Raw genomic sequence first — 230,686 nt, forward strand, 5'->3', positions numbered from 1 at the left:
AATAAATTTTCAAATTTTATTGATATTGATAAAATTGCTCTAGCTTTTGGGGAAGAAGAATTTGGAAAAGTTAGAATTAGTTGATGAGCAAGTTATATTGGTGAAAAAATTTTAATGGCAACAGGAAATACATATTTTGATTTAACTATTTTAAAAAATGAACTAAAAAAAGTATTTCCTTATTTAGAATTTTCAGAAATGGATCATTTATTAATGTATGCAAAGGAAAATAATATTTTAATTTTTGAAAATAAAAAAATTTATACAAAAGAAAGTTATGATGATGAAAAATATATTGCAACACGTTTAAAAGAAATTGAAAATCAAAATCATCAAACAAAAGCAATTGATTTTGAAAAAGAGATTTTAATTATTGAAAAATATGTAGGGGAAATATTAAATATTTCCAATTTCCAATATAATGATGAACAAAAATTTGCAATTAAAAACTTTTATGAAAATAGTATTTCAATAATTACTGGGGGACCTGGAACTGGAAAGACAACTGTTATTATTGGAATTGTTAAAATGTATGAAGTACTTTTTGGTAATAATGATTTTTCAATTGCAGCACCAACTGGAAGAGCTGCAAGTCGAATAAAAGAAACTTCAAATTATAATGCACAAACAATTCACAGACTTTTAAAATATATTGGAAATAATAATTTTGAATATAATTTAGAAAGACAACTTTCAAAAGAAATGTTAATCATTGATGAATGTTCAATGATTGATAATCATTTATTTGCATCATTGTTAAAAGGTATAACCGATGTTAAAAAAATAGTTTTAGTTGGAGATGTAAATCAATTACCAAGTGTAAGTTATGGAAATGTCTTTGAAGATATTATTGATTCAAAACAGTTTTCAACAACAACCTTGATTAAAAATAATCGAACAATTAGTAATGATAATAAGAATTCAATTATTGATTTGTCAATTGCAATTAAGGAAAATAATATTGAAGATTTTAATTTTAAAGAGACAAATAATTTAGAAGTTTTATTTTCAAATGATGAAAATGAGATTAAGAATTTTATTTTAAACATTTATAGTAAACATAAGCCATCACATATGTCTGATGAATTATTTGATTTACAAATAATTGCACCAATGTATAAGGGCGCTGTTGGATTAGAAGGTTTAAATAAGTTAATTCAAAATAACTTTAATGATAAAACAACGCCAAATTTTAAAAGAGGGGAAACTAATTATTATATAAATGATAAAGTAATGTATTTAGAAAATGATCCTATTTTAGAATTGTCAAATGGAGATGTTGGATATATTGAATCTTTTAATACAATTGATAATAAAGTTTCAAATGCCTTAATTAACTTTAACTCTTTGACTAAAAAGATTGAAAAACACCTTTTTGAAAAAATTAATTTAAACTATGCATGCAGTATTCACAAAACACAAGGTAGTGAATATAAAAATGTAATTTTAGTTTTAGATGAAACTAATAATGCATCAAAATTCTTTTTAAATAAAAAAATGGTTTATACTGCTATTACAAGAGCTAAAGAAAAATTATATATTATTTCAAGTGAACAATTATTTAAATATGCTTGTCAAAAAGACATGAAAACTCGTCAAACTACACTTAAAGAAAGATTGGAATTGATAAACTAAATCTATATAATATTTTCATAAGGGGGAACTATGTTTTATGAAACATAAGGTTGTATGAACAGTTACAATTTGTTTTGCTATAATTTTTACAGCATTATTTGTAACTACTCTATGTTTTGGATTTTCAATTGATGTTAAAAAAGAAATAGATAATTTAATTAAAACTTCATCTGAAGCAACTGAATATCTGACATTAGCATCACAAAATATTAACAGCTCATTTGGATTAGCTCACTTCATATTTGGGGTTGAAGGAATTAGTTCAATAATTAATAATCACAGTTTTAACACAGCTTTTTTCACATTAATGTGATCATTTTTTTTACCATTATTAGGAGTGATTTTGGGATCACTATCTTTGATAGTTTTCAGTTTATTTTTTGTAGAAAGAATAAAAAGACAATTTAAATATCAATATGTTAAGAAAACAGGAATTATTGGGATGTATATTAGTTTTTCATGTTTCTTACTATTATCATTAATTGCTATTGTTTTAATGTCAATTTTAGAAACTCAATTTAATAGCAATGATGGCTTAAAATCTATTTTAGACTCAATTAATCTATCAAACGTACATAATGGTTTTTCATATATTACTATAATTAAATATTGAACAAATAATGGTTTAAGTAAGATGATAAACGGAGGTATTAAAAATATTGAAGGACTAGATTTTACAAATATTAATACTTCAATGTTAAGTGCTGCTATGATAATTTGTATTATAGGATTACCTATAACATTGATTTTATCAATTGTTTTTAATTCAATTTGAATTTCAACTTTCATTAGTAGTCGTGAAGGGGGAATGTCAAAATTCACTCTTTGATTACAAAATGTTAGAATTGATTCAAAAAGAGAATTTTATGGTGCAATCTTTAAAAATATTTGGGTATTAACTGGATTAATTTTATTTATTACATCAATTATTTTTCCAGGAATAGTCCATCCATATCAAAATTCAATGCATATTGTTTTAACAGTATCTTCGCTTATTGTTTTGCCAATAGCTTTAATTCCACTACTGATTTGTTGAATAAAAATTATTAGAATTCAACGTTTTAATTTTAATAAAATGATGTTTATTCAAATGCTAATTTTTACTTTATTTAACTCTTCAATGCAATTAATTGTTTGAGTCTTATTTAGAGAAGAAATGAATATGCCTTTATGAATGATCTTAACTTGACCATTTATTTATATTTCACTTTCTGCAATTATTACATATGGATTTATTAAATGAAAATCATAATAAAGATAATAAAAAACCCAATAAAAATGGGTTTTTTATTATATTGCTTTAAAATTAAATGATTTGGAATATAATATAAAAAGTAGGAGGTACTAAATCAAATGATTATTAAAAATGTAAAAATTGTATTATCAGATAAAGTAATTGAAAATGGATGAATTGAAATTGAAAATGATGTAATTAAATCTATTAATTCTGGGGTTTGTCATGAAGAGGGAATTGATGGAGAAAACAAAATTTTAATGCCAGGATTTATAGATTGTCATACTCATGGGGGGTATGGGGTTGATTTTGAAAATTCATCAGTTGAAAACTACATGAAATTTTCAAAAATGTTAACTCAAGAGGGAATTACTTCTTATATTCACTCTTCTGTAACAAACTCATTGGAAAACAATAAAAAGTACTTACAAACATTTAATGAGTTTAAAGAAAAAGACAATGAATATGCAAAATGTTTAGGAGTTCATTTAGAAGGACCATTTATTTGTAAGGAAAAAAAAGGTGCCCACGAACTTGCTTTACTTGAAAATCCAAATGTTGCAACAATGAAAGAATTAAACAATGTAGCACATAATAATATTGCAATGGTAACTTATGCACCAGAATTAGACAATGGTGATTTTGTTAAGTATCTTTTAGAAAACAATATTGTTCCAGCTGCTGGACACTCAAATTGTGATTATCCTGTTTTTGATAAAGATGTAGCACTTGGCGTAAAACATATTACTCATTTATTTAATGGAATGAGTGGAATTGCACACCAAAAACCAGGATTAGCATTGGCTGCAATGGATGCAAAAAATGTTTTATGTGAAGTAATTACTGATGGAATTCATATTGATCGTCAAGTTTTAAAACTAATTTATCGTTTAATTGGATTTGAAAGAATTGCAATTATTACAGATTCAATGATTGCAAAGGGAATGCCTGATGGAAATTATAAATTAGGAAATCTTGATGTTATTAAAGTAGGAATGAAAGCAACATTAACTGATGGTGCAACACTTGCAGGAAGTGCTGCAAATTTCAATCACAATGTAAAAGTAATGTACGAAACAATTGACAACTTAACATTAAATCAATTAATTCATATGACTTCAATTAATGCTGCAAAACAATTTAATATTTTTGATAAAACTGGAAGTATTGAAGTTAATAAATACGCAGATTTAGTATTAGTAGATAATGATATGAACGTTTATAAAACATTTGTAAATGGAAAATGTGTTTATGAACAATAAAATAAATCCAAAATCATATACAATGTTAAAATATCTCTTAACATTGTCATTATTAGGGTTTTATTTAGTGGGTTTTTTATCATTAATTGTTGGAATCAAAGAAAAGGATCAAAATTTATCTTGAGTTATTGAAAATTATAACTTACTTGCAATTTTAGATATTGCAATATCTTCTGGATTAGGGATTTTATATATTGTTTTAAGAACTTGAATGCACAAAATTTCAGGGTATGTTTTTTCTAAAAAGGAAAAAAATCAATATTTGATTTGAACATCCTTACTAGGAGTAGTAATCTTAGTATCAGTTATCATAACTGTAAGTCATTTATTAAGTAATCAAGCTTTTTTTATAATAGTTATTATTGGATTTTCAATGATGTTTATTCTTGGAATTGCTATTTCGATGTTAGAAATTTATTCACGATTACATGAACAAGAATTAATTAATCAGAAATGACATTTTGAAGATATTGAATCTAAACCAAAGGAAATTAATTTAAAAAAAGCATCTAAAGAAACACAAGAATTATTTGAAAGTAAAAAAGATAATCCATTTTCGGAGGACTAAAATATGATTAAATTTGGAACAATTGGTACAAGTACAATTACAAAAGAATTTATTACTAGCGCAAAAACAAATGAAAATCTAAAAATTGTATGTTGCTATTCAAGAGATAAGCAAAAAGCACGTGATTTAATTAATGAATTTTCTTTATATGCAAAAGCAGTCGATAATTTTGCAGTTTTAGTTGATGAAGTTGATGCAGTTTATATCGCAAGTCCTAATGGATTGCATTATGAACAAGCAAAGTATTTTTTGCTTCAACAAAAACATGTTTTATTAGAAAAACCATTAACGCTTGATTATCAACAAGCTTGTGAATTATTTGAAATAGCTGTTAAAAATAATGTTATTTTAATGGAAGCATATAAAACAATTCATACACCTGGTTTTGCAAAATTATTTGATTCAACTTCATATTTAGAACCATTTTTAGCAAATTTTAACCTAAATCAATATTCTTCTAGAATGAATGATGTTAAACAAGGAATTTTTAATTCAGTATTTGATCAAAATCTAGGAAAAGGCTCAACATATGACTTATTAATTTATCCAGTTGAATTAGCAATAGCTTTATTTGGGCCAATTAAAGAAGTTAAAGCCATGGGGTTAAAATTACCTAACGGTAGTGGATTAAATGACGTGGTTTTAATTAAACATGAAAATGATGTTATTGTAAATATTACTTGTAGCAAAGCAAGTAGTGGTAAAATAAATAATGAAATACTTTCAGACAAAGCAACTATTGTTTTTGATCATTGTACAAGTATTGGTAATATTGATATTTACAAAATTGAAGAACAAAGTGAAAAATATAGTGCTTTTAAAAAAGAAGAACAAAGTGAAAATCTTTTTGACTATGAGATTTCTGTTTTTGTTAAAATGGTTTTAAATAGTGATTATGATCTACGTGATTATTTGTTAGATATAAGTTGTGAAGCCATTAAAGTATTAAACTTGGTTGAAAAAGACCAGCAAGTTATAGGAGAAAGTTAGAAATGAAGCAATTAAACAAATATATTGACCATACATTATTAAAACCAACAGCAACAGTTAAAGAAATTGAAATATTGTGTAATGAAGCAAAAGAATATGATTTTGCAACAGTTTGTGTAAATCCTTGTCAAATTGAATTAGCTGCTAAATTATTAAAAAACACAAATGTAGGAATTACTACAGTAATTGGTTTTCCACTTGGAGCAAATACAAGCGAAGTTAAAGCTTTTGAAACAATGGATGCAATTAAAAAAGGGGCAACTGAAATTGATATGGTTGTCAATATTGGTGCTATTAAAGATCAAAATTGAGATTTAGTGTTAAACGATATGAAAGCTGTTAAAAAAGCAGCTCCAAATAACACAGTTAAAGTTATTATGGAAAATTGCTTACTTGAAAAAGAAGAAATTGTAAAAGCATGTCAATTGGCTGTAGAAGCTGGACTTGAATTTGTTAAAACTTCAACTGGTTTTTCAACTGGAGGAGCTACATTTGAGGATGTTAAATTAATGGCAGATACTGTTAAAGATAAAGCCCAAGTTAAAGCTGCTGGGGGAGTTAGAACATTTGAAGATGCTCAAAAAATGATTGAAAATGGAGCCACTAGACTTGGAACAAGTGGAGGAGTTTCAATTGTTAAAGGACAAGACAATACATCAAATTATTAAAAAAATAGAAGATTTACTCTTCTATTTTTAGTTAAAATCATTTAAAATAATATATATTGGGGGGTTTAATATGAGAAAAATATTATCTTTTTTAGCATCTTTTTCTTTAGTACCCTCAACTGTTGCCACAACAATTAGTTGTGAAATGTTAACAGATCAAGAAAAAGTAATGAGATACATTTCATTAATAGAAGAAGCTGAAACTTTAAGAATGTATTGATTAAAAGATTACAAAACAATCTTAAATATTAATTGAGAAAATCCTTCATATGCTGAGATTATGGAAGCACAAAATAGTGCAGAATTACAGTATTTTATAATTGCAAATGCAGAATGATATTTAAATCAGCATTTAGCAACATTAATTCCTGATTATAAAGAATATGATAAAAAAGGTAAAATAAGTGAAATCTATGCTCAAGATGAAGTATGGTTTCCTCCATTCTTTAATGCAGCTACAGGAAGAGCTGCTTTAATTACTCCATTAAATTATAAGTTTTTTTCAAGAGCTACTAGAATACATTTAAATAATCAATTAGCTAAATATACACCATAATAATAAAAAAACATATTCTGTTAAAAAGAATATGTTTTTTTATTTTCAAGTTTGACTCTCATAAAAAATAGACCTTTATTTTGGTATAATTATAGTGAACAATTTTGGAGGAATTTTTTTATGGCTAAAAGACACGGTTTTGAAATTGGAGATTATGGTCTACCAGCTTCTATTAGAAAAAGAATTGATGATTTAATTGAATTAAATCTAAATCCTTCAACAATTAATTTATTAACAAGTGAATTTTCAAATATTGATGATGATACTCGCGAAAATGTGGGACGTTATATTGCCAATCTATTAGAAATTGAAACAATAATGTTAGAAAGACATTTTGAAAAAATTAAAGAAGTAAATGTTTTTGGAAATTCAAAACAGGAATTGATTTTAAAACAAAGAAAAACTAATTTATTAAGAATTCAACAAATATTTGCAAGTAAAGATGAACAATTAAATAAAATGAGAGGTGGAAACAACTCACGTTTTGAAGAAGAACCATCAACTTCAACAATTGATTTTAAAAATGCCATGGTAACTAATTCTCATAATTTAAATCAAGAACAGTTAGCAAAAGAGAAATTAAAAGAACTTGCAAATAAAAAGCGTTTAATTGAGTTAGCAATTTTTGAAGAAGAAAATAAAATTAAAGTTGCACAAAAACAATATCAAGAAGCAAAGAATAATAATGATTCAACAACACAAGAATTAAAATTAGATTTAATTGATAAGTCAAATAAAAAACTTAAAAAAATTGATAAAGCCATTAAAAAATATAAAACAATTGAAGACTTACCATTAAATATTTTATTAGATGATGATCAAGAAATTGATTTTGCACGTGATGAAAAGAAATTAAGAGAATATCTTGCAAATAAAGATAAAATTGCATTTGAAAAAATGCAAAATGATTTAAAAGAGTTAAATAATTCAAATCATTTGACAGAAGAGGACTTTGAAGATTTCTTCTCAGTAGAAGGCTATGAAGATTTTGATTTTCATAACCTAGATCAAGATAATGAAGAACAAGCTGATGAATTAGATCCTTTTGAACTTTTAATGCAACAAGAAAAACAATTAAAAGAAGCAGAAATAATTAAAGCAAAAGAATTAGAAGAGCAACAAAATAAAATAAAAGAGCAAAAAGAAAAACAAGAAAAAGAATTTAATGACAAAATAATTAAAGCTAAACAAGCAATTCGTGAAAAAGAAGAAAATAGAATTAGAAAATTAGCAGAAAAAGAAAAAACTCAAGCAATTGCAAAAAGTAAAGCAATTCAAGAAGCTATGGAAGTTGCTTCTTCTGAAAAAGAAGTTAGTGAAAGAATAATTAAAAAAATTAAAAAGAATTCAAAAGCAAAAGATAAAAAAATTGAAAAAATAACAAAAGAAAAAGAGATTGCTGTTAAAGAATTAAAAGACTTAAAAGAGAAACAAAAAGTAGAAGAGTTAAGAAGAATTGAAATTTCTAAACGTAAAGCTGAAGAAAAAACTGAAGCAATTATAAAAAAAGAAAAACAAAAAGTAGATACTTCATATAATATTTTAGAAAGAAAATGAAGTGCTTTTAGAATTAAAACTACTTTATTTTCAAAAGAAAAAGCAATCAATGCAATTAGATTAATAAAAGCACGAGCTGAAGAAATTGAAAGACAAAAATTAGAACAAAATGATGATTTAATTGCTTATCCTGAAGTAGAAGAAGTGATTTCTGAATCATCAATATTAGAAGAAGAACAAATAATTGTTGAAGAATTAGTTATTGATGATTCAGTTATAGATGAACAATCACATGAAGAAAATAATGATACTTTAGAAATCGAAGAAATAATTGAACATAAACTTGAAGAACCTATAATTGAAATTGAGGAAAAAGAACAAATAATTGTTGAAGAAGAATCAAATGATTATCAAGATAATTTAGAAAATGAAATTGTTGCAGAACAAAAAGAAATTAAAAATATTGAAAAAGTAGAAAAAATTCAAGAAACTACTAAAGAAAATGACAATGTTAAAAAATTCTTAGAAAAGAAAAAAAATTCATCACGTGAGTCAAAACCTGTAGGTGAAATTGATTATGATGAATTTAAAAGAATTGATTATTTAGAAAGAAAGAAAAAACTAAATATTATTTCAAATGATGAATTGGTTGAATTGGAAAATAAAAAAACGAATCAAAAAAACAAACAAATAAATTCAAAAGTAAATTTAAAGAAATTTACTTTAATTAAGAAAAATAATTTTTAATAAAATAGATCTGAGTTTAGAAAAATGACTAGAAGCGAATTTGATAAAAATTTTGAACTTTCATGATATACAAAAAATAATTACAAAACTTTTTTACAAAAACTTAGCAAAAGTTTTGGATTTGTAATTATTTTGATGCCAATTTTTGGGATCTTACTTTCAATAGGGAGTATCATTGATAACTATTCAAATAATGAAATTGCACAAAAGTTATTTAAAAACATAGGATCTATTTTATTTTCAAATATTGGTATTTGATTTTGTCTGGCAATTGTAATTGGTTTTGCAAATAATAAAGGTGCTGCAATTTATAGTGCTTTGATATTTTACTTAATATTTAATGTTTCAATTTCTGCATTCATTGTTCCTTCAGCTGAAATTCCAGATCAATTTAATATTTTATTTTGAAAAAAATTAAATTCAAAAATATATTTAACAAATATTTTTGGTATTAATACTTTTAATACTGGAGTTATTGGAGGATTGTTTTGTGGAACAATTGCAACAATTAATTATAGAATTTTTAAAGATATAAAACTAATTAAAGGATTAGAATTTTTTGCACAAGAAAAATTTGTATTAATCATGACTCCAATCTTTTCACTTTTATGTGCATTTATTTTTATGATTATTTGACCAATGATTGGTTGAGCACTTATGAGTTTTGGGGTATTGGTTGCAAAATCTCCAGTTGGAGTTGATTCATTTATTTTTAGAACTTTACAAAGAATGCTAATTCCATTTGGATCAAGTTTATTATGACAAGCACCAATGTGATATACAGATATTGGAGGTAATTTAATTAACTACCAAGATCAATTGTTAGTTCAATATTTAAATAGAACTAATGCTGATTTATCAAGTTCTCCAGGTATATTAGAGTATATTCTTGAACAAAATGTTTTTGGTGACCAATTATATGAAGCTTTAAAAGAAAAATTAGAAACAAATCAAGAATTATTTTCAATAATTGATAATTGATTTTCTCAAACAAATCAGTTAGGTCTTTGAGACCTAAGAGGGGATCAAATAATTTCAGCAGGGGTTTTACATAATGAGTATGTTACAATTCAAGATTGCTGAAACTCAGGTTTAAGAGTTACAAGATTCTTGACGGGAGGATTTGTAAACTCAATGTTTGTACTTCCTACAATTGCAGTTGTAATATTTTTGAGAATTCCAAAAGATAAACGAAAACAACATATTGGAATGTACAGTTCTGCAATTTTAACTTCATTTCTTTTAGGAATTACAGAACCAATTGAATACATTTTCTGTTATTTAAATCCAATTTTCTTTTTTGCAATTTATGCTCCTTTAACAGGTGTAATTGGAGCAATAACGTCTTTATTGGAATTAAAAATTGGAACAACTTTTTCAACTGGTTTATTTGATTTAATATTTCAAGGAATTATTCCAACCATTAATGGTCAAAACACTAGAATATGAATACTTCCAATTTTAGGAATTTGTTTTGGAGCAATTGTTTTTACAATTAGTTATTTTTATTTTAAAGCAATTAATTTTGATCCATTAACAACTAATGTTCAACAAAAATATATTGATAAACAAAATATAGTTCAATTAAAATTATTCTTTTTAAATTTTAAAAACATTGAAGCAATAAAAAAAGAAAATAATAAATTAAATATTAAATTAAAAAAATCAATTGAAGTTAATCAGTTTGATTATTGATTTATTTCAATTGAGAAACAAAACTTAGAATATTATTTTGTTATTAAAGAAAATTATATTACAACAATTGAATTATTTATTGAAATCTATAATAGTAAAAATAATTTAAATACTTTTAAAGTAGAAAATAAAAAACAATTTTTGGAGTTCAAAAAACAATTTGTAAAACAAAATAAAAAATAGATATGCTTTAAAAGTTAGAGCATATTTTTTATTTTGTTATTTTCCTCCCAATATATTTATCGTCATAAAAGAATTACTTTTGTCATAAAAAATAAAAATTTAACTCTAATAATTTAATGAAAGTTATTAAAAAATATTGAAATTGTTTTTAAATATTGTATTATTTTTTTCGAAAGAAGTTGAAAAAATGAATAGAATATGCAAGGCAAGAGCTATTGCAAATTATGTGGTAAATTATGTTTACCAAAAGTGTGAGGGACTTTTTTCATATAGAGATCTAATTTACGCAGAAGAAGATGTAATAGATTTTAAAAATATAAAATTACAAAATATTTTATATTTTTTATATGGTTTATATTATTCCAAAACTGGAAAACAAATATTTGATGATGACTTTATTGCTCATAAATATGGACCAATCATTAATGAAGTATACTATGAAGTAAAACAACGTTTAAGAAATCCATTTAGAAATATTCCAAAGTTTTTCTTTAGCGATTCAAACTATTCTGAACTAAATACAGATTTTGATATTATAAATGAAATTTTAGACTCAATTTTAAAATTTTCTTCTTGAAGATTAATTGAATTAAATCACCTCAATAATTCACCTTGAAAATTAACAAAGAAATTAACAATTATGAATAAAACTCAAATTAATAATTACTTTTTAAAGATCAAGTTTGAATAAAAAAAGAAACTAATGTTATTTAGTTTCTTTTTTAAATTGCTTCATGGATTAAACGCAAAATTTCAGCTGATACATTATTTTTATTATCATAAGGGATATCAATTACTTTTTTATCTTTAACTGTTAAAACCTTTACCTGGTTAAAATTATCACCCATAGCACTTGTTAAATTAACAATTAACATATCAACATTTTTTTCTGTTGCTTTAGTTCAGGCTTTTTCTAAGTCAAATTCATTTGCAAGACTAAAACCTACTAAATATTGATTTTTTTTGATTTTTCCCAATTCTTTTAAGACATCAATTGATCCTTTTAAATTAATTGAAAGTTCATGTTGCTCTCTTTTTTCAATTTTATGATCAACTTTATTTTCAACTTCAAAGTCATAAAGAGCAGCAACACATATAACAATATTTGCATCATCAAAGTGAGTTTTCATAGCTTCAAGCATGTCTTGATTAGTTTTACAATGAATATTTAATTCATCCTCAACGTTGACAACATCAGTATCTCCAAAAATATTTACCAATTCTTTAACATGACCTTTTAGATTATCACGAATTGACATACCCATTTTTCCTGAACTTTCATTTGTAATATAGCGTACTTTATCAATGTAGCTTCTTGTTCTTCCAAAGTTTAAAACAACTTTTTTATCATTGAATTTTACATAATCTTTAAAGTATTGACCAACAATTTCATCAACTTCTTCAGGTTCTAAAGCTCTTCCAATTCCCACATGGCCACTAGCCATTTTTCCAACTTTAGGTTCAATTCATCTTACATTTGCAATATTTAATAGTTTTTCTTTATTTGCATGTAAGATTGGATTGGCATACATATTAAAGTTCATACTTGGAAAAAGCAAAAAGGGTGCTTTACTTGCAGCAAATAAAAGCGAACTTATATCTCCAGCCAAACCATTAGCAATTTTGCCAATATAACTATAACTTGCTGGATAAACGACATTTAATTCAGCTCCAAAAGCTAATTTAATATGTTCTCCAAATGTATGATTTTCATAATAATCTTGATCAAAGATTTTATCAATATAGTTAATATCGTCCAATTTTACAAATCTTTTAGCATTTTCTGACACAATTACATTTACTTGATATTTTTGTGCAAGTAAATCATAAACTTTTCTAGATTTACTTGCAGCAATTCCACCTGTGATAATAAGATTAATGGTTTTCATCTCAATTTTCTCCCTGTTTGCTATAATTTTAACTATTTTTTGAGTTTTTTTGTAAAAAAAATAAAAAAATAAATATGTATTTTTTGTTTTTGTGTATAATTATTTTGTATTAGGAGTTGAAAACTAAATGGCAAGTGTTACAGTACGTGAAGGAGAGCCAATCGAAAAGGCTTTAAAAAGATTTCAAAAGGTAGCCGCTTCTTCAAAGGCAGAAGCAAGAAAGCGTGAATATCATTTGAGTAAAAAAGAAAAACGTATTTATAAACAAAAACAAAACAGAAAATTTGGTTAATAGCCAAATTTTTTTTATAATATTTTTACAAATTCAAGTATAATTTAATGTGTATATTAATAATGCTAAGGGTATGTAGAGCAATTATTTAATATTTATAAGTTATAATAAGTTTATTACAAATGAGGAGAAATCAAATATGGCAGCAAAAAGCACAAGCACTAAAAGCACAAATTTAAATAATTTAAAACCAAAAGGTGATGCAAATAAAATGACATCAGGTAAAAAATTAGAAAGACCAACTATTTTGCCAGATAAAAATAATAAAGTTAATTTATTAACTCAATCAAAACAAATGTTATCTGCAAAAAAAGGTAAAGGAGATATTTCTGCATTACCACAAGGTGTTCAAGATTCTGTAAAAAATAAGGAAAGAATTGAATCAATTTTAAATTATGGTGCAGGACAAAATACTGTTGATGAAATTAGAAAAAAATATGATATTCAATCAAAACCAATTACTTTAAAAACTGCAAGAATAATTACAGAAGAAAGAAATCAATTCTTTGAAGAAAACAGAAAAAAAGCAGGGAAAGCCAAATCATTACCTTTAATTGGTGAAAAAAAAGCAAAAGCTCCAGCTGCCAAAAAAACAGCTACAGCTAAAAAAGCTACTAAAAAATAATTGCAAAATACACAAAAGTGTATTTTTTTTGTACAATTTCTCAAATTTTATGACGATAACTATATTGAGAGAAAAAGCTCTTGATATGTCATAAGAATAGGAGAAATTAAAAATGAATGACAGTAAAAATATTTTATCAAATAGTAGCAATCAATTAATACATATTATTTATCATCAAAGTATTCCTGATCAGTTTGTACTTGAATGACAAAAAGAAACTAAATTTGATCTCAATTGTGATTATCAAAAATTTTTGAAATTTGTCAAAATTAATTTTAATGTAGATTTTAAGTTTGAAGATCCAAAAAGTATAAGTAAAGGAAAATGAGTGAGTACTCGTGAAAATGATATAATGCTTATGGAAACAAGAAAAGATAAATTGCTTTGTCAATATATTAAATCTTATAATGATTATGTTTCCATAGATAAGGGTGATCTTATGCCTCGATTTACACTTGAGTGTCGAAAACTCTATTTGCAACAAAATGAAGATATGAAAAAAATAGAGCAAGAATTTAAAAATCAAAATGCAGAACTTGAAAATTTAAAATCAATTTTAAAAGATAGTGGGCTAGAAATCAAAAATATATTTAAAAAAATAGATTATAGGTTCGAGACAAATATTTTAACTGTGGGGGATATTAAAAAAATAAAACTTTTAATAAATACTAATATAAAATTTATTTCAGGAAATGATGAAATATTGAAAATTGAAAAGTTAGAATCAAGCTTACAAGAAGGATCAGAATTTAATATTCATGCTTTAAAATCTGGTAAGACAAAAATTATTTTTATAGCAATAAATTATGAAGCATTAGAAATTGAAATTTTAATTAACTAAAATTTTTGTTTTAAAAAGTTGAACTTTAAAGTTCAACTTTTATTTTATTGAAAAAAGTGTAATTTTTTTCAATTTTGTGACGATAACTATATTGAGGTGAAAAAAATGTTTTATTTAAAAGCAAAAATTATTAAAATATATCAAAATGAAATCATTTTGGAAGTTAACAATACTGGATATCATGGTTATTTAATTGAAGTTAGTTCAATTCAATTAAATCAAGAAGTTTTAATCTATTTTATAAATTTAAAAACAGATTATAGTGACCAATATTTATTTTTTACAGATAAAGAAAATTATCTAATGGCAAAATTGTTATTAGAAATTAAAAATGTTGGTATTAAAACTATTTTATCAATTTTTAAAACTCTCACTGCAAATGAATTGATTGCATATGCAAAGAATAGTGATTTAAATGCAATTTTATTAGCAACAAATGTAGGGCAAAACATTTGCCAAAAAATCATTATAAAAATTAGATCTAAATATTTAAGCCAAAAATATAATAAAATTCAATTAAATGTTATTCAATCTCTACATAAATTAGGTTACAAAATTGGTGATATTTATCAAGCGATTTTAAAAGTTGACCCCAATCTAGACCAAGATAATTTATTAAAAAATACAATTATAAAATTAAATGAAGTCTATTATTAATAATATTCGTCCATCAGTTTTTGATGAATATATTGGTCAAGAAAAAATCATTAATAATTTAAAGGTATATATTGATGCTGCAAAAATTAGAAATTCAAAGTTAGATCATATGATTCTTCATGGAAATAGTGGTCTTGGAAAAACTAGTCTAGCTTATTTAATTGCCAAACAATTGAATAAAAAAATTTATATTTTAAATGGTCCAACTTTACAAAAAGCAAGTGAAATAATTTCACCTTTAACCAGTTTAAAAGAGGGTGACATACTTTTTATTGATGAAATACATGCTGTTTCAAAAGATGTTTACGAAATTTTATATCCAGTTTTAGAAGATAATCAACTAAATTTAATAATTGGAAAAGAATATAATTCAAAAATTGTCAATATTAAATTACCAAATTTTACGTTAATAGTGGCAACAACAGAATTAAATCGTTTATCAGATCCTTTTATTAATCGTTTTGCTATTAATTTTGATTTTCAAAATTATACAAAACCAGAAATTAGTCAAATTTTAACCTTAAATGTAATTAAAATGAATTTAAATTTGTCAGTTGAAGTAATTGAATATTTAAGTGGATTTTGTAAATTAAATCCAAGAATTTGTATTAATTTACTTAAGAGAATTAATGACTATATTATTAGTCAAAAGCCAAAAAAAATTACAATTAAATATATAACAAATGTTTTAAATAATTTAAATATTTATCAATATGGACTAAATTTACAAGATATTAATTATTTAAAGTTAATTTCAAAACACAAATATATTGGTTTAGATACTATTCGCCAAATTTTGAATATTTCAACTGCAACTATTTTAAATATTATTGAACCAAATTTAATTTCTAATGAATTAATTACAAAAACAGTTAGGGGAAGAACAATTACTAAAAAGGGAGTTGATTTACTTAAAACATGTGATGTATAAACACTTTTAGTGTATATAAAAAAAGTAAAAAATAAGATAGAATTAATAAAGGTGATTATATGAAATTAGGATTATTCCATCCATCAGATTTTTTAACAGATAATAAAATTGATTTCCAAAACTCAATTGATTTTTTCATTGAAAAAGGGTTTACGATTATTAAACCAGATGAAAAATCAAAAAATCATGGAAGAAATGTTGGTCTTGCTTTTGAATTTAATAAGATGATTCAAAGAAAACCAAAATTAGTATTACCAACTTATTGTTTTGAAAATACTAATACTTTAATTGATTTAATTGATTGAAAATTAGTTAAAAAATCTAATTCAATTTTTTGTGGAAATTCATATGCAACAACAATTTTGAATGCAGTTGTTTCTAATTCAAATAATCGTGTCTTTTATGGTCCCAACTTTATTAAACAATTTAATCAAGAACAAAAAAATGAATACTATATTAACTTAATTGATTGTATTAATTCCAAATTTTCAAAAAAAGGCCAATATAATGAAAATAATATTTTATTAAATGATTGAATTTTTGAGGGAACTAAAAAAATTACTGGTAATTTAATCGGAGGAGAAATTGAGTCACTTATCAAAATTTGAAATACTCAATATATGCCTTCATTAACTTCAAATTCAATTTTATTTATTGATGGAATTCCAGAGGATGAATATGAAGTTGAATCAATTATAAGTTTCATGCTACATAATCATTTATTTAAAAAGCCAAAAGCAATTATATTTGCAAAATCATTAATGGGTGATCAAAAACTACAGCAATTAATAAAAGAAAGATTAAAAAATAATTATCCAAAAAATATAGTATATGGAATCGAAGGTATGTTTTCAAATAATATTATTTGTTGAGAGTTAAATGCTCAAACAACAATTGATTTTGAAGGTAAAATAATAACACAGATTTCACGATAATAGTAGCAAACTAGTGATTTTTGCCAAAAAATAGTGTATAATTTAAATAATGTTTTAGGGAAGAGGTTTACAGATGGATAAGAAAGTATACAACTTAAAAGAATCAAGTTTAGGAAAAATTACATTTTTGGATGGAACAGCATTTATCTCATTGAGTTTTATTGCAGATAGCGGAGAAAAAGTTAATGAAGTATTAATTTTGCCTTCAGTTGAAGAAGGACTAAGAAGATTTCCATCATTTGTTATGGAATTGGGATTTAAATACATTCAAGATAAATTTACATACCATAACCAAGTTGTTGGTTGATTAATTGAAAATTGACTAGACCCAGGTATCAAAACATTCCAAAAAGAAATGGCTGAATTACATGGCTTTTCAGATTTCTTAAATCAAGATCCAATTGAATGAATTAAAACAGAACCTGAAATGGTATCATTAACTTTAGTTCATATTGCAACAAGATATACAAATGGATATTTAAAATTACCAGTTAGAGATTTAGAAGTTTCTGTTAGATTTGTTAAAAACGTCTTAGCAATTAACTTCTGAGAAGATGGTAATCCAAAAACAAGTGAACCTCAAAAATAAACAAGAATTTAATTCTTGTTTTTTTATTTGTTATAATTTCTAAAAAGGGAGTGTATTAAAAATGCTAAAGAAATTTCTTAAAGCTAATTTGGGATTAGTTTTAACAGCTCCAAGCTTATTACTAGTTTCATGTGGTAATAATGAAACATCAATTATTTTTAATGATATGAACAATTTTATAGCTTATCAAAATGTTTTTACATATACAGATGAACAAGAACAAAAACACAAGTTTGAATTATTACCTCAAGAAATTGATCAAAGTGAAAATGAGCAATGAGAAAGTCAACCAGCTTTTATAGTTGGAAATGACAATTATTTGAGATTAAATTGTGAAAGATATATTTGTTCGTCACTAATTTTTGAAGGTAATCCATTAACATATGATCAATATAATAAACTATACGATAATGATTATAAAGAAACAACTAAAGTTCAATTCTCATATGATTATTTAGCCAAAACATTTAATTTAAATATTTCAGATCCAAATACAACAGAAGAAAAAGTTTTCTATGATTTTTCAAGCACTTCAATTGAAGTTGATGTTGAAAAAAATACATATTATTATGATCAATATAAACAAGATGAAGAATTAATTTTAATATCAAATCAAGATATTGAATTTGCAGCCAATGATGTATCTTCATCTAAAATTGATTTTTATGATCAAAATGAAAAATTAACAATACAATATTTGAAAGAATTAACAAATAATGAAACATTAACATTTAATGAAACTTCTAATGAAATAGTAGGTACTATTACACAAGAAAATCAAAAAAATATTTTTTTACAAATATTTTCTCATTTTGATAGTACTTTGAATTTTATAGTTGATGAACTTGAAGAAACTAATGAAAATGAGACTCAAAAAAGTTGAACAGCAACTTTTAAAAAAGAATTTAAGATGGATAATACCATCATCAAAAGTATTAAGTTAAATTTAGAGCAAACAAATGAAGATGGGGGAAAATAAAGTATGAAAAAATTATTATCAATATTGTCAATACTTTCTCTTAGTTCTCAACCAGTGGCTTTAGTTGCTGCTTGTGAGCCAATTGAATCATTTCCCTCAGTTAGTTCAAGTATTTCAATTGAGGATTTAAATGCAAAATTATTTAAGCATAATCGTATTGAACAAGTTTATTTTGATAATTTAGAGTATGTAGGAAAATATTTTGAACATTTAAATTTTGAATCAGGACTTGTAACTATTAAAACAACAGATCCCAAAATAAGTCTTAATGAAAATATGTCAGAACAAGAATTAATATTTTATAGTGATCTGGCAAATATTTTTAAACCAATCTCTTTATCAGAAAATGAGTATGATTATACTGGCTTAACATTTTTTATTGAAAACATTTTTATTGATGATTTTTCAATAAGTAGAAATGAAGATCAATTAGAAGCACATGTTGAAACTACAATGGCTGTTAGTGTTTTGAAAGGGTGAAAGATGACTGGAAAAATGTTATTAACAGTTACTCAAAATCAAAATTCAACAGGAGTAGTACCATTTTTATTTATCAATACTTGATTGAGATCAATTTATAGTGATTTTAATCCTATATTGGATGATAATGGAGTTTTTGTTTTAGATGAGGACTTTAATCAAGACTTAAATAATGTTAAAGAAACTATTTTAAAAAAACAATCAGCTCTTAAAGGATTAGCATTAACTGAAGAAGATATTGTTATAAAAGAAAATAAAACGGGATTTAAAATCTTAAATCAAGAATATAAAATTAAAGAAAATGAAATAGAAAAATAAAAGACTGCATAATAATTCTTATGCAGTCTTTTTTAAATAGCTGTCAATAATTGATGAGATAAGTGAATTTTTGAATATAATTCTTCACAAATAATGATACCTTGATTAAAAATAACAATTTTAGAATTTTTATCAATTGCGCCAGGAGTTAAATTGCTAATTTCTTCATCATCAATTTCATTTCCTATAATTGTGCTAAAGTAATGTTCAATAATTTCAATTGCATCTTTTTTAGCCTTAATGTCCTCATCTGATAGTAAAATTTTTAATTCATCTTTATAGTTTTCTGCTTGATTTGGATTTTGCGTTGATCAGTTTTTTAAACGATCTGCGCTTTTTGAAAGTTCAGTATCAATAATATAATTGATATCTTCAATATCAATTTCTGAAAAACTAGTATCAATACCAAGCTTATTATTTAAATTTCTTGAAATTTCTAAAGCTTTTGAGCAAGTTTTTACAATATTTCCCACTTGCATTTTAAAGATAATTTCTGTAATTTTTTCATGAATATTTGATGGATTTTCTTTAATAGCGTCAACTAGTTCATTTTGTAAACTGATTTGTTCATCTTGTCCTTGTTGAATTTTAATTGTATGTTCTTCAATAAAATCTTCTAAATCTTTAAAATTATTGATTTCGCTTAAACTTTGTTTAATATTACTAAATATGGTATTTAAAGTTGTTACATCTAAATTTAAGTCACCCATCATTTCGTGTTCTGGTGCTTCAAGTAAACCAGATTTTAATTCATCTAATTTATTTGAGAAGAATTCTTTAAATCATTTAATTGAATTTGAAAAAGTAAATTCTTGTAAAACACTATAATTGCTCATATTTATTCCTCTTTTGCCTTTGTATATAATATTATATTAAACAAAAAAAACTAAAAGTTTGCTATAATATTAAAAAGTAGGTAAATATTATGAATAAGGAATCAATCAAGGTTATTGATAATGGTTATTTTCTTTTAAATGAATTTCAAAATTTTAGATTTGATAAAAATACTGCAAAAAAACTTTTAGATAACATTCAATTTCCAATAATTGTTTTGGATACTGAATTTTTTAATTATTCGCATGATAATGGTGATTTTGAAACTAAATTATATAGCGAAGAGCAAAAAGATTTAGTTTATGTTATCCAATATAGTTTTGCAAAATCATTAAAAGAGATCGCAAATCGAGACAATAAGAAAGCCATAAAATCAATTACTATTAGACGAGCATATAATGATAATGGATATAACTTCCATGCACAATATAAAAAAATGATTACTAGTTTTTTAAATATGTGTCGCAATAAAGAAATTAAAACAATAGTTTGTGCTGGAGCTAGTAATGATATTAAAATTATTAATCAATGAATTAATGAAAATAAAAACTTATTTTCAAGAAAAACATTAAATATTGCATTTTATAATAAAGAGAAAAAAGAACTAAATGCCAATTACTTTGATATCTATGATGTCTTAGAAAATTCATTTAGTTTTTCAAACACTAATAAAGATGGTAGTGAATTTTATAATGCCAAAAACCTTCCTTCAGGAAAACAATCACAAGAAATGATTGCACTTACAAGTAGTAAAAAATTCTTTGATTGATTTGATTCTATTGATAATAATAAAAATTGAAAAAATGAAGATGAAGATATTCGCAGTCTTTGCAAAACTGCCTATACTTTCTTTGCTGCTCCAAAAACTCATAAGATGAGTTTTGAAGAGTATAAAGTTATGAATAAAGCTATCAAAAAGGTGATTGATCATTGTTATAATGATGTTTTAAAGGTATTAGTTTTTTTAGAATTTGTTTATGAATTTATTGCCTTACCTTATAATAAAAATTCATATATTAAAAAGTAGACATATAGTAGGTTTGCTTTTTTTTTTTTTTTTTTATCTATAATGAAAGAATACATTAAAGTTACTTTAATCTATCAAAAAAATGGGAAAAATGTGGGAAATATTATGAAAAAAATACTAAATTTATTAGCTTTTTTTTGTGTGGCTAATACAAGTATAACTTCAGTTGTTGCTTGTACTTTTGATTTATCAACACCACAAAATTTAAAGAAAATTGATACCAACAGACTAAGCTATGAAATATTAACATTTATTTATACTTCAAAAACTTTGCAAAAATCTTTAGAAGAAGTTGTTAAAGATGCAAACGAAAATTTAATAATCTATACACCAGGAATTTTTCAAGTAAAGGCAGAAAGTTTAACAAATGATCAAATTTCTTTTGAATTTAATGTTTATTCAAATTATGACAATGTTGAAAATATTGATCATGAATATACTTTAGATCAAAATATTGTAGCAATTAAACTAGAAGACATTGAAGCACAAATTAATAAAGTTTTAGAGATTGAAAAAATTTATCATACAGAAGCTGATGCACAAAAAAGTATTAAAAAAGCATTACAATTTGTTGATGGGATTTCAATTAATAAAATAAATGCACTTGAAAATATTAATGATTTATTTATTTTTGAAACTATTGATAATAAAACTGAAAAATGAGTTTTAGATGTTGATTTTTTAAAGAGAAATTGTCTAAATGAAAATTATATTATTGATACAACAATAAAAACAATAAGTGGAGAATTTAATCTGATAGACCAATCAGATCAATTAAAAGCATTTTTATATGAACCTTTAAGAAATATGATTAAAGGTTCAACAGGAACAGAATTTTTATATGACATAATTGATGAAAAAAATACTAGTTATAAAGATATGAGTATCTATACATTATTAGAATATTTAATTGGTGATATTCTAGATGAAAATAATAAAGAAAATATTGAAAAATATTCAAAAAAAATTATTATACAAATTATTGAATTATTATCTAGTGATCCAAAAGGAGATACTCCAATTATATTTAGTTATGAAGGATTTGAAACTAAAACATTAAGATTTAGATTTTTAGGACACGAATCATTTTTACAACCACAATTTGAGGATTTTTTAACTGCTAGCAGTGAAAAAATTGAAATCAGTCTAATGTCATACAACAATTTTATAGATAATACAAATACAAAAACTAGTTTAGTTTTTAATGCTTTGTTTAATATTAAACAAACAGAGTATTGATACTTTTCCGATTTTGTACACAATGAGTAGGGGTTAAAAATATGATTGAATTAAAAAATGTAACTCGCCAATTTAAAGAAGGCATGGGTATAAAAGATGTTAGTTTTAAAATTGCAGATAATTCTGTTGTAGTTTTTATTGGTGATAATGGAGCTGGAAAAACTACAACTATTAGAGCAATTGCAAGTGAATTAAAATTACAAAAAGGGGAAATTTTAATTGATGGACAAAGTTTATTTGAAAATAATAATTTAAAACGCTTGGCATTCTTTCCTGATACAGAAGTGATTCCAAAAGATTTAAATGTTGATGAATATGTTAGATATACTTGTGCAGCTCATGGAATTAGACGTAAAAAAATGTTAGAAAAGTCAGAAGGTATTTTTAAATTACTAAATTTAGAACCATATATAAATAAAAAAATAAAATTCCTTTCATCTGGAATTAAAAAAAGAGTTGCTATGGCTTCAGTCTTAGCACTTTCACCAACCTATATTTTTTTTGATGAGCCAACAGCTAATTTAGATATTGAATCTAAAATTGAATTTCAACAAATTATTAAAGTATTAAGTTCAATTGGTGTAACAATCTTAATCACAAGTCATTTAATTGAGGAATTACAAGAAATTGCAACTCATTTAGTTTTAATCAATAAGGGAGAAATTGTTTATGATAAAGAATTTGATCCTAAAACAGAAAAAATAATAGAAATCTATAAAAAGTTTACTAAATCAATTGAGATTGACACAGAAGTAATTCAAAAATTATATTGGGAGGATTAAAACAAAATGGATACATCTAAAACTGAAGCAATTGTTTCAAAAAAACCAAAAAAATTAAAAGCATTAGCAACTATTAAAAATTATGAAAAAACAAATTGAATGAGTGTAGCAATTCTTTTTAAGATTAATTTAAAAAGAATTGCAGTGTCTGTTTCATTCTTAACACTTGCAAGTTTATTTATTATTTTTAATATTTTATTTATTAGTGCAATGTATATTAATCAATCTATTAATGATGGAATAATGAATTTATCAAAATTTTATTTATTAATATCAATCCAATATTTAGTGGGTTCAATGTTATTATCTTTTCTTTTAATTGTTACTTTAATCTATTTAATAAAAGTACAAAAAAATAATGGAATGCAAAATATTGAAGTTAGAGCTGGAATTAAACCTTTTATTAGTCATTTAATTAGAGTATCAATTGGAATTATTGTCATTGCAGTGACTCTAATTATTAATCTTATTTTTAGTACTCTTATCCCTTTAGGATTACACTTACCTCGAACTGGTTATTTATTAATTGTAAATTCTTCTGCTTTTTGAATGCTTTATGCTGTTGCATTTTCAGCAATTGCTTTAATAGTCGTTCAAATGTTTTCTTTTGCAAATAGTTTAATTTTTACATCAGTTATTACAATTGCTTTTTCATTATCTCCATTATTTTCAATGTTGATAAAATATTCACCTTTAATTGAGCAAAAAATGCAACAAGCCCAAACTCTTAATCATATGACGCCTTTCATTAAATCAGGAAAAGACTTCTTTGAAGCTTTAAATGCTTCAAACGTTCAAGAGGCTCAAAGTTTATTAGAAGGGGATAATAGTTTATTTACAACTTTAAAAACAAATATTGGTGAAGTATTTTTCCCAAATTATGAAACGATTGATATAGGTTTTCAAAATTTTGCAGATGTTTATGCTTCATATTGACTAGAGGATGCAAGTCATTTATTACAATTTATGGTTCAAACAGGAAACTATAATGCAAAAATTACTTCTTATTCAACACATCCAGAAGGTGATGAAATGAATAATTATTTATTTAAAAATACTAAAATTGCAAGACTATTAGATCGAATTAGAATTGCTTTAGACGGTTTTGAAGATAAAAATGAAAATATTTTCACAGGTTCATTAAAAAATGGAAGTAAAGTTAAAGCTAATGATTTAACTCCAGCAATTGATTATATTGTTTCAAAAGATCCAAATTTAAAAATTATAATGGATTGTATAAATGAGCAATATCAAGAACTTTCTCTTTCAAACAATTTAGTTCAAATTGAAAATCAAAATTATTATGAAAATCCTCAATTTGTTCCAATTGGAGGTTATTATTTACCAACATATCGTTATGAAAAAGATAGTAAATACTTTGAAATTGAATATGAAAACCCATTATCACCAATAATGCAAGAGATTGCCTATATTACTTTGCAATTATATAAAAATATGTATTTTATAACAGGTCCCGAAGTTATTGATTTTAATTTGAATAGTTATATCAATAACAATAATGTTTTAAGTACATCAATAACTTCACTTAAAACATTAAATATTATAAATATTTTAAATCACATGTCATTTATTTATTTAAATGGAGCTCAAGATCCATTTTTATCAAATATTTTAGATCATGAATTTGGTTTTATGACTCGATTTAATGTATTTTCATATAAAGTACAATTATCACCAGCTCTAATAAAAATATATGAAGAAAATCAAGAAACTGGAATAATTAAATTAAATAGTGCTAGTTCTGAGAGAATTCTTTTTGAACAAACAAGTGAATTAAAAGTTAAAAAGAATATTTCAGTTACAGCGATTATTGTATTCTACTTATTTATTGCTTTAGGGCTATACGCATTATCATTTAAGATTTATATTTCAAAAGCAAGATATTAAATTTAAAAACTTAATATAATTAAAAAAGTTGCTTAAGCAACTTTTTTAATAACTTTTAATAGTTGGTGTTAGATAAATATAGTGCTAAAAAGTGATATAATATAATAGATTAGGGGTGGCACAAATGAGGGCAAATAAAAAAAATCACAATTTTTTACTTTTAAACTACTTTAAGCCTTCAATTTATCTTGAAAGTTACAAAAAGATTAATTTAGACTCACTAAAAAATAGTGGAATAAAATTAATCATGTGTGATATGGACAATACCTTAATTGGATGAAATGAAAGAATTCCCACAACTGATGTCATTAATTTTGTTAAAAATGTTTATGCACATAATATGGAATTTGTTTTATTTTCAAACAATATTAGAAGTCGTGTTGAAAACTTTGCAAAAAAAGCTGGAATTAAAAACTACTTTTGAGATTGTAAAAAACCACTCTTGGGCAAAATGAAAATTGTTAAAAAATTAATGCCTTATAAAGAAAACGAAATTGTTTTAATTGGTGATCAACTAATTACTGATGTTTTGGTTGCCAATAGAAGTCATATTAGAAGTATTTTGGTTTCACCATTAGGAAGAAGCAATGGTGAAAGTAAAATGGTTCAATTTTTAGAAAAAGCTATTAAAAAACGATTAGCACAAAAAAATATTTTACATGAAGGATTCTATAATGAAGGGGAATTGGGAGGTAATTATGAAATACTCTAAGAATACTGAAGTTGAAAAACTAGAAAAAGAAATTGATCAATTAGAAGATCAAGCCTTATTGGCACACATTAATGGAGTTAAACCTCCAAAAGTGAAGCAAAAAAATAAAGTTACTTTAACAGAAGTTAAACCAGGAGTTGGAAATACAACTAACTTGGACAAAACTGGACCAAAACGTTGTGTTGGATGTGGAAAAGATTTACAAATTGATGATGAAAGACGTCCTGGATATGTTTTAGATATTGAAAAACAAGATTATTGCTTAAGATGTTTTAAAATTAAACACTACAATCGTCTTGTAGAACAAGAAATCAATGATCAAGATTTTATTGATATTTTAGATAATATTAATAAAACACAAGAAAAGATTAGATATTATTATGTTGTTGATATTTTTGATTTACCAGGAAGTAGACTACCTTGATTAGAACAATTAATTTCAAAAAAAGAAGTTGTTATTTTAATTAATAAAGTCGATTTAATTCCTAAAGCTGTCAATAAAGTAAAAATTATTAAATATGTTCAAAAATTCTTTGAAGATTCACCAATTAAGGATGCAAAATTTATTTTGACTTCTTCAATGAAACCAGAACACGTGTATGCTTTAGTAAATGAATTAAAATCAGTTAATTATGATCAATACATTATTGGAATTTCAAATGCTGGAAAATCAAGTTTAATTAATGCTTGTCTATCAGCAAATCAACAAATTCCTTCAATTGTTACTTCAAAATATGTAAATACAACATTAGATAAGATCAAAATTAACTTTACAGAAAAAAATTATATTTATGATACACCTGGATTGGTGAAACACAATCACATTGCAATTGCAACTTCACCAACTTATTGAGATTACTTCTTCTTCCAAAAAGAAGTAAAACAAGTAACTTATCAATTATTAAAAGGACAAACTATTTTCTATGGAGGTCTTGCTTGATTTTCATTTGAAGATGGCGAAAGAATTGATCTTGCCAAAAATAAAACTTTAAAAACAAGTTTTCATTTCTATGTAAATAAGCAAATGCCTTTACATAGAACAAAATCTGATAATACAGAAAAATACTTTAGAACTCATAGACATGCATTGTCACCAAGATTAAAAGATAATGATGCAACTTTTACAACACATACTTTTACTTTTGACAAGGCAGCACCAATGGATATCCATATTTCTGGATTAGGGTGAATTAATTTTAAATCATTTGTTGGAATGAAATTATCAGTTACTGTTCCAGAAACTGAATTTGGAATTAAAGTTCAATTATTACCAGCAATGATTTAAAATAAATGATAATTATTGCTTATTTTGTTTTATAATTATTTATAAAGTACTAGTTAACATCAAAATAGTAAAAATAAGGGAGGAATTTTTATGAATTTAATTTTAGCAATTGAAATTGGTCGCAATTCATCAAAAGTTGCTCTAATTAACCAATATGGAAATATCCAAGCAAAATTCTTTGTAGAAAATAATTTTGAAAAAGGTTTATTAGAAAACTTATATCAAAAAATCGTTGAAGGTTTAGAAACAGTTGGAATCAACTATGAAGAAGTAGTTGATAAAATTGGAATCTCAACAGCAGGTTATGTTGATCATATGTTGGGAATTGTACGTTATTCAGCTGGATTAGACTGAAATAACTATTATTTAAAAGACAAAGCAGAAGAATTATTTAATAAACCAATCTTGGTTTTAAATGATGCTAATGCTGCTGCATTAGGAGAATTTTGAACTGGAGCTGCAAAACAGTATGACTCAATCGTTTTCTATACATTAGATAATGGAATTGGGGGAGCACTTATTTTAGAAGGTAAGTTAATGTCTGGTGCACGCGGATTTTCTGGAGAATTTGGACATGGTGGGGGAATCTACCAAACTAAATATGATTGTGTCTGTGGATTAAAAGGATGTATTGAACCAATGTCTTCTGGAGTTGGAATTGCACGTTACTTTGCAGATAAATTCAAAGAAAATCCAGGGCATCCTGCAGAAACTTATTTTAAAGATTTAGAAACTTATAAAACAAAAGATATTATCTCAATTTATGAGGAAAATGGACATCCAGTTGAAATTTTAGATATTTTAACTGAAGCATTAGAACCATTAATTATGCATATGGCAACAATGATTAATGGTTTAGATCCAGAAGCAATTATTATTTCTGGGGGACTATCAAACATGGGTCAATTATTAATTGACATTATTACTCAAAACATCAAAAAATACATCATTGAAAAATTTGCAGAAGATATTACAATTGAAATTGCAGAATTAGGAAATGATGCTGGAATTATTGGTGCTGCATATTATGCATTAAATGATTGAAAAATCTTCTAGATTTTTCAATTTTTTTTATAGAATTATAATAGAGGAATAGATAATGGAAAAGTTACTTAAAAGAATTAATGAATTAGCAGCAATTCAAAAAACACGCTCATTGAGTGAAGAAGAAAAAACAGAACAAATTCATTTAAGAGAAAAATATTTAGAAAACTTTAGAGCAGGTTTTAAAGATCAATTAAAATCTTTAAAAGTTGTTGATCAAAAGGGTAATGATATTACTCCTCAAAAATTAAAAGAATTAAAAGATAAAAAATAATGGTTTTTTAAATTAAACCATTATTTTTTATTTCTAATTGTTAAATAATGGTTTAATTTATGGACTTTAACATATATAATCAAAATTGAAAGGTTAGGTTAATTTAGATGAACAAGAATAACACAAATTTAAATGCTTTAAGAATATTGGGAATTGAAGCAATTAATAAAGCAAACTCAGGACATCCAGGAATTGTTCTTGGAGCTGCTCCTATAGTTTATACATTATTTACAAAAGTAATGAATATCAATCCAAATAATCCAGAATGATTTAATAGAGATCGTTTTGTATTAAGCGCAGGTCATGGAAGTGGATTATTATATTCAGCATTACATTTATCAGGATTTAATTTACCATTAGATGAAGTTAAAAAATTTAGACAATTAAATTCTTTAACTCCAGGACACCCAGAATACAAACATACAGAAGGAATTGATTCAACAACTGGACCACTAGGTCAAGGATTTGCAATGGCTGTTGGTATGGCCCTTGCAGAAAGTCATTTAGCTGGAAAATACAACACAAAGGGACAAAAAATCGTTGATCATTATACATATGTTTTATGTGGTGATGGAGATTTACAAGAAGGAGTTTGCCAAGAGGCAATTAGTTTTGCAGGAAGATATAAATTAAACAAATTGATTGTTTTCCATGATTCAAATGATATTCAACTTGATGCAAGAGTTGAAGTTGCTCAATCTGAAGATATGCAAGCTAGATTTAAGGCTGCTAATTGAAATGTTTTAAAAATTGAAAATGGTGAAGATTTAGAAGCAATTGAAAAAGCAATTGCTAATGCTAAAAAATCAGATAAACCAACTTATATTGAAGTAAAAACTGTAATTGGACTTGGAGCAACTAACCAAGGGACTCAAAAAGTGCATGGAGCACCTTTAGGAAATGATATTGAAACAGTTAAAAAATACTTTAATTGAACTCAACCAGAATTTGAAGTTTCAAGTGAAGTTTATGATTTTTGAAAAACAAATGTAGCAACTCGTGGACAAGCTGAAAATGAAAAATGAGATCAATTATTTACACAATATGCAAAAGAAAATCCTCAATTAGCAACTCAATTGCAAAATGCAATTGTTGCTAAATTTGAAATTGATCAAACTCAATTAGAAGCTTTAAACAAAAAAGAAGAACAAGCAACTCGTGTATCTTCAGGAACAGTTTTAAATTACTTAAGTGAAAATATTCCTTCATTAATTGGGGGAAGTGCTGACTTAACTGAATCTACTAAAGCAAAAGGTGCTGATGGCAATTATGATTTTAATGCTTTAACTGGAAGAAATATTATGTATGGAGTACGTGAATTTGCAATGGGAGCCATTAATAATGGAATTGCTTTACATAAAGGATTATTACCATTTGCTTCAGGATTCTTTGTATTCTCAGATTATTTAAAACCAGCAATTAGATTAAGTGCTTTAATGAAAATCCAAGCTTTATATATCTTTACACATGACTCAATTGCTGTTGGAGAAGATGGACCAACTCATCAACCAATTGAACAATTGGCAATGTTAAGAAGTATGCCAAATATTAATGTTTTTAGACCATGTGATATGGCTGAAACTCAAGCAAGTTATTTAGCTGCAATTAATGACACTACAAAACCAAGTGTTATTATTGCAACTCGTCAAAACCTAAAAGAACTAGAGCACAATAATGTCTTTGAAGATGTTAAAAAGGGTGCATATTTAATTACAAAAACAGATAATGCAAATATTACTTTAATTGCAAGTGGTAGTGAAGTATCATTAGCAATGGATGTAAAAAATATTTTAGAAACAAAAGGACATAAAGTAAATGTTGTTTCAATGGTAAATATGAATGAATTTAATAAACAGGATCGTTCATATGTTGATTCAATTATTGACAAAAACACAACCAGATTTTCAATTGAATTGGGATCAACTTTTGGTTGACATAAATTCTTAGGAGATAATGGAAAAGCATTTGGAATCGATACATTTGGCTATTCTGCACCATTTAATGATGTAATTAACCATATTGGATTTACAGCTGATAAGATTTCTAATGAAATTTTAGATATAATAAAATAGTTAAACAAGAAGGAGAATCTATCAATGGAATGATGAGGAGTATTGTTAATAGGTATAGCTTGTGCTGTTGTTGGGGGAATCTTAGGATTTATAATTACAAGAAAAGTAATTCAAAAGCAATTAAAAGATAATCCACCAATTAATGAAAACCAAATTCGTGCAATGTACAGAAGTATGGGAAGAAAACCTTCAGAAGCTGATATTAAAAAAACAATGAATGCTGTAAAAAGAGGAAAATAATTATTTTTCTCTTTTTTTTCATTTTTTTATCAATTTTACTTTACTTTTTTTTTTTTTTTTACAATTAGATAGGCATATATTAATTTATAAAGGTAATAATTTATCATTTAAATTTATTTGCTACAAATTTAATAAATCAAGAATTTTTTTAAAATAAAAATTTATTGCAATTTGCAAAAAAAAAAAAAAAATGTTTACTTTTAAAATGAAATATATATAATTAAAAAGGTTTGATTAAATTACTAGAAAGGTGAACACATTGATACAAGTATTTAGTGACAAGGAATTCAAAGACACTAATGCCTATCTAATCTATAATGATGATAAAAAAGCGATTCTTATAGATACAGCGAACAAGAGTTATAAGGAAATAATTGATTTTGTGAAACGAAATGACATTATCATCACAGATATTTTCATTACACATGGACACTTCCCACATTTTTATGGGATTAATGAAATCTGCGATGAGCTAAATAATCCAAACGTTTATATTGGTCAAGATGATATGATGTTATTATTTGATCCAGTGAAAAATTTAAGTTCACTATATGATGCGTTAGGAAAGCAATGAGCTGCTAAACCCATTAAAAACTTAAATGTGGTTAGCAACAATATTGAAAGAGTTATCAATGATTACAAGGTCAAGGTTTTAAAAACTCCTGGACACACAAAAGGGACATTAACTTTAGAATTTCCAGAAATAAAATGTTTATTTAACGGAGACACTTTATTTCTAAATCGTGATGTTGTAGGGGTTTCAACTGCAAGTGACAATGAAGTTGAAATTCTTAATAACATAAAGCATATTTTTGAATCATATCCAAAAGGATATTCATTATTTCCAGGTCACTATGACTTTGGATTTACAATTCGAGATATGTTAGAAAAGAATAACATTATTAAAAAAAGATATCTAAAAATTATTTACAAAAATGATTTATAAAAAAATCGCATTCAATTGAATGCGATTTTTTTATTATTTGTTTTCATCTTTTTTTGCTGTTTTGTTTTCTGATTTCTTTTTTGTTCCAAAGAAAGCAGGTTCTGTTCCAGTTAAAATACGTTTAACATTCTCTCTATGTCTTGCAATTAATAAAAACATTGCTAAAGTAACTACAATATTAATAGTTAAGAAACTTTCATAGAATGAATTTCCATTTCAAGCATGGAATGAATTGAATCATACAAATGTTTTACCTTGATCATAAATTGGAGTAAAAAATGCTGTTCCATCAATTATAAATTGACTTCCCCCTGAAATTTGGGGAATTCACATCAATATTCCAGCTAATAAAGCTGCAAAAATTGAAGCAACACTAACTCTTTTAAAAATCATTAATAAAATTAATCATGTTCCTAAGAAAACTAAGAAAATAATTCAATTTACAATTGCCATTAATCCTAAGAAACAGCTAACTGCTTTCCCACCCTTGAATTTATAGTAAACTGGATAACAGTGACCTAGAAGTGTAAAGAACGCTGGAATGATATAACTTGTTTTATCAAATAAATCATTTGGAATCATTGCAAACCCAATTGCAATAAATGCTGTAATAAAGATTTTTAATGAGTCTAATAACATAATTAGAATTCCTCATTGTTTTCCCAATACACGACTTGCATTGGTTGCTCCTGCATTTTTACTTCCAAGTGTTCTTACATCTTGTTTGGTCTTTAACTTAACAACAGTAATAGAAAATGAAAAACTTCCCAATAAATACCCTATTACTGATGCTAGAATTGTACCTACGTACATTTTTCTCACACCTTTCATAATAAAACCATTTATAATAATACTACAAAAAGATAAACATATGCAATAAAAATAAGGTAAAATAAAAATATTAAAGACTAAAAAAAGATAGTAAATAAGGGGCTATTTATGGAATTATATACAAAAATAAATATTAATAAAATAATTTTTGATCTGTATAAGAAGGATAGTTTAGCATTAATTGCTTCACCAGATTTTCAAATAAGTGATACTACAAAACAAGAGTTAATCACAATGGCAAGTACTGAAAGTCTAAAAACATTATTTGAAGGGTTGAATAATATCTTTGAAAAGAACTTAGGTGACGATCAATTTGATTTAAGTTTAATGTTAACTTTATTTTTACAACGTTATAATTATTTTTATCACACAGAATTGGAATGAAAAAAATATTGTAAAAATGTTAAAGAAGTTGATTTTAAAGATCCTGGAACATTCTTTTTAGATTACATTGCCTTCTTTTTTGAAGGACAAATTGAAAAATATAATTCAAATTACTATAATATTTTGCATGATTTTCATGTTGAAGAATGAAACCCTAAATTTTTTAGTGATTTAAAAAATTTACTTGATAATGTTGAACAAACAAAAGATTTTCAAAGAAAATTAATGGCAACAGAAGAGTTAGTAAAATTCTTACAAGATACTAAAAATATTTATGCTTCACTTGAAGCAGTGGGGGTTGAACAAGAAAAGAAAGAATTTTTAGCTCATTCTAATGAAATAAAGATTGTTTATCAATCAATGAATCACTTAATAAATGAAATATTAATTAAAGTTTTAAAATTCTAATTAAAGAAAGAAGTGTATAAAAATGTTTGAAAAATATAATACAATGAATCAAGAACAATTAAAAGATTCATTAAAAGAGTTAGAAATAAAATATAGTCATTTAAAAAAACGTGAAAAAAGTATTGAAAAACAATTAAGAAAAAATCTTTATTGATGATTTATTTTACCTTTATTTGGTTTTTTTATTTTTAATTCAATTGTCATCAAAAGAAAGGAAAATACTCCTTTGGGAGATGAACTTTTTAGTGTAAAATCTAATATGGGTTTTATAGAGCTTGAACTTAAGTTCATAAAATCAAAGATTATCTAGCATTAGGAAGGAAAACCTAATAGAAGTGTATGGAGAGATATATAAAAAATTTTAATATACCTTCTTCTTTTATGTTCTTTGCAATAGGCAGAATTACTTTAGAACATGCAAGAAAGAAAACAAATTTTCTCCATCTAAATGAAGAAGCTTTAATTATGCTAATGTTTGCAAATCGCATTCCAGGGATTAATCAAAGTGCATTAAATACATATTTTCACACTGATAAATCAACTGTTGCAAGAACTTTACAAAAATTAGAAAATAAAAAGTTAATTTATCGAAAAAGAGATGAAGAAAATTTACGAAGTTATAAAATTTATTTAACTCCAGAAGGTAATGAACAATTAAAAATAATAGAAGATGTTATTTTAGAATTTGAAAATAAGGTAGCTAGTTATACTAAAAATTATGATCAAAGCAAAAATGATATAGCAAGCATTTTTGTAACAGCATTATTTTCATGAGAAAAATAATTTTATAATAGATAAATCCTATAAAATAGGATTTTTTTATTTAGAAAAATATTGTATAATCCTTTATTTAAGGGGTTATATAATAGAGGTTGACCATTTTATAGGTCAAAAATATGATATAATTTATTTATATTTATTTAAGGGGAAAATTAGATGAGTGATAAAAAAGTCTTTGAAATGGATGAAAATCTAAAATTAAGAACTGATTTAATTTATTTTCATCAAACAATTCGTGAATGTATTCACAAAGAAATTGCTTTAGATAGTCGTGATGAACATTACAAATGTACCAATATGGGATGTTGAATGCAATTTTGATTTAGAACAGAAGAGGAATATCACGTTTTTGATCATCGTGTTATTAAAGAATTTGACTTTGTTAAGTCAGAAAAAGAATACAAAAAGAAAATTAAAAGTCTAAAGTTGAAAGCTAAAAAAGAAAAAGAAATGTTAGAAAAATCAAAAAACTTATATTAAATAATAATTTAAAAAATACTCTAATTAGAGTATTTTTTTTCTTTTTTAAAAGTTATACAATAACAAGTAAGGAGAAAAAAATATGACAAGCATTTTTACATATAATAATCTATCAATGATCATGTTACATCTTCAAGAAAGCGTTGCTTTAATTTGTGACTTTGAAAATTGATGTGAATTTGAAAATCAACAAATTGAAAAACTTAAATTAATTGCAAAAGAAAATAATTTAAGTACTACTTTACTTGTACCAATTGCTGGAGATACTAATCCAGGTTTGTGAAATCAAAATAATATTGGTACAAAAGCAAAGGAATTTAAAATTGATCAAGTAATCTTTTATGTAATTCATCCAATGATGAAATTATTAGATGAACAATCTTTATATCAAAATTTACATGGATTTTTAAATCTTAAGAAAATTCTTAAACCAAAGCATTATACTTCAAGAATTGCTCAAGCTTTTAACTCACAATTCTTTGAAAAAATGTGAAAAGAAGACTTTATTTTAGGTGATAATTTTCTTGAGAAAAAAACAGATCCAATCTTAATTGGAATGCTTTATGCAAATCAATTTGAACAATTTTATAAAGCTACTGGGTTAAAATATCAATTTTCTGCAAGAGTGGTTGAAGGAAAAAAACTAGGACGTCAATTGGGATATCCCACAATTAATCTATTAACTCCAGATTTAATTCCAGTAAATAAAGGTGTTTATGCTTGTGATGTTTATATTGAGCATCTAGATCAACATTTTCTAGGTGCTGGGTGTTATTGAAAAAACGAATTGGATCAAGATGTATTTGAAATATTTTTACTAGATTTTGATAAAGAAATTTATGGTTGAAAGGTTGATGTAACAATTATTGAAAAAATTCGTGACTCAATTCCAGTTACATCAATTCAACATTTAAAAGAACTTTTAGCGGGTGACGTTTTGAAAGTAAAAGATGTTAAATCTTGATTTTAGAAAGAAGAAATTATAATGAAACAAAATTTTTATTTAGGTAGTCATGTTGGTATGAATGCTAAAGGTCAATATTTATTAGGAAGTGCCCAAGAAGCTATTAATAACGGGGCCAATACTTTAATGTTTTTTACAGGGGCACCTCAAAATACAATTAGAACTGCAACTGAAAAACTAAATATTGAAGCTTTTCAACAATTATTGGTTGAAAATGAAATTGATATTACCAAAGTAATTTGTCATGGACCATACACTATTAACTTAGCAAATACTATTAAACCTGATACTTTTGAATTAGGTGTTAGATTATTAAAAGAAGAATTAATCCGTCTTGAAGCTATTGGAGTACACACTGTAGTTTTACATCCAGGAGCAGCCGTTGGAGCAGAAAGAAGTAAAGCTTTAGAAAGTGTTGCAAATGGGTTAAACCAAGTTTATAGTCAATTGCCAAACACTCCAGTAAAAGTTGCTCTTGAAACAATGAGCGGCAAGGGGACTGAAGTTTGTATTACTTTTGAAGAAATTAAATATGTTTTAGACCGTGTTGAAAGAACAGACATGGTTGGAGTTTGTTTTGATACTTGTCATATGCATGATGCAGGATATGATGTAAAAAATAATTTTGATAAAGTAGTTGAAGAATTTGACCAAATTGTAGGGCTAGATAAATTACTTGCAATTCATTTGAATGATTCTAAAAATCCTATCAATGCTCATAAAGATCGTCATCAAAATATTGGCTATGGTCACATTGGTTTTACAGCACTTGCAAGTGTTGTTCACAATCCTTTATTTAAAGAAATTCCAATTGTTTTAGAAACACCTTGAATTGATGATAAAACTAGTCCTTATAAAGCAGAAATTGAAATGTTAAAAGCAAATCAATTTAAAAATAACTTTGGTTATGAAATCATTGAAAAATAATTTTAAATAAAATCAAAAAAACGATTGCGTTTTTTTTTTTTTTTTCTAAAATCAACATTAGAAAATATGCAAATAACTTGTATAAATCAACATAATGGGTTGATGTCTCTACCATAGCACCGATGCTATGACTATAGGTTATATTCACAAAAATTAATAATTTTAAATACATCGTTATTTGTTATTTTCACTTTATTAAAGAGAGAAAGGTAATGGTGTTTTTTTATGAAAAAAATATTAGCAATGTTAAGTGCTTTGTCACTAACTGCAACTCCTATAACAGCTGTTGTTGCATGTGGAGATAATGATCCTACAACATCAAGAACAAGCTATGATGTTGTTGATGATATTAAAGATATGATAGTTGAAAAAATTAGTTTAGATACAGAAAAGATATATGAGATTCAAACTGAAGTGTATAATCCACTAAAGGATTTATTAGAAGACAAAGATATACTTGCAATTGATGGGTTACAAGATGTAAATACAAGTATTAATGGTTTAACCCCAGAAAATGAATATAGTATTGTTATTAAAAGTTTTACAACTTCATCTGGTGGAGATGATTTTGCAACAAATGCAAATTATAATTTATGATCAATTGCTATTCAATATTGATACGCACAAAAAGATGAAAATGGTAATTTAAGTTTTAATAGTCGTTACTTTAGTAATTATGATTTAGCTTTTAAAGCTGCAAAACAGCAATTAACTGTTACTTATAATGGTCAAATAATTGAACAAAATGGTGCAATTGAATTTGATGGAAATTCATTTGATATTAAATTAACAAAAGGAAAAAATAGAGAAAATATGGACTCTAATGTGAAAGTTGAGGGAATTGAAAATTACTTTACTGTAACTCAAAAACCAGAAGGAGGAAATTATCCTACTGGAAATACATTAACTTTTACTCCAAAAGAAATAAGTGAATTGACAGAAGACACTAAAGTTGTCATTAATGCACCTTCATTTATTCCATTTACATTTACTATTAAAACTAACTCAATAAAATAATAATGAATTATTAAAAAATCTCCCATAAATACTGGGAGATTTTTTAATTTAAAACTTTTCTCGAAAAACAATTGCGTTTTTTTTTTTTTTTTCTAAAATATACATTAGAAAATAAGCAAATAACTTGTATAAGTCAACATAAAGGGTTGATGTCTCTACCATAGCACCGATGCTATGACTATAGGTTATAAATCTTTTTTATCGTATAAAAATTTCAAAATAATATAGTCAGACTAAAACATTGTTATTTGTTATATTTTCGCAAAAGTAATAAGTGGAGGAAATTTATGAAAAAATTACTTACTTTACTGGCTGCGAGTGCTAGTATAGTTTCTGCGAGTGCAACAGTTGTTGCTTGTGGAAATAAAGCTCCAACTAACGTTGTATTTATGTTTGATGCTTCAGTTGGAACAAGTTCAGCAATTACAAAACAATATCAAATTTTAGTAGATAAATATAATGAACAAAACCCAGATAATCCTGTAGAAGTTGAAATTGAATTTGCAGCTGCAGGTGCAATTCAAAATGCAATTTTATCAGGAGAAGTATTACCTGATCTTTATGTAACTTATCCAGATAATGTTACAAGATACTTAACAACTGCAGAAGAAGAAGTTGTTAAAATGGACGATTACTTTGATACAGAAACATTTGAGCCAATGATTGACTCTTTCATGGATGAAGGAAAAATTGGAGATGGACAATATGTTTTACCAATGGCAAAATCATTTGATGTAACAAATGTTAACTTAAGAATGTTAAAAGAACTTTGTGAAATTGTTTTAGGAACAGAATCAACTACTGGACAATTTTGACAAAAAGATGGATTTCATGAGGAATACACAATTGAATCATCTAATTTATTTATTGATACAACTGTAGTAGAACCAGATGAAAATTTGAAAACCTTAATGACAAATATTGCTACAGTAAATAATGCTAATGATTTAAGAAAGATTCTATTAAAAGATTCAAATAATGTCTTACTTGCAAAATTAATTTATGAATTAAATGATAAAGTTGACAGAAATGTATTAAGAGATACAGATAAAGTTTATGGTATAGGATTAGATGATATGCCAAATAAAGTTTATAGTCAATATGCAGAAAGCATTGAAAAAAGTAGAATTATAACTTCAGCACAAAATAAGGAATTTTTCTATAACTATTATGATGATCAATTCTATATAAATGATGACACAGGTATGGAAGGTATTGACTCAGCTTTTAAAATGTTACAAGATTTAAAAGATATTAAAGAACCAGGTCAATCACTTTCAGGTAATATAGATGAATCAAAGCAAAATGAATTAATTTACACAATTGATCCATCAATGAGTGGAACTAAAAAATATTCAAGTGACTTCTTTGCAGCTGGAACAATGTTAATGGCTTCTGGTTCAACTGCGGGATCATTCTATTATCAAAGCAAAACTGGTGTTAAAGATGAAGTTTTTGTTAAAATGAATGATATCTTAACTATTGGAACTCCAACAAAAGATGGAGAACAATACATAATGCAACAAGGTCCTGGAATTGCAGCATTTAAATCTACAAATGATGAAAAAACAGAAGTTGCAAAAGACTTTGTAAGTTTCATGATGGAAGCACAAAATATGGCAGAATTTGCAATTTATACAGGTTATATGCCTTCAAATGCAAAAACATATTCAGACACAGATTACATGGAATGATTAAAAGGTACTAAAAATCCTGGTTCTTCTTCAAGAGATAATGCCATTTTATTACAAGTTGCAGAATTAATTGAAGATAAAACAAATTCACACTTCGTTACAATTGAAGGTTCACCAATGGGAACTGGAGTTAGAGATAAAGTATTTAAAAACGTAGTTCAAAACCAAATGTTTAATGATGCAAAAGCAGTATTTGTAAATTCTGATAAAAAAGTTGGAAATAAAAATTCTACTGATACAACTTTCTGAAAAACTGCACAACCAGCAATTCACAATATTTACACTGACTTTATTGCTACTGGAAAAGAAAAATATCAATCTGATACTAAAAATAAAAGCGCAATTCTTAATGAAAGAAAAAAATCTTTATAATGCAATTATTAAAACAAATTGAAAATGAAATTAAAGATTTTGACACAATTATAATCCATAGACATGTTAATCCAGATGGTGATGCTTATGGAAGTCAATTGGGTTTAAAATGATTAATTGAACAAAACTTTAAAGATAAAAGATGTTATGCAGTAGGTGAATCAATTGAATGACTGAACTATGTTGGGTCATTTGATGTTATCGAAGATGATAACATCTTTCATAATTCTCTAGTAATTGTGACAGATTGTGCAAATGTAGAAAGAATATCAGATCAAAGATTTACATTAGCAAAAAAGGTTATTAAAATAGATCACCATCCCAATATTACAGAATATGGTGATTTAATGTGAGTTGATACAAGTTATACTTCAGCCAGTGAAATGGTTGGTTATTTAGCAATTCAATTAGGATGAGAAATTCCTCAAAAAGCTGCAAGAGCAATTTTTAATGGAATTGTAACTGATTCAGGCAGATTTATGTATCGTGGTGTTAGTCCAAGAACATTTGATGTAGCAAGTAAACTATTGTCAACTGGTTTTGACTTGGATGAACTATATAGAAATTTAAATACAAAGAAATTAAGTGATTTAGAATTTACAAATTATATCTTTAACAACTTTAAATTATCAAGTAATGGTTTAGCTTCAATTGTAGTACCAATTTCAGAAATGGATAAACATGGTTTATCTGCAGAAGTTATGAACAAATATGCAAATACACTTGCTGGTTTTGAAGAAATTAAAATGTGAATTACTTTTAGTGAAAGAACTGATGGTCAATATCGTGTAGAGTTTAGAAGTTCAAAAACAATTGTTAATGAATTAGCAGTTAAATACGGTGGGGGAGGTCATGCCCTTGCATCTGGTGCAATTGCACCAGATTTAGAAACAGTAAATAAAATTATAGAAGATGCCGATCAACTTTTAAAATAAGTTATGAGTATTAAATTAAGAAACGTAACAATTGATTATGGAAATTTTATTGCTGTTGACAATTTAAGTATTGATATTAAATCAGGCGAATTAGTTTCAATACTTGGACCTTCTGGTTGTGGAAAATCTACAACTTTAAATGCCATTGCTGGCTTAATTCAAATTACAAGTGGTCAAATCCTATTTGACGGAATTGATGTTACTCACAAAAGTACACAAAAAAGAAATATAGGTTTGGTTTTTCAAAACTATGCACTATATCCACATTTAAATGTTTTTCAAAACATTGCATTTCCTTTATATCAAAGCAATGATTTTAGAAGAAGTGTTAAAATTAAAAATAACGATTTAAAACTTAATCGTTTAATCTTTGATAATAGTTTAAATAATAAAAATATTTTTAATCAATTATCAAAACAAAATATTTCCTTTAATAATTACTTATCAGAAATTGAAGATCAATTATCTGATGTCGAAAATATATTTATAACAAAAGCAAACACTTATATCACTGATTTTATTAAACAAATTTATATAAGTGATAAATATGAAGTTTTTAAAAATAAACAGACTTCATATTTATTTGATAAAATGAAAGTTATCTTTTGAGAACAATACTTAGAAGTATTTAATCAAATAAAAACTTTATTAACACAAAAAAATGAAGTATTAGTTTCAAGTGAAATTAAACATAAAGAGAATATTATTTCAATTATGAAAAAAATACTTTCGAATTTAGAATATAAAATTATTTTAAAAATTAAAAATAACATTAAGTTATTTAGTGATTCTTTAAAACTACATATCTCTTCAATTCGTAAAGAAATAAAATTAGCACAAAAAAATGCTAAGAAAATGAATGAAGAATTTAGTTTTGAATTAGATGACGAACAATTTAATTCAAAAATGCAAGAGTTTGAAATTAACTCACAAAAAATTATGGATGAAATAAATAATGAAATTGAAAAAACAATTTCAAAAAATATTTCTATAAAAATTGATGATTTAATAAAACAATTTCAAAATATTTATTCTCAACCAATTAAAAGTGAACAAACTTTTAATGAAGAAGAAACATTTGAATTTAAAAAGGCTCATCAATTAACAAGTTTTAAAAAAGAATTAAGAGCAGCTGTTATGGAAGTTGCAACTAAAGTTGAAATTCAAGATCAACTTCATAAAAAACCTTCAGAATTATCTGGAGGACAACAACAACGTGTTGCAATTGCTCGTTCTGTTGTTAAGAAACCAAAAATATTATTACTTGATGAACCATTGAGTAACTTAGATGCAAAACTTAGAGTTTCAACTCGTGAATGAATTAAAAGATTCCAACAAGAAACAAAAATTACAACAGTTTTTGTAACTCACGATCAAGAAGAGGCTTTAAGTATCTCTGATAAAATTTTTGTTATGTCAAAAGGTTTATTACAACAAGGGGATGTACCAATAAATATTTATGAAAAACCAAACAACATTTTTGTTGCAAACTTTATTGGAACACCAACTATGAATTTCTTAAAGGCAACTACTTCAAGTGATGGATCAATTAGTTTTGGAAATACAATTCTGACTAAAAAGTCTTCTCATAAAAATAAGGAAATTGTTATAGGAATTCGTCCAGAGCATTTAAAAATTGCTCAAGATAATTTAAATAATAAATTTTTATCAAAAGACTTAATGTCTGGTAAGGTAGTTAACTTTGAACTACTTGGTAAATCAAATTTTGTTAAATTAGATTTTGATAATTCAGAACTTGGAATTATTTATGATTCACATATTAAAAAAGAAATAGATTATAATGAAGAAATTAAATTTAATATCTTAGAAAATAATTTATTTATTTTTGATACTGAATCACATACTTTATTGGAAGTTATTTAATGAGAATTCAAGAAAGTAAAAATTTTGAAATACGTAATGATATTTCAAAATCACAAGTTACAAAAAAGAAAAAAACAAAATCTATTAACATGGAGCGAACAAAATTTGATTTTCTATACCAAATGATTTGAATCACACCAGCGTTAGCATTTTTATTTATATTTTCATATTATTCAATCTTTATAGTCTTTAGAAATGGATTTAACTCTGCTTCAAGACCAATTTTAAATTTTGAATTTTCATTTATAAATTTTAAAAATGTTGCAAATGATGCTTCATTTCAAATTGCATTGAGAAATTCATTGCTGTATTCAGTTGTTGTTATTCCAATTTCATTAACATTTTCTATGACTACAGCAAAACTATTATCAAATGTATTAAATAAAAAATTATTTTCATTTTTACAATCATTATTCTTTTTACCATATGTAACATCTGCAATGGCAATTTCAATGTCTTTTGCTTTTATCTTCTCACCAGATAATTATGGTTTAATAAATCAAATTTTACTTGCTTTGGGATTTGATAAAGTTGATTGAACTTCAAAGAGTAATGGAATTATTTTGGTAATGATCTATGGAGTTTGAAGATCATTACCATTTGAAATAATTATGTTCACTGCAACTTTTTTAAGAATTGATAAAAGATATTATCATGCAGCTGCAGTTGATGGAGTTCCAAAATGAAAACAATTTTGAAAAATATCAATCCCAAGAGCAATGCCAATGATTGTTTATATGATAACAACTGGAATCATTAGTTCATTTAAAGTATTTCCATTAGGATTATTTGGTTCATATGAAGGTGCAGCACAAGCAAATGCACAAACAGTTGTGTTTTATATTTTTGATAAAGTAAATGCATCTTCAACTTCACCATCGTATGGAAAAGGTGGAGCCGCTTCAATTATCTTAATGACAATCATATTAGCAATAACTATAGTTAATAAATTTATTACAAATCATCTTTCAAAGAAATATAGGTAGTTAAATTATGAATAAAATTAAATCTAATAGTAATTTTGCAAAATTACATTCACAATATTTACAACAACAAGAAAGTTTGAAAGATGACAAACTTGCTTTAACAAATGTTAAAGCTGAATTTGAAAACAATGTAATAAAATTAAATGATAGTAATGATTTTTATACTTTTAAAGAAATTAATCATGCTCGAAAAATTAAAGTAAAAAATATTAAGTCACAAATTAAAGCTTCAAAAGATATTGAACAAAAATATCTTTTATCAAATCAGATATTTAATCTTAATGATCAAGCAATTAACTTTACTAATAAAATAATTTTTAACAGTTATATCTTATTTTTCATTTCAATTTATTTTTGATTCATCAAAAAAGGAAATAAAAAATATTTAAACTTTGTAAATTATAAATACAATCGAAAATTGAATAAACAAATTTTATTTACAAGCACAATGGCTGGTGAAAAATTTGTACAAAAATTCTTTAATAAATTATGACAAGGAACATTCTTATTTGTAATGGCAATTATTATTATTTTTCCATTCTACTGAATGTTAATCACTTCACTTAGAGGTTCTGATGAATTTGATCCAATGAATCCAATGTCATTCTTTCCAAAGACATGATCTTTTGAAGCTTATCGAAAATTATTTGAATATATAAATGATGATTCATCAAAATTTAAAATAACTTTGATTAGATTCTTTATAAACTCAATCATAATTAGTTTAATAACAACAATTTTACAATTAACAGTTTCTGTTATTGCTGGATTTGGTTTAGCAAACTGAAAAACTAAACCTCAAGGAATTATTTTAATAATTATGTTATCAACAGTTATGATTCCAGGAGAAGCATTATTAATTGGACAATACATTTTTATGGTGCAATTGGGTTGAAAAAATACCATTCTAGCTTTAGTCGTACCATTTATTTCAAATGTCTTTACCATCTATTTAATGTCAAGTGCTTTTTCACAAGTTGGGGGTAGTGTTAAACATGCTGCCAAAGTTGATGGTCTTTCAACTTGAAAATACTTTTGAAAAGTTGCTTTACCTTCAATTAAATCAACAATTGTTACATCATTTGTAATTTCATTAATTTCATCATGAAATGCAGTCTTGTGACCAACAATGGTTTTAAGTAATGGTTCAGATTGAGTAACATTGCCAATGCTCTTGTGAGATTTAATGAAAGCTAGTGGGGGAGAACCTGGTACTATCTTGGAAGATTTTGCACGTGATCCTCAAAACTTAAAAATGGCTGGAGCAATTTTATCCATCTTGCCAATGTTAATAATGTTCTTATTCTGTAATAAACTAATAATTCGTGGAATTTCACGAGATAAAGGAGATAAGGGATAGGATGAAAAAACTAATTTCTTTAATGCTTTCTTTTAGTATTACAAGTTCACTTGCAGCAAATGTTGTTGCATGTGGAACTAATTTTAATGTCAAAATTTCATCTGATGTGTCATATTACACTTTGTCTGTTGGTAATGGTTTATTTTCTTATTTACAAGTTGAAAATAAAGCAATTCTCTTTGATGCAGGTGTAGGTTTACAAGATGGAGCTTCTTGAACTGGTGAATTACAAAAGGGAAATCAATTTCAAAGTGATTTTATGAAATCAACTGGAGTTGAAGAAATTGAAGCAATTTTTATCACTCATAATCATTCAGATCATTATGGGAATTTAGATGCTATTACTAAAAATTTTAAAGTTAACAATATTGTTATGCCTTATAATTATTCTTCATTACAGAAACGCTTTGTGAATGACAAAGAGAAATCAAACATTGGAGATTCAAAAATATTTGTAGATCAAAATACAAATATAGTCGAAGAATATAAAAAATCATATCAATATTTAGGAATTAAATTTGAAAATTGAAGTTACACTGCAAAAGAATATATGAAAAGTACACTTTCTAATGAAAGTGATGAAAATAATCGCAGTTCAATTCTTTATGCAAGTATTAATGATCACGCATTACTAATTACAGGAGACGCTGAAGAAAACATTGGAAAAGAAGTTATGAAAAATAGAGATTTAAGAAAAGTTGAAACTTTACAAGTTCCTCATCATGGAAGTGGAAATATGTTAAGTGCTAACTTTGTTAAAAATCTAGATCCAACTTATTGTTATGTTTCTGGAACAAATGCCAAAAATTCAGAATGAAAAGATTATGCAAATAGTTTACAGTTTCCAACTTATAGTGGTTATACAAAGATCAGAACTTGTAATGAAATTTATCTAACAGGAACTTATCTTGATGATTCTGGCTATTCTGATGATTTTACAGACGAATTTGATCAATTTGAAGGTTCATTTGAATATCAAATCAAAACTGATGGTTCAACTGCATTAAATTACTATGAACAAACAATTATCAATCCAATATTTGAATAAAATTATAAAAAAACATCATGGTTTTAAAACCATGATGTTTTTTTATAATTGAGCAATGAATTCTTTAGTTAATTGAACAAGTTTTTCAATATCTTCAATTGTGTTTGAAATTGTCAAACAGATTCTAATTGTATTTTTTGCAATCAAATCTGCTCCAAAGAAAATATCATTTTCATTTAAATATATTTTTAACTGATTTACATTAACTTGATTGTTAAAATAAAAAACTACTAAATTTGATTTTTCAATAAAATCTTTATTATAAACATTAATATTAATTTTTTGAAATTCATTAATTAGTTTAGTTCTTAACTTATTTACATGTTCAATTATTTGTTGATCATTTTTTAATGTTCATTCAACATTATTTTTTATAATTTGTAATAATGCAGCATTATAAGTATGGGGCATTTGATTAATAGATTCAAATTTTTTAAATAATTCAATTGTTAAATAACCTTCATTTTTAAAAATTTGATAGCTATTAATTTCATTTTTAAATCCAATAAATGAAAAACCTGGATAAGAATTAAAACTTTTTGCAGAAGTCATTAAGAAAAAGTCACATGTTGTTTGTTTAGCTGTATGTAAATGATAAAATACAGGATAACTAACAGCATCAATAAATAATAGTTTATTGTATTTATTCAAAACCTTATAAATTAATTCAAAGTCATACATAAAACCAGTTGAAGTTTCATTAATAACTGAAAAAAAGATATCAGAAGGATCATTTTTAATAATATCTTCAAGTTGAAACTCATTAAGGTTAAAAATATCTGTTTGGTATTCAACTACTTTAAAACCATTACCTTTAATGATTTTTTCAATGTTTTTTGCTCAATATCCTGTATTTATTAATGAAATATTTTTATTGTTTTTATCTAAAGAACGAATAAAAATATCCATAGTTTCTGTTGCACTTGATGGAAAAATTAATACTTCTTGAGAATTAAATGTTGATTGTAAAGTTGTTTTTAAACTTGCAAAGATATTTTCAGCTTCTTGAGATCTGTGAAAAATATTACTTGATATTTCACTCATACAATTTGATTGAGGTCCTGGTGTAAATAAAATTTGTTTTTTCATATATTTTAATGCTTTCTTTCTAACTCATAAAATAGAAAATCACTTAATTAAAAGTGAAATTATTAATAATATAAATTTAATTTAAGTCTTAAGGCTTTATCTAATTTTTTAATATTTTTAATAAGAGAACTAACTTCTCTTGATAAGTATATACCTAATTTATCTTGATTTGGAGCAACTATTAGATAAATTAGGGTTAAAAATTCAACTCAAAGAGCGTCATTTTCACTATATTGTTGCATTTCTGCAATATTTATATCTGATGATTCTAAAACTTGGTTTAAATTCATTTTATATTTGGCAATACAAATCTGATCCATAATTGCTTTACATTCTTGATTATTAAATAGGGTATGAAAAGTCATTAAAATTTCTTCACATGTTTTATTTATTTGAGTATTTGATAAAGTTTGTTCTTTTTGATCTCCCAATAGATGAAAAAGTGTTTGCATATCAACATTATTGTCAAAATTATCATTGGTCATATCTCAAAATCTCCTTTAAATTACTAATATTATAATGTAAAATATTATTTAAAGGGGATGAATTAATTATGAAAAAATTATTATCTATTTTAGGAAGTGTTTCACTGATGTCAACAGCAACTGTTACAACAGTGATTTCTTGTCAAGCAGTACCTCCAGATCGTACTTTTAAAGACATAACATCAATTGATAAATTATGAGATACAAAAAATGCTGATAAAATCTCAATTGGGGCAATCTTAAATGAAGACCAAACAAAAGTTGATATGGCTAAATTAATTCAAGAATTAATGAGATTAATTCAATTTCGTTTTAATTACGAAGAAAAGCAAAAAATTGAAACTAGTTTATTAGATACTAATATCAAAATTTACTTTAAATATACTGATCAAGAAAAAGATGCGGAACAAATTTATGACCTTTTAGTAAGTACTGCTAAAAAATATGGAGAAAATAAATTTTTTAAAATTCCTTTAAACTTTATAATTGAAGATATTAGTGAACCAACAAATATTCTTACTGTTGAAAAGACATTTTATTTAGTAAATAATGGTTCTTTTAGAGCTACTTATAATGGTTCAGAAAACTATGATTTTGAATATATTAAAGGATTTAATATGACAAATAATTTTTATGAATTAAGTACTGCAGGTCAAACTACAGAAGAAGAAATTAAAGATAAGTTATGATTAAGTGACAGATACATAGCAAAAACTTATTCTTCTTCAAATTTTGAAGAAGAAGTTAAAGGAGCAATTCTTGGGTCATTTCTAGATATGCTTAATAATGATAATTACAATTATTCAGTTTCATCAATTAACCAAAAAATTGGTAAAGATTACGTGACTGATTGAAAATATAACACAGCTTTAACAATAATAAAAACTGCTTATGATATTTCAGAAAGTTCTAGCAAACTTTATGAATCTGAACTTATAACAGCAGCTAGTCAAATAGTTAAGGTTGTAGAAGGTGAAGATTTAAAAAATCTACAAGATGCAAGTAATGAAGTTCGTAATGTCAAAGTGACATTATTTGGTCAAGAAATTATTGTAAATTCAGTGCAAGCTTTAAAAAATTAATACTAATAATGTAAAAACAGCATTTTAAAATGTTGTTTTTTTGTCCAAAAAATTATATCTCATAGGTTTAATTGTTATAATAAAAATGAATTTATATTAAGGAAGCAATTATGGAACAAAAAAGTATTAGTTATTTGAAAAAACAAAGAAGAAATTCAGTACAAGTCTTATATCGTACATGTTTATTAGAAGAAAATGTTATTAAAGTAAAACAAGAAATGTTAGACAACTTTTTAATTGAAAACTTAGATAGTCAAGTAAATGAATACATTACCATTATTTTAGATTCATTTGATGATTTAAAAGAAACAATTATTCCTTTAATTGGAAGAACTTGAAGTTGAGAAAGATTACCTCATGTTATTAAAGCAATTTTAATCAATGGTGTTTATGAAATTACTAATAATATTGCTCCAAAAGCAGTTGTTATTAGTGAATCAATTGATATGGTAAGAGAGTTTTTACCTTCATGAGATACAAATTTTATTAATGCATTATTAGATCAAGTTAATTTATAAGGAGAACAAAGAAGTTATGGGTTTAAATAATTTAAATGAATTAAATGTGCAGTTAAATAATTTTAAAAATAATTCACTTACAAATATTAAAAAATTATTAATGAAAGAATTTAAAAACTTTGTTTATAAAACAAAGTTTAATCAATTACCAGATAATCCAAAAAGTTATTTAACAAAAGCTTTTTGTGATTTTTTAATGTTTAATTATTTAAACATTTTTTTAAAATCATCATTTAATGAAGCTAATTATAATTTAATTAGTGATTATCTTGAATTATCAAACAAAAAAATTCAAGATAAAAGTTTTAAAGATGTTTTGATAATTACTGCTAGTAAAGTAAGTAAATTTGATAAAAACATTAGTGACTTTGTTGAAGAAATTACTGAAAAACATAAACTTAATGTCAAAATTAGAAATTTAGAATGATATAACATGAACTTCTTTCAAGATAAAGTTGTTCATTCACAAGAAATTGACAAAACTGAAAACCATTTGCGTGATTTTTTCTTACAATTTGATCAAAACTTATTTGACCAATTAACTGAAAACAAATTTAAAAGTGTTAAATTAGATTTTGAAGATATGTGAAAAACTTTCTTTGAAAGAAATATCATTGCTTCTTTTGAAAAATTTATTTTTACACCAATTCAATTTGATCAAGATTTTGTTGAAAAAACTTATAAAAAATTACAAGAATCAATTCAACCAAATACATTAGTTATCTTTTTAAATAATGTCGAAATAAATTCTTTATATAAGACTGCTTTCTTAAATAACATTGAATTATTTGCAAACATTATTAAAAATGATTGTCCTGTAATTACAATTGGTGATTACAATGAATTAAACTTAATCCAAATTTTATCTTCATATAATTTAAAATCTACTTATGATATTTTAAGTTTATTTGAAACTAAAAATATAATTGAAAACAATCGTATTGAAGATGCTACAAATACTTTAAATAAATATTGAGATGATATTTTAGATTCAAAAACTTTAGATGAAAATTTAGATGATGTCTTTAAAAACCAAACTCAAGAAAATTTTGATCTATTGCAAACAGTAACTTTAAAAGAACCAATTGATTTTGAAGAACTACAAGAAAAACAAAAATTTAAATTATTTGTACATTTTGCTAAATTTTTTAACGATTATAATAATGAAGATAAAAATGAACTGATTGTAAAATTTAAAGAATGAAAAAAAGATTTCGAATCTTTTATAAAGATTTTTGAAAAGGGATTAGTTAATTTAAAATTAAAATCACAAAACATTGATCAAACTAGAGTCAAAACTTTTAAAGAAAAAATAAATTTAAAAACAATTAGTGAGCTTCATGAATTTATTAAAACTCGTTTTGATCAATTTGAAAGTCAAATTAGATCATCTTTTATTGATTTACAAGACTTAGTTAATTTTTATAATTTATATATTAAAGTTAAATCTTCAATTAATGAAATCGAATTTGCATTAACAAACATATAGAAAAGGGTGAGTCCATGGATGCAGTAATTTTGAGTATAAGTGATTTGAGTGATAATTTAAAATATCATCTTGAATCATCAAATGCTTTTAAAAATATAAATATAAAAGGTGAAATCTCAAATTTAACTTACAATAAATCTGGGCACATTTATTTTTCACTTAAAGATGCTGACAGTAAAGTTGATTGTGCTATTTGAAAATCAAATGCACAAAAATTTACTGATTTAAATCCAAGTGAAGGAACAGAAATTATTGCAACAGGGACAATTTCATTTTATAAACCCTCAGGAAAAATTACTTTTACAGTAGTTGATGTCAAGATTGATGGAATTGGTGCTCTTGCAGAATTATATACCAAACGTTTTAAAGAATATGAAGCTAAGGGTTGATTTGCACAAGAATTTAAAAAGTCAATTAAAAAAATACCTTTAAATATTGGAATTATAACTGCTGCAACAGGAGATGCAGTTAGAGATTTAATTACAACAATGAAAAGACGTTTTCCAATTGTAAATATCTTTTTATTTCCAACCTTAGTGCAAGGAGATGGAGCTGCAAAAGATATTTCCAAAAAAATTAAACAAGCAAATGATTTTTCACCTCAACTTGATACTTTAATTGTAGGAAGAGGTGGGGGAAGTTATGAAGATCTATGAGCATTTAATGAAATTGAAGTTATTGAAGCAATTAAAAATTCAGACATTCCAATTATTTCAGGAGTTGGACATGAACCAGATATTACTCTTACAGATCATGTTGCAGATTTAAGAGCAAGTACCCCAACAGCTGCAGGAGAAGCTGCAACTCCTGATGTAAATGTTTTAATCAATAGTTTAAACAGTACTCATCAAAACTTTGCAAATATCTTGTTAACAAAGATTAACAATATTAAAACCAACTTTAATAATATAACTACCAATTTGCATACTGCAGTTAAAAATAAAATAGATAAAGAACAAAATAATTTAAATTCAACAATTGAGAGCTTTAGAAGTTCTTTTACAAATAAAATTAGAAATATCAAAATTAATTTAATTAATTTTCAAGATTATTTTGCAAAGAGTTTAAAAACTAAATTAGAAATAATTAAACAAGAATTAGAAAAACAAGTTGAGTTAATAAATTTATTAGACCCAACAAGACCCTTACTAAAAGGATTTGCATTAATTATGCAAGATAAAAAAACATTAAAATCAGTTAATGATATTGATTCTTCCAAACCAATGAGTGCCAAATTAATTGATGGTACTTTAAAGTTAAGCATTGATGAAATCATTAGAGAGGACTAAACAACATGGAAAACAAAAACTTTACAGAAATTTTAGATCAAATTAAAGAAATTTCAAAAAAATTAAATGATCCTTCAACTTCAATTGAAGATTCAATTGATTTATTTAAAAATGGAACTGCTATTATTAAAGAAGCAAAACAACATTTAGAAACAATTGAAGGTGAAGTTAATAAAGTACTTGAAAATAATCAAGTTGAAGATTTTAAATAGTTAAAAAGATATAAATTTAATATAATTTATATCTTTTTTTAATACTTTTTTAGATTATATAGTCTAAGATAAGATTGTGTAATACACAAGGGGTGTTTTTATTAATAAGCATCTATTTTGAAGGAATATTATTTTCTTTCAAAACTAATCAAAAAAACTAGAGGAGAAATTAAAATGAAAAAAATTTATGAAGCAGTAATTAAAAACACTGGAGGAAGAGATGGTTATGTTATATCACCAGATGAAACATTTAAATATAAAATAACAGCACCTGGAGTTAAAACAAACAATTCTACAAATCCAGAACAACTATTTGCAGCAGGATATAGTTCATGTTTTAATGGAGCATTACAATTAGTTATGAAACTTCACAATAATGTCCATCCAAGTACTATCACAGCTAAAGTGTCATTATTTGAAGATGATAAAACAGGTTTTACAATTCAAGTAGTTTTAGAAGTTAAAATTGAAGATATCGATCACGAAACTGCAACAAAATTTGTTGCAGAAGCAGACCAAGTATGTCCTTATTCTAAAGCAATCAAAAATAATGTAAAAGTTGACATTATAGTACTTTAAGATTAAATATAAAAAAATAAAACCCTTTTTTAAACACAATATTAAAATATTTGTGAAAGAATAAGGGTTTTTCTTTTATAAATGTATGTTAATTAAAACTACTTTTATATACAATATTAGTGGTGAGGTATATAAAATGAGATTAGAAAATATTGAAAACTTTAAAGATATATATGGTAAGAAAAATACAAAGCATTTAGGAGAATTGTGTGAAAGTATTAGAGAAACTTTAATCAATCACACTAATGAAAATGGGGGACATATTGGTAGTAGTCTTGGTGTAATTGAATTAACAGTTGCACTTTTAGCACACTATAATTTAGATGATTCAATCATACTATTTGACACTGGTCACCAATCACATGTTTATAAATTATTGACTAATCGTAAAAATACTTTTAAAACTCTTGGCCAATATTGTGGAATATCAAATTTTCAAGAAATGAAAGAAAGCGAATTTGATTGAATATCAAATGGACATAGTGGAACTGCTTTAGCTTATGCATATGCATATAGTAAAGCCAAAACTAAAAAAAATATTATCTCCGTTTTAGGAGATGCATCATTTTATGGATCATATTCACATGCTGGACTTATAAATTTATCAAATCTTGATCACAAAAACATCATCATTTTAAATGACAATGACCAAGCAATTGGTGAAAATGCAATTCGTATTAATGATATTGAAAAGTATTGTCAATCACTGAATATTGATTATTTAGTTTGTGAACAAGGAAATGATATTAAAAGTTTATTAAAAATATTGCATAAAGCAGATGAAATTGAAAATCATGTTTTAATTCATGTCAAAACTGTTAAAGCAAATAAATATAATGGTACAAAACCTTTGAGTTTCTTACATACAACTCAAGATGATTTAACAGATACTTATACACAATTAGTGTCTGAACAAATTGAAAAAATATTTGATGAGAATTCTTATTTAATTTCTCCAGCAATGTTAAATACTTCAAGTTTTAGCAATCTAAAAGAAAAATATCCCGATCAAGTAATTGATTGTGGTATTAATGAAGAGTTATGTGCTCTAATTGCTGCAGGTCTTGCAAAAGCTGGTAAAAAAGTTTATGTCTCAGTTTATGCGACATTTTTTCAAAGAATGTTTGACCAATTAGTTCATGATATTGTAAGAAATAAACTTCCAATTGTCTTTTTAATCGATAGGGCGGGTATAAATTACAAAGGGGGAGTTAGTCATCATGGAATATATGATGTTAGTTTAGCTTTAAACTTTAAAGATCACTTACTTTTCCATCCTTTTACTAAAAATGATGTTCAAAATATTGGATATTTAATTAAACAAAATCAAGGTGAATTAATGTTTATTCGTTATGAAAAAGAAAAGGTTTATGATTTTGGAGAATACATTTCATTTGATAGTGGTAAATGATATGAATTAATTTACAATAGTGAATACAAAAAAACTATTATTGCCTATGGTTCTGTTTTAGGCGAATTGTACAATCACATTAAAGAAAACAATTTAGAAATTAATCTGATTAATGCACGATTTTTAAATCCAATTGACCATGACCTATTGGTAAAACATATTAATAATCAAATGTATATTTATGAGCAAGTAATTGATCGCAATAATTTATTTGCCAATATTCGTTCATATTTAACAAATAAAACTGATATTTATCCAATTGCAATAAAAAGTCGCAATGTTGAACAAGGGCAAAAAAGTAACTTGCTTTCTTCACTTGGATTAGATGTCAGCAAAATACTTCAATATATTGCAAAAAAATAAAGTTTAAAAAAGCTTGTAGAATTGACATTAATCAATTCTACAAGCTTTTTATTTAACTATTTGTTATTATTTTTTAGTTTTTGAATCTCAAGTTTTAGAGCATCAATTTGATCTTGATAATCTTTTTTTAGTTCAAAATTTTCTAACTTTTGATCTGCAAGTTTATTTTTAATTTCAACTAACTCTGTACTTTGTTGAACATAAAGTCTTTCACATTCTTTTGTGAGTCTTGGCATAATATTCTCCTTTTTAACAATAAATTCATTATAAGATTTAACATATTTGTTAAATTTAGCAAACTGTTTTGTTTGCATTTTTATTATATCATTGTCAAAAGTTGAGATTCAAATCATATTTATTTCATCAAAACCAACATTAAACTTTTGTTTCATAAAATTTATAAATAAAATATAATCCTTATCTACATCAAATTCTCTCTTATTAAGTCATTGTTGCACATAAGCGATCTTTTACTTTAACACTATTGTCTGTTTGATTTTGATTCATTACTAAGGAATTTAATTTGATATTTTCATTAATATTTTTGGCACTTTTTTCACCCCATTATTGTTATCGTCAAAAAAAGATGAAAATGTACAATTATTTTCATCTTTTATGCCTAAAAACAATGGTTTTTTACCTTTCATATCAAATAAATAGTCATTTTTATTTGATATAATTAACTCGACAAATTTTTTGAGGTGTGATATTTATGAGGCAAGTACAAGATAAAAACTATTTTTTAAATAAACTCTTAAAAGATAGAGAAATTAATCAGCTTTTAGAAGGACAATCTCAAAAGAATATTAATGGTTTTATTGATAACTTAAAAGAAATCAAAAAAATTCTACACATCAAAGAGCAAACTGATAAAAAGATTTTAGAAGAATATAATAAACTAATTGTTATCCCAAGTGGTAGTGAAGAGACTTTAATAAGAGAATTACATCAATTTAATAAAGCAATGTATGATTGACCAGATTACTATACTTTAGATTTTGGAGTAAAAAATGCAACTGGACAAACTGAGAAACAATTTAAACCTGAAATTGAAGATAGTGTTGCTAAAAGAATGGCTCAATCTGAAAGATTATTAGCCCAAAAACAAGGTAAACACCGCCAAAAGATTGAACAAGAAGCAGAGCAATTAAATAGTGTTGAAAAAAGAAAAATGTTAGCTCAACAACTTGAAGAAGACACTATTGACAGTGAAGAACTTGCAACTGCTTTTAGTGAAATGATTGTTAATGCAAAGCAAAATTTAGAAACTAATCTTTTAAAAGCACAAGATGAACAAAACAAATTACTCACAAAATTAGCTTTTGAATTTGAACGAGATTCAATTGATAAAGCTATGAAATTATTAGATACTCCAAACTTTGAAGAAGAAGGACTATGAAGTCCTGGACAAAAAGATAAAAAAGGTGATTTAGAAGTAGCAAATCAAAATAATGAAAGCCCCGAAAATGAAGAAGATTATTTTGATATTGATATTGAAGATGAAGAATATTATCAAAAGAGATTTAAATATGAAAATAATTTAAAAGAAGTTGAATTTGAAGCAGATCATAGTTGAAATAAAAATGAATTAAATTCATTTGAAGCAAATAGTGCTGCTGCATATTTAAGTCGAATAAATAATTTTGATCCTTCACAATCTTTAAAAAATGGTGAGCAAAAAATATTTAGAACAAAACTCGCAAACTTACCTTTAGATTTTAATGAACCTTTAGAAGAGTTAGATATTTTATTAGATGAAAATAATTTACCAATTGAATTTGAAAAAGAAAAAATATATTTTGATTTAATTAATCAAGCAGTTGAAAATTGAAATTCAAAACAAAAAGAAGTATTTAAAACTTCAGAAAAACAAAATGTAAAAAAAGGTGAAGCAATAAAATTGCCAAAAAATATTTTAGGACTTTCTCAACCATATATCCATGAAAGTACAACTGAATTTGAGCCAACACTTGAAAATATAAAAGAGCTTGATAGTGAAAATGTCAAACGTTTAAGTGATGAAGAACTGACAATGGTTACAGAAATTTGAGAACGTGATCCAATTGATCCTTTAAGATATGATGATTTATCTGATTTTGAAAAACGTTTAATAAGTGCTCCAATTAAAACTAAAGATTTAAAAAAAGGTGAATGACTTTCTGAAATTCATGATGAGATTATGGAAAAGGACAATTCAATTTTAAAAGATGCACAAGAAATTATTGTTGATTCTGAAGAAGAAAAACTTGAACAGTTAAGTGATATTAAAAATAATTTAGATGAGGGAAATTATGGTAAATTAAATTTATCTAAACCAATGGCAATTACTTGTGCACGTTATATGAAAAAATTAAATTATTTAAAAAAAGGATTTGAAAAATCATATGGTTCAGAATTATTTAAAAAGATTCGCGATTGAATTGCACAAGAAAATTTAATGTATGAAAATGCAGAAAGAAATAATCGAATTAGAAAATTAAAAACAAAAAGATTTAAAACTCAAAAATCTGTTTTGCAAAAACAAAGACTTAAAGAAATTTTTAAAGTAAAAAAATAATTTAAAGGAGAAATTAAAATGAAAAAAAGATTGGATCAAATTTTATTAGACATGCAATTAGTTGACAATCGCAATAAAGCACGTAGTTTTATTATTGATAATAAAGTGATTGTTAATAATGAAAAAGTAACTAAGCCTGGAACAATGTTTGATCCAGAAAAAATAAAAATTTCTCTTTTACTTGAAGAAAAAGAATACGTGAGTAGGGCAGGTAAAAAACTTGATAAGGCAATTAAAGTTTGAAATATAAATTTAGAAAATAAAGTTTGTTTAGACATTGGAAGTTCAACTGGGGGATTTACAGATTGTTGTTTACACTTTGGAGCTAACTTTGTTTATGCAGTTGACGTTGGAACAAATCAACTTGATTGAAAGTTAAGAAGTAATCCCAAAGTTAAGTCAATGGAAAAAACAAATTTTAGAAATGTAACAAAAAATTTTTTTGAACAAGAAATTAATTTCTTTTGTTGTGATGTAAGTTTTATTTCTGTAGAAAAAATATTATTACCTTTAAAAGATATTGTCAATGATCAAACTGATGGAATAATTTTAATTAAACCTCAATTTGAATCTGATAAAGAAGATGTTAAGAATGGAAAAATAAATTCTAAGGAAGGTCATTTAAAAAGTATTGAGCGTGTCATTAATTATTGTAGTCAAAATAACCTTTATGTTAATGATATTAATTTTTCTCCAATTCTTGGAAATAAGAAAAAAAATATTGAATACTTATGTTGAATAAAAAAAGAAAATAATTTTAAAAATCAAAATCAATTTGATATTCAAAAATTAATTAACGATTGTTGAAAATATTTTGAGAACTATGATGATGAAAAATAAAAAAGTAATTTTTCTTTTAGACATGGATGCTTTCTTTGCAAGTTGTCATATGGCAGTTGATCCTTCTCTTAAAAATAAAAATTTAGTAGTCTCTTCACCAAATAGACGAGCAATAATTACAACTGCAAGCTATAATGCAAGAAGTTTTGGAATTAGAGCAGGAATGCCAATGTTCAAAGCTAAAGAACTTTGCCCTGATATTTTTCCAGTTAACAGTGACTTTAGTTTATATATTAATTTTTCGCAAAAAGTTTTTGATGTTATCTATAATAACTTTACAAAAAAAATTGAAGTTGCTTCAATTGATGAATGTTATTTAGATGTGACTCATGTATGAAAAAAATATAAGACAGTTAAAAAATTAGCAGAAGCTATTAAAAATAAAATTCATCAAGAATTAAATTTAACTTGTTCAATTGGAATTAGTACAAATAAATTTTTAGCAAAAACTTGTGTTGATTTTAATAAACCAAACGGAGTTTCAATTTTGTTACCTGAAGATATCAGTTCAACTTTATGACCTTTACCTGTTGAAAGAATGTTTATGATTGGTCCTTTAACGACTAAAACTTTAAATGAAAACAATATTTTTACAATTGAACAGCTTGCTTTAAGTGATGTCAATAACATAATTCAACTCTTAGGAAAAAGGGGACTTACATTATGAAGTTGAGCCAATGGAATTGGAGACGATAATGTTGAACATGAATCAAATGAACTTAAATCAATTGGAAATGAGTTTACACTAAACTACACAACAGCAAATCCTGAAGAAATTGAAGAAATGATTTATGAATTAAGTTTAAAAGTTTCACAACGTGCTAGAAAAAGATTTTTAAAGGGAAAAACTATTGCTATTATTATTAAATATGCAAATAATAATAGGGGATTTGATTTAAAGCAACGTAAAAAACACAATACCAAACAAGAAACGATTAATGAGGTGACCAATAATGTTGAAAAAATTTATTCAGTTGCCAAAGAATGCTTTTATGAATTATGAAATGGAGAACAAATTTTACTTGTTGGTGTGAGATTAACTAATCTAATTGATTCAATTCAAGATAAAAAACAATTAAGTTTTGAAGATATTGACTTAAATGATACTTTAAATTTAAATGATATTGGCAAAATTATTTATGATCTTGAATTAAAATTTGGTAAGAAATTAATCTTTACAGCAGATCAATTAATTAAATTTAATGACAAAAATAGAAGTCAAAGTAAATATTTGAAAAATGATAATGTTCATATCTCAAATGAAGAAATAATCAAAAAATGACAAAAACATAAAAGATAGAAATAGGGGGCTTAGCTTATGCAAAATTTTATAAATATTGATGATTTTATCCTTGAAATACGTTTAATTCATAATCAATTAAATGCCCTATTATTTAAAAACTATTTAAAACCTGTTAAATTTGTTGTTGAAGATAATCGCCGTATTAAAAAGAAGCATACTTTAGGTTCTTTTATGCCAAATAGTGGTTATTTAGATCAAGACAATAGCATGCAAATAGTAATTTACACTTTATGTTTAAATGGAGATTATTACAGTATTATTGCAACTTTAATTCATGAAATGGTCCACCAATATAACTTCCAAAAAGGCATTAAAGATACTGAAAATAATGGTCGCCATAACAAAAACTTTCGCGATACTGCTTTATCAGTAGGTTTATACATTGAACCAACTGTTAGAGGAGACAAAACCAATAGTCATGGTCTTGGATTTGCTTTTACTAAATTAAGTGATTATTTAAAACACATTATTGACAATAAATTAGACTTCAATAAAGAAGTCTTAAAGTTAAAACATCACGCAGCGCTTAATATCAAAGAAGATAAAAGAATTGCATATCGATGTGAGGGATGTGACTTTCGTGTTACTACTAAACAGAATGTAAGGTTAAAGTGCTTAGATTGTAATTTAGAATTATTAAAAACAATTAAATCTTAATAGTTATAAATAAAAGTGCATATGTACATATACACTTTTAGATAATAATATACATTAATAAGGTATTTATATCTATTTTAAAAAATGATATTATTAATATAACTTACATCACCCTTTGATGTACTTTTTATTACTTATTTTTATTATAAAAAACTATTTTTTATGAATGGAGGATTACTAATATGGGAGCATTTTCACCAAAATTTTGTCCAACTCACTTAACAATTCATGTCTGTGACTTACAAGATATAACAAAAAAAGTTGCTTCTATAGAAGATGATCTAGGAGCAAAAGTTAGACGTTTACATGGAACTCAAACTGAAGAAGAAGTTGAAGCTGCTGCTGCAAAAAGAAAACATCAACCAGGTTCTTTGGGAGATATTTTAGAAAAAGCAAAACAAAAAGCTGCTCAAGAAAGAGAAAAAGTAAATTTAACTGGGGGAGTTGCTGGAGATGATGCCATGATACCAGTTCCAGAAAGTGAAATTACAGATAGAATGGCTGCTTTACGTGCCAAAATGATGGGTGGAGGAGCCTCACCAGTAAGTGAAACCCCCTCTCCTACTTTAAATTCTACAACTGGGGGATTGGGCGATGTTATTCAAAAAGCACGCCAACATCAATTTGATAATCCCGAACCTGAGTATCAGGTCCCAGAGCGCTCTAAAACTGGTGAACAAGATTACAAACACTTACCACGTGGTAATAAGCCTTCTGCAGTCTTAAAAGACCTTGATTTAGACCTTTTAAATGAAAGTGATATCAAAAATACATCAAATAAATCAAGTAAAACCCCTAATTTATTTGATCAAGAAGAAATTAATAATGTTAGTCAAGTAATGGAATCTTCAGTTGATGAGCCAATCATAAAAAAGGAAGTTTCAACTAGTGAAGAAGATATCAAAAAAGTCTTTACTGAAGAAGAAACTCAAGAATTAATTCAATCAGCTGTTAAAGAGGCATTAAAACAAGTTGGCTTAATTGATAGTAATAATAAACCAAAAAAAGTTATTAGTCCTAAAGCAAGTTCAACTAAAAAACAACCTTCAACTGCAAAAAAAACAACATCTACTAAAACTGTTGCTAAACCAAAAGCAGAAGTTAGAAAAGATGAAAATTTTAAAGTTGATAAAACAAAAATACCTGATTTAAAATAAAAACTAGTTCTTAAGAACTAGTTTTTTCAATTCTATTAGCAATATATGACATATTAATAAAATTTTAGAGTGTTAGCATATAACCATAGGAGGAAATAATATGAAAATTTTACATATTGGTTATCAAGGAAAACTTGGTACAAGATTATCAAACGAATTAACAAATAGAAAAATTGAAACAATTAAATTTGAGGGAGACGCATTAAACTATCAAAATTTATTAACTCAAGCACAAGGAGTTGATATAATAGTTTCAACAGTTGGTGCAAATAGTGTTGAAGATTTTGAAACTATTGCAAAAAATGTAATTAAAATTGCAACAGACTTAAATATTAGAGTATTGTGATCTGGAGGTGCAGCTACTTTAATTCAAAAAGATGGAACAAGAATTGCTGACTTAGACATTAATACTTTCCCTGAAGAATTAAAAGGATGAATCCCTGCTGTTTATGGACATGCTAAAGTTTTAGATTTGTTTAAAGCAAGTCCAATAAACTGAACATTCATGTCCCCTGCTTTAGATTTTCAAGATATTGAACCAATTGGTGATGTTAAAGTTATGAAAACTGATGAAGCATTATATAATTCACAAAATAATAGTTTTGCAAGTTATATTAGTGGAGCAAAAGCATTAGCAGATGAACTTGAAAATCCAAGATATTTAAATTCACGATTTACAATTGTAGAAGAAGGATAAAATATGAGAAAAATAACCGATAAGGAATATAAAGAAATCACAGTAAAAAATACAAATTCTATTGATGTCTTTTATTTTGGCAATATTAATACCAAAATCATGTGTCTTTCAACTTGTGATTCAAAACGACCACTTCAAAAAAATTGTGTCGTTTTTGAAACAGCTGAGCAAGGATTTGAACATAAATATCGCCCTTGTAAACGATGTCAACATATTAAATATAAAAGAAATTATACAAGTAATTGAAAAGAAGAATTAAAAAACTACATTGAAGATAATTTCTATTATGATCTAAATTTAGATGAACTAAGTCAACAAATTGGAATTAGTAAATTTCATCTAGTTAGAAGTTTTAAACAGTTATATAACATAACACCCATTGATTTCTTAATTAAAACTCGATTACAAATAGCAAATGATATTATATTAAAAGACAAAAAAACAATAACAGACGTTGCTTTAGAAGTTGGGTTTAATTCTTATTATCATTTTTCAAAAAGCTATAAAAAATATTTTAATCAATCTCCTACTTTAAGTCGACAAAATCTTAAATAGTTTAAAAATGCGATTCTTTAACTGAATCGCATTTTTATAATATTTTTTTAAATAAATCATCAATGTTTTGATAAAAAACATCAATATCATTATTATTTTCAAGTATATAGTCAAAGTGATAATCTTTTAATTTATTAAATTGATATTCACTAATCGATTGGATTTCATTGATATTACGTTTATCACGTATCATAACACTATCCATACGCTTCTCTTCTTCTTTTTTTAATAAAATCGTTGTATCAAATTTAATATCTAATCCATTAATCATTGCAGCTTCAACTACAATTGCTTGGTACTCTTCTTTAATTGATTGAATTATTTCAAGAATTCTTTTTGAGATTAATGGTCATACAATACTTGTAAATTGATCATTTAACTTATTATTGCAAAAAACACTTTCACGTAAAATTTGGCGATTAATTTTTCCTTCTTCAATACTTTGAGGAATATATTTTTTTAAGAAATCAATTACTTGAGGTAGATTAATTACTTCTTTTGAAACTTCATCTGCTTCAATAACTTTAACGCTTGGATTTGATTTAATGTAATTTAATAAAGTAGTTTTACCACTTCCAATAAAACCGCTTACACCAATTAGCTTCATACATTCACTCCCATTTTTTGTAAAAAAAATCATTTCATAATGAAATGATTTTAATGATATATCTATATCATATTAATTATAAATTATTTTATCTGCGTAACTTGAGATTTTTGATTTAATCGGTGACATTTTTGCAATTGTTTCTAAACAAAGCTCACGATATGAATCATAATCTTCACTTTGTTTTGCTTGATTTAATTTTGCAATGATATTGTCATTGATTTCAATGTGTTTGAAGTTGTTTGCAAGACGATCTTTTAAACAGAATCCCACTTTTGCAAGTAATTCTTCTCTTCTTGAAGCAATTGTAAAGATTTGTTCAACAATTCCTTCTGCTTCATAAACATCTCATTCTTTAATTGCTTGTCTGTATTCTTCAATTAAAGTAACAACATCATCTTTATATCTGCCAAATACATTAACTCGTGAATTGTCAATTACATTTTTAATTAAGTTAACAAATTTTTGATCTGTTCTTGTTAAGTTTTCTAAATCAGTTTCTGCTTGATCATAAATTTCATCTCAATCAAATTTTGCTTTTTTATCTTGCAAAGTATTCAATTGACTTTTTGCATAACTGTATAATTTGATTTCAGTATTTTTTGACATTTCCAATAGTTTAATCAATGATTTAAAGAAATTCAATAATTGATTATTATTTGGAAGTTTATTAAATGAATCTTGTTTTTGTCCTTTAACAGGTTTAATTTTAGGTTCTTTTGTTGCTTTGACTTTTGCTTCTTTTTCTTTTTTAACTTTTTTAACACTTGGTGCTTCAACGTGATCATATTCAGTTGCCAAGTTTGTACCAGTTGTTGCATCAATATCTCTTAAGACAGCTAAATTAATTGTTCATCATGAACATTCTCCAGTAATTGTGCCAATAAAAGCAGTTAAAATTAATGGAATAAAAATAATTGTTGGGACAAAAATTCAAATTCATTTTAATCAAGTTTTATCTTCTGCTGTCATAATATAACCATCAAAGAATCAAGCCATTGTTGGTCAATATAATTCTTTTTTATTTCTAAAATATCCCCCATTTTCAATTTGTTCTAAAACTTCTTGCGAACAAGCATTGATTGAACCTTTAACATTAAATTCTCAAACAACTCCCATTTGATATGGTGATGCTGCAAAGAATGAAATTGTTGCTCCAATTGCAAGAATTACAAATCCAATTCAAGCTAAAACCATTGTCATTTGATAACTTCTAATTGGTCTAACAATTCTTGCAATCCCGTTTTTATTTTGATTTTTATATCCAACACTGTGAATAATTAAACGAATTAACATGATTGTAAAGATTGCTCCCCCAATAATTAATGGTCCATAAATTATTGATGTAAAAGTTGGCGCAAAGATGAATCTTCCAGTAGTTTCATCAAATAGAATGAAGTCTAAGAAAGAAAATGGTTTAATAAATCCATAATCTTCTCCATAAATTGTATTAATTTGTCCAAAACCAGGTGTTATTTGTATACCATTTTTTCAAGTAACAACTGCTGGAGAAACTCACATTAATACTCCAAATAAAGCATAAAAAAACGAAAAAATAATCAATGCATTGATCATAAATTTCGATTTCTTATTATTTTTTAAAATTTTGATTTTGCCCATAATTAGATTTGCCCCTATCTAAATCATTCCAAAGTAATTATACATATTTTTGCTATTAAAATCTACAAAAAATAAGGTAGTTATAAAATCAATTGAAAATTTTATAATTAAAAAGTTCCATAAATGGAACTTTTTAATTATTTTGTAACAATTTTATTTTGATTTTTTTGCTTCTAAACGATTCACTGATCAATTATATAAAGAACATGAACCCACCAAAATAGTACTTACTAATGAAATTGCAATTATCATTGCAAGATATCCAGGAATGCCCCCCAATCAATCATTACTTCTTAAATTTAAGAATGGATAAGGTCATGTTCATGTTTTTACTGCATAAACATAATTTTGGTTTCAAGCTGAGTATAAAATTTCTCCTCTAGTTACAATAAATATTGCATAAAATATAGGATATGCAATTATATAAAGAATTTTTTTATTAGTAAATAATTGTTTTGTTGTACCAAATTCAGTTTTTGTATATCAAAATACAAAATAGAAAATCATACATAATGGAAAAATAGCATGTAGAAGTGTATTGACCATTCAAAATAGAAAATTCTTTGAAGATAACGGGTCACCATCAATTGTTCCACTCATCAATGATGTTGGAATTGAAATTGCATTGAAAATTATACAAGTTACAGTAATATAACCAGCAATGGCTAAACTTCATTGGTAATTTGTAAATTTACCTTTATTTTCATTTGCTCCTTTAATAAAAACAACTACAAATCATAAACAAACAAGCACATTTGATTGGAAAGTAAACATCCCAAAAGCAAAATTTAAAGCTGTTAATACGTTTCCCCCAATTCAAATAGGATCAAGTCCATCACTAGTTTTAATATATTTTGAATGCTTAGTCTCTGAAAGATAACCTGATGTTGAAAATGATATATATAATGTATAAATTAAAATTGCACTACTTGCAATTGCAAAAATCATTTTAAAATATTGTTTTGCAGTTTTTCAATCCTTTTTTTGCATCAAGTTCTTTGAATTACTGTTAATTAAAGAAACATCTTCGTTATAAATTTCACCTTTAAATTTTCAATTATCAATTTTCTTTGTTAATGAAATTAAAGCTATTGGTAATGTTAATAAGACTATAGTTGATATTAATGCAACTATTAAAAACATAATACTTGAATGTATTCCTAAATATGATCCTGTAAAGTTTAAAAATGGATAGACTCATAAACTAATACTTTCACTAAATTCAACGTTTTTGTTATAACTTATAAAAAGTAATTGAGATTTTAAAATTATTACAATTATAAAAACTATTGGATATATTAATACTTTTAATATTTTTTTGTTTAAAAAATAATTTTTAATTCCTTGGTTTGTTCTTCCCTGATAGTAAAAAACAAAATAAAATAACATAAATAATGGAATTGCAATATATAATGCAAAGTTTGATATTCATCATGATGCATCATTAATTTGTGTACCATCAATTGAGTTACTTTGTGAAGGTAAAATAAAACAAATAAATGTTATCATTGATAAAATATTTCAAACAACAATTGCTAAAGTTGAATGATAATTTGTTAAAATTCCATCATTTTTTTCTTGTTTTCCTTCTAATACAGAACTTACAAGTCATATGAAACTTATAACAGCTGATTGAATTCCAAAATAACTAAAAAACAATAAAAGTACATAAATAAAGTCACTTCCAGCATAAGTATATACTTCTTCGTCCTTACTCCATTGATTTCATCTACCTGTTTCGCCTGTACCAGATAAATATAATCTAATAAACGATAATAATATAGTTAATAAAATTAAACTCAAAGCCACTAATTTAAGTTTATTGTTATTTTTGATTTTACTCATATCTCTTTCTCCTCAAAATTATTTTACTATATAAAATATTTGTTTAATCAAAAAAAACACTATTAAGTGTTTTTTTCAATAAGGTTTTTATAAATTAATATGAAATAAATCTTAAAAATGCTTTAATACTTAGTGAACAATTCCAAATCAGTTCTCAAATCTCTAAAAGTTAAACAATCATTTATTAATTTAACTTGTTCAACTGTTAGTTCAAAAGCTTTGAAAATAAAACGTTGTTCATCATTTAAATAAATACCATCTTCTTCAATCTCATGTTCTGGACGTAAACATGTTGGAATAATTGACTTATCAATATGATTATTTGTTAAATATTTAAATAATGGACGATATTCACCCCTACCTGGACCTAAATTTACAAGACCAATTGCAAATCTTGGATCCATAACAAAGACACTTAAAACATTAATTTTACTTTTTTCTTCAATAAAGTTTGCAATAGTTTTATTTGTTAATAAAAATGAAGCACGATCTAATTCAGATACTTTATAAATTTTTAAGAAAGTATTATTGACAATATTATGGAAATACACTTCTAAAAATTTAAAATTTTGATTTTCAAGATCTTTTGAAGAAACAATAATTTGTTTCTTATATTCTTGATTTGTAAAGTTAATATCTGAATTTTCAACATATTCATATAAACTTTCAAATGTTCTTGGTGTAAAAATATAGTCAAACATTTCAAATAAAGCATAACTAATAATTGAAAGAATTCCTTTTCTCACATCAAGTGGACAATCTTTATTTAAAACATCAAATACTCTAAAATTTTCTCCATAACTGTTGAATAAATATTTATAGTCTCCATTTAAAAGTGAAACTAAAAAATAGAAATATTTAATAAATAAAACTTCTTTACCTGTCATTTCAATGTTTTTATTTTTCTTTTCAATTCTTTTTTCAATAATAGCTTTTGCAACTTTTGCAATTTGATTATATTGTTTTTGAATTGTTTCTAAGTCAAAACTTGAATCTCAACCAAATAATAAATTAATGAATGGATCATTTTCAACACTGATTTCAACAATACTATCTGATGAAAAATCAATGTATTTAAAGCACTTGCTGCCATCTTCTCTAGTACTAATTCAACGATTTAAAAAGTCAGCTGGTAACAATAAATGTCTTTTTATTTTTTTTGCAGGTTTTTTTTCATATTGTTCAAACATTTTAATGCACTCTCCTTTTTAAAAAGTTTTAATAAATATTATTTAAATTCAAAACATTATTCATTTTCAATTAATGATAATTGTTTTATTGCTGAAATTGGGGTTGCTGTTACAATTACTTTATCTGGTTTTGTAATGACAAAGTATAAGTTAGCTTTTTTAGTATGAATGTAAATATTCTTTGAAGTTTCAAACATTTCTGTTGATTTTTCAATTAAATCTAAGACGATTTCTTTTAATTTAAATTCATCTTTTTCATCTCCAAGATTTAAGCGTTGTTTAATTCTTTGAATAGCATGAGTTGAAAACTTAAATTCATGTCTATAATAATAACCCATATTCCACCTTCAAAAACAATCTATATATCTATTATATAAAAAAACCAAACCTTTTTAAAGGGGTTTGGTTCAAATTATGTTTTAAACTTATTCATCGTCTTTGTGACGATTATTTTTTCGATTTTGTTTATCTCTTATTTTTTGATAAAAAGCATCAATTTCGGCTTGATCTTCATAAATTGAAGGATCAATTTCATGTTTTCTACCTTGTAAAGCTTCATTAATCATTGTTTGAAATTCATTATTTGCGTATGCAACTTTTTCTCTATCCAATTTTGGATTTAACATAATTACAACAATTGTAAATATAATTGAAGCAATTGCAAAGATAAATTGAATTCATAATAAGGGAATTCCAAATTTTGATTGAGAATCTAAAGTATTAATAAATTCTTTTCCACTTCCTGAATTAAAGAATGCAACAAAATTATCATATTGGTCTTTTCCAATTATAATTTTATTACTTTTTAATATTCTAGCAATAAAATCTATGTGATCTAAATTACCAGTCATTCCTTTGAAAGCAAATGAATTAAAAATATAACCCCATAGAACAAAAATAATTAACATTATTGGAGCAATAATATTTATTAATGGAAAAACAAATTGTTCTCTATATCTTTTTGCCGGAGCAATCATATTATATGTTATTCATGCAATCATAAAAGCATATAAAATAATAAATAATCATCCTCCGCCTGCCATACTATTTGAATAACCTAAGTATGTAAATATTGAAATTGAAAATGGTAGTTTGGTTATATCTTTATTTCACTCAGTTCAAGTTAAAACTGGAGGTTCTCCAGTAAATAAAGGATTAATATCTACTGTTGCACCAACATACATACTTACAAAATTTATAACAATTAAAATTGCACCTAATATTCCAAAAGTTGCACCTAATGCAATTTTTAATCATTTCATGTATTTTGGTTTTGATTTATATGGATAAAATCTTGGATCTTGCATTGGTGGAATTGGAGCTGTAAAAGGTTGGCCAAATCCCCCATTTGTTGATTGACCAAATGATTCAAAACCAGATTTTGAAGATGAACTTCCAAATCCTTGTTGTGTATTTGGTTTTTCAACTTTTTCATCAACTACTTCAACTGTACTTGCAATAATTGTATCTTCACTATATTTAGTTTTTAATTCATCAGTTATTTTAAATTCTTTAATTTTATCTTCTTCAACAGCTTCATTTGTTGAAGTTAAAACTGATCTATCAATTTCATATGTATTAAAACAATATGTTAATGTATCTGCATAATCTGCATAACAATCAGAAATTGATTTATTTTCTGGCTTTTCAAATTTAAGTTTTTCTTTTGAAATATTTACAACAGCTTTTGCAAAAGCTGTACTTCATTTATTATCTTTAAATGTAGCTTCGTGATCTACTTCTAAAGATAAAAGATTATCAACTAGAACAATTATTTTTGCTTTAAAATCAGCATCAAATAAGATCTTTGTCCTTGTTTTTTCATTTTTTAAGGTATTATAAAGCATTTCTACAATACTTTGATAAACGCTTTTTGAATCCATTTATTATCTTCTCTTTTCTTTATTCTAGTTAAACATTTTGATAAATTCATACTCAGGAATTACTTTAGCATCAACTTTTCCCAATTTAATGTTTCTCTCTAATGTATATAACGATTTAATTTTATCATTAATTTCACTAACATTTAGTGTATTTTCTTGTAATAATTTTTGTACTCTATAAGGATTTTGACTTAATCTTGAAGCAATATCATAATTGTTAAAATTCATATTTTTTAACAATAAAATATTGCGCAATGTAATAAATTGATTTGCCAGTAAAGCTAAAAAACTAAAAATATTACTGTTAATTTCAATGTAATTTCTTCATTGTTTTAAAAAAGTTGCTAAATCCTTTTTCAAAAAAGAATTTGTAATTTCAAAAACATCATATTGCAAGTAATTAATTATATTTTGTTTAATTAATTCAACTGTTACTTTTTGTTTTAAATTAATTAACTTATTTAATTCATTTTCAAAGACATTCATATCATCTAAAATAACATCAATAAAGTAATTAACTCCTTCTAAATCATAGTCAATTTCATTATTTTGTAGCTTTTTAATAATTAATTGTTGTTTTTGCTCAAAAGTAGGCATATCAATCTTCAAAACTTTTGTATTTGCTTCAATTAATTTTGCAATTTTTAATTTTTTTGAAAATTTATCTGAATTTAAAGTAAAAATGATTGAAATATCTGTATTTTGATTGGCAATGATTTTTTCAATGTATTTATTATCAAAATCTTTGTGAAGTTTAATTTTTGCTTCATTTACAAATCAACAATCATTAATGACAATGATTTTTTTGACACTAAATAAAGAATAAGTATTGATCTCTTCAAAGATTTCATTTATTGAGTTATCAATAAATGAAAAACTAAAAACTTCATGATCTTGAGCGACATTTATTTTATCGATTAGTTTATTAACTTGTTTTCTTATTAAAAATTGATCTGCTGAATGAACAAAAAACATACTTTTCACCTTTACTAATATTGTACCTATTTTTAAAAAAAACTATGTTTTTTAGACTAAAAAAGTTAAATTTTTTTGTAAAAACCTATTTTTTTACTATATACTTTATTTTGTATATGTAGAAAAACACAAATAGAGAGGTGAATTTGAATGGCAAATATTAAATCACAAGAAAAACGTATTTTAACTAATGAAAAATCACGTTTAGCAAACAAATCATTTAGAAGTCAAGTTAAAACTGCTATTAAAAAAGCAGCTACTGCAAAAAGCGAAGGAGCTGCTAACAAAGATGAATTAATCAACTCAGCAGTTAGTTTAATTGACAAATCAGTAACTAAAGGTGTTTGAAAAGCAAATAAAGCTGCTAGAGAAAAATCAAGATTGATGAAATAATACAATAATACTTACAAGAGTTCTTTAAAAGAACTCTTTTTTTATGTTTATAACCCTTTTAGAATTTATATTATATTTAAAATTATATTTTGAATCACTAATATAGGTATTACATTGATATTTTTTTAGAGTTTCAAGTGTTTGAAAATTAGGAAATCGTCGATTCTTCCTATTTTCAGCTGAGATAAAACAAGTTTTGGGATTAAGAAATTCAATAAATTTTGCACCACTACTTGTTTTGCTTCCATGATGTCCTACTTGTAAAAAATCAATCCCTTCACCTATTAATTTTCTAAACTGCCTGTTATTTAATAACCGAGCTTCTCTTGCTTTTGAAGAATCTCCCATAAAAAGAAATTTGTCTTCTAAATATGTAATGATAATTACTTGTGAATTATCATTTTCATCCTTATTATTTAATTCATAAAAAATATCAAAACTTAGTTCAGCAATTTGTAAATGAGTTATTAAATCACGATTTTCAATTACTTGTTTTACTTCAAAAGTATTAATAACATCATCTAACATATTACTATGATCGACATGATTGTGAGAAATAAAAATTGTATTTATTTGATTGACACCATAATAATTTAAATAATTTTTTAAAGTATTTTTGTTATGTCCTGTCCCTACTCCTGCATCTAAAATAAAATATTGATTTTTATAATTTAAAACAAAGGAATTACCATTTCCCCCATTTAACATTACTATTGAAGGATTAAAATTTGAAATTTTGTGGAATGCAATTGAAGTAAAAAGTGAGCATAACATGATCAAAATAAAAAAAATTTCTTTAATATAATTAATAAAAATTATGCGAATAAATATATTTAACATTGAGTAATACAAAATTATAAAAACTATACCAATATATCCAGTTCTAGTTGAAATATTTATTTGATTCAAAAATAACAATAAATATTTCAAGCAATTATAAAGTATGTCTAAAAATGAAATTAGAAAAGGCAAAATAATAGTTATCATTATCAAAAGATAAGATAAAAATAAAATTGGAAAAATAAAAATTTTAAAAATTTCTAACAATCAATAAATTCTGTAGTCAAAATACATTTGTAAAGGTATAAAAACTAAATTTAATAATAAAAAGTTTTTTAAAATTTTTATTAATGTTCGATTATTTTGAAATTGTTTTAAAGAAATAACAGCAATTAAAGAGTAAATAAATCCTGGTGAAAAAATATATAAAGGATTAATTATTAAAATACAAATTCAAATAATTGACAAGCGACTATATTTTTTTAATTTAAGATGATAATTTTGTTCAAATCATCGAATTAACAAATAAAAGTTAACTTTGAGCATTACCACAGGAAATCTCAATAAATAACAATAGAAAAATAAAAGAATTATTAAAATAATCTTTCATTTTATATAAGTTTTATTATGCTTAAAAACATACTTTTGAATAAATCAACTTAATGGGAATAAATAAAATCCAGAAATATTAATTAAATAACCATTCCCAAGTTGATTCATTAGTAAATAAACTGGATTATCAGTTTTTATTTGAAATAAAAGTAAATCAACTAATTTATTTTGACGAATTGATAAGTTATAGAAAAAATAACGTAAACCTTTAAAATCATATTTTTGTCAAACTAGATCATTGATTACAAATTTAACATTTTTATCATTTAAATAATCATTAAAATTGAAATCTCAAAAATTACCATTATTACTGAGTTTTTCAAACCCCCCTTCCAATTTTATATACTCCCCTATCGATATCTCAGACCCCCCTATTCATATCAAATAGCGTTGTGTCCCTTTTGAAAGTAAAGAATAATTTTGTTTAACATCATATACATAAAAAATATTGAAATTTTCTAGTAAATTCTTTTCAAGTTTATAAGCAATAATAATATAAATAATAAAGATCAAATAAATTATTAAGAACTTATAACTCTTTTTAATATCTGTTAAGTACAATAAGATAGTTAAAAGATAAATTGTATAAGTTATTACTACTGAATCAATTTTAAGTGTTAAACAACCTAAAAACACACTTAGAGCACAAAATAACAGCCAATTAATATGGATTAATCAATTTTGGTATTGCTTGACTATAAAATGCAAGATTAAATTCACTTCCTACATATATTCTTTTAAGTTCCTTTAAACATTGACTATATGATTTTTGACGATCATTAAAAATCAATGTTGATTTCTTTGCATTATTTTCACTAACCCCTCTAGCTAGAAAAAATGATTGGTCAACTTCAAAACGTGAAGTTTTAATAACTTCAATATTTTCTTTGGGATAGAGTACAATTGTGCGTTTATCATTAAAATCTTTTTGTTTAACAATTGAAAAGAAGTAATAAATTGTGGTGAGTCCCTGCTCTTTAATAATATCTTCTTCCTTTTGATCTCTTAGTTCATGAGTATATTCAAAACTTTCAGGAATTAATTTTTTATTTTTAATATTAATGTCATATTGAATTTTGAAATGAATTTGATTGTCAATTATTAAATCTTGATTAATAAAAGTATTCTTTGTAAAAATCATGATAGCAATCGTTGCTAATAATAAAGTTATTGTTATAAAAATATAAAACAGTTTTTTAATTTTCTCACCCTTTCTAATATTGCTATCACTATTTTTATCGTCAAAAAAAAGATAAAAATTACATAAATTTTTATCTTTTTAAATATTTATTTTTTTAAGTTTGCAATTTTATCGATTACTAATTGATATTGTTTTTCATATTCCTGTGCTTTTTGTTTTTCAGCTTCAACTTTTTGAGGATCTGCTTTAGCGATAAAATTTTGATTTGAAAGCATTTTTTTACTTCTTAAAATTTCTTGTTCAAGTTTATTTTTGCTTTCTTCTAACTCTTTCAATTGTTTTTCAACATCAATAAATGTCGAATTTAAAATTTCTAAAAAGAAATCTGAAACTTGTAAAGAAGTTACTTCTTCATCAAGTTGACTTAGATTAACAGTTGCATTAGTTAAAGTCTTTAAATAATTATTAATTGCCTCTAAATTTAGTTCAACAAAATTTTTATAGTTTGATTCTTTTAAATTTAAACTAAATTCTAATTGCGTTGAATTTTTAATATCTTGATTTGCTCTAAATTCACGAATCTTTGCGATTGCTTCAACAATAACTTGTTCAAATCCTTCAATTGCAAAATCAAATTGTGATATTTTAAATTCTTCTTCAAGAATTGAAGTGTGTAAATCAAGTTGTTGATAAATTTCCTCACTTACAAATGGCATTAAAGGATGTAACATTATTAAAATTTCTTTTAAAACAAATCCTAAAGTTGCTTTTGTTAATATAATTGCATTTTGATCTTGAGAATTTAATTGTGCTTTTGAAAGTTCTAAATATAAACTACAGTAATCATCTCAAATAAAGTTATATAAAACTTTTCCAGCAATTGTAAATTCATATTTTTCCATAGCTTCAAAATATTGTTTTTGAGTTTTTGATAATGAATTTAAAATTCATTTATCACTTAAGTTTGTTGAATCATTAATAACAGATTTAAGTTTTTCAAATTCTTGGTTCGCAATAACTTCATCTAAATTCATCATTACAAAACGTGAAGCATTTCAAATTTTATTAATAAAGTTTCAACTTGAACGAATTTTTTCTTCACTAAATCTGATATCTTGTCCAGGACTAGAATTTGTTAACAAGAAATGACGTAATGAATCTGAACCATATTGATCAATTACATCCATTGGGTCAACTCCATTGCCAAGAGATTTTGACATTTTTCTGCCTTCTTCATCTCTAATTAGTCCATGAATTAAAACATCTTTAAATGGTTTTTCTTTTGTAAATTCCAATGATTGAAATATCATTCTTGCAACTCAAAAGAAAATAATATCATATCCTGTAACCATACAATCAATTGGAAAGTAACGATTAAATAATTGATTGTCGAGTTGACCTTCTCTTCAATTCAATGTTGAAAATGCTCATAGAGCTGAAGAAAATCATGTATCTAAAACATCTTCATCTCTAGTTCAGTTTTCAATATCATTTGGAGGATTAAGCCCAACATATAATTCTTGAGTTTGATTGTGATATCATGCTGGAATTTGATGTCCTCATCAAAGCTGACGACTAATTGTTCAATCATTTATATTTTCCATTCATCTAGTTAAGACTTCATTAAATCTTTTTGGATAAAATCTAATTTGATTATCACTTGCTTGTAAATCTAAAACTTGTTGAGCAAGTTCATCCATTTTTACAAATCATTGTTCAGATAAATAAGGTTCAACAATAGCATTACTTCTTTCAGAATAGCCCACTTGATGAAGTACTTCTTCACTTTTAATAAATAAATCAAGTTGAGTTAATTTTTCAACTAATTGTTTTCTAACTTCAAAACGATCAAGACCATTAAATTCATAAGCCAATTCATTTAAAGTTCCATCAGGATTCATACAATTAACTTTTTCTAATCCATATTTTTCTCCAATTATATAATCATTTGGATCATGAGCTGGTGTACATTTCATAACTCCTGTTCCAAAATCAATTTCAACATAGTCATCACCAATTACAGGAATTGCTTGACCATTAACTGGATTAATAACATTTAAACCAATATATTTTTGATAACGTTTATCTTTAGGATTAACAACCACACAAACGTCACCAAACATTGTTTCAGGACGAGTGGTTGCAATTGTTAGAAAATTATTTGAATCATTTTCAAGCATGTATTTAAAATAATACATAGCTCCTTTTGTTTCTTTATAAATAACTTCAATATTTGAAATAGCAGTTTTTTGTTGAGGATCTCAGTTTACAATTCTTTTTGACTTATAAATTAAACCTTTGTCATACATTTTTGTAAAAACAAAGTTTACCAATTCATTCATTTCTGGAGAATAAGTAAATTTTTCTTTTGAATAATCAAGACCAATTCCCAGTTTTTTTCATTGTTGGCGAATAGTTGATGCATATTCCTCTTTTCATTCTCATACCTTGTCAATAAAAGCTTCTCGTCCTAAATCTCAGCGTGAAATTCCTTGTTCACGTAGACGTTGTTCTACCTTTGCTTGAGTTGCAATTCCAGCGTGATCCATTCCTGGAACTAATAATGTATCAAAACCGTTTAACTTCTTATAACGAATTAAAGCATCTTGAATTGAATAATCTCAAGCATGACCTAAGTGCAATTTTCCTGTTACATTTGGAGGTGGAATAACAATAGCATAAGGTTGTTTATTTTCATCCATTTGTGCTTCAAAATAATGATTATCAATTCAAAAATCATATTTTTCATTTTCAATATCTAAATGATCATATTTTTTTGCTAATTCTTTTTTCATAATTTATTTCCTTTCAAATAAAAGAATTCGTTCCTATTTTTAATTATAAAAATAGGAACGAATTGCATATTAAATCCGCGGTACCATCCTGTTTAGCTTATATTTTTATAAGCTCGCCTCATTTATCTAAAGTTGTTATAGTTATACAACCTTCAAAAACCTATCTTATTAGTTCACACCAGCCACTAACTCTCTGAAAAGATAAATGTTTTTTACTCCTTATAACTTTCAATAAAATTATATCTCAAAATAATACCAAAAGAATAAAAATTGCTTATTGGTTGTGTAAATTATTTAGATTCAATTGATTTATCACGTTTGTCTTTTATCTTAGCCATTTGCTTTTCTTCTTTTTTAAAGTCTTTTAAGGCTCTTTTAAATCAATATCTCTCTGAACTTTTTCTCGCTCCAAATATATCTATTAATAGTCAACTAATCATTTTTAAATAACTCCTTTTATGTTTTTTACTAAAAGGTTTTTGTCCTATTTTGAAATAATACAAAAACCTTTTAACATTTCTAATATTTTATTTTGAATTTATCAATAATATTTCAAAATTCACCATTTTTATATCCTGTGCTATGTTGACCTAAGGGGTTTTCTTTACAAAACTGCCTATTACTATTTATTTCATCATCCAAATATAGTAAATATAAATTAATATCTATTTCACCATTTGAATTTAAATAATATGTAGGATTACAAATTTTATTTTTATCAGGAATATAGTTTTTATCTAAAGCTCGTCTTGTAAAATGATACATATGTGAAGCTGGCAATTTTCATTCTCCTACTATATTTTCATAAATTTGACTCTTAGCTTCAAACTCAACAAAATCATTCAATTCCTCAAATAAATCAAATATTGCCACTTGTAAGCACCCCCTAACATAAATATTGTTATATCTTTTAAAACTAATAACTACAAGAAAAAGAGCTATAAATTAGATTTTATAGTCAACTGCTATTACAAAACTATAAAAAACATCTGCTCTTGCATTTGTAGGAATACGTGCAGTATTTGAACGTACAACTAATTTTGCACTCCCACTTAAAGGTTTATAATAAAGAGAAGTACTATATCCAAATATTCCACTACCTGTTACTTGAAAATAGAAATATCCAGTTGACCCTTTTCCATGTGAAAAGTTATCTAAATCAGACAAATATTTGCTTATTCCATCATTAATTCCTAATGCATAACCAATAATTGTTCCTCATCCAGTTGGATGTGTAATTGTTCCTTCTCAATTTAATATAGATGGAGCTTTTGAAACAGATCAATCATCTGCTCCTAATTGTTCTGCTCTATCTGCTCAATTTAAAGCATAAGTTAAAGCAGTTGGAAAGTAAGCACGGTTTGAAACTACTCCAGAATTGAAAGTAAAAGTTGTAACATCTAATGCAACTTGAGTTTCAATTTTGTAAAACTCTCTTATTAATCCTTTTTCATAATTATATTCAGTATTAATTAAATTAATATCATTATACTTATCATCCATTTTATTAAAATTTTCATCATTGAAATCAATTATGTTACTACTAGTTATCATTTCGTTAAGATTATTTGCTGAAGCAACAACTGGTGTAGACATAAGTGCAAGACTACCTAATAAACTTAATATCATTATATTCATCTCCTTTTAATCAATGGAAATAGGATATTAGTAATAAATAGCTTTTAGAAATAGATATCCTATTTCACAAATATTGTAAAACTTTATTTTAAAAAAGCAATCTAATAATATTAATAATTAAAAAACTTCACTAAATAGTGAAGTTTGATTATAGTTTAAACACCAATTTATTTTATAAAATCAAATAACATTTAAATTGGTGTTTAAAATTTCCGACAAATAAAGTTATTTGATATCTATTATTTAAATTTACTCATAAGTTAAGTTATTTAAAGGTGACTAAAATTTTAAATAACTTCTAAAAACAGTTATGAGATATACACTTGTAAATTATTGGTTAAAGTATTTTACAAGTGGAGGTGTTGTTCCTTTTTTAATCGTTGTTAACATATCCGATTCTTTGGTATTAATAACATTCGTTTCAACTTGTTGCGAATCGCGATCAGTACGTTGTATCTCTTGTTCAAGTTCATGTTCACTATTATTCATAACTTCAATTTCATTTGTTGAAGTTAAACCTTTTGATTGATCGCGAACATTTCTTGAAATTGTTTTATAAACATTTTTGTGAACATTAAGAATTGATATTTTCAATGTAATATAAATAATTGTTAGTCCTGTTGATAATAAGAACACAACTAATCCCAATGAAGATAACATTAAATAAATTTCGTTTGAATAAACAAAACTAAATTTAAAAATAAATGTTGGCAAATAAGGTTTAATAATATCAATAATGTCACTTGTTTGAATTTCTAGTACTTCAGCCAAATTTTGCTCTGTATCAATATAAGAAGAAATTTTAATCAAATAGTAAGTTGATAGTGCTGCAAATGGAGCTAAATAAATTAATAATTTAAACATTTAAATTATATTTTCTTTTTTAAAGATTCAAACTCAAGTATTAATATTTTTTTCTTCAACTTGAAAATTATCAATTAAATCATAAATTTCATCAAAATATTTAAAAATTAAGATCAATGCAATTGAAAAACCAATTACTGTTTTTGCTATAAGTAAAATTCAATATGTGAATTGTGATTTTATTAAAACATCAAAAGCAGGTAAAAAAAGAAAAACAATAGTCAAAATTATTAAAGGTGCAATTCCTCTAATTTGTCTTGCAAATCTTTTTGAAGTTTTATAAATAAGATTTACATTCATCTTTCTAATTTCCTTTCTTATTGAGTAATCATAGTTATTTTACTATATTTAACTTAAAAATTATTATAAAAAAACAACTTTTAATATGTAAAAGCTGTTTAGTATTAAAGATCAAAAAAAGTCTAATTAAATGTGATCGTAAACTCTTTCAATTTAAAAGAGTCTTTTACTTGCTTTATTGGCAAATTTATTTTTTAATCTATCTTCAAATAAGACATAATGCTCATCTAGTTATAACTTGATATTTTTTTGTTTAAATTATTTTTTTAACTCTTTATTAACAGGTTTTACATTTATTTCGCTTTGTGTTTTTCTATTAATAAAGTAATTTGTCAATTGTCCAAATCCAATAATAATTGCAATTATTGCAATAGCTGCAATAAATAATCAAGCAATTCCTGGTAAACCAGCAAGTGCATTTGGGTTATGAATTTCTAAGAAGAAATATGGATATCCACTATGTTTTTGTGCTAATGATCAATCACTTCCATATGCTCTATAAACCATTTCTCCACGAATTAATGCAAAAAATAAATAAACTAAAGGATATGCCATTCCTAAACCAAATTCTTTTTTAAAGAATGCTCCATAACCTCTTTTTTCATATTTAATTGTGTTAAAAAACATTACATAAATTAACATCATTAATGGTGATAAAGTATGAATTGCTGTATTAGTAATTCAAAATTCTGCACTTAATCCACCTTTTGCAGCGATTGGAGGTAATAATAAAAAGTTAAAAATTACTCCTGTAATCATAATATAAACAGTCAAAAGTAAAGTTACTGTTCTTGATAGAACAAAAGAGTTTTTATTTTCTCCTATTTGATATCTATGTTTTGTTGCAGCCACTATAAATCACACAGCAATAAAAATATTTGATTGAATTGTAAAATAACTAAAGAAATTCAGAGTATAACCAAAATAGTCATATCCAATTGGTTCTCCACCTTCTGGTTTAAAAATAGCTCAGCTTGAATAAATTGGATTACCCTCATCATCCATTTTAATTGTATCAATACTTAAAATCCCTGAAATGTATTGATAGATTAGAAATCCAATAATATTTAAAGCACCAATTACTTTAAATCAAAATTTTCAATCTTTTAAATCTTGGACCTTTGTATACATGTCTTATATTTTCCTTTCAAAAATAAAAAATTATTACTATGTAATAATTCTTTTTATTAATTTATCATATTTATTAACTAATTTTTTGTGTTTTAGTTCAATTAATTGAACTTTTTTGTCATCTTCTATTTTTGAATTGACATATCTTTCACGTACAACATCCATTTCTTGGTGCTGAATTGTTTTATATAATTGTACTAATTGATTATTTGGATCACTTCGTCAATTTTTATTGCCTTTCAATGAATGTAAAATCTCTTTTGCATCAAGTTCTTTAGTTTTATTAATCATTTTTAAGTCATATTTATAAATATGAGCCAATTTGGCATTTGTCAATTTAGCAATTTTATTTTGATCTGTTGTTAAAGCAATTTTGTGATCATAGTAATTAATAAAGAAATCCTTATTAATTTGTAAAACATTTAAACATGCTTGTTTATATGTTGGTGATTCAAATTTATCTGGTTGATCTATAAAGTAATTATTCTTTTTACCTTTTTTATAGTTAACAGTAAATGCAATAAATGCAACTAAAGCAGCAGGAATTTCTTTAAAACTGTTACATAAGAAGAACAATCAATCTCTTGATCCATCAGTTGAAGCCCCTTTTGCAACAGCTCATCCCATAAAGATAAACGAAATTTCAAAGATTAACGATCTTGAAACATTTGTAATTAAAGCTAATTTAGCATTTCCACTTCCTTGGAAGTATCCTATCACTGTAAAAGTGAATCCAGCTAAAGGCATAAACGCAAGATAGGCAAATAATCATCAATGTAAATCAACTGGTCCTGAAAATAGTTGAATCATTTGTTTTGATAAAGCCAATACCATAATTCAAGCAAATGTCATTCAAATAATTGAAAGAATAAATTGCATTTTAAACATTTTTATCATTCTTTCACGTTTTTGAGCCCCTTCATTATAAGAATAAGTGATGGTTGCTCCTTGCATACATCCCACTAATGGAGCATAAATAATATTCAATCAAGGAAATGCAGAAGAAAGAATAATAATTGTTAATGAGATATGTTCTGTAGGATTTAAAGTAGCACTTCCATTATTAATCATTGCTTCTTTGAATGGAACAAAACTCTCTGCATCAAAAATTAAAATATAGCGTTTGGTTAATTCTTCTAATTGTGCTTGACTTACCATTTCTGGTAGATCACGAATATTTGAGATTAAAATTGTTGATGTAAATGACACAATTGCAAATATAAGGTTACCAAGCATTGGACTTAAACCATTAAGTCAAATTGAACCTGCATCATTTCATTTAAATTTATAAGTTTTTAAATTAATTCTTAATAAACTATCTTTTTGAATTCAAATATAAATAACACTTGCAACAATCATAAAGATTCAAGCAGTTATACTACTCATAACTGCTCCTTTCATTCCCATATGAAAGACATCCATATAAATAATTCCAGCAACTGTGTTAATAACAACTCCAATTACATTAATTCAAATTACAAATCAAACTTTTCCTTCAGTTCTAATTAATGTTGATAAAAAGTTTGCCAAAGTTAATAGTCCAAATGTTAAAACAAATAAACTTACATATTCACTTGATAATTGATATTGTAATGATTTTGCTGGATCTGAAATGCCAGCTTGAGTTGTAATCATCAATGGATATAAGAAATTTAATGCAATTGTTGCAATTACTATTAAAAATAGAGTTTGAATAAACCCAGTTACCACTGCGTTATCCATTTCTTGTTTGTTTCTTCGGCCCATTGCTTGACCAAATTTAATACTTGTTCCAACTGAAGTAAATAAACTCAATGCAGTTGTCACCATAATAACAGTATTTGAATATTGAGTTGATACATTTATCAATTGTTTGGCAATATTTGTTAAATCTAAATTTTGATTAATAATACCATCATTTGCTCCAATGATATAAAATTGAATATTGCCTTCTAATTTTGCAATAATTTCATCAATTGCAAAATTAATTGTCAATTGTTTATCAACCATAACAAATAACGAATTGACAACCATTATTAAAATCATTGGTCCTGCCATAAACATTAATGATTTAAAAGGAGTGGCATATCTTAAAATCCACTCTCTTCTGGTTATAGCTGACTCTTGTTTGACTAAATTTTCTGACATTGTTAAAAACCTACCTTAATAAAAAAGATTAATTATGTTTTACTTAATTAATCTTCTTGAACTTCTTCTTTTTTATCTTCGTTTTCAAGTTCTTTAATATATTTATCAATTTTTGAAGATATTCTAAAGTAAAATAAACCCGCATCTAATGCTCCTCGAGCTCTAAACTTTTCAACATGATCTATTTTTTTATTAACGCGTAAAAATACGCTTCCCCCAATAATTGCAAATATAAACATCAAATTTAAAACTAAACATAAAACAGCAATTCCAATAGTTATTCCAGTTCAACTTTTATCACTAACTACTAAAAAAATTGCACTACAAATAATAGAAAATATAAAGAATATAATAGAAACAATTAAAGTTTTGAAAACTGATTGTTTCACATTTAAAACTTTTTTAGACATATTCAATTTCTCCTATTGTTTTTTTAATTATAGCATACTCAAAAAGTATAGTATATTTTATTTACTTTACTTTTTGTGATTTTTGCTTTACAATAAAAAAAGATAAATGTAAGGGGTATCAAACTATGAAAAAACTACTTTCAATTTTGGGTTCATTTGGAATGTTTACAACAACTGCTGTAACTACTTCTTTTGTCGTAAGTTGTGGTTATGTAATAACAATACCTCTTCAACCTCGTAATTTAGAAGACTGTACTACTTATTTAGAACAAACACTTAATCAGCTTTATGAATTAAATTCTAAAAAAGAATGATTTCAAAAAGATATTCAAAAAAAACTTGATAGAAAAGAAATAACAGAAGAACAAGCAAATCAATTAAATAAAAATAATAAGGATGTACAAAACTATATTAAATTAAATCAAAATAGATTAGCTATGAGTGTTCAACAAACATACTATTCTAATGGTGATTGAGAGTCTGAATACAAATATTACAAAAATCTCATTTCTAATCTTGAACGTATGTATGCATCTGATTCAACAAATAAACATATTGATGAATTAATTATTTGACTAGATGAAGCATATGCAACATGATCATAATAATTTAAAATTACATTAAAATTTTAGTGTAATTTTTTTTATAATATATATAGGATAGAGGTGTATTTATGAAGAAATTTTTAACTTTTTTATCTTCAATGACTTTGACAGCTTCTTTAATTATTACTACTAGAAATGTTGTAGCATGTGGACCAGTTTACAAAATTAAAGTACCAGATATGCCTACAACTGTTGAAGAGGCAAATGAAATAAAATTAATAACTCTAAAAGAGTTAGAAAAAATTCAATATAAAGCAGTTGAAATCGGTAATGATATTGAAGAAAAAGAAAAAAGTGGTCAAATAACTGCTGAAGAAGCAAACAAAATGCGCCACGATAATCGTGTATTTCAAGCAGCTCTTCAATATAATTTTCTATATTCAGCAGCAGATTTCAAAATTATTCAATTTGGTGAGAATGGTGAAGAAGAATTACTTGCTAATTCTGACTACATTAATGCTCGCTCATTATGATTTGTAGCAGATTTATTGCCTCAATTTCATTCTAAAACAGTTGAAGTATTTAAAACATTAGATACATGAGATTGACCTGAAAAATAATCATGCTTGGAAATTCCAAGTTTTTTTATTGCTAATTTAAAATTATTTAAATAAAACATGAAAAAACTCCATACAGTTATGTAATGGAGCAATAATAATTTATTTTAACCTAAGTTTTTTGTTCTATCCAAAACATTATTTTTATATTCATCAAGACCTTTTGGATAAGTTGTCAGTCCTGTTAAATAATCTTCAATATAATATTTTAAATCTTTATATTCTTTAATAGGTCACCCATTTTCTTCAATATTTTTTTGAGTTAATAAATAATATCTATAGGTAATTTCACATAAATCAATATAATATTGATATGCTAGATAAACACTTTCAGAATTTTGTGAAAATCATTCATAAAGTTCTTTCGCTTCTTGAGTATCACCTGGTATTAATGATCCATCACTATCAATAGTGTAATCTACCTTGTTTCTATCAAATAACGCTTTTACATCAATCTCTCATTGAATAAAACTATAATCTCATTTTTGATGAATTTCATTATATAGTTTTTTTAAATCTTGTTCATTTAAATCAATATATGGATCTTGTGGTCCATCAATTTGAACTTTAATTTTTGCTGCCTCAAATCCTGGAGCATTAATTTGTAAATATTCTGCATTTGAAGCAACTAATCCTGAAATAATATATAAACTTGTATTATTTGATTTTTCTCATCTAGCAACTAATTTTTGCTCATTTGAAGTTATAACTTCAAGATTAGTTGGCAATTCTTGGTTATCTTTACTACTAATATAAATTCTTTCTGGTTCGAAAGCTGTAATTTCCATTTCATTAATTGGTGAAGTAAGTCCCCCATTATTTTCAAGTTTTACTTCAAATTCTCTTAATTCTTCTCCAAAAAGAGTTGTAATATGTGTTGTATATTCACTTCACATATAATTTCCTTCTCCAAGAACTCATAGACATTCTTTAATTGTTACTTTAAATTCAATCATTTTGTCTGATGTTGATAAAGTAGTAATATTTATATAAATTGTTCCTACTTCGATACTTGGATCTTTTTCATCTTCTACAACACTTGTATGAGCTGCTTTTGCAGCATCAAGTGCTCTATTAATTAAAACATCTTCAGCAATTGCTTCAGAATATCTTGTATTTAATATTGGTTTAATAGCATTTAATATTTTTTGTATATTTGCACTAACATTTGGCTCTCCACAAGCAACAACTGTAGCTGAGCTTGTTGCAACTAATGATAAACTTCCTAATAAACATAATAACTTCTTCATGGTTAAGCACCCCCTAGATAATTATTGATATTTATTAATTATACTTGTTAAAGTAACTTAAAGCAAAAAATAGAACTCTCTTAAATCAAGGAATCATAGCATTTTAGAAAGAATTTCAAATATTTTGTTGCGTTTTACAACTTCAAATATAAAAATGATAGTTAAAAAATGCAGTATTTACTGCATTTTTTAACTATTAAATTGTTTTGCTAACTCTTCTAATTTTTCTGCAACTATTTCATGAACGTATTTTGTTGGATGAACAAAATCTGTAAAGAAATATGAGTCAATATCTGGCATATCATCACCATTTTCTGCTATACTTCTATAAGTTTGCATATTAGCTTCAATATTTAAACTTATTCCAGTAAATAAAGCTCGATTTTGTATATTGTTTGTTACAAGCTCACTATATTCAAGATAACTCATTACATCTTTAATTTGGTTATCACCACTTGGTAGTAATTCTTTAATATCAAAACAACTTAAATCTTGATTTAATAAAGTTGCACAAGCATTTAATTTTTCCAAATTTGCTGCAGCTGAATCAGTAAATGCATATTTCTTTTCAGTTTTTTCTCCTTTATTTGGATCAATAATTCCTTTTTCAATCATTAATTGTTCATGTTCATTTTGAAGATTTTCAAAATCACTATAAATATCATAAATTTTTATATTAGATGAATAAAAGTTTTGAACATATTTAACAGTATCTAACATCATTTGATTAAATTCTTTTGATATTTGTTGAATATATTTAAATTTATCATTATTTTGATTACTATCTTCAACATATCTTGGAACAACTGATACATCTGGAGGTGTTCCTACAATTACATTTTCAATTCCATTATTTAATAAAGTAAATAAAGCAATTTTGATTTTTTCCATAGCCTCTGTTAATAATCTAGTTTGAGCTTTTCTATCATCTTTCAATTCTGCAAGAGCAAATAAATCATTTCCTCCAATTTCTAAAAATACTAAATCATTTGTAGAATCTTCAATATGATGCTGAGATACTAAAGCCTCAGCTTGTTTATCAATTGTAACATCATTTAAAAGTATACTAGTAACATCTTTAACACTAGATCCAGTTGCTCCACCAATTGAATAGTTTCGACCATATTCATATTTAGGTTTTATATTCCCCATATTATATGGATCAGAAAATTTATTGCTTGATTTTATTTCTTCAAATCCCAATAAATTATTTAATTCTACACCAGCTGTTGGACCATTACTAAAATTTGAATGAAATACTTGTTTTTCATCATAATATCCATAACCTCCAACTCCTTTTTCAGGCTCTGTACTAGCAAAATTAAAATTTATATTACTTCTAACTGCAATTTTGCCATCAATTAATATTAATTTAAGAATTTTTTCAATTGCTGGGGGTAATTCTACTCCTAATTCTGGAAATGGAACTAATAATGTTTGAGAAAACTTTTGATTTATCAAAGTTGTTAAACCATTATCATCACTTAAACTATCTCCAACTATAAAGTAATTTGTAAATCCTGAATCTGAAGGAGTTTCTGGAGCATACGTTGCATCATCTAGTTTTTTTATATTTTTACCAATTGTTAAAGGATCAATTTGGGGAGCATTTTTAATTGTACAAGCAACTAGTGAAGTTGTTGTTGCTGCTACTAATGCTAAGTTTGCTAATAAAACTAATAATTTTTTCATTATTTTTCTCCCCCTTTATTTTCTGGTTTTAAAGTTTTTTCTTTTTTAGTTTTTGTTTTTTTCTCTGTTACTGTATTTTTTAGTGCAAGATAACTAAACACTGCTCCTGCTGGAATAATTGCAATATTAAAATAAAATAAAACATATGCAAATTTCATTAATCCTAATGCCGCAATAAAGTTTGGATGATATAGATCATCAACTGTTACAGGTGTTTGAGCATTTTTTTGAGCTTGTTCTAATGCTTTAGCACTATCTTTAAATGGACTTAATGAAGGACTAATTGCTGAAGGTGCTGTTGCATTACTTAATGAAATGATTTGTTGATTTAGAAATCAAACTTTATTATTTACTAAATATGATCCAATACTTGAATTAACAACTAATCCTGTAATTCCTGGTCCTTCATATTGCAAGTATGATTCATAGACATCTTGATTTAAAATTGTTTGTTGGTATAAACCTATTTCATAAGTTTCCTCAGCAAAGATTTCTGTTGTTCCATTTTTGTGAAACATTCATTGAATTCCTGTATTTACAAAACCATATGAATGATATTTTTGAGCAATTGCTTCATCAAATTCAATAAAGTTTAATCCCACATCATGTAAATCAATTTCCTCTTTTGCTTCAACTTTAGCAGCTCAATGATCGTCATATCATTGATTTGCAAAATCTGTATAAGCATCAACTAATGTATTTTTTTCCTCTTCGTTCATTCAGTTGACAGTTGATAATGCATCAGCTACATAAGATTTTTTAATTACACTATCCATTACCATACTATATAAAGGGCTTTGTGGATTTACAACAAAAGTTCCCTTTGGCATAATCTTTTTAATTTGTTTTTCAACACTATTAATTAATTTTAAAGATTGTAAACCTACTCCTGGAATTGTTAAAGCAGTTGAAGTAACTCCAAATGCAGCTGTAGCTGCAATTATTGAAAAACCAATAATTCTTCTTTTTTTATTATTATATTTTTTAAACATTTTTTGAGCTCCTTATAAACTCAATTATAAAGTTTTTTTTTTTTTTTTGAATAGAATTGAGTATTTTAATAATTTTTTTATAACTTAAAATAAATTTAGTATTAAAAAACTTAAATCATTTTTTGATTTAAGTTTTTTAAAATTCATTTTTAAATAAATTTCATTTTTAATCAAAAGGCCTTGAAATAATTATTTCTTGGAATCATTTCAAAACTTAAGATATCTCCAACATTTATTTCACTTGCTCTTAAAGAACCTATTTTTTGAATATAAATTATATATTCAGTTAAATTTGTTTCCAATTTATAAGGTTTTAAAATAATTTTATAATTTTCAACATTTATTTCTAAATTAAAATCAAAAATAAGTGGAGAATTATGATGTATTGAGATTTTTCCTTCGTATAAAAAATTTGAGTTAACTTTAAAATCTTTAATTTTTACATCAGAAACAATTTGAGAATTATCAATATCAATTATATCCTCATTAATCATCACAAAATCATATTCTATTGTAAAAACATTAACTGAAATATTTAAATCATGATAAAGATAATTATCATCTCTTATTGCAAAAAATAACTTTACTGATTTAACTAGAATGAATTTAATTTCAATAGTTTTTTGTTCTTGATCAATTCTAAAAGTTAAGTTTTTATTTTCACTTACATTCAAAGATATTTGATTTTTTGGATCTTTAATTTTAAATTTAATTCATATATTTGGAGGATAAGAACTTTCAAGAGGAGTTGATTCATCTAACTCAATTGTTTGAATTTCACCATTCATAATTACATAAAAATCAATACCATGTTTTTTTGAAAGTTCTGCTTTTGAAGTAGCTGATATATAAAATTTTATTTTTTCTCTTTCAGCAATTTCGTTTCACCTTTTTCTGGGAAGAATATTAATAACTCCATTTTGTGAAATTGAAGTTTTTAAGAATTGATTATCAATTAAATTATTAAAGTTATCAAAAGGCTCAATTGAAATTTGAAAATTTGAAAATTCATTTGACTTATTAAGAACAATTTCTAATTCATTACCATAGGAAACACTAAACTGATTTTCATTTAGTAATCCTTGATCTAATTTATGTCCAAAATTTACAACAACAGAAGGATTTGAAAATGTTATATTTTTAATATGTTGATTTTCTACCTTATAAAATTTTAATAAAAATCTTTTTGAATAACGATCAATAATTTCATTTGATTCAATATTTGAATAAAATTTATCATCAATACAATTAGTTGGTTTTTGTTCATTACAACTGTTATCAAATGTTCCGACATTAAATTCTTTAAAATTAGATGAAAATTGAACAAATGTATTAATTACCTCTTGATCAGAATTATAAACTTCATCTAATTTATCAAATTTATCAGTAATATAATTATTAAATTTTTGTTCATATGGCTTATAATTTGGACTTGCACAAGCTATTGTTATTACTGGTAATGTAAACAAATGAATTAGTAAAGTTGAACTTAATATTCTTTTAAGCATTTTATATTATTATAAAATCAAATATTCTAACATTTGATTCAGTTCTTGCTCAATATGCATTTATTGCAGTTGCATATGCAAAAACATTTAGATGAAATTCGATTTCAAATTCAAAATTATTAATTCATTCATAGTTAACAGATAGATCACTTTTCATTTTATTTATGTTTACATATTCACGATGATAAATTCTATTTGTACCAGAATCAATGTTCATAGAAATAGGATAATTTGTAATAACTGTTTCTTCAATAATTAATTCTTTTTCTTGTGTCTTGATATTTTCAAAATAATTTCAATCATTTTTATTATCTCAAGTATATCCAGAAATTGAAAATGCTATTTTATTATTAGGTAAATCTAAAAATTTATTTTTACCTAAAAATGATTTAAAAACAAATTTTTGTTTTCAGTATTTAGTTTGTTCAGAATTATAAGCATTAACTCTTAAAGTACCTGAATTACCTGTTCAGTCTAAACTAAACTTAGTTGTATAATTAAATTTAACAAATCCAGTATATTTAGAACTTTCTTTTGCTTCTAATGTTATTTGATAATAAGAAATTTCTTTAATCAAAAAATCATCAGAAGTAACTTGTGCTTTTGGATTATATTTAAAAATTAAATCAATCATATTTTGCTCTGATTTGGGATTCATTAATATTCCTAATTCATTTTTTTCAAATTGATCTGCTAATAAATCTTTAACAATTTCAGATTTATTAGCAATTTCAACTGTAAATGATAATGAACCTTCAAAATTTCCAGTTCCAACATAAAAAACATTTATATTTGAAAATATAGTCGTATCAATTTGTGGGTAGCTACTTGGAAAATCAAGAAAATATCAATCATCTTGATTTATCAAAAAGTCCTTAAAAATTGCATTTAAATTATCAATCATATCATTATTTGTTTTCTTTGCTTCAGATAAAAATAATTGAAATAATCTATTTTTATTAAAATTACCTTCCTGATCTAAATTATAAACGTTTACTTTTACATCTTTTAAACTCATATCATCTAATATAATAAGATCATCAAGACTTTTATTAATAACATTATTAGAATCAGTTAAATTAACTAATTGTGTGCTTGCCATTACTGGTAGCATAGCCATAAATATTTTATTCATTTTTTACTCCTTTAATTTTGCTATTTTCCTAAAAACTATTTATCCAAAAATAAATATTTTTCTTGATAGATTTTTAATTAAAAGATTAATATATCAAAAATAAATAAGTTATTTCCTATAAACTAGTTAATAGAATTAACACTTATAAATTACATTTGATAACTTAATAGTATCAAATTTTAAAAAACTTACTATTATTTTTTAAAATATATTTAAATTTTGCACAAAAAAATGAACTTTTTTAAAGTTCATTTTTATACATTATTTAGTAATTTTTTTATCTTTAGCAATTAATTCTTCAACAATTTGTTTATTTCTTCTTCTTGTATCTGGAAAATAATGATAACTTACAAAGACTATTCCATCAACTGCCAATATTGCAATTGCTGGAGTTGCAGATAATAAGAAGATAATTGGTACTAAATATCATGTTTCTTTATATTCAGAAATTGATAACAAGTTTAAGATTCCACTATTTAATCCTGGAATAAATAAAGCCACTAAATTTAATGCCATTGCCCCAATACTTGCAATTCATAATGGTTTATTAATAACAATATTTAGTTTCTTGCTTGTTTTTCAATGTGATAATTTGACTAAGCTTGCATAGAAACAAGGAGCACAAGTAATTGCAATAAACATTGCAGTTCTTCCATAATCGCCAATTTCTAATTTTAAAGCAAAGATATAATCATTGCTTCTTAAAATTTGAAATCAAGATAAATCTGGATTAAATTTTTGGCTACTAAATTCAGGTCTATCAAAAATATCTTTGATATAGTTTTCTGGCATCATTGCCATTCCTAAATAAAATGCTCCAATTGTAACACCAGTTGTAAAAATTAAGATTTTAATCATTGAGAATCATATTCCTCTAAAAAGAGAATTTTTACCCTTAATTGGTTTAACTTTCATTAAACTTGGATCATTTGCTCCCATTCCCATTGATAAAGCAATAATTGATTCAACTACTAAATTCATTCACAAAATATTTGTAGCTTCAACTGGTGAAACTGTATTAATTGTTGAAAGAATAAAGATTGATAAAACGTTAGCAAAGTTTACTCCTAAAATGAAAGTAATTGCTCTTTTAATTTTTTGATAAACGTTTCTTCCTTCATTAACCCCTTTGATAATTGTTTCAAAGTTGTCATCGGTTAAAATAACATCAGCAGCTTGTTTAGCCACATCAGTTCCAGTAATTCCCATAGCAACACCAATATCGGCTTTAGCTAAACTTGGTGCATCGTTAACTCCATCCCCTGTCATACTTGTGATGTTTTCACGTTTTTGTAAGGCTTCAACAATTCTCACTTTGTGTTCAGGGTTTACACGAGCAAATACTTTAATTTGTTCAATTACTTCATATAATTGCTCGTCGCTCATCTCATTTAATTGATCACTTGACATTACTTCAGATTCACTATGAGCTAAATCTAATTCTTTAGCAATTGCAAGAGCAGTTACAGCATGATCTCCTGTGATCATTACAACTCGTACTCCTGCATCATGAGCTTGCTTTACAGCATTAACTGCTGATTGACGTACAGGGTCAATCATTGCAACTCCCCCAAGGAAAGTTAAATTACGTTCTAAATCGTCTTTATCAGGTTCATTATCATAGTTTGTATTATAAGCAAACGCAAGTATTCTTAAAGCATCAGCACTTAAAGTTGAAGCAATTGCTAATAATTGATCTTTATCTGCTTGAGTAATATCTCTTTCAACATTATCAACCATAATTTTTGTACAGCAATCCAATAACTGATCAATGGCTCCTTTTGTAAAAGTAGTTTTGACTCCATCAACATTATTAACTGTTGTCATCATTTTTCTTTCACTATCAAATGGCATTTCATCAATTCGTTCTCATTTATCACGAGCATCTTGCTCGTCATAACCAATGATTTCTGCATAATCAACTAATGCAAGTTCTGTTGGATCTCCAATTCTTTCACTTCCTTCAGTAACTGAATCGTTACATAAAACAAGTGATTTTAAGAATAAGTCCATATGACGATCATTTTTTTCTTTAGCATAACTTTTTGACTCTAAAATTTGATTATCCATAATCATTTTTTTAACAGTCATTTTATTTTGAGTTAATGTTCCAGTTTTATCAGTACAAATTACATTAACACTTCCTAATGTTTCAACTGCTTGTAATTTTTTAACAATCACATTTTCTTGAGCCATTCTTTTAGTACTAAAACTTAATGTAATTGAAATAATAGCTGCAAGACATTCAGGAATAACTCCAATTGCTAAAGTAATAGCAACCATTAAGTATTCACTTCAGTTGTTTTTATCTCCTGATAAAAACAAAGTTACAAAGATTAACGCTCCAATTAAGAAACTGATTAAGGCCACAATTAAAGTAAAGAAACTTAATTTCTTCTCTAAAGGAGTATGCTCTTCATCATTTTCATTAATTGATGTTGCAATTTTTCCAATTTCAGTGTTAACACCAGTTTTAATTACAACTCCAATTGCTCTTCCTGCTGTTGTAAATGTTGACATAAAAGCAATGTTTTTCATTTCAGCTAAAATTGTAGTTTTATTATTTATTTCGTGATCAATTTTTTCAACTGGAACAGATTCTCCAGTTAAAATTGATTCATCAATCATTAAATCATTTGATTCAATAATTCTTAATTCAGCTGGCACATATTTTCCTGCTTCTAAAACAACAATATCTCCAGGAACAAGTTCACTTGCATCAATTTCTTGTTGCATATCATTTCTAATAACAACTGCTTTTGGTTTTGACAAACTTTTTAAAGCGTCCATAGATTTTCGTGCTTTAATCGCTTGCACTGTTTCTAAAATTGAATCAATTAAAACAATTGACATAATTACAATACAATCAATAAAGTCTTCAGTTGCAATATGACTAAATCCAGAAGCTGCTAATGGTGCAATAACACTAATTACTGCTGCTGCAATTAAGATTAATTGAATTGGTTCTATTAAAGTTTTTAAGAAAATTACATATCAAGGTGTAACTTTTCCTTGTGGTAATTCATTTTTTCCAATAAGTTTTTGTTTTTCAATAACTTGCTCACTGGTTAATCCTTCTTCAAGGTTTGTTTCTAAACTATTTTCGATAGATTTTTTATTTTTCGACAAATATTCGTCCATTATTTTCCCTTTTCCTTTTTTAATAATTTATTTGTAATAATTTTATATCAAAATTTTATAAATAAAAGAAAATAATATAAAATTATTTTATTAGGAGAAATAACAATGAAAAAACCTCAAATTGAACAAGTAATCAATAATTTTAAAAATCAAATTGTTGGATTGGCAAAAAACATCTTATTACAATTAAATCGCAGTAGTTCAGAGAAAAAATTTGCTTCATTAACTAATAAATCTCTAATCACTTTTTGAAAAGCCATTGATATTTTCCCAATTGAAGAAGATATTAATGTAACATTAGTAGCTACTAAAGTTGCAAGTGACATTGAACAAAGTAGTATGGCAAATCAAATTAATAACTTTACAAGAAGTTATGATCATGCTGGAACTGGATTAATGATGGATGAAATCTGTCAAGCAGAAATTATCAAAATGCTAAATGGATACTTTTTAACAGGAAATATTGATCAAAGAATCTTGCAATATGTTGTTGAACATATTTAAAAAAATCGCTTAATTTAAGCGATTTTTTTAAACTACTTTTAGTTTCTAAAAGTAATATTGCTTTTATTAAAGTTAAGATTTAAATAGAGAGGAATAATAAAAAATGAGAAAAATAATTAAAAAAGATTATGAACAATTAAGCCAAGATATGGCATCAACTTTATTTAATCTCTTAACAAGCAAAGAAACATTAAATATTGCTTTAACTGGAGGAAAAACTCCAATTCGCACCTATGAAATTTTAAAAGATAAATTAAAAGGTATTAAAATTGAAAATAAATATTTATACAATTTTGATGAAATTGGCTATCTAGATAGTGATAATGGTTTTGGGGTAACTCGTGATGACTTAAATCACCTCTTATTTGATCATTTAGATATTGATAAAGAATGTTTAATTCATTTAAATACTTTAAATTGAAAAGAATGACCCCATATTTTGCAACAAAATGGAGGTTTTGATTTCATTTTAATGGGTTTAGGAGCTGATGGCCATTTCTGTGGAAATTTACCAAGTAATACAGATATCAATTCAAAATTAAGATTCACAAAAATGAGTGAACAAGAAACAAAAAAACTTCAAAGTGGTTTAAAAATAGAACGTCCTTTAAGTGGCGAATTTGTCACAATTGGCCCTAAAGAAGTTATGAGTTCTAAAAAAATTGTTATTATTGTCAATGGAGAAGTAAAAAAAGACGCTGTTAAAAAATTATATGAAGAACATATTGACATGAATTGGCCTTCAACAATTTTAACTTTACATAATAATTTTGATTTAATTGTTACAGAAGACTGCCTATAGAATATTTAAAAACAACTATTGTTTAGTTGTTTTTAAATATTCTATTTTATTTGCTCTTTCAATAATAATTTATGATTATTAATTCATTTTTTATAACATATTTTTAATGAAATTATATTTTCTTATTAATTTTGCTTTTATTTTCTTTATTAATAGATTTTAAAATAGCTATTTCTTTAGCAAAATTATATTCAGGTTCTTTAGAATCAATATCATAATGTATACGCATAACATTTAAAGCATTTTTATATGAATTATTAATTTCTTGTAAAAGAACTAATTCAAAATTATATGTCTTATTAATATTTACTAATTTATTTTTGATATCTTGAATTTTTGAATTAACAAAATTATCTATTGGTTTATAATCAATCTCTGTTTTTACATTGCTAATTAATTCTTTAATTTCATTTTTTCTTAAATCAAAGTTTTTTTGTTGCATAATTTCAATTAATTGCTCAGCTTCTTTTAATTTATTTTTTTTAATTAAATTTTTACCTTTTTCCATGTATTTGTCATTAATATTGACTTCTTTTGTTTCAAGTGAATTTAATTGTGTTTCATATTTTAATAGTCTCTGAACTTTTTTTTCAATTTCTTTAATGTGTTTTTGTTCTTCAACTGTTACTAATTCTGGAATTTCATTAAATATATTAATAACTTCTTTTTTGTTTTTTTCATTTATCAGTCCTTGTAATTTCATTATTGATAAAAGTTTTGCTGAAACAAATTTAAGGCTTTGTTTTTCAGTTTTTCTTTCAATATTAAATAATAAAGTAAGTAATATTGAAGCACCAATTGCAATTAAACAAGACAATATATAGAAAATTCCGTTATTCAACTGTGTTAATTGCCCTAAAGGAATACCAATTGAACCAGTTGGATCTTGGATTGGATATTGAAAGGCACCAATAATTTCAAAAATACCTATTCCAGTTTGAATTCTTCCTGTAACTCCAACAAATCCTGCAAATAAACCTGCTATAAATGCTGCTAAAATACCTGATCAAAATACTCTTTTTCTTGGTAAATTAATTCCATATATAATTGGTTCTGTAATTCCTAAAATACCTACTGGAATTAAACCTATAGCTTGTTTTTTAAGGGCAGAATTTTTAGTGATTATCATTAATCCAACCATTGCTCCTCACTGTGCTCAAACAGAAATGGAAGAACCAGGTGTAAATAAAGCATATCCTCCTAATCCAGTAGTTGCAGAAACTATAATTTGAATTGAAGAAATTATTCCCAAAGCCATATGGACACCAAATAAAACACAAATTTGTCATATAGCACAATAAATTCCGACTCCAAGTCCAAATGGTAATTTACCAATATAAAACATTATTACTCCAAATAATCCTTCAAAAATATTTCATAAAGGTAAAAGAATTATAAAAGTTAATGTACATGTTAATAATATAACTAAAAATGGGCGAATTGTTAATTCAATAATTACTGGAATTTTTTTACCTAATCAATCATCTAGTTTTTTTGCAATATAAATTGCTCCAATAACTACAAATAACTTAAATTGTGCTCCTGTAATCACTAATTTTGTTATTTTTTGAATAATTAAATTTAATTCAATATCAGTAATACCTTTAATTTCACCAAAATCAACAATTACTCATTCTCCACCCATACCCATTTCTCCACCATTACTATATAGGATGGGCGAACAAAGTATTAGTGCAATTACTACTCCTATTATTCTTCTTAAATCAAAAAATTTAGAAGCTGAGTAACCTACAATTATTCCAATAAACATTGAACTTGTTTTTCCCATAACAAATAAAATTACTCATCATCATTTTTCATTAAATAATTGTGTTGTATCTACAAAACCAAGTGCAGGCATGACTCCCACTCACGTTAAAATACCAATTATTGCAGAAATCATTCCTGCACTTAAAAAAGCTGGAATAATTGGTGTCATTATTCCGGCAAAAGTTTGTAAAAGTCTACGAAATAAAGTCAATTCCTTTACTTTTGAATTCAAATCAAAATTTCCAAGACTGATTTCATTATCTTTAATAACTTCATCTTTTACTTTATATACTTCTTGACCAATAATAACTTGAAGTTCATTACCATTTCAAATTATTCCTTTAGTAAGATTAATTTTTTTAATGTTTTCTTCATTAACTAATTCTTTGTTTTTAATTGAAAAGCGCAATCTTGTCATACAATTATAAACATTATTATAATTTGCTTGTCCCCCAACTAGATTATTAATTTCCTTTGCAATCTGAGCAAACTTATTATCTTGTGCAAAGAATTCTTTTGGATCAATAATTTTATTTAAAACATCGTTTTTATTAATTAATTCAAATTCTCCAATTAATTCCCCTTGTTTAACATCTCCAACTTTTAAAATATTAAATCTATATTCATCACTTTCAGAATTAATTGTAATTGGACAGACATGGTCTAAACCTGCATTATTAATATAATTAATATCTACAGATATGATTCTCTTGCTAAGATTTACATCACTTTCTATTTCAATTGCATTGCTAAAAGGTTTTCCATCCAAACTAACTGTGTCTAAACCTATATGCATTAAAATACTTAAATCTTTTTCAAGTTCAAAAAAAATTGCATGTAAGCTTTCTGCAATAAATTTTACTTTTCCCATTTCAATTGGCGAAAAGAAATCTTTTTTTTCTTTTCCAGAGGCTCTAATATAAAAACCATCACCAAGCAGTTTTTGACTAAATACACCATCATTTAGTTTATCAATTGAATCAATATAACCATCAACTGGTGCATATATTTTTATTTTTTGCATATTCTAATTTCCTTTCTAACTTCAATGTACAAAAAAAAAAAAAAAAGTAATTTATTTTGGAATAAGTAAAGTACTTTAGTTATTCCAAAATACTTTAAAAAAAGTAAAATTGAAATTTTGAAAGAAAAAACTCAAATCTAATTTGAGTTTTTTCTTTCAATAATTTTTCCTTGTGCAGTTTTTTCATTTCCTCCACCTTTAATATTAAAAGTTTGATGCTCTTGCATTCTTTCAAATGCTTTTATAGAACCATTAGATTTACAAAAAAACATTTTAGAAGTTTGATCAATAATTTCAACATAAGAATTTGAATTATTTTTTAATATCAAATCACAAATAAAATTATAATCTTTATTTTCTAAACCATTTTCTTCTAAAATAAATATTTTAGTTTCTCCATTAATATTTGGTTCAATATTTTTATATTTGTTAAATAAGAAATCTTTTTTCTTTGTCTCTACTTGAACAAAATATTCATTCATATTCTTTTTTAAATCATTTATAAATATTTTAAATTTTAAAAATGAATCTCAATTAAAATTTAAAGTATCTTTTTTGATTTCTAAAAATGTTTCTAAGGCTTGTTCAATATTTTGATCATTTCCAAATTGTTGTTTTAGTTTTGCATATTTATCAAAAAGATTTGAAACTTCTAAGATTTCTTTTTCAGTTAGTTTATTGTATTCATCTTTAATTAATATTTCATTTGTTTTAGCATAAAATCTATAAATATTATTTCCTTTTGATTCAAAATCATAAATTAAGAAATCCTTAATTTCAGATAAATTATTAACATGAGTCCCACTACATAATTGAATTGAAACGTGATCAAATTTTACAATTCTTAAATCACCTTCTAGTTCTTTTTCATTAAATTCAATCGAAAGATTATATTCTTCCTTTGCAGTTTTAGCATCAACTATAATTTCTTCTTTGTTGGCTGTAGTTTGTCTTTTATTTGTAACTATTTCATTTAATTTCAAAATTAAATTTCAATCAACTTTTTCATTAAGTTGCATATCAATTCTTAACCCATTTTCATCATTAAAATACCCTTTACCTAAAGATGTTGGAAACAGTTCTCTTAGAGTATCGAATAATAAATGCGCAGCACTATGGTTTTGACTAACTAAATCTCTATGATTTTTGTCAATTTTTGCAGTTACAATAGAACCTACTTCTATATCTTCAATTAGTTCTGTTTTGTGAACAACTTTATCATCACTAATTGTAAGACCAAGTATTTTATAGTCTTTATTATTGAATTGTATTATTCCTAAATCACCAACTTGTCCTGCTGATTCGGGAAAAAATACAGTTTCTTCTAAATAAAGTAAAGTAAACTTTACTTTATTTAGAAATTCAGTTATTTTAGTTGTAATTTCAAACACATTATATCCTTTAAAATTTTTCAACATAAATTTCCTACTCCTTTTTATTTAATACAATATGTATCAAATAATACTCTAATTATACAAAAAAAATTAAAATTCTAATGTTGAAAATAATTTACCCTTTTATTTAAAAAAGTACTTTAAAATAATTAAATTACTTTTTTAAATATAGATTATATAATGGTATAAATAAACTGATTAAATATAGGTGGATAAAATGAGTATATGAATAATTTGTAGTCTATTTCTATTAGTAATATTAATCTCTTCAGTTGGTTCAATAAGTGGAGTTGGTGGTGGAGTATTATACGTTCCATTATTACTAGTTTTCTTTTCAAGTTCTATTTTAGAATTAGAAAAAATAAAATTTATCTCAACTTTTTTAGTATTAATTTCTTCATTATTTAATGTTTTAATTGAAATATTTAAGAAGCGTTTTAGTTACATTATCTTACTAATAGGTATAACCTTTTCAGTTCCAACAATATTTTTAGGAAATTGAATTAATAGTTTATTAGCAAATGATAATTATTTAAAAATAATCATTTTAGTAATGTTAACAATTGTAACTATTTTATTAATTGTTAATGAATACTATTTTTCTAAAAATAAATTGAAGCAAAAAGATATTTTAGAGAAAAACAAATGAATGTATTTTCAATATAATGAATTTAAATTAAATTGATTATTTTTATCAACAATTGCATTATTATCTGGACTAATAACTTCACTAACTGGGATGGGTGGCGGTCCTATTCTTATGCCTTTACTTCTAATGATTTTTAAATTAGATGTAAAAAATAGTACTCCTATTAGCCATACTTTAATTGCAATCTCAAGTTTTATTACCTTATTTTTTAATTTTGAACTCTTTTCAGATCAAACAATTATGCTTAACCTAGTCCTTCCGCTTTCAATTGCAGCTATAATTGGAGCAATTAGTGCAATTTATTTAAAAAGGATAATAAAAAAAGAAATTATTATTAAGTGAATATTAATCATTTTAATTTGAGCTTCTGAAATTAAAATGTTAATTGATATTATTAATTCTTAAAAAATAAGTTCTATAAATATGTAATTTAACAATAAAAAAGACATGGAATATCTATTCCATGTCTTTTAATTAAAATCTATTGAATATTTAAATTATACAAGTCTTTTTTATTAATATTTACTTTTTGTGATTTTACATTATCAAAGTAAATATTCATAGATTGCACTCCATTAAAATACATTTTAGTAAATTCATCTATAAATTCATAATTTAAAGGTTTTTTAACATCAACAATAATTAATTCATAAAGTTTTGTTAAATTATCAAGCAAAGTATTATATTGGATATTTAATTGGTCAATTTCTTTTTTTAATATATTTGCTTGATCCACATATTTTTTTGTAATTGTTGAATTTTGAATTTCATTTATTTTTTCAAGTAAAGTAATTAAAGTTGCTTGATCTTTTTTTCCTCTTAATTTATTGAATTTTTTAGATAAAACATTTCTTTTACTATTTAAATCAATTTCAAGTTTTGAAATTTTAATTTCTAATGTTCTTAACTTAGAATATTTTTGTTCTAAATCTTTAATTAATTTTTTATTTTCTTTTGTCATTAATTGTTCAAGAGCAGTCATATTTTTTTCAACTACTTGTGGTAAAACAATATTATTTTTTGTAAATAATCTTCTTATATATCTATTAGTTGAACTAATAATAGATTTTTCATCGGCTCTATTTTTTACTAATAAAAGAGATAAAGTAATTCCTACACCTAAAGTTACAATTCATCCAAACATATTTGAAAGTAAAGATGTAACAGAAGCATCAGGTCCTAAAGAATTGATTATACTTAAAATTCCATTTCCACCTTGTGGTCAATTATTTCCCCCAGTAACTCCAATTGCCAAACTTCCACAGGCTGTTGCAAAACAAGCATAGAAGAAAGCTTTTCCATTTGGTAAATTAACCCCATACATCATTGGTTCACTTATACCAAAAATACTTGCTGGCAATGCACCATAAATATTTTCTTTTACTTTTGGATCTTTACTTTTAAATAGAAGTCCAATTCCTACACCCATTTGACCTAAAGCAGAACAAAATATGCAAGTTAATAATGGAATTGCAATATTTACATTTCCTGGATCCATTATACGAGGCAATGTAATAATCATCAGTAATGAGACATGTGCTCCTGTAATTACTAACATTGGTCACAGTAATCCAAAAATAAATCTATCAATTCCTCATGGTACTTTAATTAATAAACCTACCATTTGACCTAAGAATGTTTCTAAAAAACCAATCATTGGTCCTAAAATTAAAAACATTGATACACCAACAGATAAAATTATACTTGGAGGTATTAAAACCATTGAAGCATTTCCTGGAATAATTTTAGTAAAGAAATTCTGTGATTTAACTACTAAATAACCTGCACCAATTCCTGCAATTAAAGAATTGGGCATTCCACCAAGTTTCAATCAAACTACTGGCAAACCATTAGGTTCAACAAATGATTTTGTTTGTCAAATTGGATAACTTCAAGCGCCCATTCCAATTGCCTGTTCTGTTCCAGGAGCAAATTGAAGAATACCTCTAAATAGTAATGGTGCAGATATAATTACTCCAACCATTAAACCATATATACCATTTCCATTAAAATATCTAACTGTAGAATAACAAATAAAAATTGTTAAAAAACTACTACTTGAATAAGCAAGAGTAAATAATATTACTTCAAAAATATTATAGTTTGAATAAATTGATCCTGTATTTACAACTTCAATTACTCCAGTGATTTCTAATATTGCTTTTGTTGCTGTAATTAATGCAGTTCCAAGAAAAACTGGAAGACACGGTAAGATAATACCTTTAAACATGTCCATAGCTTTATTTGCAAATGATTTTTTATTTGGTAAATATTTTTTACCTCCAGTTTTTAAATCAAATTCTCCTGAATCTTTTATCTTAATATATTTATCATAGGCTTCTCTAACTCGATTTACAGCGCCACCAAATATTATTTGAAGTTCATTTCCAGATCAATTAAATCCCTTAACTAAACTAATTTTTTTAATTTCATTTTCATTGATTTTTGATTTATCTTTAATATCAAATCTTAAACGAGTAATACAATTATAATATTTGTTATAATTGCTTTCTCCACCTACTAAAGAATATATTTCATCTGCAATAATAGAAAATCTATCCCTATCATCTAATCCTTTTTCTAATGCTTCTTTAAAGTCAATTTTGGTGATTTCTCTTTTAATTCCTTCAAAAGTTAAAGTTAAAATTTCATCTCCTTTTTTAACTTTACCTTTTTTAATATTTGAAATTTTTCACCCATTAAATGATTCCTCATCAAAAACTATTGCAGTTTCAGTTCGTAAATTACTTTCTTTAATTTCTCTCATATTAACGTCTACAATTTTAGAGTTTAAATTTACAATTTGTTTTTCTGTTACATTGTAATTAAATGGAGAACCTTTTAATGTAACTGTATCTAGACCAATATGAACAAGAACAATTGGTCCTTCACTGCTTTTCTCAAAAAAAGCATGTTTAGTATTAAATATTTGTTCAATACTTCCTGCAGAAAATACTGAATAAAATTCTTCTACATCTTTTAATGGTTTTAAAAAAATCCCATCACCCAACATTTTTTCGCTAAATACACCATCATTTAAATTTTCAATTGATTCAACTTCACAATCAATTGGGGCATATAATTTTAATTCATTCATTTATTCATTTCCTTTCATATATATTTATACAAAGAAAACAAAAAAAAGTACTTTTTGTTAGAAAAAGTACTTTAATTTTTAACACATCTAAAACTTAAATTATTTGAAGTTGAATTTGCTATATTTCCATTTCTTCCATGAACCTTATATCTTCGACAATAATTATCATGACACAAAAATGATCCCCCGCGTATAGCATATTGAGCATTTTCAATATTTTTATAGACATCTGAAAATAATGTATTTAAATAATTATTGTCATTAAAATCTTTCAGCTCAACTCATCGTCTATTTAAACATCATTCTCAAACATTGCCACTCATTTGATAAAGACCATATCCATTTGGAGTATAGCTCTTTACTGGTTTTACTTGAGGTAGCTCCTTTTTATTATCCCACTCAGGAAATTCACCATTTCATATATTACAATTTCTTTCTCCATTAATATAGAGCTCATCTCCTCATGGATAAGGTTTTTTTTCTAATCCTCCCCTAGCTGCAAATTCTCATTCAGCTTCTGTTGGTAATCTCAATCCAGCTCATTTACAATATTCAATTGCATCTTTTCTAGAAACATGAACAACAGGATGATCTAATAAATCTTCAATTGAAGAATTAGGTCCAAAGGGTTGCTTTCAATTAGCACCAATTACTTCATATCATCAAGGTAAGCCTTCAACAATGTTACTTATTTCTTTAATTTCTTGAGAAATAGAATCTCTAAACACAAAAGATTTATTATTATGTTCTGCATCAGTTATATAACCTGTTGCATTTACAAACTTTTGAAATTCTTGATTTGTAACAGGAGTTGATGCTATTTCAAAATCATTTACATTAACAATAACTTCAGGAGATTCTAAATCATAAGCAAAACCATCACTTTTATTTGATCCCATTACAAATTGATGTCCCTTAATTTTTATCATAGCACTTATATTTCTAATCCTAATCTTTGATATATTTCAATTGGGGTATCTACCTCTTTTAATCTTTTGATTAATTTATTGATCATTTCTTGTTCTAACTGTGAATCTTTAATTGGAATTAATTGTTCGGGATCATTTTCCATATCAAAAAGTAGATTTCCATATTTATATGAATCAATATAACCATTTGCAGGTAAATTTATTTTCATTAATGGAACTCCATCAGAATATCTTGAACCTTCAACATAAGTCATATGTTTTAATAACTCTTTTGGTAAAAAACCTCTCATTAAATTAAAATTTAATGTATATTGTGCATTAGGAGAATTTGAACTATCCTTTGATGCTCTCATATATACATATTTTCCATCGAAAATACCAACGTGTCCCATATTCATACCAAATAATATTGACTCATGATTTTTTTGTTTTTCTTTTAAAAGTTTTAATAAAGATTTTCCATCTCGATCATAATCATCAGATATTTTAAAATAATCTAAAATTGTTTTGGGAATATCTATTGTTTGGGCAACTTCAGAAATTCTTCCCCCATCTAATTCTTTAAATTCTGGTATGTGTAAAAAGAATGGAGTATGGATAATTTCATCATAGAATGGAGCTAAATTTTTTCCAATAAAATTATGCTCTCCGATTGAAAAACCATGATCTGTATTAATAATTAACATAGTATCTTCTCAAAGATTATTTTCATCAAAGAAATCTAAAACTTTACCAACATATTTGTCTACCATACTAATTAAAGCTGCATATTCTTTTCTAGTTGCCAAAATTTCTTCTTTGTTTTCTTCAAAGTCAATATCTTGGTATTTTGGAAAGTTTGGACGAACTTCAGAATCTGTACAACCATAAAGTTTTCTATATTCTTCTGGCACTAAAAATGGTTCATGAGGATCAAAACATTCTATTTGCAACAATCAATTATCTCTATCTTTAAACTTATTTAAAAATTTTAAGCCAGCATTTACAGTTTTAACACTTGAATAATCTTGTTCTTTTATTCAATGTGCTCGATTTTCAATATTAAATTCCATATTTTTTCTTGGTTTATTTAAATAATGTTCATTTTTATAGTTTAAGTCTTTAGTTACTGGCATTCATCTATCAGTTTCTTGACCCCTAAAACCTTCTCAAGTGTCATATCTGTTGTGATATGTTGAACCTCCATCCTCTCAATAATGTGAGTGGTCTGTCACTAAATGAGTATAAATATTATTTTTTTTCAATATTTCAAATACAGAATTATCAAATGGTTCAAGTTGGCCTCACCCACGGTGTAAAAAATTATATCTTCCAGTATGCATTTCTCTTCTTGCAGGCATGCAAGGCATACTGCCTCCATAAAATGTATCAAATGTAATTGCTTTATGTTCTAAACGCTCAAAATTTTTAGCTTTTACTCAATCATTTCCATAATTTGGAAGATATTTTCTAGTTAATGTATCAAACATTAAAATTACAGCTCTCATATAAAACTATTTATTCCTTTCTTATTCTCTATAGATTATAAAGATATTTTTATAATTCATCAGTTTCTCTGAATTTTTTAAATCATTCAAATGATTTTTTCTTAAATCTATCTCCGCTTCCTTTATGATAATCATCATAATCTACAAAAATTAAACCATAACGTTTTGACATTTCATTTGTTGAAGCAGAAACGACATCAATTGGAGTTCACATAGTATATCCAAAAACATCAACTCCATCATTAATTGCATTTGCAATTTCAATCATATGATTTTTTAAATATTCAATACGATAGTCATCTTCAACCGTATTATTTTCATTTAAAGTTTCAATTACACCAATTCCATTTTCAGAAATAAATAAAGGTAATTCATAGCGATCTCATAAATCGTTTAATGTAATTCTTAACCCCACTGGATCAATTTGTCATCCTCACTCTGTTGCTTTTAAGAATGGGTTTTTACCAATTCTTAACATATTAGCTTCTGTTTCTTCTCTGCTTGCTTTTGCAACAGTTCCAGACATATAATAACTAAATGTTAAATAATCAACTGTATTATTTTTTAAAATTTCTAAATCAGATTCTTTAATATCTAATTTAATTCCTTTTTCTTCAAAGAAAGTTTTCATATATGTTGGATACTTTCCTTTTGCAACCATATCAAAGAAAAAGTATCTTGCAATTTGTTGAGTATGAGCATTTTCTCATACATTTTCTGGATTACAATCTAAAGCATAAGTTGTCATATTGGCAATCATACATCCCATTTTTAAATTACTTGATATTTTTCGTGCTTCTGCAATTGCTTTTGCTTGAGCAATAAATTGATGATGCAATGCTTGATATGAATCTTTTAACATTTCTTTTTTATCGCTGTACTCTGATGTAAATAAACCTGATCCAGTTTCTGGAGATCAAATTGCTACATTAATTTCATTAAATGGCAATCAATAAGTGACTAAATCTTTAAATTCTCTCATTACTGTTGATGCATATTTTACATACATATCAATTACTTGATAATTTTTTCATCCTCCATATTTTTCAATAATAGGATAAGGTAAATCAAAGTGTTGGATTGTAGCCATTACTTCAATTCCTTGTTTTTTACATTCTAAAAATAAGTTGCGATAAAAATCTAAACCTTTTTGATTTGGTTCTTTTTCATCTCCATTTGGAAATATACGACTTCAAGCAATTGACATTCTATAAATGTTCATTCCAGCTTCTTTAAACAAAGCAATGTCTTCTTTATATCTGTGATACATATCAATTCCAAATCTTTTTGGATAATGTAATCCCTCTTTATTTTCAATTGAAGCCAAATAATCTGCTTTTGTTAACTTTCTAAGCTCTGTCATATCTTTTCTATTTAAATTTGGATTATATGCTCTCATTTCTGAGATTGTCAATGATTTACCATCAACATCATATGCTCCTTCAACTTGTGAAGCAGCTGTTGCTCCTCCTCAAAAAAATTCTTTTTTAGGAAACTTCATTTTTTAATTCCTTCTTTCTAAAATTCACTACCGTTTGTTTTAATAACATTTTGATATCAATAGAAACTATCTTTTCGATATCTTTTCATATCTTTTAAATCAAATTCATCACGATTTACATAGACAAAACCATAACGTTTTGAAATTCCTTCATGAGTTGATACTAAGTCAATCGCACTTCAAGGGTTATATCCAATCATTTCAACACCTTCATCAATTGCTTGTGCCATTTGTTTAAAGTGTTTTGTATAATATTCAATTCTGTGATCATCATGAACTTTTCCTTCAGCTGTTAATTGCTCACGTGCACCAATTCCATTTTCTGTAATTAAAATTGGTAAATTATAGCGATCATAAACTGCTTTTAAAGTATTTTTAAATCCAATTGGATCAATTTCTCATCCAAATTGAGTTTTTTCTAAATTTGGATTCTTAACAGCTTTTCCAAATCCAGGTATTCCCATCACTATTTGTTGGTCAACTTTATCTCCAACTTTTTCATCTTTTTCCATCATTTCAACAGTTAAAGTTGAATAATAGTTTAAAGCAACAAAGTCTGGTTTTGCACTTCTAATTTCTTGCATATCTGCTTCACTTGGATTAAATTCATATCCTTGTTTTTTAATAAGTTTTAAGAAAAAAGGGTTATATTGACCTTTACATACAATATCTAAAAACAGTCAATTGCGCAAAACATTAAAGTTAAATGATGCACTATTATCTGCTGGTTTTGAACTTGCAGGATAAACATCAGAAATATTTGGTGCTGGACCAATCTTTCCATTTGGCACCATTTTTCTAAATAAATTAATGGCTTTCGCCTGAGCTAAATTTAAATTATGAAATACATGTCATCTAACTTTCTCTCATTCTTCTTTGTTATTAACAACACCAATAATATGTCCAGCCATAATAATGACATTTAATTCATTGATTGTTAATCAATATTTAACTTTTGAACCAAAGTTTTCAAATAAAACACGACCAAATTTTTCAAAAGCTTTTACAGTTTCAAGTGATTGTCATCCCCCTTTTTCTTGTAAAGCTGCTGGTAAATCAAAATGATACATTGTAATAATTGGTTCAATATTGTGTTTTAACAATTCATCAATTAAATTATTATAAAACTCAATTCCTTTTTGATTTACTTCACCATCACCATCAGGCAAAATTCTTGTTCATGCAATTGAAAAACGATATGATTTAAATCCCATTTCAGCCATTAAAGCTACATCTTCTTTTCAATGATTATAATGATCTGATGCTACTTTAAAGTCTGTAATATCTTTTGGATAATATTGATTGTCAAGATCTTGAACACTTAATCCCTTTCCATCAGTGTCATAACCACCTTCAAATTGATAAGCACTACTTGATGCTCCTCATAAAAATTCTTTTGGAAATTTTGTACTCATTTTATATACTCCTCCTAAATTTATTATTATATATTTTAAGAAAAAGTACTTTTTTTGTAAAAAAGTACTTTTTGTGATTATTTTTATTTAGCTATTAATTGTTTAAATTGTATTTTTTCTTGCTTACTAAATAAGATATCTTCTTGATCTTTAATTCCAAATGAAATTTCAACTGAGTATATTCCATTATATAAACCCGCATTGTAATTTAAAATTGGAGCGAATTTAACAAGTTTTTCAATATTTGCCAATATCTCGACTCTGTTTTCATCTAATTTTGTAGTAAGTTTTGCATAATTTTCTAATAATGATTTATTTACATTTGTTAAATCTTTTAATTGAGATTCAATAATTGATTTTTTATCATCTAAATTAAATATATTATATGCTGCAATTGCTTTTTTAACTATTTCGTGGTCTGCACCATCTTTTTCAGTCAATTTTTTAGCTTTTAAATATAGTTTTTGTTTGATTTTTTCTTCCTTAGATTTTAAAGTTATTAATTTAATATCTAATTTAGATTTTGCAGACATATATTTCATATAATCTTTAAATACATCTTTACCTTCCTGAATTGAATCTAAATAATTTTTTTCTAAATTAATTAATTGTTCTTCAATTGTTTTTACTTCAACTCCATTTTTAATCATAATTTTTTTAGACATTTTATTAATTTTTTTGAAGATATTTTTAGTATATTTAAATTCATCTCATTTTTCTTGGTAACTAATTAAGGTAAATCCAATTGCAGCTCCAATTGCAATAACTCAAGATAACACATATAATAATTGATCTGTAAATGTACCAATACCTGTGACTGCAAATACTCCCATTCCAGCTGGCCTAACAGCTTTAATATCTAAAATACCAAGAAATAATCCCCCAACAAATGCTCCAAAACAACCTGCTAAAAATGGTTTTACTTTTGGTAAATTTGCACCATAAATAATTGGTTCTGTAATTCCAAATACTCCCGCTGCAAGAGCTCCTACACTAAAGTTCCTTAAATTAGAGTTTTTAGTAATGATAGCAACTCCCATTCCAGCTCCGACTTGTCCAAAAACAGCAATTGTAACAACAGCAACTAAACTTGAAGGAACTGCTGGTTCCATCATAATTGTTCCAATCATAACAGACATAATTACTGCAACATGAACTCCAGTTAAAACTAAAATTTGTCATAAAAATGCAAATAATGCTACTCCTAATCCTAAAGGAATTTTTTCAAATGCTGTTACTGTTAAACTTAGTCCATATTCAATAAATGATAAAAATGGACCAAATACAAATAATATTGGCACAATAGTCAATAAGTAAACTAATAGTGCTCTAAAAATAATATCAATTGTTGAAGGCATTCATGTTTTAACTCATTTATCTAAATAAGTTACAAATAGTGCAGCTGCAATAAATGGCAAAACACTACCCTCATATCCTTTAATTAAAATTGGATAATCACCAATTTTAAATAATAATCAACCAATACCTGCTTTTGGATCTTGTACAAAATCTCCAAAACCAGCAGTTGTCAATTCTGTTGGTGTACCATAGAAAAAGAATCTTGAAGTTAATGTTAATCCTACTAAAATACCCAACATTGTGTTTCCACCAAAGTATTTTGTAGCTGAATAACAAAACATAACACCAATTAAATTTAATCCCACTTTACTTAAAATATAAAATATCGCTGAAGCTAAATCTTGATCTCCAGGATTTCCAGTAACTGCATTAATAACACCTGCTTGTTCTAAAACAGATTGAATTGCTGCAAGTAATCCAACACACATTAACAATGGAATTAAAGGAGTCATAATTCCAGTTAACATAGCCAAAATTCGTCTAAAAACTGGTGGTTTTTGAATTAAAAGTTTATTAGTTTCAACTTTACCTCCATATTCTTGAATATTTGCAATTTCATCTTTTACTTTATAAACTTCCCCTCCAATAATAACTTGAAGTTCATTACCATTTCAATTAGTTCCTTTCACTAATTCATTTTTTTCAATTAACTTTAAGTCAACTTTATTTTTATCATTAATTGCAAATCTCAATCTTGTCATACAATTGTAAACTTTAGAGAAATTTTGTAATCCTCCAACATTTCCAATAAATTGTTCTGCTGCAACTGTATATTTAGATTTAAATTCTCTTAATTGATAAATATCATCATTTTGTTTATCCTGTTTTTGAACTTTTAAAGTAATTTTTGCCTTTGCAATTAAATCTCCTTGCTTAAATTCTTTTTTATTTTCTAAATGTATAGATATACTTTCAATGTTTTCTTGATCAAAACAAATTGGTGTTTCAATTGAAAGATTTGAACTTTTAATTTTTTCAAAATTAACATCAACAATATTTGTTTTTAATGTTACTTGGTCTTTTTCTTTAACTTTAATTTCAAAAGGTTCGCCTTTTAAATTAACAGTATCCATACCAATATGCATTAATATTTTTATTTTTTCACTTTCAAAAAAAATAGCATGTTTGGTATCAAAAATTAATGAAATATTGGCTTTTTCTAATGGTGAGTTAAAACTATTAGTTTTTGGAATAATTACAAGGCCATCACCCATCATTTTTTGTGCAAACATTTCATCTGTTGATTGTTCAATTGGTTTAATTGAACAATCAACAGGGGCATAAATTTTTATTTCCATCATTTTTATATTCCTTTCTAACTTCAATGTACAAAAAAAAAAAAAAAAAGGAATATTTCCCTTTTGTTAAAAAAGTACTTTTTAAAAAGTAAATTACTTTATTTTATACTTTCAAATATTTCATGAAAAATCAAATGCATTGCCATAGTTCTTCTTGCATAAGAAGAATCATCATTATCATAATTTAATATCAAAGTCTTATCAAATGGAATTGTTTTAACCTTATCAATTTGACTTGCAGATGATATTAAAAAATTTGAACTATGTTTTTCTTTGATTAGTGTTTTTAAATAAAAATTAATTAAAGTATTATTATCTCTTCCAGAAATAATGCATAACTTAACTCAATCTTTATAAGTAGCTGCATTATTTAATGCTAGAATATCTGCATCATTATTAATAAATTTAACTCGTATTAGTTTAGATTGCAATAACTTACTTAAGATATCACATACATCTTTGGCTTGTCATGAAGCTACTATTAATACTTTTCGCATTACATTTATTTCATTAATAATTGAAGACAATCAATCTTCATTTTTTTTACTTCACTCATAAATATTTTTTAATAATTCAAAACGTTTTTGATTAGTTTCTTTATAAAATTCATCTTTCTTATTATTAAGTGCTAAATTAAATTTTTCACGTTCAACTTTTAATCTTACAACCAGTTCACGATAACCGCTAAGCAATAAATGTTTACTAAATTGTGTCACTGTAGACATTGACACAAAACATTTATCAGAAAGATCTTTTTGGGTTCTAAAAAGACCACCTCTAAAATCTTCTAAAATATTTTTAGCAATAATTTTATAACTGCTGTTTTCTTCTTGACGTGCTACATTTTCAATTCTTTCATATATTGAAATCATTATTCATACCTCATTTTTCATTCATCTCACTTATATTTTAATGAAAAATCCAAGGTTCTTTAAAAGAAATAATATTTAATCATACTGATATTCATCAACTAAAATAGCCAGCATTCCATAACATGCGGCATTATTTGATAATTTACATTTCTCAACATTAATTTTTCAATAATTAATGCTATCTACTTCTTCTTTTAATTTATCAATAAAATAATTATTATCGCTAATTCCCCCACCAATTAATATTTTTTCAACATCAAAAATTACTTGAAAATTTATTAATAAATTTCTTAAAGTTTTAATTTGTTTATTAAATAATTCTAAAGCAAGTTTATTTTTATCAAGTACTAATTGCATAAACTCTTGACCATTAATTTTGTGATCTAATTTTGATAAATAAGAATACATTTCACAAATTGATCCTGTGCTTGTTGATCCAACAATTAATTCATTTAAATTAACTTCTTGACTATTCATATTTGAAATTATCTGGCTAAATTCGCCAGCACCATTATGTGACCCTTTATAAACTTTTTTATTAATGATAATGCCCCCACCAAGTCCTGAACCAATTGTCAAAATTATAGCATTAGTAATTTGATTGTTTTGTCCATAAATTAATTCGCCAATTGCAGCAGCTTTGGCATCATTTTCAATTTTTAATTTTTTAACTAAAGTTATTTTGCTAAAAAAATTATTTATATCAATATCGATATCTGAAATTGAAGATTGCGATAATACTTTATTATTAATATTGTCAATTACTCCAGGAATTGCAATGCCCACTTCTACTGCTTGATTAAATTGTTCAATATATTCTCTTATCTGTTCTAAACAATCTTGTAATTTAACTGTTCTCATTTTAAAACCTGTAATTATTTCAGTCATAATAAATTGCTTGTGAATAATTTTGTCATTTAAAATTGATATATTATTCTCATCAAAAATATTTAATTTAATTGATGAACCTCCAATATCAAAGCAAATTTTTTTCATATTTGATCACCTCTAAATATGATTTTCTATTAAATAAATAAAAAGTACTTTTTTTACATTTAAAGTACTTTTTAAAAATATTTACTTTTGAAACTATAAATAATATTTGAGTATATTTTAAAAATCAAAATTATCTGGATCTGGTCCATCACGATGAGGTGTAATTGTTTCAATTAATTTAAAATCATCGTTGTCTAATTCAAAATCATCTATTAATGTATTTTCAACAACTCTTTTTGGTTTAGAAGATTTAGGAATAATTACATACCCTTTTTGAAATGCTCAACGTAAACATACTTGGGCTTCAGTTTTATTATGTTTTTTGGCAATACTTTGAATTTGTTCAATTTCAAAACATTTTCCACGAATCATAGTTCCTCATGATTCAACTACAATATCGTGTTGTTGACAAAATTCAACTACTTCTTTATTTGGTAAAGCTGGGTGTAATTCAATTTGATTTATAACAGGTTTAATTGTACATACTTCTAATAATTCTTGTAAGTGTGGTACTTGAAAATTAGAAACCCCAATTGATTTTACTTTTCCTTCTTTTACAGCTTCTTCAAGTGCTCTTCAACATTCTAAACGTTTTTCTGTTGGTCAATGAATTAATAACAAATCAATATAGTCTAATTCTAATTCTTGTAAAATTACATCAATTGCTTTTTTAGCTTCTTGATAACCATGATCTGTATTTCATACTTTTGAAGTAATAAATAATTGATTGCGATCAACTTGGCTGTCTTTAATTGCTTTTGCTAGTAACTGATGATTGTGATAAATTGTTGCTGCATCAATATGGTGATATCCAGCTTGTAAAGCAGCCATTACTGAATCATAAGTTTCTTGTTCATTTGTTAATTTATAAGTTCCTAATCCAAATTGAGGAATAGTTAAATTATTATTAAATTTTAATGTTTTATTTAAAATACTCATTTTTTATCATCTCCTAGTAATTATTCTATACAAAATAAAAAAATAACCAAAGGTTATTAATTAATAACTTTGATTATTTATAATATAGAAAATCAATATTATGCTTGATCTTCTCCTTCTGGAGTTACTAAAATTGCACCAGCAATATCAAAAGTTGCATCTCCAACTAAAGTATATCCTTCAGCAACTGTAATAGTTACAGTTACATCAGTTTCTGAACCATCTTTAGCTACTGCTGTCAATGATTCTAAACCATCCATTGTAATTTTTGCTAATTCTGTATTAACAGCTGCTAAATCTGCTAAATCTTTAATTCCTGTAGTTTTAGCTACAACTTCTTCTGCTTTAAGTTCTTTAACTTCAGGTGTTGTTTCTTCTTTAATTGCACCAGCAATATCAAAAGTTGCATCTCCAACTAAAGTATATCCTTCAGCTACTGCAATAGTTACAGTTACATCAGTTTCTGAACCATCTTTAGCTACTGCTGTCAATGATTCTAAACCATCCATTGTAATTTTTGCTAATTCTGTATTAACAGCTGCTAAATCAGCTAAATCTTTAATTCCTGTAGTTTTAGCTTTAACATCGTCTGCTTTAAGTTCTTTAACTTCAGGTTGAGGTAAATCCACTTTGTATTTGTATACAGTAGTGTTTTTAATTGTTCCTTTTCCTTCTTCTGTTAATCCTGAAGCATCAGTTTTAATTACATAAATTGTTGCTGAAGTATCATCTTGTTTAGCTTGAATTGAGAACATGTATCCAATACCTGTTTCTAAGTTTTGTCCTTCAAGTTCTTTTGTTTCATTAAATAATACTTTTGTAGTATCAAATTCAACTGTTGAAGTTGATCCAGGGAAACCTTCAATTCCAGGAATTCCTTCTGCTTCTGGAATTGCTGCTGTATCTTCATAATTTTTTGAAATTTTTCCATCAGCTTGTTCAATTTCAAATGTTTCAATAATTTTTGCAGCATCTACACCTTCAGCAGGTGTTAATGCTTTTGTATCTTCTGGTTTATCTCCACAAGCAATTACAACTGAACTTGTTGAAGCTACCATTCCCATAGCTCCTAATAATCCTAATAGTTTTTTCATATCTTAAATATTCCTTTCGTTTTTTTAAACTAATCGATTTCATTATTTAACCTAATAAAATCTATGTTAAGTTTAATAAAAAAAAAAAAAAAAAAGCAAGTTATAAGTGTAAGTTTATAGAAAAAATTCTATAAAAAGTCCAATAAATAAGCATATATTCCAAATAAATAAAAAAAAAAAAAAAAACTTTTTATAAAAAATTCTATAAAAAGCTTTTAAGTCTTAAATACAATTGTTTTTTTACTATAAAGGTAAATCTTTTTTTGTAAATACAAAGTATGAACCAATAAAGATCCCTATCCCAGCTAAACTCATAAATATATATTGTCCCAAGTATACAGAAAGTTTATTTAAATCTGTTAAATTTCCAAGATCTAATAATGAATTTATTGAGAAGTATTTCATTCAGTCCAAAGCATCAAATCCTGAAGCTATTTGAAATACTCATGAAATAATAACAATAGCCCCGCTTACTCCTAATGATTGTGCACCTCTATTAAAATATGTACTAAAAATAAATGCAATTGCTGCTGTAAAGAATAATAATAAAAATGCTCCAAAAGCTTTTATAGCTAATAGATCTAAACTAACATATTGCAACTGTCCTACTGCTTGTAAAGTAATTAAAGTAACTACAAATTGAGCTAAAATTGCTGTAAATATTAAACTAATAAAAGTTAACATTTTAGTTAAAATAACTGATTTTCTTGTTAAATTTGTTGTTAATAAGTTAACCATTGTTCCTGTTTCAATTTCTGAGGCCACAATTTTAGTTGCATTCATTAAAACAAAAATAATCATTAATACATAACCAATACTTCCAAACAACATGTCTCCAATAATTTGTTGAACAATACCATTAACATGATCCTCTACTGGTAGAATAAATCCTGTATTTGGATCTGGAGATGGAATAAAGTAACCATTAACTTTCATTGTTACTAGCATTGCTACGATCATTATTAAAGTAATTGCAGTTAAAAATGATCACATCATAATCATTGATTTATAAGATCTTTTAACAATTTCAAAAATTACTTTTGAATTACCTTTAATTTCTTTTTGTTTTTCATTATGTTTCTCGATGTTATCAATAACATCTTTTTTAATTTCATTTTGATAATATTTCATAAAATATTGTTCTAAATCTAAAGGATGTTCTTTTAAAAATTCAATTTTGAATTTTGACACTAATGTTAACAATTCATTAATTTGTTCATTTTTAACCACTAAAAAAACAACATTATTTTCATTAGAATTTATGGTTCAATTTTTTGAATTTAAAATTTCTTTTGGTACTTCATCTTTGAATTTGATTTCATATGTTTTTTCATCATTATATTGAATATCTTCAATATTTATTGTAGAAATAATTTCTCCTCTTTTAACAATTGAAACATAATCACAAGTTCTTTCAATTTCTGAAAAGATATGACTTGATAAAATGATTGCTTTTCCTTGTTTTTTAGATTCTTTAACAAGATTTGCAAATTTTTCTTGCATTAATGGATCTAATCCAGTTGTTGGTTCATCCAAAATAATAATATCGGGATTGTGCATTCATGCGATACATAATGCTAATTTTTGTTTCATCCCTTTTGACATTTTTTTGATTTTTAAACTAGGATCAAATTCTCAATAATAAATGTATTTTTTAACGTCTTCTCAATCTGACATATTTCTTAATTTAAAAACCATTTTTAATAATTCAATTCCTGTCATATTTTCAGGAAAAGCAATTTCACCTGGAACGTATCCAATTGTTTTTTGAATTTTATTACTATCAGTTCATGAATCATATGAAATGATTTCTTCAATATTTGCTTCATTTTTTGTTTTGATAAAAACATTTGATTGCCCACTATTTGGTTTTATAAACCCCATAATAGTTCTAATTGTTGTTGATTTTCCAGCTCCATTTGGTCCTAAATAACCAAATACTGCGCCTCTTTTTACTAAAAAATTAATATCTTTGATACCATATCCAGATTTAAATTGCTTATTAAGATCAACAATTGAAATAGCATCTGGTTTTTGTTTTATATTTTTACTTAAATTTTTCATATTTATATTCCTCTCTAAATTTTTATTAATATAACACTATGAAAAATTATTATAAAAAATCTCCTTTAAAATACTTAATCTTTTTAATAAACTGTGTCTTTTTAAAATTAAAAATTATAAAGTTAATTTGCTTTCTAAAAATTAAACAAATTTGAATTAATAAATTTAAGAATATTAAATTGAATTCAAACATGAAAATTAAAACACCTAAACCAATAAATATTGTTTTATAGTAATTAAATTGAATTTGAATAATAAAATTTTGTAATGAATTACTTAAGGCAAATCCATTAATTGTTGCAATAAATAATATTAAAAGTAATATATTGCCAAATCAATTTATTTCAACTGGAAAAAGTCTATTAAATACAATATAAATTACAGATACAATTAATCAATAATTAGTAGTAAAATATTTATTTTGAATAAACTCTTTTTTATTTACTTGCAAAATATATTTAAAAAAAACTGCAAAAATAAAAAATAAATTAAATCTAAAGTATGTGCTTTTAACAATCATTAAACTTTCAACTTCAAAAGTTGATAAATATATACTTAGAAAAGATACTTGTGAAATAAAAACAAAGAAAAAAAGTGAAAGATTTTGCAATAAATATCTCTTATTTTGTCAAATTTTATTTTTTTTCATAATTTATTCACCTATTAGAAAGATTATACATAGGTTTTTAAGATTAAATAATAGAAAATTTTCCTTATTTAACCTCAAAAAACATTATATTTTTGTCTTAATTTTATATGTTTTATATCTCATCATAAAATTAAAAATTACTATCCAAGACTGGCAAATAAATTATCTAAATTATTCTATAAAAAATAAAAACATGAATATATTCATTCATGTTTTTATTTTTTATAACTATTATTCAGGTTGTTCTTCACTATCATCTATTATTGTTCAAGTGACTTCAACACTTCCAGTATATTGTTCATTTTCACTTTTAACAGTAATTGTTGCTTTTCCATCTTCAATAATTTCTACATCTACATCCTCAAAAGATATTTTATCTTTTAGATTTTCATTTAATTCAATAAACTTATTAAATATAGTTTCCTTATCTACATCAGCTGGAAATTCACCTAAATCTTTTTCATCAATTAATTCATTAATATCAGTTGCTGGAACAGCCACTGTTCAAGTAACTTCAACAGTTCCAGTAAATGAATCACTAGCAGCTGAAATTTCCGCTTTTTCACCTGCAATCGCAATTGTAACGTCATCAAATGTTAAATCTCCAATTGTAGTAGAATTCAATTCTGCGACTTTAGCTCAAACTTCTTGTTCACTTGGTGTTTCACCAAATTCACCTAAAGCAGTTGTTTTAATTAAATCTGCAATATCAGTTGCTGGAACAGCCACTGTTCAAGTAACTTCAACACTTCCAGTAAATGATTCACTAGCAGCTGAAATTTTTGCTTTTTCACCTGTAATCGCAATTGTAACATCTCCAAATGTTAATTCTCCAATTGTAGTTGCATTCAATTCTGCAACTTTATCAAAAATTTCTTGTTCACTTGGTGTTTCACCAAATTCACCTAAAGCAGTTGTTTTAATTAAATCTGTAATATCAGTTGCTGGAACAGCCACTGTTCAAGTAACTTCAACACTTCCAGTAAATGATTCACTAGCAGCTGAAATTTTTGCTTTTTCACCTGTAATCACAATTGTAACATCATCAAATGTTAATTCTCCAATTGTAGCTGCATTCAAGTCTGCAACTTTAGCTCAAACTTCTTGTTCACTTGGTGTTTCACCAAATTCACCTAAAGCAGTTGTTTTAATTAAATCTGCAATATCAGTTGCTGGAACAGCCACTGTTCAAGTAATTAAAACTGAACCTTCATATTTTAAATCCTCTGTATTAGCAGTTACAGTTGCACTATTTTCTTGTATATCAACAGTTGCACCAATTGTCAATTCACCGTTTATTAATTTTGAATTAACAAATTCAAGAACATTCTCTTCTGTAGGTTTTTTATCTAAAATACCCATATTAGTTTCTGTAATGGCATCTCCTAACGGTGTTTTTTGATTTTCATCATTAATTGTAATAGTTACAATTGTACTTCCTTCAATATTTTTAATATTTTCTTTTGCTTTAACTTCAAATTTATTTTGATCTACTTTAGTTACTATTGATGCAACTAAATTTTCTTTAGTTACTATTGCATTATTTGCTTGCTTAACTACCTCTGCAATAGCTGCTGTTTTTTGTTTTTCATCATCACTTCCAAATGGAACTGATGTTGTTAAATCTTTTAAATCAGCCAAGTTATATTTTTCTTCTGCTTTAATTGTTACTTTTACATCAACTGAATTTTTAATGTCTGTAACATTATCATCTTTTGGTGACACAGTAAATGTTTTTACAACGTCTCCTTCTGTTTTTGTTATTTTTAATACTGCTTTTAATTTATCTGCTTTAACCACTTTACTATTTGCTTTTATAACTACAGCTTCAATTGCTGCTGCCTTTTGTTCTTCATCATTTGAACCAAACTTAACTTCTGTGCTAACATCTTTTAAGCTTGATAAATCATACTCTACTATTGGATCTGTTGGATCCCCACAAGCAACAACAACTGCACCAGTTGATGAAACCAATCCTATAGTTCCAAGTAGTCCTAATAGTTTTTTCATGTCTTTTTATTTGTCCTTTCACAATTGTTTTACTTTATCTTTAATTAGATATAGTAAAACCTATGTGTATTCTATAAAAAAAAAAAAAAAAAGCAACTTATTAGTGTAAAAAATAAAAAATGAATCAAAGATTCATTTTAAATTAAAATGTTATTATGCAGCAACTACTGTATAAAATAAAGTAATTTCATTTGAATTATTATATTTTATTTTCATTTCTTTAGTTTCAGTTAATCCAATAGCTCCAAATGTAATAGTTAATTTATTATCAACCAATTTAGTTTTTACTTTTAAAAATCCATCCTCACCATCAGTTCATGAAGAATTTAAAGCTATTTTAGTACCATCAATCATAAAATCATCTTCAAATTGTTTATTATCAGCTAATTCTAAAACAATTTCTTCTTCATTTTGATTTGACGGTTCTAATTTATCATAAATAAATTCTCAAGCTGTTTCACTTGATGTTGGTAATTCTTGTCCTGCTTCAGGTGTTAATTGATAGATATATTCTTGAACTTCTACTATAAATTGAGTATCTTTAAAGTTTTCTCCACTTATTGTAAAAGTATAATCTTGAACTTTTACTGTTGAATCTACAAAAATCAAAATTTTCTTACCCTCAATTTCAGTTGTTATTCCTTCAACTGTTTCTTTAATAGTTATACCAGCTAAATCTTGATCTGAAGTTATATTTATTTCTCCAGTTAATCCTTGAATTATTTCCAATGTTTTATTATCTAATATTAATTCATCTTTTTGTTCTTCTGCTTTTGGAATAGTAAATTCTTGTTTATTTAAAACACTTGCTTTAGCTACTCCAGTATTTTCTTCTTCATTAATATCTGTCAAGTCTAATTTTATTACAAATAAAGTAAATTTATCAGATCCTGCAGTTCCTTTAGCAGAAAAACCATAAGCTGTTTCTTCTGTATTTTTTAAGTCCTTTGTTTCTTCAAATAAGAAACCATAACTATCCATTTCTCCTCCAACTGCAGTTCCAGGAAATCCTTCATATCCTGGTTCATCTCCAGGAATTTCTGGTTTTGCTTCAGTATCTTTATAATCAATTGCTAATTTGCCTTCTGCAGTAACTTCAATTTCAAGTGTTTCAATTACTTTCTTAACATCAATTCCATCGGCTAAAACTAATCCTTCTTCTTTATCTCCGTTATCTCCACAAGCAATTACAGTTGCTGCACTTGTAGCTGTTAATCCCATAGCTCCTAATAAGCCTAAAAGTTTTTTCATATTTAAATTTTTCCTTTTCTATAAAACACATAAAAAAATTTAAATATCCATTTTATTACATTAAACCCTAGTAGAAATTTTATAAAAAAAAAAAAAAAAGCAAGATATAAGTGTTAAAACTTGCTTTTTATTGAAAAAAAGGTTTATTGTAAAACAGAAATTTTACAATAAACCTTTAATACTTCTATACTTTATAAGAAAATTTTATTTATTATTTGTTAATCTATTACTACATTTAATTCATTTTTAACAACTTGAATTTTTGTTGGAATATTTATATATACTTCAGATTCAGTCACAAAGATCGGATTGTTTTCATCCATCACTTCATGATGTCCAAGTCCTCAAGATAATGATAAAATATCAATTAATCTATCATCTGTTCAAAAATGAAGTGGATTTGTTAATCAATCATCATTTTGAACTTCAATATGAAGTGTTACATCGTTACTTGGTTGAATTCTTAAAATATCATTATAAACTTTAGTATATTCATAAACTTTATAATTAACTTTTCTAGTTTGATGGGCTGGAACTACTACACTTTGAGGAGGAACAGTTAAAGTTGTTTGTTTTGTTGATGTTGTTACTGTAGTTGAATTTAAATTAAAATTCAATTTAGCATTAGCAAATTCAAATGGAACAGCCAATTCAAAACCAACCCCTTTAGTTACACTGTAACTTACTGAATTTAGATATGTTTGGCTAAATCCTGAAGAATTAATATTTTGTTGAATATCTGTATTATTTTGTAAAGTATCTGTTTCTTCATGAATAATGTTTTTTACATCTTTATCAATACTTTTTTGAATTAATTTTGTATTATTTTCAATTTGGGGATTATATCCAATACTAATAGTAATATTTAAGTGTTCTGTTTCAAGTCAAGGATGTTCTGAGCCATACTCTAATTTAACATAGTCTTCAATTACAGTATCTAAATATTCAATTGCATTTTTAAAATCATCATCTTGATCTTGTGATAAATTTGTTACAATATTTTGATTATTTTCAGGTTGATAATTTGTGGTTGCTACTAGTGAAAAGTTGCTACTAGCTAATAGTGCTAATAATAATTTCATTTTAGTCATCTCTTTTCTTCAAAAAATAATTGTTGAAAAATATAAATATAGACAAAATTGCTTTTATGAACATTTATATTTTTTTGAAAAATAAATTATGAATAAAATTAAACCTATTAAATATAGAGTTTTTCCCTTATGCCCGCCCAACCAACCTCTTATTGACTTTATTATAGTCCTATTATTATTTTTTATTCATATTTTTTAAATAAAAAAATGTTTCTTACATAAGAAACATTGAATAATACTTATTTAATAAATTATACTTTTAGTTCTATTTTCTAGAAATTCATTTAAAAGTGAATACAGTAGTTGTTGCAACTATTGTAATTAATAAAAGTGAAATTAATACTGGCTGTCATGTGGCTGTAAAATCATAACCCACATCTCCATGATTATTAAATGGTGCTTCTCATCCCAATTGAGTTACTTTACCTTGTGTGGCATATAAAAATATAAAGAATGAATATTTAAATGGTACTAAATAGGTTGAAAGCAGCATTCCTTTAGTATTTTCAAACATATTTGATGGTAAAACAATACCACTTCAAAATAATGAAAAGAAAAAGATCATTAAACTTATTCCATTTGCAGAACCTTCAGTTTTTAAAATTCCTCCAATAAAGGTTGAAATTACAATTGAAGTTAATGATACAAGTAACACTGAAAATAGCATTAATCCTCAATTAATATTTTTTAAAATTACAAAAATTGATGAATTCATTTGGTCTTGATTTGCTCCTTGATAGTTTGGTGCAATTATTGCTCCCATAATCATTACAAATAAAAGCATAATTATAAAACTTGCAATACAAATCATTAAATAAAATAATCACAAAGATATTAAAAATAAACTCTTTTTAATTCCTGTATTTTCAATTCTTTTTAGAAAAATGGAGTTTTTTCATTCAACAATTGAAGAAGATAAACTCATAATAATTGCAATTGCAGGTAAAATTGTATATCCAAGAAGTGAAAAATGTCCAGCAAATTTATTTCCCATAATAAAGAAAAACATTAAGGCAAAGCAAATTGGAACTACTAGTGTAAATATTAGTCCTTTTGGACTTTTAAAAAATGATTTTGAAATAATTAACATTAAATTTGCAAAAATACGACTTTCAAACTTAAAGTTAGTTGTCTTTTTTCTAGCTGCTTGTTCCATCTAAATTTCTCCTTCAAAATGTTTATTCATTAAATTTCTTACACCATTATATTCTTTTTTAACTTCAGCAATCGTTTTATCTAAAATTATTTTTCCTTGATAAACAATTGCCACTCTTTGACATAATAGTTCAACTTCTTCAGGGGAATGCGACACAATAATTAGTGTTTTGTTATTTTCATCACAAACCTTTTTAATAAAATTCATAATTTTAATTTGTAATTTTAAATCCAAACCAGTAGTTAATTCATCTAAAATTATAATTTCTGGTTGATTCATAAGTGCTATCATTGAATTAAATCTTTGTTTTTGACCACCACTTAATTTATTTAAAGGTCTTTTAATAAATTCATCAATTTCAAAAATTTCTAATAATTGTTTTTCTCATTCACTTGTAAATTTTGGAAAAATTGAGCGATATAAAATAATCATATCTTGAGCATTTATTCCTGAAGGTCATTCACCTTGCTGAAATTGAATTCCAATTTCCTTTTTAACATCTTGATCAATATTAATTTTAATTTCGCCTGAAGTTGGTTTTGTAATTTGAGAAATTAAATCAATTAAAGTAGATTTTCCTTCTCCATTCCCACCCAAAATAGCTATTTTATCTTTTTTATAAATATCTAAGTTTAGTTCTTTTAATACTTTTTTCTTACCAAAGTTCTTAACAACTTTGCTGATTTCTATAATTTTTTCCATTTTTATTTTCCCCACTTATTAGAAAGTAAAATAATTATATATTAAATAACTATTATTTTAAATGATTTAAAAAGTTCTTCCTTTTAGAAGAACTCCTTAAATATTAAATTATTTATAGTTTACTTTTATTATTTTTGTTTTGCTTTAAGCACTAATTTTGGTGAAATTGATAATCCCATTTTAACATTATAGTCTACTTCAATATCTCCATCAAAACCAGAAGTTAATTGGAAAATAAATTTATTATCTTGAGAAATATAATAACTCATTAAAATTCCTCAATCAATATTTATGTAACCATATTCATTTGATTCAAGAGTAGACAATCAACTAGCATTTTCTTTAAAGTCATCATAACTTCTAACTTCAACGTTTTTAATATTTTTTAAATTTCCTCATGATGGTTGAATATTAAATGCAACTTTATGCTCATATCTTGTTGTAAAAAATGCATATGGAACAACTGGTTCAGTTATATCGTTATCTCTTGGAATAACTTTTAAATAATTGTCTAGTAAATCATCGATTGAATTAACACCAATCGATGAAAAATCTCATTGTCATAAGTTTGCATTAAACTCAGGATTTGTTTGATTATTGTAAACATATTCAGCTGTTCAACCATTTGAAAAATTTAAGACCTGATCTTCAGCTACTTTGTTAAAACTATTAATTGCTAAATTACTTGATAATATTGTTGGAACTATTAATGAAAATAATTTAATCATTTGTATTACCTTTCTTTCTTCATCCCACCCAACCAACCTTTTAAACCTAACAATAATCAATATATTTTTGTTAATAACTATCTATTCTAATTTTAATATTTATATTGTTACTTTTAAGTTAAATTATAAAATTATTCAACTTTAATTCCATGCTTTACTAAAATATCTTTTAAATTTTTAAGCTCAGATTTTAAATTTGTGGTTTGCTGTTCAAAATTAATATTTTGTTGTTCAAGTTTCAATTTTAAATTTTTATTTTCAATCCTTTGTTGAGCATAAAGCAACTCACATTTCTTAGTTAATTTAGGCATTAGTGTCTCCTTTTTTGCAACAAAATTATTATAAGAATCAATATATCTATTAATTTCCTTAATTAACTTTTCTTGCATTTGTATTATATCATTTTTAACAGTTGACTCTCAGATTCACAACTCTTGATTAAATCCCACCCCATATTTTTGTTCAATAAATTTTATAAAATAAATATATTCTTGATCTCGATAAAAAATCTCTTTATCTGGAATTCATTCTCTAACATAATCATCCAAAACATTTTCTATTTGAATAATCATTGAATGATTATTTGTTCTCAATATTTTACTATTCATATTTTAAAGTTCCTTTCAGTTTTTTGTAAATTAAAAGAAGCAAAATAATTTTGCTCCCATTATAGTTATCGTCATAAAAAAATAAAATTTAACATTTAATTTCAATTAGTTGTAAGTTTTAAAAAAATAAAAATCACTATTTAATTAAATAGTGATTTTTGATTAACTTTTTAAGAAGTTTAAAACATCTTTAAAAACAAGTTCTTTGTCTCTATCAAAAACAATTTCATGTCTTAAATCTTTATAAAAAATCATTTCTGTTTTAATCTTTTGCTTATCAAAAGATTTTTTAGTTTTCTTAACACCTTTTTTAAAAGCTCCTACTGGATCATCTTCTCCACTAATCAATAAAACTGGAATATCTTTGGGTACATGCTTCATGTTTTTGCGTTTTTGATTATAAACAATTCCTAAAAACATATCTAAAAAAGCAGTTGAAGTAAACATAAAACCACAAGTTAAATCTTTTGAAAATTTAATGCGATTTTCCTCATCAATACTTAATCATTCATTTCCAGTTGAATTATGTGAAATTCACTTTTTATTAAATGATTTATAACTTAAAGATCAAATAAAATCATCTCTAAAGTATTGACCATATTTTTTCTTACGTTTACGTGCAAATCAAATTGCATATTTCATTAAGAATGGATTATATCAAGCAGTTCCAGATAAAATTGCCTTATTTATAGTTGAACCATATTTTATTAAATAAGTTCTTACCATAAAGCTTCCCATTGAATGTCCCATCATTGTTATTTTTAAGTCACCATAATTTTGATGAATATAATCATTGATGACTTTTAAATCATCAATTAAAATATTTCACCCATCATTTGGAGCAAAAAACCCCAACATAGTGTTTTGAAGTTGAGCGGTTTTTCCATGACCTCTATGATCTGATGCAACAACTATATAATCGTTGCTATTTAAATATTCAATAAATTCAGTATAACGTTGTGAATGTTCACAACTTCCATGAACTAATTGAACAACACCAATTGGATTTTTGACATCATCATAAACAAAAACAGCTAAATCTAAATTGTCTTGTCCTTTTAAAGTAATTTCTTTCATAAAATTTTACCTTCCTATTCAAATATCAAAATAATAATTAAATTATTAATATAATTTTACACTTATTTTATGTTTCAAACAAAAAAACAAAAAAATAAATACCCTTATAGTATTTATTTAAAATCTGCAACTAACTCTTGTATTTTTAATCCAACAGCATCTTGATCAAATGGTAAAATTACCTCTTTTGCAAGTTTTTTAATTCCTTCAATCGCATTTCCCACAGCATAACAATTATTATATTTTTTAAACATAGGATAGTCATTAAATTCATCACCAAATAAATGAAGATCATCATCATTAAGATTTAAATATTGTGCTAATGCATTTAAACCTCAATCTTTACCAGCACCTTTGCGATAAACTTCTAATGTTATGCGATTGTCATATCCAAATTCAAGAATTTCTAAATCAAAATCTTCTAATAGTTTAACTACATATTCTTTGTGTAAATGATCATCACAATAAATATAAAAACCACAGAAATTTTGGGCATTTTCTTTGACATCATGATATAAGTCATCAAAAGTTGCATATTGATTAAATAAATTATCTGTTAATTCCATATAATCAATATCTTTATTTAATAAAAAATGCGATGAAGGGTGTTCTTTTACTAAATAAACTTCAAAGTCATTTAATAAATGGAATAAAACATTATTTTCATATAATCTATCCATTAGAGCATGTGCTTCTACTTTACTAAAATGATGCTTGGCAATGTATTCATTAGTATTTGGATCAATTACACTAACTCCATTAGTAGTAATAATTGGTAAAGTCACATTTAAATTTCGTGCATGTTGAAATGCTATAAAATAATTTCTTCCAGTGACAATTGTAAAGGCATTATTAGTTTCTTGCATAAATTTTTGAATTAGTTGTTTATTATTATCACTAATTTGATTTTCACGATTGACAATCGTTGCATCAAGATCACTTGCAACAAGCTTTTTAATTTCTTTCATATTTTTATCCTTTTTTCCTCTTCAATAATTATTATAACTATTTTTGAATTAGTCTTATCACAAATAGTTATAATAAATATCTTTTTTTTATTTTAAAATTAGTTGCCTTAAATTAAGGCATAACTATTTATAAATAAAAAAGATACATTATTCAAATATATCTTTTTTATTTATAAAGTATCTATATTATTTGTTTATATAAATTGAAGTTTCAATAGTAAAAGTAGCATTTTCAATTTCTTCTTGACTTAAATATCTAGGAAATGAAAAACCACTTACTCAAACTGAACCATTTTTTTGGCCTCTTAAATCTCAAACCATATCATAATTTACTTCACCTGGATATTTAAAGTGTTTATAAGTTTCTTTCTCAACTTTAATTTGATCATTAGTTACTATATTTTTAAAAGTTCCTGTATAGTCTCATGATTCAAAACTCTCTTTTTTTCCATCCAATTCAACACAAAATTTAACTGCTTCATTAAATTCTCATTCTCATGGTTGCAATCCTACTGTTTTTTCTTTTAATGAATCATAAACTTGAGTTATTAATGTACTATTTAAGTCATTTCCTGGACCTACCATATTAATTTCATAACCAGTTTCTTCTGCATAAATTTCTATTATTTCAGTTTTTGGTTGATAATTTTCAATAATTGGAGCAACCCCAGCTGTACTTAAACTAGCGCTTCCAAATAATGCTAATAATTTAATCATCACTTTACCTCTCTTTTTTACATTTAACCATTTATATAAATGATTAAGTATATTATACTAAAAAAATCACTTAATATTTTAAACTCAAAATACTAAGTTAAATTAATAATATGAATATAGAAATTAAGAGTTTTTATATAATTGTTCTATAACTCTTAGACCACTTCTAATTGCGCCTTCAATATAACCATTAAATTGCGAACTGGTTTCTGTTCCTGCAAAAAAGATATTTTGATATGGCTGTTGTCAAACTTTTCCATGTTTTGTTCATTTATTTAAATCAACTCTAGATACAAAACATCCATCTTGATACGGCTGTTGACTTCAATCATATTCAAAGAATTCATTATATTTTAGAGCAATTGAACCATAAATTTTTGCCAATTCTTGAGCAATAATTAATCCTCTTTGCCCCTTAGAGTCTGCCAATTTATATAATCTATCTTTGTCTTTTCCATAAATAAATCCAGTGTATATTGCTTTATTTGAATTTGGCATTGAATTATCAGTTACCTCTGTAATTAAACCATCATCTTTAAAGAAATAACCTGATTTATTATCTTTTGTTCAAAAATCAGTATTATATTCAAAATGAAATTTATAAGCTTTTCCATTTGTATAACCTGAATAAAAATCTTTATATTCTTTTGGAAGTTCAGGAATAAATTCAATTTTTTGAAGTATTCTTGGAGCACAAGTTATAACTATTTTTTGCGCTCTTAATGTTTGTTTTGAAGTTACTACTCGATAGCTATTTTCTAAATTAATAATTTGTTTTACATACTCATCTAGATAGATATTATTTATACCTATTTCTTCTCCTAATTTAGCTGCAAGTTTTGCCATACTACCTTCTACTCTAAAATTTTGAGCTCCATTTTTAAATTTACTCAAAAAATCAATTGAATTATTTGAAGCGATATAAAATAAAGTTTGTAAAAAGGAAGTTTCATCAGAACTACAACTCAAGAAATTGCCTGCAATATTTCTTCCAACCATTTTGGTTAATTGAGATGAACCAAATTTTTTTATTAATCATTGATCTAAAGTTATTACATCTCAATAATTGGCATTTTTATGATTATATGGAGCATTAATATCAATTTGTTCTGCAAGTTCTTCAATTGTTTGTAAAATTTCTAAAACTTCATTTGGCAAATGTTCTAATTGATTTTCTTTAAAAAGATATAAATGTTTATCATGATTTTTAGGTGGTGTTTCATATAAGTTCAAATTATGTTTTTGAACTAATTCTAAAGCATTTGTATGTAAAGGACCCAATCATTGTCCTCCTAATTCAATAATTTCATTATTTTTGGAGTGTGTATTAAAAACTCTTCCCCCAACAACATTACGAGCTTCAATAATTTTAAATGTTTTATTAAGTTTTTGTAATTCTAGCCCTACTGTCAGTCCAGCAAAGCCTGCACCAATAACAATTACATCATATTGTATTTCTTTCATTTTAAATTCCTTTCTTTAAAAACTAATTTTTAGATAAATTTTTGAGTTTTCTCTTATTTGATTTATTTTTTAATATAATTAATAATTCTCCAATTAATATTGAAATTATAACTGCTAAAAGTAAAAATAATATTTGTGAGCCTCCACTATTTCAAGCCATTGTTTTTTGACCAATTATGACTTCGCCAAAGATAAAAACAATTATTGAAAAAATAATACTCAACATGGGCAAAATTACTAAAATATATTGAATTACTATATTGCCCTTGATTTTAAACTCTCTTTTATGTTTTTTATCAATATAGCGCAATATTAAAAAGCCTGGAATAATAAACAAATATGGAATAAGCGAAATAATGGATCCAAGTGAATAAAGCATTCAAAATAATTGACCGCTACTTTCATTTCCAAAAAAGATTCCAGCAATGATTAATATTAAGACTGATACACTACTATTAATAATAGTAGCTCCTACTGGTGAATTTGTTGTTTTTAAATGTCTTTTAAAAATTGCGGGAAATTGATTGTTTGCACTAGCTTCACTGATTCCAAAGTTTGCACTTGTATTTCAAACAACACAATCTGCAAAAATAGTTAACAATAACAGTAAGGTTAAAATTTTTTCAAATCAACTTGGCAATATTGCTTTAAACATATCTATTAAACCAGTTGCTTCATCAATCTGAGGTTCTAAAACTATATTTAAAGTTGCAGTTGCCACAATATAGCCAATTATAGTAATGACTCCTGTAATTAAAATTGCTTTAGGAATATCTTTTTTAGGATTTTTAATGTCATCAACATAATTTGAACTCGCTTCAACTCCTGTTAAAGTGTTTACTATTGCTGGAAAGAAAATTAAACCCGCAGATCAAGTTGGAATTATTCCATAATTTTTATCAGTAATTGGGGTTGAAATACCATTTCCATTTGATAACCAAATTATGGCACTAATTATCATCACTATAAAGATTAAAATTTTTGAGATAGCCGAAATATTTGAAAGATATTTTATTTTTTTAATATCCATTAAACATACTAAACCAGCAATTATACCAACACTACAAGAAATTATTAAGTGATATCAAATACTAATTTCATAACCAATATATGGTTCAATGAAAGAAGCACTTACAAATGTAGAAAACATTAAATAAACTGAAGCAGTTCATAAACTAACATTTAATCAATAAAGTCAATTCATTCTTGTTGCTCATTTAGAACTAAAAGGTTTTTGAATCCATGTATAGATCCCCCCATCAGTATAACTTGTAGCTAATTCTGAAGAAATTAAACAATAAGGAATAAAGAATACAATTGCAAAAATGATTCAATAAACAATAGATTCTCAGCCAATGGCTGCTACTAATGCAAAAGAATCCAACAAAAAAATTGCTGATAAACTTAAACCAATTAAATCAAATAAATTCAACTTCTTCTTTATTTTAACCATCTCTTTTCATTCAATACTCATTATCTAACTGCATTATAACTTATATAAGTGTATAAAGATATGAACCCAGACAAATAAAAAAAATAAGTTAGAAAATATAACAAATTTAGGCTTTTAAAAGAAAAAAATACTTCATTTATTTAAAAATGAAGTATTTTTTTCTAGAATTATACTTTTTTAAGCAATCACAGTTTCAATCAAATTATAAACTTGATCTAAATTTTCTTTATTAGTTGAAGAAATTGATAGAAATAAATCATTTTGATCCATTTCTAATGTTTGTTTAATTAATTTTTCATTTTTAACAATATCATTACGTTTACATTTATCACGTTTAGTAGCAATAATTAAAACTTTAATATTGTGTTCCTTAAAGAATTGATACATTTCTTTATCATCATTTGTTGGTTTGTGACGTAAATCAACAAGTTGACAAACAGCTTTTAGGTTTTCTCTTCCAGTTAAATAGTCTTCCATCATTGCAGCAAAGGCAATTTTTTGTTCGTGTCCAACTCTTGCAAAACCATAACCAGGAGCATCAACAATACGATAACTTGAATTATTAATATCAAAAAAATTTAATAATCTAGTTTTTCCTGGTGTTGAAGAAGTTTTTGCTAATTTATTTTGATTAGTTAAAGCATTAATAAAAGTGGATTTTCCCACATTACTTCTTCCAATAAAACAAATTTCACGAATATCATCTACTATTCAATCTTTTTTAGCAGCAGCTGATTTTATAAATTTTGCTTGTTTTATCATAATTTGGGCTCTCCACTTTTTATTATAAAGTTTTCTATTTGAATCCTCTTCTTTGGATTCTTTCTAAAGGTTTGACAATTTTGTTAACTTCTTTTTCTAAACTAAACATTGGATCTTTACCATTTTTTGGATCAATTAAAACAACTTCATAATAGTATTCATTTAAGCGTTGAACAAAACGTTCTTGCTTTTCAATTTCGCTTAATGTAATGGGATTATCATTACCATCAGTTGCATAACGAACTTTTAAAGATTCCAGTAAAGCCTCTTCCATTTCTAAATAAGTAAAGAAATCTTCTTTTCGTATTTTTCTTAAATTTTTCTTAGAAAAGATTTTCTTTTCTTCTTTATTAAGGATTCTTTCTAACATAATTTACAACTCCTTTTTTTAAGTGCTAAATTGATTATAGTTTAAAAAGTCGTTAATTTAAAATTTGATACAAATAAAAAACCCTTTAAAGTAAAGGGTTTTTTAAGAAAATTAAAATAAATATCTACTTTAGAAAGTTTAATTTTCATTAAATCAATCCTTTAGCTTTCAATTGTATTTTAAACTATAAGTATCTGTTTGATTATTGATTAAATAAACAATAATCAAAGTATCACGTCTTAAAGTATTGTTTATTGCAGTAATTGAAGAGCTAATAATTTGGTGATTGTCCAAAAAATAATAAACCCCTTCTTTTTTGACAATATACATCACTTTATAAAGTTTTTGACCAATCAATAAAGTTATTAAAATATATATTGTATAAATCATGTAAAAAATATTAAAAATTAATTTATAAACTTCAAAATCTGAGCTATCTTTGTTAATTATTGCAAATGTAAACAAGACAATATTGACAATTAGCAAACTTGGAGTAAATAAGAATAAAATCAGCATATATCAAATATTAATTTTCTTATTTAAATACTGTTTTTCTGCCTTTAATTTTTTTAATTTATTTCTTTTTAATTCTAAAATAATTAAACTAGTTATAAATAAAATACTTGAAAAACCAATTAAAATAATTCCTGAAATTAATGATTCCATTATTGTTTCTCTCCTTTAAGAGCTTTATATGCAAATAATAAATTAATATCTTTTGTATCTACTAATATTCTAATTTCATTTAAAAGAATTTCAATTCCTTTAATTCATTCAACTCCATTAAAAAAAGTAAATTGATAAATTGAAACAATTTCATCAATTTTTGTCTTAATTTGAAATTCACCATATTCAACTAGTAAATATTTATTAGTTAAATAAACTTGGCCTTCAACTTTAGATAATTTTTTTGCTTTATACATGAATTTATAATCAATTTTTGCTGGTTTATTGTTCTTTTTTATTTTCTTTAAATATAAATCTGCTGAACTAAAATAATAACAAGTTTGATCTTGTGGTAATTCATATTTAATGTTTTGAACACTTAGTGAAAATGTTTTTTGATATTCTTTAATTTTTGTTTCATACTCTTGGCGAATAGTTTTGAGACCTTTAATTTTATTGTGATAAATTCAAGCTAAAAGACCTGTAATTGTTAAAAACATGATTCATATTAAAACAATTGTCAAAACATAGATCTCTCTTTGATTCATACTAATTCTCCAATTCTTTATTAATTTTACATTAAAAAAACACAAGTATTTTATTAACTTGTGTTCAAATTAGTTTATATTATTTTCAAAGGATTAATCTAACGCAAATTTTTCTTTCATTTGATCTAAGAATTCAACTCTTTGTTCTTGTGTTGTTAATAAAATATTTTTGAAGTGAATTACTTCTGTATTAAATAACCCCAGTTTATCTAATAATGATTTTGACATTTTATCATATAATTCTTTTGCAATTGATTTTGATAAACTTCAATTATCTCCAAGTGATGTTTGAATAATAAATGTTTTATCAATATCGATTGAAGGTTTTCAATCAATTGGACTTAAACCATCTTTAATTAAAGTTCCAATAAAGATTCTATCAAAGAATCCTTTTAAAATTGCTGGCATGTCAAAGTAGAATAAAGGATAAACAAAGATAATTTGTTCTGCTTCATTACTTAAAGTATTGATCATATCAACTAGTTCTGGGTGTGTTATTTTTCCATAACCAAACTGTTCAAATTCTTCTTGTTCTAATACTGGGTTGAAATTCATTTTATATAAGTCTCAAATAACATATTCTTTATTTTTTGATTCTAACCCACTAACAATTGAATCAACGATTGCATGGTTATAGCTTTTATCCTTTGGATTTGCAATTACTATAACTGTTTTCATAAACTTAAAAATTCTCCTTTTTAATAAGTACCTCTTAAAAATTAATAATAAAAAAAGTTTATTTATATAAACTTTTTACTTTTAATATTTTACAATAAATGTTCCAATATAAAAATATATTTTTAAGAATTTTTTATATTTTTTTATAAAAAATTAAAATAATTTCCTAAAAAGGACTAATTGAAAGCATAGCCCATAAGCTATGCTTTCAATTATTTAATTTTCTTTTTGATTTTGTCAATTCTTACCATTGATTCTTTATTAATCTCATCAATTGGCTTAACAATTACTTTTTTTTAGTATTTTTCCCTTTTTTTAGCTCATCTTTTGTTTGTTGTTCATCAGTATTTCAATTGTTTAATACAGGAGAATTATCCTCTGTACCTTCATCTTGAACTCAAACATATTTTTTCTCATAATCGGGATCATTCATTTTATCTAAGTTATACTCTAACTCACGTTCAAAGAGTCCACTTCTCTCAAGACCTTTGTCATGATTAATTTTGGCAATCTTTGTCACTTTTCCTTTTGCAACAGCATTTTTATCAGCCGTAATTTGAGCAGTTCTTGATCTGTGTTTACGTTTTTTATTATTTTTTGCTGGAATAATAATTCTAACAACTAAGAATCAAATTAAGAATCCAAGTCCTCCAAGAACAATTGCTCCTCCAAGAATAGCAAGTAAGATAATTGCTCATATTGGGAAAGGTGCTTTTGCTAAAAGTTCAACACTAAATGTTTGAGATTTAGTTTGATCCATTGAGTTAGTTGCATTAATTGTAAAACTATAAGTTTTGCCTTCTTCTTCAAATTTTAATGCTTTAACTTTAATTGTTCCATTTTTATCAACTGTAACTTCAATGTTATCTGTATTTTGACTATCAACTTTAAAATCACTAAAAACAGCTGCATTATTTAATTTAAATGTTTTTGTTTTACCTTCATTTAGTGAAAAACTAGTTTCACTTCCATAATCTAATTCTCCAAGATAAGAAGTTACTTTTAAATTAATAGTATTACTTGCATCAGTTGCACTTACTTTAAGTGTTTCACTTGCAGCAGCTGTTGCAGTAACTGAAATAACTCCATTAGCAACATTTGTTGTAAAGTTTTTTGATTCACTTACACTAATAGTTCCAACATCTTGTCAATTGCTAATATTATATTGCATTGTTTGACCCACAACAAATTTAGAACCATCAGATCCTTCTGCTCATGAACCTGTCATTTGTGATTTTGCCTTTGCAATATCACTAAATTGGATTGTGAATTTTTGAAAATTTGTCTCCATTCCTGTTTCACTAAGTAAAACATTTGCAGTTCAAGTTCCATTTTGAGCATTAACTTGAGTATCTGTTAATTTAACTGTAGTTTGCTCAATATTTGTAATGCCTTTAATTGCATTATTTAAATAAGTTTCATATTTTGCAACACTATCTTCTGTTGTCAATTCTCCATTTACACTTAAAGGACTCAACTTTTGAATTTCTTGAGCAATTACTGTTAAATCTAACGGAGTTTGAACATTTGTAAATTCAACTTTTATTGATGAAGTTAAACTTGAATCAACATTTAAACCATCAATTGGTTTAACATCAAAATTAATTTCTTGTCCTTTTTGAACCTCAATTGAATTAGGAACAACAATTTCCAAGTTTTTATCTTTTGCTTGCAATTGATTATTTAAATCATCCACAATCATTTGAATTGTTGTTTGATCATTAATAATTCCTGCTTGAATAGCCTTAGTATATTCAATAGTATTTGTTTTTAAAAACTCTAATTTAGTGTTTGATGAAAATAATACATCTGCACTAGTAATATAAGGATTTGTTTTACCTAATGTATATGTTTTTGATTTATATCAGTTATTATATGAATCATTTGGAGTTAAATTAGCAATTGCATCATCAATATCAATTAAATTATACAAATCAGTTGTACTAATTAATGCAATTTGATCTAAAATATTTTTTGAAGTAGCAACTTCAATTATTTTATTTACAATATGTTCTTGAACAACTTCACGATTTGTTGAACCTTGTGCTAAAATTGCTTCATCTAATGCAATTTTTTCTTGACTTAAAGCACTAAGATCTGCTTTTTTTACAACTTGTTCAATTGTTCTTGTACTGTAGTTATAACTTGAAATACTATTTCCAGCAACTCTAATTGCTGTTGAAGATAAAGTATTTGATTCATTAGATAATCTTTCAACAGTATAAGTATTTGTATCTGTAGGTATTAAATGTTCAGAGCTAGTTGAAACTAATAAATAAACCCCTTTATCAGTTACTGTATAAATTGCTGGATTTCCAGTTTTTGGATCAATTGTTTCAGCAGCAGATTTTACTTTTGCTCCATCAGTAAAAGTAATAGCTGTTCCTTTTTCAATAACATTACCACTTTTTGTTGCAAAAATATCAATTTCAACAATTCTATCATTGTCAAACATATAGTTTTTTACTGTTGGTGTTTGACCTGATATAACTTTAGAAATATAAGTAGTAATAACTGGAGTTTTATTATTAGCAGCTTGAACTGGAATTGTACCTTCACTAGTTATTGCTTTAGTTTCTCCTGCTGTATCAGTTTTTACTAAACCAATACTTGATTGATTATCAGACATTGCTATATTTATAGATTCACTAAAATCCTTGTTATCAATATAAAAAGTAGTAGGTTTAAAATATTGACTGCTAACAAGTAATCCTTTTTCATCTAAATTTGTTAAGTAAAAGTTATCTTGATAACCATACAAAGCAAAATTAACATTAGTACTTACATAAAGATCTCATATTTCTAATAAACTTCAATCAGGATTTATACTAAAATCTGCAACAGTTAATGGTGTACCCTTATTTACTCAACTATTTAATAAATCTGAAGCATTTGCATAATAGTTATTAGTTCCATTACTGCCATCTCCAACAATAATATGTAAATAGTTATTATATACATAAACTTGTTTTGGAGCTCTATCCAAAGTTATAAATTCTTTTTCAACATATTCATTATTTTCATCTTTAGTCATAATATAAATTGATGATTCATCTCTATTTCCATATATATATGATGTTTCATTTAAATTTAAATTATTAACTGTTGTTGCAGAATTTATAGAATAAATGTAATTTGCATTACTTTTATTAACTTTTAAGTTATTTGTTTTTACATATTCATTTGTAATTGAAATGTCATCAACAAGATAAGAGTTTGAAGGAGACATTGCTAATAATACTCCTGAAGTTGGAATTACTATTGAAATAGAACTTATTAATGATAAAAGTTTTTTCATATTATTTATCCCCCACTTTTGATTTAATTTTTTCTTCTTTCATTCTAGCAATTGCAACTTTTGCAGCTTCTTTACCAATAGCTTTTTTATAGAAACGTTTACGTCCAATAAATCATGCAGTTAAAATTGTCATAATTAATAATGACATTCCACCTAGTACAAGTGTTGGCATAATTCATGCTGGCAATGAATCTCTTTCAGTTAAACCTAAAATTAAAATTTCTACAACTTCTGCATTTGTATCTAAATATCATTTTGGATCTGTTGGATTAGCAAAACCTTTATCATAAATATATACTTTCATAGTTGTTGAACCTTTTGTTAGGTTACTTTGATCATATTGACTAACACTAATAGCATATCCAATTCCTTGACCAAGTTTTCTATTTTTATTTAACATATATTGTAATGCTTCACGTGAAGAATTAACATCAAATCCTCTACCATCAAATTGAAGTTTTTGTGCCTCATTTGCATATTGTTTCATATCTAACTTTAAGTTAGCTTCATTATCATTGATATTTGCACGTCCAGTAATAACTGATTTATATTTAACAGTAATTGGTTTTAATGTTATATATTTATTTTCATTACTATCAACATAAGTATTTTCACTATCAGATATTTTAAAATAACCTAATTCTGGTTTTTGACCAATTTTAATATTTATATTATCTAGTGTTCTTGTATAATATCCATTTTCATCAACAGTGTCATCTCCATTAAAGAAACCTCAATTATTTGCATCAAATTCAGTTCTTTCAGGTCCTGCACCTTCTCAATTACTAATTTGTCAGTATGAATTTTCTATTTCATTTTTAGAAAAAATTGGATATTCTTGATTTTTTATATGTATAACTTGGTTTAAATGATCTCCAATATTATTATAAATTTGACCAACAATATGATTAAAGTCATCTGCAATAATAGTTTCAGTTTCATATAAATCGTTCATATGATCAACTAAATTAACTAAATCGTATGCATTTGTATATGAAACGCTAACAGAGCGATCATTTTTTCCCTTAAATTTAGCAGCTCATTGTCCATTTTCAGTATTATTTGTCAATACTGATACTTTACCTGTCTCTTCAATATTTCCAAATTGATTTGTTGGAAAAAAAGTATTTGCCAAAGTATCATCAATGTCTACTTTATAGTCTCATAGGTCTTCTTGTCCTGGTGCTTGTTGTGCTTCTTCAAAAGATGATGCTTGTTTGAACATCATTCCCACTGTTCCAGAAATAGATTTAAATTCATTTATAATTTGTTCTTTTAATTCCTCAACATTTTCTTCTACATTATTTGCTGAATCTGAAGGTGTAAAGTTAACTATTTGATTACTTAGTGAAAGATCAGTTATATCATATTTTTCATATAAACTTCCATATCATGTTTTAGAAGCCATTTCTGATGCTCCTGAACCTAATAAGAATACAATTTCACCATTTACATAGTTTAATGAACCAGCAGTAATTTTAAACATAGCTTCATTAGCAGGTGGCATTTTCATTTGAACCATACCTGTATTAATTATTAATTCCTTAATTGCTCTTGAATTAGTTGAAGAAGCAAAATCAGAAGGTGTTTTATAAATATAACTATAAATAGCTTTGTCTGTTGTTAGTGAAATTTTATATTCATTTGCAATATTGTCATAGTAACTAATTAAATTAGTAACTTTTCCTTTTTCATCTTGAATTCCGTCTTTATCTTCACCTTTAAATAGATTAAAGTTAAATAATTCTTTGCTTTCTACTTTAAAAGGATTATTTTTATCATAATCAAGATATCAAAGTTTTCCTTCTCTTGCTGCTGTGTTTGAATTATTTGCTGCAAAAACAACAAAATCTTGATTATTTGGATTTCTTAATCTATGTTGAGTTGTAATCATTGAATTAATTCTTGATCCTTCATTTTGAGAATTCTCAAATTCAATTTCTTTTTCAAAAGGCTTAATATTTTCATCATTATTAGTATTTTCTGTAAACATTTTTGTTCCAGTACCAACATCTCCTGAATATAAGAAACTAGTATATCCTTTTGGATCAGTAAAGAAAATAAAGTCTTGAGTAGCATAAGAAGATACTTCCATTGTTTTTACTAAATTATCAACTGCAATTTCTCCTGAAATATCTGAACTAAATTCACCAGTATTTTTATTTATTTTATTAGTTAAATCATAACTAAATATTCCAATTTGGTTTTCTGCTGAACCAGAAAAATGAGCAGCAATATATAACATTGTTGACCCATTAGTTTTTGTATTTGAAAATACATTTAAAAATCTATTAAAATTTAAAGTTCCATTTTGACCAGTCATTGTTGTTGGAATAACAAAATCTAAGTCTAAAAACTTAGCTTCACTACCATCAAAAACTTTAACACTACCTTGTGCATTTCCACTAAATTCTTCTGATCATCCAGCCACATATCTATTTACAAATTCATTATTTCCATTAATATATTGTATAATTGAAGTTCTTTCATAATCTTTATCATTATCTGTTTGAGTTTTTGCATCATATGTAAAATAAGCAGTATCTTCAACATCATCAAATACCATTTGACCATTATCAAGAGTATGCATTTTTACAATATTATTTCCTTTTGATTGAATTTGATAAACTGTATCTGATCCATTCTTATTAGCCAAGTTATATGATTGAACTGTCGATAAGTTTCTAATAGCTTGTTCGCCATCTTCATTTACTTGTTCTTTAACATCTCTTGCTAATTGAAAACCATAATTTGGATTACTATATACTTCTGTTGTATCAACTACTGTGGAATTTAGTCCTTGAAATTCTTCTTCTCAAAGTTCCAAATAAGCACCTTTTGTCATATCTGGCATTTCTAATTCAACTGCAGCATCTCTTGTTGATAAACTGTTAATTTCTTCTTTTAATATAACTCCTGCAGGGGCAATTGATGCGCTCATTCCCCCTAATAACGCTAGTAATGTTTTCATAATAAACTTTTCCCTCTCTTAAATTTCCAATAAAAAATTATTTACAGCAATATTCCCCAATATATTTGTAAATTAGTATGTAATATAAAAAGCCTCATTTTTTAAAATAACTCATAATAGATTGTATAAACGATGTGACCTGTTTGATTAGTTAGTTTTAAATATTTGCTTTTTAAAACTAGTTAAAAATTGAGCTTTATTATTTCACACAAAAAGTGTGTGAATTTAGTCACAATACAATTAAATTATAATATATTAAGACAAAAAAATGCAATAGATATTGCATTTTTTTTATAATCTAAAAATCTAGAGTTAATTAAAACTCTAGTATAAACTACTCAAAAAAATGAGTAATTTTTGTTAGTTGGTTGGTTTTATTTTATTAAGTAAGGTTTATGTTTATAATTATTATTTGAAAACCTATTATGGCTTGATCCCTTGCCCGCCCTTACACCCTTTTAAATATGTTCTATTAGAATTTAAATTTCAATTAATCCTTTTTATTAAATTCTAACTGTTGATTTCAATTTTCTAGTAATTGCTCCACCTCTGGTTGTGTCAACTTTGTTTGTTTTGTTTGTTTTTTAATTTGGCCAAATTTAAGTAACATAAAGTTTAAATTTATAATGTAAACAAAAATGTCGGGAATATTGACATATAGAATAATATTTCAATCAACTTTTAACAAGATCAATACTAAATTTGCAAATAACATCAAAGTGATATATGTTAAATTGAAAATTGACAAACTAATTCTTCATTTATTCATGTTTTTTCTCTCTTTCTTATTCTTCTAGTTTTTGCAAAAAGTTATTGATTTCACCTGTTGAAATAAATGAATCCTTGTCTTTATCTGATTCATAAACAACAGCATTGTCATTTACTATTAAGTTATTATTGTCAATACCCTTTGATTCTTTAGTAGGATTGACAACTGGTTTTCTTTTAACTACAGGTTTATTGACTATTAACGCTTGTTGATCTGAATGATTATGTTTTACTTGTGTTTTTTCTCTTGTTTGACTAGAACCAGGTATATTAATCGTTATATTTCCATAACTTACCTGACCTTGTCCAAGCATTTGAGGTAAACTTTCTTTCAAACTATTAGCTCTATAATTATTAATATTTAATAAATCATTAGACCTACCATTGATAGTTTCTTGAATTTTTGCTTGATAATTTAATTGCATAGAAGCTCTTTGAGCTTCTTCAAAAGTTACAAAATGAGCAACCACGTTCATATCTTTATCCATTACAAAGAAGTCATTATTTTTACACATTACATAGTACATTTTTATCTTCCTCTTGCACTATTTTTAACTACTTTATAATGAGTTTTGCAATATCAACTGTTTAAAATTTCTTTTTTTGGTTCTTTAAGACAACCTGAATAATTACATGTAGAATTATTTATCATTATTATTCCCTCTTTTCTAAGTTAAATAGTTTAGTCTATTTTTTCTTTATCCTCTAATGCCTTATAAATTGACTCCATATTAATTGGCAATTTTACAAGATTTTTTAGGGGTAAATTATTTTTTATCAAATACAAAAATAAAAAATTCAATTGTTGGTATTTATCAATTGCTATAACTAAAGAATTTTCTTCCTTATCGTATTTAAAAGATTTAATATTTTTTTCTAATAAAAAATCTCTAAAATTTTGTACATCAAAGAACTCTTTAAGATAAATTTTGTACTTAGAATAAATATTTAATTCTTCTTTTGATCCTTCAAATACTTTCATTCCTGCATCTAAAATTACATAATCATCAATTATATCTGCCATTTCATCAATGTTGTGAACAGTTATAACTATTGTTTTTCCTTCATTTTTATATTTTATTAATAAATTCTTAATCTTATTTCTTCAAATAGAATCTAGGTTTGCTCCAGGTTCATCAAGAATAATAAGAGTGGGATTTTTTATAAAACAAATAATAAAATTTATACGATTTTTCATTCCTCATGAAAAATTCTTAAGTTTTTTATCTTTGCTTTCTCATAAATCAAAAAAGACCATTCATTTTTCAACTGTTTTGGCAATTTCAGTTTTTTTAATTCCAAAAATCATACAAATATCAATTAAAAATTTATAAGCGGAAATATCATACAATGAAAAATCCATTTGAGTATAATAACCTATTTCTCTATTTGACTTATAATAGTTTTGAGATTTTCGATTAATTTTATTAATTTCAATTGAACCTTTAAATTTCTTAATAATTCCAGTTAATGAATTCAAAATAACAGTCTTGCCACTACCACTACTACCTAATAACCCAATTATGCGTCCAGGCTTAATATTAAAACTTATAGGACCAACTTTACTATATTTAAAATTTTTTGTAAAATTTTCAAATTTAATAAGCTCTTCCATAACTAATCTCCTTTTAATTTAAATCCATCTTTTTAAACTTATAATGTGAAATACAATATAAAATTAGTGCAAAACCAGCTTGAATAATTAAGTAAAAATAAACAGGAATAAAATTATTATAAGAATCTCCCCGAATTATTTGATTTTCCACTTTAAAAGTATATGTTGTATATGGTAAAAACATATTTTCTTGTTTTTTAAAAGATATATTTGATTTATAATCTGGTTCAAATCAAATGTCTTGATAACTAAATCCAGCATAATATGTATAATTATTTAATACATTTGACATAAAATTTATTTGAAAAAATATATTATAAAAATCTCTACTTTTTTTATATGCTATTCAATCTGCTGAATTTGTTTCAATTCTATAAGTACTTGATAGAATGTAATTTGAAGTATATTTAATAAAATAATTTTCTAGAATTCTTATTGATAACATCAAGGGATTGAAAAAACCACCTTGATCCATTTGTTTTTCTACAATTGGCATAATTTCACTATTTCTCAATGTTAATCCATTTAATGTTACAAATGAATTTTGATAAATATCTTTTAAATATTCAGTCTCTAATGTTTTTACTTCATTCTTAGTTTCATTTTTGATATAATTTTCTACATTGCCTTCTTCTAAAAATATAAAATCATCAAATAAATTATAAAATTGTCTTTGAAAGCTATTGAAATAAGTCATTATTTCATTAGTAAATTGTTGCAATTCTAATAATATTTCAAAATTTTCATTTTTTTCATTAATTAATATTTCTAATTGATCATTAGAAATAAAAGTATTTTCTAAGTTAGCTTTTACTTCAACCACATCATTAATACTTCAGGTTTTTAAGTCTGAATCTAGTCTTACAGAAGCTATTCGTGCTTTAAAATTAAGTTCTACTGGGGAATTATTTATAATTCCTAAATTTTTTCAAATATCAATTCGTTTTAAAATATTTGTAGAAGAACTAAATTCATCACTTCTAAACATATTTTTTTCATTTAAAAAACTATTATTAATATAATAACTAAGATTTGGATAAGCAATTTTTTTACTTTTTACATACTTTTGTAAATCAATTGCATCATAGATATCTTCAACCTTTTGAACAGTAGAAACTTGTTGTGGAGAAATAAATGTCAATTGTTTAGATTGCTCTGAAGTAGTTAAAAATTGATACGGCAACGAAGATATAAAACCAAATGACATTATTAAAGTCATAATTATTGTTGTAATTTGAGTTGAAAAAGTAAATAGTAAAAATATAATAAAACTTTCTAAAAAAAATAAAATAAGCATTGAATATATTAAATAAACTAATGTTACTCTTAAGAAAGTTAGATCTATTTTTAGTTCTGAAAAATAATTAAAAATATTAAGAATTATAAAATTAGATATAAATAGCATACTATTAAGCGTAAAAATCACTAACATTGTTATGAAAAATAATTTAGTTCTTTTTAATTCTTGAGTCACAATTATATTAATTGTTTTATCTTCTCTTTTTTGATTAAAGAAAAATGAAATCATTTTTAAAACATTTATAATTATGATTACAAAGGTATGAATTAATACATAATAATTAAAAATCACTATTTTTATATCAGTTGTTTTTATAAATATAACTGCAATTGAAAGAGCTAATGTAAAGAATAGTGATATTAGAGTCATCACTATAAAACTCTTATCACCAAAAAGTGTTTTAACTTGATATTTAAAAATAATTCCACTTGTTATCTTAGTTGTATTCATCAATATAACTATTTTATTTAACTAATATTGTTAGTTTTTGTCAAAGTGCAGCAGAACCCATATGTATATTAATTAATATTTTAAAATAATCAAATTCAAATATAATAGGAAGTATTCTATTCCCAGAAGTAAAATTTCATGGATATATTCTTTCGTTAACTTTGTATATTCCATAAGCACCAGTTTTTGTACCTGAAATAGAAAAATTAAAGATAGTCTGATTTGCTTCTTGCAATATATCAGATCTATATTCTAATAATTCAGGAGTTTCAAGATTTACATATGTATGAACTGTTTTATTATTATAAGCATTATTTGTTCAAGTTCATTTATCTCATAAACTTCCATCATCTTTAAATCCACCAAGCATAGAATCATATCTTTTAGAAAAATCTATTCCATAAGTTGCTTGAAAAACGCTAATTGCTTTTGAGATATTGTTAGAAAGTAGTTCATTCAAAGAATCAGCATTTCTTTCTTTTGAAAGATCTGGAGAATATCCAACTACTATTTCAAAACTTGGTAAATTATAAGTATAGGTTCCTTCAGATAATTTAATTACTAAGCCATCTATTTTTATTGTTCCTATTTGAGTTATAGAGTTACTATTAATAGTTGAATTTTCCTTATTAATATTGTTTTTTTCGTAAAAATTAGTTAATTGAGTATTGAAATATTCTTCTGAATCTTCATATGTTTCTTGGATATATTCATCAATATAATTTTGTCCCTCTTCACTAGTCATATCTCATCTAAAAATTAAATCTAAAGTTTTAGCAATTTCAGTACCTTCAGCAAATGAAGCAAAATCATTGCTAGTATCTGTAATTGTTTTATTATTTTCTCTATATCTATTACTTCAATTAATTTCTTTAACAATTTCATTTCCTGTTATTTCTATAGGTAATGATGGTAATTCAGAATCACTGAAATAATTATCTTTTACAAATGTTTTTATAAAACTAGAAGAAGTTTCTTTATCATAAAATTCTTTAATTTCATTTGTCAAATCAGCTAAAGCTGTTTTAGGACTAGACAAGCTTGAAAATTCAATATTGCTATATTCTGAACTTTCTTGTAAAAAGTCTTTTTGAACATTTTCAATCATTGTCTTAGTTCCTTTATTAAAAATTTCACTATCTGTTAATCCAAATAAAAAATTATTTTTAAAATTTAAAGTATCATTTTCATTAGTATTTTTTTCATAATTTATTTTAATTTCATAATTAAAACTAATGTTTGCTAAATAAATTTGATCAGTTTCTTCTGATTTATAATTAGAAGAAATATCAAAATCGCTTAAAATAATATTATTATCAAAAATTGGAGTTGATAAATTAGATAAAATTATAGTATATTCTTCTTTATCTGATAAATTATTAATTTCAGTTTGTAAATCAGATATTGCCATGACATTATTAAAATCATCATGAATTTCTAATTTTTCATCCTCTGTTAATGGTCTACTTTCTTCTTGATATAGATCAATTTTTGTTTTATTAAAAAATTTAAAATTTGATTCTTCTTCAAGATCAGTTAAAGAAGTTAAATAACTTTGTCTTGTTCTTATATGATTATTAATTATATTTGCCACTTCTTCTGTAAAAGTTTTTATAACTTCTTCTCTATCAATAGGTTCTACTGGAGGTATCCCTGTTCCATCATTATTGCCACAAGCAATCACTGTTGTAGCAGAAACAGTCGTCATTCCAATTGCTCCTAAAAGGGCTAATAGTTTTTTCATGTTTTTCTCTCCTTTGAAAAACACATTTTATATATTCCATTTTTTGATAACAAACCCTAAAAGGAGTTTATAAAAAAAAAAAAAAAAAGCAAGTTATTAAAATGAAAAAAAAAAAAAAAAGTTCCACCTATAGGTGGAACCTAAACTAAAAAGTTTTTTAGTTTCTATACTTAATTTTAATTATTAAAATAATAATTAATAAATCTGTCTAATTATTGTAGACTTATTAATTTCATATAAATGCCCATCCTTTGTTCCAATTATTTGAGTTGTTTCAGTGTATGAAGCTAAGGCTGTAAAATTAATTTCAAGTGTAAGTATGCTTTTTAAACCTCCAGTAGAATAAAAAACTCCTAATTTATTATTTTCTATAGTTTCACGAGCAAGTAATTCATTACCTACTTGTATTATATTCGTTGCTAAATCTAAAGTAGTTTCGCCCCCATAGACAAGATCTCATTCTTGATTCCAGGCAGTAACTATTTTTTTTCCAAACATAAGAAGTTTTCCAGCATTTGTCTCAATAATACCAGAAAAATTCTGAGCTAGTGTATTTTGATTAAATAAACTAGCAGTACCATTCGAGTCTATTTTATAAAAATCTTGATAACCATTTACACCATAAATATCTGTACTATTTTTAGAAGCGTAAGCTGCTATAGGATATCAATTAGCATTATCAGTTTCTCTAACAATTTCCATATTAAAATTTAAAGAATAAGCCTTTCCATATGTTCAAATTAAAATTCTTGATTGGTTACTACTCCTTTCAACTATTGTTGCAGATATAATCCTAGTTATTTTATTAAACTCCTCATGTTTTATAAGTTTTCCTTGTGAATCCAATGTATAAACAGCTTCTTCTGTTAAAACAAGTAGTTTATTAGTATCAAATACCTTAATATCTACAATTTCTCCTTCAATTTCTAGATCTTCAATTATTTCTATTTCTATTTCCTTGTTGATTGCATTTTTATAACTTAATATCAGTTTAGTTGTACCAACTTGCAAACCACTAATTTCTAAATTATTATTTTTATCTTCAACTTTTATAATTGAAGAATCAAGAATTTCAATTTTAAGAGTTTCATCTTCAATTGGATTTAAAATATTAAAATCTATTGAAATTTGCTTATCAACTTTTAAAACAATATTTGAAGTGTCAATTTCAATTACTGGATCATCATAAACTTCAATCAATATTTGTTTAGAATCAGCATTTTTATAGGTTAAATTTAACGTAGTTGTTCCAGCTTTCAAAGCATTTATTGTTAAAGTATTATTTATATCTTTAAAACCAGCAATTGTATTATCTTCTAATGCTATTTTAAGAACTTCATCTTCAATTGGGTTTATAATTTCATAACCCCTTGTTTCATTATCATTTATTCATAAAGCAATTTTTGAAGTATCAATTTCAATTACTGGATCATCAGGTTGCACTTCAATCTCTATTACCTTATCATTTGCATTCCTATAACTTAATGTCAACTTAGTTATTCCAATTTTCAAACCTTTTATTGTTAAAGTATTGTTATCATTTTCAACTTTTGCAATTGATGCATCTGCTATTTCACTATCCAGTTTTTCACCTTCTATTGGATTTATAATTGTATAATCTCTTGTTACAATTTCATTTACTTTTAAATCTATTTTTGAAGTCAAAATTTCAATTACTGGATCATCATAAACTTCAATCAATATTTGTTTAGATTCAGCATTTTTATAGGTTAAATTTAACGTAGTTGTTCCAGCTTTCAAAGCATTTATTGTTAAAGTATTATTTGCATCTTTAAAACCAGCAATTGTATTATCTTCTAATGCTATTTTAAGAACTTCATCTTCAATTGGGTTTATAATTTCATAACCCCTTGTTTCATTATCATTTATTCATAAAGCAATTTTTGAAGTATCAATTTCAATTACTGGGTTATTAGAAACTTCAATATCAATAACTTTATTAAGAGCATTTCTATAACTTAATGTCAACTTAGTTATTCCAGTTTTCAAACCTTTTATTGTTAAAGTAGTTTGTTCTTCTTTAACACTTGCTATTGTATTATCTTCTAATTCTCATTTAAGAGTTTCATCTTCAATTGGATTTAAAATATCATATTTTCTTTCCATTGTTTCATCAACTCTTAAATGAATTTTAAGAGTATCAATGTCAATTACTGGAACATCAGGTATTACTTCAATGTCTATATGTTTAGTTTCTGCATTTGTATAAGATAATATCAATTGAGTTATTCCAAGTTTTAATCCTTTTATTATAAAAGTATCCTTTAAATTTTCAATATCTACAACTGTATTATCTTCTAATTCTCATTTAAGAATTTCATCTTCAATTGGATTTATAATTTCATATTCTCTCTCAATTTGTTCACCAACTTTTAAATTAATTTTTGTAGTATCAATTTCAATTACTGGGTTATTGGATATTACTTCAATGTCTATATGTTTAGATTCTGCATTCAAGTAAGTTAGATTTAACGTAGTTATTCCTACTCGCAACCCTTTGATTATTAAACTACTATTATGATCCTCAACTTCTACAATTTGAGAATCATCAACATTAAATTTAAGAATTTCATCTTCAATTGGATTTAAAATATTATATTTTCTTTCAATAGTTTCATTTACTTTTAAAACAATTTTAGTATTATCTATCTCAATTATAGGATTTGGTTTTTCTTTATCTTTTAAAAAGAAAAATGCAAGCGAACCTAACAACAATGAAAGTAATAAAATTAATAATAACAATCATAAAATAAGTTTTTTGCGACTTCTTTTTGGTTTATCAGTGTTTTGATCTAAATTATTAAATTTATTTTTATCTTCAACATTATTATTTTCTTTAACACTTTTTTTATCTTTAACATTATTATTATTATTATTATTATTTTCTTTTTTATCATAATCATCAAATTCAATAAATGAAGAATCACTAGGATAGGATTCTTCATTTTTAAATTCTGTATTAAAAATTTCTTCATCATCCATAGTCACAGATACATAATCTGTTTCAAACTCTGAAGCTGAACCAATGTTTATCTCAACGTTTCCATAATTTACATTATTAAAACCACTTAATTGATCAAGATTATTATTTAAAGTCAGCAAATAATCTTGTGCTAAATTTTGATCATGAAAAGATGCAATATATGAATTATTTAAATTATCAATTATATAAAAAATTTCATTTTCTTCATAAAGGGTATATCTCATTTTTGTGCACACTTTCATATTAAAAAAATTAATAACCCACTATAGCATTTAAAATACTAACTAATTTTAACAAAAAAAAAAAAAAATGTTTCACCCAAATGGGTGAAACATTAGATTTATAAAATTATAGTTTATTAATAAAATATTTTTTAATAAACTGGGGATTACTTCATTAAAAATGAATCTAATGAAGTTTATTATATTTATTGGTTTTTTATTAATTAAGTAAGGTTTATGTTTATATTTATTATTCGAAAACCTATTATGGCTTGATTCCTTGCCCACCCTTACACCCTTTAAATATATTCAATTAGAACTAAATTTCAATTATGATTAATCTTTTTGATTAAATTCTAACTGTTGATTTCAATTTTCTAATAGTTGTTCAACCTCTGGTTGAGTTAACTTTATTTGTTTTTTAGATTGACTAAAATTAAGTAACATAAAATTTAAGTTTAAAATGTAAACTAAAATATCGGGAATATTAATATATAAAATAATATTTCAATCTACTTTCAACAAGATCAATATTAAATTTGCAAATAACATCAAAGTAATATATGTTAAATTAAAAATTGACAAAATAATTCTTCATTTATTCATAGTTTTTTTCCTTTTATTCTTCTAGTTTTTGTAAAAAATTATTTATTTCACCTGTTGAAATAAATGAATCACTATTGCTATCTGTTGCAACACTAGTAACATCATTTGCAATTACTTCTTTAACAGCATCCCTAGTTAATGGTTCCTTAACAGGATCAATTGGCTTTCTTTTTTCAGTTTTATTAATTATTAAGGGTTGCTTTTGCTCTAAAAAATCATCTTTTACTTGAGAACTTTGTCGTGTTTGACCAGAACCAGGAATATTAATTGTTATATTTCCATAACTCACTTGACCTTGTCCAAGCATATGAGATAAGCCATCTTTTAAATTATTGGTTCTATATTTATTAATATTTAATAAATCATTATTGTCTCTATTCATTGTTTCTTGCATTTTTGCTTGATAATTTAATTGCAAAGAAGTTCTTTGAGCTTCATCAAAAGTTGCAAAATGAGCAACAACGTTCATATTTTTATCCATTACAAAGAAGTCATTATTTTTACACATTACATAATACATGCTTATCTTCCTTTTGCACTATTTTTAACTACTTTATAATGGTGTTTGCAATATCAACTGTTTAATATTTCTTTTTTAGGTTCTTTAAGACAACCTGAATAATTACATGTTGCATTATTTATCATTTTGTTCTCCTCTTTTCTAAGTAAAATAAAATATAAAACTAATATTTTATTTTAACTATTCAAGTTCTTTATTTTCTAATGCTTTATGAATTGATTCCATATTAATTGGTAACTTTACAAGGTTTTTTAAAGGCAAATTATTTTTAATTAAATATAGAAATAAATAATTAATTTGTTGATATCTTTCAATTGCTATAACTAAAGAATTTTCCATTTCATCATATTTAAAAGTTTTAATATTTTTTTCTAGTAAAAATTTTCTAAAACTTTCTACATCAAATAATTCTTTTAAATATACTTTGTATTTTGAATAAATATTTAATTCTTTTTTAGAGCCTTGAAAAATTAATTTTCCTTGATCAATAATTAAATAATCATCAATAATATCTGAAATTTCATCAATATTATGAGCTGTAATAATTATTGTTTTACCCTCATTTTTATATCCAATTAGTAAATTTTTAATTTTATTTCTTCAATATGAATCTAAATTAGCTCCTGGTTCATCTAAAATTAAAATTTCGGGTTCTTTTAATAAGCATAAAATTAAATTAACTCTATTTTTCATTCCTCATGAAAAATTTTTAACTTTTTTAAATTGAGAATCTGTTAAATCAAAGAAATCAATTCAATATTTGATTCTAGCTTTGATTACTTTTCTTTTAATTCCCATTACTAATGACATATTCATTAAATATTTATTTAATGAAAAGTTTTGTAATGAAAAGTCTATTTGAGTATAAAAACCGATATTTTGATTTTGTTGAAAACCTTTAGCTTTTCTAGTAGATTTATCATTAATTAAAATATTGCCATTATATTTTTTGTAACAACCAACAACAGAATTTATAAGAACAGATTTTCCACTACCACTACTTCCTAGTAATGCAGTTATTTTTCCTTTCTTAATTTCAAAAGAAAATTTACCTATTGAATGTTTTTTAAACTTTTTAATATAATTTTCAACTTTTATTATATCTTCCATAAAAATCACCCTCTTTATTTCAAGTCAATTCTATTAAATTTAAATATTACAAAACTAAAATTAAATAAAGAGAAAATTAATAATACAGCAATATAAAACATAGGATTAATATAGTTATTATGCGTATTTGGCAAAATTTTGTTATTTTCATCTAACTTTAGAGTGTATTCAGGATAGCCCAAAAATATATTTTGTTGTTCATCAAATACTATTTTTGAATCTGAATATGATAAAAATCAAAAATCATCATATGAATATCCAGAATAGTAAGTATAGTTAGATCACATTCCATTAAAAAGATTAAAATATAGGAAAATATTTAATTTAGTTCTTGATCTAATATAGGTACTTCAATCTGCTGAATCAGTAAGAACAGAATTATTGGTTATCAATAAAAATCTACTTGTATATTTAATAAAATATTGTTCTAAAATTCTTACAGATATCATTAAAGGAAAATTCAATTGTTCTCTTACAAAATTGTAGGTATAAGTATCATTAGCCAAGGTAAAAAAGTCTTTATAAGTACCATTTAACTGGTAATTATACATAGATAACAAATAGTCTTTTTTAAATTTTATAGTGCTATCGCTTTTTGACACATTTGTAATTTGGCTTAAATTATCATCAATAAATATAAATTCATTAAATAACGCTGCTTTTTCCAATTGTATATCTGAAAATTGAGTTTGTATGAAGAGTGAAAATGAATATAAGTCTTCTAATATTTGTTTTTTTCATGCTTCAGTTTCATTAGCTCCTAGTATTTTTAACTCTTCTAAACTAATGAAAGTATTTTTTAATGATAAATCTATTGTTAATTTATCTCCAATACTTCAATTACTAGGTATATCTGATTCATTTTGTGGCAAAGATCTAATTGTTAAATTTGAAGTTTTAATTTCATAAGCAGTTGAATTAATAATTCCCAATGTACTTCAAATATTATTAATTCTTTGATTAATAATATTTTCATCAACATTAAAACTATTAAAATCAAATTTACTTGCAAGAAATTGATCGTTTATATATTTTGATAGATTATTATATTTAATTTGATTTTGATTTACATATTTTTGAAAATCAAAAGTTTCATATAAATCAGTTACTGTTAGCAATTGATTATTTTTAAATTTGACAGTCATATTTTTTTCATTAGTCTTTTGAAAACTAACTGGTAAATTTGCTATAAATGTACAAGACAATAAAAGAGTACATATAATAGTTGTTGATTGTAGTGAAAAAATGAATATTAAAAATAAAATAAAATTAATCAAAATAAAACTAGCGATTATTCCATAAATTAAAAATGCAGTTGTAATTCTCAATAAAAGATAATTTAAATTAAATCCAGCTAAAATAAAGTTAAATATATTAATTAGTATAAATGTACTTGCAATATTTATTAAAGCGACTAGAAACATTAAAATTCATTGGCTAATAAATAATTTATTTCTAGATACTTGATTAGATAAAGCAATAAAAATTGTTTTGTCTTCAATTTTATTGTGATAAAAAAATTGAACCATTCTTAAAATTAAAATAAATAATAAGCAAGAAATATAAAATAATACATAAAAGTTAAAACCAACAACTAAGGTTGAACCTTCTTTAAAGAAATTTGAAATAGTTGCAAACACAACAGAGCTTAATAATAAAATTAGATTCAGTATTAAAAATACTAATTCATTAAAAATATTTTTAATATTAAATAGTAATAATATTCTAAAAGGTATTGATTTATACAGAAATGATTTATTATCCATCATTATTTTTTCAAAACAACTTTTCTATTAATCTTTTTGTGCTTTTTCAATTATTGTTAAATTTCTGGTTCTTCAAACATTTTCAATTTTAAAATTAACATTAATAAAATTTTGTCTAAAGTTTCATGTTATGTTACTGTCACCAGAATAATATCAACCATCATTTATGACTCCTGTATCTGTTACCTTCATCATTGTGTTAGTATTTGCAGTTATTGATCAATTATAAATATTTTGTTTACCTTGTTCTAATAAAACATCTCTATGTTTAATCAAGTTTTTATTTTTTAAACTAATACTATCATTCAACATTGTTGGAAACTGGTGTCCAGAAACTGAAATATCATTTCATATATTATCAAGTTCTCCACTTGAAGAAATTCCTTGTCCAGAAAATCTTGCAACTGGAAGTTTATTGTAACTTTTTTCTTCTCTAGTTTTTATATCAAAAACATTTTGAAAAGCTTCAATTCCTAATTCTAAATTATAATACATTGCTCCAAATAAATAAGATTTTCTATAGTCTTCTCTTATCTCTTTAGTTTCATCATTTGAAATTGCAATTGAAATGAATATTGATAAATCATTAATAGGATGAATATATGAATTATTCACTTCGATAGATAAACCTTTTAATTTTACTTCACCATTACTAATTGAATTTTCAAAAGCAATTTGTTTACTTTCAACTAATTGTTCATCTAACTCAGTTTCCATTTGTTCTAATACACTTTTGTTTCTAGAATTATAAGAATTATAATATCTTATATAATTATTATTTAAGTAATTATATAAATCTGAATTCAATGAACTTTCTTCGTCAAATAAAAAACCTGTTTGATTTTTTTCTAATTTACTAAAAATAGAATTATATAATTTTAAATCAGCTTCATTTGCTCAGTTAGATTCTACAGCTGCTTCTGCTTTTAAATAATCATTACTTATATATTGATCAAAAATAATATCTCCAGTAAAAGCTAACGGAACAGTACTTATTTCTTTAAAATAATTTATTTTCATAAAATCAATTATATTATTTTTAAAATTTGGATTATCTTCATATATTTTTTTAAATTCAATATTTGTTGGAGTAAATATATTAGCTAAATCTTTTTTATTTTCATAACCAAAATTATTAGCATCAATTCAGCTATAGTCTCCTCCTTTTAAATAATAATCATTAGTAATATTTTTTTCTAAATTTTGAATTGAATCTACTAATATTTCATTTGAAGTTAAAGTGAAAATAAATCTTTTTAATAAACTATATTCAGTTTCTTGATTATTTGAATCAAAATATTTGAATTTTAAATTCAAATTCAAACTTACATAAGAAATAAAATTTGACTCACTTTCATCTTTTAAAATATTATCATTAGTATAATTAATTTCTAATGACGATCAATCTGGTTCAAAACCACTGTAAAAATCTAGCCCTTCAATTATCAAAGCATATTTTTCTTTATTAATATTATCTTCAAAATATTTTTTCATTTTGTCAGAAGCCATTATTTTATTAATGTCTGATACTAAATATTTTTTATCACTTTCACTTAATACGTCACCTTTTACTGCTTCTCCTTGATTTTTATCTACTAAATCAGTAATTGTTTTTTGATTTAAAAAAGTAAATAAACTATTAGAATTTGTAGTCACATCAAAAAAATTATTATTAATTTCTTTTCAATAATTATCAGTTGTTAAATTTAAATCTTTTAAAAATTCTTCTATTAGTTTATTAATTTCTGAAGTATTATCGTCTCCATTATTATCTTTAGGTCCTGAACTACATGCCAAAACTGTAACACTACTAGTGGCAACTAGACTTAAACTTCCTAATAAACTTATTAATTTTTTCATATGTCTTTCTCCTTTGAAAAACACATTTGATATATTCCATTTTATTTATACTAAACCCTATGAGGAGTTTACAAAAAAAAAAAAAAAAGCAAGTTATAAGTGTGAAAAAAAAAAAAAAAATACTTCGAACTTTTATAACACTTATATTTTATATATCTTTCAATGTTAAAATAATCTTGCAAATTAATTAAAATGAAAGGACTACTTATCAAAATGATTACAATTAAAAATTTAAATAAAAAATATGGAAACAATATTGTTTTAGATATTAATCAATTAACAATTCCAACTGGACAAAGAATTGCTTTAGTTGGTAAAAACGGAGCCAGGAAAATCAACTTTAGCAGAATTAATTATGGGAACAATTAAACCCTCAAGTGGTTCAATTCAAATTGAAATTGAAAATTTAAGAAAGAATGCTGTCTTTCAATTAACAAGTTATGGAAATGAAAGCCACATTTTAGATATTGCAAAAATGTATTTTGATTTATTTCATTCACAATTAGATTTAAACCAGTTATTTTCTCAATTTGAATTAGATGATCAAAAAAAGAAAAAGTTTAATAAAATGTCTGGAGGACAACAACAAAAGTTTAAATTTTTAATTGCTCTATTAAATAATCCTAACCTTTTACTCTTAGACGAACTTACAACATCACTTGATTTTGTATGAAGATCTAAAATTATTGGTCTTTTAAAAAATGCAATTGAAAAAAGTGAAGCAACAGTCATATTAGTTAGCCATGATAAAGAAGAAATTGCCCATCTTTGTGACCGTGTCATTTATATTGAAAATGGCAAAATTACAAAAGATATTATGTTGCCAAAAAAATTTAAAGAAAAAGTTATTTTAATTGAAAGTGAATTGATGAATTATGAAGCAATTGTTTAAACATACTTTAAGGTTACAATTTAAAAACATTGCCTTTTTATTCTTTTGTATCGGAACACCAATCATTTGAGTTGTTTTAAATGGTTTAATCATCAAAGGAATTGATGGAATAGGTGCCGAAACAAAAAGCGCAGCCTTCAGTTCTCTATTTCCTGTTGGATTATTATTTTATTCATATTCTGCTGGTTTTATTGGTGCTTCAATGGATCTTGCTAATGCAAGAATTAATCGTCAGTTAAAACAATTATCGTTAGCAAAAATTAGTCCTTTAATGTATACATTAAATTTATTTTTAGTTTTAGGTTTTGCATATTTAATTGCTCTAATTCCTGTAATGCTAATCGCTATTTTTTGATTTAGCTTACATTTAAATTGAATGCTGCTATTAAGTTGCTTTGTCTTTCCATTCCTTAGTTTATTTTTCAGCGTGTTGTTAGCTGTTATAATTGCAAACATTTTCAATAATATTAAAACAGTCACTTTTGTTGTTATGATTTTGTTTTATATCATTTTATTTACTTCAAATGGTTTTTTAGTAGGACAAGATGAAAATAGTCGTGTTATGAAATATATTAAACTTTTAACGCCAGCTGGATGTATAAGTCTAATCTCTTCGTCACTTTACAATAATATTGAATTTTCTCAAGTTTGATATGCCTATTTAGTATTAATAATTCACGCTTCATGAATTAGTTATGCTGCAATTAAATTATTTAAATGAACATAAAAAGTAGGAACCAAATTTGGTTCCTACTTTTTTATTTAAAGATTTATTATTCTAAATTGTTAATATAATTTTAAAACTTAATTTTATTGAACAATCATTTCAATTTCTAAAGGTAAATGGTTTTTTGAAATAAAAATCAATTTTACCTCGCCTTTTGATAAAGCAGTTATTTGATATTCCAAAATATTAAATCTTGTTGATTCTAATTGATCAAATTTAATAATTTTATCATTGTCTAAAAATACTTTAATGTCTTCATCAAAAGATATATCCATTTTTTGAATTTGTCCTACTGTTAAAATATTTGTTTCCAAACTATATTTTAAATTTTTAGTTTTCTTTTCAAGACTAATCCCATTAACTCTTAAAATTTCTTTTAAGTCCTCAACCTCTGCCTTTGTTTGACCAAGTTCTTGTTTTAAATTTTGGATTTCTGCATATTTTTCCTTATACAGTTCTCTACATTTTATTGAAAATGCAGGCATTAAATCACCTTCATCTATGGAAACATAGGTATTGTAAGTTTTGATATATTTATCTAATAAAATATCTTTGCCTGTTTCCACAAGCATTATATCATTTTCAAATGTGCTTACCCAATTTCCCTTACTAATTTTTGATGACTTTGATAATTTAAAATCAACATTAAATTGTTTTTTAATAAACATAAGAAATATCTTGTAGTCCTTTTTCTTATCAAATTTATCTATATCTCATCAATCAAAAATTAGTTGATCGGGAATACTGTAAAAATATATCATATGAGTTGGTGTATCTATGATTTGTGTAGTATTAATTTTAGTGTCATTCATTTTTTACTCCTATTCTAATGACAAAATGAAAGTTTTTTTCTTTCAATATAGTTATCGTCATAAAAATAGAGTTTTGTACAAAAAAACTACTATTAAAGTAGTTTTTAATAAAAATATTTTAGTGCTCTATCCATTTTGATTTCAGGGCAAAATTGAATTAGTAACATATCCATCATGATTATCAATTGTAATTGCAACTCCATAACGACTTACATCTGGTCAATATTGTTGAAGTAAACCTATTAATCCATTATCATAATATTCATTGAATGCATCCATTAATCTATCTATAATAAAATTACGTTCTTGAGAAGATGAACCAGCAAATTGGGTTGAAATCATAAACAATGTAGAAGTTAACAATTGTCTGTGCTCTCAATTTGGATGCATACAAGTTGTTATTCTAAGTATTTCTAGCAGTGCGTGATTTAAATTAATTTCAAAAAGAAATAAGTTATTTTCATCAAACTGAAGTAAAAGATTTGAAACAGCTTGACTTCCCCCAGCTGGAGGTAATCCTGGCTCAGGTTGTCTAGTATTTAAATCTGCTAGAAATTTATTATAACTTTGTTCAAGCTCAAATTGATTAAAATTATTTACTAAAACAAAATAATCACCGTAATTAGCATTAAAACCAAATTTTTTTGAATTGCTAAAGACAGATGAACCTTGATAATTTACTCTTATCTTTATGTTTGTTCCATCAACTAATACATCATAGCGAGTTGTCAAATCAACAGTTCCATCAGGAAATTTACTGTAATGATAATCTTGTGTTACTAAAGTATTTTGAGTTAATATGTTGGTTGTACTAAAATAATTTCGTAAATCATAATTTGTTTTTGAATCATTACTTGCAAAACTTTTAACTTCTGCATTAGTAAATGAAAAGTATTGAAATTTATCTACAAGTTCATTTATAGAGCTTGCAAATCTAAATCACTCTGGTAATGCAATTGAACTTCGATAACCATTAATTTTTTGATTTCCTGTTCAAGTAACTTGATCACCTCAAGGATTAGTTGGATTAACTTGATCATTTGGATATCTTTTTCAAGTATCCATTATTCCCACTGAAACCTGTTTTTGTGACAAAATCCTTTTAATTTCAATTATAATTCCTGAGCTTTTTAAATTTGCATATTCCCTAGATTTATCCATAAAAGTTTGCACAATGGTTTTTTTATCCTCTTCATGAGTTCCTAAATGGAAATTTGGCACAGTTGTTTGTAATAATCTATAAATAGTTTCATAATTGTATTCAGTATTTGAAGAATTGTATCAAAGATCATAATTTAAATTTACAATTCATTCATCTATGTATATTTTTGCATAATTTCCAAAAATATCAGTACCTTCAATATAATTTGAAATTACTTCATTTTTACATTCATCTGCTGTAATATTTTGATTTAATATACATTCAGTATTTTTAATATAAGAATTATTAATATTTTCCTGTAGTTTTGATTGTAAAATTGGACTAACACTAGTTATATTTAAACTCACAATCCCAATCATACTTAATAATTTTTGCACTTTCTGTATACCTTTCTTTCAACAAACCCACCCTACCAACCTATAATAATTTATAAATTGTTACAAATTAATATTAGTTTTATTTATTTTTTATGTTTCTAATCTATCGAATGTCAGTTAATTATTGTTTTTAATTAACTGACATTCCATAGAAAAAAGAAGAATTTTTTTAAATTTTTCTTTTTTAAAAAGGTTAAATACTAATTCTTTACTCTTAAAATAATTATCTTAAATTTAAATTAAAAGTTATATAAGCAGATCCATAAATCCCTTTACTTTTACCAATTTGATTTGGAGATAAAAATACTGATAATGTTATTTGTCCGTTTCCATTATTAGCATTATCTAAATCTTCTTGTGTTGCTAATCTATCTCTATTAATGGCACTATCAAAAATATAAAAATTACTATAATCAATACCATTTATAAAGTATAGTGCGTTACCAACATTTGATTTATGCATTTGGTCTAAGAATTGAGACATAATTTCTGAATGTAGGTTTACTAAAATAGTTGGATTAACAATTGATTCTGTATATATTCAAGTTGTTTTATCATATGTTGATAAATCTCCTGCTTGATGATGAATTGTCACATTTATGTATGATGCTCCGTATAAGCCATTTTCAATTCCAGCTTCTGTTGGAATTACTTTTGTGATTCAAGTTTCTTTTGAAGCTCCATTTGTTCCTCTAATATCATCATCGTTTATTGCTCTACCATCAATTACATTAATCATTGATTCTAATTGAACTCAATTTTCCTCAATAGTAATACCATGCTCTTTTTCAAAAACACTTCTTACCATTGCTGGAATAATGTATTGTGAGTATGAAGATACTGCAAATGCATCATATCCTAAGTGTTGAGTTTCTCAATAATTATTTAAAAGAGCCATATCAATTGTTTCTTGTTCATTTATTTTTAATATATTATTTGTATTTACTACAATTGGAATCACATTAGTTGCTCCAAAAGTTAGTGATCCAATTAAACTTAATAATTTAACCATGTCTTTTTGCCTTTCATTCTGCAAACCCACCCAGCCAACCTTTAAAAAGGCTCAATTTTAAATATATAGTTAAAATTACTATGAATTAGTTTTAATATAACTTAAAGTCATTTTTGCTTTATTGTAAACTCCTCGTTCTTTTCCTTCTTTAGTTGGAGTTAATCAAAAATCAAGTTTAGTTAATTCATTAACTTCTAAATTTTCTAAATCTTCTTGTGTAAATAATTCATTTGTTCCATGTTTAAATAAAAATTTTGAAGTTTCAACTGAATTTACGTGTTGAAATGTTGGCAATTCAAAATCATTAAGAAAAAAAACAAAAATATCTGAATGAATAGACTTTGCTATACTTTCTATATCATTAACTCCAATTACTACTCTAAACATTTCTTCTCCATTTAAAAAAGATAAATCCAATGATTCTTGAACAATTTCTGTATAAATTTTCATTTCTCCAAAGAAGCCCTTTGCTTCTCCAGATTGAGAAGCTTTTAAAACAGACTCAACCAAAATTGTACGAGCTCCTGTTCTTCCAAAAAGATCATCATCATTTAAATCTCTTTGATCTGTGATATTATAAGAACTTACTAATTCAAAATCTGATGGATCAGAAAAATGTCCAGCAGAATTAAGTGCATTTGCTGCTTGTCCTGTAATAAATTCTGAAGCAATTGCTCATGCTTTTAGATTTACTGAATAATATGGAAATTTTCTAAAAATGTTGTAATGACCATCAGCCACGCTTAAATCAACATTATCACTTACATTGATATTTTCTTGATAACTTGAAATTGAAAGTAATGGTGTAGTATTGCTTACTCCTAAACCAATTGTTCCAATTAAACTTAATAATTTAATCATATATTTTTTACCTTTCTTTCATCAAACCCACCCAGCCAACCTTTAAAAATAAATTTTTAATTAATTGTCAAACTTTATTGTTTTATAAATATTTTATAAATTAATTATAACTTTAAAATTTTCCATTATTTATATAATTTAATAAAAAAAATTTCTATTTTATGATTATTTTAGATTTTCCACACTTATAACTTGCTTTTTTTTTTTTTTTTTATAAAATTCCTCATAGGGTTTAATGTAATAAAATGGATATTTAAATTTTCTTATGTGTTTTATAGAAAAGGAAAAATTTAAATATGAAAAAACTTTTAGGATTATTGGGAGCTATGGGAATGGTAGCTTCAACAAGCTCAGTTGTAATTGCTTGTGGAGATAATGAAGATAAAAAAGAAATTAAATATGAATTAGAATCAAGTTCATTATTAAAAGGACAAACTACTACTATTAAAGTAATAGTTGAAGAAGTTGACATTGAAATTAGTGCAACTTCAAAAAATGAAGATATTGTTTCAATTGCCCCATCTTCAACTAAAGAAGGAACACAATTAGAATTTACAATAACTGCAAAAAAAGAAGGAACAACTCAAGTTTCATTTACTGCAAATGGTTATAAAACTTTAGAAGTAGAAATTAAAGTTACTACAGAAGTTGAAAAAGCATTAAATGATTCAATTGAAGTAATTGAAAATGAAGCTGGTTATAATTCAGAAGCAGATTTACAAACAGCTTTAGATACTAAGTTTAGTGAATCAAACATTAGTGCAAAAACTGTTAAAGAAGGAACACCAGTAAATGCAAATTCAATTTTAGTAGTTTATACAAAAGATGATACTTCAAGATGAATTAAAGAAACAGAACAAAAATATACAATTTCTGTATTCGAAGCTGAAGAAAATGAAACTAAAGCTTTAGTTTGAAAAGAAGAAAATTCAAGTACTGGTGCAGCAACTGCAAAAATGTTAGAACAAGTTACCCCAATTATTACTACTAATTATGATGAAAATACAATTGAATTAACTGATATAAATGACAGTGTTACTTTAGAAATTACTTTAAGTGATCCTAACTTAAATGAGCAAGGAGAACTAAAAGGAATACTTGCCTTAGATAAAGATGCAACTGAAGGCGAAAAAGGAATTGAAATTGATTTAGAAAAAGCTTTACCAAATGAAGAAGTTGTTAAGGGAACTTATTTAAAAGTTATTTTTTTAGGAATAGAAAATAATATTGTTAAATTAAAATTAACTGGAATTAGTTCAACTACAGAAAATAAAACTTTATCAATTGATTATGATGATGCAGCAACTAAAGAATTAACTTATAATGTAAATGTTGCTTAATTTTAATTATTGAAATAACTATATTTTTAATTTAAAACCCCCCACACATTACTGTATGGGGGGTTTTAAATTTCTATGTTGCTTAAATATAGCTATTTATTTTATAACTTTTTAATAATATAGTTAATTCAAATTTGTAATCGTTAATTTTAAAATTATAGTAATTATTTACTATTTTAAAGATGTTGTTAATCTCACAATTTTGATCCATTACTTTCACAAATTGTTTTAAATCATTTACCTGACTCTTTAATTTTTCTTTCTCCAGTACCTTCTCCATAATCATTTAAATCTACATATATAAAACCATAACGTTTTGTCATTTCTTTTGTTGACATACTTACAAGATCAATTGCAGTTCATGAAGTATAACCAATACATTCAACACCATCTTCTTGCATTGCTAAAAGCATATTTTTTAAATGTTCTCTAATATAATCAATTCTATATGTATCATTTAGAATGTTATTTTTTTGATCTCAAATTTCATCAACACCAATTCCATTTTCAACTATCATTAATGGTTTTTTATAACGATAATATAAATCATTCATATATATTCTCAACCCTACTGGATCAATTTGTCAACCTCATTCTGTCGCATCTAAATAAGGATTTTTCCCTCCAGCTAAAATATTTCCATTTGTAGTCTCAGTTTTTGAAACTGAAGTCACACTTGACATATAGTATGAAAAACTTAAATAATCTACTGTATATTCTTTTAAAATAATGGCATCTTCTTTTGAAATATTAATACCAATGTTATTTTTAGCAAAATAATTTAACATATATTGAGGATATTCGCCTTTAGCTAAAACATCAAAGTAATATCACATATTAATGTTCATATGTTGTTGATTTGCTAAAACATCTTCTGGATTGCACGTTGCTGGATATGTTTGTAACGCAGCAATCATTGAACCAACTTTAATGTTTGGATCAATTTCATGGGCTAATTTAACTAATTTAGCTTGTGCGATAAATTGATTGTGCAAAGCATTATAAAGTTTATGCAATCGTTTTGGATCATTTTTATCCATTACAAATCCAGCTCCTGTATATGAAGAATGCGAAGTAATATTAATTTCATTAAAACCTAGTCAATATGTAGCATAATCTTTAAATTCATTTAAAACAACTTCACAATATTCTAGAAATTTATCAATTGCTTGACGATTTTCAAAACCTCCATATTCTTCTAACAGTCATAATGGATAATCATAGTGACTCAAAGTTAAAACCAATTCAATATTATTTTCTTTTGCTTCTTGAAAGATTTTTTTATAATGTTCAATTGCTTCTCTATTTGGTTTATTTTCACTTGTAGGCATAATACGACTTCAAGCAATACTTGTTCTAAAGCAATTCATTCCCAATTGCTTAAATAACCCTAAATCTTCTTTATAACGATTATAAAAATCAATTGCTCAACGATAAGAATAAACTTTATCTTTTCCATTTTCTTTTGCATCTTGATAAGTATCTGTAAAGTATTCTAATGCTTCTACTGCTGCTGCTTTACGATCCAAATTGGGATTATAATATTTGTAATCTGCAATGCTTAATCCTTTTCCATGAGCATCATATGCTCCTTCATATTGACAAGCAGCAGCAGCTCCCCCAATTAGAAAATTTTTAGGAAACTCTAACTTTTTCATTTTTTTCCTCCTGTTTTAGTAATTTATTAGTAAAAATTTCTTTATGTTTTTCTGTAATTTCATAACCAATGTCTAATGAATGAATTACATTAAAATAATTATTTTTGAAATTATTTATTTTAATTTCATTAGTTTTAGAAACTACAATATTAATAATTTCATCAACATTTTCCATATATTTAAATTGAATTTTGTTTAAATTATTAATTGATTCATTTGATAATATCTGACTTTGATAAGCTTTTTTTTCTAAAATTTCAAGTTTATTTCCTTGAGTTAATTCCTTAAATTTTAAATTCACTTTTTTCATTGCTTCAATTTTATTCAATTCATATAAGTGATTTGATTTCTCAGCTAGTTTCTCTTTTTGATTATTTAGACCAGAAACTTTTGCATTTAATTTAATTGCATCAGAAATTGACTTTCTTACATTCAATTCATAAACTTTAATATTTGGTTTTAATTGTTGATTTAAAATTTCATCTAGCTTACTTAAATTATTACTCAATTCCAATTCAATTTCTTTAAATGATTTTTGTGATAACTTAGCAACAGTTTTAATTAATTTTTTATTTAATTTATTAGTTGCTTTAATTTCATTTGGTCTTTCATTAAAGAACAATATGTTTAATAAAATTGAAGTTCCAATAATTGCTAGTAAGGCAACTGCCCATCCAATATACTGACTAGTTTCTTTTCCTACAGATAAGAATGAAAAGATTCCTTGAGCATTTGGCATAAATCAATCTCCATTAAACATTCCTGTATAAACTAGTCCTCCAACTGAAGCACCAATACATCCAAGCAAGAAAGGTAATCCATTTCTTAAAGTTGAACCAAATATTAATGGTTCTGTAATTCCAAATGTGGCTGCAGGTAAAGCACCTAAAGCAGCACTTCTAGTATTTGCATTTTTAGTTTTAATAGCAATTCCTATAGCTGCCCCATATTGTCCAAATACCCCAAATACAGGTCCAAATAAAATTGGTACGGAAGTTACTCCATCAAAAGCAGGAATTGCGATTGCATTTCAAACTGCTGCATGTGTTCCAGTTAAAACTAAAGGCTGTCATACAAGTGCAAATAAAGCTGTGCTTAGTCCAAATGGAACTCAATTTAATAAACTAATAATATAACCAATTAATGCTTCAAATAATCCTAAAATATTTCCCATTATCATAAATGTTAAAGCACATGTTACTAAAACAGATAAAAAGTGTCTAAAAACTATATCAACACTTGTTGGCATTCAAGTTTTTACTCATTTGTCAAAATAAACATAAACTAAGCCTGCACAGATCATTGGAATTACAGAAGTAGGATAAGGTTTAATTCCTATAACACTACTTACGTCTCCAATTTTAATTGTTCACCATTCAAAAACTGGTTGACCAAATAAATATGGTGAAATAATTGTTACCCCAATTAATAGACCAATAACTGTATTCCCGTTCAAATATTTAATTGTACAATATATAAAAAATATTCCTATAAAATTGGTTCCAGGATAAGCAATAATGTATAACATTACATTAAATCATGAATAATCTGCTATTGAATGTTCAGATAAATTAATTGAAGGAAAAACATTAAATACTTGGTCACTTAACAAAGTATATAATGCTTGTAAAATACTTGCTGCCATCATTACTGGCAACATTGGTAAAATTATTCCTTTTACTAAATTTAATACTTCAGTTTTAAATCCATCTCTTTTAATGTTATTAGTTTTAAAACTATCTTTATTTGCTAAATAATTATCAAGAGCATCTTTTACTTTATAAACTTCCCCTCCAATAATTATTTGCAATTCATTATCACTTCAATTAGTTCCTTTAACAATTGATATTTTTTTAATTGCTTCAAGATCAACTTCTTCTTTATTTTTAATTGTAAATCTCAATCTTGTCATACAATTTCGATAAGTTCTATAATTTGTATTTGTACCCACATATTTATATATTTCTTGGGCAATTGAATCATATTTTCCAATAAACTTAACTGGTTTGTTTTCATCAGTGTTTATATTTTCTTGTGCTGATTCATATATTTCAAATAATGGTTCACCTTTTTTAACTGACCCTGTTTTTAAAATTTTTATATCAAATTTATTATCACATTCAAAAACAATAGGAGTTTCAGTTAAACAATTAGCTTTTTTAATATCTTGCAAATTAACTGAAACTATTTTTGTATTTAAATCTACATTACTATTTTCTTTTTGATGAACTGTAAATGGTTCTCCATTTAAAGTAACTGTATCAATTCCAATATGCATTAATACTGGATTTTCTAAACCTTTAATTTTAAAGAAATAAGCATGTTTAGTTTCAAAAATTTGTGCTAATGTTGCATTTTCAACAATTGCATAAAAATCATTTTCTGATGGTGTAAAAGAAATACCTTTTCCCAATAAACCTGCAGAAAAAACACCATCGTTTAATTCTTTAATTGGTTTTACAACACCATCACATGGTGCATAGATTTTATAACTCATATAACTTCTTTCCTTTCATTAATTATTAAATAATTTATTAGTTAATAAAACAAGAAATAAAAAGTACTAACATTATGTTAGTACTTTTTATTTGTAATTTTAATAATTCATATTAAAGACATTTCAAAAATTTCATTTGAATAATTAAATTGAGTTATACGTCGCATTTCCTTAATATACCTAGGTTCATTTGTTAATCATTTAATTCAACATATGAAATATAATGGTGAACGATTTAAAAAATTATCATTTAAAAATTCATATAATTCACTAAAATATTTTGAAACCATTTCATAAATTAATTTATTATCATTAAATTCTTTAAAACAACTATAAATATTTTTTCTTATTTTTTTCAGTTTAATTTTATATTCTTCTTTTTGATATCAAAGATATCTTTTTTCATATAGTTCATACATTACTGTTCTTGCAATCAATTCACTTTTAAAAAAACCAAAATAACTACGATCATCTAATTTAATTAAATTTTTATCTTTATATATTTCATATTTATTATTAAAAATTTCAAATCATGTTTTATAGCTATCTAGAAAATGATCAAAAATAGTAATTAAATTTTGCTTGTTTATATTATCTAAAATAATTTTAATATGCTCTAAATTAAAACCAATTTCAAGCAATAATTTAATGTGATAAAGTCTTTCAATATCTTGGTCATTCATTAACAAAACATCACTTAAAATTTCAGGGCGCAATATTCCTTTTTCAATATAATGTTTAATTTGCTTTAATGACGATTGTGTTTTTCTTCTAATTATCTTGCTATTATATTTCATATTTTCTCCACTATTATTGCTAAAAAGTAATTTTTAAAATTATATAATATTTTATACAAAATAAATAATAACTCATTTAATTAGATAAAATCTCATTAAATGAAAAAACCTTATTAAAAGGTTTTTTTATTTAACATTATTTGGGATTAACTTCATAATTAAAATTATTGATGAAAAAATACATTGAAACATATTTGTAATATATACCTGTGGTTGAGGTATTGGTGTTAAAAAACCATATATTATTCAAATTAAAGAAGCAATTATTAAAATTGAAATACTATAATATGAAATATCATTTGTATTTCTTGTTTTTATTACTTTAATAACTTGAGGTATCAAATATACTGCTGTAAGGACTGTACCTATTCATCCTAATAACTCATATACTTGCATTATTTTATAATAACCTCAAATCCTCTTATGATAAATCCACTTGTAAGTAATTTTCTATAATATTCATTTTTAACCATTCCCCCGAATATATAAATAGTTTTAATTAAATAATTAATTTTTGTTGAATCAATATATTCAAAAAAATATCTTGAAATTTTTTCTAATATAATATTGATTTCACTGGTTAAAACAAATTGTTGTTCTAATAATATGTATCTACTAAATTTTAAAAAATTTGGTTTAATTAGATTCCAATCAGCATATAATGTTTTAATTTCTTCTATATCTTTGAAACCAAAAAAATCTAAAGTATATTTAATAAATTTACTTTTAAAATTAAATTTTTCTTTTTCAATAATTGCCTCTTTAATAAATTCTTTTGCAAACATATATGCTGATCCTTCATCACATATTAAAGGACCAAAACTAGACATAATACGCTTAGATTCATTTACTTTTTCAATCATAACAGTACCACTTCCTAGTGAAATTGCTAAATAATTTTCATGCTCACAAAATAGAAATTCTTGAACTTCAATATCAGTTAAGATATGAATATTTCCAATGTTACATTTTTCTTTAAATATCTCTAATAATTTTTCATATTTTTTAAATTCATGAATTCCTGGAGCACCTAAATAAATATTTTTAATATTATGTTCCTTATAATTTTCATTAATTTTAGCTAATTCAGCTAATGATTCATTTGTATTTGTATATAAATTCATACCCTTAAATATTTCTTTACTATAAATATTTTTATTAGAATCAATTAAATAGACCTTTGAAGTTGTTGCTCCACCATCAATTAATAAAGTATATTCCATATTATTCTTTTACCTTTTGTAATTTTTCATGTCTTTTTATTTTTTTAGTTTCAATTTCTTCTAAAGCCATTTTTTTCATATATTCATTTATACTTAATCCTAATTTTTCTGCTTCTTTTGAAATATTCTTTTGTTCTTCTTTTAAAATTTGTTTATCTCAAACTTTATAAAATGGAAGATAAACTAATGTTGCAATTCCAGTACAGATTAATGCAGTAATAATTGCAAAAACATTATTACCGCTAGATAAGAATGCTCCAATTGGGGCTGGCAATGATCAAGGTGCAACAGCCACTCAAGAAATATTAAATAGACTAACTAATGCTAATGATGCAACAGCACAAATCATTGGTGCAAGCATAAATGGAATAAATAAATAAATATTTAAAACTACTGGAAAACCAAACATCATTGGTTCAGAAATATTAAATACTCCTGGTACAAAACAAGCTTTTCCCATTGCTTTATTTTGTTTTGATTTAGAAAATAATATTCCACAAATTGCTAATCCTATTGTAGCTCCACTACCCCCAATTCATATTGTCCATTGATAATATTGTTCAACAAATACATTTGGTACATCACCAATCATTCCATTATTTCATCATTCACTATTTTCTGCAATTGCTGGATATCAAATTGGATAAGTAATAATTCCTGTTATTGCACTACCATGAATTCCAAATCATCAAAATAATGAATTAAAGAATATAATCATTATTACTGCTCCAAAATTATCGTTAACTAATGATGCTAAGGGTTTTAAAATATTATTCATACCACTAATTAAATCAACATTACCAATATATGCTACTAATATAACAAATGTAGCATATACTAATGCAGGAATTATAGCTGTAAATGAGTTACTTACAGCTGGTGGTACTCCTTTAGGAAGTCTAATAGTTATTCTATATTTTTTAAAAATCCTATATAACTCAAACATTAACATAGAAGTTAACATAGAGACAAATAAACCTTGAGAACCTAAATCTGCTAATGGCAATGATGTACCTCCATTTTCAGCAAGTTCTGCAGGTTTAACTCATAGAATAAAACCAAGCATTCCCATTATCCCAGACATCAATGGAGCCTCTCCATAATTTTGACCAAGATTTATACCAATTGCTATTGATAACGCTAAAGCCATAACACCCATTGTTAAGCTAGATATTATAACTAATGCATGATCTAAAACTTCTGGAAAATATGTATACAAATATGCATGTTCTGAAGTTGGGTCAAAACTCGTTGGTATGCTTCTTATAACTGTAATAAAAGATGCAATCATAATAAAAGGAATTAATGAACTAAATGCATTTCTAATAGCCATTAAATGCTTTTGATTTGCAATTTTTCCTAAAACTGGCATCATTTTTCCATGAATATCTTTTGCTTTATTAGTAAATGAATTTTTAAAATATCTAATTGAATTTATTTCACCCTTTGTTTTAGTTTCTTCAATAGATAATTTTAAATCTTGTTTTTGTTCTAAAATAAAAGTTTTAAACTCCTGTTGTGCAATTTTTCTTTCAGCTTTAGTTTGACCTTTAATTAATTTTCTATACTTTCTTTTTTCTTTATTTATATTTTTAAAATAATCTACTTGAATTTTAGAAATTTCTTCTTCAATTGTTTTCTGTTTTTTATTTTTTTCAAATTTTTCTGGATTTTTTAATTCTTTAATTTGCAATGAATGTGTTGACTTTAATATTGAACGTGAATTTTTATATTGTTCAATTAATAATTCTTTTTCAAATTTTAATAAATTTTTATCTTGTAACTTTAAATCTTTTTCATTTTTTAAATTACTTAATTCCTTTTTCTGTAAAAGTTTAAGTTCTTTTAATTTTGAATTTTTTTCTTTCTCCATATAACACCTCTCTAATTAAATTATAGTTAGAAGTTCTATGCAATTTATTTTATAGTGTGAAATTTATTTTAAATAAAAATTATCAGAAGAAATCAATTTGTTAATTCTATCTTTATTTAATAACATATGAAATATAGCTTTAAGAATAAAAAGTGTTGTCACTTCAGATGATTGTCTATTTTCAATAATTGATTCATTTTCAGCAATTTTAATTACGACATCATCTTTTGAAATTAAGTTTGAAACATCATTTCTTGTAATAATTATTTTTTGAATTCCTTTATCATTAAGCTTTTTAATAATACGTTCAAAAAAATTGCTTGATAAAGAATAACTAATAATTAATGCACAATCATTTTTTGCGATTATATTTGAATATGCCATCTGTTGATCAGTATCTTGTGAAAAGAATGTTTTTAAATTAATTCTCAATAATCAGTCAATAAACAAATGAACTAAAAATATGTTTCCACCTTTTGCAAACATAAATATATTTTGTGATTTTTCAATAATAATTTTTGCTTTCATTAATGAATTTTGATTTATATTTGTTGTATTATGTAAACTAAGTTGTGTAAATTCTTTCAATTTTTCAATTAGTGAAATTTCATTAGAAAGACCAAAATCATTATTCTGAACATCAAAAGTTTCCATATATTGATTTTCAAACTTTAAAGATATATTTAATGTTTTATATCCATTTAAGCCTAAATATTTACAAAATCTTGTAACTGTAGCAGGACTAGTAGAAGTTTTTTTTGAAACATCAAAAATGGTATATTTTTCCAATACCATATAGTTTTTTATAATAAAATTTGCAATGACTTGAAAACTTACATTTTCAGAATATCTTGCAATTTCTCTAATTTGATCTAATATACTTTTTTTATTCATAGTTTATTTATTCTTTACCCTTATATAAATCAATTATATAGTCTAAAAGGTCTAAAATTACAAGAGCATTTGAAAAATGATCTTGTGCATGAATAAATAATGTTTTTATATCTCAATTTTCTCCTTGTGCTTCTCTTGAAATAATTTCTGCATGCAGTTTATGTGCTTCATTTAATTTTGTTTTAGCTTTACTTGCCAATTCCTCGGCTTTATCTATTTCTTTATTTTTAGCTTTTTTTAATGCATTAAGTGCAATTCCCTTCGCTTCACCAGAAATTCCAATTAATTCCATACTAATATTTACTGTTCTTTCTTCCATATTAAACACCTCTAAATTTAAATTTATCTCAGCCCTCTAGTAGATCTAAAAGACTTAAATCATATTCCATAATATTTCCAATATAATTCACACTATTTCCTAATTCTGTGTAATTATCTTTAAGAATAACTATCAATTCTTTTTGATAATGTGCATTATTACTATTAATAATGCACACATCTCCCTTATTTAATATTTTTTTAATATTATTTGGTTCTATTTCACAATTAAAGTCAACTCTTGTTCAAGTTGATCTAACAAAATCTGAACCTGCATCTCCTCTTCAAAAATGATTATTATACTCTAAAATTGATTTTTCATTAATTGAGATATTATCTTCAATTTTAATATCAAACTCATATTTTTTTAAATGAAGCAGCTCTGAAAACTGTTTTATTTCTTCATTAGACATTGGCTGATTGCCAACCAAAACAGTTGAAATAAGATTAGTTGAAAAGAGAATTTTTGCTTGTGTTCTTAAAGGCAATCCTCTAATACTTTCAACAGAAACTAAATCTGAAACTTCATATTTTTGTGGCCCCTTTTTACCAAATTTTGAGCCAACAAAAGCAGATGTATGTATTCCTAAATCTACAAAACGTTTTGTAGAAATTATAAAGCGTTCAAAAGATAACGCACTATTTTTTAAAGGATAAAAATTATGACATCCAAATAGATTTTGTTTTCTTGGCTTATAGTCAATTACATTTGTAATAAAATTATCGTTATTACTTATATTTATCTGTATATCAATATCTGCTTCATTATATGTTGCATCAGCTACTTCTTTTGGCAAAAGTGGTGCATCAAGTCTGAGACAAGAAATGCCCATTTCTTTAAATTTTTCAAGATTATTAATTTTAATGTTTAAAAAATTTAATGTTTCTTGAGTTATATCTAAAATAACATAATATCCAAGTTTTTTAGCAAATAAAAACATTTCTTTATATAAATTAATAATATTAATATCAGGACTTGAACCCAAATGGATTAATGACATGAATACATTATTAATTCCATTATTAGAGCATTTTTCTAAATATTCAATTGTTTCTTCTTTTGAAAAATGCTCTGGATAAATTGATATACCAAGTTGTCTCTTAAACATTACAATAAATCTCCTCTTCTATTAAATTGAATTCTATTTCTAGTTTTATAATATGAGATTCCCAACATAATTCCCAAAAGAAAACCTCAAGTTAATGAAATAATTATTGCAGAAACTAATGCCCATTTTATTACCAATAAGCAAATTACTATAATTAAAATACCTATAATAGTAAAACAAGGAGCTATAATTCACATAGTAATTTTAAAATCTTTATATTCACAATATTTTAATGTTAATCAATAGAAAATTAATAATGTAGCTGCAAATAAAATTGCAGAAACTATATAATATCAAATTGGCATTTTATAAACTCAAAACCTCTAAAATTCTGTTAAATAATATTTCAACATTTGATGAAACATATTCTCTTGATTCAATTTGAATTAATGGAACATTTTTTTCTAATAACACATCTTCATATTCATCAAAATACATGCTTAAATGTGGAGCAAATAAAATTAAATCATATTTATCTCCTAATGCAGAAATATTATCATTTCCATAACCGCCTTCTTCAAATTTCAAATTATATTCTTCGCCTAATTCATTTAAACGATTAGAGATTATTGAACTTGAATAACCTCCTGAACATAATATTAATCCCTTTATTTCTTTCATAATTACTCTTCCTCCATTTTAATAACACGTACAATCGTGTTTATTCCATAATCAAATGATTTCATTCTTAATTTAATAATTCTTTCATCTATTTCATACTCAACTGGATCAGAATTGTCCAAATATTTAATACTCTTTATTCGAATATTCTTATCCAAATTATACTTTCTTTCTTCTTGGAAATTACCTCCAAATTGTATCTTTTTAACATGTCCTCCGGTAATCACATTATATAAAAATATATAATAATCTTTATTTTTTTTAATTATAAAATCTTCTTCTGAAACTGAAACTAAATCATAATTTCCAATTAGACTATAACCATAGTTATTAACTCATTTATTAAAAATTTTAACTGTTTCTATTTCAAGAGGAATTAATTCACCATTTTTATCAACTGATAAATTTAATAAATAATTTGCTTTCTGTTTTCTTGCAGTTAAAAATTTAGAAATTAGATCTTTTACACTTTTATAATTATAATCCTCTTTTGCGTAGCCTCAATGATCATTAAAAGTTTGACAAGTTTCTGCTGCTAAGTCTCTTGAAAAAACTGTATAATCAACTTTTTTCATATGCCCTTGTTCAAATGTAATTGAATCAACTTCTGGATGTTGCTCTTTTCCTGCATTTGCAAGTCCTGAATTATTTATAATCATTGCTTCTGGATTATATTTTCTAATTATCTTATAAAGTCTATCTTCTTTTCAATCAGCTTCTTTTCTATTTCAATTTCCATCAAATCAATACCCTTTAACATTTTTATATTCTTTACATAAATATTCAATGTTTTTATGCATATATTCTAAATATTCATCAAAATCATCATTATACTTAGGGTTTGATCAATCCCACGTTGCATAATATAGAAAAGGTTCTATCTGTTGCCTGTTACATTCTGCAATAAATTCTTTTACTATATCTCTTGTTTTAGTCATTGTTATATCATATGAACTTATTTTTTTTGAATCATATAATGCAAAACCATCATGATGTTTTGTTGTGAAAACAATATATTTAAAATTATTTTCTTTGGCAAAACTCACAATTTTTTTTATATTTAATTGTAAATTTAGTTCACTAAAATTTGAGAATAAAGACAAATATTCCTGAGTTGTTAATTTATACATTTCTTGATATCATTCACCTTTTTCTAATTGATTGTACAATCCATAGTGAATAAATAATCCTAATCCATATTCTCTAAATTTTTGCACCCTTGTTATTTCTTTCATATTACCTCCATATTCATTATATTTTTATTTCAAAAAAACTATTAAATAATGAAATTTATTTTACATTTTGAAACAAAATTAAATAAAAATAGTTGAACTGATTAGCAGTTCAACTATTTAATATATTATATTTTTAATAATGATTAGATTCTTTTCTTGTCTCATTATGAATATTATTTTATATTAAGACAAGCACCATTTGATTCACAAACATTTTTAAATCAATCAAATGATTTCTTTTTAATTCTTTTTTTTGAACCGCTACCCTCATCATTTATATCAACATAAATAATTCCATATCTTTTAGACATTTCTAAAGTGGATCCTGAAGGTAAATCAATTATTCCTCACATAACATAACCCATCATGTTTACACCTTCATCAACTACTTCAATAATTGATTTTAAATGTTCTTTTAAATATTCAATTCTGTAATCATCATTTATGATTTCATTTTCTTCAACAGTATCTAAAGCGCCTAAACCATTTTCTGCAATAAATATAGGTTTTTCATATCGTGCATAAAGTCTATGCAAAATAATTTTTAATCCTACTGGATCCATTTGCCAACCTCATTCACTTGATTTTAATTTTGGATTTGACCCAATTATTGATAAATTCCCTGCTGTTTTTTCTTTACCCCCAATTACACCAGAAGAATAATAACTAATAGCCATAAAGTCTGCTACATTATTCATTAATAATTTCTGTTCTTCTTGTGAAAAATTAAAATTAATGCCTTTCTTTTTTAATCTAATTTCATTTGGTTTTGACATTTTCCCATTTAAAAGAATATCAAAATTAGAATAAATAAAATCTTCTGCAAACTCATCAGCTTGCAAAACTAAGTTAGGGTCTGAATCATATGGATATAAAGGTGTGGCAGCACACATTGCACCAATAACATTATTATTATTTATTTTTTTTGCAAGTTCTTTAACTTTCGCTTGTGCAATAAAATAATTTCTTCTAGCTAAAATAGTTTTTTCTTTTAATTTTAAATCATCATTTAATAGTCCAGCACCATTTCATTGGCTAAATATTAGAACATTAAATTCATTAATAGGAATTCAATACTCAACATCATCTTTATATTCATTTAATATAAATTCAGCATATCTAATAAACTGTTGTAAAGTATATTCACTTGCAAAACCATCATAATTGATTGCCAAATTTAAAGGCAAATCATAATGCATCATTGTTACAATTGGCTTAATATTGTATTTTTTTAATTCCTTAAATAAATTATGATAAAAGTTTACTCCTTCTAAATTTGGCTCTTTATCATCTCCATTAGGAAAAATACGTGCTCATGCAATTGACATTCGATAACAATTCATTTTTGCCTCTCCAAATAAAGCAATATCTTCTTTATACATTTCATAATGAGATATAGCAGTTCTATTTGGATAAAAATATGTTGAATTATTACTCATAGCTTCTTGAAGTTTTTCTGTAGTCATTAATTTTTCTGCCATTGTATTTTTTCGATCTAAATTCGGATTTCATCTGACCATGTCTGCAATTGTTGGTCCCTTATTGCCCTCTTTCCAACAACCTTCAATATGCTTAGCAGCAGTTGCGCCTCCGATTAAAAAATTATTACCAAAAGTTTTCATATTAAGTAACATTAACTCCTTTAACTTTTTCATTAAATTTTTTGGCATCAAATAATCTTGGTTTATTTTCTTCTAAATCAAAATTAATTAAAGCTGATTTAATTACATTGTTATAATTGCTTTCAAGATATTTAATATCATCAAATTTTAGTTCATTTGTAGATCTTTCAATTATTTGTTTACTAATCAATATAGCTTTATTAATAAGAGAATTATATAATTCACTATTTGTATTTAGTTCATTTTGCAAATCACTTTCTAATTTTTGAAGATTATTAATTTTTTCTTGGTAAGAAATACTATTATATTTGTTTACTAATCTAAGTTTTTTCTTTTCATTAGTTGTTTTTTGTAGGTTTTTAATAATATCATTTTTTTTGGCATCCTCTTTTGCAATTAAACTATTAGCCTTAGTTTTATATTCTAAATTTTTACCATATTTTTTTTCTCAATTAATTATAATTTCACTGTTTCTTTTATCTTTAAATAATAATTCTAAATCTTCCATTTCTTTTGAAAGACTTTGACTTTGTTCAATATTTAAAGTATTAAATCTTCTTCTCATTTGGCGATTTAATTTAATAATTCCATATTTTTCAGTAACTCTTTCTTTTGCAAAAAATAAAACTAATATGATTGGAATTATCAATGCCACTAAAACAGAAACACCATATCAAATAAATTTACTAATTGGAGTATCATCAACTCCTCAATTTGGATCTAACGGATTACTTCCAGGTCCCGCAACATTTATAAATGATAATATTCCAGAACCACCTCTTATATAAAATGGAATATCTACAATACCCATAATTCATCCCCCAATACCAGCACCTACTAAACCGTAAAATCAAGGTTTAACTGTTGGTATTGTAACTCCATAAACCATTTGTTCTGGTACACCAAATAATGTTGGCAATATTGCTCCATAAGCAATATCTTTAGTTTGTTGTTTTCTAGTAATCATAATAACTCCAATACCAGCACCTAATTGGCCCATAAATGAAGCTAATTTTCCAGCAAATAATGGTAACATTCATCTTGGATCCATTGCTGGTAGATAAACTCCATTTTGCATACCACCAGTAAAAATTGGTGTCATAATAATAAATGATACTGTCATCTGAGCGCCTGTTAAACAAATTGCTCATCATGAAAATGCAAACAGTGCTATTGACATACCAAATGGTAGCTTTCCAACATAAAATATTGCTTTACCAATAACTTGCTCAATCATTGAAGCAATTGGTGTAATTCCTAAATAAACTACAATTCCTGTTGCCAATAGTACTAAAGGAGAACCAAAAACATTTAAAAGATTTTTTGGAATTCTTTTTGTAACTCAGTTATCACATTCAACAATAAAGAATGCAGCTGGAATACATACTAAAAAACTTCCCATGCTTGGTCCTACTCTAACTGTAAGTCACTCATCTGTATTTTCTTTTAATCAAGTTCATTCTCAAAAATTATATTGGACAATACTTCCATTAGAAAATGCTCCTCTTAATAAAATTGGAGAGGCAATTACAAGCCCAAGCATTATTCCATATATCGGTTTACCTTTTAAATAGACAACAGCATTATATGAAAAAAATATTGCTAATACTGAAAAAACACCTGTTCCAACTATAAATAAACCAATACCAAGATAAATTGAAAATAGTGTGAATCCCTGTTCTTGAGCCTGTTCAACAATTGAACCAAAATCAGTATTAAATGTTATTGAAGGAGCTAAATTTGTAGCTGTTAATATTGCATAGACTGCACCAATTAATCCACCAGCTAAAAAAACAGGAATAGCAGGAATAATAATTCCCTTAAACATATTCATAAATCTAGTACCTAATTTTACTTTTTCTTTTATAATTGAATTTGTATTATATCTATTTTGCATAAAGTTTAAAAAAGCTTTATACATTATTTCTACCTCTCCACCAATAATAATTTGCAGTTCATTAGCAGCTCAATTTATTCCCTTTACAAATGAAAGTTCTTTAATTTTAGATAAATCCACTTTGTTTTTATCATTAATCTTAATTCTCAATCTAGTAGTACAATGTCCATATTGACCAAAATTTGATTCACCACCAATTGCATTATAAATTATACTAGCTGATCTCTCATAAATATTTCTATTGTCAAGATTATTAAGATCGTCAAAACTAATTTGTTTAGAAACATATTCTTTTATTTGAGGTTTTTCATATGATACTTCTGCAAAAACTTCTCCCTGTTTTAACTCTTGTCCTTCCTTAACAATCATCATAATATTTCAACCAATATTTTCATTTTGATCTAACACTATTGGAGTTGCAATTGAAATTTCTTTATTTTTAATCATTTCAAGGTCAACATCAATAATTTTAGTTTTTTTTGTTATCTCATCACCTTCATTAATATGAAGTTTAAATGGTTCACCATTTAAACCAACAGTATCTAATCCAATATGCATCAATATTGTTGGTCCATCTTGACAAGTAAAATAAATTGCATGTTTTGTTTCAAAAATTTGCTTAATTTTCCCTTTATCAAGTGGTGAAAAAAATGTATTTTTGGATGGAACTAAATAGACACCATCTCCTAACATTTTTTCAGAAAAAACGCCATCATTTAATGAAGATATTGAATAAATTTTACAATCAACTGGAGCAATTAATTGTATTTTCTTTTTCTCATTATTCATTCATTGACTTTCCTTTCTAATTTTTCTAATTTTTTTGGAATAAATTCCATTATTATTACACACAAAAAAAAAAAAAAAAGCAATTGATTTTTATAAAAAATGATAGAAAATGATTATAAATTATCATTTTCTATCAAAAATAAAGCCATAAAATACGTTTGATAATAGTATTTTATGGCTTTATAAATATTTTATTACTTAAACTATTTTATCTATTGTTTCATTATTGATTATTCTTATTCATTATAGAAACCAGCATCTCATTTTTTATTTTCAGTTTCAAAAATTTCTTCATTATAATTTTCTTTCTTAATCAATTGATTAATTTCATTAATTACAGAGTCATTTTCACCTCTATATTTTGTATTAATAAATTTTTCTATGATTTCATACATTAACCCCAAACCAACAATTCGACCCCCAAAGCCAACAATGTTTGCATCATATTTTTCGCGTGCATCAATTGCTGTCAAAACATCTTTTGTTAAAATTGCTCGTGCTCCTTTAACTTTTTGTGCTCCATTTGAGATTCCTACTCCAGTACCACAAATAACAATTCCAAATTCTACTTCTCCTTGCACAACTTTAACAGCAACTCTTTGTCCATAAATTGGATAATGAGTTCTTTCAAAATCATAAGTTCCACAATCAATTACTTCAATATTATCCCTTTTTAACATTTCAATTACTTTATTTTTAACATCAGTAACAATATGATCACATCCAATTGCTATTTTCATTATTCACCCTCCAATAAATTTTCTAACATGTTTATTCGTACCATATGTCTTCCAGCTTCAAAGTGAGCAGCAAAATATGAATTAATAATATCTACCATGCTCTCTTTTGCAAGAATTTTAAAACCTAAAGATAAAACATTTGAATTGTTATGTTGAATTGTCATTCGTGCTGAATGAAAATCTGAAATTTGAGCAACCACAATTGATTTATGTTTTGCTATTACCATAAAGGGTAATGAACCAAATTCATCAATGACAATTACTCTTGATATTTCTTTTAACTGTAATTTTTTGACCAATTGTAAATAATCACTAAATTCATTTTTTGACTCTTCAAAAATAATATCAAAATTATCATTTTTAATATTTTCTAATAAATAGTGTTTATATACATCATCAATATTTTTATTTATATGTATTATGACTTTTTCCATTACTTTTCCTCCATTAATATAATACTACTTAATGATAATAAAATAAAAAAAATGATAATTTATTATCATTTTACATTAGTTATTTTTTGTAACTGTTTAAATAATGGATCATCAATTTCTTTATCACAAATTATTGTCTTCATATTTGCTGCATTAGTAATTTTATTTCCATATGTTTTTTGATTAAATTTAGTGTGATCCATTAAACAAACAATGTCATGTGAATTTAAAATAACTTTATTAGTTAAATATGCTTCATCAGCATTATTATTAAAAGCATTAAATTCATTATCCATATTGGTGATAGTAATAAATGTCTGCGAAAATTTAAGTGATTCAACAATTGTATTTGCAATTGATCCACACATTGCACTAGATTGTGGTCGTAACTTTCCCCCTATTAAAACAATTCTTTTAATATTAGGATTTGCATTTGCAACACGCGCAACTTCAAAACCATTTGTATATAACATTTTTATTGGCTTATTAATTGATTTCACAAAAATTTCACAAGTTGTTCCTGCTCCAACAAAAATTTCTTGTGAGTTAATTAAATCATTTGCAAGTAAACCAATTTTTTGCTTTTCTTCTCTGTTTGCTGCAAATTTTTCTTCTCTTGTTGTTTCATATTCTTTATCCGTATTTAATTTAATTAAACCCATTTCAGATGTAATATAATTTAAATTCTCAAGTAATTTTATATCTCTTCTTGCTGTAATTTCAGGTATTGCTTGTTCTTGAGCAAACTTTAAAAACTGTTTTATTGAAATTGACATATTATTATTTAAGTAAGAGAAATAGAGTTTAATTCTTTCTCCTTTTTTTAATTTTTCCATATTTTCCATTCCTAATCTAAATAATTTGCTACATATAATATTATTTTATCTAAAAATGATAGAAAATTATAAAAATATATCATTTTTAGATAAAATAATAATGATAAGGAGATAAAAGTATGAAAGCAAGTTTGAAAGAAGAACTATTAAAAGCAAAACAAGGGAAATATGCAGTTCCTGCATTTAACTTTGATAATTTAGAAATGATGAAAGGAATTATTGAGGCTGCAGAAGAAGAAAAATCACCTGTAATTTTGATGGTAACTGAAAGTGCTGCAAAATACATGGGAATCGATTATGTCTTTTCATTTGCATTAACTGCAACTAAAAATGCCAAAGTCCCTGTAGTTTTGCACTGAGATCACGGATTTGACATTGCACTAATAAAAAAAGCTATTGATGCAGGATTTTCAAGTGTTATGTTAGATTCATCATTAAAAGAATTTAATGAAAATGTAGCAGAAACTATTGAAATTGTAAAATATGCAAAAACTAAAGGTGTAGAAGTTGAATCTGAAATTGGACACGTTGGAGGAAAAGAAGATGATCGAGTTTCAAATAGCAATGGGTACACTGATGTAAATGAAGCTATTGAATTTGACAAACAAACTCAAATTGATGCTTTGGCGGTTGCTATTGGAACAAGTCACGGATTATTTAAAGGAGAAATTAAACTCCAATTTGAATTATTAGAAGAATTAAATTCAAAAATATCAACCCCACTTGTTCTTCATGGATCTAGTCAAGTTCCACTTGAAGATTTACAAAAAGCTATTAGCTTAGGTATTACAAAAATCAATATTGGAACAGATTTAAAAATGGCTTGTGCAAAAGGTTTACAAGATTGATTTAATCAAAATCCTGATGGATTTGATGCAAGACAATATGGAAGACATGCCATTAATTTTGTAAAACAAGAAGCCAAAATAAAAATTAAGGCATTTGGTTCAAATAATAAAGCATAAAAAAATGAATCTCTTTAAAGAGATTCATTTTTTATAAGTTTAGTATTTCTATTCTTCATCTGGTTCATCATCAAGATTAATGCCATATTTAGCTAATACTTTATCTATTTTTTTAAATTTTTTAGCATGTTCTTTTATAAGAACGGCTTGTTGATTATACAATTTTCAACAGTCTTTTGTTAATGGGGCCATTTCTTTATCCTTTCCTATTTTTATAAAAACATTATAGGAAGAAATATATTTATTAAATAATATAATTTCATTTTCTTCCATTGAAATTATAACATTACCAATTCCACACACTCAACTTTTTAGTGATTTATCATATAATAAACCAAATTTATTTTGCATAAAGTTAATAAAAATTATTTGATCTTCTTCTACATTAAAAGTATCTTTTTTTAACCATTCACTTACAAAAATATCTTTTTTAGAAATAAATGTCACTAAAGATTTTTGAAATACAATTATTACTTTTTTAAATTTTTCAATGTACAAAACCTCCTTTTTTAAATTGAAAAAACAAATAAGACTAATTAAATTTAGTCCTATTATAGTAATCGTCATAAAAAATAATGTTTTGTACAAATAATTTTAAAATATTGTTTAAACAAAAAAATAATCCATTTAATGGATTATTTTTAAATTATTATTTTCCCGTTAAGTCATGCATTATGTTTGCAACATGTTCTACATCGGTTCCAATAATTATTTGTAGTCCTTGAGTACCTAATCGTTTAACTCCATAAGCACCTGCCGACTTAATCTTGTTATCATCAATATCTTTTTTGTTATCAACAACAGTTAATCTTAACCTTGTTGCGCAATTTTCAACTTTAACTATATTTTCTTTTCCAATGATTTCAAGTAATTCATTGGCCATCTCTTCATATTTTTGTTTTCCACCTTTTTTAATTTGATCTTTTTTAATAGCTACATTTTCTCCATCTTCTCTACCTGGAGTTTTAATATTTAATTTTTTAATCAATATTGAAAATGTAAAGAAGTATGTAGGAAATGCAAGTGCTGCTAAAGCAAACATTCACAATGGGTTTGAGAAAAATCCATATACTCCTCCATTTACTAATCCTTCATATTTACTCATTCCTCATGAATTTGCAAATGAAATTACATAATCAATAAATCCACCACTAAAACCAAATCCAATATGCATATGCATTGCAATTGCAATTGCAGCAAAAATTGATGTGAATAAAGCATTCATTACTCAAAGAACTGGTCCAACAAAGATAAACGCAAATACTAATGGTTCATCAATACCTGTTAAAGCAGCTACAACAGCAACTCCTCCAAGGAATGTAGCTGTTTCTTTTCGATTTTCTTTTTTAGCACAATAAATCATTGCTAAAGCAGCTCCCGGTAATCCTCCTCAAAACATTGGGAAATATCCAGTTTGGAAATTACCTGAAACCATTGATTTTTGGAATGCAGTGATATCTCCAAAGATAGTATAAGTTCCATCACCATTTCCAAGAATTCCTTCAGTTGGTTGATTAGCTCTAATTACAATAAATTCTTTCCAATTAGATGCAGTTATATTTTCTCCAATTAAAGCTCCAATTGAATCAAATACTGTTTGCATTGGAACTCCATTTTCAACTACATCTTGAAAAATAATGAATTTACCACCAAAATCAACCATGTAACCATCAATTGGCATTTGGAATCACAAGAATGTATTAATAATATGGTGTAAACCAAATGGTTGAACCATTCTGTTTACAAATCCATATAAGAATGCTCCTGGAATTGCCCAAGCATCTCCAGATGAAATTGTTTGTCCAAATGACACTAATCCGTATTGGAATCAAGGTCAAATAATTGCAAATAAGAATGCAACTGGAATTGACAATACCATTACTGTCATTGGAACAAATCTTCTACCTCCAAAGAAAGATAAAGCTTGAGGTAATTTAATATCTCTAAATTTATTGTATGATCATGCAGATAAACATCCAGCAACGATTCCTCCAAGCACACCAATATTTAAGATATACTTACCTCCAATTACTTCGATAGTATCATCAATCTTACCATAAATAGGTACATAGAATAATTTTGAAAAAGCTCCGGTTACAATAACTTGACTATTTTCATCCAAACCAAGAGCATCAAAAGTCATTTTATTTTTATATAGTAGATCTGGTAAACCACCCTCTGTTAAAAATGCAGTTAATATTAGGTAAAAGGCAGCCCCTACCAAGGCGGCTTCACCACGTTGATCTCTAGAAAGTCCAAAAGCAGTTCCAATTGCAAACAATAATGGCAATTGATCAAAAATTGTACCACCTGGTTTTTGAATAACAAATCCAAGTCATCATCCAAAATTTTTACTATCTGGATTTAGTTCCATACCAAGGGATCCAAAACGATTAAGTAATGCAGCAAATGGTAATAATGCAATTGGATACATTAATGATTTTCCAAGACCTTGAAGCCTAATTAGCAAATTGCTTCAAAAGTTATTACCTGTATTGTTCATTTGTTTTTCAGTTCTTAACTTTTGTTTAGCTTCTTTTTTATTTTTTTTAGAAATTACATCCATTTTTAAATCTCCTTTCCAGAATTATTTTCCAAAAAAAAAAAAAAAAAGCAATTGTTTTTTGAAAATTTTTGCAAAATTTTGTTATTTCTTGAAATTTTAAACATTTATATGTTTATATCATTAAAATAAAAACACACAAACTTAAGAATGTGTGTTTTAAAAGATTTTAAATTTTTATTATTTTAATAATTCATTAATAAACATTGCTCAACAAAAAAATGCAGTAAGAGCAAGAGCAAAAAGAATAAAAATTAATAATCATTTTCTAAAAAATATATATATAAATTTTGATTTATGATCTGGATTAATTGATAATTCTGGAGGTGTTGTTTTTTTCTTAATTACTATTCACACAATTAGACCAATTAAAGCAATTGATGCAATAATTCCAACTGTTAATAAAATAATTTCTCTATTATTCATCAAATTTATAAATTACAACACCTTGCACAACCCTATTTACTTCTCCAGTAGGACAAGGGTTATCTGGATTGATATTTAATTTTAATGAAAATAATACTGCAATAATTTGTGCAATATAAATATAACTTAAACCAATAAAAATACTATTAGTTAACTTTAAATCCAAACTTATATAGTTACTTGAAATATCTTTAATTGACTTATCATTTATATTGTCTAATACAATTAGCTGATTAATTTGTTTTTGAGTTTCAAGTTCTTTTATCATATCTAAGTCATATTTTCTTGTGTATTCATTATTTGAAGCCATTAAAAATACAATTGTTTTTTCATTTAATATTGATTTTGGCCCATGTCTAAAAGCTAATACATCATTAAAAAAAGTTGGAATGTTTCCTTGTGTTAACTCAAGAAATTTTAAGTGAGCTTCTTGACAAAAACCTTTGTATTCTCCAGAACCTAAATATACTAGTCTTTCAAAATCTTGATTAGATATTTGATTTGCATAATTTTCTAATTCATCTTGATGGCTTTCAATTTTAACAATGTTTTCTAAACATTCTTGATAAAAATTATCATTATTCAATAATGATAAAATCAAACAAGCTGCAATCATCATTCCTGAATAACTTGAAGTCATTGCAAAACCTAAATCATTTGATTCATCTGGAAGAAGAAATAATTCAATAGATTGATTTGATTTTGCTTGTAATGCCAATTTTCCTTGACTATTACATGTTATATAAATATGCTTAATATTTTTAATTATTTTATTAGCTATTTCAACTGCTGCAAGTGATTCAGGTGAATTTCCACTTCTAGCAAATGAAATAAAGATAACATTGTCTTTATTTTTAAGTAATTTATTTGGGTCAGCTACTATTTCTGTTGAAGAATATGACTTAGCATTTAATCCTGCATTAATTCAATATCTTTCAATTGCATTTCCAACAAATTCACTTGTTCCTGCTCCAACAAATATTATTTCTCATTCTTTATGTTCTTGTGCCAATTTTACTCATTTTTTCTTTTTTTCTTCAAATAATTTTAAAATTTTTTTTCAAACAACTGGTTGTTGCTTAATTTCTTTATATGTTTGTATTTCATTTAATTTCATATCTTTTATTCCGTTCTAATCAGTTAAAATATTGTTAAATTTTAATAATAAATTCTTATCAATATCATTATTTGTAACAATATGTGTAATCTCTGAGAGATTAGTAATTTTATTTAATCCAACACTTTTAAATTTTGCTGAATCTGCAAGCAAGATACTATTCTTTGCATTTGCAAGAGCTGAAACAATTAAATCCACCTCTGGGGCAAAATCATCATAAATATCTCCATTTTCATCAAAATATAAACAACTAAAAAATACTTTATCTAATTTAAATTCTTGAAAATGATCTGCAGCTGTTCTTGAAAAAAATACTTTACTTTTTTCTCTAAACAATCCCCCAATTAAAACAACATCAATTACATGACTATTATTTCTTGCAGCTTCAAAAACAGCAAGTGAATTTGTCACTAAGGTTCTAATTTTTTTATTTATGAGTTTTACAAAAATTTCCATTGTAGATCCAGCTGCACAAAAAATTACATCAAGATTATTTAATAAACTATTAGTAAGTTTTGAAATTGATACCTTTTTTGCATAATTAATCTCCATTTTATAGTCAACACTTAATTCAGTTTCATCAATTAAATTAACAGTTATGCCGCCAAATGAAAGTGTAACAATACCTTCAATTTCCAATTCTTTCAAATCTCTTCTTGTAGTAGCTTCGTTTATGTTGCGAGTTAATGCAAATTTTATAAATTCCTTTGTTGTAACAAATTTTTTACCTTTTAATTCATTAACAAATAATTCTTTTCTTTTTATCTTATGCATAAAAACCCCCTTCACAACTTTATTCTAGCAAAAAATGCAAAAAATTGTAAAAAATTGTAAATTCTTTTGTTTTGAAAAATGTTAATAAAAACAACTTTAAAATTACATTAAAATATACTTCAAATAGATAATAAAGTAATAAAAAATAAATTATATAAAAAGATGGTAATTAATTACCATCTTTAAGTTTTTCAATTTTTAATTTTAATTTATCAATTTCAGATTTGTGATTATCTTTTAATGTATTAATTTCAGATCTATAATCATTTTTAAATAATTCAAGTGTTTGCAATCAACTTTGATTATTCTTTTCAAATTTTTCTTCTCAAACCTGATTATTTTTTTCAATTGCTTTAGCACATGTGGCCATATCTATCAAATACTCCTTTATTATGTCTTTGACTTTCGTATTATATGCCTTTTTTTGAGAAAAAGTTCACAAATTTACACCCAAAAATTCAAACAATTCTTTTGAAGAACAACTTTCACAATCAAATGACACCAAAACATCTTCATTTAATTTAACAAATACAATAATTAGTTTTTTCATATTTTCACCCCTAATATTGTTATCGTTATAAAAAACATGATTTTGTAAAAAAAAAAAAAAAAATGACATTTACTTGTCACCTTTAAGTTTTTCAATTTCTTGATTTAATCTATTAATTTCAGATTTATAATCATTTTTAAATAATTCAAGTGTTTGCATTCAACTTTGATTATTCTTTTCAAATTTTTCCTCTCAAATCTGATTATTTTTTTCAATTGCTTTAGCACATGTGCCCATATCTATCAAATACTCCTTTATTATGTCTTTGACTTTTGTATTATATGCCTTTTTTTGAGAAAAAGTTCACAAATTTGCACCCAAAAATTCAAACAATTCTTTTGAAGAACAACTTTCACAATCAAGTGACACCAAAACATCTTCCTTTAATTTATCAAATATAATAATTATTTTTTTCATATTTTCACCCCTAAATATTGTTATCGTCACAAAAAACATGATTTTGTACAAAAAATAAAAAAATGACATTTACTTGTCACCTTTAAGTTTTTTAATTTCTTCATTTAATCTATTAATTTCAGATTTGTGAATGTCTTTTAATACTTCAAGTGTTTGCATTCAGTTTTGATAATTCTTTTCAAATCTTGTTTCTCAAGTTTGATTATTCTTTTCAAATTTTTCCTCTCAAATCTGATTATTTTTTTCAATTGCTTTAGCACATGTGCCCATATCTATCAAATACTCCTTTATTATGTCTTTGACTTTCGTATTATATGCCTTTTTTTGAGAAAAAGTTCACAAATTTGCACCCAAAAATTCAAACAATTCTTTTGAAGAACAACTTTCACAATCAAGTGACACCAAAACATCTTCCTTTAATTTATCAAATATAATAATCAGTTTTTTCATATTTTCACCCCTAATATTGTTATCGTTATAAAAACATGATTTTGTACAAAAAAAATAAAAATGTTTATTTAAAAACATTTTTAATCAACTATTACATTATTAAATTTATTTAAAAACTCTTTATCAATATCTTTATTAGTAACAAGTTTAGTTATTTTATTTATATTTGTCATTCGATTTAATCCAACACTTTTGTATTTTGATGAATCTGCTAATAAAATACTTTCGTGAGTATTTTTTAAAGCCGAAGAAATTAAGTCCACTTCTGGGGCAAAATCATCAAAAACTTCTCCAGTATTATCAAAATAAAAACAACTAAAAAAGACTTTATCTAATTTACATTCATTAAAATAATCAGCAGCTGTTCTTGAAAAAAATACTTTACTTTTTTCTCTAAACAATCCCCCAATTAAAACAACATCAATTACATGACTATTATTTCTTGCAGCTTCAAAAACAGCAAGTGAATTTGTCACTAAGGTTCTAATTTTTTTAGTTATATGTTTAACAAAGATTTCAACTGTTGAACCAGCTCCACAAAAAATAATATCTAAATCATTGAGTAAATCATTTGCAACTTTTGCAATTAATTCTTTTTTGACTTTATTAATTTCTAATTTATTATCTGTACTTAGTTCCGATTCATCATTTAAATTGACAGTGATACCACCAAATGAAAGTGTAATAACTCCTTCATTTTCAAGTTCTTTAAGATCTCTTCTTGTAGTAGCTTCATTAATATTATGAGTCAATGCAAATTCAAGAAATTCTTTTGTAATAATGAATTTTTTGCCTTTAAATTCATTAATAAATAATTCTTTTCTCTTTAGTTTATGCATAATAAACCTCCACTATAATATTCTACCAAGAATTAATTAGTTTTTATTTTTTTAGACATTATTAAGCATTAAACATAAAAAAATGATTATCAGTTTTTGACCAGAAAACTAAGTAATCATTTTTTAAATCTGTTTTACATTTTTATAAATAAATTATAAGATTTGCTTTAATATGAACAACGTTTTATAGCAACCTTAACAAGGGGGTTGATAAGTTTTTAATCGCTTATATAAGCGAAGTAAGTATATGAGGTAATAAATTTTTTATATCTATTACCATTTTGTATATTACTCCTTGTTAAATAAAAAGCAACATTAAATTTAAAATATGTTTATTTTTTTATTTTTTGTTTTCTTTTTATAGTTTTAACAATGAAATAAAATGCTGTTACAGAAACAACAACTGCTCCAATTACAAGAAAAATCGTTGCAAATGAAATTGCTGCTTGATATTCATAAGCTCCAAAAACTTCACCACCATACAACTGACGATAATCTAAAGTACTTGCATGATTTTGTACTCTTGCTTCATTAATTTTACTTCCAAATGCGTCAAGAGCATGACCCATTTCATGAACTAAAACATTAAATTTATTGGGACTACTTCAAAAACCCCAAGCATATTGATTATTAAATTGTTTATAAGTCAGACTTGTACCAGTTAAAACAATATATGAATATGCAAAACTAACAAACTCTTTATTATCATCAATGTAATATGCTGAGTTTGTGTATCCCATGACTCCTTGCATATCTTCATCACTTACTAAAGGATAATCAGGACTAATTATTAATGCACAAATTATTAAATTAACTCAAACTTCATTTTGAATTAATGCATACAATCCATTATATAGGTCTAAAGTTAATTGCTTTAGTTTTTGTGTATCTGTTGTTGTTCATTTTTCATAATCCACTCCAGTATTACTTGGTGTATTTTGTAAATAAACTTCTTCTAAATTATCATAGACATATGTAAAATTAATCATACTAAAGTTATTTTTATCTTTTGAAACTTGGTTTAAACTAGTATTTAAATTTTCAAAAGTTTGATAATGATTTTTAACAAAATTATTAAATTCTAAAATTGATTCTTCACTTGCTTTTGAATATGAATCATACATTCATGTATTAAGAATTTTTATTAAAGAACTATTAGTAAAACTTAGATTAACTTGATATTCTCTTGTAATTTGAGTGGCAATCAAATCTAATGGAGACTGAGAAAGTCGATCATGTCATATAATAGCTTCATTATTATATTTTAAATTCAAATCACCTGGTTTAACCAATAAAGTTGTATCATAAATAACTTTATCTTCTTTAGTTTTATCTTCGTTTACTAATTGTACAATATACTGAGCAATTGTTTGAGAACTATTATAGAAATCATTAATTTTTCCCCCAACTTTAATAATGCTTGGAAAAATATTAATAAAAAAATTATTTGTAATTTCTCAACTTTTATTTTTTAAATTATCATCTGTGTTTAATCATTTACTAAAACTCTCTGCAAAGAATTCAGCATCACTACTTGCTCCATAAATACTAGGCATAATTGTTGAAGCCATTAAATTTTGAATAAATAATTCTTTTATAATACTTGAATTACTTCCTGATACAGTAATGTTTTGTTCTAAACTAATTAAGTCACTGTCATCTACTGTAATACTATTTGCATAATAGTATTTTAAAATTCTTCCATAATACATGTATTTAGCACTAGGAGTAATTAAACTCTGATAATCAATTGTATCTTTATTATTAAGTTCCTTCACTGAATTTATATTTTGAGTTTCAACAATTTGAGCTTTTACAACTTCATAAGTACTAGTTGTAAAAGAAAATGATCATAGAAAAGCTCAAAAAGATATTATAAAATTCATTTTATTTCACCTACTTTATTAAAATAGTATACAAAAAAAAAAAAAAAAACATAAATGTGTATTTTTAAAAAACTAAAGTTTTGCTTTGCTTTTATTAACATTTTTTAGAAATATATCTTCTTATATAAAGTTGAATAAATTAAAAATAAGAAAGATAATATAATTTTTTCACTAAAATTGAGTGTCTCTTTTCTTTTGTTTAGCTCTTTGCCTGGCCTCTTTTTTATCAAGTTTTTCATTTATCTTAACTATTTTTAGGGCATCATTTGCCTTTTGCTCTTGATATTCTTGATCAATTTTAAGTTCTAATTGTTTTTTAAATGCTTGAATTTCTTCTTGTTTTTGAGCCTCTTTTAGTAAGAATTGCTCATATCGCTGAAATTTTATTTCTTTGTTTGTTGGGATATGTTCTCCCTTTTTTCAAGCTTGATATTGCTGTTCTAGATTTTGTTTACGTTTTAGTTCTTGATTGCGAGCAATCAAAGTTATAAAAACTCCAATTGTTAAAGCCATAATTGCTATTAATAATAAAATTATAAATTTAATAATGATAAATAACGTTGTATTTTCAAATACATAGCTTAATAAAATTAAACCAATTAAAATAATTGAAAAACTAAAAGCATAAGTAAATTGATCACTTTTGTGTGCTTTTAAAAAATATAAAGCTGTTGTTATTATTCCTGTGTAAAGTAAATAAGAAATACAAATTAGAGCAACATAACCTGCAATTGGAGATGGTAAGTTTTCAAGTAATGAAAAACTAAAATCATTGCCAATTGTCAATCATATAGCAATTCCTGGAATAATTGATTCTAGTAATAAAAATAAAACACTAACTCAAAAATCAGTTCTTGATTCATTAAAACTTTGTCATGCATTTGCTGTTTTATTGTTCATTTCTTTCAAACTCCTTTATATAATCATAAACTAAAAATAAAAAAACCTCGTTAGAGGTTTGGTTTCTTAATGGAGCGGGTGAAGGGAATCGAACCCTCACAGTCAGCTTGGAAGGCTGAAGTTCTACCATTAAACTACACCCGCAAATCAAATACATACAAATAATATATGATATTTCTATGTATTTCAATACTTTTTGAAAATTTTTTTGAAAATATCTCTCTTTTTTTAACCTCAATAGATAGTTTTTTTGAAAGCTATATATGACAAGAATATAATAAGTGCTATTACAAAAACCAATATTAAATAAACAAAAATTGGATTGAAATATTGTTTTTCTTTTGCAATACTTATTAAACTTGATTGATCTAAAGTTTTAAAATAATCAGTATTAGCATTATTTTTAACTTGTACATCATATAAATTAAAGATAGGCATGATTCACATTTTACTACTATATGATAATTTTTGATCTATAAAACTATCGCTTCTAAGATTATCATAGAAAAAAACTGATTGAAAAGCTAAAAATGGATTTAAATAAACTAACTTTGTCATATTTTGTTTATAATATTGTGCTCCTGTTAAATTACTAGAATCTTCATCAAAATTATAAATATACATTCTTTCTGGATTTAATCGATTATTAATTAAAAATTCTAATCCCATTTCATATAACCTAATTGCTGGATTAATTGTATCCTTATTTGCTTCAATTCAAGTATTAGAATCATTTTTCAAATACATTATTCCACTATTTCCGCCATTTTGACTTGAAAAATGCCAATATGTTTCTAAAGTAAAAATATTATTGACAATTTTATTTATAACATCTGATAGTTCTATCAAAAATGAATTATTTGTTGTATTAATAAACTTAATTAGATTATTAAAATTAAATTCACCTTCAAAATTATAAGTTTTTTGATTATTTTGATCAAAATAAGTTTTACCTCAAATTGATTCTAATGTTTGAGTTTCAATATTTTTACCTTCTAAAAATTCTTGATTTAAAACTGAAAGTAATTCTAAATATTGATTTTCTGCTCCATTTTGATAATCAAAAGCAAAAATTGAAACTCCATTTTTAAGACAAAATTCATTTGAATATGATGTAGAATCACTACAAAATCCATTGTGGGCTTCACCTGCTCATTTATCTTTAATTTTATAATCTTTTAATTTGCTAAAATCTGTAATCAATTGTTCAAATTGATCTTCGTATTTTTGCTCTAACTCCTTAGTTTTATAAATAATTTGATATTGAGCTGAATTAAAAGCTAAACCATTGTCATAAAGATTTGAAAAAATAGTAGTTAACATTGTTCACAAAAAGTTGAAAGCCAATAATATCATCATTAAACTTCCAGCAATTCCCAATAATAGAGTTGAACTAATATTACTAATTAACACTAAAATTGCACCAATCAAATAATTGATAAATAAAATAATAAACATTCCTAAAAATAAGTTTGCTGCCATCGAAGACAATGCCACTGATTGAGATAAAGCAACTATAGCAAGCATTATTAAGTTGCTTATTATAAAAATTATTGTTGTGATTAAAAAGATTGGTATTAATCTTTGTCAATAAATTTTTTGTGCACTAAAATTATTTCGCAGTTCTAAGGAAAAAATACCACTTTTTTTATCTTCAATTTTGAATTTGGCAAAATATCACATTTGCAAGATTGAAAAATAAATTAATAAAATTGCAAAATTAAAAACATAGATGATAATCATAGAACTATCAAAGTGATTTCCACTGTTTGCTGAAGTACTTATAACTATATTGGCAATTAAAAAGGAAATAAAAAATAATACTGTTGATATAATAAATGTTTTTGATTTGAAAGTATTCAAAAATATTCTATTCATTATTGGAAATGAGTAACTAATCTTTTTCATTATTTTCTCCTTAAATTAATTTTGTCAAATTTTATACTTGTAGAATTTGTATTTATATATTGCTTATACATTGAATATAGTTTGGAATCTTCTTTATTAAAACTTCCATCAAATTTAATTTCACCATCATTAATAAAAATTACATGATTTATTAAATTTTCTAATTCATCTAAATTATGACTAGTAATTAAAACTCCAATTTTTAGATCATTGTAAATTTTTTTTATCAAATCAAGAAACATAACTTTAGATTCTACATCTAAATTAGCTGTTGGTTCATCAAATATAACAAATTTTGGTTCGCATACCATTATTGATAATAATAATGCTCTTTTTTGTAAACCACTTGATAATTCCTTGAATTTATTTTTTCTATAACTGTCTAATTGTAAAATATCTAATCATTCTTCAATATTTTTTGAATATACTTCTTTACTAATAAATTTTAAAGATGCAGAATATTGAGCAAACTCAACAATATTAAAGTCTTTTGGAAAATTATTTTGATCAGGAAAAAAAGCAATATCTGAAATATTGCTGTTTTCTCCAAAATCAACTTCAATTTGTCCTGGATTAACTTTAAATTGATTTAAGATTGCTTTAATTGTTGTTGTTTTACCTGCTCCATTATTACCAATAAAACCTGTAATTTTATTATTTGCAATCGCCAAGTTTATATTTCTAATCCCTTTTTGATTTTTAAAAATTATTGATAAATCATTTATTTTTATCATATTAAACCTTTCTTATCCAATTCATTCAGCTTTTATTCTTTTTATAATCTTAAGAAAATTATACCATTTTTATTTTTAAAAATTCTTAATAACCTTAGCAGGAACTCCTCCCACTACTGTATTTTCTGGTACATCTTTATTTACAACAGCTCCTGCTGCAACTACTGCATTTTTGCCAATTTTGACTCCTTGTAGAATTGTTGCATTTGAACCAATTCACACGTTTTGTTCAACTATTATTGGTTTTGGAATTACATTCTTGCGCAATTGGGGATCTAAATCATGATTTAATGTTGAAAATACTACATTATGTCCTACTTGCACATTATCATGTAAATAAATTCCTCCTTGATCTTGAAAACTAACATTTTGATTTATAAAAACATTTTTACCAATATAAAGGTTTTTACCAAAATCAACATAAACTGGAGGAAATAATGTAAAACTATCATCAACTGGTTTATTGATAATCTTTGAAAATAAGTCATTAATTTTGGTTTTTTCATGATATTGATAATTTAATTCACAAATAATTTTTCTTGATTCATTATAAAAATAATATAAAGCCTCCATTTGCTTACTATTTGCTTCAATAGGTTTTTGAGCATTTAAATGTTCTAATAGACTTTCTAAATTCATTTCTTTTCACCTCTATTTAAATAATAAAGACTTCAACTAAGTTGAAGTCAATTAAATATCTTTAATTTTTTTATAAAATTTTTGGTTTATTTTCAACTTTTTCTGCAATTAACAAGAACAATGTCATTAAAGCGTGAGCGCGATATTTATAATCACTACTTAAATTGTAATTAATAATTGTTTTTGTTCATTCTTCAACTTCAGGAACTTCTGTTAAATGGTTTGTAGTTATGATAATATAAACTCTTTTTGATAACTTTTCTAGAAACTCTAAAATTCTTGATAAAGTTTCTGTATCTCTTCCTGTCATAATTACTAGTACTAATTGGTCTTTATAATCGACATGACGTACAACTTCTAAATTAATTGAACTGTCCATTACTCGTGCATCAACACCTTGATTTCTCAAGATATTTTCAAAGTGACGAGCTGTATACATTGATTGAAATGAAGGTGCAATTCATAATTTCTTTTCTTGATTTATTTGTTCAGCTAACTTTAAAATAAAATCAGAAGAATTGAGAGCCCATTCATTGATAATATTTAAATTTTGATCGTCCACTTGATTATAATTTATTTCTTTTGTTGGTTGTTGTTTGGCCAACATACTTTCATGTTCAATTTTTAGTCTAATAGCAAGTTCTTTATAACCTTCACAAAGAGTTGCTTTTGCAAATTGTGTTACTGTAGACATTGATACAAAACATGCGTCTGCTAATTCATTTTGATTTTTAAAGATTCCTTGATTAAAATCATCTAATAATTGTTTGGCAATTGATTTAAATGTTGTATTTCTGTTATCTTTAACAAGGTTTTCAATTCGTTCATACATTGATATCATTGTAATCTTCCTTTGCTTTTAACTATTATAATATAGAATTGTTAGAAACAAACACAAATGATAAAGTTTAAATATTTATTATTTATAGTAAAATTATTTTATTTTGGTTTTTAAAAACTCTAAAACTTGGTCACACATTTGTTCAAAATCACTGTATTGATGTTCAAATCAATGAACATTATCATATTGATTTCGAAATCAAGTCATTTGTCTTCTTGCATAACGGCGATTATTGCGTTGCATTAAAGCAATTGTTTGATCATAATCAATTTCTTGTTTTAAATATTGAATAATTTCAGGTCCCCCAATACATTTTAAAGCTTGTGCTGAAGCATTAAAATTGTTATCTTCATAAGCTTTTTTAATTTCATCAAATAATCCCCTATCTGTTAATTGTAAAACTCGTTCATTTATTCTTTGATGTAACTTTTCGCGATCTGGTTTAATCCCAATAATGATTAAATTATCATAAAATAGTGTTTTATTATTCTTATTTAAATCACTTTTTAATGATTTTGAATATTCAATAATTTCTAAGGCACGAATAATTTTATTGCGATTATTGACATGAATTTCATTTGCAGCCAAAGTATCTATTTGATTTAATTGTTCTCAAAGTTGATGATTTGAAAGTTCTTCAAATTGTTCTTTAAAACCTACAATTGTTTGATTTTCAAATAAAAAATTGTAATTCATAATTAAAGCATTAATATATAATCCAGTTCCCCCAATTACAATTGGAGTTTTATCTTGCTTTAAAATTTTGTCAATTATTGTTCGAGCTTGAGTTTGATAATCTGCCACTGAATAAGTTTCATTCACTTCTTTAATAGATATTAAGTGATGCACAACCCCTTGCATTTCTTCAGTTTTAATTTTATTAGTTGCAATATCTGTTCCTTTAAAAATTTGGGTTGAATCTGCGTTAATACATTCACCATTAAATAATTTAGCAATTTTTAAGGATAAATCAGTTTTTCCCGAAGCAGTTGGTCCAACAATTACAATTATTTTTTTCATTTATTTAATCAACTTTCTTTTCTTATAAATAGAGGATAAACAAATTATTGATATTTTTAATAGTATTAATCAGCTTAATAACATTAAAAATATAAATAAAAAATATTTCCACCCGCTATAAAATGCATGAGATAGGAAATACTAATTTATAGAGCGGTTTTGGACACTCACGCAAACATAAAGAATAACAAATATTCTTGGCGTCCCGAAGGACATTATTATTATAATCTATAAATAAAAAAATATCTCCCCCCGAGATATTTTTTTATTATTTTTTATTACCGATTGGAAATTTTCTAATTTCAACATTCATTTTTTTAGGTTCAACGATTGAAGATTGGAATAAAACTGTTTTTTTAGCTTTATCTAATGCATCTGCAGAAACTTTAGTATCTTTCATAAAGTTGTAGATTTCTGCTACGTTTTTTGCTCCAGTAACTTGTGCAGTTCATGGTTGACCTGCTTTACGTTTAACTTTAGCATTCATTCAGTGTAAAGCAACAACGTTATTTACATCATCAACTTCACCTTCTGGATCAACTAATGCATATACTCATCCAAATTCAGATTCATATCCAAATTCATTAAATTTAAGTACTGCTCCTGCAACATCTTTTCTATAGATTGCAGAGTTTGTTGCAGATACTGGATCTGCTTTTTCTCAAATAAATTTTTCTTGTCCCTCTGATAATTTGATTGTTTTATCCATAATTTTGTTAGGTTTTGGATCTGATGCTTTCTTTCTTGTTTGAATGTGAACAGATCTTTTTGCGTTAGAAGCTGCACGTTTAACTGCTGCTTTTTCTGGTCCTTTATTTGCCATATTGCGCACCATCTTTCTAATGTAAAACATTTTGATTTAGAATTAAATTATCCTAAACATATAATAATTATACATTAAAAAATGGTTTTTTTAGAAGTAAAAACCATTTGGGGTTGAATAAATTATTTGATGAAATTGATTTATTTAAATAAATTTTTTGTTAATTCATCAAAACTGATTAAATCTGAATTTGAAAAGTTTGTTTTAAATTGTCATTCAAATATATCTCTTGTATTAAATAAAATTTTGGGAATCTCAGAAAATGGCACTATTTGAAGTTCATTATCAAATATTTTCAATTTAATTCTCTTGTTCTTAAATTTTTTTTCTTGATATTCAGCAGAAATTAATAATAAATTTAGTATTTCATTATCTTCATTAATTAAAATTTTAATATCACTAATTAATTCAGATAGATTTTGTCCTTCACTTTGTCTATGAACATTAGTAGTTATAACATATGAATTGTTATCTAAATTATTCATTAATTTTTCTCTTATAGTATACATATTATTTCCTTCTGCATTCGATAAAATTTTTGCAGAAGCATTTAATGATTGAAAATCACAGTATGAATTATTGTAAGTAAGTAAATTTATAGGATCCTTATCTCCTTTTTTCTCAATTAGTTTTTTTAGAATATAAATTCTTGAAAAATCATTAATATATGATTCATAGCTTAAATTTTTTCCACTAAATATTTCAACATAATAGTTAAGTATTTGACCAATATTGACTCTCATATTTTCAAAAATTACATCTAAGGAATCAATAAAGTTTTTTATGAAGGTTTCATCATCAATCATTGAATCTATATGTTCAGAAATTGAAAGTAAGATAATTTCATATTCCTCAATTTCACCCATAAATTCCAAAGGTGCCTTTTGAAAATATTTAATAAATCTACCTAACTCCATAATTCTTAAAAAAGATTTATCATATGTTCCTTCAACATCCTTGATCACAGAATTTTTAAATTTTATTACCCTATAACGTTCACCTTTTTCTTCTCCTTCAAGAATATCAAAATATGTTGAACGTATATTTTCACAAACAATTAATTCTTTCATTCTAAACCCTCATCTCTAAAAAAATCTTGGAATTTTTTGCGGCTATCTTCTGTAATTATTGCACCTTCTTGTAGTGAAGCAAAAAATTTATCTTCAATTATAGAAAGTTTTTTATATAAATTCTTCAACTGTTTTGTCATTAATATTCTTGTAACATGTAGTGTTTTATTTCTATAACCAAATCATCTACATCTTTGAATCATAGTTGCATAATTAAAATTTTTATCATTATAGTTAGTTATTAATTCAATCACTAAGTTTTCAAATGTTACGCCTCTACTCAAAAGATTTCCTCCAATTATAAAATTAAATCTAGCATTAAATTCTTTATCATCAGATTTACTATTAAAAATAACAATTTTATATTTATTTTTGAAGCTCTTATTTTTGTCTCCGTAATCTTGTAAGAGCTTTTCTAGTAGTTTTTGGGTTTTATTATGGCTTTTAGTATCTGTACTTGTATTTATTAAAATATTTAACCTTTTATTAAGCTTTTCATATTCTTCAAAATTTTCATCAAATGTTTTTAGCAATGTTTTTAGCATATATTCTTCATCTGTATCGTTTTCTAGTTCTATAATATATTTATCATCAGTATGAAATGTTTTAAAACCAGTATAATTTTCATCTGTAGATAATGGAACTATATATTTAATCTTTTTTTTATCATTCAAACCTTGATTATAAAAAATATTTTTATATGGTGTAGCAGAAATAGGAATATACATAACACTTTGATTTATATCAATGATGTTCGAAATTAATCGTGAAATTGTATTTTGAGAATCAACATCATCTTCCTCTGATACTCCAGCAATATCAGATTCATCGTCTAATATAGCAATATTACACTTATCAATGTTAGTTACAGATGCCAAAATTTCATATAAATTTTCTAAATTAGTTTTTTCTTTAAGAATAGGTAAAAATAATTTATATCCTAATTGTTTATTTTTGATCATGTGAGATATTATTCCATTTATTTTATAAAGATCTTGCTCTTGCTTTATATCTTCAAGTTTTATTGAACCACTATCATTAAAGACTAATTTGAATTCTTCAAATCTACCTTTGTTTTGCTCAATTAAGACATTTGTATTTCCACCCATAAATATAACAATATCATATCCATTGTCATATAAAACTGATGCGGCAAGTATACTATTAAGTGTTTTACCAGATTGAACCCTACCAAATAAAGCAGCAGATTTAATTTCTGGTCTATTTTTTATTAAATGATTAATCCTATTTAAATTTGTCTGTAAAATTTCATTAATAAATTTAATAGAATAAACACCTGATTTACTTAATTTTTTTATAACTTCAATTATTAATTTACTATTTGTATGTGATGATACTAATTCAGTTTCAATATCATTGACATCAAGATTTAGTGCATCAAAATCTATTTTCCAATTACTCATCAAATACCTCATTAAATATTTCAAGATCATCAATAAAAATTGATAATTTTTGTTCTGCATCACTTTGATATTCACATTCTTCTAATAATTTACTAAATTTCTTTGCAATTATTGTAGAAAATATTAATGCTAATCTAATTTGATGATCATCAGATTTTTGGAGTTTAGTTAATGATTTATAATTAAAATTAAATCTTAGCTCTAAAATATTTTCAAGTAAAACCTTATCTGTTGAATACTTAAATTCAATAGATCTCTCCTGATTTTTATCAAAAGAAAAATAATAATAGATTATTTTGTCATTATTTTTATAAGGAAAAGTTTTCTTATTATTTCCAAACTTAGATGAGGGAGTCAACTTCAATTCACCTTTTTTTATATCAGTAATAACTTTTAAAGTGTCTTCATTGTTTAAATAAATATTGGTTTTCTTTAAAATATTTTTTGTTTTAGAAATTTCATAATCTGAAACATAATTTTCGTCAATTGCATATTCCAAAGATCCTTTTAAAAAACCAATTATTACCCTACCTATATAATCCATGTGTAAATCAGATTTCAAAAAATTGACAAACTCTTTTAAAACATTTTCTACAACATTGCCATTTGCAATTGCACTCTTATCATCTTTTGGCTGAAAATCAATTTTTAAGTTCGGCTCTGTTGTATCAAGATGTATATCTGCTTTTCATAATTTATCTTCAGTTTTAATGTCACCAGAGCTTGTGTTTGTTAGAGTCAATATCTTACGTTCAAAAACTTTTAAATTTGGTGCCATTTTTGTATAATTTCCCATATTAATAATTCTATTATCTTGAACTATAGAAACTCCCCCAAAAATATCTTGTAGAGAATACTTCCTGATATCATTATAATTAAGAAATGAGAAATATGCTTTCAGCTTTACATGATTATTTACATGATATCTTGCAATATATGGGAAAAAAAATTCTCAATTAAATTTGTTTTGTTTAATATCATTAATAATTTTTCCAACTGAAATACCATAATCAGATTGTAATTGTTTATCCTTATTACTATTTATTGCGCCTTGCTCAATCAATTCTTTTTCAAGTTTATCAAAATTAAAATTTTTAAATTGTTTTGAAGCAATTTCAGATGTTATTTCATAATCAAAAAGATATAAAGATTCTTTATTTATATTCACTTTCTGATTATTATATACAACAGATAAATTTAGTTTTACATCTGCTTTACCTTCAATAAAATACAAATATTTAAAATATAAATACACATATATATTATTTTTTCTCAAATTATAATCTTTTGGTATAGATGTAAATTCTACAGTTTTATGGTTAAAATTATTTGCATCAGTAAAATTAGTTTTTTTAATACCAATAATTGTTCCAGTTTCACCAATTAATACTTTTTGATACAGATTTATATCTTTTTCACTAATATCTTCAGGCTTTACAGCCTCTTCAACAGAAAAACCTGCATTTTGTTTTGAAACCATTTCATCATAATCCAAATATGTTCCAACAACAGTATTTTTTGACTTTGAAAATAATTCAACTCTTTTTCCAAGTCAAAAACCACCCCTTTTAAAACCAATGTGTCGTCTATTAAAGCCATCTTTATTTAAATCATCTTCTGGATTAAACATTACTCAGCATTCTTCGATTTTTGAAGATTCAATTCCTGGTCCATTATCTATAAATAGATATGATTCAGTATCACCATCTACAATTATTTTCATATTTAAAGTCTTCTGACCACTTTTTATTGCAGATGATAGTGAATTATCAATAAATTCTCCAAATGTAGTTATTAGATAATAACTATCTGATGTTCAGCTGTGAACCATTCCTGCAATATGTACTTTTTGTTGTGTTGACATATTTTTTTCCTCCCTGTTATATTGAAAATTCATTCAATAAAAAATTAATAATTTTTTTTCCTCTTTCTAAAATTGAAGTTCTATCTATATTTGTAAGTTCTTCAAATCTTATTGAATCACTTATACACTCTGTTTTTAATTTAAAAACATTGTTTTTGTATGATGGAATAGGTTTAGTTTCTCAAACAAAATGTGAACCTATACTTAGCTGTACTTTGTTAAAATCCTCTTTGTTAGAAAAACCGAGATCACTTAATTCTGACTTGCTTACTTCATTAGAATCAAAAATAGATTCAATTTTTTTTAGACTGTCAAATTTTTTTAAATAATATTCTCCTGCAATTTTTATATTAGCCATATATGTTCAATATAATGCAATTATTTTTTTAGTTTTTGTACTATTGTATATGTAATTACTCAAATCAATATTAAAAAGTAGTTTTTTATCTTCTTTTCCATATTGAGTAGATGCATTAATATTAAAAAGTTCTTTTCTTAATATATTTTCATAATTTCCTGTATGACCTAAAGTCATTTCATTATTTCTCATTTTGTGCACAATGCCTAAAAATTTTCTTTGAATTTCTTTATCTTTTGAATACGGATCTAACAATCATCTAACATAGTAAACAGTAATTATTTTTGTTAAAATTGTTAGAGTTTCACTATCAAGTGAATTTGTCAAAGCTTTTTGAGCTAAAAATAATTGCATTCCACCAGTTAAACCAAAAGTACCTAAAGCTTTTAATATTGTTGTATATTTTCAATAATCTGCTAAAAATTTATCTGAAATAGCAATTTTTTTAATCATAATATATGCAGCTACATAAGAATGAATTTCATTAATTGCTTCATGATAATTGTTCTTAAAATTATCACTTATATATTCTTTAAACAATGTATACACTGCATTTTTATTATCCGTAGTTGCGCCACCTTTTGAAGTATTTTTCTTTGTAATTTGATGACCTTGCCACACATCAACAAGTAATATGAAAAAATCATCAGTATCTGTCTCTTCAAGCATCTTTGTTCACTTATCTCAATATTGTTTTTTAATTTCATGTTGTTCATTTGGATCCTTAAAACCCATTAACAAGCAATTTCTAATTAAATCCGTTAGAGAAAGTGGCTTACCTGTTGAATTTATAGCCTCAAAAGTTATTTGTTCCATAGATTTATTGATTATTACAATCTTAGCAATTACAATTCTATTAAAAAGATTTACAAAGTTTGATATTGATTCAGTGATATTTCAAAAAATTTTATTATTTTTTTCAAAATAATCTATGAAATAATTATATGCTGTGGCTACACTAGAACCAGAATTTTGGTCTAACCTTTTAGCAAATAAATTTCTTATTTCTGCTCTATCAGCATCAATTGACTCAAGTTTGTATTCATTATTGTAAATTATAATTTTATTTAAAATATCTGCAATATTCAAATTATTATAATGAGAATTAAAATTTTGCTCCAGAAAGCGAGCATAAGCAACAGCATAAATAATAGATGTTGTTAGCCTTTGCTGACCATCTAAGATTACTAAACTATCTTGATTTACTGATGCAATTATACTTCCCATAAAATACTGATCAAAAGAGTTTTCCTCAATTAGTTCAATTGTTTTAATAAACTGATTAAATTGATTTTCATCTCATTTATATGGTCTTTGAAAAGTTGGAATTATAAATTTATTATTTTCCATTAAAAAATCAATTAATTTTATTTTTTCTATAATCATTAGTATTAACCCCCAAAAAATTTACTATTATGTATTTTTAAAAATCTCTCCATTTCTGGAGTTTGTACTGAAATATATTCATATGTTTTCATATCTTTAATTAATTTAATGTATTTTTCTTTTGTTATAATTTTAAATTCTTTACAATCAACTGTAATATTATAACTATCAAACATCTTATCATGGGTTGGACATAATAAAAAAGCATTATGTTCAGACATTGCTTCTTTAGCATTATCACAATCTTTAAATGCCTTTATGTGTGAAGCAATTAGAAACTCACTGTATTCAAAGTCACAAAATGCACATTTAGAATATTTACTAAATAATTTAGCTTTTAATTTAGATTGTAGACTATAATTTCTTTGAGATATATTCATCTCTACATATAATTTAAGAAATTCTTCATAATTATATTCTACACCTTTATTTATTTCTTGTTCACCTAATTCCATAGCATAAAGTTTGTTTATAGAAGATGTAGATAAACAAAAAAATGATTCTGGTTCATTGAAAATTTTTACTTTAATTTCTTCTCTAAAAATACCAGTATATAAACATATTTTATAAAAATCTTTGTACTGAGCTTCTTTAAGCTCATTTAATTTTAAATCCTTTAGTAAAATATTTAAGTTCTCATTTTGTATATCTATATTTTTAGAATTTATTGATTCATTAATTATTATTGCTTCAGCAACATATTCATCAACTTTCTCTAAATATTCCTCAAATGATCTAAAATAATTAATTCTTCTAAAAATATGATATGTTAAAAATTTATTATGACCTTTTTTTATTAGTTCACCCATATAATGAAACATAATCATAAAAGGTCTGATTTCATTATTTTTAATTAAAGCTGCTTTTTTTACAGAATCCAGTCACATTTCATTAAATAGATCACGTGTTATTTCATTTTTATATATATCCTTATAACTCAAATTCATCAAATTAGTATTTATAATATTCATTATTTGTGAAATTGTACTAACATATTTTTTCCCAGTTGATGTTATTTTTATATATTTAACTTTATCTATTTCATTAGTAGTAACAAACTTATAAAAAATCAATTGGTTAATTAAGTCTTTGGCATTTTGCCAACTTTCTCAATCTCCTTCAAATATAATTCCTTTTTCTAAAAAAATATCTTGCATTCTTTTAGAAAAATATTTAACTTCAATATAACCATTTTCAGAATTTAAAACATCTAGTAATGTAAAAATTTGACTGATACTTGTGTTCTTTCTATTTATTATTCATTTTTCTGCCTTTAAATCTATCATATTTTTATTATACATTTAATATTATTTCTCTGATTATATTTTTCACAATAAACTGTTTATGAGTTAAAAAATTTATTATAATTAAAGTGATTTGGAGGCTATTATGTTTTATATTTTAAAAATTCCCTATATTTCAAAAGGTTCATTAAAATCTACTGCATCCAAGGAGACTTATTCTTTTCAGGGGAATGCCTACATTTATGTTGAAAAAAACTCAGGTAAAATGTTTCATTCTTTTGCATTATTAAATGATAATTTTAAATATAGAGCTACTGACCCTAAAATGATGCAAACACATTATTGAAGAAATAAAAATTTTCAAGAGACAAGAAAATTATTTTTTGAAAATAGAGATAAAAGTTATCAAATAATCACTTTTTCTGGAAAAATAGAAAAACTAAACCAGCACATTATGCAAAATTTTAATACAATTTTAACTACTCAAGGCCTAATTTATGGAAGTAATCCTGCAGGGGCTGAGCAAAATATCAATAGTTCTATTTTATTAATAAATGAAGAAAGATACCAAAAGAAATACAAATACCATCGTTTTGTAAATTTTTTTAATTCCTTAGAAGATAAAACTATTAAATTTTCAAATGAAGAATTGATAAAAATGTACAATGAAACAGATGACTTTTTATCAATTGAAGATTATTTCACAAACTTTCCATATTTAAAAGAAGAATTTGAAAGTAAATACAATTATGAATTTACTGATAAATTCAGTGATAAAGATTTTGGCAATATAACTGGCAAATTTGAAAACTATAAAGTTCAATCAATAATTCAGTTGTACGAAGAAAATTTCTATACTCTTGAAGAATTTAAAGTTAAAATGAGAGGTATTTTTTCTGCTAATGTCAGTGCATTTTTAAAGGAAAAAACTTTTAAAAAAACATACACAAAAGGAGAAAATCACCCCTCACCAAAAAAAGCACATATTTTAAGCTTTAGTTCTTTAATTAATAATGGTAGATACTTTGAAGCAGTTGATCCAAAAAACTGTATTATGATAAGTCCTAATTTACATGATTTATTTGATAATAATTTTATCACTTATGACCCAAATGGAAAATGTATTCGCATTAAAGGTAATATTAATGTTACTGATGAATATAACATTAGTTCAACAATTATAAAAAATTTTGGTATTAAAAAGTATTTAAGAGAAAACTATGATCACTATATAATAAAAGGAGTAAATTATTAATGAATAAAAAAATTTTTGAGACTTTTGCGGGAATTGGTTCACAAGCAAAAGCACTAGAAAAATTGAGTCATGATTTTAATGATTTTAATTTTTCTATTTCAAACACTTGTGAATGATATACAGAAGCAATTTTAGGTTATTCTGCAATACACAATGATTTAAATTCAAAAGAATATAAAAATTTATATGAAGAAGAACTTGATGTAATAATAAGTTTTTTAGAAACAAAAACACTTTCTTCAAATTCAAAAGAACCTCTAAAAGATATTAAAAAATTAAAAGAAGATAAAATTAGAAAATTATATGCATCTATAAAATTAAATAATAATTTAATTGATATAACTAAAGTAAAAGTTCAAGATATTAATGCGCCTTTTGATCTTTTAACTTATTCATTTCCTTGTCAAGATTTATCAATTGCTGGAAAAGGTAAAGGTATGAGTGAAAATTCAAATACTCGTTCAAGTCTTTTGTGAAATATCCTACAGTTATTAAATGATTTAAATAAATTAAATAAACTACCTGAATATTTAGTGATGGAAAATGTGCCTGCAATTAAAAATAGTAATCACATTGATAATTTAAATAAATTTAAAGATAAATTAAATAACTTAGGTTATACGAACGTTGAATTTGTGCTTAATGCAATTGACTATGGAATACCTCAAAATAGAAAAAGATATTTTTTAATATCTAAACTAAATGATGATTCATTTGATTTTAATTTTGATGATATAAAAGTTGATCTCCCAAAATTTAGTGATTTTTTAGATATTGAGAATATGAAACCTACGAACAGAGAAAATCAATATCTTTCTTCAATAAAAAAACTTTATTCAAATGTAGATAAAGATAATAAATTTAAAATAAAGTATAAAAATTTAAATGTTTACCCTACTTTTAACCAAGCAAATATTGTGACAGGTCTTGAAAGTAAATGCATTTCAACTGTAACTTTTTCTGGTGAAAATTCACGACAAAGAGTTTTTGCAAAGCAAAATAATGAAGATAGAGTATTGCAATTGGGAGCCAAGGAAAATATATTGCTAATGGGTTTTGATAAAGATGACTATTTTAAATTAAAAGAAATTGGATTAAGTGACGAAAAAATTCGTGGTCTTGCAGGAAACTCAATTGTTGTTAATGTATTGTACTACATCTTTAAAAAGATATTTATAAATTGTAATTAATTTTTTAAATTGAAAGTTAACATATTTAATCATACTTCTAATAAAAAATAAAATAAGGCTTTTAACCTTATTTTATTTTATATTGTTCAAATCAAAAGTCTTCATCAATAAATCCAACTCTTTGATACAGTCCCATTCCCATTTCACTGGCAAATAATAGAACGTGTTGCATATTATGTTCAATACAATCATTGACAATTGTTTTGATTAAATTACTTGCAAGACCTTGATTTCTAAATTCAGGCAACACGTTAATATCATCAACCACTGCATAACCGTTTTCAAACATAAAGATACTTCCAGTTCCTGCCACTTGACCATTTACTTTAATTAAAAACATATGACAGTAATCTTGTAATTCTAATAGTCCAATAAACTTATTTTTATCAGATACTAAATTAACTTCCATAATATCAACTACATATAAAAATGAATTTAAATCTTCTTGTTCTTTAACTTGAATAATTTCAACATTATTTGCTAAGTCAATATTAAATTTAGCAGCGGGTGCTAAATCCATTTTCATGTATTTGTAGTTTTCTTTAAATTCTACACTTTGATCTAAAGTTTGATTATTATATTGTGAATGTGTGAAATTTAATAAAAAATTAGGATTATATTGTTCTTTTAACTGATTGAAATTTTGATCAATTTCAAAATTTCAATCAGTAATTAACATTGCGTTATTATAGTTACTACATTCTAAAGCACTAAAACTTGAAGTTTCAATTCTTTTAATTGATTTGTGAATTGGATCAACATAGTGGTTTAAATAACACAAAACAATTGTGTTATATTTTTCAATATCTTGATAATTAAAATCAACTTGTTTTATCATAACTATTTTAGCTCTCCTTGTTTTACTTTAACTTTTCTTTCCATATTATATCATCACATGAACATTCCAAATCCCATAAAGAAGATAAATCCCCCAAAGATAAATATGAAATCAATTAATGAGTTTACTCAATCAGCCTTTCAACTTTCAGGACTTGGTATTGTTCCAAAAAAGAATGCAATTGCTAATAAGACAAGCGTTATGACACTAATAATTATAGCTGGCCATTTATTTTTAAAGAATCGTGTTCCTCGATCTTCATCATCATTTTTTAGTCTAAATTTAATATATCCTCCAAAATAGAAGAACATTTGTACAGTTGCCAATGAAGTTGTTGCTTGAGTAATTTTTGTTAAAAAAGCACTTGAACCTCCACCAACTTCTCCAACTGTTGTTGTTCCAACAATCAATAAGATAATTGATACAACTATTGCTTGTAAGAATAATGCATTTACTGGAATTCCATTTTTATCAACTTTTGAAATATATTTTCCCATTACATTTTCTGGAATTTCTGAAAAAAATACTTTTGCAGGTCCAGCTGTTCAAAAAAACATTGATCCCATTCCATTTAACGCAGTAATTAATCCTACAATATGAATAATTGTTTTTCCAGCAACACTATCAATTTCTAATCCCAATATTTTTGGAAATACATAATAGTATGAATTTGATAGCCCTCATTGTGGTGAATTAATAGTTTCTTGATCAATTGTAAAACTTAAAACTACAGTTCCAACAACCATTAATCCAATTACAATTGACATTCCTATAACTGAAGCAATTTTAAATGCTTTTGGTCCACCTTTAGTATCTTTTACAAAGACACTCATTGTTTCAATTCCATTAAAAGCAAATATCAATCAGGGAAATGCAGATAAGAAACTTCATCAATCTCCTTTAAATCCATTATCATTATTAATTGGATCTAGTAGACTTGAATCAAATTTAATAGTTTCGCCAAAAGGAATTGTATAAAATAAAGCAATTGCAATAAACAATACTCCTAAAATTAAACTTGCTGTTCCTCCAATATTTGTAAATGTTCCAATTCATTTTGGTCCTTTTCTTGAAACAAATGTTCCACCTCAAAATAATAAAATAGCACAAAGAGCAAGAATTATTGCACTACTTCTTGTTGCATTTGATTGCGAAATACCATTGTTTCCATCATTGTAAAAAACTTCTGCTAATTTATCAAAACCATTACTTCCAGTAAAGAAAAAACTTAAAGCAATAATTGTAAACGGAGCAATTGTTGCAAAGAAAAATAAATTTCCAAAGTAACTAGCTCAACTTGCTAAAAATCCATATTTTTGGCCTAAAGTAAAGACACAAAAACTTCCCATTCCAGATTCTTGATCTTTTAATTTTTTAATACTTCCAAATTCTGATGTAATTAATACCATTGGAATTGCATAAATTGCTCCCCCAACTAAAAATAAGATGGCAGCTAATAGCCCAAATTGTACTTGATTGTTAATAATATTTCTAAAACCAAAAATGATTCCAAAACTCATTAAGACAATCGTTGCTTTTGTTAACGTTTTTGTCCTCGATGACATAAAAAATATCTCCTTCTCTTAAAAAAATTTATTGTTTTTAAAATTTGGAAATATTTGTTTTAAATTCTTATTATTTATTAAAAGCTCTGTTTCCAAATTTTTTTCATTATCTTAGAAACGCACTTTAATATCTAACCAGTTAAACAAGACTAAATATTGTAGTGCATCATCTTTCGTGATTTTTTAACTACAATGTGTTTCTTTAGTTCAACATGTTTTAAATTAAAGTTGTACATAGGTTTTCCCCTTAAAAATATCTTTTTTAATTATATATGGAAAATGCAAGATATTTTTAAAAAAATGAAAAAAAGTAATTTTTAATTGACAATAACAATATTAGGGGTAAAAATATGAATGATAAATATACTATTGAATTTGATTTGACTATTATTTTAGAATTTGAAAATAATAAAATTTTAAAATATCACTGAAAGAATTTAAATCAAAAACAACAACAATGATTTTTCATACTTTATAAATATTGTAATATAGATGATATTCAAAATCTTAATTTGGAAAATGCTATAATTAACAATAGCAATATAAATAAGCTAAAAAAGGATTTAGATATCTTGAAAATAATTGTAAATAAAAATTGTCCCGAACAATTAAAAGAAACACAGACTTCTATAATTAAATTAACTGATTTAATTAATAAGCAATCTAAAAAAATAATTGAATTAGAAAAACAAGTTAAGGAAATTAAAAAGTTAAAAGAACAAATTGAAATTCTAACTAAGAGAAATTAAAAAAATCACATGAATATATTCATGTGATTTTTTTAATTTTATTAAACTTACAATTATTTTCTTAATCCTAATTTTTCAATAATTGCTTTATATCTGTTAACATCTTTTTTCAATAAGAAATTTAATAAGTGTCTTCTTTGAGCAACTTTTTTTAATAAACTTCTTCTTGAAGTAATATCTTTTTTATGAATATTTAAGTGTTCTGTTAAGTTAGCAATGTCAGTTGTCAATAAAGCGATTTGTACTTCAGCTTTACCTGTATCTTTGTCATTGTTTCCATGTTGTTTAATAATATCTGTTTTTTGTGATCTTGAAACCATCGTTTAATTCTCCCTTTTAATTTTCAATTTGATTGAAAGTGTCTAAACAAAGTATAAATTTAAGGGTTAATAATTTATACAACGTAAAAACATCAATACTTAAAGATTATACACATTTTTAGTATCTTTGTTAAATTAAATTTTATAAAAATTATCAAAATTTAAAAAACAGACTTAAATTTGTCTGTCTATTTTAATAGATACCTTCTAGATATTGGAAACAATCGGCAATTGCGCCAATATCATTTATTACTTTTTTGGCAAAGTTATAAGTTGGTCCATGTTTTGATGATTTTGACATTTTATCAAAAACAGCAATTTGATTGGTTAATGTTTTTAAAGTGTAACCTTTATCAATGTTGTATTTTCCAATAACAAAATCATTATTAATTCCTAATCCTTTAAAATCTTTATTATCTAAATTCATCATTTTTTCAATCATTTTTGGTCTTAACAATTTTGCAGCTCTCAAATCTGTTGAATTTAAATTAATTTTAAATTTCTTATTGAATTCAATTGATTCAGTTTGAAATAATTTATCATTAGTTTTTCCTGGTAACACTTTAACTCCATTATAACTATTGTCAAATTTTGTATTTTCCATTGATAAATTATAAGTTGTTACATAATAATAAGTTGTTGTTGTTTGACTTTTTCCTTTTGAATCAGTGTAATGCCTTACAACAATACATTCAGTTGTAGGATTAACTTTAAAAAATAAATATTTATCTTCATACATCATTTCAATATGATTTTCATTATATTGATCTGTTAAAAAATCATATTGTTTTAGTCAATATTTTGGTTCTTCATAAAGACGAAAAATTGAATTAACATTTTTAATTCTAGACAAAGATTTGAATTCAACTTTTTTAAATTCTCCACCTGTCAAATTATTTTTTTGATATAAACTAAATGCATTTTGATAAATTTTATTTCAATCTACTCCATCAACTGCTAATGCAACTTTCTTTGAAGCCTTACGTGCAAGTCAATAGAAAATTAGTGTTGTAAGCACAGTTATTCCTGCAACTGCAAGACTAATTTGAAGAAAAAGTAGATTTTCCAAAACTATTGATGATACAACTGCCATAATTATGGCAACTAATAATAAAACTAAACTTAGATATTTTAAGAGATTAAATAGTTTATATTTCTTATAAGTTGCATCAAATTCAGGGTTGTCAATATTTTGCCTAATATCTGATGCAACTAATTTAATTGTATTTTCCATCTACTTAAAATGAGATGTTTACATCTGCTCTTTCTTCTTCTGTAATTTCAAAGAAGAATTCTGTTTTTGCTTTCATTGCTTTTGCAATAACGTTATTTGGTCACCCAATAATATATTGGTTATAATAACTTGCATTTGAATTATAAATTCTTCTTGATGCAGAAATATCCTCTTCAATATCTGTAATTGATGTCATTAAATTTTGAACTAGATCTGATGTTTTTAAATTTGGGTAATTTTCTAATTGAACTCCAATATTTTTCATAGTTTTATTCATTAATTTATCATTTTCCATCATTTGTTGAACTCCCCCACCCATTCTCATATTTACAATATGTGAATAAGTTGATTGTTCAAAAGAAATATTTGATTTAACTGCGTCAAGCAATTTAACTAAAGTATCTCTTCTTCTTTTTAACTGAATATCAATTCCAGATTCTGCCTCTGAAATTTTTGTTCTCATTCTTTTAATTTTGTTAACTTTAATAATATGTGCAATCAATGGAATAATTAATATTCAAAATAAATATCAAAATAGCATTCCCAATGCTGAAGCTTTTACTGATTTGCCAGCATCTTTGTTTTGATCCATTTCTCTTCCTGGTGCTATCATTTTGTAGTTCTCTCTTTCTAATTATACATAATTGATTATATTAAAAAAATTCCCATTTTTAGTGGGAATTTTTAATAAATTTTATCAAATATTGAAATTATTTAGTTTTTTCAATCAAGATATCTAATTTATCATTGATTTGTTTTAATAATTCAATTAATGGTTTTTCAAAATTTTCGATTCTTCCATTATTTTGTCCAGCACCACCACTTGGTCTGTTACTTGAAAAACTTCTTCTTTGTCTATCTTGACCTCTGTTATTGTCAAATCCCATGTTTTTCATCACCTTTCTATAATCAATTCTTTTAAAGGTAATAAAAATTATCTATCCACAATCAAAAGAGGCATCTATAAATCAACACCTGTATAATTATATATTATTTTTAACGGTTTCAAAGTTTTTTTGTCATCAAATCATCGATTCTCTAAATCAAGCTGCAACTTCAGCTGCTTGCTCATTTGTTCTGTCAATATTTTGAAAATGAGACAATATTTTTCTTTGAAAAGTTGCATTTAATTCATCAAAATCAATTGGTTGATATTGATTATAAACTTTTAAAGCAGTACATATTTTTTGAATAATGACTTCATCAGTTTGCAAACCCATAGCAATCCCAGTTCATAATCACAAGATATAGACAAGATCATCATATCTGTGGCCAAGTCCTAATTTATCTCAATCAATAACTTTATTAATATTGTCATAATCATCAAAAACAACATTTAATGGGTTTAAATCATTGTGACTTAAAATATGGCCAAATTCTTTGAGACAAACTTGTTGAAAATCAACTAAAAAATTGACAATATTTTTGATTTTTAAATTACTACAAATGGCTTGTTCTTCTCCATCAACTCCAGGAATAAATTCTAGGATTTGATAACCATCACTAAAACCATAATGGATTGGAATATATCTAAAACCAAGTTTATTTAATCTTTTTTGAAAATATAAAGTACAAGCTTTAATATTTTTAAATTCTTTAAATAACTTACCATCTTTTTTTATGATTTTTTTTCCAGATTGGCCTAATTCAAAGGTATTTGATTCGCTCATTTAAATTACTCCAATCTATTTTCACTACTTATTTTAATATAAAACAAAAAAAATAATACAAATTACTTTGTATTATTCTTGTCCGTGAGTTTGATCATATCATGATGCAAAACTTCAACGTTTAAAATAAGTTGAACTATATCAGTCTCAAGATATTGTTCCTTCAAAATTATCATAGTTTAATGCTCAAGTCATTAAACCTTTGGTATAAATTTCATCTTCAACTAACATTTCATATGATTCAATGATTGATTCTTGACTAGCAGCTCCTCTTCCTGCAGGTTCATTTGTAGCTGCACCCATTACAAATCTCTCTGGGTCAATTAAATAAAAATCATTTTTTGGACTGTAAGTTGTTGTCATATATTTTGTCATTAAATAAAAAAAATCACTTCTTAATTCTACATTATCATTTTCAACTATGTAATATGGAGTAAGTCCCAAATTTGTAGCTTCAGTTGGTTCAACGTATGGTCCAAATGCTCACCCGTTATAAAATTGGGGATTAATTCAGTCATAATAATCATCTAATTCTTTTAAAAAAGGAATATATGAACCTCCACTTGTTTCTGTACTATTTTTTAAATAAGGCATTTCAGGTGCCATAGTTATATAAAAATTGCGACCTTCAGCAGCTCATTCATTTTTAATTTCTTTTAATACTTGAGAAGTTACAAGTTGACTCTCACGATCTGCAAGGCAATCTCCTTCTCAATCAATATCTAAACCATCTAAATTATATTCATTAATAACTTTTAAGATTGTTTGTTTTAATTCGTCTTTTTGATTCATTTTAAAACGCATTTTATTTCCAGTGGCTCCACCCATTGAAATTAAAACTTTATGTCCTAAAGAGTGTTGATATTCAATTCCAGCAATTAATGCCTCTTTACTAATCCCATAATATTCAAATACAGGCATTTGATATGCTTCTTTTGAATATAAAAATGATAAATTAATCACATTATAACTTGAATGAATTTCTTCTAATTTTGGTACTTCTTGATAAGCTCCACCTCAATCATATCAATAACCTACTAAGACTTTATCCATATCACCAGGAACAACTGGTGGAGGAGTTGGTTTTAAAGGTTTTTCACCTCCAAAACAAGATACAACATTATTTGTAGCAATTACTGGTAGAAAAGTTGCACTCATTGTATATAAAAGTTTTTTCATATTAAGCCCCCCTAATAATATAATTTTAAATGTAATAGTTGCAGACTACAACACACGAAAAATGTTATAAAAAAAAATAGCTATTTTGTAGCTATAAAAGTAATGGTTTTAAGGTTCAAAACACGTGAATTATTATAATTTTTAATAATTTCAACTTTTTTAAATCCAATTTGTTCTAAAATAGTTTTAAATTCTTTAACCCCATATCAATTTAATTTAAAATTTTGAGTTTCTACAATTTTATTATCAATAATATAGTTAATTTTATTAATTGTATATTGGTCATATCAATTAATTTCTTGACTGTAGTTTTTAACAGTTAAATTAAGATCATTAATTTTGTGTTCCATTATATGTTCACTACCTGCTTTAAAATCAACTGGCATTATTAAATCTAAAGCAATTTGGCCTTCAGATTGTAAACTTGTATAAAAATTACTTAGCACTTGAATTGCTTTTTGCCTTGTTTCTAATAAGTTAAAACTAGCATTGGGCATAATTATACATTCAAATTCATTTTCTTTTTTAAAGTCAACTAAATCACAACAAATTAACTCACACTTTAGATTATTTTTATCTAAATTATTTTGACATAATTCTAACATTTCTTTAGATTTATCAACTCCAATTATATTAACTTTATATTTTAGAAATCCAATTAGCATACGTCCATTGCCAACACCAGCTTCTAGAACTTTACCTTCAATTGGCAATACCAATTGCTTATAAAATTCAATATCTCCATCAACACTAGTTCCTGGAGGCTTTGTTGTATCATACAATAAGCTACTATAAGTTTGATATTTATTTTCCATAATTAAAATACCCCTTTTAAAAGTAATAAAATTATACAAAAAAACTTGTACAGAATGTACAAGTTAAAATTATTATATTTATTTTTTAATTGATAAGTATTTTATTAAAATTTGTGCCAGTTTTTGACTAGCATTCATTAAAATATTTTTAAATTGGAATTCGTTTGAGGGACGTGATAATGTATCACTTACAATTTTAAGTGCAGCAATTGGTTTATTCAATAAATATGCTGAATGAAAGAAAGCAGCGCATTCCATGTCAACAACATCGATTTGATCATTAATATTATCGATTAACTCTTCTTTTTTTACAAAAGAGTTAATAAATATATCACTTGATGCAATATTTGCATTATTGATGTCTAAGTTATTAATTGGGGAAATTATTTCTTCTTTTAGAGTTGAGTTCGTTTCAAAGAATAAGGGCATCTTGGGGATTTGTCCGTATTCATAACCAAAGCCAGTTGCATTTGCGCAACTATAATACGCTTTATTAATAAGAAGTACATCAAGTGATTGATATTTTTCACTAATACATCCAACTAAACCTGCATTGATGTAAGAATTGATGTCATAGTTAAAGTTCATATATGTGAGACAAACACTCGCATTAACTAAACCAATTCCACTAATTGCAATTAGGACATTATCTGTTTGATATATTTTGAAGGGTTTTTCACAAATTTTCTTGGCATTAATTGATTCAATTAATACACTTGCTTCGTCTTCCATGGCAAAAAGTAGACAAATATTCATGATTATTCCTCCGTTACTCAAGTTGAGTATGCTTCTAATAATTTAGAACCTATATTTTGAGAGCCGTGTTTTGTTACTGCAATATCATATTGCTGCTTTAATAAAGCAATAAAACCTGATTTTAAATCAGAATACACTAACGATCTAAATTTTTCAACTCCAGGATAATTTCTTTCAACAGAAATTTTATCTGCACAAAAAACAATCATATCTAGAGTTGTCATATTTTTATCACCAACTGTATGCTTATAGATTGCATCAATTATTTCACGATCACTAAATAATCAGTCGTGTTCGATGTGAAAAGCACCAGCATAGCTGTGTCAAACAGGTTTTGGTTCATTTAAAAGCGATGAATCATATTTAGCAATTATTGCTTTTAATTCTTCTTCACTTCATTTTTTGGCAACATCATGAAGTGTTCCTGCGATTAATGCTTTATTCAAATCATAATTATTCAAATTAGCAATCATTAAAGCTTGTTGACCAACATTCAATGAATGAAAATAACGTTCTTCATCCATTTTTGACTCTAATCGTTCATGTAAATACATTAATTTAGAATTAATATAATCATTAACTGATTTGATTTGTAAATTTAAATCCTCTAAGTTTCGAATTTTTGTAGAACTTAAATGATTATTTTCAAACTCAAATGTCTCTAAATTGTATTTTTGAACTATGGTTTGATTAAATTCTTGATGTCGTAAAAAAACTTTAAAGTTGATAATAGTTATTAATTCTTGAAAATGATCTCATTTCTCAAAATTGTCCAATTGATCTGAACCCATAATAAAGGAAAATGAGTATTGTGGATATTGTTTTTGCATGTAACAAACTGTGTCATATGTATAACTTTTTTCAAACTTACGAATTTCATAAGTTTCGACTTTAACATAATCTAATCCTTTAATCGCAAGTTCAATCATTTCAAGTCTTTGATTAACACTTGAACTTGAAATTGTTTTAAAAGGATTAACATATGCAGGTATTATTCAAACTTGATCAAAACCAAGTTTTTCATAACATGCTTTAATTATATTAATATGATCTGTATGAATGGGGTCAAAGCTTCCACCAAATAAAGCTACTTTAATCATCGTTTTGGGGGTGCGATAATGTTTGAAGATACTTTCCAACACCATTGCTGTAAATATCTTCTAATATTTTGCTAGCCACTTGTTTAGTTTTTTCAACACCATTTGCAACAACACATCCATTTTTAAATTGAGCAACCATTTCATAATCATTATTATTGTCACCAATTGGATGGATTTCATCTAACTCGACATTCATGATTTCAGCTCATTTTTCTAGTCCTGTTGCTTTATTAACATTATTGTTCATTGCATCAACAAATATTCTCTCATTCATATGAGTTATTGGACAATTAAGTTTTAGATCATTCAAGAATTTAGTTGTTTTTTCAACTAATGATTCACTTCCAGTGGTTGGAAATGAGAACAAAAATTTAAAAGGTTTGTGGATTTCATTCATAGCACTCATTTTAAATTGCTCAAAATCTGGATAAATTTCACAATTTGGCTGTAAGTTTCTTTCCAAATCTTTATAGGCTTCTTTGTAGTAGTTAATTCTTTCTGAAGTTTCAAGTCCAATTAAGGCTTTTGCAGAATAATAGATTAAATCAAGATTATTTGCTAAAGCAAAATCAAAGATTTTTTCACAAATATCTTTCTCTATTATGCTTTGATATAAAACCTTTTGAGTAATTGGGTCGATAATAACTGCTCCATTAGCTCCAATAATTGGCAAGGTAACATGTAGTTGGTTGATATAAAGTTTTGATGTTTCAAACAACCTACCAGTTACAATAAAAAACTTTGAACCGCTTTTTTCTTGATAATTTAGAATATCTGCTATTGTTTCATCTAAGATTTTAAAATCTTCATTTTTCACAATAGTTCCATCAAGATCGCTTGCAATATATGGATATGCCATAATGAATATCTCTCCTATTAATTTTTGATTTCATATATATATTAACACCAAATCAAAAAAATAACCCCACGAGTGAGATTATTTTTTGTATATAAAACTTGTTAGGAAGAATTCAATTGTTGAATAATCTACAACATAAATATCATATTCTTCAGTTTCAATTTTAGGATTTACTTCTAAAACATCATTAACAATTAAAACAACTGAAATTTTGGCATCCTTTGGTAAACCCATTTGTTTCTTAATTTTTTTTAAATCTTTTGCAAATAATGAATATCGATTTTTAACAATTCGATCCAATAAATTTCCAGGTCCCACTGAAGTTTTTAAGGAATTTCGATAAATATCTCACATTAATGGTGAATCTTTAAAAAAGTTATTAAAGAAAAAGAAACAGTTTTCTGCATTTTTTTCATATGCAATTGCATCAACTAATAGATTTGCTTTTTTATCTCGACTTCTGTTTGCAAAATAAGGTACATCTTCAGGATTAAAAATGTTGATAACAGCAAAGCGTTTTGCTAGTTTTTGTAATGATGTATTTAACATATCGTGCATTTTATCAATTACAAGTTCATGCATTTTATTTCTAATTGGACTATCAAATAACATATATTCTTCTTGAGATTTAATTGCCATTCAAATAATTTCGGGATATCCCATAACAAAGAAACGTCTTTGACTATCATTAAAACCAATTAATGGTCTTTTGTAAATTCCTATTTCATAAAAGTCGTTTAAAACATCAGTTGTGTGAAAAGTCATATTATAGAAAATTGAATTTTTAATAATTTCTTCTAATAAATCATTGTTTACTTTTTCACCCAATGCTTTTTGAACTGTTTCAAAAAGGTTTGTCATATAACCTTGATAATCATAAAAATTATAGTATTCAAAAGAAAAAACTAGTTTATCTAAAACATTAAAATAATCTCGTAAATTAATAATTTTATTAAAAGGTACAGCATCTAATAGGTCAGTCTTTGTATCTTTAATATTTTGTTTTAAGTCAGGATCAACTCACAATTTATAGTCATCAATTCTTGCTCTTCTTTTTTTCTCTTCATCATGTTCTTTAAGTGCAAATAATTCTTCAAAGTTTAATGGGTTTAAAACATTTTTGCGAATTGTAACATGTTGTTCAGTTTGGGGATCTAATGACAAATGATAATCGCGAATATCTTTTGCTTGTTTAACATAAGCATAAACTCAAATTAACATAAAGATATCTTTATAAACTTTTAAATCATAAATTTTGCGATCAATGTAGTCATCCATTTTTGAAAAGAATGTCAACATTTCTTCATTATTTTTAATAAAAACATAACTTCATGCTGATAATGATTCATAAAAAGTTCTTAAACTTTTTAAGTATAAACGATAGTTATATTTTTCTTCTCCAAATTTATAAACTCTTAAATCAACAGAAAAATTAGCTTTGTTTGCAGTTGAAAGTAAAACAAATTCTTGAGCTATTAAACGTGCTCCTAAATAAATCATTGAAGCCACATATGCTCTTCCTGATTGAATTGTTTTTTCATCAAAAATTTTAATAAATCCAGCTTTTGCATCACGAATATTTGATGAATAGAACTCAAATCTTTCAAAGATCATTTGTTCAAGTTCAAGCATATATGAACCCATTCGATTTGAATTTTGTTCTAATGCTTCAAACATTTTAATAATATCTTCTGGTTCAATGCCAAAATAATCAAAATAATTTAATTGATCATCAAAATCATAGAAATCACCACGTCCAGAAAGTTTTTGGAAAAAACGTTCTACTGCCACATCAAACACCTCACTTAGTACATAGATTATACCTTATTTTTGCCTATTTTTAAAGACCTAGTATTGCTACAAAATTGCATAGAATAAATAAAAAACTATATTTACATATAGTTTTTTTGCATTAAAATTTTAAAATTTACATATTACTTAGAACTCAAAAATCCACCTTTTGGGAATAATAAATATAATAATCCTGGAATAATAAAGAAAATTAATAATAATACTAAAGTTGCTATTTTATGTCCTGGATGTAATAATCAATAAATTATTCCTGGAATAATTCCCAACAATAATAAGATCAAAGTCAGTACTCATCATCTTTGCATATTTTTTGGCTCCTTTCATGCTTGTTGAAAGCTATTTTTTATTGTAATAAATAATCAAAGTAATAGCAATTTTTTCAAAGAATTTCTAAGTTTTTATCAAATGAACAATTACTTTTTTCAAAAATTAGTACTAAAATAAAAATAATAACAATTATTAACTAAGTAAATATTTTAAACGAGGTATCATTGCTATGATAATTACTAATAAAAATATTAGTTTTCAAACTATTTGTAGAGTGATATAATTGGAGATAAAAATAGATGATAGATTTATTTGCAAATATTTTTATGGGCCTTTGAATAAGTGCTGAAAAAAAGAGTGAAATTATTAATTTCAAAATTGATAAACTATCTAAAAAACCAACTGTTAAAAATCTTAAAAAAATTGATTTTTTTAGATGTAAGTATTAACAATTTAAATTTCTATAAATTTCTATATAACTATAATAAGTGTTTAAAAACAACTTTACTTTTAGAATGATCATCTAAACTATTTAAAATTTTTTATTTTAATTTTCAATATTTAAAAACCCAATTAGAATGGGCTTCAAATAAATGCAAAAATATGCAAAATTTAATAAAAAGTTGCAATATACAATTTTATTTGTTATATTCAATAATGTCCTTTCGGACCACACTTACGGCCAGTTATTGGTTATTACATCACTTTCAAATCAGTAGCTGAAATAACATCCTTTCTTTCGACTTGACTTGTATCGCTGTCGTAGGTGTTGAGTTGGTATAAGTCTTATTCATTACTCATTCATATCTTTTTAATTATTAGCAAATCAACAATTTAAGATGCATGAAATATTGCATTAAAATAATGAAAAAAATACTGCCCTGCAGTATTTTTTTATCGTTTTTAAACCTTTTTATATAATGGTCTATTTAAAATAGAGTGTACTATTAGCATAATAAATGGAAAGATTACTCCAAAAATTAGCATAATAAAATTTGAGTTATCTATAAAAGTATATGGTTTTGCAGGATCTAAATAATTATTTTCATCTCTTGGGTCAACTAAAAGGTTTTTTTCAAAAAACATTTTAATTGTAATATATGCATAAATTAATAGTCCAATAGCAATGACAGTAAATAATTTGACAAATACATCAACTGTTTTTGCCAATTTAACTTTCTTTCAGATTAATAAATTTAAAAGTGACAAAACAGTATTAATTGAAAATAAAATTCCAGCAATTAAAATAAAATAGCCCATCAATGCATATCAAACAATAGCTGTATTAATTACAATATCTGTTTGGGCTTCATTTATGTATGAAGTTGAAGCAACTGCATAAAATAAGAAATCAAAAAAACCTATATTAATTGTGTCAAGTTGGTCAGAAAGTAAAAAGACTTCATTTTCTTTATTAAAAATTCATGAAAAATAGTCTTGATCACTTTTTATACCAATTATATTAACAGTCAATGTATCACTTGATGCAGTAAAACCAATTAAATAAATGAATAATAGTAAAAATGTAATAACAAAAGCATTTACAATCAGTAAAGCAATCTTTGCTGGTAATCTGAATTTCATAGGCATTTACCCCTCTTATAGATATTATTTTACATTATTTAGATTAAAAAAGACCACTTTTTCAAGTGGCCTTAAGATTTATGATAAGTGGTCTTATCAAATAAAATGGATAAATGTGTTTTTAATGATGTAAATATAGAATCTTAGTGGGTTTGTCCTATATTCAAAATTTTAATGCTATTGTTAATAGAATTCTCTATTAACACTTATATATTACTAATATTTGTTGTAATATGCAACATATTTTTTAAATTATTTATTTATTTTTATCAGATATTTATTTATTCTAACTTATTATACACCCATAAGTTTTAATTAATAAAAAATAAAAAAACCTATCTCTAGGTTTTTAAGCTAAATGGTCTGGATTACTATAGTTATTTCTTACGTGACGATCCCAGTATGCTTTGAATGCATTAACTGTGTTTAAATCACTTCCCAGATTTAGATATAAATAGATTTGTGAGACATCAGAATTATAATTACTTGATTTTCATCATTGATCATGGGCTAAAGTATCTAATATTTCTCCATAAGTTGAGACATTTCCCCTCATAATTCTTAATTCTGGAGAATAAGAGTTTTGTTGAGAAATTAATCCATTTAGATAAATATTTTGTCTTAAAGTTGAAGAACCTCCATCTTTAATTGAGTCTGTAATATGGAATGGTTGATAATCTTTTGATAATAATTCATAGAAAGCAATGTCATCATCTTTTTGCTCTCAGTCTGTCACTTTTGGCAAGATATTTCAATTATCATAAACACCATCAATTAAATATTTAGTAGAAATATCATAATTTCCAATATTATTTTGCTTAATTTTTCCTGAATTAGTTGGTTCTGGATTAAATAGATCTATTAATTGTTTTTTTGAACTTTGTAAAATATAATTAATTAACTCTGCAATTCTTCAATCATCATGTGAATTACCAGGTCTATAAAATCCTGCATTTTCATATCATATATCGCTGTCAATATCATCAATGTTTTTTATCTCATCTAAATCAAATGGTTCAACTGTTAAAGTATTTGTTCCATTTGGAGTTTCAAATACTAAATTATTATCTACTAATGTTTGATTATGTGTTAAATTATATTCTTGTAATAAAGTTTCAAATCGAGGTTTAAAGAAAACATTTTTAAATCCCTTATCACTTATAAATTCTTCATCACCATTCAATGGATTTTTAGCTCCATCAGGATCATATGATAATTTTGAAGCTTCTTCTTCAGGCATTATTTGATTATAATAATTAACTACTAATTGTGAAGTTCCATTAAATCCAAAATTGCGATATGCATCAACATTATTTAAGTTAATTAAAGAACTTTCACCATTTCCCCCCCCATTAATTGAAGGTACACGTTTATAAACATTCATTCTTAAACTACCAACAGCAAATGACATTTCTCCAGTATTAATTGCTTTATCATTGTGACTTCATCTAATGACTTTTAATAATTTTTCATAGACTTCATCAATTTGTGCTCTTGTTAGACCTAAACCAAGTTCTTCTAAATCAATACTGCGATATTGGCTAAATGTACTTTCAATTTCTTTTAATTCAGCATTTTCTGTATCATTTAAATAACCTGCATTTAAAATTTGCTTAATTTTTGACATAATTTGACTTCAATATGAAGGCATAATACTATTTGCATAAATTAAATCTTCTTCTGTAAATCCACGTTCAGGATTTTTTCGATCTAATAATCCTGTAAATAAAGCGGCAAAGATTCTATTTTTTAATTTAACATCAATATGGGCAATATTCATACCTTCTGATAAATAAATTGGTTCTTCTAATAATAAATCGTTTAAAGCAGATTCAATAATATCTTTATCTTGAATTAAAATATCATTTTCAATATCTGAATCAAGTAATAAATTATTGACAAAATCAGTTGCAGAAGGAGTATATGAAAAAATTGATCCTGGAATTGAAGTATCATTTGGATCATAAATACCATCTAAGTCAATTAAACTACTACTGTTAACAAAACCTTGATAGACATATCCTCTACCCTTTGTTTGTTCATGTGTTGATTGTTCAACTGGAGTTAAGGCACTAACTGTCATTGTTGGATCAGTTCTGTGAACTGCTTCGGGAACTGAATTTTCTAAAACTACATTTCCATCTAAATCAACATCAATTTTTTTATTAATATTAACTCTTGCATATTTTGGATTTCCTCTACCATTTCACCCAATCAAATCTTCATTTAAAAATGTCACAGAAAGAGATCATTCATTTTCATTTTTTAATCATCCACTTGCATTTTTTCCCATTGCTTGTTGTGCTTTTTCTGTATCTTCACTAAATAATTGTGCAAACCCTCATCTTTGAGATTGTCATTGTAATTTAGAGTTAATTCATCCATATCCAGGAACTTTTGCAGAAATTTGACTTAATAATTGGTTAGCCATAATATATGCTTTTACACTAGCTGTCATAACAGCTCTTGCAGATGAAGAACCTTCAGTATTTATTCCCAATAATTTCAACAAACTTTCAACTTGGTCTTTTGAAATATTTCCCCCTAATTTAACAGCTGAATCCTTTAATTTTTGAGTATTTAATGTTGTAATTGCCAGCATTTTTTCTTGATCTGTATAATCAACAGACATTCCAGCTCCACCTCGACAACTTACAACAACTGATGTTGAACTTGCAACTAACGATGAAATCATTAATAAATTTAAAAGTTTTTTCATGCCCAACACCCCTTATTTTTATTATTATATCAAAAAAAGAAACACTAAAATTGTGTTTCTTTGTTCCTAAAAGATAATTAGTTATTCATCTTTTCTTGAAGACTTTTGCTCAATTCTTTCAATTTTGGCAGCTCTTCTTCTTTCTTTTCAATCATTAATTTTTTGACCCAAGTAGTTAAAATATCTTTTAATTTGACGTCCAATTCAAGCAAGAACCATACCAATAGTTCACATAATAATAATTAAAGCAAAGACACATCCAACTCCATAATATAAAAAAGCAGATATACCCCCAATTCGTGAAGCCAAATTATTGGTAAATGTTCCTGGAATTGCAGCTCATGTATGTTGAGGCAAAATTCCTCCTCCACCCAGGTAGCTTAAAATCCCTGGAATTAGTAAAAAAACGACAGCAATTCCAGAAAAATGAATAAATTTAGATCATTTTAAATATTTTTCTTTGGGAATTTCAATAAATTTATCACTTAATCTTTCTTGGATAAATCAATTAGCAAAGGTAAAGTATAAAACTGGAATTATAGGAATTATAGGAATAAATCCTATAATTGTTGCTGCAAAAATAAAACCTTGAGCTGAATTTGGTTCACTTCTTGATTGGCCTAATAATGAATGAAGACCATTAATTCAATAATAAAACCCAGAGTTTTGATGAGGAACAAATAATGTCATTAGTAGCATTAACATTTGAAAAAGAAATAATGCAATTATAATGAAACACATTCAAAAAATCTTGTATAAACGTCTGTATGGCTTTAATTTAATTAAAAAGACACTAAATTTTTTCATTTTTCCCCCTATTTAAATAACATTATTATTTTAATGTATTTTAAGTCTATAAATTAACTAAATTTGTATAAATAATCTTTTTTGACTATACAATTAAAAGTGATAAAGGACTGATTATATGAATGTATTTAGAGTTACACCAAGAGGTTTTTGCTTAGGTGTTGTAAAATCAATTAAAATGGCAAAAGAAGCTTTAAAACAATATCCTGATAAAAATATTTATATGATTGGTCTACTTGTACACAACAAAATTGTTGTTAAAGAATTAGAAGAACAAGGGATTAAAGTAATTGATGATTGAAAAAAATCGCGCTTAGAAATCATTAAAACAATTCCTAAAGATAGTGTTGTTGTTTTTTCAGCTCATGGAACTAATATGGAAGTTGTTAAAGCAGCAGCAGAACTTGGATTAATTTGTGTTGATACAAAATGTGAATGAGTTTTAGAAACTGAGGTCTTAATCAAAAAATATTTACAAGATGACTATCAAGTAATTTTTATAGGAAAACATCATCACCCTGAAACAATTGCTTTAACAAGTATTGATCAAAATAATGTACATCTTGTTACTAATATTGAAGAGGTTGAATTATTAAATCTTGATAGTGATAAAATCTTTATTACAAATCAAACTACTCTTTCAATTTTAGATACACAAGTAATTTACAATGCGATCAAACAAAAATATCCCCAAAGTTTATATAAAAATGATATTTGTGAAGCCACATTAGTTAGACAACAAGCAGTATTAGATTTAGATCCCAATAAAATAGATTTATTATATGTTGTTGGTGATGAAAGAAGTAATAATACTTTGAAATTAGTTGAATTAAGTGAACAAAAAGGCATTAAAACTTTAAGAATTGATTCTAAAGAGGACATTGATTTAGAAGACTTAAAAAATATTGAAACAGTTGCAGTTACAGCTGGGGCTTCTACTTCAAGTATTGTGCAAAATAATGTGATCAGATATTTAGAAGCTCTTGAAATAGAAAAATAAAAAATACCTTTTAAAAGGTATTTTTTTAAACATATCTAAATGTATTTCTAATATCAAAAGCATAAACATTTACTTCATCATTAAATGTTTTGTAAATTTTATTTTTAATATCATCAATAAAGTGGTTTTCCATGTAATGACCTAAAATGAACATATCAATATTATTTTGGTCTGCATATAATCACTCATTTCATTTAGCATCCCCAGTAATAAATACACAATCTGTCAATTGCATATTTAGCATTGTATCTGCTCCTGAACCTGGTGTTAAATAAAATTTTGAAACAAATTTTTCTAAATCTGAATTTTTAGTTAAAAGTGTGTTTTTTCTTCCAAAAATAAATTTTAGCTTTTCAATTAATTCATTAAGAGTAACTTCTCTTAATAGTTTAATTTTAAATCCTTCATTTAATTCACCAAATTTTTCATGTGATTTAATATTTAATTGACTCTCTAACAATTCAATTAAATTTTGTGATTCACTACTATCATAATTTGTATGAATTGAAAAAATCTGAATTTCATGCTCAAGACATAAATCATAAATTCTTTTCTTAGCAGGATTTAACATTTCTTCTTCTAAAGTTTTAAAAATAAATGGATGACGTGAAATGATAAAATTTGATTTTAATTCAATTGCTTTTTGCACAACTTCAGTTGTAACGTCTAAGCACACAACAATATTTTCAATTTCATCTTGACTTGCAAGATTATAAACTTCTTCTAATTGTAAACCCACTGTATCTCATTCTGCTGCTTTAGATTGCGGAAAAAGATCGTTTAAATAATTCATTAAATTATTTGCTTTAATTTTTGACATTTATCTAGTCTCCTTTTTAAGCATTTTAGAAATTAATTTCTGTTTTTGCTTAAGTAGTTTAACTTTCTTTTCTTTTTTAGGAATTTGTTTAATCAATTCCATAATTTTTTGTTCTTCACTCATTCATTTTTGAACAAATAATTGATTTGTAGTGTCTTTTTTAAGAATTGGACCAAACAATAAATCTTGTTTTGATTTAATTTTTTGGCCTGCAAATTTATTTATTTTAATGATTTCATAAATAATTTCATTATCAATAATAATGCTTTCAGATTCAATGAAATATTTTTTTTGTTTTGCCCATTGTCTAATTGGTTCAACTCCAGTATTTGAAGAAATAATATAACAATCAATATTGTTATTATCCATCTTTAAAATATCTAGAATTGTAGTTGAACCCATTCCTGCAATAATACAAGAATTAATTTTAATATCTTGTTCTTTTGTTCATTCGATTCCATTTGCCAAAATTGTTTCAACTTTATCTTTAACCCCAAAACTTAAAATATTATTTTTAGCTGTTTGTAAGGGTTTTTCATTAATATCTGTTGCATAAATTTTAACTGCTTTTGAATCTTTTGCCAAATATATAGACAGATAAGCATGATCGGTTCCAATATCTGCTACAACTTCACCATATGATACCATACTTGCAATTGCAAATAGTCTTGGTGTTAAAAAACTCATTAAAAGATTAACCTTTAAAGAAATCTCTTAAAACTTTAGCTTTTGGATTTGAAGCTGACGGTTTGAATTTACGAATTGTTTTTGCTTCAATTTGTCTAATTCTTTCACGTGTAACTTTTAATTCTTTTCCAACTTCTTCTAAAGTTTTTGGTGAGTCATATTTTGATAAATGCAATTGAATCATTGGATTTGCATATCTTTGAATTTTTTCAATTGATGTATCATAATGAATATCTAATTTTGAAATAGTATCTCTTAATTCTTGATAAGTATCATCTTCGCAATCTTCTGCAAGACGAACTAAAGTTCTTAATTTTGTAGGTAAAATTCCAAAACGCATTCTAATAACTTTTTCTTCTCTTGGTTGTAAGATTTCTGCAAAAACATCATCAATTACTTCTCTTAATGCTTCTTTTTCTGCATATTCATCTGGAGATGAAATATCTTTATCCTCAACAAAGTCTCCAAAGTGAGTGTCATCTTCATCTCCAAATGGTTTTTCTAAACTAACTGGTTCAATTGATAATTTTTTGATTTCAATAACTTTTTGAGGTGTAATTCCTTTACCAAATTTTTTGGCCACTTCTTTTGAAGTAGGTTCTCTTCCTAATTCTTGAGTTAATTGTCTTTCAATTCTTGCCAATTTGTTAATAGTTTCAACCATATGAACTGGAATACGAATTGTTCTTGCTTGATCTGCAATCGCTCTTGTAATTGCTTGACGAATTCATCATGTTGCATATGTTGAGAATTTAAACCCTTTAGTATAGTCAAATTTATCAACAGCTTTCATTAAACCAATATTTCCCTCTTCGATTAAATCTGCAAAATCTAATCCACGATTTAAATGTTTTCTTGCAACAGAAATTACAAGTTTTAAGTTAGAAGTAATTAATTTATCTCTTCCTTCTTTTGCAATGTCAGGATCTGAATCTTCTAACATTTTTGCATATTCAACTTCTTCATCTTTTGTTAAGATTTTTGATGAACCAATTTGATTAAAGTAAGATTTAATAATGTCTTGGATCTTAGTTTCATTACTAATTCCCCCAACTCTGTATTTAACAGGTCCATTATTTTCATTTGCTTTCTTTAAATCTTTTTGTGCTTTTTTTCTCTTAGCAAATCCTTCTGCTAATTCACTTGCAGATTCACCATCTTCTTCATCATCTGATTCTTCTTCATCGTCATCTGCTGCTAAACTTTCTAAGTCTTCTTCATCTAATAATTCATCTGTAAAAGTAACATTTTTATTTGCTAACTCTTGAAATAGTTCTCCTATTTCATCATCTTCAACATCTCTAAACTTTTTAAAAATAACTTCTTGAATTTCTTCTTGTGAAATTTCATTGTCATTCTTTTCTAAATAGTTAAAAAGATATTCCTTAAATTCTTCCATTGTTTCAAATTTTTTAATATTAATTGCCATGTTTAATTCCTCCACTTGTCTTCCAATTTTTTAATTGACTTCATTAATTCTTCAATTCGAATTAAATAAGTCATTTTTAATTGATGATCAATTGTTTCTTTCATTTTTAATTGATATTCTTCAACTTCTGTTCATAGACTATATATTTCAATTGTTCTAAACATATCTTCAATACGTTCAGCTGCTTTATTTTCTGCTTTTGCTAAAAATAAAATATTGTTTAATTGAAAAATGAGTTCATATAACTTCTTGTCGATTTTTGCTAATTCACTGGCAATGAGTTCAAAATCATTACCACTGTATGAATTTTGTTTATACTTTTCAATAATAAATTTTGCAATAATACGAATATTTTTATTGAAAAATTTATTAATATTATTTTCAATCAATTCAAGATACTCATCACTTTTTAAGAGTTCTAAAATGATTGATGCTTCTGATAAATTCTTTGAAAATTTTGATTTATTAATTGCATTAAAAATATTTTGTGTTTTCAAATCATTATTTACAGTTGGTTTATTTTCTGGTGTACTAACATGATTTTCCACAGGTTCATAATAGCCATCCATATGAAAACCATCATCAACATAATCTGCATCATTTGGAATATACATTTGTTCAACAAAGTCATCCATTGGTTGATGCGCTTCTACTGGTTGATTTAAAGATATTCCTTTATTTTTGACCATAGTCATAATAGTTTCACGATCGATATTTGTAATTTGACTTAATTTGTTAATTGAAATGTCACGCATAATTTGACTTTGCTCATGATTTATTAAATCCACAATTTTATTTACAAATTCTTGAATATTTAGTGAATCATTGAGATTTAAGTCTTTTTTAAAGAACTCAATTGCAAAGTCAATTGGATGTAATGCATTTTCAATCATTTGAGTAATTAAGTTTTTTTCACCAGCCACCACAAGTTCATCGGGATCTTTATTGGTTTGGTTATAAATAATAGTAACATTAATTTTTTTATCCATTAAAAACATTGCTGTTTTTAATGCAGCATTTACTCCTGCTTTATCTCCATCAAGAAATAATTTAAAGTTTTTAGTAACTTTTGACAACAGCTTAACATGAAAATCTGTAAAGCTTGTTCCCATAATTGCAATTGCATTATTAATATTAATTCTTTGCAAACTAATAACATCCATGAAACCTTCAAGAATTAAAACTTCATTTTTAATCCTAATATCTTTTTTAGCATTATAGAAATTATAGGCCAGTTGTGATTTTTTAAAGATTAAGTTTTCAATACTATTTTTATATTTTGGTTCATCTCCTTCAAGAAAAGC

The 230,686-nt window shown here is 25.1% G+C and carries 213 protein-coding genes, 1 tRNA gene, 2 riboswitches and 1 other annotated feature (2 of these 217 cut by a window edge); of the genes, 73 read left to right on the forward strand and 141 right to left on the reverse strand.

Annotation, left to right across the window (positions count from 1 at the left end; all coding sequences use genetic code 4):
* The 10 genes from recD2 to SCULI_RS02700 form a co-directional block, all read left to right on the forward strand.
* Positions 1-1,635, forward strand: partial view of an SF1B family DNA helicase RecD2 gene (gene recD2 / locus SCULI_RS02655; RefSeq protein WP_025363093.1) — the 3' portion only. The gene continues 564 nt to the left of window position 1, outside the view; only the last 1,635 of its 2,199 coding nucleotides appear in the window; its start codon lies beyond the left edge, outside the window; its stop codon occupies positions 1,633-1,635.
* A 37-nt stretch (positions 1,636-1,672) separates the two neighbouring features.
* Positions 1,673-2,887 (forward strand): motility-associated protein Scm1, encoded by a 1,215-nt coding sequence (gene scm1, locus SCULI_RS02660; RefSeq protein ID WP_025363094.1) that lies wholly within the window; start codon positions 1,673-1,675, stop codon positions 2,885-2,887.
* Between the two features lie 101 nt (positions 2,888-2,988).
* A complete protein-coding gene (nagA, locus tag SCULI_RS02665) occupies positions 2,989-4,131 on the forward strand; it encodes an N-acetylglucosamine-6-phosphate deacetylase (RefSeq protein ID WP_025363095.1) in 1,143 nt (380 codons plus the stop codon).
* A complete protein-coding gene (locus SCULI_RS02670; protein ID WP_025363096.1) occupies positions 4,121-4,699 on the forward strand; it encodes a hypothetical protein in 579 nt (192 codons plus the stop codon). The genes nagA and SCULI_RS02670 overlap by 11 nt, the downstream gene beginning before the upstream one ends.
* A gap of 3 nt (positions 4,700-4,702) precedes the next feature.
* Positions 4,703-5,689 carry a Gfo/Idh/MocA family protein gene (locus SCULI_RS02675; protein WP_025363097.1) on the forward strand — a complete coding sequence of 329 codons (987 nt, stop codon included), beginning with the start codon at positions 4,703-4,705 and terminating at the stop codon, positions 5,687-5,689.
* Positions 5,690-5,691: 2 nt separating this feature from the next.
* Complete coding sequence (gene deoC, locus SCULI_RS02680; protein ID WP_038648055.1) at positions 5,692-6,357, forward strand: deoxyribose-phosphate aldolase; 666 nt, start codon at positions 5,692-5,694, stop codon at positions 6,355-6,357.
* Between the two features lie 70 nt (positions 6,358-6,427).
* A complete protein-coding gene (locus SCULI_RS02685; protein ID WP_025363099.1) occupies positions 6,428-6,913 on the forward strand; it encodes a lipoprotein in 486 nt (161 codons plus the stop codon).
* A 120-nt stretch (positions 6,914-7,033) separates the two neighbouring features.
* On the forward strand, positions 7,034-9,157 hold the full coding sequence (locus SCULI_RS02690) for a hypothetical protein (RefSeq protein ID WP_025363100.1): 2,124 nt from the start codon (positions 7,034-7,036) through the stop codon (positions 9,155-9,157).
* A gap of 24 nt (positions 9,158-9,181) precedes the next feature.
* On the forward strand, positions 9,182-11,035 hold the full coding sequence (locus SCULI_RS02695) for a PTS transporter subunit EIIC (protein WP_025363101.1): 1,854 nt from the start codon (positions 9,182-9,184) through the stop codon (positions 11,033-11,035).
* Positions 11,036-11,222: 187 nt separating this feature from the next.
* Positions 11,223-11,726, forward strand: a complete 504-nt coding sequence (locus SCULI_RS02700) for a Panacea domain-containing protein (RefSeq protein WP_025363102.1) — start codon at positions 11,223-11,225, stop codon at positions 11,724-11,726.
* 31 nt (positions 11,727-11,757) lie between these two features.
* Here SCULI_RS02700 and coaBC read toward each other — a convergent pair whose 3' ends face one another.
* Complete coding sequence (gene coaBC, locus SCULI_RS02705) at positions 11,758-12,924, reverse strand: bifunctional phosphopantothenoylcysteine decarboxylase/phosphopantothenate--cysteine ligase CoaBC (RefSeq protein WP_025363103.1); 1,167 nt, start codon at positions 12,922-12,924, stop codon at positions 11,758-11,760.
* Between the two features lie 127 nt (positions 12,925-13,051).
* On the opposite strand from coaBC, the gene rpsU reads away from it, so the two are divergent.
* From rpsU to SCULI_RS02750, 9 genes are all read left to right on the forward strand, one after another.
* Positions 13,052-13,216 carry a 30S ribosomal protein S21 gene (gene rpsU / locus SCULI_RS02710; protein WP_025363104.1) on the forward strand — a complete coding sequence of 55 codons (165 nt, stop codon included), beginning with the start codon at positions 13,052-13,054 and terminating at the stop codon, positions 13,214-13,216.
* 139 nt (positions 13,217-13,355) lie between these two features.
* Positions 13,356-13,841: a hypothetical protein gene (locus SCULI_RS02715; RefSeq protein WP_025363105.1), complete on the forward strand. Its 486-nt coding sequence runs from the start codon at positions 13,356-13,358 to the stop codon at positions 13,839-13,841.
* Positions 13,842-13,953: 112 nt separating this feature from the next.
* A complete protein-coding gene (locus tag SCULI_RS02720; RefSeq protein WP_025363106.1) occupies positions 13,954-14,682 on the forward strand; it encodes a hypothetical protein in 729 nt (242 codons plus the stop codon).
* A gap of 105 nt (positions 14,683-14,787) precedes the next feature.
* Entirely contained in the window at positions 14,788-15,339 is a 552-nt protein-coding gene (locus SCULI_RS02725; RefSeq protein WP_025363107.1) for a Holliday junction ATP-dependent DNA helicase RuvA, read from the forward strand.
* Positions 15,323-16,270, forward strand: a complete 948-nt coding sequence (gene ruvB, locus SCULI_RS02730; RefSeq protein WP_038648058.1) for a Holliday junction branch migration DNA helicase RuvB — start codon at positions 15,323-15,325, stop codon at positions 16,268-16,270. The genes SCULI_RS02725 and ruvB overlap by 17 nt, the downstream gene beginning before the upstream one ends.
* Before the next feature lie 59 nt (positions 16,271-16,329).
* Positions 16,330-17,205, forward strand: a complete 876-nt coding sequence (locus SCULI_RS02735; protein WP_025363109.1) for an LD-carboxypeptidase — start codon at positions 16,330-16,332, stop codon at positions 17,203-17,205.
* A 73-nt stretch (positions 17,206-17,278) separates the two neighbouring features.
* A complete protein-coding gene (locus tag SCULI_RS02740) occupies positions 17,279-17,794 on the forward strand; it encodes a hypothetical protein (protein ID WP_025363110.1) in 516 nt (171 codons plus the stop codon).
* 61 nt (positions 17,795-17,855) lie between these two features.
* Entirely contained in the window at positions 17,856-18,773 is a 918-nt protein-coding gene (locus SCULI_RS02745; protein WP_025363111.1) for a hypothetical protein, read from the forward strand.
* 3 nt (positions 18,774-18,776) lie between these two features.
* On the forward strand, positions 18,777-19,571 hold the full coding sequence (locus SCULI_RS02750; protein ID WP_025363112.1) for a hypothetical protein: 795 nt from the start codon (positions 18,777-18,779) through the stop codon (positions 19,569-19,571).
* A gap of 32 nt (positions 19,572-19,603) precedes the next feature.
* Here the strand turns inward: SCULI_RS02750 and SCULI_RS02755 are convergent, their stop codons facing one another.
* Positions 19,604-20,407 carry a hypothetical protein gene (locus tag SCULI_RS02755; RefSeq protein ID WP_025363113.1) on the reverse strand — a complete coding sequence of 268 codons (804 nt, stop codon included), beginning with the start codon at positions 20,405-20,407 and terminating at the stop codon, positions 19,604-19,606.
* A gap of 89 nt (positions 20,408-20,496) precedes the next feature.
* On the opposite strand from SCULI_RS02755, the gene SCULI_RS02760 reads away from it, so the two are divergent.
* The 11 genes from SCULI_RS02760 to SCULI_RS02810 all read left to right on the forward strand — a co-directional run bounded on the left by SCULI_RS02760 (position 20,497) and on the right by SCULI_RS02810 (position 31,934).
* Complete coding sequence (locus SCULI_RS02760) at positions 20,497-21,432, forward strand: hypothetical protein (protein WP_025363114.1); 936 nt, start codon at positions 20,497-20,499, stop codon at positions 21,430-21,432.
* Positions 21,433-21,537: 105 nt separating this feature from the next.
* Positions 21,538-22,701 carry a hypothetical protein gene (locus SCULI_RS02765; protein ID WP_148294461.1) on the forward strand — a complete coding sequence of 388 codons (1,164 nt, stop codon included), beginning with the start codon at positions 21,538-21,540 and terminating at the stop codon, positions 22,699-22,701.
* Positions 22,702-22,712: 11 nt separating this feature from the next.
* On the forward strand, positions 22,713-23,453 hold the full coding sequence (locus SCULI_RS02770) for an ABC transporter ATP-binding protein (protein WP_025363116.1): 741 nt from the start codon (positions 22,713-22,715) through the stop codon (positions 23,451-23,453).
* A 6-nt stretch (positions 23,454-23,459) separates the two neighbouring features.
* Positions 23,460-25,361: a hypothetical protein gene (locus tag SCULI_RS02775; RefSeq protein WP_025363117.1), complete on the forward strand. Its 1,902-nt coding sequence runs from the start codon at positions 23,460-23,462 to the stop codon at positions 25,359-25,361.
* Positions 25,362-25,485: 124 nt separating this feature from the next.
* Positions 25,486-26,073 (forward strand): YqeG family HAD IIIA-type phosphatase, encoded by a 588-nt coding sequence (locus tag SCULI_RS02780; protein WP_148294462.1) that lies wholly within the window; start codon positions 25,486-25,488, stop codon positions 26,071-26,073.
* Entirely contained in the window at positions 26,060-27,358 is a 1,299-nt protein-coding gene (yqeH, locus tag SCULI_RS02785; RefSeq protein WP_025363119.1) for a ribosome biogenesis GTPase YqeH, read from the forward strand. The genes SCULI_RS02780 and yqeH overlap by 14 nt, the downstream gene beginning before the upstream one ends.
* Positions 27,359-27,448: 90 nt before the next feature.
* Positions 27,449-28,414, forward strand: a complete 966-nt coding sequence (locus SCULI_RS02790; RefSeq protein ID WP_025363120.1) for an ROK family protein — start codon at positions 27,449-27,451, stop codon at positions 28,412-28,414.
* A 43-nt stretch (positions 28,415-28,457) separates the two neighbouring features.
* Positions 28,458-28,676, forward strand: a complete 219-nt coding sequence (locus SCULI_RS02795) for a DUF896 domain-containing protein (protein ID WP_038648063.1) — start codon at positions 28,458-28,460, stop codon at positions 28,674-28,676.
* 107 nt (positions 28,677-28,783) lie between these two features.
* Positions 28,784-30,748, forward strand: coding sequence for a transketolase (gene tkt / locus SCULI_RS02800; protein WP_025363122.1), 1,965 nt, complete (start codon positions 28,784-28,786; stop codon positions 30,746-30,748).
* Positions 30,749-30,772: 24 nt separating this feature from the next.
* Complete coding sequence (locus SCULI_RS02805; protein WP_025363123.1) at positions 30,773-30,988, forward strand: YneF family protein; 216 nt, start codon at positions 30,773-30,775, stop codon at positions 30,986-30,988.
* Between the two features lie 259 nt (positions 30,989-31,247).
* Entirely contained in the window at positions 31,248-31,934 is a 687-nt protein-coding gene (locus SCULI_RS02810) for an MBL fold metallo-hydrolase (RefSeq protein WP_025363124.1), read from the forward strand.
* A 33-nt stretch (positions 31,935-31,967) separates the two neighbouring features.
* On the opposite strand, the gene plsY is transcribed toward SCULI_RS02810, so the two are convergent.
* A complete protein-coding gene (gene plsY / locus SCULI_RS02815; protein ID WP_025363125.1) occupies positions 31,968-32,747 on the reverse strand; it encodes a glycerol-3-phosphate 1-O-acyltransferase PlsY in 780 nt (259 codons plus the stop codon).
* Between the two features lie 126 nt (positions 32,748-32,873).
* On the opposite strand from plsY, the gene SCULI_RS02820 reads away from it, so the two are divergent.
* The 13 genes from SCULI_RS02820 (at position 32,874) to SCULI_RS02880 (ending at position 46,004) form a co-directional block, all read left to right on the forward strand.
* Positions 32,874-33,557 carry a hypothetical protein gene (locus SCULI_RS02820; protein ID WP_025363126.1) on the forward strand — a complete coding sequence of 228 codons (684 nt, stop codon included), beginning with the start codon at positions 32,874-32,876 and terminating at the stop codon, positions 33,555-33,557.
* Positions 33,558-33,579: 22 nt separating this feature from the next.
* Positions 33,580-33,867: a hypothetical protein gene (locus tag SCULI_RS02825; RefSeq protein WP_025363127.1), complete on the forward strand. Its 288-nt coding sequence runs from the start codon at positions 33,580-33,582 to the stop codon at positions 33,865-33,867.
* A 29-nt stretch (positions 33,868-33,896) separates the two neighbouring features.
* Positions 33,897-34,340, forward strand: coding sequence for a MarR family winged helix-turn-helix transcriptional regulator (locus SCULI_RS05515; protein WP_025363128.1), 444 nt, complete (start codon positions 33,897-33,899; stop codon positions 34,338-34,340).
* Between the two features lie 153 nt (positions 34,341-34,493).
* A complete protein-coding gene (locus SCULI_RS02835) occupies positions 34,494-34,817 on the forward strand; it encodes a hypothetical protein (protein WP_025363129.1) in 324 nt (107 codons plus the stop codon).
* Between the two features lie 82 nt (positions 34,818-34,899).
* Positions 34,900-35,787 (forward strand): riboflavin kinase, encoded by an 888-nt coding sequence (locus tag SCULI_RS02840; RefSeq protein ID WP_025363130.1) that lies wholly within the window; start codon positions 34,900-34,902, stop codon positions 35,785-35,787.
* Between the two features lie 15 nt (positions 35,788-35,802).
* Positions 35,803-36,708: a deoxyribonuclease IV gene (locus SCULI_RS02845; RefSeq protein ID WP_025363131.1), complete on the forward strand. Its 906-nt coding sequence runs from the start codon at positions 35,803-35,805 to the stop codon at positions 36,706-36,708.
* Between the two features lie 75 nt (positions 36,709-36,783).
* A riboswitch (nucleoside riboswitch) is annotated at positions 36,784-36,847 on the forward strand.
* Positions 36,848-36,933: 86 nt separating this feature from the next.
* Positions 36,934-37,725, forward strand: coding sequence for a lipoprotein (locus SCULI_RS02850; RefSeq protein ID WP_025363132.1), 792 nt, complete (start codon positions 36,934-36,936; stop codon positions 37,723-37,725).
* A gap of 122 nt (positions 37,726-37,847) precedes the next feature.
* Positions 37,848-37,911, forward strand: a riboswitch (nucleoside riboswitch).
* Positions 37,912-38,012: 101 nt separating this feature from the next.
* Entirely contained in the window at positions 38,013-39,791 is a 1,779-nt protein-coding gene (locus SCULI_RS02855; RefSeq protein WP_025363133.1) for an extracellular solute-binding protein, read from the forward strand.
* On the forward strand, positions 39,791-40,726 hold the full coding sequence (locus SCULI_RS02860; RefSeq protein ID WP_038648071.1) for a DHH family phosphoesterase: 936 nt from the start codon (positions 39,791-39,793) through the stop codon (positions 40,724-40,726). The genes SCULI_RS02855 and SCULI_RS02860 overlap by 1 nt, the downstream gene beginning before the upstream one ends.
* A gap of 3 nt (positions 40,727-40,729) precedes the next feature.
* Positions 40,730-42,610 (forward strand): ATP-binding cassette domain-containing protein, encoded by a 1,881-nt coding sequence (locus tag SCULI_RS02865; RefSeq protein ID WP_025363135.1) that lies wholly within the window; start codon positions 40,730-40,732, stop codon positions 42,608-42,610.
* On the forward strand, positions 42,610-43,596 hold the full coding sequence (locus SCULI_RS02870; protein WP_025363136.1) for a carbohydrate ABC transporter permease: 987 nt from the start codon (positions 42,610-42,612) through the stop codon (positions 43,594-43,596). The genes SCULI_RS02865 and SCULI_RS02870 overlap by 1 nt, the downstream gene beginning before the upstream one ends.
* A 7-nt stretch (positions 43,597-43,603) precedes the next feature.
* Positions 43,604-44,956, forward strand: a complete 1,353-nt coding sequence (locus tag SCULI_RS02875; protein ID WP_025363137.1) for a carbohydrate ABC transporter permease — start codon at positions 43,604-43,606, stop codon at positions 44,954-44,956.
* 1 nt (position 44,957) lies between these two features.
* Positions 44,958-46,004, forward strand: a complete 1,047-nt coding sequence (locus tag SCULI_RS02880; RefSeq protein ID WP_025363138.1) for an MBL fold metallo-hydrolase — start codon at positions 44,958-44,960, stop codon at positions 46,002-46,004.
* 42 nt (positions 46,005-46,046) lie between these two features.
* Here the strand turns inward: SCULI_RS02880 and SCULI_RS02885 are convergent, their stop codons facing one another.
* Both SCULI_RS02885 and SCULI_RS02890 read right to left on the reverse strand, forming a co-directional pair.
* On the reverse strand, positions 46,047-47,093 hold the full coding sequence (locus SCULI_RS02885; protein ID WP_025363139.1) for an aminotransferase class V-fold PLP-dependent enzyme: 1,047 nt from the start codon (positions 47,091-47,093) through the stop codon (positions 46,047-46,049).
* A 62-nt stretch (positions 47,094-47,155) separates the two neighbouring features.
* On the reverse strand, positions 47,156-47,578 hold the full coding sequence (locus tag SCULI_RS02890; protein WP_025363140.1) for a hypothetical protein: 423 nt from the start codon (positions 47,576-47,578) through the stop codon (positions 47,156-47,158).
* A 68-nt stretch (positions 47,579-47,646) separates the two neighbouring features.
* Here SCULI_RS02890 and SCULI_RS02895 point away from each other — a divergent pair, with 68 nt between their 5' ends.
* The 7 genes from SCULI_RS02895 to SCULI_RS02925 all read left to right on the forward strand — a co-directional run bounded on the left by SCULI_RS02895 (position 47,647) and on the right by SCULI_RS02925 (position 54,521).
* Positions 47,647-48,660, forward strand: a complete 1,014-nt coding sequence (locus tag SCULI_RS02895; protein WP_025363141.1) for a lipoprotein — start codon at positions 47,647-47,649, stop codon at positions 48,658-48,660.
* A 110-nt stretch (positions 48,661-48,770) separates the two neighbouring features.
* Positions 48,771-49,178: a transcription antitermination factor NusB gene (locus tag SCULI_RS02900; RefSeq protein ID WP_025363142.1), complete on the forward strand. Its 408-nt coding sequence runs from the start codon at positions 48,771-48,773 to the stop codon at positions 49,176-49,178.
* A 16-nt stretch (positions 49,179-49,194) separates the two neighbouring features.
* Complete coding sequence (locus SCULI_RS02905) at positions 49,195-50,667, forward strand: hypothetical protein (RefSeq protein WP_025363143.1); 1,473 nt, start codon at positions 49,195-49,197, stop codon at positions 50,665-50,667.
* A 14-nt stretch (positions 50,668-50,681) separates the two neighbouring features.
* Entirely contained in the window at positions 50,682-51,956 is a 1,275-nt protein-coding gene (xseA, locus tag SCULI_RS02910; RefSeq protein ID WP_025363144.1) for an exodeoxyribonuclease VII large subunit, read from the forward strand.
* Positions 51,957-51,961: 5 nt separating this feature from the next.
* Complete coding sequence (xseB, locus tag SCULI_RS02915; RefSeq protein WP_025363145.1) at positions 51,962-52,168, forward strand: exodeoxyribonuclease VII small subunit; 207 nt, start codon at positions 51,962-51,964, stop codon at positions 52,166-52,168.
* A gap of 174 nt (positions 52,169-52,342) precedes the next feature.
* Positions 52,343-52,747, forward strand: coding sequence for an Ohr family peroxiredoxin (locus SCULI_RS02920; protein WP_025363146.1), 405 nt, complete (start codon positions 52,343-52,345; stop codon positions 52,745-52,747).
* 136 nt (positions 52,748-52,883) lie between these two features.
* Positions 52,884-54,521 (forward strand): 1-deoxy-D-xylulose-5-phosphate synthase N-terminal domain-containing protein, encoded by a 1,638-nt coding sequence (locus SCULI_RS02925; protein ID WP_025363147.1) that lies wholly within the window; start codon positions 52,884-52,886, stop codon positions 54,519-54,521.
* Positions 54,522-54,577: 56 nt separating this feature from the next.
* Here the strand turns inward: SCULI_RS02925 and SCULI_RS02930 are convergent, their stop codons facing one another.
* On the reverse strand, positions 54,578-54,979 hold the full coding sequence (locus SCULI_RS02930; protein ID WP_025363148.1) for a hypothetical protein: 402 nt from the start codon (positions 54,977-54,979) through the stop codon (positions 54,578-54,580).
* Positions 54,980-55,233: 254 nt separating this feature from the next.
* Here SCULI_RS02930 and SCULI_RS02935 point away from each other — a divergent pair, with 254 nt between their 5' ends.
* The 7 genes from SCULI_RS02935 (at position 55,234) to SCULI_RS02965 (ending at position 62,287) form a co-directional block, all read left to right on the forward strand.
* Entirely contained in the window at positions 55,234-57,078 is a 1,845-nt protein-coding gene (locus SCULI_RS02935) for a hypothetical protein (protein WP_025363149.1), read from the forward strand.
* An 18-nt stretch (positions 57,079-57,096) separates the two neighbouring features.
* Positions 57,097-57,918 carry a TlyA family RNA methyltransferase gene (locus SCULI_RS02940; RefSeq protein WP_025363150.1) on the forward strand — a complete coding sequence of 274 codons (822 nt, stop codon included), beginning with the start codon at positions 57,097-57,099 and terminating at the stop codon, positions 57,916-57,918.
* Positions 57,908-59,218: a DNA polymerase IV gene (gene dinB / locus SCULI_RS02945; protein ID WP_025363151.1), complete on the forward strand. Its 1,311-nt coding sequence runs from the start codon at positions 57,908-57,910 to the stop codon at positions 59,216-59,218. Before SCULI_RS02940 ends, dinB begins: the two co-directional genes overlap by 11 nt.
* Before the next feature lie 18 nt (positions 59,219-59,236).
* Complete coding sequence (locus SCULI_RS02950; protein ID WP_025363152.1) at positions 59,237-59,878, forward strand: SprT-like domain-containing protein; 642 nt, start codon at positions 59,237-59,239, stop codon at positions 59,876-59,878.
* Positions 59,879-60,060: 182 nt separating this feature from the next.
* Positions 60,061-61,035, forward strand: coding sequence for a hypothetical protein (locus SCULI_RS02955; protein ID WP_025363153.1), 975 nt, complete (start codon positions 60,061-60,063; stop codon positions 61,033-61,035).
* Between the two features lie 100 nt (positions 61,036-61,135).
* Positions 61,136-61,732 carry an NAD(P)-dependent oxidoreductase gene (locus SCULI_RS02960; protein ID WP_025363154.1) on the forward strand — a complete coding sequence of 199 codons (597 nt, stop codon included), beginning with the start codon at positions 61,136-61,138 and terminating at the stop codon, positions 61,730-61,732.
* Between the two features lie 3 nt (positions 61,733-61,735).
* Positions 61,736-62,287 (forward strand): AraC family transcriptional regulator, encoded by a 552-nt coding sequence (locus SCULI_RS02965; protein WP_025363155.1) that lies wholly within the window; start codon positions 61,736-61,738, stop codon positions 62,285-62,287.
* 34 nt (positions 62,288-62,321) lie between these two features.
* Here SCULI_RS02965 and coaE read toward each other — a convergent pair whose 3' ends face one another.
* The 7 genes from coaE to holA all read right to left on the reverse strand — a co-directional run bounded on the left by coaE (position 62,322) and on the right by holA (position 70,407).
* Complete coding sequence (gene coaE, locus SCULI_RS02970; RefSeq protein WP_025363156.1) at positions 62,322-62,894, reverse strand: dephospho-CoA kinase; 573 nt, start codon at positions 62,892-62,894, stop codon at positions 62,322-62,324.
* Between the two features lie 72 nt (positions 62,895-62,966).
* The gene (locus tag SCULI_RS02975; RefSeq protein WP_025363157.1) at positions 62,967-64,514 is read right to left on the reverse strand and encodes a hypothetical protein; all 1,548 of its coding nucleotides are present in this window, start codon (positions 64,512-64,514) and stop codon (positions 62,967-62,969) included.
* 153 nt (positions 64,515-64,667) lie between these two features.
* Entirely contained in the window at positions 64,668-66,359 is a 1,692-nt protein-coding gene (locus SCULI_RS02980; RefSeq protein ID WP_025363158.1) for a Pr6Pr family membrane protein, read from the reverse strand.
* 122 nt (positions 66,360-66,481) lie between these two features.
* A complete protein-coding gene (locus SCULI_RS02985; protein ID WP_025363159.1) occupies positions 66,482-67,549 on the reverse strand; it encodes a hypothetical protein in 1,068 nt (355 codons plus the stop codon).
* A gap of 56 nt (positions 67,550-67,605) precedes the next feature.
* Positions 67,606-67,887: a hypothetical protein gene (locus SCULI_RS02990; RefSeq protein WP_025363160.1), complete on the reverse strand. Its 282-nt coding sequence runs from the start codon at positions 67,885-67,887 to the stop codon at positions 67,606-67,608.
* Positions 67,888-67,974: 87 nt separating this feature from the next.
* Positions 67,975-69,432: a hypothetical protein gene (locus SCULI_RS02995; protein ID WP_025363161.1), complete on the reverse strand. Its 1,458-nt coding sequence runs from the start codon at positions 69,430-69,432 to the stop codon at positions 67,975-67,977.
* Between the two features lie 24 nt (positions 69,433-69,456).
* Positions 69,457-70,407: a DNA polymerase III subunit delta gene (holA, locus tag SCULI_RS03000; protein ID WP_025363162.1), complete on the reverse strand. Its 951-nt coding sequence runs from the start codon at positions 70,405-70,407 to the stop codon at positions 69,457-69,459.
* A 150-nt stretch (positions 70,408-70,557) separates the two neighbouring features.
* Between holA and rpsT the strand changes: the two genes are divergently transcribed.
* On the forward strand, positions 70,558-70,800 hold the full coding sequence (gene rpsT, locus SCULI_RS03005; protein WP_025363163.1) for a 30S ribosomal protein S20: 243 nt from the start codon (positions 70,558-70,560) through the stop codon (positions 70,798-70,800).
* Positions 70,801-70,824: 24 nt separating this feature from the next.
* Here rpsT and SCULI_RS03010 read toward each other — a convergent pair whose 3' ends face one another.
* The 11 genes from SCULI_RS03010 to SCULI_RS03055 form a co-directional block, all read right to left on the reverse strand.
* Positions 70,825-72,528 carry a ComEC/Rec2 family competence protein gene (locus tag SCULI_RS03010; protein WP_025363164.1) on the reverse strand — a complete coding sequence of 568 codons (1,704 nt, stop codon included), beginning with the start codon at positions 72,526-72,528 and terminating at the stop codon, positions 70,825-70,827.
* A gap of 325 nt (positions 72,529-72,853) precedes the next feature.
* Positions 72,854-73,333 carry a hypothetical protein gene (locus SCULI_RS03015; protein ID WP_025363165.1) on the reverse strand — a complete coding sequence of 160 codons (480 nt, stop codon included), beginning with the start codon at positions 73,331-73,333 and terminating at the stop codon, positions 72,854-72,856.
* Between the two features lie 146 nt (positions 73,334-73,479).
* A complete protein-coding gene (locus SCULI_RS03020; protein WP_025363166.1) occupies positions 73,480-76,128 on the reverse strand; it encodes a valine--tRNA ligase in 2,649 nt (882 codons plus the stop codon).
* A 50-nt stretch (positions 76,129-76,178) separates the two neighbouring features.
* Positions 76,179-76,360, reverse strand: a binding site (T-box leader).
* 58 nt (positions 76,361-76,418) lie between these two features.
* Positions 76,419-76,568 (reverse strand): hypothetical protein, encoded by a 150-nt coding sequence (locus tag SCULI_RS05695; protein WP_158499958.1) that lies wholly within the window; start codon positions 76,566-76,568, stop codon positions 76,419-76,421.
* Between the two features lie 79 nt (positions 76,569-76,647).
* Positions 76,648-77,001 (reverse strand): hypothetical protein, encoded by a 354-nt coding sequence (locus SCULI_RS03025; RefSeq protein WP_025363167.1) that lies wholly within the window; start codon positions 76,999-77,001, stop codon positions 76,648-76,650.
* A gap of 72 nt (positions 77,002-77,073) precedes the next feature.
* Positions 77,074-77,757 carry a hypothetical protein gene (locus tag SCULI_RS03030; RefSeq protein WP_025363168.1) on the reverse strand — a complete coding sequence of 228 codons (684 nt, stop codon included), beginning with the start codon at positions 77,755-77,757 and terminating at the stop codon, positions 77,074-77,076.
* A 339-nt stretch (positions 77,758-78,096) separates the two neighbouring features.
* Complete coding sequence (locus SCULI_RS03035; protein ID WP_025363169.1) at positions 78,097-78,630, reverse strand: hypothetical protein; 534 nt, start codon at positions 78,628-78,630, stop codon at positions 78,097-78,099.
* The gene (locus SCULI_RS03040; protein ID WP_025363170.1) at positions 78,631-78,930 is read right to left on the reverse strand and encodes a hypothetical protein; all 300 of its coding nucleotides are present in this window, start codon (positions 78,928-78,930) and stop codon (positions 78,631-78,633) included.
* Between the two features lie 258 nt (positions 78,931-79,188).
* Positions 79,189-80,061 (reverse strand): Pr6Pr family membrane protein, encoded by an 873-nt coding sequence (locus SCULI_RS03045; RefSeq protein ID WP_025363171.1) that lies wholly within the window; start codon positions 80,059-80,061, stop codon positions 79,189-79,191.
* 36 nt (positions 80,062-80,097) lie between these two features.
* Complete coding sequence (locus tag SCULI_RS03050; protein ID WP_025363172.1) at positions 80,098-82,188, reverse strand: MATE family efflux transporter; 2,091 nt, start codon at positions 82,186-82,188, stop codon at positions 80,098-80,100.
* Between the two features lie 47 nt (positions 82,189-82,235).
* Positions 82,236-82,598, reverse strand: coding sequence for a hypothetical protein (locus tag SCULI_RS03055; protein WP_025363173.1), 363 nt, complete (start codon positions 82,596-82,598; stop codon positions 82,236-82,238).
* Between the two features lie 125 nt (positions 82,599-82,723).
* Between SCULI_RS03055 and SCULI_RS03060 the strand changes: the two genes are divergently transcribed.
* Together SCULI_RS03060 and SCULI_RS03065 are read left to right on the forward strand one after the other, a co-directional pair.
* Positions 82,724-83,203, forward strand: a complete 480-nt coding sequence (locus SCULI_RS03060) for a lipoprotein (RefSeq protein ID WP_025363174.1) — start codon at positions 82,724-82,726, stop codon at positions 83,201-83,203.
* 68 nt (positions 83,204-83,271) lie between these two features.
* Positions 83,272-83,763 (forward strand): hypothetical protein, encoded by a 492-nt coding sequence (locus SCULI_RS03065; RefSeq protein WP_025363175.1) that lies wholly within the window; start codon positions 83,272-83,274, stop codon positions 83,761-83,763.
* A 104-nt stretch (positions 83,764-83,867) separates the two neighbouring features.
* Here SCULI_RS03065 and SCULI_RS03070 read toward each other — a convergent pair whose 3' ends face one another.
* The 6 genes from SCULI_RS03070 to SCULI_RS03095 form a co-directional block, all read right to left on the reverse strand.
* Positions 83,868-85,010, reverse strand: coding sequence for a lipoprotein (locus tag SCULI_RS03070; RefSeq protein ID WP_025363176.1), 1,143 nt, complete (start codon positions 85,008-85,010; stop codon positions 83,868-83,870).
* A 189-nt stretch (positions 85,011-85,199) separates the two neighbouring features.
* Positions 85,200-86,702: an SGNH/GDSL hydrolase family protein gene (locus SCULI_RS03075; protein ID WP_025363177.1), complete on the reverse strand. Its 1,503-nt coding sequence runs from the start codon at positions 86,700-86,702 to the stop codon at positions 85,200-85,202.
* Positions 86,702-87,694 carry a hypothetical protein gene (locus SCULI_RS03080; protein WP_025363178.1) on the reverse strand — a complete coding sequence of 331 codons (993 nt, stop codon included), beginning with the start codon at positions 87,692-87,694 and terminating at the stop codon, positions 86,702-86,704. The genes SCULI_RS03075 and SCULI_RS03080 overlap by 1 nt, the downstream gene beginning before the upstream one ends.
* 149 nt (positions 87,695-87,843) lie before the next feature.
* Positions 87,844-89,202: a hypothetical protein gene (locus SCULI_RS03085; RefSeq protein WP_025363179.1), complete on the reverse strand. Its 1,359-nt coding sequence runs from the start codon at positions 89,200-89,202 to the stop codon at positions 87,844-87,846.
* A 1-nt stretch (position 89,203) separates the two neighbouring features.
* On the reverse strand, positions 89,204-90,337 hold the full coding sequence (locus tag SCULI_RS03090; RefSeq protein WP_025363180.1) for a hypothetical protein: 1,134 nt from the start codon (positions 90,335-90,337) through the stop codon (positions 89,204-89,206).
* 261 nt (positions 90,338-90,598) lie between these two features.
* Entirely contained in the window at positions 90,599-93,478 is a 2,880-nt protein-coding gene (locus tag SCULI_RS03095; protein ID WP_025363181.1) for a cation-translocating P-type ATPase, read from the reverse strand.
* A 105-nt stretch (positions 93,479-93,583) separates the two neighbouring features.
* On the opposite strand from SCULI_RS03095, the gene SCULI_RS03100 reads away from it, so the two are divergent.
* Together SCULI_RS03100 and SCULI_RS03105 are read left to right on the forward strand one after the other, a co-directional pair.
* Positions 93,584-93,982 carry a hypothetical protein gene (locus SCULI_RS03100; RefSeq protein WP_025363182.1) on the forward strand — a complete coding sequence of 133 codons (399 nt, stop codon included), beginning with the start codon at positions 93,584-93,586 and terminating at the stop codon, positions 93,980-93,982.
* A gap of 103 nt (positions 93,983-94,085) precedes the next feature.
* Positions 94,086-94,784 (forward strand): 6-phosphogluconolactonase, encoded by a 699-nt coding sequence (locus SCULI_RS03105; protein ID WP_025363183.1) that lies wholly within the window; start codon positions 94,086-94,088, stop codon positions 94,782-94,784.
* A 112-nt stretch (positions 94,785-94,896) separates the two neighbouring features.
* Here SCULI_RS03105 and SCULI_RS03110 read toward each other — a convergent pair whose 3' ends face one another.
* Positions 94,897-97,578, reverse strand: coding sequence for a PTS glucose transporter subunit IIA (locus tag SCULI_RS03110; RefSeq protein WP_025363184.1), 2,682 nt, complete (start codon positions 97,576-97,578; stop codon positions 94,897-94,899).
* A gap of 137 nt (positions 97,579-97,715) precedes the next feature.
* The gene (locus SCULI_RS03115; protein ID WP_025363185.1) at positions 97,716-98,996 is read right to left on the reverse strand and encodes an alanine--tRNA ligase-related protein; all 1,281 of its coding nucleotides are present in this window, start codon (positions 98,994-98,996) and stop codon (positions 97,716-97,718) included.
* A 193-nt stretch (positions 98,997-99,189) separates the two neighbouring features.
* Here SCULI_RS03115 and SCULI_RS03120 point away from each other — a divergent pair, with 193 nt between their 5' ends.
* Positions 99,190-100,026: a sulfite exporter TauE/SafE family protein gene (locus SCULI_RS03120; protein ID WP_025363186.1), complete on the forward strand. Its 837-nt coding sequence runs from the start codon at positions 99,190-99,192 to the stop codon at positions 100,024-100,026.
* A gap of 76 nt (positions 100,027-100,102) precedes the next feature.
* Here the strand turns inward: SCULI_RS03120 and SCULI_RS03125 are convergent, their stop codons facing one another.
* The 44 genes from SCULI_RS03125 to SCULI_RS03330 all read right to left on the reverse strand — a co-directional run bounded on the left by SCULI_RS03125 (position 100,103) and on the right by SCULI_RS03330 (position 154,803).
* Positions 100,103-102,718: a PTS glucose transporter subunit IIA gene (locus tag SCULI_RS03125; protein ID WP_025363187.1), complete on the reverse strand. Its 2,616-nt coding sequence runs from the start codon at positions 102,716-102,718 to the stop codon at positions 100,103-100,105.
* Between the two features lie 71 nt (positions 102,719-102,789).
* The gene (locus SCULI_RS03130) at positions 102,790-103,647 is read right to left on the reverse strand and encodes a formylglycine-generating enzyme family protein (RefSeq protein WP_025363188.1); all 858 of its coding nucleotides are present in this window, start codon (positions 103,645-103,647) and stop codon (positions 102,790-102,792) included.
* 5 nt (positions 103,648-103,652) lie between these two features.
* A complete protein-coding gene (locus SCULI_RS03135) occupies positions 103,653-105,134 on the reverse strand; it encodes a sulfatase (protein WP_025363189.1) in 1,482 nt (493 codons plus the stop codon).
* A 49-nt stretch (positions 105,135-105,183) separates the two neighbouring features.
* Entirely contained in the window at positions 105,184-106,635 is a 1,452-nt protein-coding gene (locus SCULI_RS03140; protein WP_025363190.1) for a glycoside hydrolase family 1 protein, read from the reverse strand.
* Between the two features lie 17 nt (positions 106,636-106,652).
* Positions 106,653-108,050 carry a glycoside hydrolase family 1 protein gene (locus tag SCULI_RS03145; RefSeq protein ID WP_025363191.1) on the reverse strand — a complete coding sequence of 466 codons (1,398 nt, stop codon included), beginning with the start codon at positions 108,048-108,050 and terminating at the stop codon, positions 106,653-106,655.
* An 83-nt stretch (positions 108,051-108,133) separates the two neighbouring features.
* Positions 108,134-110,710, reverse strand: a complete 2,577-nt coding sequence (locus SCULI_RS03150) for a glucose PTS transporter subunit IIA (protein ID WP_038648079.1) — start codon at positions 110,708-110,710, stop codon at positions 108,134-108,136.
* 95 nt (positions 110,711-110,805) lie between these two features.
* Positions 110,806-111,600 carry a MurR/RpiR family transcriptional regulator gene (locus SCULI_RS03155; RefSeq protein ID WP_084656570.1) on the reverse strand — a complete coding sequence of 265 codons (795 nt, stop codon included), beginning with the start codon at positions 111,598-111,600 and terminating at the stop codon, positions 110,806-110,808.
* 54 nt (positions 111,601-111,654) lie between these two features.
* Entirely contained in the window at positions 111,655-112,575 is a 921-nt protein-coding gene (locus tag SCULI_RS03160) for an ROK family protein (protein WP_025363194.1), read from the reverse strand.
* A gap of 117 nt (positions 112,576-112,692) precedes the next feature.
* Positions 112,693-113,514 (reverse strand): aldo/keto reductase, encoded by an 822-nt coding sequence (locus SCULI_RS03165; RefSeq protein WP_025363195.1) that lies wholly within the window; start codon positions 113,512-113,514, stop codon positions 112,693-112,695.
* A gap of 98 nt (positions 113,515-113,612) precedes the next feature.
* The gene (locus SCULI_RS03170; RefSeq protein ID WP_025363196.1) at positions 113,613-114,608 is read right to left on the reverse strand and encodes a lipoprotein; all 996 of its coding nucleotides are present in this window, start codon (positions 114,606-114,608) and stop codon (positions 113,613-113,615) included.
* Between the two features lie 243 nt (positions 114,609-114,851).
* The gene (locus tag SCULI_RS05615; protein ID WP_084656572.1) at positions 114,852-116,672 is read right to left on the reverse strand and encodes an ATP-binding cassette domain-containing protein; all 1,821 of its coding nucleotides are present in this window, start codon (positions 116,670-116,672) and stop codon (positions 114,852-114,854) included.
* A 49-nt stretch (positions 116,673-116,721) separates the two neighbouring features.
* Positions 116,722-117,321 carry a hypothetical protein gene (locus SCULI_RS03180; protein ID WP_025363198.1) on the reverse strand — a complete coding sequence of 200 codons (600 nt, stop codon included), beginning with the start codon at positions 117,319-117,321 and terminating at the stop codon, positions 116,722-116,724.
* A gap of 231 nt (positions 117,322-117,552) precedes the next feature.
* The gene (locus SCULI_RS03185; protein WP_025363199.1) at positions 117,553-119,331 is read right to left on the reverse strand and encodes a lipoprotein; all 1,779 of its coding nucleotides are present in this window, start codon (positions 119,329-119,331) and stop codon (positions 117,553-117,555) included.
* Positions 119,332-119,484: 153 nt separating this feature from the next.
* On the reverse strand, positions 119,485-120,582 hold the full coding sequence (locus SCULI_RS03190; protein WP_025363200.1) for a lipoprotein: 1,098 nt from the start codon (positions 120,580-120,582) through the stop codon (positions 119,485-119,487).
* Positions 120,583-120,800: 218 nt separating this feature from the next.
* Positions 120,801-121,664 carry an ETX/MTX2 family pore-forming toxin gene (locus SCULI_RS03195; RefSeq protein ID WP_025363201.1) on the reverse strand — a complete coding sequence of 288 codons (864 nt, stop codon included), beginning with the start codon at positions 121,662-121,664 and terminating at the stop codon, positions 120,801-120,803.
* 274 nt (positions 121,665-121,938) lie between these two features.
* A complete protein-coding gene (locus SCULI_RS03200) occupies positions 121,939-122,829 on the reverse strand; it encodes an ABC transporter permease (RefSeq protein ID WP_025363202.1) in 891 nt (296 codons plus the stop codon).
* On the reverse strand, positions 122,830-123,531 hold the full coding sequence (locus SCULI_RS03205) for an ABC transporter ATP-binding protein (RefSeq protein WP_025363203.1): 702 nt from the start codon (positions 123,529-123,531) through the stop codon (positions 122,830-122,832).
* A 128-nt stretch (positions 123,532-123,659) separates the two neighbouring features.
* Positions 123,660-124,259, reverse strand: a complete 600-nt coding sequence (locus SCULI_RS03210; protein ID WP_025363204.1) for a hypothetical protein — start codon at positions 124,257-124,259, stop codon at positions 123,660-123,662.
* 131 nt (positions 124,260-124,390) lie between these two features.
* Positions 124,391-124,867, reverse strand: a complete 477-nt coding sequence (locus tag SCULI_RS03215; RefSeq protein WP_025363205.1) for a hypothetical protein — start codon at positions 124,865-124,867, stop codon at positions 124,391-124,393.
* Between the two features lie 162 nt (positions 124,868-125,029).
* Positions 125,030-125,944 (reverse strand): alpha/beta fold hydrolase, encoded by a 915-nt coding sequence (locus SCULI_RS03220; RefSeq protein WP_025363206.1) that lies wholly within the window; start codon positions 125,942-125,944, stop codon positions 125,030-125,032.
* Between the two features lie 113 nt (positions 125,945-126,057).
* Positions 126,058-126,912, reverse strand: a complete 855-nt coding sequence (locus tag SCULI_RS03225; protein WP_025363207.1) for an HAD-IIB family hydrolase — start codon at positions 126,910-126,912, stop codon at positions 126,058-126,060.
* Positions 126,913-127,098: 186 nt separating this feature from the next.
* Positions 127,099-127,629, reverse strand: a complete 531-nt coding sequence (locus SCULI_RS03230) for a hypothetical protein (RefSeq protein ID WP_025363208.1) — start codon at positions 127,627-127,629, stop codon at positions 127,099-127,101.
* Between the two features lie 123 nt (positions 127,630-127,752).
* Positions 127,753-129,093, reverse strand: a complete 1,341-nt coding sequence (locus tag SCULI_RS03235; RefSeq protein ID WP_025363209.1) for a flavin monoamine oxidase family protein — start codon at positions 129,091-129,093, stop codon at positions 127,753-127,755.
* Positions 129,094-129,115: 22 nt separating this feature from the next.
* Complete coding sequence (locus SCULI_RS03240) at positions 129,116-130,567, reverse strand: APC family permease (protein ID WP_053230327.1); 1,452 nt, start codon at positions 130,565-130,567, stop codon at positions 129,116-129,118.
* A 156-nt stretch (positions 130,568-130,723) separates the two neighbouring features.
* Positions 130,724-131,311 (reverse strand): ribosome biogenesis GTP-binding protein YihA/YsxC, encoded by a 588-nt coding sequence (yihA, locus tag SCULI_RS03245; RefSeq protein ID WP_407696084.1) that lies wholly within the window; start codon positions 131,309-131,311, stop codon positions 130,724-130,726.
* Positions 131,312-131,342: 31 nt separating this feature from the next.
* Entirely contained in the window at positions 131,343-131,678 is a 336-nt protein-coding gene (locus tag SCULI_RS03250; RefSeq protein ID WP_025363212.1) for a hypothetical protein, read from the reverse strand.
* Between the two features lie 138 nt (positions 131,679-131,816).
* Positions 131,817-132,344, reverse strand: coding sequence for a hypothetical protein (locus tag SCULI_RS03255; protein WP_025363213.1), 528 nt, complete (start codon positions 132,342-132,344; stop codon positions 131,817-131,819).
* Positions 132,344-132,892 (reverse strand): hypothetical protein, encoded by a 549-nt coding sequence (locus tag SCULI_RS03260; RefSeq protein WP_025363214.1) that lies wholly within the window; start codon positions 132,890-132,892, stop codon positions 132,344-132,346. The genes SCULI_RS03255 and SCULI_RS03260 overlap by 1 nt, the downstream gene beginning before the upstream one ends.
* A 93-nt stretch (positions 132,893-132,985) precedes the next feature.
* Positions 132,986-133,570: an NAD(P)H-dependent oxidoreductase gene (locus tag SCULI_RS05520; RefSeq protein ID WP_025363215.1), complete on the reverse strand. Its 585-nt coding sequence runs from the start codon at positions 133,568-133,570 to the stop codon at positions 132,986-132,988.
* Between the two features lie 286 nt (positions 133,571-133,856).
* Positions 133,857-136,868: a hypothetical protein gene (locus tag SCULI_RS03270; protein ID WP_025363216.1), complete on the reverse strand. Its 3,012-nt coding sequence runs from the start codon at positions 136,866-136,868 to the stop codon at positions 133,857-133,859.
* 1 nt (position 136,869) lies between these two features.
* A complete protein-coding gene (locus SCULI_RS03275; protein ID WP_025363217.1) occupies positions 136,870-139,839 on the reverse strand; it encodes a hypothetical protein in 2,970 nt (989 codons plus the stop codon).
* Positions 139,840-140,329: 490 nt separating this feature from the next.
* Positions 140,330-140,608 carry a hypothetical protein gene (locus SCULI_RS03280; protein ID WP_025363218.1) on the reverse strand — a complete coding sequence of 93 codons (279 nt, stop codon included), beginning with the start codon at positions 140,606-140,608 and terminating at the stop codon, positions 140,330-140,332.
* A 16-nt stretch (positions 140,609-140,624) separates the two neighbouring features.
* Positions 140,625-141,134, reverse strand: coding sequence for a hypothetical protein (locus SCULI_RS03285; protein ID WP_025363219.1), 510 nt, complete (start codon positions 141,132-141,134; stop codon positions 140,625-140,627).
* Between the two features lie 2 nt (positions 141,135-141,136).
* Complete coding sequence (locus SCULI_RS05780; RefSeq protein WP_269077170.1) at positions 141,137-141,259, reverse strand: hypothetical protein; 123 nt, start codon at positions 141,257-141,259, stop codon at positions 141,137-141,139.
* Between the two features lie 30 nt (positions 141,260-141,289).
* Entirely contained in the window at positions 141,290-142,222 is a 933-nt protein-coding gene (locus SCULI_RS05620) for an ABC transporter ATP-binding protein (RefSeq protein WP_025363220.1), read from the reverse strand.
* A 13-nt stretch (positions 142,223-142,235) separates the two neighbouring features.
* Positions 142,236-143,972: an ABC transporter permease gene (locus SCULI_RS03295; RefSeq protein ID WP_038648083.1), complete on the reverse strand. Its 1,737-nt coding sequence runs from the start codon at positions 143,970-143,972 to the stop codon at positions 142,236-142,238.
* 13 nt (positions 143,973-143,985) lie between these two features.
* A complete protein-coding gene (locus SCULI_RS03300) occupies positions 143,986-145,716 on the reverse strand; it encodes a lipoprotein (protein WP_025363222.1) in 1,731 nt (576 codons plus the stop codon).
* 195 nt (positions 145,717-145,911) lie between these two features.
* Positions 145,912-148,944: a hypothetical protein gene (locus SCULI_RS03305; protein ID WP_025363223.1), complete on the reverse strand. Its 3,033-nt coding sequence runs from the start codon at positions 148,942-148,944 to the stop codon at positions 145,912-145,914.
* 333 nt (positions 148,945-149,277) lie between these two features.
* Positions 149,278-149,547, reverse strand: a complete 270-nt coding sequence (locus SCULI_RS03310; RefSeq protein WP_025363224.1) for a hypothetical protein — start codon at positions 149,545-149,547, stop codon at positions 149,278-149,280.
* 13 nt (positions 149,548-149,560) lie between these two features.
* Positions 149,561-150,067, reverse strand: a complete 507-nt coding sequence (locus SCULI_RS03315) for a hypothetical protein (RefSeq protein WP_025363225.1) — start codon at positions 150,065-150,067, stop codon at positions 149,561-149,563.
* 2 nt (positions 150,068-150,069) lie between these two features.
* The gene (locus tag SCULI_RS05785) at positions 150,070-150,192 is read right to left on the reverse strand and encodes a hypothetical protein (RefSeq protein ID WP_269077171.1); all 123 of its coding nucleotides are present in this window, start codon (positions 150,190-150,192) and stop codon (positions 150,070-150,072) included.
* A 55-nt stretch (positions 150,193-150,247) separates the two neighbouring features.
* A complete protein-coding gene (locus SCULI_RS05625; protein ID WP_025363226.1) occupies positions 150,248-151,177 on the reverse strand; it encodes an ATP-binding cassette domain-containing protein in 930 nt (309 codons plus the stop codon).
* A 14-nt stretch (positions 151,178-151,191) separates the two neighbouring features.
* Positions 151,192-152,946: an ABC transporter permease gene (locus tag SCULI_RS05525; RefSeq protein ID WP_148294463.1), complete on the reverse strand. Its 1,755-nt coding sequence runs from the start codon at positions 152,944-152,946 to the stop codon at positions 151,192-151,194.
* A gap of 24 nt (positions 152,947-152,970) precedes the next feature.
* Positions 152,971-154,803, reverse strand: coding sequence for a lipoprotein (locus SCULI_RS03330; protein WP_025363228.1), 1,833 nt, complete (start codon positions 154,801-154,803; stop codon positions 152,971-152,973).
* Between the two features lie 213 nt (positions 154,804-155,016).
* On the opposite strand from SCULI_RS03330, the gene SCULI_RS05700 reads away from it, so the two are divergent.
* Genes SCULI_RS05700 through SCULI_RS03340 form a run of 3 tightly spaced genes read left to right on the forward strand, consistent with a single transcriptional unit; the run spans position 155,017 to position 156,422 of the window.
* Complete coding sequence (locus SCULI_RS05700; RefSeq protein ID WP_158499959.1) at positions 155,017-155,172, forward strand: hypothetical protein; 156 nt, start codon at positions 155,017-155,019, stop codon at positions 155,170-155,172.
* Entirely contained in the window at positions 155,159-155,695 is a 537-nt protein-coding gene (locus SCULI_RS05530) for an AAA family ATPase (protein WP_025363229.1), read from the forward strand. The genes SCULI_RS05700 and SCULI_RS05530 overlap by 14 nt, the downstream gene beginning before the upstream one ends.
* Complete coding sequence (locus tag SCULI_RS03340) at positions 155,679-156,422, forward strand: ABC transporter permease (RefSeq protein WP_025363230.1); 744 nt, start codon at positions 155,679-155,681, stop codon at positions 156,420-156,422. Before SCULI_RS05530 ends, SCULI_RS03340 begins: the two co-directional genes overlap by 17 nt.
* Before the next feature lie 83 nt (positions 156,423-156,505).
* Here the strand turns inward: SCULI_RS03340 and SCULI_RS03345 are convergent, their stop codons facing one another.
* From SCULI_RS03345 to SCULI_RS03360, 4 genes are all read right to left on the reverse strand, one after another.
* Complete coding sequence (locus SCULI_RS03345; protein WP_025363231.1) at positions 156,506-157,234, reverse strand: hypothetical protein; 729 nt, start codon at positions 157,232-157,234, stop codon at positions 156,506-156,508.
* 126 nt (positions 157,235-157,360) lie between these two features.
* Positions 157,361-158,773, reverse strand: a complete 1,413-nt coding sequence (locus tag SCULI_RS03350) for a hypothetical protein (RefSeq protein WP_025363232.1) — start codon at positions 158,771-158,773, stop codon at positions 157,361-157,363.
* A 223-nt stretch (positions 158,774-158,996) separates the two neighbouring features.
* The gene (locus SCULI_RS03355) at positions 158,997-159,785 is read right to left on the reverse strand and encodes a hypothetical protein (RefSeq protein WP_025363233.1); all 789 of its coding nucleotides are present in this window, start codon (positions 159,783-159,785) and stop codon (positions 158,997-158,999) included.
* Positions 159,786-159,863: 78 nt separating this feature from the next.
* A complete protein-coding gene (locus SCULI_RS03360; protein WP_025363234.1) occupies positions 159,864-160,646 on the reverse strand; it encodes a hypothetical protein in 783 nt (260 codons plus the stop codon).
* Positions 160,647-160,942: 296 nt separating this feature from the next.
* On the opposite strand from SCULI_RS03360, the gene SCULI_RS03365 reads away from it, so the two are divergent.
* Complete coding sequence (locus tag SCULI_RS03365; RefSeq protein ID WP_025363235.1) at positions 160,943-161,986, forward strand: lipoprotein; 1,044 nt, start codon at positions 160,943-160,945, stop codon at positions 161,984-161,986.
* A 188-nt stretch (positions 161,987-162,174) separates the two neighbouring features.
* On the opposite strand, the gene SCULI_RS05660 is transcribed toward SCULI_RS03365, so the two are convergent.
* The 17 genes from SCULI_RS05660 to SCULI_RS03450 all read right to left on the reverse strand — a co-directional run bounded on the left by SCULI_RS05660 (position 162,175) and on the right by SCULI_RS03450 (position 180,529).
* Positions 162,175-163,644 carry a glycoside hydrolase family 1 protein gene (locus SCULI_RS05660; RefSeq protein ID WP_025363236.1) on the reverse strand — a complete coding sequence of 490 codons (1,470 nt, stop codon included), beginning with the start codon at positions 163,642-163,644 and terminating at the stop codon, positions 162,175-162,177.
* Positions 163,622-166,141, reverse strand: coding sequence for a PTS glucose transporter subunit IIABC (locus SCULI_RS03375; protein ID WP_025363237.1), 2,520 nt, complete (start codon positions 166,139-166,141; stop codon positions 163,622-163,624). The genes SCULI_RS05660 and SCULI_RS03375 overlap by 23 nt, the downstream gene beginning before the upstream one ends.
* Positions 166,142-166,218: 77 nt before the next feature.
* The gene (locus SCULI_RS03380) at positions 166,219-166,938 is read right to left on the reverse strand and encodes a MerR family transcriptional regulator (RefSeq protein WP_025363238.1); all 720 of its coding nucleotides are present in this window, start codon (positions 166,936-166,938) and stop codon (positions 166,219-166,221) included.
* A gap of 126 nt (positions 166,939-167,064) precedes the next feature.
* Positions 167,065-167,334, reverse strand: a complete 270-nt coding sequence (locus SCULI_RS03385; protein ID WP_025363239.1) for a SemiSWEET family sugar transporter — start codon at positions 167,332-167,334, stop codon at positions 167,065-167,067.
* Complete coding sequence (locus tag SCULI_RS03390; protein ID WP_025363240.1) at positions 167,334-168,161, reverse strand: hypothetical protein; 828 nt, start codon at positions 168,159-168,161, stop codon at positions 167,334-167,336. The genes SCULI_RS03385 and SCULI_RS03390 overlap by 1 nt, the downstream gene beginning before the upstream one ends.
* Position 168,162: 1 nt before the next feature.
* On the reverse strand, positions 168,163-170,034 hold the full coding sequence (locus SCULI_RS03395; RefSeq protein ID WP_025363241.1) for a PTS sugar transporter subunit IIC: 1,872 nt from the start codon (positions 170,032-170,034) through the stop codon (positions 168,163-168,165).
* A 63-nt stretch (positions 170,035-170,097) separates the two neighbouring features.
* Positions 170,098-170,928, reverse strand: coding sequence for a MurR/RpiR family transcriptional regulator (locus SCULI_RS03400; protein WP_025363242.1), 831 nt, complete (start codon positions 170,926-170,928; stop codon positions 170,098-170,100).
* A gap of 7 nt (positions 170,929-170,935) precedes the next feature.
* Positions 170,936-171,247 carry a PTS lactose/cellobiose transporter subunit IIA gene (locus SCULI_RS03405; RefSeq protein WP_025363243.1) on the reverse strand — a complete coding sequence of 104 codons (312 nt, stop codon included), beginning with the start codon at positions 171,245-171,247 and terminating at the stop codon, positions 170,936-170,938.
* A gap of 1 nt (position 171,248) precedes the next feature.
* Entirely contained in the window at positions 171,249-172,355 is a 1,107-nt protein-coding gene (locus SCULI_RS03410; protein WP_025363244.1) for a MupG family TIM beta-alpha barrel fold protein, read from the reverse strand.
* Positions 172,355-172,660, reverse strand: a complete 306-nt coding sequence (locus tag SCULI_RS03415; RefSeq protein WP_025363245.1) for a hypothetical protein — start codon at positions 172,658-172,660, stop codon at positions 172,355-172,357. The genes SCULI_RS03410 and SCULI_RS03415 overlap by 1 nt, the downstream gene beginning before the upstream one ends.
* Position 172,661: 1 nt before the next feature.
* A complete protein-coding gene (locus SCULI_RS03420; protein WP_025363246.1) occupies positions 172,662-172,976 on the reverse strand; it encodes a PTS sugar transporter subunit IIB in 315 nt (104 codons plus the stop codon).
* A 2-nt stretch (positions 172,977-172,978) separates the two neighbouring features.
* Entirely contained in the window at positions 172,979-174,211 is a 1,233-nt protein-coding gene (locus SCULI_RS03425) for an alpha-L-fucosidase (protein ID WP_025363247.1), read from the reverse strand.
* A gap of 173 nt (positions 174,212-174,384) precedes the next feature.
* Positions 174,385-175,833, reverse strand: coding sequence for a glycoside hydrolase family 1 protein (locus SCULI_RS03430; protein WP_158499960.1), 1,449 nt, complete (start codon positions 175,831-175,833; stop codon positions 174,385-174,387).
* Position 175,834: 1 nt separating this feature from the next.
* Positions 175,835-178,519 (reverse strand): glucose PTS transporter subunit IIA, encoded by a 2,685-nt coding sequence (locus tag SCULI_RS03435; protein WP_025363249.1) that lies wholly within the window; start codon positions 178,517-178,519, stop codon positions 175,835-175,837.
* Positions 178,520-178,755: 236 nt separating this feature from the next.
* On the reverse strand, positions 178,756-179,259 hold the full coding sequence (locus SCULI_RS03440; protein WP_025363250.1) for an RpiB/LacA/LacB family sugar-phosphate isomerase: 504 nt from the start codon (positions 179,257-179,259) through the stop codon (positions 178,756-178,758).
* Positions 179,259-179,693 (reverse strand): RpiB/LacA/LacB family sugar-phosphate isomerase, encoded by a 435-nt coding sequence (locus SCULI_RS03445; protein WP_025363251.1) that lies wholly within the window; start codon positions 179,691-179,693, stop codon positions 179,259-179,261. Before SCULI_RS03445 ends, SCULI_RS03440 begins: the two co-directional genes overlap by 1 nt.
* 62 nt (positions 179,694-179,755) lie before the next feature.
* Complete coding sequence (locus SCULI_RS03450; protein ID WP_025363252.1) at positions 179,756-180,529, reverse strand: DeoR/GlpR family DNA-binding transcription regulator; 774 nt, start codon at positions 180,527-180,529, stop codon at positions 179,756-179,758.
* 119 nt (positions 180,530-180,648) lie between these two features.
* On the opposite strand from SCULI_RS03450, the gene SCULI_RS03455 reads away from it, so the two are divergent.
* Positions 180,649-181,494: a class II fructose-bisphosphate aldolase gene (locus SCULI_RS03455; RefSeq protein WP_025363253.1), complete on the forward strand. Its 846-nt coding sequence runs from the start codon at positions 180,649-180,651 to the stop codon at positions 181,492-181,494.
* Between the two features lie 48 nt (positions 181,495-181,542).
* Here SCULI_RS03455 and SCULI_RS03460 read toward each other — a convergent pair whose 3' ends face one another.
* From SCULI_RS03460 to SCULI_RS03570, 23 genes are all read right to left on the reverse strand, one after another.
* Positions 181,543-181,992, reverse strand: coding sequence for a hypothetical protein (locus SCULI_RS03460; RefSeq protein ID WP_025363254.1), 450 nt, complete (start codon positions 181,990-181,992; stop codon positions 181,543-181,545).
* A gap of 151 nt (positions 181,993-182,143) precedes the next feature.
* Complete coding sequence (locus SCULI_RS03465) at positions 182,144-184,060, reverse strand: PTS transporter subunit EIIC (protein WP_038648091.1); 1,917 nt, start codon at positions 184,058-184,060, stop codon at positions 182,144-182,146.
* Positions 184,061-184,237: 177 nt separating this feature from the next.
* Positions 184,238-184,486 carry a hypothetical protein gene (locus SCULI_RS03470; RefSeq protein WP_148294464.1) on the reverse strand — a complete coding sequence of 83 codons (249 nt, stop codon included), beginning with the start codon at positions 184,484-184,486 and terminating at the stop codon, positions 184,238-184,240.
* On the reverse strand, positions 184,476-185,600 hold the full coding sequence (locus SCULI_RS03475; RefSeq protein ID WP_025363257.1) for an SIS domain-containing protein: 1,125 nt from the start codon (positions 185,598-185,600) through the stop codon (positions 184,476-184,478). The genes SCULI_RS03470 and SCULI_RS03475 overlap by 11 nt, the downstream gene beginning before the upstream one ends.
* A gap of 15 nt (positions 185,601-185,615) precedes the next feature.
* A complete protein-coding gene (locus SCULI_RS03480) occupies positions 185,616-186,374 on the reverse strand; it encodes a DeoR/GlpR family DNA-binding transcription regulator (protein WP_025363258.1) in 759 nt (252 codons plus the stop codon).
* A gap of 169 nt (positions 186,375-186,543) precedes the next feature.
* Positions 186,544-186,924, reverse strand: a complete 381-nt coding sequence (locus tag SCULI_RS03485) for a hypothetical protein (RefSeq protein WP_148294465.1) — start codon at positions 186,922-186,924, stop codon at positions 186,544-186,546.
* 69 nt (positions 186,925-186,993) lie between these two features.
* Entirely contained in the window at positions 186,994-187,341 is a 348-nt protein-coding gene (locus SCULI_RS03490) for a hypothetical protein (RefSeq protein ID WP_025363260.1), read from the reverse strand.
* A 69-nt stretch (positions 187,342-187,410) separates the two neighbouring features.
* Positions 187,411-187,791 (reverse strand): hypothetical protein, encoded by a 381-nt coding sequence (locus SCULI_RS03495; RefSeq protein ID WP_025363261.1) that lies wholly within the window; start codon positions 187,789-187,791, stop codon positions 187,411-187,413.
* An 80-nt stretch (positions 187,792-187,871) separates the two neighbouring features.
* The gene (locus SCULI_RS03500; protein WP_025363262.1) at positions 187,872-188,630 is read right to left on the reverse strand and encodes a DeoR/GlpR family DNA-binding transcription regulator; all 759 of its coding nucleotides are present in this window, start codon (positions 188,628-188,630) and stop codon (positions 187,872-187,874) included.
* A gap of 332 nt (positions 188,631-188,962) precedes the next feature.
* The gene (locus SCULI_RS03505; protein WP_025363263.1) at positions 188,963-190,516 is read right to left on the reverse strand and encodes a hypothetical protein; all 1,554 of its coding nucleotides are present in this window, start codon (positions 190,514-190,516) and stop codon (positions 188,963-188,965) included.
* A 171-nt stretch (positions 190,517-190,687) separates the two neighbouring features.
* Positions 190,688-191,416 (reverse strand): DxFTY motif-containing membrane protein, encoded by a 729-nt coding sequence (locus SCULI_RS03510; protein WP_025363264.1) that lies wholly within the window; start codon positions 191,414-191,416, stop codon positions 190,688-190,690.
* Positions 191,417-191,486: 70 nt separating this feature from the next.
* Positions 191,487-191,560 (reverse strand) — tRNA-Gly (locus SCULI_RS03515).
* 84 nt (positions 191,561-191,644) lie between these two features.
* The gene (locus tag SCULI_RS03520; RefSeq protein WP_025363265.1) at positions 191,645-193,324 is read right to left on the reverse strand and encodes a hypothetical protein; all 1,680 of its coding nucleotides are present in this window, start codon (positions 193,322-193,324) and stop codon (positions 191,645-191,647) included.
* Positions 193,324-194,058 (reverse strand): ABC transporter ATP-binding protein, encoded by a 735-nt coding sequence (locus tag SCULI_RS03525; RefSeq protein WP_025363266.1) that lies wholly within the window; start codon positions 194,056-194,058, stop codon positions 193,324-193,326. The genes SCULI_RS03520 and SCULI_RS03525 overlap by 1 nt, the downstream gene beginning before the upstream one ends.
* A 75-nt stretch (positions 194,059-194,133) precedes the next feature.
* The gene (locus tag SCULI_RS05825; protein WP_025363267.1) at positions 194,134-194,697 is read right to left on the reverse strand and encodes a DapH/DapD/GlmU-related protein; all 564 of its coding nucleotides are present in this window, start codon (positions 194,695-194,697) and stop codon (positions 194,134-194,136) included.
* Positions 194,698-194,767: 70 nt separating this feature from the next.
* Positions 194,768-195,538: a MurR/RpiR family transcriptional regulator gene (locus SCULI_RS03535; protein WP_025363268.1), complete on the reverse strand. Its 771-nt coding sequence runs from the start codon at positions 195,536-195,538 to the stop codon at positions 194,768-194,770.
* A gap of 93 nt (positions 195,539-195,631) precedes the next feature.
* Positions 195,632-196,558, reverse strand: a complete 927-nt coding sequence (miaA, locus tag SCULI_RS03540) for a tRNA (adenosine(37)-N6)-dimethylallyltransferase MiaA (RefSeq protein ID WP_025363269.1) — start codon at positions 196,556-196,558, stop codon at positions 195,632-195,634.
* Positions 196,559-196,826: 268 nt separating this feature from the next.
* The gene (locus SCULI_RS05535) at positions 196,827-197,381 is read right to left on the reverse strand and encodes a hypothetical protein (protein WP_025363270.1); all 555 of its coding nucleotides are present in this window, start codon (positions 197,379-197,381) and stop codon (positions 196,827-196,829) included.
* A 140-nt stretch (positions 197,382-197,521) separates the two neighbouring features.
* Positions 197,522-198,451, reverse strand: a complete 930-nt coding sequence (locus tag SCULI_RS03550; protein WP_025363271.1) for a hypothetical protein — start codon at positions 198,449-198,451, stop codon at positions 197,522-197,524.
* Entirely contained in the window at positions 198,439-199,875 is a 1,437-nt protein-coding gene (locus SCULI_RS03555; protein WP_025363272.1) for a Z1 domain-containing protein, read from the reverse strand. The genes SCULI_RS03550 and SCULI_RS03555 overlap by 13 nt, the downstream gene beginning before the upstream one ends.
* Complete coding sequence (locus SCULI_RS03560; protein WP_025363273.1) at positions 199,868-201,739, reverse strand: ATP-binding protein; 1,872 nt, start codon at positions 201,737-201,739, stop codon at positions 199,868-199,870. Before SCULI_RS03560 ends, SCULI_RS03555 begins: the two co-directional genes overlap by 8 nt.
* A 16-nt stretch (positions 201,740-201,755) precedes the next feature.
* Positions 201,756-203,483, reverse strand: coding sequence for a DUF262 domain-containing protein (locus SCULI_RS03565; protein WP_025363274.1), 1,728 nt, complete (start codon positions 203,481-203,483; stop codon positions 201,756-201,758).
* A gap of 5 nt (positions 203,484-203,488) precedes the next feature.
* Entirely contained in the window at positions 203,489-204,769 is a 1,281-nt protein-coding gene (locus SCULI_RS03570) for an HNH endonuclease signature motif containing protein (protein ID WP_236621709.1), read from the reverse strand.
* Between the two features lie 103 nt (positions 204,770-204,872).
* On the opposite strand from SCULI_RS03570, the gene SCULI_RS03575 reads away from it, so the two are divergent.
* Positions 204,873-205,982 carry an MAG4270 family putative restriction endonuclease gene (locus SCULI_RS03575; RefSeq protein WP_025363276.1) on the forward strand — a complete coding sequence of 370 codons (1,110 nt, stop codon included), beginning with the start codon at positions 204,873-204,875 and terminating at the stop codon, positions 205,980-205,982.
* Complete coding sequence (gene dcm, locus SCULI_RS03580; RefSeq protein WP_025363277.1) at positions 205,982-207,172, forward strand: DNA (cytosine-5-)-methyltransferase; 1,191 nt, start codon at positions 205,982-205,984, stop codon at positions 207,170-207,172. Before SCULI_RS03575 ends, dcm begins: the two co-directional genes overlap by 1 nt.
* Before the next feature lie 67 nt (positions 207,173-207,239).
* On the opposite strand, the gene SCULI_RS03585 is transcribed toward dcm, so the two are convergent.
* Both SCULI_RS03585 and SCULI_RS03590 read right to left on the reverse strand, forming a co-directional pair.
* Entirely contained in the window at positions 207,240-208,010 is a 771-nt protein-coding gene (locus SCULI_RS03585; RefSeq protein ID WP_025363278.1) for a GNAT family N-acetyltransferase, read from the reverse strand.
* Positions 208,011-208,012: 2 nt separating this feature from the next.
* On the reverse strand, positions 208,013-209,575 hold the full coding sequence (locus tag SCULI_RS03590) for an amino acid permease (RefSeq protein WP_025363279.1): 1,563 nt from the start codon (positions 209,573-209,575) through the stop codon (positions 208,013-208,015).
* A 350-nt stretch (positions 209,576-209,925) separates the two neighbouring features.
* On the opposite strand from SCULI_RS03590, the gene SCULI_RS03595 reads away from it, so the two are divergent.
* Positions 209,926-210,324, forward strand: a complete 399-nt coding sequence (locus tag SCULI_RS03595) for a hypothetical protein (RefSeq protein WP_025363280.1) — start codon at positions 209,926-209,928, stop codon at positions 210,322-210,324.
* A 53-nt stretch (positions 210,325-210,377) separates the two neighbouring features.
* Here the strand turns inward: SCULI_RS03595 and rpsO are convergent, their stop codons facing one another.
* From rpsO to SCULI_RS03650, 12 genes are all read right to left on the reverse strand, one after another.
* A complete protein-coding gene (gene rpsO / locus SCULI_RS03600) occupies positions 210,378-210,644 on the reverse strand; it encodes a 30S ribosomal protein S15 (RefSeq protein WP_025363281.1) in 267 nt (88 codons plus the stop codon).
* A 193-nt stretch (positions 210,645-210,837) separates the two neighbouring features.
* Complete coding sequence (locus SCULI_RS03605) at positions 210,838-211,878, reverse strand: hypothetical protein (protein WP_025363282.1); 1,041 nt, start codon at positions 211,876-211,878, stop codon at positions 210,838-210,840.
* Between the two features lie 4 nt (positions 211,879-211,882).
* Positions 211,883-212,491, reverse strand: coding sequence for a LemA family protein (locus tag SCULI_RS03610; protein ID WP_025363283.1), 609 nt, complete (start codon positions 212,489-212,491; stop codon positions 211,883-211,885).
* Positions 212,492-212,588: 97 nt separating this feature from the next.
* Positions 212,589-212,765: a hypothetical protein gene (locus tag SCULI_RS05705; protein WP_158499961.1), complete on the reverse strand. Its 177-nt coding sequence runs from the start codon at positions 212,763-212,765 to the stop codon at positions 212,589-212,591.
* 96 nt (positions 212,766-212,861) lie between these two features.
* The gene (locus SCULI_RS03615; RefSeq protein WP_025363284.1) at positions 212,862-213,548 is read right to left on the reverse strand and encodes a phosphotransferase; all 687 of its coding nucleotides are present in this window, start codon (positions 213,546-213,548) and stop codon (positions 212,862-212,864) included.
* 72 nt (positions 213,549-213,620) lie between these two features.
* Positions 213,621-214,727 carry a glycosyl hydrolase family 18 protein gene (locus SCULI_RS03620; protein ID WP_025363285.1) on the reverse strand — a complete coding sequence of 369 codons (1,107 nt, stop codon included), beginning with the start codon at positions 214,725-214,727 and terminating at the stop codon, positions 213,621-213,623.
* Positions 214,728-214,807: 80 nt separating this feature from the next.
* A complete protein-coding gene (locus tag SCULI_RS03625; protein ID WP_025363286.1) occupies positions 214,808-215,542 on the reverse strand; it encodes a class I SAM-dependent methyltransferase in 735 nt (244 codons plus the stop codon).
* A 78-nt stretch (positions 215,543-215,620) separates the two neighbouring features.
* On the reverse strand, positions 215,621-216,298 hold the full coding sequence (gene mtnN, locus SCULI_RS03630; RefSeq protein ID WP_025363287.1) for a 5'-methylthioadenosine/S-adenosylhomocysteine nucleosidase: 678 nt from the start codon (positions 216,296-216,298) through the stop codon (positions 215,621-215,623).
* A 2-nt stretch (positions 216,299-216,300) separates the two neighbouring features.
* The gene (locus SCULI_RS03635) at positions 216,301-217,443 is read right to left on the reverse strand and encodes a nicotinate-nucleotide adenylyltransferase (RefSeq protein ID WP_236621710.1); all 1,143 of its coding nucleotides are present in this window, start codon (positions 217,441-217,443) and stop codon (positions 216,301-216,303) included.
* Positions 217,391-218,257 (reverse strand): HAD family hydrolase, encoded by an 867-nt coding sequence (locus tag SCULI_RS03640; RefSeq protein ID WP_025363289.1) that lies wholly within the window; start codon positions 218,255-218,257, stop codon positions 217,391-217,393. The genes SCULI_RS03635 and SCULI_RS03640 overlap by 53 nt, the downstream gene beginning before the upstream one ends.
* Positions 218,258-218,335: 78 nt before the next feature.
* On the reverse strand, positions 218,336-220,048 hold the full coding sequence (locus tag SCULI_RS03645; protein ID WP_025363290.1) for a hypothetical protein: 1,713 nt from the start codon (positions 220,046-220,048) through the stop codon (positions 218,336-218,338).
* 143 nt (positions 220,049-220,191) lie between these two features.
* Positions 220,192-220,374 carry a hypothetical protein gene (locus SCULI_RS03650; protein WP_025363291.1) on the reverse strand — a complete coding sequence of 61 codons (183 nt, stop codon included), beginning with the start codon at positions 220,372-220,374 and terminating at the stop codon, positions 220,192-220,194.
* A gap of 261 nt (positions 220,375-220,635) precedes the next feature.
* On the opposite strand from SCULI_RS03650, the gene SCULI_RS05710 reads away from it, so the two are divergent.
* On the forward strand, positions 220,636-220,785 hold the full coding sequence (locus SCULI_RS05710; RefSeq protein ID WP_158499962.1) for a hypothetical protein: 150 nt from the start codon (positions 220,636-220,638) through the stop codon (positions 220,783-220,785).
* A gap of 454 nt (positions 220,786-221,239) precedes the next feature.
* Here the strand turns inward: SCULI_RS05710 and SCULI_RS03655 are convergent, their stop codons facing one another.
* The 3 genes from SCULI_RS03655 to SCULI_RS03665 all read right to left on the reverse strand — a co-directional run bounded on the left by SCULI_RS03655 (position 221,240) and on the right by SCULI_RS03665 (position 225,446).
* The gene (locus SCULI_RS03655) at positions 221,240-221,920 is read right to left on the reverse strand and encodes a hypothetical protein (RefSeq protein ID WP_025363292.1); all 681 of its coding nucleotides are present in this window, start codon (positions 221,918-221,920) and stop codon (positions 221,240-221,242) included.
* A 349-nt stretch (positions 221,921-222,269) separates the two neighbouring features.
* Positions 222,270-224,639, reverse strand: coding sequence for a hypothetical protein (locus SCULI_RS03660; protein WP_025363293.1), 2,370 nt, complete (start codon positions 224,637-224,639; stop codon positions 222,270-222,272).
* A gap of 81 nt (positions 224,640-224,720) precedes the next feature.
* Entirely contained in the window at positions 224,721-225,446 is a 726-nt protein-coding gene (locus SCULI_RS03665) for a hypothetical protein (protein ID WP_025363294.1), read from the reverse strand.
* A 118-nt stretch (positions 225,447-225,564) separates the two neighbouring features.
* Here SCULI_RS03665 and ispH point away from each other — a divergent pair, with 118 nt between their 5' ends.
* Positions 225,565-226,446: a 4-hydroxy-3-methylbut-2-enyl diphosphate reductase gene (gene ispH / locus SCULI_RS03670; RefSeq protein WP_025363295.1), complete on the forward strand. Its 882-nt coding sequence runs from the start codon at positions 225,565-225,567 to the stop codon at positions 226,444-226,446.
* Between the two features lie 25 nt (positions 226,447-226,471).
* Here ispH and SCULI_RS03675 read toward each other — a convergent pair whose 3' ends face one another.
* The 4 genes in view from SCULI_RS03675 to dnaG are tightly spaced (at most 7 nt apart) and all read right to left on the reverse strand, a layout consistent with a single transcriptional unit that may run on beyond the window.
* Positions 226,472-227,266 carry a Nif3-like dinuclear metal center hexameric protein gene (locus SCULI_RS03675; protein WP_038648101.1) on the reverse strand — a complete coding sequence of 265 codons (795 nt, stop codon included), beginning with the start codon at positions 227,264-227,266 and terminating at the stop codon, positions 226,472-226,474.
* A complete protein-coding gene (locus SCULI_RS03680) occupies positions 227,267-227,953 on the reverse strand; it encodes a tRNA (adenine(22)-N(1))-methyltransferase (RefSeq protein WP_025363297.1) in 687 nt (228 codons plus the stop codon).
* Positions 227,954-227,960: 7 nt separating this feature from the next.
* The gene (locus SCULI_RS03685) at positions 227,961-229,397 is read right to left on the reverse strand and encodes a sigma-70 family RNA polymerase sigma factor (protein WP_407696081.1); all 1,437 of its coding nucleotides are present in this window, start codon (positions 229,395-229,397) and stop codon (positions 227,961-227,963) included.
* A protein-coding gene (dnaG, locus tag SCULI_RS05540) for a DNA primase (protein WP_025363299.1) crosses the window boundary here: on the reverse strand, positions 229,385-230,686 show its 3' portion. Its footprint extends 651 nt past the window's final position; 1,302 of the gene's 1,953 nt are visible here — the last part of the coding sequence; the start codon falls outside the window, past its right edge; its stop codon occupies positions 229,385-229,387. The genes SCULI_RS03685 and dnaG overlap by 13 nt, the downstream gene beginning before the upstream one ends.

Source organism: Spiroplasma culicicola AES-1, from assembly GCF_000565175.1.
Lineage (GTDB): Bacteria > Bacillota_I > Bacilli_A > Mycoplasmatales > Mycoplasmataceae > Spiroplasma_A > Spiroplasma_A culicicola.